The organism is Variovorax sp. VaC1, from assembly GCF_043658315.1.
Classification (GTDB): Bacteria; Pseudomonadota; Gammaproteobacteria; order Burkholderiales; family Burkholderiaceae_C; genus Variovorax.
The window spans coordinates 225,556-452,155 of the sequence record NZ_JBIGLT010000004.1; the positions used below are offsets into that span (position 1 = coordinate 225,556).

210 protein-coding genes and 1 other RNA gene (2 of these 211 running past the window's edge) are annotated in these 226,600 nt (G+C 67.1%); 90 read left to right on the plus strand and 121 right to left on the minus strand.

Going from position 1 to position 226,600, the window contains the following annotated elements:
* A protein-coding gene (locus ACGLHS_RS17920) for an efflux RND transporter periplasmic adaptor subunit (RefSeq protein ID WP_394482487.1) crosses the window boundary here: on the minus strand, positions 1–864 show its 5' portion. The gene continues 291 nt to the left of window position 1, outside the view; only the first 864 of its 1,155 coding nucleotides appear in the window; it begins with the start codon at positions 862–864; its stop codon lies beyond the left edge, outside the window.
* 255 nt (positions 865–1,119) lie between these two features.
* On the opposite strand from ACGLHS_RS17920, the gene ACGLHS_RS17925 reads away from it, so the two are divergent.
* The 7 genes from ACGLHS_RS17925 (at position 1,120) to mdoH (ending at position 9,019) form a co-directional block, all read left to right on the plus strand.
* A complete protein-coding gene (locus ACGLHS_RS17925; RefSeq protein WP_093245029.1) occupies positions 1,120–1,578 on the plus strand; it encodes a hypothetical protein in 459 nt (152 codons plus the stop codon).
* A gap of 80 nt (positions 1,579–1,658) precedes the next feature.
* Positions 1,659–3,023, plus strand: coding sequence for a tRNA (N6-isopentenyl adenosine(37)-C2)-methylthiotransferase MiaB (gene miaB, locus ACGLHS_RS17930; RefSeq protein ID WP_394481834.1), 1,365 nt, complete (start codon positions 1,659–1,661; stop codon positions 3,021–3,023).
* Positions 3,023–4,450, plus strand: coding sequence for a sensor histidine kinase KdpD (locus ACGLHS_RS17935; RefSeq protein WP_093245024.1), 1,428 nt, complete (start codon positions 3,023–3,025; stop codon positions 4,448–4,450). The genes miaB and ACGLHS_RS17935 overlap by 1 nt, the downstream gene beginning before the upstream one ends.
* A gap of 50 nt (positions 4,451–4,500) precedes the next feature.
* Positions 4,501–5,151, plus strand: a complete 651-nt coding sequence (locus ACGLHS_RS17940; protein WP_394481837.1) for a hypothetical protein — start codon at positions 4,501–4,503, stop codon at positions 5,149–5,151.
* 61 nt (positions 5,152–5,212) lie between these two features.
* The gene (locus ACGLHS_RS17945) at positions 5,213–6,601 is read left to right on the plus strand and encodes a sigma 54-interacting transcriptional regulator (RefSeq protein WP_093245019.1); all 1,389 of its coding nucleotides are present in this window, start codon (positions 5,213–5,215) and stop codon (positions 6,599–6,601) included.
* Between the two features lie 193 nt (positions 6,602–6,794).
* Entirely contained in the window at positions 6,795–6,998 is a 204-nt protein-coding gene (locus ACGLHS_RS17950; RefSeq protein ID WP_093245017.1) for a hypothetical protein, read from the plus strand.
* Between the two features lie 5 nt (positions 6,999–7,003).
* Positions 7,004–9,019, plus strand: a complete 2,016-nt coding sequence (gene mdoH / locus ACGLHS_RS17955; protein ID WP_394481840.1) for a glucans biosynthesis glucosyltransferase MdoH — start codon at positions 7,004–7,006, stop codon at positions 9,017–9,019.
* Between the two features lie 50 nt (positions 9,020–9,069).
* Here the strand turns inward: mdoH and ACGLHS_RS17960 are convergent, their stop codons facing one another.
* Complete coding sequence (locus ACGLHS_RS17960) at positions 9,070–9,690, minus strand: TetR/AcrR family transcriptional regulator (RefSeq protein ID WP_394481842.1); 621 nt, start codon at positions 9,688–9,690, stop codon at positions 9,070–9,072.
* 60 nt (positions 9,691–9,750) lie between these two features.
* Between ACGLHS_RS17960 and ACGLHS_RS17965 the strand changes: the two genes are divergently transcribed.
* The 3 genes from ACGLHS_RS17965 to ACGLHS_RS17975 all read left to right on the plus strand — a co-directional run bounded on the left by ACGLHS_RS17965 (position 9,751) and on the right by ACGLHS_RS17975 (position 13,172).
* Complete coding sequence (locus tag ACGLHS_RS17965; RefSeq protein WP_394481844.1) at positions 9,751–10,785, plus strand: MDR family NADP-dependent oxidoreductase; 1,035 nt, start codon at positions 9,751–9,753, stop codon at positions 10,783–10,785.
* Positions 10,786–11,133: 348 nt separating this feature from the next.
* A complete protein-coding gene (locus tag ACGLHS_RS17970; RefSeq protein WP_394481846.1) occupies positions 11,134–12,036 on the plus strand; it encodes an RNA ligase family protein in 903 nt (300 codons plus the stop codon).
* Positions 12,033–13,172, plus strand: coding sequence for an AAA family ATPase (locus tag ACGLHS_RS17975; RefSeq protein ID WP_394481849.1), 1,140 nt, complete (start codon positions 12,033–12,035; stop codon positions 13,170–13,172). Before ACGLHS_RS17970 ends, ACGLHS_RS17975 begins: the two co-directional genes overlap by 4 nt.
* Positions 13,173–13,243: 71 nt before the next feature.
* Here ACGLHS_RS17975 and ffh read toward each other — a convergent pair whose 3' ends face one another.
* A complete protein-coding gene (gene ffh, locus ACGLHS_RS17980; protein ID WP_394481851.1) occupies positions 13,244–14,623 on the minus strand; it encodes a signal recognition particle protein in 1,380 nt (459 codons plus the stop codon).
* A gap of 185 nt (positions 14,624–14,808) precedes the next feature.
* On the opposite strand from ffh, the gene ACGLHS_RS17985 reads away from it, so the two are divergent.
* The 8 genes from ACGLHS_RS17985 to ACGLHS_RS18020 all read left to right on the plus strand — a co-directional run bounded on the left by ACGLHS_RS17985 (position 14,809) and on the right by ACGLHS_RS18020 (position 25,223).
* On the plus strand, positions 14,809–15,624 hold the full coding sequence (locus ACGLHS_RS17985; RefSeq protein WP_093244999.1) for an inner membrane protein YpjD: 816 nt from the start codon (positions 14,809–14,811) through the stop codon (positions 15,622–15,624).
* Positions 15,621–15,887 carry a PP0621 family protein gene (locus ACGLHS_RS17990; protein WP_394481854.1) on the plus strand — a complete coding sequence of 89 codons (267 nt, stop codon included), beginning with the start codon at positions 15,621–15,623 and terminating at the stop codon, positions 15,885–15,887. Before ACGLHS_RS17985 ends, ACGLHS_RS17990 begins: the two co-directional genes overlap by 4 nt.
* 16 nt (positions 15,888–15,903) lie before the next feature.
* A complete protein-coding gene (locus tag ACGLHS_RS17995) occupies positions 15,904–17,601 on the plus strand; it encodes a nitrogen regulation protein NR(II) (RefSeq protein ID WP_394481856.1) in 1,698 nt (565 codons plus the stop codon).
* 4 nt (positions 17,602–17,605) lie between these two features.
* A complete protein-coding gene (locus tag ACGLHS_RS18000; RefSeq protein ID WP_394481858.1) occupies positions 17,606–19,165 on the plus strand; it encodes a sigma-54-dependent transcriptional regulator in 1,560 nt (519 codons plus the stop codon).
* Positions 19,152–19,754, plus strand: a complete 603-nt coding sequence (gene ampD, locus ACGLHS_RS18005) for a 1,6-anhydro-N-acetylmuramyl-L-alanine amidase AmpD (RefSeq protein WP_394481860.1) — start codon at positions 19,152–19,154, stop codon at positions 19,752–19,754. Before ACGLHS_RS18000 ends, ampD begins: the two co-directional genes overlap by 14 nt.
* A 350-nt stretch (positions 19,755–20,104) precedes the next feature.
* Positions 20,105–23,020: a ribonucleoside-diphosphate reductase subunit alpha gene (locus tag ACGLHS_RS18010; protein ID WP_093244986.1), complete on the plus strand. Its 2,916-nt coding sequence runs from the start codon at positions 20,105–20,107 to the stop codon at positions 23,018–23,020.
* A gap of 226 nt (positions 23,021–23,246) precedes the next feature.
* Positions 23,247–24,470, plus strand: coding sequence for a ribonucleotide-diphosphate reductase subunit beta (locus ACGLHS_RS18015; RefSeq protein WP_394481863.1), 1,224 nt, complete (start codon positions 23,247–23,249; stop codon positions 24,468–24,470).
* A gap of 195 nt (positions 24,471–24,665) precedes the next feature.
* Positions 24,666–25,223 carry a histone H1-like DNA-binding protein gene (locus ACGLHS_RS18020; RefSeq protein ID WP_093244981.1) on the plus strand — a complete coding sequence of 186 codons (558 nt, stop codon included), beginning with the start codon at positions 24,666–24,668 and terminating at the stop codon, positions 25,221–25,223.
* 103 nt (positions 25,224–25,326) lie between these two features.
* Here the strand turns inward: ACGLHS_RS18020 and ACGLHS_RS18025 are convergent, their stop codons facing one another.
* The 7 genes from ACGLHS_RS18025 to ACGLHS_RS18055 form a co-directional block, all read right to left on the minus strand.
* Positions 25,327–26,229 carry a carbohydrate kinase family protein gene (locus ACGLHS_RS18025; RefSeq protein ID WP_093244979.1) on the minus strand — a complete coding sequence of 301 codons (903 nt, stop codon included), beginning with the start codon at positions 26,227–26,229 and terminating at the stop codon, positions 25,327–25,329.
* Positions 26,230–26,287: 58 nt separating this feature from the next.
* Positions 26,288–27,748 (minus strand): zinc-ribbon and DUF3426 domain-containing protein, encoded by a 1,461-nt coding sequence (locus tag ACGLHS_RS18030; protein WP_394481866.1) that lies wholly within the window; start codon positions 27,746–27,748, stop codon positions 26,288–26,290.
* A 75-nt stretch (positions 27,749–27,823) separates the two neighbouring features.
* Positions 27,824–28,708: a 50S ribosomal protein L11 methyltransferase gene (gene prmA / locus ACGLHS_RS18035; RefSeq protein WP_394481868.1), complete on the minus strand. Its 885-nt coding sequence runs from the start codon at positions 28,706–28,708 to the stop codon at positions 27,824–27,826.
* Positions 28,709–28,727: 19 nt separating this feature from the next.
* Positions 28,728–30,077, minus strand: a complete 1,350-nt coding sequence (accC, locus tag ACGLHS_RS18040; RefSeq protein ID WP_093244971.1) for an acetyl-CoA carboxylase biotin carboxylase subunit — start codon at positions 30,075–30,077, stop codon at positions 28,728–28,730.
* Between the two features lie 2 nt (positions 30,078–30,079).
* Entirely contained in the window at positions 30,080–30,538 is a 459-nt protein-coding gene (gene accB / locus ACGLHS_RS18045) for an acetyl-CoA carboxylase biotin carboxyl carrier protein (protein WP_093244968.1), read from the minus strand.
* Between the two features lie 100 nt (positions 30,539–30,638).
* Entirely contained in the window at positions 30,639–31,193 is a 555-nt protein-coding gene (locus ACGLHS_RS18050) for a TlpA disulfide reductase family protein (protein ID WP_093244966.1), read from the minus strand.
* Positions 31,194–31,790: a hypothetical protein gene (locus ACGLHS_RS18055; protein WP_093244963.1), complete on the minus strand. Its 597-nt coding sequence runs from the start codon at positions 31,788–31,790 to the stop codon at positions 31,194–31,196. It lies immediately after the preceding gene.
* Between the two features lie 111 nt (positions 31,791–31,901).
* On the opposite strand from ACGLHS_RS18055, the gene mpl reads away from it, so the two are divergent.
* Positions 31,902–33,314 carry a UDP-N-acetylmuramate:L-alanyl-gamma-D-glutamyl-meso-diaminopimelate ligase gene (gene mpl / locus ACGLHS_RS18060; protein ID WP_394481872.1) on the plus strand — a complete coding sequence of 471 codons (1,413 nt, stop codon included), beginning with the start codon at positions 31,902–31,904 and terminating at the stop codon, positions 33,312–33,314.
* A complete protein-coding gene (locus tag ACGLHS_RS18065) occupies positions 33,311–33,820 on the plus strand; it encodes a cupin domain-containing protein (protein ID WP_394481874.1) in 510 nt (169 codons plus the stop codon). Before mpl ends, ACGLHS_RS18065 begins: the two co-directional genes overlap by 4 nt.
* Here the strand turns inward: ACGLHS_RS18065 and ACGLHS_RS18070 are convergent, their stop codons facing one another.
* The 6 genes from ACGLHS_RS18070 to ACGLHS_RS18095 form a co-directional block, all read right to left on the minus strand.
* A complete protein-coding gene (locus ACGLHS_RS18070) occupies positions 33,821–34,939 on the minus strand; it encodes a 3-deoxy-7-phosphoheptulonate synthase (RefSeq protein WP_394481876.1) in 1,119 nt (372 codons plus the stop codon).
* Between the two features lie 229 nt (positions 34,940–35,168).
* Positions 35,169–35,696, minus strand: coding sequence for a hypothetical protein (locus ACGLHS_RS18075; protein ID WP_394481878.1), 528 nt, complete (start codon positions 35,694–35,696; stop codon positions 35,169–35,171).
* A gap of 81 nt (positions 35,697–35,777) precedes the next feature.
* Positions 35,778–37,238: a metalloprotease TldD gene (gene tldD / locus ACGLHS_RS18080; RefSeq protein WP_394481880.1), complete on the minus strand. Its 1,461-nt coding sequence runs from the start codon at positions 37,236–37,238 to the stop codon at positions 35,778–35,780.
* Positions 37,239–37,356: 118 nt separating this feature from the next.
* Positions 37,357–38,511 (minus strand): rod shape-determining protein RodA, encoded by a 1,155-nt coding sequence (gene rodA, locus ACGLHS_RS18085; protein WP_093244948.1) that lies wholly within the window; start codon positions 38,509–38,511, stop codon positions 37,357–37,359.
* Between the two features lie 32 nt (positions 38,512–38,543).
* On the minus strand, positions 38,544–40,391 hold the full coding sequence (locus ACGLHS_RS18090) for a histidine kinase (protein WP_394481883.1): 1,848 nt from the start codon (positions 40,389–40,391) through the stop codon (positions 38,544–38,546).
* A gap of 6 nt (positions 40,392–40,397) precedes the next feature.
* A complete protein-coding gene (locus ACGLHS_RS18095) occupies positions 40,398–41,156 on the minus strand; it encodes a response regulator transcription factor (RefSeq protein WP_093244943.1) in 759 nt (252 codons plus the stop codon).
* 441 nt (positions 41,157–41,597) lie between these two features.
* Between ACGLHS_RS18095 and ACGLHS_RS18100 the strand changes: the two genes are divergently transcribed.
* From ACGLHS_RS18100 to mtgA, 5 genes are all read left to right on the plus strand, one after another.
* On the plus strand, positions 41,598–42,191 hold the full coding sequence (locus ACGLHS_RS18100) for a YqiA/YcfP family alpha/beta fold hydrolase (protein WP_093244942.1): 594 nt from the start codon (positions 41,598–41,600) through the stop codon (positions 42,189–42,191).
* A 65-nt stretch (positions 42,192–42,256) separates the two neighbouring features.
* Complete coding sequence (locus ACGLHS_RS18105) at positions 42,257–44,326, plus strand: ribonuclease catalytic domain-containing protein (protein WP_394481886.1); 2,070 nt, start codon at positions 42,257–42,259, stop codon at positions 44,324–44,326.
* 49 nt (positions 44,327–44,375) lie between these two features.
* Positions 44,376–45,227 (plus strand): energy transducer TonB, encoded by an 852-nt coding sequence (locus tag ACGLHS_RS18110; protein ID WP_394481888.1) that lies wholly within the window; start codon positions 44,376–44,378, stop codon positions 45,225–45,227.
* Between the two features lie 36 nt (positions 45,228–45,263).
* Positions 45,264–46,112: a shikimate dehydrogenase gene (gene aroE / locus ACGLHS_RS18115; protein WP_394481890.1), complete on the plus strand. Its 849-nt coding sequence runs from the start codon at positions 45,264–45,266 to the stop codon at positions 46,110–46,112.
* Positions 46,109–46,852, plus strand: coding sequence for a monofunctional biosynthetic peptidoglycan transglycosylase (mtgA, locus tag ACGLHS_RS18120; RefSeq protein WP_394481892.1), 744 nt, complete (start codon positions 46,109–46,111; stop codon positions 46,850–46,852). Before aroE ends, mtgA begins: the two co-directional genes overlap by 4 nt.
* Here mtgA and ACGLHS_RS18125 read toward each other — a convergent pair.
* Positions 46,818–47,234: a DUF2809 domain-containing protein gene (locus ACGLHS_RS18125; protein ID WP_394481894.1), complete on the minus strand. Its 417-nt coding sequence runs from the start codon at positions 47,232–47,234 to the stop codon at positions 46,818–46,820. The genes mtgA and ACGLHS_RS18125 overlap by 35 nt on opposite strands.
* Before the next feature lie 9 nt (positions 47,235–47,243).
* Between ACGLHS_RS18125 and ACGLHS_RS18130 the strand changes: the two genes are divergently transcribed.
* Genes ACGLHS_RS18130 through ruvC form a run of 3 tightly spaced genes read left to right on the plus strand, consistent with a single transcriptional unit; the run spans position 47,244 to position 49,684 of the window.
* Positions 47,244–48,143: a 1-acyl-sn-glycerol-3-phosphate acyltransferase gene (locus tag ACGLHS_RS18130; RefSeq protein WP_394481896.1), complete on the plus strand. Its 900-nt coding sequence runs from the start codon at positions 47,244–47,246 to the stop codon at positions 48,141–48,143.
* A gap of 1 nt (position 48,144) precedes the next feature.
* A complete protein-coding gene (locus ACGLHS_RS18135) occupies positions 48,145–49,134 on the plus strand; it encodes a phosphatidate cytidylyltransferase (RefSeq protein ID WP_093244929.1) in 990 nt (329 codons plus the stop codon).
* Position 49,135: 1 nt separating this feature from the next.
* Positions 49,136–49,684 (plus strand): crossover junction endodeoxyribonuclease RuvC, encoded by a 549-nt coding sequence (ruvC, locus tag ACGLHS_RS18140; protein WP_093244927.1) that lies wholly within the window; start codon positions 49,136–49,138, stop codon positions 49,682–49,684.
* A 1-nt stretch (position 49,685) separates the two neighbouring features.
* Here the strand turns inward: ruvC and glyA are convergent, their stop codons facing one another.
* The gene (glyA, locus tag ACGLHS_RS18145; protein ID WP_394481900.1) at positions 49,686–51,008 is read right to left on the minus strand and encodes a serine hydroxymethyltransferase; all 1,323 of its coding nucleotides are present in this window, start codon (positions 51,006–51,008) and stop codon (positions 49,686–49,688) included.
* Positions 51,009–51,125: 117 nt separating this feature from the next.
* On the opposite strand from glyA, the gene ACGLHS_RS18150 reads away from it, so the two are divergent.
* Positions 51,126–52,085: a LysR family transcriptional regulator gene (locus ACGLHS_RS18150; RefSeq protein ID WP_394481902.1), complete on the plus strand. Its 960-nt coding sequence runs from the start codon at positions 51,126–51,128 to the stop codon at positions 52,083–52,085.
* 61 nt (positions 52,086–52,146) lie between these two features.
* Here the strand turns inward: ACGLHS_RS18150 and ACGLHS_RS18155 are convergent, their stop codons facing one another.
* From ACGLHS_RS18155 to dksA, 21 genes are all read right to left on the minus strand, one after another.
* Entirely contained in the window at positions 52,147–52,323 is a 177-nt protein-coding gene (locus tag ACGLHS_RS18155; protein WP_176801203.1) for a hypothetical protein, read from the minus strand.
* A gap of 35 nt (positions 52,324–52,358) precedes the next feature.
* Positions 52,359–53,282, minus strand: a complete 924-nt coding sequence (gene lpxC / locus ACGLHS_RS18160) for a UDP-3-O-acyl-N-acetylglucosamine deacetylase (protein WP_093244919.1) — start codon at positions 53,280–53,282, stop codon at positions 52,359–52,361.
* Positions 53,283–53,599: 317 nt separating this feature from the next.
* Positions 53,600–54,814 (minus strand): cell division protein FtsZ, encoded by a 1,215-nt coding sequence (gene ftsZ, locus ACGLHS_RS18165; protein WP_093244916.1) that lies wholly within the window; start codon positions 54,812–54,814, stop codon positions 53,600–53,602.
* 170 nt (positions 54,815–54,984) lie between these two features.
* Positions 54,985–56,214, minus strand: a complete 1,230-nt coding sequence (ftsA, locus tag ACGLHS_RS18170; protein ID WP_093244914.1) for a cell division protein FtsA — start codon at positions 56,212–56,214, stop codon at positions 54,985–54,987.
* Positions 56,215–56,244: 30 nt separating this feature from the next.
* Positions 56,245–57,033, minus strand: coding sequence for a cell division protein FtsQ/DivIB (locus ACGLHS_RS18175; RefSeq protein WP_093244911.1), 789 nt, complete (start codon positions 57,031–57,033; stop codon positions 56,245–56,247).
* A 2-nt stretch (positions 57,034–57,035) separates the two neighbouring features.
* Complete coding sequence (locus ACGLHS_RS18180) at positions 57,036–58,007, minus strand: D-alanine--D-alanine ligase (RefSeq protein ID WP_394481907.1); 972 nt, start codon at positions 58,005–58,007, stop codon at positions 57,036–57,038.
* The gene (gene murC / locus ACGLHS_RS18185) at positions 58,004–59,473 is read right to left on the minus strand and encodes a UDP-N-acetylmuramate--L-alanine ligase (protein WP_093244906.1); all 1,470 of its coding nucleotides are present in this window, start codon (positions 59,471–59,473) and stop codon (positions 58,004–58,006) included. The genes ACGLHS_RS18180 and murC overlap by 4 nt, the downstream gene beginning before the upstream one ends.
* On the minus strand, positions 59,470–60,534 hold the full coding sequence (gene murG, locus ACGLHS_RS18190) for an undecaprenyldiphospho-muramoylpentapeptide beta-N-acetylglucosaminyltransferase (RefSeq protein ID WP_394481910.1): 1,065 nt from the start codon (positions 60,532–60,534) through the stop codon (positions 59,470–59,472). Before murG ends, murC begins: the two co-directional genes overlap by 4 nt.
* The gene (gene ftsW, locus ACGLHS_RS18195) at positions 60,531–61,829 is read right to left on the minus strand and encodes a putative lipid II flippase FtsW (protein ID WP_093244900.1); all 1,299 of its coding nucleotides are present in this window, start codon (positions 61,827–61,829) and stop codon (positions 60,531–60,533) included. Before ftsW ends, murG begins: the two co-directional genes overlap by 4 nt.
* Positions 61,826–64,150, minus strand: a complete 2,325-nt coding sequence (gene murD / locus ACGLHS_RS18200) for a UDP-N-acetylmuramoyl-L-alanine--D-glutamate ligase (RefSeq protein ID WP_394481912.1) — start codon at positions 64,148–64,150, stop codon at positions 61,826–61,828. Before murD ends, ftsW begins: the two co-directional genes overlap by 4 nt.
* Before the next feature lie 13 nt (positions 64,151–64,163).
* Positions 64,164–65,342, minus strand: coding sequence for a phospho-N-acetylmuramoyl-pentapeptide-transferase (gene mraY / locus ACGLHS_RS18205; protein ID WP_093244895.1), 1,179 nt, complete (start codon positions 65,340–65,342; stop codon positions 64,164–64,166).
* A gap of 22 nt (positions 65,343–65,364) precedes the next feature.
* The gene (gene murF, locus ACGLHS_RS18210; protein WP_394481915.1) at positions 65,365–66,804 is read right to left on the minus strand and encodes a UDP-N-acetylmuramoyl-tripeptide--D-alanyl-D-alanine ligase; all 1,440 of its coding nucleotides are present in this window, start codon (positions 66,802–66,804) and stop codon (positions 65,365–65,367) included.
* Positions 66,801–68,363: a UDP-N-acetylmuramoyl-L-alanyl-D-glutamate--2,6-diaminopimelate ligase gene (locus ACGLHS_RS18215; RefSeq protein ID WP_394481917.1), complete on the minus strand. Its 1,563-nt coding sequence runs from the start codon at positions 68,361–68,363 to the stop codon at positions 66,801–66,803. The genes murF and ACGLHS_RS18215 overlap by 4 nt, the downstream gene beginning before the upstream one ends.
* A gap of 2 nt (positions 68,364–68,365) precedes the next feature.
* Complete coding sequence (locus ACGLHS_RS18220; protein ID WP_093244888.1) at positions 68,366–70,120, minus strand: penicillin-binding protein 2; 1,755 nt, start codon at positions 70,118–70,120, stop codon at positions 68,366–68,368.
* Positions 70,117–70,455, minus strand: a complete 339-nt coding sequence (gene ftsL / locus ACGLHS_RS18225) for a cell division protein FtsL (protein WP_093244885.1) — start codon at positions 70,453–70,455, stop codon at positions 70,117–70,119. Before ftsL ends, ACGLHS_RS18220 begins: the two co-directional genes overlap by 4 nt.
* 2 nt (positions 70,456–70,457) lie before the next feature.
* Positions 70,458–71,381 carry a 16S rRNA (cytosine(1402)-N(4))-methyltransferase RsmH gene (gene rsmH / locus ACGLHS_RS18230; protein WP_394481920.1) on the minus strand — a complete coding sequence of 308 codons (924 nt, stop codon included), beginning with the start codon at positions 71,379–71,381 and terminating at the stop codon, positions 70,458–70,460.
* An 8-nt stretch (positions 71,382–71,389) separates the two neighbouring features.
* The gene (gene mraZ / locus ACGLHS_RS18235; protein ID WP_093245534.1) at positions 71,390–71,818 is read right to left on the minus strand and encodes a division/cell wall cluster transcriptional repressor MraZ; all 429 of its coding nucleotides are present in this window, start codon (positions 71,816–71,818) and stop codon (positions 71,390–71,392) included.
* A gap of 273 nt (positions 71,819–72,091) precedes the next feature.
* Positions 72,092–73,423 carry an ATP-dependent protease ATPase subunit HslU gene (hslU, locus tag ACGLHS_RS18240; protein ID WP_394481922.1) on the minus strand — a complete coding sequence of 444 codons (1,332 nt, stop codon included), beginning with the start codon at positions 73,421–73,423 and terminating at the stop codon, positions 72,092–72,094.
* Between the two features lie 2 nt (positions 73,424–73,425).
* The gene (gene hslV, locus ACGLHS_RS18245; protein WP_093245531.1) at positions 73,426–73,971 is read right to left on the minus strand and encodes an ATP-dependent protease subunit HslV; all 546 of its coding nucleotides are present in this window, start codon (positions 73,969–73,971) and stop codon (positions 73,426–73,428) included.
* A gap of 123 nt (positions 73,972–74,094) precedes the next feature.
* On the minus strand, positions 74,095–75,723 hold the full coding sequence (locus ACGLHS_RS18250) for an STAS domain-containing protein (protein WP_394481924.1): 1,629 nt from the start codon (positions 75,721–75,723) through the stop codon (positions 74,095–74,097).
* 84 nt (positions 75,724–75,807) lie between these two features.
* Positions 75,808–76,434: an RNA polymerase-binding protein DksA gene (dksA, locus tag ACGLHS_RS18255; RefSeq protein WP_093244875.1), complete on the minus strand. Its 627-nt coding sequence runs from the start codon at positions 76,432–76,434 to the stop codon at positions 75,808–75,810.
* A gap of 715 nt (positions 76,435–77,149) precedes the next feature.
* Between dksA and ACGLHS_RS18260 the strand changes: the two genes are divergently transcribed.
* Positions 77,150–78,655 (plus strand): YdgA family protein, encoded by a 1,506-nt coding sequence (locus ACGLHS_RS18260; RefSeq protein WP_394481927.1) that lies wholly within the window; start codon positions 77,150–77,152, stop codon positions 78,653–78,655.
* Positions 78,656–78,736: 81 nt separating this feature from the next.
* On the opposite strand, the gene ACGLHS_RS18265 is transcribed toward ACGLHS_RS18260, so the two are convergent.
* From ACGLHS_RS18265 to ACGLHS_RS18320, 12 genes are all read right to left on the minus strand, one after another.
* Positions 78,737–79,789, minus strand: coding sequence for a GTP-binding protein (locus ACGLHS_RS18265; protein ID WP_093244867.1), 1,053 nt, complete (start codon positions 79,787–79,789; stop codon positions 78,737–78,739).
* A gap of 115 nt (positions 79,790–79,904) precedes the next feature.
* Entirely contained in the window at positions 79,905–81,119 is a 1,215-nt protein-coding gene (locus ACGLHS_RS18270) for a class I SAM-dependent rRNA methyltransferase (protein WP_394481929.1), read from the minus strand.
* Positions 81,116–82,150 (minus strand): tyrosine recombinase XerC, encoded by a 1,035-nt coding sequence (locus ACGLHS_RS18275; protein WP_394481931.1) that lies wholly within the window; start codon positions 82,148–82,150, stop codon positions 81,116–81,118. The genes ACGLHS_RS18270 and ACGLHS_RS18275 overlap by 4 nt, the downstream gene beginning before the upstream one ends.
* Positions 82,134–82,769 carry a YdcF family protein gene (locus tag ACGLHS_RS18280; protein ID WP_093244862.1) on the minus strand — a complete coding sequence of 212 codons (636 nt, stop codon included), beginning with the start codon at positions 82,767–82,769 and terminating at the stop codon, positions 82,134–82,136. The genes ACGLHS_RS18275 and ACGLHS_RS18280 overlap by 17 nt, the downstream gene beginning before the upstream one ends.
* Positions 82,766–83,470, minus strand: a complete 705-nt coding sequence (locus ACGLHS_RS18285) for a DUF484 family protein (protein WP_093244859.1) — start codon at positions 83,468–83,470, stop codon at positions 82,766–82,768. The genes ACGLHS_RS18280 and ACGLHS_RS18285 overlap by 4 nt, the downstream gene beginning before the upstream one ends.
* Positions 83,467–84,342, minus strand: a complete 876-nt coding sequence (gene dapF, locus ACGLHS_RS18290) for a diaminopimelate epimerase (RefSeq protein ID WP_394481934.1) — start codon at positions 84,340–84,342, stop codon at positions 83,467–83,469. The genes ACGLHS_RS18285 and dapF overlap by 4 nt, the downstream gene beginning before the upstream one ends.
* Positions 84,343–84,412: 70 nt before the next feature.
* Positions 84,413–85,234 carry an alpha/beta fold hydrolase gene (locus tag ACGLHS_RS18295; protein ID WP_394481937.1) on the minus strand — a complete coding sequence of 274 codons (822 nt, stop codon included), beginning with the start codon at positions 85,232–85,234 and terminating at the stop codon, positions 84,413–84,415.
* Positions 85,235–85,289: 55 nt separating this feature from the next.
* Positions 85,290–86,894: an MFS transporter gene (locus tag ACGLHS_RS18300; protein WP_394481939.1), complete on the minus strand. Its 1,605-nt coding sequence runs from the start codon at positions 86,892–86,894 to the stop codon at positions 85,290–85,292.
* Positions 86,887–87,291 (minus strand): DoxX family protein, encoded by a 405-nt coding sequence (locus ACGLHS_RS18305; RefSeq protein ID WP_394481941.1) that lies wholly within the window; start codon positions 87,289–87,291, stop codon positions 86,887–86,889. The genes ACGLHS_RS18300 and ACGLHS_RS18305 overlap by 8 nt, the downstream gene beginning before the upstream one ends.
* On the minus strand, positions 87,291–89,183 hold the full coding sequence (locus ACGLHS_RS18310; protein WP_176801202.1) for an amidohydrolase: 1,893 nt from the start codon (positions 89,181–89,183) through the stop codon (positions 87,291–87,293). Before ACGLHS_RS18310 ends, ACGLHS_RS18305 begins: the two co-directional genes overlap by 1 nt.
* 95 nt (positions 89,184–89,278) lie before the next feature.
* Entirely contained in the window at positions 89,279–89,572 is a 294-nt protein-coding gene (locus ACGLHS_RS18315; RefSeq protein ID WP_394481944.1) for a DUF1427 family protein, read from the minus strand.
* Between the two features lie 18 nt (positions 89,573–89,590).
* Entirely contained in the window at positions 89,591–90,244 is a 654-nt protein-coding gene (locus ACGLHS_RS18320; protein WP_093244846.1) for a hydrolase, read from the minus strand.
* Between the two features lie 190 nt (positions 90,245–90,434).
* Here ACGLHS_RS18320 and ACGLHS_RS18325 point away from each other — a divergent pair, with 190 nt between their 5' ends.
* Positions 90,435–91,343 (plus strand): LysR family transcriptional regulator, encoded by a 909-nt coding sequence (locus ACGLHS_RS18325; RefSeq protein WP_093244844.1) that lies wholly within the window; start codon positions 90,435–90,437, stop codon positions 91,341–91,343.
* Between the two features lie 48 nt (positions 91,344–91,391).
* Positions 91,392–92,792 carry a DUF4303 domain-containing protein gene (locus ACGLHS_RS18330; protein WP_394481947.1) on the plus strand — a complete coding sequence of 467 codons (1,401 nt, stop codon included), beginning with the start codon at positions 91,392–91,394 and terminating at the stop codon, positions 92,790–92,792.
* Between the two features lie 32 nt (positions 92,793–92,824).
* On the opposite strand, the gene ACGLHS_RS18335 is transcribed toward ACGLHS_RS18330, so the two are convergent.
* Positions 92,825–93,454, minus strand: coding sequence for a 2-hydroxychromene-2-carboxylate isomerase (locus ACGLHS_RS18335; RefSeq protein ID WP_394481949.1), 630 nt, complete (start codon positions 93,452–93,454; stop codon positions 92,825–92,827).
* 96 nt (positions 93,455–93,550) lie between these two features.
* Between ACGLHS_RS18335 and ACGLHS_RS18340 the strand changes: the two genes are divergently transcribed.
* The gene (locus ACGLHS_RS18340; protein ID WP_394481951.1) at positions 93,551–94,735 is read left to right on the plus strand and encodes an MFS transporter; all 1,185 of its coding nucleotides are present in this window, start codon (positions 93,551–93,553) and stop codon (positions 94,733–94,735) included.
* Here ACGLHS_RS18340 and ACGLHS_RS18345 read toward each other — a convergent pair.
* The 3 genes from ACGLHS_RS18345 to ACGLHS_RS18355 all read right to left on the minus strand — a co-directional run bounded on the left by ACGLHS_RS18345 (position 94,722) and on the right by ACGLHS_RS18355 (position 96,665).
* Positions 94,722–95,459, minus strand: a complete 738-nt coding sequence (locus ACGLHS_RS18345) for an anti-sigma factor domain-containing protein (RefSeq protein ID WP_394481953.1) — start codon at positions 95,457–95,459, stop codon at positions 94,722–94,724. The genes ACGLHS_RS18340 and ACGLHS_RS18345 overlap by 14 nt on opposite strands.
* Entirely contained in the window at positions 95,456–95,980 is a 525-nt protein-coding gene (locus ACGLHS_RS18350; protein WP_394482491.1) for a sigma-70 family RNA polymerase sigma factor, read from the minus strand. The genes ACGLHS_RS18345 and ACGLHS_RS18350 overlap by 4 nt, the downstream gene beginning before the upstream one ends.
* Positions 95,981–96,080: 100 nt before the next feature.
* A complete protein-coding gene (locus ACGLHS_RS18355; RefSeq protein WP_394481954.1) occupies positions 96,081–96,665 on the minus strand; it encodes a DUF3455 domain-containing protein in 585 nt (194 codons plus the stop codon).
* Positions 96,666–96,855: 190 nt separating this feature from the next.
* Between ACGLHS_RS18355 and ACGLHS_RS18360 the strand changes: the two genes are divergently transcribed.
* Positions 96,856–98,184 (plus strand): aspartate aminotransferase family protein, encoded by a 1,329-nt coding sequence (locus ACGLHS_RS18360; RefSeq protein WP_394481955.1) that lies wholly within the window; start codon positions 96,856–96,858, stop codon positions 98,182–98,184.
* Positions 98,185–98,235: 51 nt separating this feature from the next.
* Here the strand turns inward: ACGLHS_RS18360 and ACGLHS_RS18365 are convergent, their stop codons facing one another.
* A complete protein-coding gene (locus ACGLHS_RS18365; RefSeq protein ID WP_176801201.1) occupies positions 98,236–99,270 on the minus strand; it encodes an Asd/ArgC dimerization domain-containing protein in 1,035 nt (344 codons plus the stop codon).
* 541 nt (positions 99,271–99,811) lie between these two features.
* Between ACGLHS_RS18365 and ACGLHS_RS18370 the strand changes: the two genes are divergently transcribed.
* Both ACGLHS_RS18370 and dkgB read left to right on the plus strand, forming a co-directional pair.
* Positions 99,812–101,014, plus strand: coding sequence for an MFS transporter (locus ACGLHS_RS18370; RefSeq protein ID WP_394481957.1), 1,203 nt, complete (start codon positions 99,812–99,814; stop codon positions 101,012–101,014).
* An 85-nt stretch (positions 101,015–101,099) separates the two neighbouring features.
* Positions 101,100–101,918 (plus strand): 2,5-didehydrogluconate reductase DkgB, encoded by an 819-nt coding sequence (gene dkgB, locus ACGLHS_RS18375; protein WP_394481959.1) that lies wholly within the window; start codon positions 101,100–101,102, stop codon positions 101,916–101,918.
* 224 nt (positions 101,919–102,142) lie between these two features.
* Here the strand turns inward: dkgB and ACGLHS_RS18380 are convergent, their stop codons facing one another.
* Entirely contained in the window at positions 102,143–102,520 is a 378-nt protein-coding gene (locus ACGLHS_RS18380) for a hypothetical protein (RefSeq protein WP_394481961.1), read from the minus strand.
* A gap of 211 nt (positions 102,521–102,731) precedes the next feature.
* Here ACGLHS_RS18380 and ACGLHS_RS18385 point away from each other — a divergent pair, with 211 nt between their 5' ends.
* Positions 102,732–103,154 carry a PaaI family thioesterase gene (locus ACGLHS_RS18385; RefSeq protein WP_394481963.1) on the plus strand — a complete coding sequence of 141 codons (423 nt, stop codon included), beginning with the start codon at positions 102,732–102,734 and terminating at the stop codon, positions 103,152–103,154.
* Between the two features lie 51 nt (positions 103,155–103,205).
* On the opposite strand, the gene ACGLHS_RS18390 is transcribed toward ACGLHS_RS18385, so the two are convergent.
* The gene (locus ACGLHS_RS18390; protein WP_394481965.1) at positions 103,206–104,123 is read right to left on the minus strand and encodes a protein NO VEIN domain-containing protein; all 918 of its coding nucleotides are present in this window, start codon (positions 104,121–104,123) and stop codon (positions 103,206–103,208) included.
* A 173-nt stretch (positions 104,124–104,296) separates the two neighbouring features.
* Between ACGLHS_RS18390 and ACGLHS_RS18395 the strand changes: the two genes are divergently transcribed.
* Positions 104,297–104,740 (plus strand): DUF4124 domain-containing protein, encoded by a 444-nt coding sequence (locus tag ACGLHS_RS18395; RefSeq protein WP_394481967.1) that lies wholly within the window; start codon positions 104,297–104,299, stop codon positions 104,738–104,740.
* A 111-nt stretch (positions 104,741–104,851) separates the two neighbouring features.
* Here the strand turns inward: ACGLHS_RS18395 and ACGLHS_RS18400 are convergent, their stop codons facing one another.
* Genes ACGLHS_RS18400 through ACGLHS_RS18420 form a run of 5 tightly spaced genes read right to left on the minus strand, consistent with a single transcriptional unit; the run spans position 104,852 to position 109,570 of the window.
* Positions 104,852–105,346: a nucleoside deaminase gene (locus ACGLHS_RS18400; RefSeq protein WP_394481969.1), complete on the minus strand. Its 495-nt coding sequence runs from the start codon at positions 105,344–105,346 to the stop codon at positions 104,852–104,854.
* Positions 105,347–105,350: 4 nt separating this feature from the next.
* Positions 105,351–106,658: a cyanate transporter gene (locus ACGLHS_RS18405; protein WP_394481971.1), complete on the minus strand. Its 1,308-nt coding sequence runs from the start codon at positions 106,656–106,658 to the stop codon at positions 105,351–105,353.
* Positions 106,655–107,857 (minus strand): amidohydrolase family protein, encoded by a 1,203-nt coding sequence (locus ACGLHS_RS18410; RefSeq protein ID WP_394481973.1) that lies wholly within the window; start codon positions 107,855–107,857, stop codon positions 106,655–106,657. Before ACGLHS_RS18410 ends, ACGLHS_RS18405 begins: the two co-directional genes overlap by 4 nt.
* Positions 107,858–107,885: 28 nt before the next feature.
* Positions 107,886–109,361: a sodium:solute symporter gene (locus tag ACGLHS_RS18415; RefSeq protein WP_394481975.1), complete on the minus strand. Its 1,476-nt coding sequence runs from the start codon at positions 109,359–109,361 to the stop codon at positions 107,886–107,888.
* Positions 109,358–109,570, minus strand: coding sequence for a DUF3311 domain-containing protein (locus tag ACGLHS_RS18420; RefSeq protein ID WP_093244801.1), 213 nt, complete (start codon positions 109,568–109,570; stop codon positions 109,358–109,360). The genes ACGLHS_RS18415 and ACGLHS_RS18420 overlap by 4 nt, the downstream gene beginning before the upstream one ends.
* Positions 109,571–109,792: 222 nt before the next feature.
* Between ACGLHS_RS18420 and ACGLHS_RS18425 the strand changes: the two genes are divergently transcribed.
* From ACGLHS_RS18425 to ACGLHS_RS18435, 3 genes are all read left to right on the plus strand, one after another.
* Positions 109,793–110,578: a GntR family transcriptional regulator gene (locus tag ACGLHS_RS18425; protein ID WP_394481978.1), complete on the plus strand. Its 786-nt coding sequence runs from the start codon at positions 109,793–109,795 to the stop codon at positions 110,576–110,578.
* Positions 110,579–110,642: 64 nt separating this feature from the next.
* Complete coding sequence (locus ACGLHS_RS18430) at positions 110,643–111,557, plus strand: DMT family transporter (protein ID WP_394481980.1); 915 nt, start codon at positions 110,643–110,645, stop codon at positions 111,555–111,557.
* Between the two features lie 183 nt (positions 111,558–111,740).
* Entirely contained in the window at positions 111,741–113,132 is a 1,392-nt protein-coding gene (locus ACGLHS_RS18435) for a hypothetical protein (protein ID WP_394481982.1), read from the plus strand.
* A gap of 7 nt (positions 113,133–113,139) precedes the next feature.
* Here the strand turns inward: ACGLHS_RS18435 and ACGLHS_RS18440 are convergent, their stop codons facing one another.
* Complete coding sequence (locus tag ACGLHS_RS18440; RefSeq protein ID WP_394481984.1) at positions 113,140–114,594, minus strand: MFS transporter; 1,455 nt, start codon at positions 114,592–114,594, stop codon at positions 113,140–113,142.
* 137 nt (positions 114,595–114,731) lie between these two features.
* Here ACGLHS_RS18440 and ACGLHS_RS18445 point away from each other — a divergent pair, with 137 nt between their 5' ends.
* On the plus strand, positions 114,732–115,562 hold the full coding sequence (locus tag ACGLHS_RS18445; RefSeq protein ID WP_394481986.1) for a TorF family putative porin: 831 nt from the start codon (positions 114,732–114,734) through the stop codon (positions 115,560–115,562).
* A 34-nt stretch (positions 115,563–115,596) separates the two neighbouring features.
* Here ACGLHS_RS18445 and ACGLHS_RS18450 read toward each other — a convergent pair whose 3' ends face one another.
* Positions 115,597–116,598 carry a Bug family tripartite tricarboxylate transporter substrate binding protein gene (locus tag ACGLHS_RS18450; RefSeq protein ID WP_394481988.1) on the minus strand — a complete coding sequence of 334 codons (1,002 nt, stop codon included), beginning with the start codon at positions 116,596–116,598 and terminating at the stop codon, positions 115,597–115,599.
* A gap of 119 nt (positions 116,599–116,717) precedes the next feature.
* On the opposite strand from ACGLHS_RS18450, the gene ACGLHS_RS18455 reads away from it, so the two are divergent.
* The 3 genes from ACGLHS_RS18455 to ACGLHS_RS18465 all read left to right on the plus strand — a co-directional run bounded on the left by ACGLHS_RS18455 (position 116,718) and on the right by ACGLHS_RS18465 (position 119,802).
* Complete coding sequence (locus ACGLHS_RS18455; protein ID WP_394481990.1) at positions 116,718–118,403, plus strand: MBL fold metallo-hydrolase; 1,686 nt, start codon at positions 116,718–116,720, stop codon at positions 118,401–118,403.
* Positions 118,400–119,131: an RNA pseudouridine synthase gene (locus tag ACGLHS_RS18460; protein WP_394481992.1), complete on the plus strand. Its 732-nt coding sequence runs from the start codon at positions 118,400–118,402 to the stop codon at positions 119,129–119,131. Before ACGLHS_RS18455 ends, ACGLHS_RS18460 begins: the two co-directional genes overlap by 4 nt.
* Before the next feature lie 122 nt (positions 119,132–119,253).
* The gene (locus tag ACGLHS_RS18465) at positions 119,254–119,802 is read left to right on the plus strand and encodes a hypothetical protein (protein WP_093244779.1); all 549 of its coding nucleotides are present in this window, start codon (positions 119,254–119,256) and stop codon (positions 119,800–119,802) included.
* Here ACGLHS_RS18465 and ACGLHS_RS18470 read toward each other — a convergent pair.
* The 8 genes from ACGLHS_RS18470 to ACGLHS_RS18505 form a co-directional block, all read right to left on the minus strand.
* Positions 119,792–121,012: a multidrug effflux MFS transporter gene (locus tag ACGLHS_RS18470; protein ID WP_394481995.1), complete on the minus strand. Its 1,221-nt coding sequence runs from the start codon at positions 121,010–121,012 to the stop codon at positions 119,792–119,794. The genes ACGLHS_RS18465 and ACGLHS_RS18470 overlap by 11 nt on opposite strands.
* Positions 121,009–122,490 (minus strand): efflux transporter outer membrane subunit, encoded by a 1,482-nt coding sequence (locus ACGLHS_RS18475; protein ID WP_394481997.1) that lies wholly within the window; start codon positions 122,488–122,490, stop codon positions 121,009–121,011. The genes ACGLHS_RS18470 and ACGLHS_RS18475 overlap by 4 nt, the downstream gene beginning before the upstream one ends.
* Positions 122,487–123,434, minus strand: coding sequence for an efflux RND transporter periplasmic adaptor subunit (locus ACGLHS_RS18480; protein ID WP_394481999.1), 948 nt, complete (start codon positions 123,432–123,434; stop codon positions 122,487–122,489). Before ACGLHS_RS18480 ends, ACGLHS_RS18475 begins: the two co-directional genes overlap by 4 nt.
* Before the next feature lie 10 nt (positions 123,435–123,444).
* On the minus strand, positions 123,445–123,651 hold the full coding sequence (locus ACGLHS_RS18485; protein ID WP_093244769.1) for a DUF1656 domain-containing protein: 207 nt from the start codon (positions 123,649–123,651) through the stop codon (positions 123,445–123,447).
* Entirely contained in the window at positions 123,648–125,771 is a 2,124-nt protein-coding gene (locus ACGLHS_RS18490) for an FUSC family protein (protein WP_394482002.1), read from the minus strand. Before ACGLHS_RS18490 ends, ACGLHS_RS18485 begins: the two co-directional genes overlap by 4 nt.
* The gene (locus tag ACGLHS_RS18495) at positions 125,772–126,269 is read right to left on the minus strand and encodes a MarR family winged helix-turn-helix transcriptional regulator (protein WP_394482004.1); all 498 of its coding nucleotides are present in this window, start codon (positions 126,267–126,269) and stop codon (positions 125,772–125,774) included.
* Between the two features lie 117 nt (positions 126,270–126,386).
* Positions 126,387–126,715: RNase P RNA component class A (gene rnpB, locus ACGLHS_RS18500), an RNA gene on the minus strand.
* Positions 126,716–126,753: 38 nt separating this feature from the next.
* Positions 126,754–127,551: an AraC family transcriptional regulator gene (locus tag ACGLHS_RS18505; protein ID WP_394482006.1), complete on the minus strand. Its 798-nt coding sequence runs from the start codon at positions 127,549–127,551 to the stop codon at positions 126,754–126,756.
* A gap of 115 nt (positions 127,552–127,666) precedes the next feature.
* Between ACGLHS_RS18505 and ACGLHS_RS18510 the strand changes: the two genes are divergently transcribed.
* Positions 127,667–128,566: a DMT family transporter gene (locus tag ACGLHS_RS18510; protein WP_394482008.1), complete on the plus strand. Its 900-nt coding sequence runs from the start codon at positions 127,667–127,669 to the stop codon at positions 128,564–128,566.
* Between the two features lies 1 nt (position 128,567).
* On the opposite strand, the gene ACGLHS_RS18515 is transcribed toward ACGLHS_RS18510, so the two are convergent.
* Positions 128,568–129,617, minus strand: a complete 1,050-nt coding sequence (locus ACGLHS_RS18515; RefSeq protein WP_394482010.1) for a molybdopterin-dependent oxidoreductase — start codon at positions 129,615–129,617, stop codon at positions 128,568–128,570.
* A gap of 213 nt (positions 129,618–129,830) precedes the next feature.
* Here ACGLHS_RS18515 and msrB point away from each other — a divergent pair, with 213 nt between their 5' ends.
* Entirely contained in the window at positions 129,831–130,343 is a 513-nt protein-coding gene (msrB, locus tag ACGLHS_RS18520; protein ID WP_394482012.1) for a peptide-methionine (R)-S-oxide reductase MsrB, read from the plus strand.
* Here the strand turns inward: msrB and ACGLHS_RS18525 are convergent, their stop codons facing one another.
* Entirely contained in the window at positions 130,344–131,306 is a 963-nt protein-coding gene (locus tag ACGLHS_RS18525; protein WP_394482014.1) for a cupin domain-containing protein, read from the minus strand.
* A gap of 98 nt (positions 131,307–131,404) precedes the next feature.
* Between ACGLHS_RS18525 and tehA the strand changes: the two genes are divergently transcribed.
* The 7 genes from tehA (at position 131,405) to ACGLHS_RS18560 (ending at position 138,028) form a co-directional block, all read left to right on the plus strand.
* A complete protein-coding gene (gene tehA / locus ACGLHS_RS18530) occupies positions 131,405–132,370 on the plus strand; it encodes a dicarboxylate transporter/tellurite-resistance protein TehA (RefSeq protein ID WP_394482016.1) in 966 nt (321 codons plus the stop codon).
* Between the two features lie 124 nt (positions 132,371–132,494).
* Positions 132,495–133,415: a cysteine synthase A gene (gene cysK, locus ACGLHS_RS18535; protein ID WP_394482018.1), complete on the plus strand. Its 921-nt coding sequence runs from the start codon at positions 132,495–132,497 to the stop codon at positions 133,413–133,415.
* Positions 133,416–133,498: 83 nt separating this feature from the next.
* Entirely contained in the window at positions 133,499–135,172 is a 1,674-nt protein-coding gene (locus ACGLHS_RS18540) for an NAD(P)/FAD-dependent oxidoreductase (RefSeq protein WP_394482020.1), read from the plus strand.
* A gap of 8 nt (positions 135,173–135,180) precedes the next feature.
* Entirely contained in the window at positions 135,181–135,747 is a 567-nt protein-coding gene (locus ACGLHS_RS18545) for a VUT family protein (protein WP_093245519.1), read from the plus strand.
* Positions 135,744–136,433 carry an FG-GAP repeat protein gene (locus tag ACGLHS_RS18550; protein ID WP_394482023.1) on the plus strand — a complete coding sequence of 230 codons (690 nt, stop codon included), beginning with the start codon at positions 135,744–135,746 and terminating at the stop codon, positions 136,431–136,433. Before ACGLHS_RS18545 ends, ACGLHS_RS18550 begins: the two co-directional genes overlap by 4 nt.
* Positions 136,434–136,458: 25 nt before the next feature.
* On the plus strand, positions 136,459–137,088 hold the full coding sequence (locus ACGLHS_RS18555; protein ID WP_394482025.1) for a flavin reductase family protein: 630 nt from the start codon (positions 136,459–136,461) through the stop codon (positions 137,086–137,088).
* 55 nt (positions 137,089–137,143) lie between these two features.
* Positions 137,144–138,028, plus strand: coding sequence for a ProQ/FINO family protein (locus ACGLHS_RS18560; protein WP_394482027.1), 885 nt, complete (start codon positions 137,144–137,146; stop codon positions 138,026–138,028).
* A gap of 105 nt (positions 138,029–138,133) precedes the next feature.
* Here ACGLHS_RS18560 and htpX read toward each other — a convergent pair whose 3' ends face one another.
* The 8 genes from htpX to ACGLHS_RS18600 form a co-directional block, all read right to left on the minus strand.
* Positions 138,134–139,009 carry a protease HtpX gene (htpX, locus tag ACGLHS_RS18565; RefSeq protein WP_093244737.1) on the minus strand — a complete coding sequence of 292 codons (876 nt, stop codon included), beginning with the start codon at positions 139,007–139,009 and terminating at the stop codon, positions 138,134–138,136.
* A gap of 184 nt (positions 139,010–139,193) precedes the next feature.
* Positions 139,194–141,509 (minus strand): IgaA/UmoB family intracellular growth attenuator, encoded by a 2,316-nt coding sequence (locus tag ACGLHS_RS18570; protein ID WP_394482030.1) that lies wholly within the window; start codon positions 141,507–141,509, stop codon positions 139,194–139,196.
* Positions 141,510–141,599: 90 nt separating this feature from the next.
* On the minus strand, positions 141,600–142,337 hold the full coding sequence (locus tag ACGLHS_RS18575) for a DUF3025 domain-containing protein (RefSeq protein WP_394482032.1): 738 nt from the start codon (positions 142,335–142,337) through the stop codon (positions 141,600–141,602).
* Complete coding sequence (locus ACGLHS_RS18580) at positions 142,334–143,188, minus strand: NYN domain-containing protein (RefSeq protein WP_394482034.1); 855 nt, start codon at positions 143,186–143,188, stop codon at positions 142,334–142,336. The genes ACGLHS_RS18575 and ACGLHS_RS18580 overlap by 4 nt, the downstream gene beginning before the upstream one ends.
* Entirely contained in the window at positions 143,185–144,216 is a 1,032-nt protein-coding gene (gene pyrC, locus ACGLHS_RS18585) for a dihydroorotase (protein WP_394482036.1), read from the minus strand. Before pyrC ends, ACGLHS_RS18580 begins: the two co-directional genes overlap by 4 nt.
* A complete protein-coding gene (locus ACGLHS_RS18590; protein WP_394482039.1) occupies positions 144,213–144,755 on the minus strand; it encodes an RNA polymerase sigma factor in 543 nt (180 codons plus the stop codon). Before ACGLHS_RS18590 ends, pyrC begins: the two co-directional genes overlap by 4 nt.
* A 3-nt stretch (positions 144,756–144,758) precedes the next feature.
* The gene (locus ACGLHS_RS18595; RefSeq protein ID WP_394482041.1) at positions 144,759–144,974 is read right to left on the minus strand and encodes a DUF2892 domain-containing protein; all 216 of its coding nucleotides are present in this window, start codon (positions 144,972–144,974) and stop codon (positions 144,759–144,761) included.
* A 98-nt stretch (positions 144,975–145,072) separates the two neighbouring features.
* Positions 145,073–145,801 carry a papain-like cysteine protease family protein gene (locus ACGLHS_RS18600; RefSeq protein ID WP_394482043.1) on the minus strand — a complete coding sequence of 243 codons (729 nt, stop codon included), beginning with the start codon at positions 145,799–145,801 and terminating at the stop codon, positions 145,073–145,075.
* 197 nt (positions 145,802–145,998) lie between these two features.
* On the opposite strand from ACGLHS_RS18600, the gene ACGLHS_RS18605 reads away from it, so the two are divergent.
* From ACGLHS_RS18605 to ACGLHS_RS18615, 3 genes are all read left to right on the plus strand, one after another.
* Complete coding sequence (locus tag ACGLHS_RS18605; RefSeq protein ID WP_394482045.1) at positions 145,999–146,355, plus strand: Rieske (2Fe-2S) protein; 357 nt, start codon at positions 145,999–146,001, stop codon at positions 146,353–146,355.
* A gap of 26 nt (positions 146,356–146,381) precedes the next feature.
* Positions 146,382–146,972, plus strand: a complete 591-nt coding sequence (locus tag ACGLHS_RS18610; protein ID WP_394482047.1) for a YbhB/YbcL family Raf kinase inhibitor-like protein — start codon at positions 146,382–146,384, stop codon at positions 146,970–146,972.
* A 106-nt stretch (positions 146,973–147,078) separates the two neighbouring features.
* A complete protein-coding gene (locus ACGLHS_RS18615; RefSeq protein ID WP_394482050.1) occupies positions 147,079–148,566 on the plus strand; it encodes a diguanylate cyclase domain-containing protein in 1,488 nt (495 codons plus the stop codon).
* A gap of 7 nt (positions 148,567–148,573) precedes the next feature.
* Here the strand turns inward: ACGLHS_RS18615 and ACGLHS_RS18620 are convergent, their stop codons facing one another.
* On the minus strand, positions 148,574–149,467 hold the full coding sequence (locus ACGLHS_RS18620) for a LysR family transcriptional regulator (protein WP_394482052.1): 894 nt from the start codon (positions 149,465–149,467) through the stop codon (positions 148,574–148,576).
* Between the two features lie 160 nt (positions 149,468–149,627).
* On the opposite strand from ACGLHS_RS18620, the gene ACGLHS_RS18625 reads away from it, so the two are divergent.
* From ACGLHS_RS18625 to ACGLHS_RS18720, 20 genes are all read left to right on the plus strand, one after another.
* Complete coding sequence (locus tag ACGLHS_RS18625; RefSeq protein ID WP_394482054.1) at positions 149,628–151,772, plus strand: 3-hydroxyacyl-CoA dehydrogenase NAD-binding domain-containing protein; 2,145 nt, start codon at positions 149,628–149,630, stop codon at positions 151,770–151,772.
* Between the two features lie 33 nt (positions 151,773–151,805).
* Positions 151,806–152,996 carry an acetyl-CoA C-acyltransferase gene (locus ACGLHS_RS18630; protein ID WP_394482056.1) on the plus strand — a complete coding sequence of 397 codons (1,191 nt, stop codon included), beginning with the start codon at positions 151,806–151,808 and terminating at the stop codon, positions 152,994–152,996.
* Between the two features lie 9 nt (positions 152,997–153,005).
* Positions 153,006–154,214, plus strand: a complete 1,209-nt coding sequence (locus ACGLHS_RS18635; RefSeq protein ID WP_394482058.1) for an acyl-CoA dehydrogenase family protein — start codon at positions 153,006–153,008, stop codon at positions 154,212–154,214.
* Between the two features lie 12 nt (positions 154,215–154,226).
* Positions 154,227–155,369 carry an acyl-CoA dehydrogenase family protein gene (locus ACGLHS_RS18640; protein ID WP_394482060.1) on the plus strand — a complete coding sequence of 381 codons (1,143 nt, stop codon included), beginning with the start codon at positions 154,227–154,229 and terminating at the stop codon, positions 155,367–155,369.
* A complete protein-coding gene (locus ACGLHS_RS18645; protein ID WP_394482062.1) occupies positions 155,366–156,181 on the plus strand; it encodes an oxepin-CoA hydrolase, alternative type in 816 nt (271 codons plus the stop codon). Before ACGLHS_RS18640 ends, ACGLHS_RS18645 begins: the two co-directional genes overlap by 4 nt.
* Before the next feature lie 73 nt (positions 156,182–156,254).
* Positions 156,255–157,463, plus strand: a complete 1,209-nt coding sequence (locus tag ACGLHS_RS18650; RefSeq protein ID WP_394482064.1) for a CaiB/BaiF CoA transferase family protein — start codon at positions 156,255–156,257, stop codon at positions 157,461–157,463.
* Between the two features lie 66 nt (positions 157,464–157,529).
* A complete protein-coding gene (locus ACGLHS_RS18655; RefSeq protein ID WP_394482066.1) occupies positions 157,530–158,528 on the plus strand; it encodes a Bug family tripartite tricarboxylate transporter substrate binding protein in 999 nt (332 codons plus the stop codon).
* A 133-nt stretch (positions 158,529–158,661) separates the two neighbouring features.
* Complete coding sequence (locus tag ACGLHS_RS18660) at positions 158,662–160,530, plus strand: acyl-CoA synthetase (protein WP_394482493.1); 1,869 nt, start codon at positions 158,662–158,664, stop codon at positions 160,528–160,530.
* 40 nt (positions 160,531–160,570) lie between these two features.
* Entirely contained in the window at positions 160,571–161,572 is a 1,002-nt protein-coding gene (locus ACGLHS_RS18665) for a Bug family tripartite tricarboxylate transporter substrate binding protein (RefSeq protein WP_394482068.1), read from the plus strand.
* 30 nt (positions 161,573–161,602) lie between these two features.
* Positions 161,603–162,352, plus strand: a complete 750-nt coding sequence (locus tag ACGLHS_RS18670; RefSeq protein ID WP_394482070.1) for an electron transfer flavoprotein subunit beta/FixA family protein — start codon at positions 161,603–161,605, stop codon at positions 162,350–162,352.
* Positions 162,353–162,354: 2 nt separating this feature from the next.
* Positions 162,355–163,287, plus strand: coding sequence for an electron transfer flavoprotein subunit alpha/FixB family protein (locus ACGLHS_RS18675; protein WP_394482072.1), 933 nt, complete (start codon positions 162,355–162,357; stop codon positions 163,285–163,287).
* Positions 163,288–163,302: 15 nt separating this feature from the next.
* On the plus strand, positions 163,303–164,274 hold the full coding sequence (locus ACGLHS_RS18680) for an NAD(P)H-dependent flavin oxidoreductase (RefSeq protein ID WP_394482074.1): 972 nt from the start codon (positions 163,303–163,305) through the stop codon (positions 164,272–164,274).
* 432 nt (positions 164,275–164,706) lie between these two features.
* Positions 164,707–164,976, plus strand: a complete 270-nt coding sequence (locus tag ACGLHS_RS18685; RefSeq protein ID WP_394482076.1) for a hypothetical protein — start codon at positions 164,707–164,709, stop codon at positions 164,974–164,976.
* Between the two features lie 700 nt (positions 164,977–165,676).
* On the plus strand, positions 165,677–166,864 hold the full coding sequence (locus ACGLHS_RS18690) for a hypothetical protein (protein ID WP_394482078.1): 1,188 nt from the start codon (positions 165,677–165,679) through the stop codon (positions 166,862–166,864).
* Complete coding sequence (locus ACGLHS_RS18695; RefSeq protein ID WP_394482080.1) at positions 166,851–167,534, plus strand: DUF2971 domain-containing protein; 684 nt, start codon at positions 166,851–166,853, stop codon at positions 167,532–167,534. The genes ACGLHS_RS18690 and ACGLHS_RS18695 overlap by 14 nt, the downstream gene beginning before the upstream one ends.
* A 161-nt stretch (positions 167,535–167,695) precedes the next feature.
* A complete protein-coding gene (locus tag ACGLHS_RS18700) occupies positions 167,696–168,145 on the plus strand; it encodes a hypothetical protein (RefSeq protein ID WP_394482082.1) in 450 nt (149 codons plus the stop codon).
* Between the two features lie 7 nt (positions 168,146–168,152).
* A complete protein-coding gene (locus ACGLHS_RS18705; protein ID WP_394482084.1) occupies positions 168,153–168,770 on the plus strand; it encodes a Shedu anti-phage system protein SduA domain-containing protein in 618 nt (205 codons plus the stop codon).
* 503 nt (positions 168,771–169,273) lie between these two features.
* Positions 169,274–169,906, plus strand: a complete 633-nt coding sequence (locus ACGLHS_RS18710; RefSeq protein ID WP_394482086.1) for a TRAP transporter small permease — start codon at positions 169,274–169,276, stop codon at positions 169,904–169,906.
* A complete protein-coding gene (locus tag ACGLHS_RS18715; RefSeq protein ID WP_093244662.1) occupies positions 169,903–171,201 on the plus strand; it encodes a TRAP transporter large permease in 1,299 nt (432 codons plus the stop codon). The genes ACGLHS_RS18710 and ACGLHS_RS18715 overlap by 4 nt, the downstream gene beginning before the upstream one ends.
* A 107-nt stretch (positions 171,202–171,308) precedes the next feature.
* Positions 171,309–172,346 (plus strand): DctP family TRAP transporter solute-binding subunit, encoded by a 1,038-nt coding sequence (locus tag ACGLHS_RS18720; RefSeq protein ID WP_394482089.1) that lies wholly within the window; start codon positions 171,309–171,311, stop codon positions 172,344–172,346.
* Between the two features lie 20 nt (positions 172,347–172,366).
* On the opposite strand, the gene ACGLHS_RS18725 is transcribed toward ACGLHS_RS18720, so the two are convergent.
* Positions 172,367–173,332 carry a GlxA family transcriptional regulator gene (locus ACGLHS_RS18725; RefSeq protein ID WP_394482091.1) on the minus strand — a complete coding sequence of 322 codons (966 nt, stop codon included), beginning with the start codon at positions 173,330–173,332 and terminating at the stop codon, positions 172,367–172,369.
* Between the two features lie 90 nt (positions 173,333–173,422).
* Between ACGLHS_RS18725 and ACGLHS_RS18730 the strand changes: the two genes are divergently transcribed.
* The 3 genes from ACGLHS_RS18730 (at position 173,423) to ACGLHS_RS18740 (ending at position 175,988) form a co-directional block, all read left to right on the plus strand.
* Positions 173,423–173,884: a 4-oxalocrotonate tautomerase family protein gene (locus tag ACGLHS_RS18730; protein WP_394482093.1), complete on the plus strand. Its 462-nt coding sequence runs from the start codon at positions 173,423–173,425 to the stop codon at positions 173,882–173,884.
* The gene (locus ACGLHS_RS18735) at positions 173,881–174,699 is read left to right on the plus strand and encodes a dienelactone hydrolase family protein (RefSeq protein ID WP_394482095.1); all 819 of its coding nucleotides are present in this window, start codon (positions 173,881–173,883) and stop codon (positions 174,697–174,699) included. Before ACGLHS_RS18730 ends, ACGLHS_RS18735 begins: the two co-directional genes overlap by 4 nt.
* A 191-nt stretch (positions 174,700–174,890) precedes the next feature.
* Positions 174,891–175,988, plus strand: a complete 1,098-nt coding sequence (locus tag ACGLHS_RS18740; protein ID WP_394482097.1) for a nucleoside hydrolase — start codon at positions 174,891–174,893, stop codon at positions 175,986–175,988.
* Positions 175,989–176,060: 72 nt separating this feature from the next.
* Here the strand turns inward: ACGLHS_RS18740 and ACGLHS_RS18745 are convergent, their stop codons facing one another.
* From ACGLHS_RS18745 to ACGLHS_RS18770, 6 genes are all read right to left on the minus strand, one after another.
* The gene (locus tag ACGLHS_RS18745) at positions 176,061–176,798 is read right to left on the minus strand and encodes an amino acid ABC transporter ATP-binding protein (RefSeq protein ID WP_093245512.1); all 738 of its coding nucleotides are present in this window, start codon (positions 176,796–176,798) and stop codon (positions 176,061–176,063) included.
* 39 nt (positions 176,799–176,837) lie between these two features.
* Positions 176,838–177,527 carry an amino acid ABC transporter permease gene (locus ACGLHS_RS18750; RefSeq protein WP_394482099.1) on the minus strand — a complete coding sequence of 230 codons (690 nt, stop codon included), beginning with the start codon at positions 177,525–177,527 and terminating at the stop codon, positions 176,838–176,840.
* A gap of 1 nt (position 177,528) precedes the next feature.
* Positions 177,529–178,260: an amino acid ABC transporter permease gene (locus ACGLHS_RS18755; RefSeq protein ID WP_394482101.1), complete on the minus strand. Its 732-nt coding sequence runs from the start codon at positions 178,258–178,260 to the stop codon at positions 177,529–177,531.
* Positions 178,261–178,352: 92 nt separating this feature from the next.
* Positions 178,353–179,252 (minus strand): amino acid ABC transporter substrate-binding protein, encoded by a 900-nt coding sequence (locus tag ACGLHS_RS18760; protein WP_093244123.1) that lies wholly within the window; start codon positions 179,250–179,252, stop codon positions 178,353–178,355.
* Between the two features lie 168 nt (positions 179,253–179,420).
* Complete coding sequence (locus ACGLHS_RS18765; RefSeq protein ID WP_394482104.1) at positions 179,421–180,875, minus strand: aspartate ammonia-lyase; 1,455 nt, start codon at positions 180,873–180,875, stop codon at positions 179,421–179,423.
* A gap of 174 nt (positions 180,876–181,049) precedes the next feature.
* Positions 181,050–182,036 (minus strand): LysR substrate-binding domain-containing protein, encoded by a 987-nt coding sequence (locus tag ACGLHS_RS18770; RefSeq protein ID WP_394482106.1) that lies wholly within the window; start codon positions 182,034–182,036, stop codon positions 181,050–181,052.
* 60 nt (positions 182,037–182,096) lie between these two features.
* Between ACGLHS_RS18770 and ACGLHS_RS18775 the strand changes: the two genes are divergently transcribed.
* Positions 182,097–183,539: an amidase gene (locus ACGLHS_RS18775; RefSeq protein ID WP_394482108.1), complete on the plus strand. Its 1,443-nt coding sequence runs from the start codon at positions 182,097–182,099 to the stop codon at positions 183,537–183,539.
* 109 nt (positions 183,540–183,648) lie between these two features.
* Here the strand turns inward: ACGLHS_RS18775 and ACGLHS_RS18780 are convergent, their stop codons facing one another.
* Positions 183,649–184,587, minus strand: coding sequence for a 2-hydroxyacid dehydrogenase (locus ACGLHS_RS18780; RefSeq protein WP_394482110.1), 939 nt, complete (start codon positions 184,585–184,587; stop codon positions 183,649–183,651).
* A 43-nt stretch (positions 184,588–184,630) separates the two neighbouring features.
* A complete protein-coding gene (locus ACGLHS_RS18785; RefSeq protein WP_394482496.1) occupies positions 184,631–186,505 on the minus strand; it encodes an ABCB family ABC transporter ATP-binding protein/permease in 1,875 nt (624 codons plus the stop codon).
* A 41-nt stretch (positions 186,506–186,546) separates the two neighbouring features.
* Between ACGLHS_RS18785 and ACGLHS_RS18790 the strand changes: the two genes are divergently transcribed.
* Positions 186,547–186,972 (plus strand): acyl-CoA thioesterase, encoded by a 426-nt coding sequence (locus tag ACGLHS_RS18790; protein WP_081268377.1) that lies wholly within the window; start codon positions 186,547–186,549, stop codon positions 186,970–186,972.
* A gap of 15 nt (positions 186,973–186,987) precedes the next feature.
* Here the strand turns inward: ACGLHS_RS18790 and ACGLHS_RS18795 are convergent, their stop codons facing one another.
* The 12 genes from ACGLHS_RS18795 to ACGLHS_RS18850 all read right to left on the minus strand — a co-directional run bounded on the left by ACGLHS_RS18795 (position 186,988) and on the right by ACGLHS_RS18850 (position 200,002).
* The gene (locus ACGLHS_RS18795; protein WP_394482498.1) at positions 186,988–188,094 is read right to left on the minus strand and encodes an ABC transporter substrate-binding protein; all 1,107 of its coding nucleotides are present in this window, start codon (positions 188,092–188,094) and stop codon (positions 186,988–186,990) included.
* A gap of 186 nt (positions 188,095–188,280) precedes the next feature.
* Positions 188,281–189,045 (minus strand): enoyl-CoA hydratase, encoded by a 765-nt coding sequence (locus tag ACGLHS_RS18800; RefSeq protein ID WP_093244113.1) that lies wholly within the window; start codon positions 189,043–189,045, stop codon positions 188,281–188,283.
* A gap of 38 nt (positions 189,046–189,083) precedes the next feature.
* Complete coding sequence (locus ACGLHS_RS18805) at positions 189,084–189,677, minus strand: 2-hydroxychromene-2-carboxylate isomerase (RefSeq protein WP_093244112.1); 594 nt, start codon at positions 189,675–189,677, stop codon at positions 189,084–189,086.
* Positions 189,678–189,792: 115 nt separating this feature from the next.
* Entirely contained in the window at positions 189,793–190,539 is a 747-nt protein-coding gene (locus ACGLHS_RS18810) for an SDR family oxidoreductase (RefSeq protein WP_394482113.1), read from the minus strand.
* 4 nt (positions 190,540–190,543) lie between these two features.
* Positions 190,544–191,380, minus strand: a complete 837-nt coding sequence (locus ACGLHS_RS18815) for an acyl-CoA thioesterase (protein WP_394482116.1) — start codon at positions 191,378–191,380, stop codon at positions 190,544–190,546.
* Positions 191,381–191,412: 32 nt separating this feature from the next.
* Positions 191,413–192,318, minus strand: a complete 906-nt coding sequence (locus ACGLHS_RS18820; protein WP_394482118.1) for an alpha/beta fold hydrolase — start codon at positions 192,316–192,318, stop codon at positions 191,413–191,415.
* 59 nt (positions 192,319–192,377) lie between these two features.
* Positions 192,378–193,577, minus strand: coding sequence for an acetyl-CoA C-acyltransferase (locus tag ACGLHS_RS18825; protein WP_394482120.1), 1,200 nt, complete (start codon positions 193,575–193,577; stop codon positions 192,378–192,380).
* A gap of 11 nt (positions 193,578–193,588) precedes the next feature.
* Positions 193,589–195,988, minus strand: a complete 2,400-nt coding sequence (locus ACGLHS_RS18830; RefSeq protein WP_394482122.1) for a 3-hydroxyacyl-CoA dehydrogenase/enoyl-CoA hydratase family protein — start codon at positions 195,986–195,988, stop codon at positions 193,589–193,591.
* A 40-nt stretch (positions 195,989–196,028) separates the two neighbouring features.
* Positions 196,029–196,475: a DUF2147 domain-containing protein gene (locus tag ACGLHS_RS18835; RefSeq protein ID WP_394482124.1), complete on the minus strand. Its 447-nt coding sequence runs from the start codon at positions 196,473–196,475 to the stop codon at positions 196,029–196,031.
* A gap of 42 nt (positions 196,476–196,517) precedes the next feature.
* Positions 196,518–198,314, minus strand: coding sequence for an acyl-CoA dehydrogenase C-terminal domain-containing protein (locus ACGLHS_RS18840; RefSeq protein ID WP_093244102.1), 1,797 nt, complete (start codon positions 198,312–198,314; stop codon positions 196,518–196,520).
* Positions 198,315–198,383: 69 nt separating this feature from the next.
* Positions 198,384–199,070, minus strand: coding sequence for a TetR/AcrR family transcriptional regulator (locus tag ACGLHS_RS18845; protein ID WP_093244101.1), 687 nt, complete (start codon positions 199,068–199,070; stop codon positions 198,384–198,386).
* A 173-nt stretch (positions 199,071–199,243) separates the two neighbouring features.
* Complete coding sequence (locus ACGLHS_RS18850) at positions 199,244–200,002, minus strand: SDR family oxidoreductase (RefSeq protein WP_394482127.1); 759 nt, start codon at positions 200,000–200,002, stop codon at positions 199,244–199,246.
* Positions 200,003–200,133: 131 nt separating this feature from the next.
* Between ACGLHS_RS18850 and ACGLHS_RS18855 the strand changes: the two genes are divergently transcribed.
* Positions 200,134–201,021 carry a LysR substrate-binding domain-containing protein gene (locus ACGLHS_RS18855; protein ID WP_394482129.1) on the plus strand — a complete coding sequence of 296 codons (888 nt, stop codon included), beginning with the start codon at positions 200,134–200,136 and terminating at the stop codon, positions 201,019–201,021.
* Positions 201,022–201,035: 14 nt separating this feature from the next.
* Here ACGLHS_RS18855 and ACGLHS_RS18860 read toward each other — a convergent pair whose 3' ends face one another.
* From ACGLHS_RS18860 to ACGLHS_RS18880, 5 genes are all read right to left on the minus strand, one after another.
* Positions 201,036–201,872 carry a helix-turn-helix domain-containing protein gene (locus tag ACGLHS_RS18860; protein WP_394482131.1) on the minus strand — a complete coding sequence of 279 codons (837 nt, stop codon included), beginning with the start codon at positions 201,870–201,872 and terminating at the stop codon, positions 201,036–201,038.
* A 46-nt stretch (positions 201,873–201,918) separates the two neighbouring features.
* Positions 201,919–202,908: a TRAP transporter substrate-binding protein DctP gene (dctP, locus tag ACGLHS_RS18865; RefSeq protein ID WP_394482133.1), complete on the minus strand. Its 990-nt coding sequence runs from the start codon at positions 202,906–202,908 to the stop codon at positions 201,919–201,921.
* Positions 202,909–202,998: 90 nt separating this feature from the next.
* Complete coding sequence (locus tag ACGLHS_RS18870; protein WP_394482135.1) at positions 202,999–203,847, minus strand: fumarylacetoacetate hydrolase family protein; 849 nt, start codon at positions 203,845–203,847, stop codon at positions 202,999–203,001.
* A gap of 40 nt (positions 203,848–203,887) precedes the next feature.
* The gene (locus ACGLHS_RS18875) at positions 203,888–204,634 is read right to left on the minus strand and encodes an SDR family NAD(P)-dependent oxidoreductase (protein ID WP_394482137.1); all 747 of its coding nucleotides are present in this window, start codon (positions 204,632–204,634) and stop codon (positions 203,888–203,890) included.
* Positions 204,631–205,365: an SDR family oxidoreductase gene (locus ACGLHS_RS18880; protein ID WP_394482139.1), complete on the minus strand. Its 735-nt coding sequence runs from the start codon at positions 205,363–205,365 to the stop codon at positions 204,631–204,633. Before ACGLHS_RS18880 ends, ACGLHS_RS18875 begins: the two co-directional genes overlap by 4 nt.
* Positions 205,366–205,503: 138 nt before the next feature.
* Here ACGLHS_RS18880 and ACGLHS_RS18885 point away from each other — a divergent pair, with 138 nt between their 5' ends.
* Genes ACGLHS_RS18885 through ACGLHS_RS18900 form a run of 4 tightly spaced genes read left to right on the plus strand, consistent with a single transcriptional unit; the run spans position 205,504 to position 209,811 of the window.
* The gene (locus tag ACGLHS_RS18885) at positions 205,504–206,211 is read left to right on the plus strand and encodes a FadR/GntR family transcriptional regulator (RefSeq protein WP_093244088.1); all 708 of its coding nucleotides are present in this window, start codon (positions 205,504–205,506) and stop codon (positions 206,209–206,211) included.
* A 36-nt stretch (positions 206,212–206,247) separates the two neighbouring features.
* Positions 206,248–207,774, plus strand: a complete 1,527-nt coding sequence (locus ACGLHS_RS18890) for a UxaA family hydrolase (RefSeq protein ID WP_093244087.1) — start codon at positions 206,248–206,250, stop codon at positions 207,772–207,774.
* Between the two features lie 33 nt (positions 207,775–207,807).
* Positions 207,808–208,740 carry an SMP-30/gluconolactonase/LRE family protein gene (locus tag ACGLHS_RS18895; RefSeq protein WP_093244085.1) on the plus strand — a complete coding sequence of 311 codons (933 nt, stop codon included), beginning with the start codon at positions 207,808–207,810 and terminating at the stop codon, positions 208,738–208,740.
* Positions 208,741–208,743: 3 nt separating this feature from the next.
* A complete protein-coding gene (locus ACGLHS_RS18900; protein WP_394482142.1) occupies positions 208,744–209,811 on the plus strand; it encodes a malate/lactate/ureidoglycolate dehydrogenase in 1,068 nt (355 codons plus the stop codon).
* 11 nt (positions 209,812–209,822) lie between these two features.
* Here the strand turns inward: ACGLHS_RS18900 and ACGLHS_RS18905 are convergent, their stop codons facing one another.
* The 7 genes from ACGLHS_RS18905 to ACGLHS_RS18935 form a co-directional block, all read right to left on the minus strand.
* The gene (locus ACGLHS_RS18905) at positions 209,823–210,701 is read right to left on the minus strand and encodes a DMT family transporter (RefSeq protein ID WP_394482144.1); all 879 of its coding nucleotides are present in this window, start codon (positions 210,699–210,701) and stop codon (positions 209,823–209,825) included.
* Positions 210,694–211,509 carry a DUF2182 domain-containing protein gene (locus tag ACGLHS_RS18910; protein WP_394482146.1) on the minus strand — a complete coding sequence of 272 codons (816 nt, stop codon included), beginning with the start codon at positions 211,507–211,509 and terminating at the stop codon, positions 210,694–210,696. Before ACGLHS_RS18910 ends, ACGLHS_RS18905 begins: the two co-directional genes overlap by 8 nt.
* Positions 211,506–212,108 (minus strand): DUF1326 domain-containing protein, encoded by a 603-nt coding sequence (locus ACGLHS_RS18915; protein WP_093244079.1) that lies wholly within the window; start codon positions 212,106–212,108, stop codon positions 211,506–211,508. The genes ACGLHS_RS18910 and ACGLHS_RS18915 overlap by 4 nt, the downstream gene beginning before the upstream one ends.
* 143 nt (positions 212,109–212,251) lie before the next feature.
* Positions 212,252–213,775, minus strand: coding sequence for a catalase (locus tag ACGLHS_RS18920; protein ID WP_093244078.1), 1,524 nt, complete (start codon positions 213,773–213,775; stop codon positions 212,252–212,254).
* Positions 213,776–213,908: 133 nt separating this feature from the next.
* The gene (gene slmA / locus ACGLHS_RS18925) at positions 213,909–214,556 is read right to left on the minus strand and encodes a nucleoid occlusion factor SlmA (RefSeq protein WP_394482149.1); all 648 of its coding nucleotides are present in this window, start codon (positions 214,554–214,556) and stop codon (positions 213,909–213,911) included.
* Positions 214,557–214,621: 65 nt separating this feature from the next.
* A complete protein-coding gene (argB, locus tag ACGLHS_RS18930; RefSeq protein ID WP_093244075.1) occupies positions 214,622–215,515 on the minus strand; it encodes an acetylglutamate kinase in 894 nt (297 codons plus the stop codon).
* A gap of 58 nt (positions 215,516–215,573) precedes the next feature.
* On the minus strand, positions 215,574–216,671 hold the full coding sequence (locus ACGLHS_RS18935) for a glycosyltransferase (protein ID WP_093244073.1): 1,098 nt from the start codon (positions 216,669–216,671) through the stop codon (positions 215,574–215,576).
* 45 nt (positions 216,672–216,716) lie between these two features.
* On the opposite strand from ACGLHS_RS18935, the gene ACGLHS_RS18940 reads away from it, so the two are divergent.
* Complete coding sequence (locus tag ACGLHS_RS18940; protein ID WP_394482152.1) at positions 216,717–217,463, plus strand: glycosyltransferase family 2 protein; 747 nt, start codon at positions 216,717–216,719, stop codon at positions 217,461–217,463.
* Positions 217,460–219,508 (plus strand): acyltransferase family protein, encoded by a 2,049-nt coding sequence (locus ACGLHS_RS18945; RefSeq protein WP_394482154.1) that lies wholly within the window; start codon positions 217,460–217,462, stop codon positions 219,506–219,508. The genes ACGLHS_RS18940 and ACGLHS_RS18945 overlap by 4 nt, the downstream gene beginning before the upstream one ends.
* Here the strand turns inward: ACGLHS_RS18945 and ACGLHS_RS18950 are convergent, their stop codons facing one another.
* Genes ACGLHS_RS18950 through ACGLHS_RS18965 form a run of 4 tightly spaced genes read right to left on the minus strand, consistent with a single transcriptional unit; the run spans position 219,509 to position 225,457 of the window.
* Positions 219,509–220,540: a glycosyltransferase family 2 protein gene (locus tag ACGLHS_RS18950; protein WP_394482156.1), complete on the minus strand. Its 1,032-nt coding sequence runs from the start codon at positions 220,538–220,540 to the stop codon at positions 219,509–219,511.
* 44 nt (positions 220,541–220,584) lie between these two features.
* Entirely contained in the window at positions 220,585–221,580 is a 996-nt protein-coding gene (locus tag ACGLHS_RS18955) for a glycosyltransferase family 2 protein (RefSeq protein WP_394482158.1), read from the minus strand.
* Complete coding sequence (locus ACGLHS_RS18960) at positions 221,577–223,499, minus strand: glycosyltransferase family 2 protein (protein ID WP_394482160.1); 1,923 nt, start codon at positions 223,497–223,499, stop codon at positions 221,577–221,579. The genes ACGLHS_RS18955 and ACGLHS_RS18960 overlap by 4 nt, the downstream gene beginning before the upstream one ends.
* Positions 223,496–225,457, minus strand: coding sequence for a glycosyltransferase family 2 protein (locus ACGLHS_RS18965; RefSeq protein WP_394482162.1), 1,962 nt, complete (start codon positions 225,455–225,457; stop codon positions 223,496–223,498). The genes ACGLHS_RS18960 and ACGLHS_RS18965 overlap by 4 nt, the downstream gene beginning before the upstream one ends.
* Before the next feature lie 160 nt (positions 225,458–225,617).
* On the opposite strand from ACGLHS_RS18965, the gene ACGLHS_RS18970 reads away from it, so the two are divergent.
* On the plus strand, positions 225,618–226,600 hold the 5' portion of the coding sequence (locus tag ACGLHS_RS18970) for a mannose-1-phosphate guanylyltransferase/mannose-6-phosphate isomerase (RefSeq protein ID WP_394482164.1). It continues 436 nt past the right edge of the window; 983 of the gene's 1,419 nt are visible here — the first part of the coding sequence; it begins with the start codon at positions 225,618–225,620; its stop codon lies off the right edge, out of view.

Sequence of the window (226,600 nt, forward strand, 5' to 3'; positions counted from 1 at the left end):
CGGCACCACGGTGGCGCCATCGAGCGTGCGCACCGTGATGCGGGTGCCGACGAACTGGCCGGGCCAGAGGCTCTGGTCGGCGTTGGTGAACACGGCCTTGGCGCGCACGGTGCCGATCTGCGGATCGACGGTGTTGTCGACGAAGTCGAGCGTGCCGCTGAGGGGTTCCTTGCGCCCGTTGACGACGGCCTCGACCTTCGAGCGGGTGCGCGAGGCAGCCAGCAGGTCTTGCAGGTTGCCTTCGGGCACCGGGAAGCTCACCGCGATCGGGTCGAGCTGGGTGACCGTGACCAGCGACAGCGTCGGCTGCACCAGCGTGCCCGGGTAGATGTTGACGGCGCCGATACGCCCGGCAATGGGCGCGCGCAGCGTGGCGTAGCCCAGCGCCACCTGCGCCGACTGCACGGCGGCGCGGTCGGCGGCGACGGCGGCGCGCTGCGCCTCGAGCTGCGACAGCGTGGCGTCGGCCGCGCTCTTGGCGATGAAGTTCTGCGCCACCAAGTCCTGGCTGCGCTTGTACTGGCGCTCCAGGTCGGCCAGCGTGGCCTCGTCTTTCTGCTGCTGGGCCCGGGCGCGCGCCAGGTTGGCCTGGTCGTTGCGGTCGTCCAGCGTGAACAGCAACTGGCCCGCCTTGACGAACTGCCCTTCCTTCACGTGCACCGCGCTCACCGTGTTCGTGACCTGCGGGCGCAGGTCGACGCTGTTGAGGGACACCACGCTGCCATTGACCTGCACCGTCACCGGCACGTCCTGCTTTTCGGCCGTGGCCAGCGTCACGAGCGCGGGCGCACCGCCACCGGCCGGAGCACCGCCGGCGGCGGTCGGGGCCTTGTCGTTCTTCGCGGCGAGCTTGTTGCCGGACATGCTCCACCACCCGCCTGCGACGGCTACGATCAACACACCCGCAAGGGCAATGGCAACATTCTTTTTCATGGGGTTCTTGTGCACTTTGGGCTGACAAAGGCTATTGGAGCAGTGGCCGCCCCGCGCTGTCGATGGACACCGTAAAGAAATGTAAAGCAATGAACGAATTCCGCCCGGCCTCACCCACTGTGTCCGCGCGATAGACAGACCCCCGGTCGTTAAAATCGCACGCTGCACAGCCTCTGGATATACCCCATGAACCGCTGCAAGAAACCCACGAACACTCTCACTTTCATAGCGCTCTGCGCAGCGGTCGCAGGCGCCGCCGGTCTTTTCTCGCTCCAGGCCAGCGCCCAGGACGAGGTACCCCGCCCGCAGACCCAGAACGAATCGCTGGTCGGCGGCCGCAACTTCCCCATCGGCACCCTGCGCGGCAAGTTCACGGTGCTCAGTGCGCCCGACGTCGAACTCGACGGCAAGCCCGACCGCCTGGGGGCCGGCGCGCGCATCCGCAGCGCGCAGAACATGCTGGTCATGCCGGGCGCCATCATCGGCCAGCGCTACCTGGTCAACTACACGCGCGACGCCGCCGGGCTGCTGCGCGAGGTCTGGATCCTCACGCCCGAAGAAGCCTCGGCCAGCCGCGAGTCGCTGAACAAGCCGTTCCTGAATGTCTGGCCGTTCACCTCGAACGACACCGTCAACACGCAATAAGAAAAGCCTGCGCGGGCCTTGTGTTCCGCGCCGCGCCCGCCGTGCCCTCCTTTTCGCGCAGGGCCATGAAAGAGATCCCCATGAAAAAAGTATTCATCAAGACCTTCGGCTGCCAGATGAACGAGTACGACTCGGACAAGATGGCCGACGTGCTGAACGCCGCCCAGGGCTACGAGCCGACGCAGAACGTGGACGAGGCCGACCTGATCCTCTTCAACACCTGCTCGGTGCGCGAGAAGGCGCAGGAGAAGGTGTTCTCCGACCTCGGCCGCGTGAAGCACCTGAAGGCCAAGGGCGTGAAGATCGGCGTGGGCGGTTGCGTGGCGAGCCAGGAAGGCGAAGCCATCATTGCGCGCGCCCCCTACGTCGACATCGTGTTCGGCCCGCAGACGCTGCACCGTCTGCCCGAGATGCTGAACGACCGCGAGCGGCTGGACCGCCCGCAGGTGGACATCAGCTTTCCCGAGATCGAGAAGTTCGACCACCTGCCGCCGGCACGCGTCGAAGGCTCGACGGCTTTCGTGTCGATCATGGAAGGCTGCTCCAAGTACTGCAGCTACTGCGTGGTGCCCTACACCCGCGGTGAGGAAGTGAACCGCCCGCTCGACGACGTGCTGGTCGAGATCGCCGGCCTGGCCGACCAGGGCGTGCGCGAGATCACGCTGCTGGGCCAGAACGTGAATGCCTACCGCGGCAAGATGGGCGACACCGCCGAGATCGCCGACTTCGCGCTGCTGATCGAATACGTCGCCGAAATCCCCGGCATCGAGCGCATCCGCTACACCACCAGCCACCCGAACGAGTTCACGCCGCGCCTGATCGAGGCCTATGCCAAGGTGCCGCAACTCGTGAGCCACCTGCACCTGCCGGTGCAGCACGGCAGCGACCGCATCCTGATGGCCATGAAGCGCGGCTACACCGCCATGGAATACAAAAGCACGGTGCGCAAGCTGCGCGCCATCCGCCCTGAACTGGCGCTGTCCAGCGACTTCATCGTCGGCTTCCCCGGCGAGACCGACGAAGACTTCGCCAAGATGATGAAGCTGATCGACGACTGCCAGTTCGACAACAGCTTCAGCTTCATCTTCAGCCCGCGCCCCGGCACGCCGGCCGCCGCGCTGCACGACGACACGCCGCACGAAGTCAAGCTCGCGCGGCTGCACACGCTGCAGGCCGTGATCGACGGCAACGTCAAGCGCTTCGGGCAGGCGCTGGTCGGCACCACCCAGCGCGTGCTGGTCGAAGGCGCCTCGCGCAAGGACGCGAACGAGCTGATGGGCCGCACCGCCTGCAACCGCGTCGTCAACTTCGAGGGCGACGCGCGCCTCGTCGGGCAAATGACCGACCTGCGCATCACGCGCTCGCTGGCGTACACGCTGCGCGGCGAGGTCCTGACGCGCGAATCGTCGACGACGGCAGCCACCACGGCCGCGCTCGCCCATTGATGGCGAAGCGGCCATCCATACGGGGCTCGTTCCAGCAGCTCCTGCTGTTCGCGTTCCTGCTGATCACTGCGCTGCTGGTCGGCGTGGCCCTGCGCTCGGTGCTGCAGTACGACGTGCTGATGACGCAAAGCCGCGACGCGGCCGCGCGCGCGCTGCGGCTGTCGGGCGCATCCCAGTCGCTGGCCGAGCGCAGCGCGGCGATGGAGCGCGCCGGGCGCCAGTCGCTGGTGCTGAACGACGCCGTGCTGCGCCGCCGCTTCGACGACGCCGCGCGCGAGGCGCACCAGGTGCTGGAGCGCTTGGAAAAGAACGGCCTCGCGCCCGCGGGCATCGAGATGTGGCGCTCCCAGTTGGGCGTGATCGAAGGCCTGATGAGCGGCAGCGCCGACAGCGCCCTCACGCGCGAAAGCACGATGGCGATGCAGTTCCGCGAGCTCGACGCGCTCAACACCAACCTCGCGCAACAGGCGCAGTTCCTGATCGAAATGCAGAACGATGCGCTGGCCAAGCGCATCGAGAACGCACGCCGCCGGCTGATGCGCGAAGTGGTCGCCGCCAGCGTGCTGGCGGTGGTGCTGGCGCTGGCTTTCGGCATCTGGCTCGCACGCCCCTTCAAGCGGCTCGAGAACGCCATCGTCGGCCTGGGCCAGAACCGGCTGGACGAACCCATCGACATCCGCGGCCCGGCCGACGTGCGGCGCGTGTCGCAGCAGCTCGAATGGCTGCGGCTGCGCCTGACCGAGCTGGACGCCGACAAGGCGCGCTTTCTGCGCCACGTGTCGCACGAGCTGAAGACGCCGCTGGCGGCGCTGCGCGAAGGCGTCTCGCTGCTCGAAGACGGCGTGACGGGTCCGCTGAACCCGGCGCAGCTTGAAGTCGCGCAGATCCTGCAGCAGAACACGGTGTCGCTGCAGGGGCAGATCGAGGCGCTGCTGCGTTTCAATGCCGCCGCCTTCGAGGCGCGCGAACTGCGCCGCGAGCGCACCGAGCTGCTCCCGCTGATCGAGGAGCAGATCGAGGCGCAGCGCCTGCAGTGGCAGTCGCACGGGCTGCGCGTGCGCGCCGAGGGCGAGCCGATCACGACCACGGTCGATCGCGCCAAGCTCGGCACGGCCATCGCCAACTTGCTGTCCAACGCGATCCGCTTCTCGGCCAGCGGCGGCGTCATCACGCTGGCGGTGTCGGGCACGCCGGAGGCGGTGTACATCGACGTCAACGACGCCGGCCCGGGCATTGCCGATGGCGACCGCGACCGGATCTTCGAGCCCTTCTTCCGCGGCGAGCGCCAGCCCGAGCACACGGTGAAAGGCACCGGCATCGGACTTTCCATCGTGCAGGAGTACATTGCAGCCCACGGGGGCCGCATCGCCTTGCTGCCTGGCGGGCCCGGTGCACGCTTTCGCATCGAACTGCCGCGCACGGCCTGAGCACCCGGCACCCCATCCGAAACACCGCCTCGCGTCCCTTTCTTCGACCCATGTCTCTTTCGTTCGTCCGCAGTTCCACCTTCGCCGGGGCGATGACCGTGCCTTTCGTCCTGCTGCTGGCCGCCTGCGCGATACAGCCCAAGCCGCCCGCCGAGGCCGATGCCCTGCCGCCGCCCACCGTCATGCCTCGCGTGATGCCGGTCGAGGCCGAGCCCAAGGCGCCCGCCACGCAGCCGGCCTCGCTCTTCACGCTGATGACGCAGGGGCCGCTGGCGGCCATGCTGTCGTACGCCGACAAGGTGCGCCCGCTGAACGGCGCCGACCTGAGCGCCGAGATCGCGCGCGTCGGCGACCCTGGCGACTCGCCCACCACCCAGATGCAACTGGCGCTGCTGCTTTCGCAGACGCGCGTGCCCGCCGACCTGGCACGTGCACTCGGGCTGCTGCAGCGCGTGATCGCCAACCCCGCTCCCGAAGCCCAGGCCCTGCACCCGCTCGCGCGCACGCTGGCCGCCCGCTACGTGGAGCAGCGCCGCGTCGAGGACGACCGCGACAAGCAGGTGCAGCAACTGCGCGACAGCCAGCGCCGCATCGACCAGCTCAACGACCGCATCGAAGCCCTGCGCGCCATCGAGCGCAGCTTCGCGCGGCCCAACAACACCGTGCCGGCAGTGCCCAACGGAACCCGGCAAAACCCATGAGCACCGCACGGTCGCCCGCAGCCGCTCGCACCGCAGTGCACAACAGCACGGAGGTTCCTGAATGAGCACGCCAGGCGCCCGTCTCCTCGTGGTCGACGACGACCCGGACATGCTTCGGCTGCTCTCGATGCGGCTGGTGTCGGCGGGCTACCAGGTCACGGCCGTGACTTCGGCCGAGACCGCCCTCACCCAGCTCGAAATCGAGCATCCGCAACTGGTGCTGAGCGACGTGCGCCTGCCCGGGCGCGACGGCCTCGCACTCTTCGACGAGATCCGCAAGCGCCACCCATCGCTGCCGGTGATCCTGCTCACCGCCCACGGCACCATTCCCGACGCGGTCGAGGCCACGGCACGCGGCGTCTTCACCTACCTCACCAAGCCCTACGACGCGCGCGAGTTGCTTGACAAGATCGCGCAGGCGCTGGCGCTCGGTGCGCCGGCCGCCACGCCGAGCAAGGCCGGCGACGACAGCTGGCGCTCGGAAATCGTGAGCCGCAGCAACCGCATGGCCGAGCTGCTGGCCGAGGCGCGCATGGTCGCCAAGTCAGACGCCTCGGTGCTGCTGCGCGGCGACTCCGGCGCCGGCAAGGAGCTGCTGGCCCGCGCCATCCACAAGGCCAGTGCGCGCGCCGACAAGCCCTTCGTGGCCGTCAATTGCGGGGCGATCCCCGAGGCGCTGCTCGAATCGGAACTGTTCGGCCACATGAAGGGCGCCTTCACCGACGCCCACGCCAACCACAAGGGCCTGTTCCAGCAAGCAGACGGCGGCACGCTGCTGCTCGACGAAATCGGGGACATGCCGCCCGCGCTGCAGGTCAAGCTGCTGCGCGTGCTGCAGGAGCGCGCGGTGCGGCCGCTGGGCGCGAGCCAGTCGATCGAAGTCGACGTGCGCATCGTCTCGGCCACCCACCGCGACCTCGACGCCGCGATGGAAGCGGGCCAGTTCCGCGAAGACCTTTACTACCGCCTGAACGTGGTGACGCTCACGCTGCCGCCGCTGTCGGCGCGGCGCGAAGACATTCCGCTCCTGGCCAATCACTTCCTGCAGCGCCTGTCGACCAAGTACGGCAAGCGGCTGTCGGGTTTCGCCCCCGAGGCGCTGAAGGCGCTGACCACGGCGGCGTGGCCGGGCAACGTGCGTCAGCTGTTCAACGTGGTCGAGCAGGTCTGCGCGCTGTCGAGTTCGCCGCTGATTCCGCTGGCGCTGGTGCAGCGCGCGCTGCGCGTGCCGACGGTCGAGGTCCAGACCTACGCCGAGGCCAAGCAGCGTTTCGAGCGCGATTACCTGGTCGGCCTGCTGAAATTGACCGACGGCAACGTGGCCGACGCGGCCCGCCTGGCCGACCGCAACCGCACCGAGTTCTACCGCCTGCTGCAGAAGCATGAGCTCACGCCGGGGCACTTCAAAGCCGACGTTGTCGCCAATGGCAGCGACCCTGTCGCCGAGTAGCGACGCCCCTAAGTCGTTGATTTGAAAGGCCAATCCCCACCAGCCGCCACGGCTTGTCGGGATTCGGCGACAAAAACAGGGGTTTTGGGCCCCTCCGGCCGGCTCCAGCGGCCCAAACGGCACCCGAAGCGCCCCAAGTCGTTGATCTGAAAGCGTTTTTCCAGCCTGGCACAGGGTTTGCCCCTGTACAGGCATGACAGCACTCACCAGCCCATCTTTCGCACTGCGCCAGCAGCGCGACGGCCTGCGTCAAAAGCAGTTTTCCTCCTTGCGGCCCCGTGCCGCGGGCCATTCGCTGGCCGCGCTCGCAAGCGCCGGCGGCGCCGCCACGGACTGCGTCTTCAAGCGCCTTCCGGCCATTGGCGACACCCCTTCCCTCGACAAGCAACGTTGGTAAATCGCATGAAGCCGAACGACTTCTCCCAACTGAACGTGCTGGCCGATACCGATTTTTCGCACCGCAGCCCGGTTCGCGAAGAACGCCACCCCAACGCGGTCACCGCACCTCCCGTCAATCGCGGTTCGATGACGCCCCGCCCCTGGCGCGGTTTCTGGAACAGCCTGGGCACCGCCGCGCTGGTGAAGCTCGGCGCGGGCCGCTCGGCCGATGCCGCTGAAGGCGCCGAATCCGCTCCACAGGTCAAGCAGCCATGGCAACGCGCCGCGGCGCAGCGCCGCCTGGCCTTCATGCTGCTCACCGTGCTGAGCACCGTGATCGCCTCGACGCTGTTCGCCAGCGTGCAACCCGACTACGACAACGTCTGGCTCGAATACGGCCAGATCGGCCTGTACGGCCTGCTCTCGGGCTGGGTCGTGACCGGCTTCGTGACCGCCCTCATGGGCTTCTACGTCTCGGTGCGCGGTGACAAGCATGCGCTGTCAGCCAAGCAGGTCGCCAACCACCCGATGAACCCCGAGGCACGCACCGCGATCATCATGCCGATCTGCAACGAAGACGTTGCCACGGTGTTTGCCGGCCTGCGCGCCACCTGCGAATCGGTCGCGGCCACCGGCCACGCGAAGCAGTTCGACGTGTTCGTGCTGTCCGACAGCTACAACCCCGAGACCGCCGCCGCCGAGCGCGCCGCCTGGGAAGACCTGCGTGCCGCCCTGGCCGAAAGCCCGAACCAGCCGCAGGTCGAGGTCTACTACCGCCTGCGCACCCGCCGCACGCACCGCAAGGCCGGCAACGTGGCCGACTTCTGCCGCCGCTGGGGCAAGGACTACCGTTACATGGTCGTGCTCGACGCCGACTCCGTGATGAGCGGCGACTGCCTGACCTCGATGGTCAAGCTGATGGAAGCCAACCCCACCGCCGGCATCATCCAGACCGCGACGCAGGCCATCGGTCACGTCACGCTGCACGCTCGCGCACAGCAATTCGCTTCCCGCGTGACGGGCCGCCTGTTCACGCTGGGCATGCAGTTCTGGCAACTGGGCGAATCGCACTACTGGGGCCACAACGCGATCATCCGCGTCGAACCCTTCATGAAGCATTGCGCGCTGGCCCCGATCAAGGGCACCGGCGGCATGTCGGGCGGCATCATGTCGCACGACTTCGTCGAAGCCGCGCTGATGCGCCGTGCCGGCTACAACGTGTGGCTGGTGTCCGACCTGGTCGGCAGCTACGAACAGCAACCGCCGGACCTGCTGGCCGAACTGCAGCGCGACCGCCGCTGGTGCCAGGGCAACCTGCAGAACGCCCGCCTGATGGCCGAACCCGGCATCCACCCGGTGCACCGCGCGATGTTCGTGACCGGCACCATGGCCTATGTTTCCGCGCCGCTGTGGCTCGCGTTCCTGACGCTGGGCACCGCCCTGTGGCTCAGCGGTTCCAGCCTCGTGTCGAACTGGAGCGTGCTGCCCGCCGAACTGGCCGGCCTGTGGGTCTGGACCCTGTGCCTGCTGTTCCTGCCGCGCGTGCTGGGCATCGCTGCCGTGCTGATGCGCGGCGAGCAACGCCAGTACGGTGGCGTGTGGGGCCTGGTGAAGAGCTCGGTGCTCGAAAGCGGCCTCGCCATCGTGCAAGCCCCGGTGCGCATGCTGGCCCACTCGCTGTTCGTGGTGGTCGCCCTCACCGGCATCAAGCTCGACTGGAAGTCGCCCCCGCGTGAAGCCGCCGCCGTGCCGTGGAAGGTTGCTGCCTCGCAGCTGGCCCCCATGACGCTGGTGATCGCCGCGCTGGCCGTCGGCGTCGCGATGATCGACCCGAGCGCGCTGATCTGGCTCATGCCGGTCGGCCTGCCGCTGCTGCTGGCGATTCCGCTGACCGTGCTGACCAGCCAGATCGCGCTGGGCACCACGCTGCGCGACCGCGGCTTCCTGCTGATTCCCGAGGAATCGCGTTCGCCGGCCGTGCTGCGCCGCGCCTGGATGCATGCGCTGCGCCTGGCGCGCCCCGCACTGGCAACCGCCTGATGCGCTGAAAGCACTGCCTCACGAAAAGCCGGCCCCTGGGCCGGCTTTTTTCATGGTGCGCGCACGTAGGCGCAGACCAGCAAAACCAACTCCTTCTTCAACGCTGGCGAGTCGAGCAGGCCGTTCAGCGCCGCGTGGTGCACGACGCCCTCGATCGCCGCGGAGACCACCTGCGCGGCGATGTCGTTGCGCCTGGCGCCGCGGCGCGTTCGATGCGTCGCGACGATCGCCTTGTAGTGCTGCAGGTACTGCGCATCGAACGCATCGTGGGCCGATCGGGTCTCTTCGCTGCGCGGCGTCTCTTCGAGAAGCGCCCGATGAAGCGCCGGGTGCGAGCCGTGAACGGCCAGCATGCCCTGGACCAGCGAACCGACGCTTTCTTCCAGCGGCCTTCCGTCTTCGCTCGCGGCCTGCAACACACCGAGGACGTCGTCGAAATGACGGCGCCTGAGGGCTTCGATCAGCGACAGCTTGTTGGGAAAGTATTGATAGAGCGAGCCGATGCTCACGCCCGCCGCCTCCGCGACCTCGTTGGTCGTGAATCCGGCCCAGCCCCGCCGCCCCAAAACCTGAGTCCCGGCCTCGACGATGGCATCCACCGTGGCGCGGGAACGCGCTTGCTTCGGTGCTTTGCGCATCGTCTGGCCCATTGCGGCAATGCGAGTAGACATGGCAGCGCCCTCCATCAAAAAATATGAACACGAAGCTCACATTTTTGCAGGACGCCGTTCATGTCATCACTGCCGCACAGCAGCCGCGAAATCCGGCTGAAGACCAAGCCCCGCAGCCTTCCCCGCGCGGAAGATTTCGAGATCGTCGAAGTTCCGTGCCCCGCTCCGGCCAGCGGCGACGTGCTGATCCGCAACCGCTGCGTCCGCGTCTCGGCGTCGTTGCGCATGATGATCAGCGAGGGCGCGGAGAACGTCGAAGGCATCCCGTTCCCGGCGCTGAACCCGGGCGACGCGCTGGGCGGCGAGGCCATGGGAGAAGTGATCTCGGCGCCCGAAGGCAGCGGCCTTGCGCCGGGCGACCTCGTGATGCACGTCCAGGGCTGGCGCGAATACGCCGCCGTGCCCGCCCTCAACTGCACGCGCCTGGACCACGAAGAACTGCCGATGCCCGAGGCCCATCTTGCGCACGGCTGGACCGCCTACGCAGCACTGACGCGCGGCGTGCAGATCCGGCCGGGGGACACGGTGTTCGTGACCAGCGCCGCTGGCGCCATCGGGTCGATGGCTGGCCAGATCGCCCGCCTGCTGGGCGCCGGCCGGGTCATCGGCAGCACGGGCTCGTTGGAGAAGGCGGACCGGCTGACCAACGAACTGGGCTATGACGCCGCCGTGATCCGTGGCGCCGCGCCGATCGTCGATCAACTGAAGGCCGCGGCGCCCGATGGCATCGATGTTCTGCTCGACAACGTGGGAGGCGAGCAGTTGCAGGCGGCCGTCGCCGTGGCGCACGAGAACGCACGCTTCGTGATCGTCGGCACCTTGTCCGGGCAACTGGCAAGCCACGGCGCGGGCAGGACCGCACCGGTCGAGCTCGACTCGGTCCAGCTCCTGCTGAAGAAGATCACGATGCGTGGATACAGCGCCGACGACGACCCGGATGCGCGCGCCGAATGGAACCGCCAGTTCGGCGTCTGGCTGCGGTCGGGCCGCATCGTGTTTCCGCATGTGCTGCTCAAGGGCATCGCGCAGGCGCCCGAAGCCTTGCAGGAGGTCGCGCGCGGGCGGTACTTCGGAACCGTGCTGGTCGAGTTGTAGGCGACTGCGAAGCGCCTGCCTTGCGCTGGCGCCCTGCCGTGCAAGCGGCCTTCCAGACGTTTCGGGTTGCAAGTTTTTGCGCCCATTGACCCAGCCCGACCGTGCGTGGCTAGAATCGCGCACTTCTTTTTCAACCCACGGATCCCTCGATCCCCTGGAGCGCCAAGTGCCCCGATTCGCCGTCATCACTCTCTGACGCCGACAACACCACTTCACTGGTCATGTCGGGCGCCAAGCTGCGTTCCCCGCTGACCAGACACGGCCTTCATGGCCGACGAAGTCGACCCTCTTTCCCAGCTTCGCTCCCGCACGTTGTCGGTTCTTCCTGATTTGCATCTGGAGAACAACGTGTTCCCTCTCTCTTCTTCTCTTTCGTCGATTCCGCTGCTCAAGTACCCGCGTACTGCGCATCTGGAAGGCTCGCGCCTGCAGGCCGGCGACAGCGACGACGGCCAGACGCCGTTGTCTGCGCTGCACGGCCAGCATGCCGTCATCGAGGAAAAACTCGATGGCGCCAACGCGGCCGTTTCCTTCACCTCCGCGGGCGAACTGCTGCTGCAGTCGCGCGGCCACTACCTCGCGGGCGGCGCGGGCGAGCGCCAGTTCAACCTGTTCAAGCACTGGGCCGCGGCACACGAAGCCGCGCTGCTGGAGCGGCTCGAAGACCGGTACGTGATGTACGGCGAGTGGTGCTTTGCCAAGCACAGTTGCTGGTACGACCGGCTGCCGGCCTTCTTCCTGGAGTTCGACATCTACGACCGGCAGGCGCAGCGCTTCCTGTCGACGCCCGCGCGGCATGCGCTGCTTGCCGGCGGCCCGGTCATGTCGGTGCCCGTGCTCTACGAGGGCGAGATGCCGATCCACGCGAAGGCGTTGCGCACGCTGGTGCGGCCTTCGCTCGCGCGCAGCACCGGCTGGCTGACGGCCTTCGAGCAGGCGGTGGCGCACGAAGGCCAACCGCTCGATCTCGTGCGCCAGCAGACCGACCTGTCGGACCTCGCCGAGGGCCTGTACATCAAGACCGAGTCGAACGGCGAGGTGACAGGCCGCTACAAGTGGGTGCGACCGGATTTCGTGCAGACCATCCTCGACTCGGGCTCGCACCACAGCCGCCGGCCCGTGCTGCCCAACCAGCTCGCGCCGGGCGTCGACCTCTATGCGCCGACGCCGAGCCTGCGCTGGGAAGACCTGGGCCTGCACACACTGCGCGACCCCGCAGCGCTGACGACAACTACAAGGAGGCCGCGATGACCGAAGACGATCTGCGCGCGCTGGTTCCCTCGCCCGCGCAAGGCCATGACTGGGCGCAGTGCTGCGAGCTGCTGCCGGAATTGCTGCGTCTCGAAGAAACGCCGCAAGACCCGTACTACCACGCCGAGGGCAACGTCGGCATCCACACGCGCATGGTGCTCGATGCGTTGATGCAGGACGCGCACTACCAGCGCGCCGATGCCGACGGCCGCTTCGTGCTGTTCATGGCCTGCCTGCTGCACGACATCGCCAAGCCCGACACCACGGTGATCGACGAGGCCAGTGGCCGCATCGGCCAGCCGGGCCATTCGCGGCGCGGTTCGGTCGACGTGCGCGTGCTGATGTGGAAGGCCCGCGTGCCCTTCGCATTGCGCGAGGCCGTCTGCCGGATCATCGCCGTGCACCAGGTGCCGTTCCACGCCTTTGCCTCGCGCAAGGGCGTGCGGCCCGAATGGCTGGTGCACAAGCTCTCGTGGGAGTTGAGCCTGCCCGACCTGTGCTGCGTCGCGCGCTGCGACATGCTGGGCCGCCACTACGAAAAGCGCGCGGACAGCATGGCCGACATCGCGCTCTTCGAGCAGCTGGCGCAGGAAGAAGGCTGCTGGGATGGCCCGCGAAAGATGGCCGACGCGCACACGCGCCTGGCCTACTTCCGCGGCGCCGACACCAGCCCCGACTACCCGTTGTTCCAGACGCCGGGCTCGCGGGTGACGGTGATGTGCGGCCTGCCCGCGAGCGGCAAGAACCACTGGGTGGCGCAGCATCGCAAGGGCTGGCCGGTGGTGTCCTTCGACGATGCGCGCACCGAGCTGGGCCTGAAGCACGGCGAGAACGATGGCCTCGCCGCGCACCACGCGGTCGATCAGGCCAAGGCGCTGCTGCGCAAGCAGGAGCGTTTCGTCTGGAACGCGACGCACCTGAGCCAGCAGATGCGCACCAAGACACTGGACCTGCTCTGGGCGTACCACGCGCAGATCGAGCTGGTGTACCTGGAAGTGCCGCATGCCGAGTTGATGCGCCGCAACCGCGAGCGCGACACCACGCTGTCGAACGCGGGCATCGAGCGGATGCTGCACCGCTGGGAGCTGCCGGCACCGGTCGAAGCGCACGAGACGGTCTACGACGTGCAGAGCTGATGAAAACGACGAAGCCCGCCGGGGCATCCCCCGGCGGGCTTCTGTCTCTATCTCTATTTATATATGCGGAGTTAGAACGGCAGCTTCGGGCCGCCGGGGCCACCCATTCCCTTCATGCCGCCCATGCGCTTCATCATCTTCATGAGGCCGCCGCCCTTCATCTTCTTCATCATTCCCTGCATCTGCTCGAACTCGTTGAGCAGGCGGTTCACTTCCTGAACCTGCACGCCGGCACCGGCCGCGATGCGGCGCTTGCGCGTGGCCTTCAACAGTTCGGGCTTGCGGCGCTCCAGCGGCGTCATGCTGTTGATGATCCCTTCCTTGCGGCGGATGTCGCGCTCGGCGCGGGTCATGTCGGCTTCGGTCGCCTTGGCGGCCATCTGCGCGGGCAGCTTGTCCATCAGGCTGGAGAGGCCGCCCATCTGCTTCATCTGCTGCAGCTGGCCCAGGAAGTCGTTGAGGTCGAAGCCCGCGCCGCTCTTGACCTTGGCCGCCAGCTTCTGCGCCGCCGCCACGTCGACGCCGGCCGTGACCTGCTCGACCAGCGCGACGATGTCGCCCATGCCCAGGATGCGGCCTGCATGGCGCTCGGCATCGAACACTTCGAGGCCGTCGATCTTCTCGCTCACGCCGGCGAACTTGATCGGCACGCCCGTGACTTGCCGCACCGACAGCGCCGCGCCGCCGCGCGAGTCGCCGTCGGTCTTGGTCAGGATGATGCCGGTGAGGGGCAGCGCCTCCTTGAAGGCCTTGGCGGTATTGATCGCGTCCTGGCCCTGCATGGCATCGACCACGAACAGGGTTTCGACCGGATCGAGCGCCGCATGCAGCTGCTTGATTTCGGTCATCAGCACTTCGTCGATGGCCAACCGGCCGGCCGTGTCGACCAGCAGCACGTCGAAATAGTGGCGCTTGGCGTGGTCGAGCGCGGCCCGTGCGATGTCCAGCGGCTTCTGGTCGGGCGTGCTCGGGAACCACTCGGCGCCGGCCTGCTTGGTCACGGTCTTGAGCTGCTCGATGGCGGCCGGCCGGTACACGTCGCCCGACACCGTCAGCACCTTCTTCTTGCGCTTCTCGATCAGGTGCTTGGCCAGCTTGGCGGTGGTGGTGGTCTTGCCGGCGCCCTGCAGGCCCGCCATCAGGATCACCGCCGGCGGCTGGGCCGCGAGGTTGATGTCCGAGACGCCTTCGCCCATGGTGGCGGCGAGCTCGCGGTTGACGATGCCGACCAGCGCCTGGCCCGGCTTGAGCGAGCCCAGCACTTCCTGGCCCAGCGACTTTTCCTTCACGCGGGCGACGAAGTCGCGCACCACGGGCAGCGCCACGTCGGCTTCCAGCAGCGCCATGCGCACTTCGCGCAGCATGTCCTGCACGTTGCTTTCGGTGATGCGCGCCTGGCCGCTCATCGTCTTGACGAGGCGGGAGAACTTTTCTGTGAGGGCGGTGGCCATGAAAGAGATGCCTTGCTGCCCGCCGCAGCGGGTCATTGGAGAGTCGTGAACCTGAGATCGGCCGTTTACTGCCCCTTCGGGAGGCACCGAGGAACCGGCTTTGCCGGGCCTCAGGTGTCGCCCCCGGTGAGGGGGTTGGCGCTGCGACACGAAGTGCGCAAGCCTGGGGGAGATAAACTCCAGCGATGATTTTAGCGATCCCCTCCCCACTCGGCGTGGCGCTGGGCATCGCCACTGCGGCGGCCTACGGTTTTGCCGCCGCCGCGGGCGCCCGGCTGAGTCGCCAGACCACCCAGTGGGCCCTCGGAATTGCATGGCTTTTGCATGCGGCGGTGCTGGCGCACGGACTGATCGGCAGCGAGCCGCGCTTCGGTTTTGCGCCCGCGCTCTCGGTCACGGCCTGGCTGGTGCTCACTGTCTACGCGGTCGAAAGCCGCATGTATCCGCAACTGAAGGTGCGGCGCGCGCTCGCCTGGCTCGGGGCGGCCGCCGTGCTGCTGGCCATCCTGTTTCCCGGCACGCCGCTGCACGTCACCGCTTCGCCATGGCTGCCCCTGCACCTTGCGCTGGGCATCGCCTCCTATGGGCTGTTCGGCGCGGCCGTCGTCCACGCCTGGCTGATCACCCGGGCCGAAAAGCAGATCCGACTTGCCAGCGGCTCGCCTCCCGAAGGCGGTGTGCCGTTGCTCACGCTCGAGCGCCTGACTTTCCGCTTCGTGACCGCGGGCTTCGTGCTGCTGTCGGCCACGCTGCTTGCCGGCCTGCTGTTCACCGAGCAGTTGTACGGCGCCGCGGGCCGTGCCTGGAAGTGGGACCACAAGACGACGTTCTCGGTGCTCGCCTGGGTCACGTTCGCGGTCCTGCTGATCGGGCGCGCGCGCTTCGGCTGGCGCGGCCGCACGGCGCGGCGCGTGCTGTACGCCGGCTCGGCCCTGCTGCTGCTGGCCTACGTGGGCTCGCGCTTCGTGCTCGAAGTGGTGCTGGCGCGTCCTCCCGTATGAAGTACCTCCTCGTCCTCGCCGTGCTCTGGGTCGCGATCTGGCTCTGGCGCAAGAACCGCCGCGAGGAAATGCGCGACGCGCAACGCGAACGCGCGGCCAAAGCGCAGCGGCCGCCCGGCGCGCCCGCGGTCGGCCCACCGCAGGCGATGGTGCGTTGCGCCCATTGCGGCCTGCATCTGCCCGCAACCGACGCGATCGCCGGCCCCGGCGGCACGGTCTATTGCAGCGTCGCGCACCGCCAGGCCGGCGCGGCGCCGGGCTGATCGCGCACCGCCTCTCATGAGCGCCCCTCTCTGGTCGCGCGGCGAGCCGGTCACCGACTGGGACGTGCTCGAAAAAGGCCGCGGCGAAAGCACAGCCCTGCAACGGCTGTGGCGCGGCTTCATGGTCGCGCGCTGCTTCATCGCGCTGGTGCTGGTGCTGCTGCAGTGCGTGGCCTTCGCGCTCGGGCAGGCGATGCAGCCGGCGGCCATCGCGATCTCGGCCAGCTACCTCATCGCCTGCTGGCTGGGCATGCGCTACACGCGCTTCGTGCCCCCGATCCGCGGCTTCACCCCGCTCTGGCTGCTGACCATCGGCGTGGACCTCGCCGCCTTCACCTCGCTGCAGATGATCCAGGGCGGCAGCGTCAACTACACGCCGCTGTTCGCGCTGCCGGTGCTCATGAGCGCGGTGCTCGGCACGATGACCGTGAGCCTGGGCACCACGGCCAGCGTCACGCTGCTGCTGCTGGCCGATGCGGGCTGGCACTGGCTGCAGCAGCCGGTCGATTCTTCCGGGCGTTTCGTGCAGGCGGCGCTCACGGGCACCGGCCTCTTCGTGGTGGCCCTGCTCGCCCACGAACTGGCCCGCCGTCTGACGCGCGAGGAAGCCGTGGCACAGCGCAACCGCAGCAGCGCGCAGATGCAGGCCCAGGTCAACGACCTGGTGATCGAGACGCTGAGCGAAGGCGTGCTGGTGATCGATGCCGAGGGCCTGGTGCACGCGGCCAACCCGGCGGCCGATGCGATCCTGGGGCAGGGTCTGTCGAAGCTGCCGTTGCCGTTCGCACTGCATGCGCAGCCGGCCTGGCACGCGCTGGCCGCCTTGGCGCGCCAGACCTTCGCGCGCCGGACGCCGCAGTCCGAAGAAATTCCGGTGGCGCAGGCACGCGGCGCGGCGCGCGAGGTGCGCGTGCGCACCCGGCTCACGCCCACCAGCGACCGGCACGTCGACAGCCTGTGCGTGATGTTCCTGCAGGACTTGCGCGAACTCGAAGCCCGCATCCGCACCGAAAAGCTGGCCGCGATGGGCCGCATGTCGGCTGCCGTCGCGCACGAGATCCGCAACCCGCTGGCCGCCATCACGCAGGCCAGCGCGCTGCTCGCCGAAGACCTGACCGACCCCGCGCACCGCAAGCTCACAAGCATGGTGCAGCACAACGCCCAGCGGCTCGCCCGCATCGTGGACGACGTGCTCGATGTCTCGCGGGCGCGCCAGCAACGCGTGCTCTCGCTCGGCGAGCAACTGGTGCTCGACCCGGCGGTGCAGGTGCTGGCCGACGAATGGGTGCGCCAGACGCAGCGCCAGGGCGTGCTCATCGCGCTCGATGCCCCACAAAGCGACGTGCGCTTCGACGCCGAACATCTGCGCCGCCTGATGGTCAACCTGCTCGACAACGCCGCGCGCTATGCCGGCAAGCGTGAGGGCTCGATCCAGGTGCTGACGTCGCTGCATCGCGGCACCACCCAGCGACCCAGCCTGATGGTCTGGAGCGACGGCGCGCCGCTGGAACCCGCGGTGAAGCGACACCTGTTCGAGCCCTTCTTCTCGTCCGAGAGCCGCTCGAGCGGGCTCGGCCTGTTCCTGTGCCGCGAACTGTGCCGGCGCCACGGCGCCACCATCGGCTACGAACGGCGCGCGCTCGTGCCGGGCGGCCCCGAGGGCAACGAATTCTTCGTCAGCTTCGCCGCCAGCGAAAACCGGCTGACACAATAGCGCCGTGAGCACCCCGCCCCCCTCCACCCAGCGCCCCGCGCAGATCCTGGTCATCGACGACGAACCCGATCTGCGCACGCTTTACGAACTGACGCTGCTGCGCGAGGGCTACCGCGTCGAGGCCGCGGGCAGCGTGTCCGAAGCCTGGCAGCACCTGGAGGCCAGCCGCTTCGACGCGGTGATCACCGACATGCGGTTGCCCGACGGGCAGGGCATGGAAATCATCCATCGCATCCAGAAAGACCAGCGCAGCGAACGCTGCGTGGTGATGACCGCCTACGGCTCGGCCGAGAACGCGGTCGAGGCACTGAAGGCCGGGGCCTTCGACTACCTCACGAAACCCGTCGACCTGAAGCAGTTCCGCGCCGTCGTCGCCTCCGCCGTGCAGGCGCGACTGACACCGCAACCGCCGGCCCGGCCTGCCCAAACAGCGCCAACCAGCAGCGAGGCACCGCTGGTGACCTCCGGCAGCGGTGTCGCCGCGCTCGACCGGCTGGTGGGCGATTCGGAACCCATGCGCCTCGTCAAGTCACGCATCGCGAAAGTGGCGCGCGGCATGGCCCCGGTGCTGGTGCGCGGCGAATCGGGCACCGGCAAGGAACTGGTGGCGCGCGCGGTGCATGCCTGCAGCCAGCGCAGCGAAGGACCCTTCGTCGCGGTGAACTGCGGCGCGATTCCCGAGAACCTGCTCGAAGCCGAATTCTTCGGCGCCAAGAAGGGCTCGTACACCGGCTCCGCGCAAGACCGTGATGGCTACTTCCAGGCCGCGCGCGGCGGCACGCTGTTCCTCGACGAAATCGGCGACCTGCCGCTGGCCATGCAGTCGAAGCTGCTGCGCGCCATCCAGGAGCGCAGCGTGCGCTCGATCGGTTCGACGCAGGAAGACGCGGTCGACGTGCGCATCGTGAGCGCCACGCACAAGGATCTGCATGCCGAGGTGCAGGCCGCGCGCTTCAGGCAAGACCTTTTCTATCGCCTCAACGTGATCGAGATCGCGGTGCCCGCGCTGCGCGACCGCCGCGAAGACCTGCCCGCGCTGTGCGCCGCCCTGCTCTCCCGCATCGCGCAAGACGGCGGCCTGCCGGTGCCGCACCTGTCGAGCGAGCTGCTGCGCCGGCTGGCACTGCATCCGCTCGACGGCAACGTGCGCGAACTCGAAAACCTGCTGCATCGCGCGGTCGCGCTCAACGACGGCGACGAACTGCATCTCGACCTGATGGGTGCGGCGGCCACGGCTGCGGCAGCCGCTGCGGAAGCCGCGTCCACGGCGCCTGCACCACTGTCGTTTGCCGGCGATCCGCCTGCCGCGCCGGTGCCTGCGCCGGTTGCCATCGCAGAGCCCGTTCGCCCCGCGCCGCCGCCGCTGCCATCCGACCTGCAGGCCTACCTCGACCAGCAGGAACGCGAGATCCTCGTGCGCGCACTGCATGAAAGCGGCTTCAACCGCACCGCCGCAGCCTCGCGGCTCGGCATGAGCCTGCGGCAGATCCGCTACCGCATCGCCCGGTTGGGCATCACCACGCCGAGCGGCGACGATGGCGCCAGCAGCCATGCCGACGACTGACAACGCTACCGACAGCGGCCTCTGGCAGGCCGGCTGGTACCGCTTCGCCAAGGCGCTGCGTTCACCGAATTTCGGACCCCGCCCCGCCGGCGCGCAGACCGACCTGATCGTGCTGCACTCGATCAGCCTGCCGCCCGGCGAATACGGCGGCGACGCGGTGCAGCAGCTCTTTACAAACCAGCTCGACTGGGACGCGCACCCTTACTTCCAGGGCATTCGCGGGCTCGAAGTGTCCTCGCATTTCTATGTGCGCCGCAATGGCGAGCTCTGGCAGTTCGTGAGTTGCGACGACCGCGCCTGGCATGCCGGCGTGTCGTCGTGGCGCGGGCGCGGCAACTGCAACGACGACTCGATCGGCATCGAGCTCGAAGGCCTCGAAGGCGAGCACTTCGAGGCACCGCAATACGAGACGCTCGCGAGCCTCTGCGCCGCCATCGCGCAGCACTACGCCATCGCGTACATCGCCGGCCACGAGCACATCGCGCCGGGCCGCAAGCAGGACCCCGGCAGCGGTTTCGACTGGCGCCTGCTGCGCGAACATCTCGGCTGGAATCCACGAATGTTTCCCGAGCAGGTGGCGCAGCGCTAATTTTTTCAATCGGCCGACGGCCCGCGATGCGCCGATCTTGCGTCGCATCAATGCGAGAATTGCGACCGCTCGATCGAGCAACCATGCGCCCTGCAGGCCTAAATCGGGCTGCGAGCCAAGCCCCATGCGGGTTGCGCGACCATGAATCAGTATTGATGCGGCATCGCTGGCCGTGTCCTATGCCGAAAGGAATACGAGTCATGGTTGTATCCAGAGGAAAACGCTACATCTAGTGGGTTGTAGCCCCTCTACACCCTAGATATAGTGTCTTCCGTCCGACGCTCAATGTCGGCGCGACGCCCGGCCAAGGCGTCGCCATCCAACAAGAATTGCCAACCGAGAGGAAGCGAATGCAAACAGCCCTGAACACCCCATCGACCCCGCGTGCCGTTCCCTCGACGCCACCGCAGCAGCAGCGAGACACTGCTGGCTCCCCCACCGGCCAGAACCTGGCGCACTACCAGATCATCCGCCGCAACGGCGCCGTCGTTCCCTTCGAGCCGAACAAGATCGCCATCGCGATGATGAAGGCCTTCCTGGCCGTGCACGGCACCCAGGGCGCGGCTTCGGCCAGCGTGCGCGAGACCGTCGACACCCTCACGCAAGGCGTGATCCGCGCCATGGTGCGCTCGCGTCCGGGCGGCGGCACCTTCCACATCGAAGACGTGCAGGACCAGGTCGAGCTCGGCCTGATGCGCGGCGGCCACCACGAAATCGCCCGCGCGTACGTGCTGTACCGCGAACGCCGCACGCAAGAGCGCTCCAGGCAAGTCGAGCAGGAAACGCCGGCCGCGCCCGCACTGCATGTGCTGGACAACGGCGAGCTCGTCGCGCTCGACCTGAACGAGCTCAAGGGCCTGATCGAGTCGGCCTGCGAAAACCTGGGCGAGAGCATCACGGCCGCGCCGATCGTCGCCGAGACGATGCGCAACCTGTACGACGGCGTGCCGCTCGACGAGGTCTACAAGGCGTCGATCCTGGCCGCCCGCACGCTGATCGAGAAAGACCCCGACTACACCTTCGCCACCGCGCGCCTGCTGCTGCACACGATCTTCAAGGAGATCATCGGCCGCGAAGTGATGCCGGTCGACCGCGCCACCGCCTACGCCGACTACTTCCCGCAGTTCATCAAGAAGGGCGTCGAGAACGAGCTGCTCGATGAAAAGCTGCTGCAGTACGACCTGCCCCGCCTGGGCGCGGCGCTGAAGGCCGAGCGCGACAACCAGTTCGACTACCTTGGCCTGCAGACCCTGTACGACCGTTACTTCCTGCACGTGCGCAAGACCCGCATCGAGCTGCCGCAGGCTTTCTTCATGCGCGTGGCCATGGGCCTGTCGCTGAACGAAATCGACCGCGAAGCCCGCGCCATCGAGTTCTATGAAGTGCTGTCGTCGTTCGACTTCATGTCGAGCACGCCCACCCTGTTCAACGCCGGCACGCTGCGCTCGCAGCTGTCGAGCTGCTACCTGACGACCGTGCCCGACGACCTGGACGGCATCTACGAGTCGATCAAGGAAAACGCACTGCTCTCGAAGTTCGCCGGCGGCCTGGGCAACGACTGGACCCGCGTGCGCGCGCTCGGCAGCCACATCAAGGGCACCAACGGCGAATCGCAAGGCGTGGTGCCGTTCCTGAAGGTGGTGAACGACACGGCCGTGGCCGTGAACCAGGGCGGCAAGCGCAAGGGCGCCGTCTGCACGTACCTGGAAACCTGGCACCTCGACATCGAGGAGTTCCTGGAGCTGCGCAAGAACACCGGCGACGATCGCCGCCGCACGCACGACATGAACACCGCCAACTGGATTCCCGACCTGTTCATGCGCCGCGTGATGGAAAAGGGCACCTGGACGCTGTTCTCGCCCTCCAACGTGCCTGACCTGCACGACCTGTTCGGCGCCGACTTCGAGAAGGCCTACGTCGCCTACGAAGAGAAGGCCGCCCGCGGCGAGATCAAACCCGCGCGCACGCTCCAGGCGACCGACCTGTGGCGCAAGATGCTCACGATGCTGTTCGAGACCGGCCACCCCTGGATCACGTTCAAGGACGCCTGCAACGTGCGCTCGCCGCAGCAGCACGCCGGCGTGGTTCATTCGTCGAACCTGTGCACCGAGATCACGCTGAACACCAGCGACACCGAAACCGCCGTGTGCAACCTCGGCTCGGTGAACCTGCTGCAGCATCTGAAGGACGGCAAGGTCGACCAGGCCAAGCTCAAGAAGACGATCTCGACCGCGATGCGCATGCTCGACAACGTGATCGACATCAACTACTACGCCGTGAAGAAGGCGCGCGACTCGAACCTGCGCCACCGTCCGGTCGGCCTGGGCCTGATGGGCTTCCAGGACGCGCTGTACGAACTGCGCATTCCCTACGCTTCGCAGGAAGCCGTGCAGTTCGCCGACGAATCGATGGAAGCGATCTGCTATCACGCCTACTGGGCTTCGACCGAGCTGGCGCGCGAACGCGGCAAGTACTCGAGCTACAAGGGCTCGCTGTGGGACAAGGGCATCCTGCCGATCGACTCGCTCGACCTGCTCGAGAAGGCACGCGGCGGCTACGTCGAGGTCGACCGCTCGGCCACCCTCGACTGGGACGCGCTGCGCTCGAAGATCAAGGCCGACGGCATGCGCAATTCGAACTGCGTGGCGATCGCTCCGACCGCGACCATCTCGAACATCATCGGTGTCGACGCGTCGATCGAACCCTGCTTCGGCAACCTGTCGGTCAAGTCGAACCTGTCGGGCGAATTCACCGTGATCAACCACTACCTGGTGCGCGACCTCAAGCGCCTGGGCCTGTGGGACGACGTGATGGTGATGGACCTGAAGCACTTCGACGGTTCGCTGCGCCCCATCGACCGCGTGCCGCAGGACGTGAAGGCGCTCTACGCCACCGCGTTCGAAGTCGAGACGACGTGGCTGGTCGAAGCCGCCGCGCGTCGCCAGAAGTGGATCGACCAGGCGCAGTCGCTGAACATCTACATGGCCGGCGCATCGGGCAAGAAGCTCGACGACACCTACAAGCTCGCATGGCTGCGTGGCCTGAAGACCACCTACTACCTGCGCACGCAGAGCGCGACGCACGCCGAAAAATCGACGGTGCAGTCGGGCCGTCTCAACGCGGTGTCGTCGGGCAACGACGCACCTTCGGGCATGAGCGCACTCGAAGCCGCCGCTGCTGCAGCAAAGGCACAGATGAGCGCAATGCCTGCCACCGACATCGCGTTCTGCGGTGTGGACGATCCGACCTGCGAAGCCTGCCAGTGATGTGCAAGTGAAGAAGCGTCGAGCGCCGTTTGAACACGCGCTCGACGCTTCAGCGAATCAGCGAGGTGCATGCAAGAAAACCGCTCGACGTTCATTCAATGAAGGCATCGGCCGACATCGCGCGATGCATGCGAGCAACATAACAACCACATAAATGGCGTGCGATGTGAACGAGCACTTTGCAACTCACATCGTTACTCCGATAATTTGAGCATTGGATTTTTCTATGTTGACCTGGGACGAAGAAGTCAAGCCCTCCTTACCAAAGGATATGCAACAAGGATTGCAGCACCACAGCGCATCGACCAGCGGTTTGCCCGCAGGCCGTTCGGTGGATGCTCCGACTTCGTCGATTGCACAACCAGCACTGCGCACGTTCGATGACGGCGCCTCTGCGCCGCTGCGTCAGGTCGCTTCCGCCCCCGTCCTGGCGCAACGCGTCAAGGCTTCCGACAAGCGCATCATCAACGGCCAGACCGACGTCAATCAGCTGGTGCCGTTCAAGTACAAGTGGGCTTGGGAAAAATACCTCGCCACCTGCGCCAACCACTGGATGCCGCAGGAAGTGAACATGACGCGCGACATCGCGCTCTGGAAAGACCCGAACGGCCTGACCGAAGACGAGCGCCGCATCGTCAAGCGCAACCTCGGCTTCTTCGTGACCGCCGACTCGCTGGCCGCCAACAACATCGTGCTGGGCACCTACCGCCACATCACGGCGCCCGAATGCCGCCAGTTCCTGCTGCGCCAAGCCTTCGAGGAAGCGATCCACACGCACGCGTACCAGTACATCGTCGAGTCGCTCGGCCTGGACGAAAGCGAGATCTTCAACGCCTACAACGAAGTGCCGTCGATCCGCGAGAAGGACCAGTTCCTGATTCCGTTCATCGACGCCATCAGCGACCCGCTCTTCAAGACCGGTACGCACGAGACCGATCAGACCCTGCTCAAGTCGCTCATCGTGTTCGCCTGCCTGATGGAGGGCCTGTTCTTCTACGTCGGCTTCACGCAGATCCTCGCGCTGGGCCGCCAGAACAAGATGACCGGCGCCGCCGAGCAGTACCAGTACATCCTGCGCGACGAGTCGATGCACTGCAATTTCGGCATCGACCTGATCAACCAGCTCAAGCTCGAAAATCCCGGCCTCTGGACTCCCGAGTTCAAGGCAGAGATCAAGGACCTCTTCATGAAGGCCGTCGAGCTCGAGTACAAATACGCCGAAGACACCATGCCACGTGGCGTGCTCGGCATGAACGCCTCCATGTTCAAGGGCTACCTGCGCTACATTGCCAACCGGCGTGCACAGCAGATCGGCCTCGAAACGCTCTTCCCGAACGAAGAAAACCCGTTCCCCTGGATGAGCGAAATGATTGACCTGAAGAAAGAGCGCAACTTTTTCGAAACCCGCGTGATCGAGTACCAGTCGGGTGGTGCGCTCTCCTGGGATTGAATCTTTCGACAAGAATTAATGAATTCAAGAATTGCCCTTGCCACCGATCGCGCCAGAGAGCGCGGCATGGACGAGGGCTCAGGTGTTCATGGTGCTGGGGCTCAGATTCCAACGCCATGAATCGCTTCACGCTCCCAACGTGCGTGGAGTGCTTCAATAGGTTGATTTTTTCAACTTGATCAAGGAGAAATAGAAATGGCAACTGCAAAGAAAGCGCCGGCTAAGAAAGCCGCTGCAAAGAAGGCTCCGGCAAAGAAGGTCGTGGCCGCTAAGAAGGCTCCCGCCAAGAAGGTAGCTGCGAAGAAGGCTCCGGCCAAGAAGGTCGCAGCGAAGAAGGTAGCCGCCAAGAAGGCGCCTGCGAAGAAGGTAGCCGCCAAGAAGGCAGCTCCGGCAAAGAAGGCCGCTGCCAAGAAGGCTCCGGCGAAGAAGGCCGTAGCGAAGAAGGCACCGGCCAAGAAGGCCGCTGCGAAGAAGGCTCCTGCCAAGAAGGCCGCCGCCAAGAAGGCGCCTGCGAAGAAGGCTGCTGCCAAGAAGGCGCCTGCGAAAAAGGCTGCGGCCAAGAAAGCCGCGAAAAAGCCCGCTGCCAAGCCTGCCGCTGCCGCCAAGCCTGCTGCTGCGGCCAAGAAGCCCGCAGCAAAGAAGGCAGCCAAGGCTGCAGCGCCCGCCAAGGCAGCCGTAGCGCCCGCTCCCGCGGCGCAAACGACGCTGAATCCCCAGGCAGCATGGCCGTTCCCGACGGCCAGCAAGCCCTGAGTTTCTCAGCGGCCTTGAAGGCGCAAAGCCCGGCACCTCACGGTGTCGGGCTTTTTTATTGGCGCCGAAGCGGCGCCACGCAAGCCGGCGAACCGGCTCTCGATTACAGGCCCAAGGCCTTGCGGTCGACCTGGTAGTTCTGCGGTCCGCGCTGCGCGATCTTGAGCGCGCCGATGCGATTGCCGAGTGCCGCGCATTGCGCGAGCGGCCATTCCTTTTCCAGACCGAACAGCAGCGCGCCACGCCACGCGTCGCCGCAGCCAGTGGGCTCGACCACTTCGGTGGCCACCACACCAGGCACGTGCTCACGCTCGCCGTCGATCCAGACTTCGCAGCCCTCGGCCGCCAGCGTGACCACGAGGCCACGCACGCGCTTCGAAATCTCGGCCAGGCTCCAGCCGGTGCGTTGCGACAGCATCTTGCCTTCGTAGTCGTTCACCACGACCCAGCTCGCGAGCTCGACGAAATGCTTGAGCGCCTCGCCGTCGAACATCGGCAGGCCCTGGCCCGGATCGAACACGAAGGGAATGCCCGCGGCGGCGAACTGCTCCGCGTGCTGCAGCATCGCCTCGCGGCCATCGGGCGCGATGATGCCGAGCTTGATGTCTTCACGCGCCGCCACTTGCGTCACGTGCGCCTGCTGCATCGCACCGGGGTGGAAGGCGGTGATCTGGTTGTTGTCGGTGTCGCTCATGATCATCGCCTGCGCGGTGAACGTGCCTTCGAGCTGGCGCACGAACTCCGTGCTGATGCCCAGCGTGCGCATGCGCTCGAGGTAGTCCGCACCGTCGGTGCCCAGCGTGGCCATCGGCAGGGCCGTGCCGCCCAGTGCGTTGAGGCTGTAGGCGATGTTGCCGGCGCAACCACCGAAGTCGCGCCGCAAGGTCGGCACCAGGAACGACACGTTGAGGATGTGCAGCTGGTCCGGAAGAATCTGGTCGGCGAACCGGCCCTCGAAAGTCATGATGGTGTCGAACGCGAGGGAACCGCAAATCACTGCTGCCATGGGTGAACCGTTTGTTGATTGAAAAATGGATGAAGAAAGAGACGCCTGAAGCGCCTCTCTAGGGATAGAAGGCTTCGACGCGATAGCCCGCAATGGGCGGCAGCGCGGCGGCTTCCGTGGCGGTCAAGGTCAGGGGCAGCGAGGCCATGCGATCAGCGCGCGCCGCCAGCACGGCCGGCGCGCCATAGTCTGCCGGCATCAGCACACGGCGCACCACGGCCCGCTCCTGCGTATCGAGCAGCGACAGCTCGACAGCCGGCATCGCGAGCGGCACGGTGGCGCCATTGCGCAAGGTGAAGCTCAGGCGGTAGTCGTTGCCGCCGCTCTTCTCGCGCGCGAAGGCCGCGCCTTCGATCACGATGTCGCCGATCTGGCGCAGGGCCGCGAGTTCGCACCCCGTGTATTGGCACAGCGTTGCCAGCGCCGGACGCAGGTTCGGCTGGCGGGCCGCGATGCCATCGCGCTCATGGCGAATGACCTGCACGACGAGCAGCAGAATGGCAAGCACCACCAGCAGGATCAGCAAGCCGCGCACACTCTTGCGCTGCCAGAAGCCGAGCGGCTTTTCAACGGGCTCGTCCTCTTCGGCGAAGGGATGGCCTTCCGGCGCCTCGAACGGCGACGAGAGCGAATAGTCCGGCTGGCTCTCGGTCTTCACCACGGAGGCCGAGGCCTTTGCGGAGGCACGCTCTTCACGCGCCTTGGCGCTGGCGATCTTGGCCGACTTGATGCGGGCGCGGCGCAGCGCCTTCTGCATCTGCACCTGGTCGTGGTCTTTCTCTTCCTGCTCTCTTTCGCCCTCTCCGTCGTCGCTGGCCTGCTCGACCAACGCACGCACCTTCATGCGCGGCGCGACGGGCAGCGGCGGCGCAGGCGGTGGAGGCGAAGGCGGCGGTGCCGCCAGATTCAGATCGATGTTCGGGAACGGCGGCAGCGACGTGGCCGGCGGCCGCCATGCGGGTTCGGTGGCATCGAGATCGGACCAGGGTTCGTCCGCGGCAATGCCGTGCTCGGGCAAGGACAGCGAGAACTCGGGAGGAAGCGCAAACGATGAAGGCTGCGACTCGACAGGAGGTTGCGGGACAGCGGTGGCAACAGGCTCTGCCTCCAGTGCAGGCTCGGAGGCATGCGTGGAAGGCTCTGGCGATGCGTGGGGCGGCTGCTCGGGTTCGTCGTCGAAGAAGTCCGCGTCTTCCGTCGCTTGCGAAGGCTCTGGCTGCTGCGGCGTCGGCTCGGGCAATGCCACTACCGGTGGCGGCAACGGCGGCGATGCAGGCGCGACCGGCGCCTCTGCCCTTGCCTCTTCGCCAATGGGCTCGACCAGCCCCGGCATGTAGCCCCCCTGCATCGGCGGCGACGCATTCGCAGGCGCGCCGTCCGGTGTTTCATGCAGATCGAGCGTGGCATCGAACACATGGCTGCATCGACCGCAGCGCACCCAACCGTCCGAAATGCGAAGCTGGTCGCGCACCACCTTGAAGGTGGTGGTGCAGGCGGGGCAGCGGGTGACGAGACTCATGACGGGGCGATTGTAGGGTTGAGCCCTCGCCGCGTGAGTGGGTGCGAAGCGACGCGAAAAGCGGGCGGCCGCCTCTCAGCAGCGCGCCGTCATGAGGATCCAGCCGTCCTCGCTGTCGCTCACTTCCAGTGCCGCGTAAGGAGCGTACGCCTCCTTCAGCTCGTCGGCCTGGCGCTCCAGGATGCCGGCCAGCACCAGCGATCCGCCCGCAGCCACATGGCTGCGCAGCAGTGGCGCGAGCACCTTGAGCGGCGTGGCCAGGATGTTGGCGAGCACGGTGTCGTAGTGGCCCTTGGCCGCATCCGGCAGACCGGCACTCAGGCGCACGCCATTCGCCTCGGCATTGAGCCGGGTCGACGACACAGCGGCTTCGTCGATGTCGACGGCGTCGATCTCGGCCGCACCGAACTTCGCCGCGCCGATCGCGAGAATGCCGGAGCCGCAACCGTAGTCGAGCACGCGCTGGCTGCCGAAGGCGCCCTGCTTCGCGATCCAGCGCAGGCACATGCGCGTTGTCGGATGCGTGCCGGTACCGAAGGCGAGCCCCGGGTCCAGGCGGATCACCTGCCTGGCCTGCGCGGGCGGCTCGTGCCAGGTCGGCACGATCCAGAATTCGGGCGTGATCTCGACCGGCGCGAACTGCGATTGCGTGAGGCGCACCCAGTCCTGCTCGGGCACCGAGGCAATACCGAGCACGGCGCAGCCTTCGAAGAAGTCCTGCAGCGCGAGCACCGATGCGGCCTCTTTCGCCGACGCCTCGTCGGGGAACAGCGCAATCACGCGCGAACGCTGCCAGCCCTCCTTGGGCGGCGGCATGCCGGGCTCGCCAAACAGCGCCTGCTCGGCGTCGGTCTGCGCGTCGGCATCCTCGACCGACACGCTCAATGCATCGAGCGCGTCGAGCGCGTCGCTGAGCGTTTCGACCCGGTCTTCGGGCGCCATCAGGCGAAGTTCAAACATGGCGTTGGGTACTCGTCGCTCAGCGCTTGTGCGCTGCCAGCCACTCTTCGAGGTAGTGGATGTTGGTGCCGCCACTCATGAACTTGGCGTCGACCATCAGCTCGCGGTGCAGCGGGATGTTGGTCTGGATGCCTTCGATCACGGTTTCGTTCAGCGCCGTGCGCATGCGGGCCATGGCCTGCTCACGCGTGTCGCCGTACACGATGATCTTGCCGATCATCGAGTCGTAGTTCGGGGGCACGAAGTAGTTGGTGTACGCATGCGAGTCGACGCGAACGCCAGGACCGCCCGGCGGGTGCCACATCGTGATGCGGCCCGGCGACGGCGTGAACTTCCAGGCGTCTTCGGCGTTGATGCGGCACTCGATGGCGTGGCCGCGCATCTCGATCTGGCGCTGAGTGAACGGCAGCTTTTCGCCGGCCGCCACCATGATCTGCGTCTTCACGATGTCGATGCCGGTGGTGAACTCGGTCACCGGGTGCTCCACCTGCACGCGCGTATTCATCTCGATGAAGTAGAACTCGCCGTTCTCATAGAGAAACTCGAAGGTGCCGGCACCGCGGTAGCCGATCTTCTTGCAGGCCGCAGCGCAACGCTCGCCGATCTTCTCGATCAGCTTGCGCGGAATGCCGGGGGCCGGCGATTCCTCGATCACCTTCTGGTGGCGGCGCTGCATGGAGCAGTCGCGCTCGCCCAGGTAGACGGCGTTCTTGTGCTTGTCCGCGAGGATCTGGATCTCGATGTGGCGCGGGTTCTGGAGAAACTTCTCCATGTACACGGCCGGATTGTTGAAAGCCGCAGCGGCTTCCGCCTTGGTCATCTGGATCGCGTTGACCAGCGCCGCCTCGGTGTGCACCACGCGCATGCCGCGGCCACCGCCACCGCCCGCCGCCTTGATGATGACCGGGTAGCCGATCGCACGGGCGATGCGCTTGTTGGTGGCGGCATCGTCCGAGAGCTCGCCCTCGGAGCCGGGCACGCATGGCACGCCGGCCTTGATCATGGCCTGCTTGGCCGAGACCTTGTCGCCCATCGTGCGGATGTTGTCCGGCGTCGGGCCGATGAACTGGAAACCGCTCTGTTCGACGCGTTCGGCGAAGTTGGCGTTTTCGCTCAGGAAGCCGTAGCCGGGGTGGATCGCCTCGGCATCGGTCACTTCGGCCGCCGAGATGATCGCCGGCATGTTGAGATAGCTCTGCCCCGAAGGCGCCGGGCCGATGCACACGGCTTCCTGCGCCAGCTTGACGTACTTGGCCTCGCGATCGGCTTCGGAATAGACCATGACGGCCTTGATGCCCATCTCGCTGCAGGCGCGCTGAATCCGGAGGGCAATCTCCCCCCGGTTGGCAACCAGGATCTTCTTGAACATGGTCACTCGATGATGAACAGCGGCTGGCCGTATTCGACCGCCTGCCCGTTTTCGCCGAGGATCTGGGTGATCGTGCCGGACTTGTCGGCTTCGATTTCGTTGAGGATCTTCATCGCTTCGATGATGCAGACCGTATCGCCCTCGCTCACCTTGCTGCCGACTTCGACAAAAGCCGGTGCGCCGGGGCTGGACGAACGATAGAAGGTACCGACCATCGGCGACTTGACGGCATGGCCGGCCGGCGCTGCTTCGGCAGCCGGCGCGCTGGCCACGGCGGGGGCGCCGGCAACGGCTGGCGCGGCGACGGCAGGAGGTGCCGCCACGGTTTGCACATACTGCACCGGCGCGGCGCCACCGCCCTTGACGATGCGAACCTTGCCTTCGGTTTCGGTGATTTCCAGTTCGGAAATATTCGATTCGGACACCAGATCAATCAGTGTCTTGAGTTTGCGCAGATCCATGGGACTCCAGTGCCGGCTTTACCGGTCATTAGGATATAACTTGGCCGAAAATCGGCGATTTTCGGCGTTCGGCGCTCAACGCCGGCGTAAGAAACCGATTCTAACCATGAACCAGTTCACGTCGCCAAGTCTCCAGGTCGGTGGTTTCGAGCTTGCCCATTTTACGAGCGGCCACCGAACCGTTCGCGTTGAGCACCAGCGTGAAGGGCAATCCACCGCCGGTGTTGCCCAGATTCTTGACCAGTTCCGTGCCCTGCAGCCCTGCCAATCCGGTGGGATAGGTGACCGGCGTGCGTTGCAGGAACTTGCGCACGGCGCTCGGCTGATCGATGGCCAATCCGACCACTTGCCAGCCATTGGCGCCATGTTCGCGAAAGAAGGCGTCAATCATCGGCATTTCCTCGACGCAGGGCGGGCACCACGTGGCCCAGAAGTTGAGCAGCAGCGGCTTGCCACGCAGGCTCGACATTGCAAGGTCGCCGCCCTCCGGCCGCTCGAAGCTCTGCGCCCAGAAAGCCGCATCGAGCATTTCGCCGCCCGCTACCGCACCGCTGCTAGCCCGCTCCTTCCACCAGGCGCCACCGAGCCCGGCGGCAGCAGCCGCGGCCGCCACGCCGGCATAGAGCATGCCGCGTCGTGTGGGCGAAGAAGTCATTCACTTGTCCTTTTCTCGTTCAATCAGTCGGCGCAGTGCGGGCAGGTCGCCTCGCGGCGTGCGCCCCTGGGCGTCGGGCTTCAGGGCGCCGCGCAGGTCGTCGAGGTCGTAGACCAGCAGGTGCACGCCGATTTCTTCGCCGAGCGCCCGGCTCGGGGCATGCACGCTCAGGGCCTCCACCTGCTCGCCGTGGAAGCCGGTCACCATGCGCGGCTCATAGTCCACGTGGTGATCGATCAGGGCGATTTCGGCCGACTTGGAATCATCGCAGAACAATTGAATGTAAATGTCTGACAAACGGGTAGCTGTTCCATGCCACACGGCACCGCCCACATGCGGGCGGAAAGCGGCCATGCGCTCCATCCATTCGAGTGCCAGCAGGCGCAGCGCGTGCAATTCCTGGGGCTGGGTGTCGGCACAGAAGAGCGCGATGTAGTCGCGCACCTCGGCCTCGACTTCGTCGTTGTTCGGCAGCGCGGTGCGGCTCGGAAGGCCCAGGTCCCGCAGTGCCCGGCGTTTGGCCGGGCCATATTCCAGTCCTTCCTCGACAACGAGGCGGGCTGCAGTGGCGGCAATTTCACGCTTGGACGTGTCCATCGGGGCATTTTGCCCGCAGTAGACGGCCCTCACGTGAACATCAGTACGAAGCACAGGACAAAGGCCGGACCCCGGCACGGGCCGCGCATGTCGCTTACCTAGAATCGACCGATGCACATTCATATTCTGGGTATCTGCGGCACGTTCATGGGTGGCTTGGCCGCCCTGGCGCGCGAAGCAGGCCACCGGGTCACGGGCTGCGATGCCGGCGTGTACCCGCCGATGAGCGACCAGCTGCGCGCCCTCGGCATCGACCTGATCGAAGGTTTCGGCGCCGATCAGCTTGCACTTTCGCCCGACATGTTCGTGGTCGGCAACGTGGTGTCGCGGGCCCGCCTGCCCGACGGGAGCCCGAAGTTTCCGCTGATGGAAGCCATCCTGGACGCCGGCAAGCCCTACACCAGCGGCCCGCAGTGGCTGGCCGAGCACGTGCTGCTGGGCCGCCACGTGCTCGCCGTGGCCGGCACCCATGGCAAGACCACCACCACGTCGATGCTGGCCTGGGTGCTGGAACAGGGCGGCAAGGCGCCCGGCTTCCTGGTCGGCGGCGTGCCACTCGACTTCGGCGTTTCAGCGCGGTTGGGCGATGGCGCGGCCTTCGTGATCGAAGCCGACGAATACGACACCGCCTTCTTCGACAAGCGCAGCAAGTTCGTGCACTACCGGCCGCGCACGGCCGTGCTGAACAACCTCGAGTTCGACCACGCGGACATCTTCGATGACCTCGCCGCCATCGAGCGCCAGTTCCACCATCTGGTGCGCACGGTGCCGAGCACCGGGCGGCTGGTTGTGAACGCCACCGAAGAAAGCCTGCAGCGCGTGCTGGCCCAGGGCTGCTGGAGCGAGCTCGCGCGTTTCGGCGCGAGCAGCCCGAACAGCGGTTGGCAGGCGCGCGGATCGCACGATGCCTTCGACGTGCTGTACCGCGGCGAGCCGGTCGGCCGCGTCGAGTGGGCGCTGTCGGGCCTGCACAACCAGATGAATGCACTGGCAGCCATCGCGGCGGCCGAGCACGTGGGCGTGGCGCCAGCCGATGCGGCCCGCGCGCTCGGGAGCTTCCGCAACGTGCGTCGGCGCATGGAGTTGCGCGGCACGGTCGAGCGCAACGGCGGCGCAATCACCGTCTACGACGACTTCGCCCATCACCCGACCGCCATCCGCACCACGCTCGACGGCCTGCGCAAGAAACTCGACGACGCCGGCAAGCAAAGTGAGCGCATCCTCGCGGCCTTCGAGCCGCGCAGTAACACCATGAAGCTGGGCGTGATGGCCGCGCAATTGCCCTGGAGCCTGGAATCGGCCGACCTGTCGTTCTGCCACACGGCCGGGCTCGATTGGGATGCCGCAGCCGCACTGGCACCGATGGGCGACCGTGCGCAGGTGGCAAACGCCATCGAACCGCTGGTGGCGCAACTGGTAGCAGCGGCCCGCCCCGGCGATCACATCGTCTGCATGAGCAACGGCGGCTTCAGCGGCGTGCACGACAAACTGCTTGCAGCCCTGCGCGCGACGGCGGCATCATGACCGCCATGCGTGCCCGCGAGCTGATCGACACCCTGAAACTGCAGCCCCACCCCGAGGGCGGCTGGTACAGCGAGGTCTTCCGATCGGCCGCGCACGTGACGCCCGCCGATGGCCGCGCGACCCGCAATGCCCTGACCAGCATCTACTTCCTGCTCGAAGCGAACCAGCATTCGCGCTGGCATCGGGTGCTGTCCGATGAAGTCTGGGTGCATCTCGAAGGCGTGCCGCTGGCGCTCTGGACCTGCGATGCAGCCATGCGCACCGCGCCGGCCCACACGCGGCTGGGCCCGGTCGATGCGCACGGCACCCGCCCCCAGCATGTGGTGCCGGCCGGTCAATGGCAAGCGGCCCGCCCGATCCAGGGCCATGCGGCGGGCGACTACACGCTGGTCGCCTGCATGGTCGGCCCGGGCTTCGACTTTGCCGATTTCTCCCTGGTGCCGCCCGGCAGCGACGAGGCTGCGTCGATGCAGCACCACTGGCCCGAACTGGCCGGAATGCTTTAGCTAGCCCCGGCGTTGCTTGACCGCTTGCGAGAGCGTCTCGAGCACCTGCACCGAGTCGTCCCAGCCGATGCAGGCGTCGGTGATGCTCTTGCCGTACTCGAGGCCCGACAGCTGGTCCTTGCCGGGCGTGAACTTCTGGGCGCCGGCCTGCAGGTGGCTTTCGACCATCACGCCGAACACGCGGTTCGAGCCGCCGGCGATCTGGCCGGCGATGTCCTTGGCCACGTCGATCTGCTTCTGGTGTTGCTTGGAGCTGTTGGCGTGGCTGCAATCGACCATCAGCGTGGGCGGCAGCTTGGCGGCTTCGAGGTCCTTGCAGGCGGCTTCGACACTGGCGGCGTCGTAGTTCGGCGCCTTGCCGCCGCGCAGGATCACGTGGCAGTCGCGGTTGCCGTTGGTCTGCACGATGGCGACCTGGCCGTTCTTGTGCACCGACAGGAAGTGGTGGCCGCGGGCTGCCGCCTGGATGGCGTCGGTCGCAATGCGGATGTTGCCGTCGGTGCCGTTCTTGAAGCCGATAGGGGCCGACAGGCCCGAGGCCAGTTCGCGGTGCACCTGGCTTTCGGTGGTGCGCGCGCCGATGGCCCCCCAGGCGATCAGGTCGCCGATGTACTGGGGCGAGATCACGTCGAGGAACTCGCTGCCCGCCGGCAGGCCGATGCGGTTGATGTCGATCAGCAGCTGGCGTGCAATGCGCAAGCCTTCGTCGATGCGGAAGCTCTCGTCGAGGTACGGGTCGTTGATCAGGCCCTTCCAGCCGACGGTGGTGCGGGGCTTCTCGAAGTACACCCGCATCACGATCTCGAGCGTGCCGGCGTATTTTTCGCGCTCGACCTTCAGGCGGCGGGCGTATTCGAGGGCCGCGGCCGGGTCGTGGATCGAGCAAGGTCCCATGACCACCAGCAGCCGGTCATCCTTGCCCGCCATGATGTTGTGGATGTTGCGGCGGGTGCCTTCGATCAGGGTTTCGATGGCCGTGCCGCGGATCGGGAAAAAGCGGATGAGATGTTCGGGAGGGGGCAGCACGTTGATGTCCTTGATGCGTTCGTCGTCGGTCTTGCTGGTTTTTTCGACGCTCGCATACCAGCTGTCGCTGGCGGGGGCAGTGTTCGTGCTCATGGTGCTGTTCCTTGTTGGAGTGGATATCGTCAGGGCATAAAAAAACCGCCGGGGGCTTTGGGCCACCGGCGGTTTTGGGAGGGTGTTCGTTTGCTTTACGCGCTCGCCTCTCGTCCGCCGGAAACCGGGAACCAAAAGTAGGCAAAGAAATAAGCGCGGAGGGCGGACATAGGGGCGGAATGTAGCACGGAAAACAAAAACCCGGTCAAGCAACCGGGCCTGTCGTTGTTTATCGGTAGCCCGACTCGTTGGGGTTGTGGATGATCCAGATCAGGTTGCCGCTGGAGAAATCGCCCATGCCGCCGCCCGCGAAAATCAGCCGGCCCTGGCCCTTGTAGGTCATCTCGAAACGGTGCCGGTCGCTGCCGAAATAGAACGGAATGAAGGCCTTGCCCGTCACGTAGGCGCCCTGGTCGGTCGGTTGGCCGGCAAGGTCGGTGACCTGCCTGGCGCTCATACCGATCTGCAGGCGCGCGAACTTGCTGTTGCGCGCGGGGTTGCCGGTGATCTCGCCTTCGTAGCCGTTCAGACCCTTGACGGTACGGCCACTGCCGGCCTCGACCTTCGAAGAGTCGATCACGTTGCCCTGGGCATCCATGCCGGCCTTGGCACCGCCGCGGGCAGGTGCCGCTGCAGCCGCGGGCGCTGCTTCGGGCTGGCTGCCCGAACCACCGCGGGATGCGCAACCGGCAGCGCCCAGAGCCACCATGGCGGTCACAGCCCACAGCACGGCAGGCGAATTGGTCCTGTTCCCCATCGAAATGCTCCTTGAATTTATCGTTGGCAAAAGGAGCGCAGCTTAGCAACCGAAGGAAACACTCGGCAAGTGACGAAAGTCCTAAGCCGTTCCACCTACAGTCAAGCCGTCGATGCGCAGGGTGGGCTGGCCGACGCCCACCGGCACGCTCTGGCCTTCCTTGCCGCAGGTACCGACACCCGAATCAAGCGCCATGTCATTGCCGATCATGGTCACGCGGGTGAGCGCATCGGGGCCGTTGCCGACGATGGTCGCGCCCTTGACCGGGTACTGGATCTTGCCGTTCTCGACCCAATAGGCTTCGCTGGCCGAGAACACGAATTTGCCGCTCGTGATGTCGACCTGCCCGCCGCCGAAGTTGGTGGCGTACAGGCCCTTCTTGATGCTGGCCACGATTTCCTTCGGGTCCTTGTCGCCGCCCAGCATGTAGGTGTTGGTCATGCGCGGCATTGGCACGTGGGCATAGCTCTCGCGGCGGCCATTGCCCGTGGGCTTGACCTTCATGAGGCGCGCGTTAAGCGAGTCCTGGATGTAGCCCTTGAGGATGCCGTCCTCGATCAGCACGTTGCGCTGGCTGGCGTTGCCTTCGTCGTCGACGTTGAGCGAGCCGCGGCGGTCGGCGATCGTGCCGTCGTCGAGCACCGTCACGCCCTTGGCCGCCACGCGCTGGCCGATGCGGCCGGCGAAGGCGCTCGAGCCCTTGCGGTTGAAGTCGCCTTCGAGCCCGTGGCCGATGGCTTCGTGCAGCAGGATGCCGGGCCAGCCAGAGCCGAGCACCACGGTCATTTCGCCGGCGGGCGCCGGGCGGGCGTCGAGGTTGGTGAGCGCTGCTTTCACGGCGTGGTCGACGTACTCGGTGATCTCTTCGTCGGTGAAGTAGGCCAGGCCGAAGCGCCCGCCGCCGCCGCCCGAGCCGATCTCGCGGCGGCCGTTCTGCTCGGCGATGACGGTGACCGACAGGCGCACCAGCGGCCGCACGTCGGCGGCCAGCGTGCCGTCGGCGCGTGCCACGAGCACCACGTCGTATTCGCTCGCCAGGCCCGCCATGACCTGCGCCACGCGCGGATCGCGCGAGCGGGCCAGCTTCTCGACCTTTTCGAGCAGCTTCACCTTGGCAGTGCTGTCGAGCGTGGCGATGGGGTCGACACCGTCGTACAGCGAGCGGCTCGATGCGATCTTGCGGGTCGCGGTCTTCATGCGGCCGGTGCGGCCGGCGGAAGAAATGGAGCGCACCGTACGCGCCGCGTCGAGCAGCGAGGCCTCGGAAATGTCGTCCGAATAGGCAAAGGCGGTTTTCTCGCCGCTGACCGCACGCACACCGACGCCCTGATCGATGCTGAAGCTGCCGGTCTTGACGATGCCTTCTTCGAGGCTCCAGCCTTCGCTGCGCGTGTACTGGAAGTACAGGTCGGCGTCGTCCACCCGGTGCGAGGTGATCTCGGCCAGGGCCTTGCTCAGGTGCGATTCGTCAAGGCCGAAGGGCGTGAGCAGGAGCTGTTGCGCCGTGGCGAGGCGCTCGATGGTGGGTTCGCGAGAGATCATTCGGGGATTCTATGGCTCGCCCCCAGGCTGCGCGCATTCGGCCTCGCTTTGCCTTCCCCCTGCCGGGGGCAACACCAGAGGTGCGGCAAAGCCGGCGCCCTGGTATTTCTGGCCCGACTCAGTTCTGGGCCAGTTTCCTAGCCCGGGCGATCGACATCAGGATGCCCAGCCCCAGCCCCAGCGTCACCATCGCTGTTCCGCCATAGCTGATGAACGGCAGCGGCACCCCCACCACCGGCAGGATGCCGCTCACCATGCCCATGTTGACGAAGGCGTAGGTAAAGAAAATCATCGTGACCGCCCCCGCCAGCAGGCGCGAGAACAGCGTGGGCGCATTGGTCGCGATGACCAGGCCACGGAAGATCAGCAGGATGAAGGCCGAGATCAGCGCCAGATTGCCCACCAGCCCGAACTCCTCGGAATAGGCGGCAAAGATGAAGTCGGTGGTGCGCTCGGGAATGAACTCGAGGTGCGTCTGCGTGCCCTGCATGAAGCCCTTGCCGCCCACCCCGCCCGAGCCGATGGCGATCATCCCCTGGATGATGTGGAAGCCCTTGCCCAGCGGGTCCTTGCTCGGGTCGAGCAGCGTGCACACGCGCTGCTTCTGGTAGTCGTGCAGCACCCGCCAGTCGACGCCATCGGCGCACAGCCTCGACTCGAAGCTCACGATCAGCGTCACCGCGATGGCGCCGATCACCACCGGCGGCACGATCAGCTTCCAGGGCAGGCCCGCAAAGAAGATCACCGCCATGCCCGCGGCCAGCACCAGCAGCGACGTGCCCAGGTCGGGCTGTTTCATGATGAGCCCGACCGGCACCGCCAGCAGCACCGTGGCCACCACGAAGTCGAGCGGCCGCAACTGGCCTTCGCGCCGCTGGAACCACCACGCCAGCATCAGCGGCATGGCGATCTTCAGGATTTCGCTGGGCTGGATCACCACGCCCACGTTGATCCAGCGCTGCGCGCCTTTCTTGGTGATGCCGAACAGCGCCACCGCGACCAGCAGCGCCACGCCCGCCGCATAGAGCGGCACCGCGAACATCATCAGCCGCTGCGGCGGCACCTGGGCCACCACGAACATGATGAAGCCGGCCAGCAGCATGTTGCGGCCGTGGTCGACGAAGCGCGAGCCATGGTCATAGCCCGAGGAATACATGGTCGCCAGCCCGGCAAAGGCCAGCAGGAGCACGGCGAAGGCCAGAAAGCCGTCGAAGCCCTGGAAGATGGGCGCGACACGACGCGCCAGGGAGGGCTGATTGAACACGGCAGACATGGGTGCGGATTATCCGCGCCCTGCAGGCCGCCTCAATCGAAACCGAGCTGAACGACCGTGCGCCCCGGTCGGCTTTCCAGCGCCAGCCGGGCGCCGAGGGTTGCGGCGCGCTCCGCCAGCGCCCTTGGCACCTGCGTGGCGTCGAAGCCCTGTCCGTTGTCGATCACGCGCAGTTGCACCGTCGCGCCCTGCATGCCGGCCTCGATCCGCAACACGCTGGCGTGCGCGTGCTGCAGCACGTTCGAGATCGCCTCGAACAGCAGGAACTGCAACTGCCGCATGGCCTGCGCGTCGAGTCGCGCCACCGGAGCGACCTCGTCCACGGCCCACTCGAATTCGATGCCCGCCGCGGCCAGCCGGGGCTCCAGCCGGTAACGCAGCGCAGCCAGCAAGGCGCCGATGTCGCCGGGCGGCAGGTGGATCGAGTCGATCGACAGCTTGAGCTGGTCGAGCGAATCGCGCAGCGTGCGCAGCAGGTCGCCCGAACTGGTCTGACCTGATTGCAGTTGCCGGATCGCCGAGCTGATGTGCGAGCCCACGCCGTCGTGCATGTCGCGCAGGATGCGTTCGCGCTCGTGGGTGCGCGCCTGGTCGCGCGCCGCCGCTTCGAGTTCCGCATAGGTGGCTGCCAGTTCGCGCTCGCGCTGCGCCACGCGCTCGGCCAGCGCCGCAACCGATCCGCGCGCCTGGATGCTCGCCGCATGAAAGCGCCGCAGCACGATCAGCAGCAGCGCGATGCCGAAGAACACCGACGAATAGCGGACCCAGGTGGTTTCGCCGTAGGCATCGCTGAGCCGGATCACCAGCCAGTCGCGCACGCCGAACCCCACGCTCACCAGCGCGGCGCCGGCCACCAGCAGCTGCTCGGTGTTCGGCCTTCGAACGGTGGCGACGGCGAAGGCGGAGACGAACGCAACGATGAGCACGATCTCGACGGCCAGCCAGCCGGTCAACCACAACGGCTCGTCGCGGCGCAGCGCCAGCGCAGTGAACGTCACGGTGCCGATCACGATGGCGGCCATCGGCCAGCGCACCCACCGGTAGCGGGGGTTCTGCCCCCAGCCCGTGATGTGGAAGCCGAACATCATGACCGAGACCGCCCAGCCCGCGTAGCAGGCCGCCATCAGCACGCCCCACAGGCCCCAGGACAGCGGCGGTTCGGGAATCACCCCGTCCGCCACCCGGATCGCCCAGCAGAACTCGGCCAGCGCCGCCCAGAAATAAATGCCTTCGCGCCGCGACCGCCCCTGGGCATCGACCTCGACCTGCGTCAGCCAGAGCGCCAGCGCGATGCCGCCGACGATCAGGCTGAAGGCCGTCAGCAGCACGGAGCCGGTGAAGCGCCAGGCATAGGCGCTCTCGAAGAGTTCGGTGCGCACCGGCGTGGCCGGCCCGATGACCACGCGAGACAGGCCCGCGCGCCTGGCGCTGTCGGCGCGCAGGCGGATCTGCAGGTGGTTGTCGCCCTGCTTCAGCAGGCGCCCCGGCACCGGCACGTAGATCGGCGCCTTGGCGTAGTCGGCCTGGTTGCCGCGCCCCAGGTCGCCGTAGACCTGCAGCAGCGCATCGTTGAGCTGGATCTCGAAGACGCTGCCGGCACGCGGGATGAAGATGCCCCAGGGCGCTTCGGGCGTGGCGTCGAGCGTGAACGGCAGGTCGAAATCCGCGAAACCGGGGCGGCCGCCGTGCAGCCGGTCCCAGTGGTAGGAAAGCGCGACCGGCCCGGTCCGCGTGACGCCGTCGATGGTGGTCGTCACCGTGCCCTGGCGCAGCTCGATCGGGCTCTCGGGTGTGGACGCAGCCGCGTTCGCGGCACCACCGGCGCCCGCAAGGAGCAGCACCAGCCACAGCGAAAGCAGCGACACCAGCCTCGGCAGCATCCGTGCTCAGCCCGGATGAGACAGCAGGCCGAGACGCGTCGCCTCGAAAACCGCCTCGCTCTTGGAATGCACGGCGAGTTTCCCGTAGAGGTTCTTGATGTGGGTCTGCACCGTGTGCACGCTCAGGCCCTTGAGCCGCGCGATTTCCGCATACGAGAAGCCCCGGGCGATCAACGTCAGCACCTCGTGCTCGCGTGCCGACAGCAGGCCGCGATCGGCTTCCTCCGCTGCGGCCTCGGGTGCTGCGCCCGGTGCGGCGGCAACGCCTCCTGGCATCGCCGCCGATTGCAGGCTGCGGTACTTCGCCAGCACCCGCCGCGCGATCATGGGCGAGATCGGCGAGGCGCCGGCTTTCATCTCGACGATGGTCTGCGCGATGTCTTCGGGCGCGGCGTCCTTGTGGATGTAGCCCACGGCACCGGCCTCGATGCTGGCGAGCACGTTCTCTTCGTCGCCGAAGACCGACACCACCAGCGGCTCGCAACCCGGAAAGCGGGCGACCGCGTCGCGGATCACGTCGAGCCCCGTGCCGTCGGGCATGCCGAGGTCGACCAGCAGCACATCGGGAATCGTGACGGTGTTGGCCAGCCAGGCCAGCGCCTCCTGCACCGTGCCCGCGCTGCCGAGCCAGAACAGGCGCGGGCTGCGCTGCACGCTGGCCTCGAAAAAGGCGCGTGCGCGACTGTCGTCTTCGACGACGAGCACGCCCCACTGGCGTGGCATTCCGTCGTCGTTCTGGGCCTCGATATTCATGGTCCGGAGCATAAGCCGCGACGCACGGCCAAACCCCTCCCGGCGCCTACCCAGTTCATGGGATGCGCCCGGCATGGCGCACCGCGACACTTGCGCCGCCTTTCTGAATGAACATGGATTCCCCCGGTGCGACGGCGTGTCGACCTCCACGCTGCCCCTGCCCTCGCAAGGCGCCAGCGCCGACGCGGGCTTCAGTAACCTGAACGTAGGCCATTTACATCGCGGAAATTGCACCTTGAATACTTTCGGGCACAAGGCATGCGGCCTGCCCCGGATCGAGGCCAACAAGGTGCCCTCCGCCCCCCAAGTCTCGGTAAGCTATCGGCTTCCCGAGAGACCCCGCACTGCGGGGTTTTGTACGTTGGAAACAGCCTCGCGCGCACAGACCTCATGCAAAATTACCTGGTCCCGGCAAGCGGGGTGCAACGTCCGCACCCTCAGTTTTCCTCCCGCATGGATCCGCAAACCACCCACCTGTTGTACCTGCACGGCTTTCGCTCTTCGCCTCGTTCGACCAAGGCACGGCTCGTCGCGGACCGGGTGGCGCGGCGCCACCCGAACCTGCAGTGGTGGTGTCCGCAACTGCCGCCTTCGCCGCACGACGCCATCGACATGGTGATGAAGGGCATCGCGGACTGGCCGCGCAAATCGATGGCCGTGGTCGGCTCGTCGCTGGGCGGCTTCTATGCCACCTACGTGGCCGGCATGACGCGTTGCCGCGCGGTACTTCTCAACCCGGCCGTCTACCCCGCGCGCGACCTCACGCGCTACATCGGCGACCAGACCGTCTGGCACGACCCGGCCGAGCATTTCTATTTCCGCCCCGAGTACATCCATGAGCTGCGCGCCATGGAAGTCGGCCAGCTCACGCGGCCCGAGCGCGTCTTCGCCATCATCGCCAAGGGCGACGAGGCACTCGACTGGCACGAGATGTCGGCGCGCTACCCCGACAGCAACATCAAGCTGCTCGAAGGCAGCGACCACGCGCTGTCCGATTTCGAGAAGGCGCATCTCGACGACGTGATGGCCTTCATCAACCCGGTATAGCCCCACCCTCGCCGGGAACGCCCGGCGCGGAAGTCCGGCGGGTTCAGCATGGGACAATCCGGCCCATGTTTGTATTGTTTGAAGAAGCCGGCAAGTACCTCGGCGGCCGCGTGCTGTCGGAGGCCGAAGCATCGGCACAGGTCGAGCTCGACACCGGAAAGCGCGTCAAGGTCAAGGGCGCCAACATCGTTCTGCGTTTCGAGAAACCGTCGCCCGCCGAGTTGATCGCCGAGGCGCGCACGCTCGCCGCCGCCATGGACCTGGACCTCGCCTGGGAGTTCGCTGCCGAGGGCGAGTTCGGCTTTGCCGATCTGGCCGCCGACTATTTCAGCGACAAGCCCTCGCTGGCGCAGCAGGCCGCCGCGCTGTTCGCGCTATTCGAGGCCCCGCACTACTTCCGCCGCGCGGGCAAGGGGCGCTTCAAGAAGGCGCCGGCCGAGATCGTGCAACAGGCGCTGGCCGCCATCGAGAAGAAGAAAGTCATCCAGGCGCAAATCGTCGAATGGGCCGGGCAACTGGCCGAGGGCGTGTGCCCGCCGCCGATCCGCGAACAGCTCTACAAGATCCTGTTCAAGCCCGACAAGAACGCACCCGAATACAAGGCCGTGGTCGACGCCGCGCGCGCCACGCAGCGCCCGCCGCTCGACCTGCTGGAACGCGCCGGCGCCATCGATTCGCCCTACCAGTTCCACTGGCGGCGCTTCCTGTTCGAGAACTTCCCCAAGGGCACCGGTTTCCCCGCGCTCGCGGCACCAGCCATTGCCGACGACCTGCCCGTGGCCACCGGCGTCGAGGCCTTCTCGATCGACGATTCGCAGACCACCGAAATCGATGATGCGTTGTCGGTGCAGGGCCTGGGCAGCGGTACCGTCACCGTCGGCATCCACATCGCGGCACCGGCCCTGGCGCTCACGCCGGGCAGCGCCATCGACAACGTGGCGCGTGCGCGCATGTCGACGGTCTACATGCCGGGCTACAAGATCACGATGCTGCCCGACGAAGTGGTCAACACCTACACGCTGCTCGAAGGCGCCGACCGCCCGGCCGTGTCGCTCTACGCGCGCTTCGACGAAGCCACGCTGGAACTGCAAGGCACCGAAACCAAGCTCGAACGCGTGCCCATCGTCGCCAACCTGCGGCACGACCAGCTCGACGCCGTCGTCACGCAGCCCTGGCTCGAAGACGCTTCGGTCACCAGCGACAACACACCCGAGGCCGCCGCGAACTTGCGCGCCCCGCTCTCCTTCCTGTTCCGCCTCGCCAAGCAGCTGAAGGCGCAGCGCGAGGTGGTGCGCGGCAAGCCCGAGAACTTCAACCGGCCCGACTACAACTTCCGCCTCGTCGGCAACGACGGCAACGAACCCACCGGCAACGAACAGGTGCAGATCAGCACGCGCCAGCGCGGCGCACCGCTCGACCTGATCGTCTCGGAAGCGATGATCCTGGCCAACAGCAGTTGGGGCGGCTGGCTCGGCGAACTCGGCGTGCCCGGGCTCTACCGCAGTCAGGCGAGCCTGGCGCCCGGCATCAAGGTGCGCATGGGCACGCGCGCGCTGCCGCACGCGGGCCTGGGCGTGAAGAGCTATGCGTGGAGCACCTCGCCGCTGCGCCGCTACACCGACCTGGTGAACCAGTGGCAGATCATCGCGGCCGCGCGCCACGGCAAGACCGCCGCGCTGGCCGCGCCCTTCAAGCCGAAGGACGCCGACCTGTTCTCGATCCTCTCGGGCTTCGACGCCGCCTACGCGACGTACAACGGCTACCAGGGCGGCATGGAACGCTTCTGGACGCTCAAGTACCTGCAGCAGCAGGGCATCACCGAGCTCGAGGCCACGGTCATCAAGGACATTCCCAACGGCGCGCTGGTGCGTGCCGACACGCTGCCGCTGGTGTTCCCGGTGGCCGGCCAGCAGGAACGCGGCGCGCGGCTGCGCGTGAAGCTCGGCGAGATCGACGAGATCGCGCTCGACGTGAGCGGCACCGTGCTCGAACGCCTCGACACGCCGAAGACCGATGCGGATGGTGCTGCCGCAGACGACAGCGGTGAAGACGAAGAAGAAGTGGTGGCAGGCCCCATCGCCATTGCCGTCGACCTGACCGACAGCGAGGCCGCGCCGGAAAACACACCTGCATGAACTTCGGCGAATCGTCCGGAGAAATGCGGCCCCTGGAGGAGTTTCGAGAATGAACTTCAAGGACCTCAGCACGCTGCAGATTGCACTGGGCGTGTCGGTCATTGCGCACGCCGCGTTGCTGGCGGTGCGCTTCGTCGATCCCGAGTCGTTCAACCGGGTCTTCAGCGAAACCCCGCTCGAAGTGATCCTGGTCAACAGCAAGACCCACGACAAGCCGGACCCCGGCACGAAGGTGATGGCGCAGACCTCGCTCGCGGGCGGCGGCGACCTCGACAAGGGCCGCGCCACCAGCCCGCTGCCGCCGTCGAGCTTCACCTCCGTCGGCGATTCGTTCGAAGACTCGCGCCGCCAGGTCGAGGCCCTGCAGGCCCAGCAGATGCAGATGCTCGCGCAGCTCAAGCGCGACCTGGCCGCGATGCCCGTGCCCGATCCGCGCGTCGCGGGCGACCCGACCGAAGCCGTCGCACGCGAAGAAAAGCGCCGCCAGATGGTCGAGCTGCTGGCCGAGATCGAACGCCGCGTGAACGAAGAAAACGCGCGCCCCAAGAAGCGCTACCTGAGCCCTTCAACGCGCGAAGCCGCCTACGCGATCTACGTCGACACGCTGCGCCGTCGCATCGAGGTGCGCGGCACCGAGAACTTCCCGACCGCGGCCGGCAAGAAGCTCTATGGCGAGCTGAAGATGACCATCACCATCAACAACGACGGCAAGGTGCTCGACACCGTCGTCGACGAAAGCTCGGGCGACGTGACGCTCGACCGCCGCGCGCAGGCCATCGTCCGCAGCATCGGCAGCTTCGGCAAGTTCACCGATGCGATGCGCAAGCAGACCGACCAGATCGTGCTGCAGTCGCGCTTCAAGTTCACGCGCGACGAGACCATCGAACTCTCGTCGCAGTAGCAAGCAAGTAGCCAGCAGCCAAGAAAGCAAGGCGCCATGGACCTGTACTGCGTAATGGGCAACCCCGTCGAGCACAGCCGCTCGCCCCGCATCCACGCCCGCTTTGCCGAGCTGAGCGGCCAGCAGATGGACTACGGCCGGCGCCTGATTCCGCTCGGCGCCTTTGCCGAGGGCATCGCGAGCTTCCGGCGCGAGGCCGCCGAACGCGGCGACGCGGCACGCGGCTGCAACATCACCGTGCCTTTCAAGTTCGAAGCCGCCGCACTGGCGCAGCACACGAGCGATCGCGCCTTGCTCGCGCAGGCGGTCAACACGCTGCGCTTCGATGCCGACGGCAGCATCCACGCCGACAACACCGACGGCATCGGCCTGGTCAACGACATCGTGCGAAACGCGGGCGTGCCGCTGGCCGGCAAGGAACTGCTGCTCATCGGCGCGGGTGGCGCTGCTGCCGGCGTGCTCGGCCCGTTGCTCGATGCGGGTGCCGCGCGCATCGTGGTGGCCAACCGCACCGTCGACAAGGCGGTGGCCGTGGTCCGCCGCCACGCGGCGCTCGCACTGCGCCACGGCGCCTCGCTCGAAGCCTGGGCGCTCGACGAAGTGCCGGGCGCTTTCGACGTCGTGGTCAACGCCACCGCCTCCAGCCTCGCGGGCGACGCGGTGCCGGTGAGCGCGTCGGTGCTGCGTGCCGGCGGGCTCGCGGTCGACATGATGTATGGCCCCGCCGCCGCCGGCTTCATGGCCTGGGCCGAAGCGCATGGCGCCATCGCGCGCGACGGGCTCGGCATGCTGGTCGAGCAGGCGGCCGAGTCGTTCGCGATCTGGCGTGGCGTGCGTCCGCCGTCCGCGCAAGTGCTGGCCGAACTGCGCACCGAACTGAAATGAAAACCGTGCTGCGCCTGATCGCCTGCCTCGTGGTGGCGGGCGTGGCACTCGAGTTGTTCTTCGCGGTCCGCATCGCGACGATGGCGGTGATCGATCCGACGAGCACGGCCTTCCAGCGCTCCGAGGCTTGGCAGATCGCCGTTCACCAAGGCACGGATGGTGGATGGCGGCAGCAGTGGGTGCCGTACGGGCAGATCAACGACACGCTCAAGCGCGCCGTCATCGCGAGCGAGGACGCCGGCTTCGTCGACCACAACGGCGTGGAGTGGGAAGCCATCGAACGCGCGCGCCAGCGCAACGCCAAGGCCGAGGAGCTGGCCGCCAAGCGCACGGCGCGGGCCGTGGCACGCGGCAAGCCGGTGCAGCCCGTGCGGCTGCGCGGCGGCTCGACCATCACGCAGCAGCTCGCCAAGAACCTGCTGCTGTCGGGCGAGCGCACCATGCTGCGCAAGGGCCAGGAGCTGGTGCTCGCCACGCTGCTCGAAGTGCTGCTGGACAAGCGGCGCATCCTCGAGCTGTACCTCAACAACGTCGAATGGGGCGAAGGGGTGTTCGGCGCCGAGGCGGCGTCGCAGTACTACTTCAAGAAGCCGGCATCGCGCCTGAGCGCCAACGAGGCCGCGCGCCTCGCGGTGATGCTGCCAAGCCCCAAGTTCTTCGAGCGCCGGCCCGGCTCGCCCTACCTCAGCAACCGGGCGTCGACGGTCATGGCGCGGATGCCCGCGGCCGAGCTGCCCTGAAGGCACCGCGCAGGCCTTCGATGGCCAGCACGCCGGCAAAGCCGATCACATACGCGAGCACGTCCCACCAGTCGGCGGTGCTTCCGAGCACGATGCGCAAGGCGCGGTTCGGAATGTGCAGGTGCCACGCCGACGCCAGGTACTGCCCCAGCTCGACCGCCAGGCCCACGCCCAGCGCGGCCAGCGCCAGCGGTAGCACGCGTGTGCCGATGACCGTCTTGAAGACGAAGTACACCCACACCACGGCCAGCACGTCGCCGAAGAAGCTGCGCACCCAGCCCCAGCGTGCGCCGACGGTGGCCAGCAGCACGAGCACGAGAAACAGGGCCACCGCCCACACCAGAGAAAGAGGATCGAAACGCCATCGCATGGCCCGTATCATCGCGCCCATATGCTGGCAAAGCTCACAGGTTGGTTGTTGTTGGGAATCGTCCGGTTGCTGACAGGCGCTCAGGCGCGCTGGTACGGTTGTCCGCCGAAGGCCGAGCAACGCATCTATTTCGCCAACCACCAGAGCCACGCCGACCTCGTGATGATCTGGGCGGCCCTGCCCGAGGAATTGCGCAGCATCACGCGGCCGATTGCGGCACGCGACTACTGGGCCAACACGCCGGTCAAGCGCTGGATCACGACCGAGGTGTTCAACGCGGTGTATGTGGAGCGTGCGGCGACCGCCCCGGCGACGCCAGCAGCGCCGGCGGCACCCGCCGCCGCACCGGTTGAGGCCGAAGCCCCGCCACCGCCCGCACCGCGCGCTGCGGTGACACCGCCGGCCGAGCGCATCGAGCCTTCGATGGAGCCGCTGCTTCCGATGTCGCTGCCCTTCGCCGACACCTCGGTCGAAGTCATGAACGAAGTGCAGGGACAGCTCGATCTTCCTGCGCCGCCGCCACCTCCGCCCGCGCCCGAGCCACCGCCCCCCGTGGCAGCCGAGCCGGAGCCGCCGGTGGCCGAAGCGCCCCCTGCCGCCGACCCCTTGGCCCCGCTCATCGAAGCCCTGCGCAGCGGCGACTCGATCATCATCTTTCCCGAAGGCACGCGCGGCCACACCGGCGAGCCGCAGAAGTTCAAGTCGGGCCTCTACGCACTGGCGACGATGTTCCCCGAGGTGGTGCTGGTGCCAGCATGGATCGACAACGTGCAGCGCGTCATGCCCAAGGGCGAGATCGTGCCCGTGCCCATCCTCTGCTCGGTGACCTTCGGCGCGCCGATCCGCGTCGAAGAAGGCGAAGAGCGCCGCCCCTTCCTCGACCGCGCACGTGCCGCCGTGATCGCCCTGCGCGACGTCTGACATGAACCAGTTCCTGCGCAACCTCAGCCCGACCCAGCAGGTCGCGGCGCTTTTCCTCATCGTCTTCGGCGTGCTCGCGATCGTGAGCGCCACCGCTTTCTTCCTGACCTTCAGAGAGCGCCGCAACCCGGTGCACGACGCCGCGTGGCAAGCCGAGCTGGCGCACTTTCGCGCACTGCTGGGCACCACCTGGTTCATGGTGGTGATCTTCTGGATCGGCTGGGCGCTCGGCGAAACGGTCGCCACCGTGCTGTTCGCGCTGATCTCGTTCTTTGCGCTGCGCGAGTTCATCACGCTCTCGCCCACGCGGCGCGGCGATCACCGCAGCCTGATCCTGGCCTTCTTCGTGGTGCTGCCGATCCAGTTCTGGCTGGTGGCCACGGCGCGCTTCGACCTCTTCACGGTGTTCATTCCGGTCTACGTGTTCCTCGCGATACCGGTGGCGAGTGCGCTGGCCAATGACCCCAGCCAGTTCCTCGAGCGCAACGCCAAGCTGCAGTGGGGCATCATGGTCTGCGTCTACGGCATGAGCCATGTGCCGGCGCTGCTGTTGCTGAGCTTCCCCGGCTACGAAGGCAAGAGCGCCTTCCTCGTGTTCTTCCTGGTGTTCGTGGTGCAGACCTCGGTGCTGGTGCAGCACCTGATCTCGCGCCGCACGCAGCGCACGCCCTTCGCGCCCAACGTGAGCCGCAGCTTCAACTGGACCAGTTGGGGCATCGGCATCGTGGTGGCCAGCCTGGTGGGCGCGCTGTTCTCGTTCATCACGCCCTTCAAGTTCGGGCAGGCGCTTGCGGTGTCGGTCATCGCCTGCATCGCGGGCTCGATGGGCCACCTGGTGATGAAGGCGCTCAAGCGCGACCGGGGCATTCCCAACTGGGGCAAGAAGGGCGTGGGCGTGACCGGCGCCAACGGCCTGCTCGATCGCGTCGATGCGCTGTGCTTCGCAGCGCCCATCTTCTTTCACTCGATCCGCTGGTACTTCAACGCCTGACATGCGCATTCTCGGCATCGACCCCGGCTTGACGACCACCGGCTTCGGCGTGGTCGACGCGGACGGCCACGCGCTGCGCTACGTGGCCAGCGGCACCATCAGCACGCGGCACCTGGGCACCGGCAACCTGCCGGCGCGCCTGAAGGTGCTGTTCGACGGCATCGCCGAAGTCAACGCGCGCTACCAGCCCGATGCGTCGGCGGTCGAAATCATCTTCGTCAATGTCAATCCGCAATCGACGCTGCTGCTGGGGCAGGCGCGCGGTGCCTGCGTGACCTCGCTGGTGAACTGCAATCTCTCGGTGGCCGAGTACACCGCGCTGCAGATGAAGAAGGCGGTGGCCGGCCACGGGCAGGCGGCCAAGGCGCAGGTGCAGGAGATGGTCAAGCGCCTGCTCGACCTGCCCGGCCTGCCGGGCGCCGACGCGGCAGACGCGCTGGGCATTGCCATCACGCACGCGCAGGTCGGCCGTTCGATGGCCCGGCTGGCCGAAGCGGCCGAGCTGTCGAAGACCCACGCCGGCACTTACCGGCAGGGCCGCTCGCGCTGATTCAGCGCACGATGTAGCGCAGGCCGCCGAGCCTGGTGCGGCGCTCGCGCACTTCGCTGGCGACGGATGCGGCATCGCCGCTCAGCGCGCGGGCGATCCACGACGCGAGCTGCGGCATGTCTTCCGGCGTGAAGCCGAGCCGCACGATTTCGGGCACGCCGAGCCGCAGTCCGTTGATGTCGCCTTCGACCGGCGTGATCGGCAGGCCGATGCCGCAGGCCAGCAGGCCGCCTTCGGCCAGCTTCTTCGCGGCCCGCTGCCCACCGCCCCAACGCGCCGCCTCGACCGCGAACTGATGCGATTGCGTGAAGCCGCGCGCCTTCGCGAACACCGGCAGGCCTTCGGCATCGAGTGCACGCGCGAGCGCCTGGGCCGTCTCGCGCATCGCCGCCGCATAGGCCTTGCCATGCACCTTCCAGTCGAGCAGGCCACGCGCCAGCGCCGCCGTGCGGCCCGCATCCGAATTGGCCGTGAGGCCGGGGTAGGCGATCGCGTCGATGCGCTCCATCAACGCCGCGTCGTTCGACACGATCAGCCCGCCCGCGGGGCCACCCAGGCTCTTGTAGGTGCTCATGGTGATGGCGTGCGCGCCCTCTTCCAGCGGCTGCGGCCACGCCTTGCCGGCCACCATGCCCGAGAGGTGCGCGGCATCGAACAGCAGCTTCGCGCCCACGCTGTCGGCGATCTCGCGGATGGCGGGCACCGGGTGCGGAAACAGGTTGAGGCTGCCGCCGATGGTGATGAGCCTGGGCTTCAGCTCGCGCGCGAGCTTGGCCAGCGCCACCACGTCGACCGTGTAGCCGTCGGCATCGACCGGCGCGGACACCGGCTTCAGGCCATACAGCCCGGCCGCGCCCGCCGCATGGTGCGTGACGTGACCGCCGATGCTGGGCGGCGGCACGATGATCGTGTCGCCCGGCTTGCAGGTCGCCATGAACACGTAGAGGTTCGACAGCGCGCCCGAACTCACGCGCACCTCGGCGAACTTCGCGCCGAAGACTTCGGCGGCGAGTTCGGCCGCGATGACCTCGATGCGCTCGATGGCGTCCAGCCCCATCTCGTACTTGTCGCCGGGGTAGCCGAGCGAAGGGCGCGAGCCCAGGCCGCGCGACAGCAGCGCCTCGGCGGCCGGGTTCATCACGTTGGTGGCGGGGTTGAGGTTCAGGCCCTCGACGTCGTGGATGCGGTGGTTGTCGGCGACCAGCCTTTCGATCTCGGCGGCGACACCCGCGGCGTCGCGTGCCGCCGCATCGCCCGCGATGGACAGCACATGGTCTTCGCTGGCGGCGGGCACCCAGGCGCGGCGTTGGAGGGCGGTGGACATGCGGCGTATCTCGCTGGAAGTGGGGAGTGAGCCGCATCGTCGCGCGCCCGGCGCCCTGGGGCAAACCGGATAATCTGGGCCTGAGCCCTAGAAAATCTTGCCCTGGGATGCCGCCATATGCCGCTCGCACCGCCCCGCCCCCGCCTGCCGCCGCACACCGCCGTTCGCGCCTTTGAGGCGGCCGCGCGCCACGGCAGCTTCGCGCGGGCTGCCGAAGAGTTGTTCGTCACGCCGGCTGCGGTCGCGCAGCAGATCAAGACACTGGAGACCTGGGCCGGCGGTGCGCTGTTCGAGCGGCACAGCCAGGGCATCCGACTGAGTGCCCATGGCCGGCGCGCGCTGCCGGCGCTGAGTGCGGCGGTCGATCAACTCGGCCTTGCGGTGCAGGCGCTGCGGCATGAAACGCAGACGGCAGCGCGCCGCAGCACGCTGCAGGTGGCGGCCCTGCCGGCCGTCGCGCAGTTGTGGCTGTCGCCCCGACTCTCGCGGTTGAAGGTGGCGCTGCCGGGCGTGCAGGTGTCGGTGACGGCACTGGAGCAGCCGCCGAATTTCAGGCGCGAGCCTTTCGATCTCGGCTTGTTCTATGCACGCGCCGGCGAGCAGATCGAAACAACGGTCGGCGCGCAGGCACTGCCGCTGGCTCGCGACCGCCTCGTGCCGGTTTGCAGCCCGCGTCTTCGCGATCAGCTGGCCAGCGGGCGGCCTCGTTCGCTCGACGATCTGGCCGAGGTGCTGGTGCGCTGCGGTGGCCTGCACGACACGGTGTGGCACGACGACTGGTCGCGCTGGCTGCAGGCCGTGCGCCCCGGCACCACGGCGAATGAAGCCGACGCCTGGGCCGCCGGCCCGCACTTCTCGCTCTACAGCCTCGCGCTGCAGGCCGCGCTCGATGGCGAAGGCGTGTTGATGGGGCGCGAGCAACTCGTGGCGCCGCTGCTGATGCAGGGCAAACTGCATGCACCCTGGGGACGGCCGAAGGCACTGGGAGACACGGTCATGCTGCTGGTGCCCGCGCACCGCAAGGGGCCGCTGCTGGCGCAGCAGGTGCAGGCCTTGCAGGCGCTGGCTGCGGATTGAGAACGGTGCTCTGTCCGTCGCCGCATGCCGCTTCCGGACATGCGGACGCACGCCGGGAAGGCTACGCCACGCGCTCCGCGATCAGCACCGCGAAGAAACCGAAGGCAGCCAGCAACGTCCACTTGAGCACGATCCAGCCGAAGCGCCGGAACTTGACCCGTCCCGTGCCGGCATAGAACGCGAAAGATACGCCGGCCACCAGCAGAAGCAGCAGGATGGCCCAGCGAAAGAGAAGCATGTGTTTGTTATGAGGTGTGCGTTGGAAGCAGCGGCCTACCAGGCCCGTGCCACTTCGCCGAAGCCGCGCGGCGCGCTCTTCTCGTCCTCGAAGGTCACGACTTCGTAGGCATCGCTGTTCGACAGCAGCTCGCGCAGCAGCTTGTTGTTGAGCGCATGGCCCGAGCGGAATGCGGTGTAGGCGGCAAGCAGCGGCTTGCCGATGATGTACAGGTCGCCCATTGCATCGAGGATCTTGTGCTTCACGAACTCGTCGTCGTAGCGCAGGCCGCCCGCATTGAGCACCTTGGTGTCGTCCATCACGATGGCGTTGTCGAGGCCGCCTCCGCGTGCCAGCCCCTTGCTGAGCATGTACTCGAGCTCTTTGGTAAAGCCGAAGGTGCGCGCGCGCGCGATGTCGCGGCTGTACGAATCGGCGCCCAGGTCGAACTCCACGCGCTGGCCGGTCGAGTTGACGACGCGGTGGTCGAAGTCGATCTCGAAGCTCAGCTTGAAGCCGTGGTACGGCTCCAGGCTCGCCCACTTCTCGTTGGCGCCCTCGCCTTCGCGCACCTCGACCTTGCGGGTCACGCGGATGAAGCGGCGCGGGGCTTTCTGCAGCTCGATGCCCGCGCTTTGCAGCAGAAACACGAAGGACGAAGCCGATCCGTCGAGGATGGGCACTTCGTCGGCCGTGATGTCGATGTAGAGGTTGTCGATGCCCAGGCCCGCGCAGGCGGACATGATGTGTTCGACGGTCTGCACCTTGGCGCCACCCGTGGAAACGGTGGAGGCAAGGCGCGTGTCGGTGACCGCCTCGGCGGTCATGCGGATCTCGACCGGCTCGGGCAGGTCGACGCGGCGGAACACGATCCCCGTGTCGGCCGGAGCCGGCCGCAGGGTCAGCTCCACGCGTTGCCCGCTATGGAGCCCCACGCCCACGGCGCGGCTGATCGACTTGAGGGTTCGTTGTTGCAGCACGCCGGCGATTTTAGGCGCGTGACGGGCATGGCGCCCCATTCCCCTCGCTATGGCACCGATAGACATGGACTGGCAAAAGACCCGGCAGGCCCCGCGATGGACGCAAAGGGCACGAGATGAACGCAGCGCCTAGAGCCAGCAGGAGTCCCTTTCAGGTCTCCCCTGTACCCATTGCGAACCCTCGTGCCCTCTGCGTCTGGCTGGTCGCCTCGCACAACACCACCAGGGCACCGGCTTGGCCGGGCCTCGGGTGTTGCCCCCGCAAGGGGGCTTGGCGAAGCGACACGAAATGCGCGCAGCCTGGGGCGAGCTCGGGTTCAGTCGGCCTGGCGGCGCAGGAACGCCGGGATCTCGAAGTCGTCCATGCCGCCCGACGACAGCGCATCCACCTTGGCAGCAGCCATCGTGCGGTTGGTACGCCACACGCTGGGAACCGCCATGCCGTCGTAGTTCGGCTGGCTGCCGCCGCCGCTGCTGGCGTGGCCGGTGCCGCCGAGCGTGGGCACGGTGAAGGCGATGTTGTCGGTGCCGGTGCGGATCACTTCCAGCGTCGGGGCCTGACGGCGAGCGTCGGCACGCGAGAGGCCGGTGGCCACCACGGTCACGCGCATCTCGTCGCCGAGGCTCTCGTCGTAGGCCGCGCCGTAGATCACGTGCGCATCGGGCGATGCGTAGGCACGGATGGTGTTCATCGCGAGCTTCGACTCGTTCAGCTTCAGCGAACCCTTCGATGCCGTCACCAGCACCAGCACGCCCTTGGCGCCCGACAGGTCGATGCCTTCGAGCAGCGGGCAGGCCACGGCCTGTTCGGCAGCGATGCGCGCGCGGTCCGGACCGGCTGCGGCAGCGGTGCCCATCATGGCCTTGCCGGGCTCACCCATCACGGTGCGCACGTCTTCGAAGTCGACGTTCACGCCGCCGTACTCGTTGATGATTTCCGAGATACCGCCCACGGCGTTCTTCAGCACGTCGTTGGCGTGCGCGAAGGCTTCGTCCTGGGTGATGTCGTCGCCCAGCACGTCGAGCAGCTTCTCGTTGAGCACCACGATCAGCGAATCGACATTGGCTTCGAGCTCGGCCAGGCCGTCGTCCGCGTTCTTCATGCGGCGGCCGCCTTCCCAGTCGAAGGGCTTGGTCACCACACCCACGGTGAGGATGCCCATTTCCTTCGCGATGCGCGCGATCACCGGTGCGGCACCGGTGCCCGTGCCGCCGCCCATGCCGGCCGTGATGAACAGCATGTGCGCGCCGTCGATGGCCGCGCGGATTTCATCCACTGCGGCTTCGGCAGCGTCGCGGCCCTTGTCGGGCTTGCTGCCCGCGCCCAGTCCGCTGGTGCCCAGCTGGATGATCTTGTTCGCATTGCTGCGCGTGAGCGCCTGTGCGTCGGTGTTCGCGCAGACGAACTGAACGCCCTGCACACCGCGCTCCATCATGTGGGCGACCGCATTGCCGCCGCCACCGCCCACACCGATCACCTTGATCTGCGTGCCCTGATTGAACTCTTCGACTTCGATCATTTCGATGGTCATTTTTAACTCCTTGAATCTTGCAGTTGCCGTTATGTATCTATGAATATTTCTTGTGCCGTGACGAGATCAACGATGGGGTCGTCGTCGCGGTGGACCTGTGCGTCGCCATCGCTCGTTGAAATGCAATGGAGGGCTGCCGCGCGCAAGCCAGAGTGGAGACTTGATCATGGCTAGAAATTCCCCACGATGAAGTCTTTGAAACGTCCGAATGCAGTCTTTACCGACCCATTCTTCTGTGCCACCTTGAAGCCACGCATGCGTGCGAAGCGGGCCTCTTCGAGAAGGCCCATGACTGTAGCGGCGCGAGGCTGCGCGACCATGTCGGACAACGCGCTCGAATATTTCGGAATGCCCCGGCGCACCGGCTTGAGGAAGATGTCTTCGCCGAGCTCGACCATGCCGGGCATCACCGCGCTGCCGCCGGTGAGCACCACGCCCGAAGACAGCACCTCTTCATAGCCCGACTCGCGCACCACCTGCTGCACCAGCGAGAAGATTTCTTCGATGCGCGGCTCGATCACGCCGGCCAGTGCCTGCTTGCTCAGCATGCGCGGCCCGCGGTCGCCAAGGCCCGGCACTTCGACCTGCGTGTCGGGGTCGGCCAGCAGCTGCTTGGCAAAGCCGTTCTCGACCTTGATGTCTTCCGCGTCCTTCGTGGGCGTGCGCAGCGCCATCGCGATGTCGCTCGTGATGAGGTCGCCTGCGATCGGAATCACGGCCGTGTGGCGGATCGCGCCGTTGGTGAAGATCGCCACGTCGGTGGTGCCCGCACCGATGTCGACCAGCACCACGCCCAGTTCGCGTTCGTCTTCCGTCAGCACCGCCTGGCTGGAGGCCAGCGGGTTCAGCATCAGCTGGTCGACCTCGAGGCCGCAACGGCGCACGCACTTGATGATGTTCTCGGCCGCGCTCTGCGCACCGGTCACGATGTGCACCTTGGCTTCAAGCCGCATGCCGCTCATGCCGATCGGCTCCTTCACGTCCTGGCCGTCGATCACGAACTCCTGCGGCTCCACCAGCAGCAGGCGCTGGTCGCTCGAGATGTTGATGGCGCGCGCGGTTTCGACCACGCGTGCGACATCCGCCGGCGTCACTTCCTTGTCTTTCACGGCCACCATGCCGCTCGAATTGATGCCGCGGATGTGGCTGCCGGTGATGCCGGTGTACACGCGGCTGATCTTGCAGTCGGCCATCAGCTCGGCTTCTTTCAGCGCCTGCTGGATGCTCTGCACGGTGGCGTCGATGTTCACCACCACGCCGCGCTTCAGACCATTGCTCGGTGCAACGCCGAGCCCCGCCAGCTTGAGTTCGCCACCGGGCAGCACTTCGGCCACCACCACCATGACTTTGGCGGTGCCGATGTCGAGTCCTACGACCAGGTCTTTGTATTCTTTAGGCATTGAGATATGTCCTCGATTTCTCGATGAGCGCTACTTGATTCTTCTTGGGGTCTCGGGCGAGACCGTGGTGACACCGCGCAGCCGCAATGCATACGCGTCGTTGTGGCGCAGGTCGGCGCCCTCGACGTCCGCGACCGTGCGGTGGTACTGGCCCGCGACCTGCGTCACGGTCTTCAGGAACCGCTGCAGGCGCGCCGACACCTCCTCCGCCTGGCCACGGCCCAGTTCGATCTCGGCACCGCTGTCGAGCACCACCTTCCAGCTGCCCCGGCTCGACAGCGACAGCTCGTCGATGCTGAAGTCGTAGGGCTGGAACTGCGGCTGCAGCACGCGGTACATGCCGAGCACCTGCCCGGCCTGCTCGATCGGCCCGTCCAGGCGCGGCAGGTTGTCGTCCACCTCGGCCACGTTGGCCTCGAACACGTCGCCGAATCCGTTGATGAGCTTCGAGCTCGCCTCGTCGCCCCAGTTGGCCACCGGCACCTGCTCGGTGAGCGTCACGCGCAGCTTGTTCGGGAATTCGCGCCGCACCACCGCGCTGCGCACCCAGGGCACCGACTCGAACGCGGCGCGCGCACGCGCCAGGTCGATGGTGAAGAAGTTGCCGCTGAGCTGCGGCGCCACGTTGGCGCGCAAGGTCACCGCGTTGTTGTGCGTGACCTCGCCATCGACCTTGATGCCGCCCAACGGGAAGAAAGGCTGGCGCAGCACCCACCATGCGCCCGCCGCAAGCAGCATGAGCGCCACCGCCGCGAATGCCAGATTCGCGACGATGTTCATGAGCTTGACGTCGAAGGGCGCGGGGATGCTGTCGGCCATGGCTATTGCGAACCTCCGGTGGCGTCGAGCGTGGCCGAAGCCAGTACACGCAGGCACAGCTCTTCATAGGCGATGCCCGCGGCGCGTGCCGACATCGGCACCAGCGAATGGCTGGTCATGCCGGGCGAGGTGTTCATCTCGAGCAGGAAGGGCTTGCGGTCGCTGGCGCGGATCATCACGTCGGCGCGGCCCCAGCCACGGCAGCCGAGCGTGCGGTAGGCGGCCAGCGTGATGCGCTGTATCTCGCGTTCCTCGGCTTCGGGCAGGCCGCTCGGGCAGTGGTACTTCACGTCGTCGGTGAAGTACTTGTTCTGGTAGTCGTAGGCGCCTTCGGGCGCGGCGATGCGCACCACCGGCAGCGCGCGCGCGTCGAGCCCGTGGCCGAGCACGGCGCAGGTCACCTCCTCGCCTTCGATGAACTCTTCGCACAGCACGTCGGCGTCGTACTTCGCCGACAGCGTCACAGCGTCCTGCATCTGCGAGTAGCCCTCGACCTTGGTCACGCCGATGGACGAGCCTTCACGCGGCGGCTTCACGATCACGGGCAGGCCGAGCACGTCGGGCACGGCCATGATCTGTTCGCGGCTTTGCTGGTCGAAGGCCAGGCGCACGTACTTGGGCGTCGGCAGGCCGTCGGCTTGCCAGATGCGCTTGGTCATGACCTTGTCCATGGCCACGCTCGAGGCCATCACGCCCGAGCCGGTGTACGGAATGCCCAGCAGTTCGAGCGCGCCCTGCACGGTGCCGTCTTCGCCATGACGGCCATGCAGCGCGACGAAGCAGCGCGCGAAGCCGTCGCGCTTGAGCTCGAACAGCTCGCGCTGCGACGGGTCGAAGGCATGTGCGTCGACGCCGCGCGAACGCAGGGCTTCGAGCACGCCGGTGCCGGACATCAGCGAGATTTCGCGTTCGGCGGAGCTTCCGCCGAACAGCACGGCCACCTTGCCGAAGAGTTTTGGATCCTGAAGGCTCACGAGGCCCTCCCCTTGCGCGCACCGCGCTCCGATGTTGATGAGGACGGCGCCGCGGCGGCAGCCGCACCGAGTTCGACCACCTTGGCCGGCACCGCGCCGATGGATCCGGCGCCCATGCAGAGCACCACGTCGCCGGCACGGGCGTTGTCCAGGATGGCTTGCGGCATGGCGCCGATGTCGTCGACGAACACCGGCTCCACCTTGCCGGCCACGCGCAGTGCACGCGCCAGCGTGCGGCCGTCGGCGGCCACGATGGGCGCTTCGCCGGCAGCATAGACCTCGCCCAGCAGCACCGAATCGGCCGTGCCGATGACCTTGACGAAATCTTCGAAGCAGTCGCGCGTGCGGGTGTAGCGATGCGGCTGGAAGGCCAGCACCAGCCGGCGCCCCGGGAACGCACCGCGCGCGGCGGCGATGGTGGCCGCCATCTCGACCGGGTGATGGCCGTAGTCGTCGATCACGGTGAAGCTGCCCGCGGCGGCATCGCCCGGCACGCTCACGTCGCCGTAGCTCTGGAAGCGGCGGCCCACGCCCTTGAAGCCCGCCAGGCCGCGCTGCACGGCCTCGTCGGGAATGCCGAGCTCGACCGCCACCGCGATCACCGACAGCGCGTTGCGCACGTTGTGCTCGCCCGGCAGGTTCAGCACGACGGGCAGGTCGGGCAGCGTCACGCCGTTGCGGCGCTGCGCGGTGAAGTGCATCTGGCCGCCGACGGCGCGCACGTCGATCGCGCGCACCTGGGCGTCTTCGCCGAAACCGTAGCTGGTGACGGGGCAGGTGACGCTGGCCACGATGTCGCGCACGGCCGGATCGTCGGTGCAGAGAATGGCCACACCATAGAACGGCATGCGGTGCAGAAAATCGACAAAAGCCTTCTTGAGCTTCGCGAAGTCGTGCCCGTAGGTCTCCATGTGGTCGGCGTCGATGTTCGTGACCACCGCCATGACGGGCAGCAGATTCAGGAACGAGGCGTCTGATTCGTCAGCCTCGACCACGATGTAGTCGCCGCTGCCGAGCTGCGCGTTGGCACCGGCGCTGTTCAGGCGCCCGCCAATCACGAAGGTCGGATCGAGCCCGGCGGCGGCGAGCACGCTCGCCACCAGGCTGGTGGTGGTGGTCTTGCCGTGCGTGCCGGCAATCGCGATGCCCTGCTTCAGGCGCATCAGTTCGGCCAGCATCAGCGCGCGCGGCACGACCGGAATGCGCTTCTCGCGCGCGGCCAGCACCTCGGGGTTGTCCGACTGCACGGCGGTGGACGTGACTACCGCATCCGCGCCGTCGATGTGGGCGGCCGCGTGGCCGACGAAGGTGCCGATGCCCAGGCCCGCGAGCCGGCGCAGCGTGGCGCTGTCGGACAGGTCGGAGCCGGTGATCTTGTAGCCCAGGTTCAGCAGCACCTCGGCGATGCCGCTCATGCCGGAACCGCCGACGCCTACGAAGTGGATGTGGTGGATCGCATGCTTCATTTGGCAAGCTCCTCGCAGGCGCGGACGACGGCCTCGACGGCTTCGGTCTTCTGCATGGTCTTGGCCTTGGCGGCCTTGTCGATCAGCGCGGTGCGCTCGGTTTTCTGTAGCAAGTCAGCCAGCAATTCAGGAGTGAGGTCGGCCTGTTGCACCAGCCATCCGCCACCCGCGTCCACGAGGAAGCGCGCGTTGGTGGTCTGGTGGTCGTCGACCGCCGAAGGGAAAGGCACGAACAGCGCTGCTGCGCCGACGGCCGCGATTTCTGTGACGGTGCTGGCACCGGCGCGCGCGACGATGAAGTCGGCGTCGGCGTAGGCCTTGGCCGTGTCTTCGATGAAGGGCGTGAGTTCGCCTTCGACGCCGGCGGCCGTGTAGTTGGCGCGCAGTTCGTCGATCTGCTTGGCGCCGCTCTGGTGCAACACCTGCGGGCGCACGGCCGGCTCGATGCGCGCCAGTGCCTGCGGCACCACCGTGTTGAGGCCGCGCGCGCCGAGGCTACCGCCGACCACCAGCAATTTGAGCGGACCCGAGCGGCCTGCAAAACGTGTGGCCGGATCGGGCTGCGAGGTGAACGCGGCGCGCAGCGGATTGCCCACCCACTGCGCCTTCTTCAGCACATTCGGGAAAGCCGTGAACACGCGGTCGGCCACGCCCGCCAGCACCTTGTTGGCAAGGCCCGCCACCGAGTTCTGCTCGTGCAGCACCAGCGGCTTGTTGAGCAGCACGCCCATCATTCCGCCCGGAAAGGTGATGTAGCCGCCCAGGCCCACCAGCACGTCGGGCTTGACGCGGCGCACCACGCGAAAGCTCTGCCAGAAGGCGCGCAACAGCTTCAGCGGCAGCAGCGCCAGCGTGAGCGGGCCCTTGCCACGCACGCCGCCGAACTGCACGGGCTCGAAGGCGAAGCCGCGCGGGGGCACGAGCTTTTCTTCCATGCTGCCGGGCGCGCCCAGCCAGTGCACGCGCCAGCCGCGATCGCGCAGGGCCTCGGCCACGGCCAAGCCCGGGAAAATGTGGCCGCCGGTGCCGCCGGCCATGACGAGTGCGGTACGGCCGGTCATACGCGGCCCCCTCTCATCAGCACGCGGTTCTCGTAGTCGATGCGCAGCACAACGGCCAGCGCCACCAGGTTCATCAGAATGGCCGAACCACCGAAGCTCATCAGCGGCAGCGTCAGGCCCTTGGTGGGCAGTGCGCCCAGATTCACGCCCATGTTGATGAAGGCCTGGAAGCCGATCCACACGCCCACGCCCTGGGCGACGAGGCCCGAGAACACGCGGTCGAGCGCAATCGCCTGGCGGCCGATGTGCATGATGCGGCGCGTGAGCCACAGGAACAGGCCGATGATCAGCAGCACGCCGACCAGGCCGAATTCTTCGCCGATCACGGCCAGCAAGAAGTCGGTGTGCGCCTCGGGCAGCCAGTGCAGCTTCTCGACGCTGCCACCCAGGCCCACGCCGAAGACTTCGCCGCGCCCGATGGCGATCAGCGAGTGCGACAGCTGGTAGCCCTTGCCCAGCGCGTGCTCTTCGCTCCACGGATCGAGGTAGGCAAAGATGCGCTCGCGGCGCCACGGACTGGTCGCGACGATGGTGCCGAAGGCCACCACCACCAGCGCGGCGATCACGAAGAACATGCGCGCGTTCACGCCGCCCAGGAACAGGATGCCCATGGCGATCACGGCGATCACCATGAAGGCGCCCATGTCGGGCTCGGCCATGACCAGCATGCCGACCACCACCACCGCGACGCCCATCGGCAGCACGGCGCGGAAGAACCGCTCCTTGATCTCCATCTTGCGCACCATGTAGCTGGCGGCATAGAGCACCATCGCGAGCTTGGCCAGCTCCGAAGGCTGGAAGCGCATGAACCCCATCGGCAGCCAGCGGCGCGCGCCGTTGACGTTGATGCCGATGTGCGGAATGAGCACCGCCACCAGCAGCAGCAGCGAAGCCACGAAGAGCCAGGGCGCGGCGCGCTCCCAGGTCTTCATCGGCACCTGGAAGGTCAGCAGCGCGGCAATGAAGGCGAACACCACCGAGGCCGCATGCCGCGTGAGGAAGTACGAGGCGCTGTAGCCGGCGCGCGCAAAGCGCGGGTTGTCGGGCAGCGCGATGGAGGCCGAATACACCATGATCAGGCCCCAGGTCAGCAGCGCGACCGTGACCCAGACCAGCGCCTGGTCGAAACCCAGCACGCGCATCGGCGTGGCCTTGGTCTGCGCGATGCCGGCGCCGCCCAGCCGCACCGGCAGGTGCATCGGCAAGGCGTCGATGCCGCTGCGGGCGCGCCTGAACCAGCCACCGAAGCGGCTGGTGCGGGTTTCCGGCGTGGCGCCTGCGGCAGCGGAGTTCAAAGCTGTTCCTCCATCGACCCCGAGGCGGAAGACGACGGCGTGCCGGCCTCCGGGGCGTCTTGTCCAAGAAGCTCGCGCGGGCTGTCCGCGTAGGACTGCACGACCTCGCGGAACACTTCCGCGCGGTGCTCGTAGTCCTTGAACATGTCGAAGCTCGCACAGGCCGGTGACAGCAGCACGGCATCGCCGGGGTTGGCGCGCGCAGCGGCCAGCTTCACGGCCTCTTCCATCGAGCCGGCATGCATCAGCGAAACGCCGGTGCCGGCCAGCGCGGCTTCGATGATCGGCGCGTCGCGACCGATGAGCACCACGGCGCGCGCGTACTGGCGCACGGGCGCGGCGAGCGGATCGAAGTCCTGTCCCTTGCCTTCGCCGCCAAGGATCACGACCACGCGGCGGTCTTCGCCAAGCCCGGTCAGCGCGGCCACGGTGGCACCGACGTTGGTGCCCTTGCTGTCGTCGAAGTACTCGACATCGTCGATCAGCGCGATCGGCTCCACGCGGTGCGGCTCGCCGCGGTATTCGCGCAGGCCATACAGCATCGGGCCGAGCGCGCAGTCGGCCGCATTGGCGAGCGCGAGCGCGGCCAGGGCGTTCATGGCGTTGTGGCGACCACGGATGCGCAGCGCATCGGCGGGCATCAGGCGCTGCAGGAAGATTTCTTCTTCGACCACCGCGCCGCGCTTGCGCTTTTGCGTTTCGTCGGCTTCCAGTGCGCGCACCAGCCAGGTCATGCCGTTGACGCGCTCGATGCCGTAGTCGCCCGGGCGCAGCGGCATCGCGGTGCCGAAGGTGACGTGCGTACGGATCTGCGGGCGCTGCAGCTTCACCTTGACGGGCGCAGGCAGCATCGCCATCACGCCGGCGTCGTCGCGGTTCAGGATCATGAGGCCGCGCGCGCCGAAGATGCGCGCCTTGGCCGCCGCGTAGGCCGGCATGTCGCCGTGCCAGTCGAGGTGGTCCTGCGTGAGGTTGAGCACGGTGGCGGCGGTCGGCTCGAAATCCTGCACGCCGTCGAGCTGGAAGCTGGAGAGTTCGAGCACCCAGACATCCGGCAGCGTGTCGGCGTCGATGTGCGCGGACAGGGTGTCGAGCAGCGTGGGGCCGATGTTGCCGGCCACGGCCACGGTCTTGCCCGCGCGCTCGACCAGTTGGCCGGTGAGCGCGGTGACGGTGGTCTTGCCATTGGTGCCGGTAATCGCGAGCACGGCGGGCGTGTAGCCCCTGGGCGCTTCGGGCTCGACCGGGGGCGCCAGTTCGAGCTGGGGCGATTCTTCTTCGGCAGCGGCCGAGGCTGGGTTGGTCGCGGCGAACTCGGCGATCTTGGCGACGAATTCGGCGGCTTCCTTGGCGGCCGTGGGGACGTAAGGCTTGCCTGGGGTTGGCAGGCGGGAAAGCGTGGCGGGGGCCGGCGGGGTCGAAGGTGCTTCCGGCGTCGCGGGTGCATCGGCCGCTTCAGGTGCGGACTCGGGCGTTGCTTCGGGCGCTTCGGCGTTCGGCGCTTCTGCCGGCACCGGCACGGCAACGCTCATCGATGGATCGCGCGGCATGGCCTCGGCCATGGCGGGAGCGACTGGCTCGGGGGTGGCTTCGACAGCTTCGGGTGTTTCGGCTGCTGGCGCGGGTTCGACCGATTTCGTCGGTTCGACGGGCGCAGCCGGCTCGGCCACAACCACGGCTTCGGCGGCATGAGCCTGCACAGCTTCGTGGGTCGCTTCCGGCGTTTCGCTGGACGGTGCCACTTCGCTGACCTGTGCCGACACGGCGGCTTCACCCTGCACGGCTTCGGGCAGTGCAGGCGCTTCAGGTGCCGGCGTTGCTTCCGGCGTATCGACGTGCAGCGACGGTTCACCCAACGGCAATTCAGCCTGGGCTTCCGTTTCCACAGCCTCCTGCGGCACTTCAGTTGTTGCCTGCGCCTCGGGCTCGGCCACCACTTCAGGCTCGGGTTCAACCTCCACGACCGGCACTTCGACCGTTCGCAGGTCCAGCAGCGCGCGCGCGAACAGATCCAGTTCGCCACCCACCGGCAGCCCCACCGCACGTGCCGCATCGGCCACCGGCGCGATGGTGGCGGGCGAGAGGCCGGGCGAGCGGTACACCGCGCGAATCGGCGTGCCTTCGATCAGCCCGGCCGAGAACGGCCCGCCGACGAAAGCGACATCGGGCCACTCCGCCTTCAGCGTCGCGAGCAGCGCGGGCGCCTCGCGCGTGTCGGCCACGGTCACGACCGCACCGTGGCGCGCGCACCAGCGCGCCATCGCCAGCCCGGACGCACCAAGGCCCAGGATGAGAACGGGGAGGTCTTTCAGATGCCGCATGTGCTTTTTCTTTTCAGCGCAGCTTCAGCGTGGAAAGACCCACGAGGCACAGCAGCATCGTGATGATCCAGAAGCGCACCACGACCTGCGTCTCGCGCCAGCCGCTCTTCTCGAAGTGGTGGTGCAGCGGCGCCATCTTGAGCACGCGACGGCCTTCGCCATAACGCTTCTTCGTGTACTTGAAGTACATGACCTGCGCCATCACCGAGATCGCCTCGACCACGAAGATGCCACCCATGATGAAGAACACGATCTCCTGGCGCACGATGACCGCGATGGTGCCCAGCGCGCCGCCGAGCGCCAGCGCGCCCACGTCGCCCATGAATACCTGCGCCGGATGGGTGTTGAACCAGAGGAAGGCCAGCCCCGCGCCGGCCATGGCCGAGCAGAACACCAGCAGTTCGCCCGAGCCCGGGATGTTGGGGAACAGCAGGTACTTGGAATACACCGCGCTGCCCGTGACATACGCGAACACGCCCAGCGCCGAGCCCACCATCACCACCGGCATGATCGCCAGGCCATCGAGCCCGTCGGTGAGGTTCACGGCGTTGCTCGCACCCACGATCACGAGGTACGTGAGGATCACGAAACCGATGCCGCCCAGCGGGTAGCTCACTTCCTTGAAGAAGGGCACCAGCAGGTTGATCTTGGGCGGAAAGTCGAGATCGAAGCCCGACTGCACCCACGCGAAGAACAGCTGCAGCACGCGCCAGTTGGAGCTTTCGGAGATGCTGAAGAGCAAATAGAAACCGGCCATCAGGCCGACCACCGACTGCCAGAAATACTTCTCGCGCGAGCGCATGCCTTCCGGGTCCTTGCGCACCACCTTGCGCCAGTCGTCGACCCAGCCGATGGCACCGAAGCCCATCGTGACCCACAGCACGATCCACACGAAGCGGTTCGAGATGTCGAACCACAGCAGCGTGGCGAAGGCGATGGCGAACAGCACCAGCACGCCGCCCATGGTGGGCGTGCCGCTCTTGGTCAGGTGCGTTTCCATGCCGTAGCCGCGCACCGGCTGGCCGATCTTGAGTGCGGCCAGGCGACGGATCACATACGGGCCGGCCACGAGGCCGACCACGAGCGCCGTCAGCGCCGCCATCAGCGCGCGGAATGTGAGGTACTGGAAAACGCGCAAAAACCCGAACTCGGGCGACAGCGTTTGCAGCCATTGGGCCAGGCTCATCAGCATGTTGTCTTGCTCGGTTCATGCGTCATGACCGGCCTCCTTTTGTTGTTTTGGGATGTGACTGAGCGAGATCGCCGATGGCCTGCACCACGCGTTCCATCTTCATGAAGCGCGAGCCTTTCACGAGCACGCTGCCGACCAGCGGCAGGCGGGCGAGCACGGCGGCGAGCAGCGCGTCGTAGTCACCGAAATGACGGCCGTTGTCGGCATCCGCAAAGGCCGAGACGGTGTGCGCGGTCTCGGCACCGAGCGTGTAGACGGCCTCGATGCCGCGCTGCTTTGCCCAGGCGCCGACCTCGGCGTGGAATTCGGGGGCGCGGTCGCCGACCTCGCCCATGTCGCCGAGCACCAGCAGGCGCGGACCCGGCAGGCCGGCGAGCACGTCGATGGCGGCGATCACCGAATCGGGGTTGGCGTTGTAGCTGTCGTCGACCAGCGTGAGCGTGTGCTTGTTGGACAGCACGACCTCGCTGGCCTTGGAGCGGCCCTTGACCGGCTCGAACGCCGACAGGCCCACTGCGATGGTCTCGATGGAAACTCCGGCCGCGAGCGCGCACGCCGTGGCGGCCAGCGCGTTGCCCACGTTGTGGCGGCCCGCGATGTGCAGGCGCGCGTCGAAGGCGCCGAGCGGCGTGCGCACGCGCACGGCCCAGGCGCCCTGCTTCCACTCGGCGCTGTCGAGCGAGACGTCGGCGGCCTCGTCTTCGCCGAAGGTCATGCAGCGCCGGTTGCCGCCTTCGCGGGCCATGTCGGTCCACAGCGCGGTGAAGGTGTCGCCGTACGGGAACACGGCCGTGCCGTCATCGGGCAGCACCGCGAACACGGCAGCGTTTTCGACGGCCACGGCCTCGACGGTGGCCATGAATTCCTGGTGTTCGCGCTGGGCGTTGTTGACCAACGCGATGGTCGGGCGCGAGATGGCGGCCAACCGTGCGATCTCGCCCGGATGGTTCATGCCGAGTTCGAGCACGGCGCGTTGATGCGACGCGCGCAGGCGCAGCAGCGTGAGCGGCACGCCGATCTCGTTGTTGAAGTTGCCGGCCGTCGCCAGCGCGCGTTCGGCGCGGAAGGCGAACAGGATCGCCGCGATCATCTGCGTGACGGTGGTCTTGCCGTTGCTGCCGGTGACGGCAATGAGCGGCAGCTCGAACTGCGCGCGCCAGCCCGCGCCGAGCGCACCGAGCGCGGCCAGCGAGTCGGGCACTTCGAGGCCCGCAAGGCCTGCGGCTTCGAGGCCGTGATGGGCAATGGCCGCAACGGCGCCCTGCTTCTTCGCATCGGCAAGGAAGTCGTTGGCGTCGAAGCGCTCGCCCTTGAGCGCGACGAACAGGTCGCCCGCCGCCAGCGTGCGCGTGTCGGTGTGCACGCGGGCGATGACCGTCGAAGGGTCACCCACCAGCCGCGAGCCGGGAATCCATTGCTGGGCCTGCGCCAGCGTGAGGTCGAGAGGTGTCGTGTCGGTCATGCCGCGGCACCCCGCTTTGCCAGCGCCTGCTGCGCATGGGTCTTGTCTGAAAACTCGATGCGCTGGCCGGCGATTTCCTGCCAGGCCTCGTGGCCCTTGCCGGCGATCAGCACCACGTCTTGCGGTGCAGCTTGTGCGAGCACGTCGGCAATGGCCGCCGCGCGGTCGGGCTGCACCTGGGCGGCCTCGGGGCGCGAGAGGCCGCGCAGCACCTGGGCAATGATCGCGTCGGGCTTCTCGCTGCGCGGGTTGTCGCTGGTCACGACCACGCGGTCGGCCTGGCGCTCGGCCACGGCAGCCATCATCGGGCGCTTGATCGGGTCGCGGTCGCCGCCGCAGCCGAACAGGCACCAGAGCGCGCCACCGCGCTGCCTGGCGAGCGGGCGCAGGCCGATGAGGGCCTTGTCGAGCGCATCGGGCGTGTGGGCGTAGTCGACCACCGCGAGCGGTGCACTGGCGACGTCGGCCAGGGCCACGCGCTCCATGCGGCCCGGCACGCTGGTCAGGCCGGTGCAGGCCGTGACGGCTTGCGCCAGCGTCAGGCCCAGCGCGCGCAGCGTGCCGAGCACGCCCAGCAGGTTGGCCACGTTGTATTGTCCGATCAACCCGGTCGAGAGCCGCTCCACCGCGGCCGCGCCATGCTCGGCCACCGAGAACTGCAGGCCCTGCTCGTCATAGCCGACGTCGCGCGCCATCAGCCGCGCCGCATGGCCTTCGGCCGACACGGTCCAGACGTCGAGCGCACCGATGCCGCCGTCGACCAGGTTCGCGCACAGGCTGGCGCCATGCACGTCGTCGATGTTGATGACTGCCGCGCGCAGGCCGGGCCAGCGGAACAGCTCGGCCTTGGCCTGCCAGTAGGCGTCCATGCTGCCGTGGTAGTCGAGATGGTCCTGCGTGAAATTGGTGAACACGGCCACCGCCACGCGCGTGCCGTCGAGCCGGCGTTCGGCGATGCCGATCGACGAGGCCTCGATGGCGCAGGCGCCGAAGCCGTTCGTGACCATCGCGCGCAACTCACGCTGCATCATCACGGGGTCGGGCGTGGTGAGGCCGGTGTAGGTCAACTCGGGCGGCACGCCGATGCCCAGCGTGCCCATCACGCCGCAGGGCGACGGTGCGCAGCGCTCCACGGTGCCGTCGGGCCGCATCGCGCGAACGCCACCGGCCGCACGCAGCGTGCCGAGCGATTCGGCCAGCCACCACGCGGTGGAGGTCTTGCCGTTGGTGCCGGTCACGGCCAGCACGTCGAGCAGGGCCGAGGGGTTGTCGTAGAAGGCCGATGCGATCGGGCCGGTCGAGGCCTTGAGGCCGGGGTAGCTCACGATGCGTTCATCGCCGTCGAAGCCGAAGGCCTCGACGCCTTCGTGCTCGACCAGGCAAGCCACGGCACCTTGTGCCAGCGCGGCGGCCACGTGTTTGCGCCCATCGGTCGCGGCACCGGGCCACGCAATGAAGGCGTCGCCCGCGCGCACGGCGCGGCTGTCAGCATGCAGCGCACCCTGCACGCGCTCCTTGAGCCAGAACGCCGCCAGTTGGGGAGAAGTGAATGTCAGCATGGTCAGAAGCTCTCGTCGACGCCCTGCGTCATCACAAGCGGTTTGACCGCCAGGTCGGGCGGAACGTTCATCATGCGCAGGGTCTGCTGCACGACCTCGCTGAACACCGGCGCGGCCGCAAGGCCGCCGAAATACTGACCGTCGGTGGGCTCGTCGATCATCACCGCGACGATGATGCGCGGCTTCTCGATGGGCGCCATGCCGGTGAACCAGGCACGGTACTTGTTGCTGGCGTAGCCCTTGCCGACCTGCTTGTGGGCCGTGCCCGACTTGCCGCCGACCGAGTAGCCGACCGTCTGCGCGCGCGTGCCGGTGCCGCCGGGGCCGGCGGCCATCTGCAGCATCTTGCGCACGGCCAGCGCGTTGGAGGGCGAGAACACGCGCACGCCGACCGGCGGCTCGGTGTTTTTGAGGATGGTGACCGGAATGATCGAGCCGTCGTGCGCGAACGAGGTGTACGAGTGCGCCATCTGGAACAGCGAAGCCGACAGGCCGTAGCCGTAGGCCATGGTGGCCTGCTCGACCGGCTTCCAGGTCTTCCACGGACGCAGCCGGCCGGTGACGGCGCCCGGAAACTGGATCTGCGGCTTCTGGCCGTAGCCGAGCGCGGTGTAGGTGTCCCACATCTCGTGCGGGGTCATCTTCTGGGCGATCTTGAGCGCGCCGACGTTGCTCGACTTCTGGATCACGCCCTCGACCGTCAGCGTGCCGTAGTTGTGCGTGTCGCTGATGGTGAAGCCACCGATCTGGAAGCGGCCGGGGCCGGTTTCGATCAGCGTCGTCGGCTTCACGCGGCCGGCCTCGAGTGCCATGCCGACGGTGATCGGCTTCATGGTCGAGCCAGGCTCGAAGGTGTCGGTGAGCGCGCGGTTGCGCAGCTGCTCGCCGGTCAGGTTCTGGCGCTTGTCGGGCACGTAGCTCGGGTAGTTGGCCAGCGCCAGCACCTCGCCGGTGACGGCGTCGAGCACCACCACGCTGCCGGCCTTGGCCTTGCGCGCGGTGACCGCATCGCGCAGCTTCTGGTAGGCGAAGAACTGCACCTTGCTGTCGACGCTCAGCTGGATGTCCTTGCCGTCGAGCGGCGGAACGATGTCGCCCACGCCTTCGACCACGCGGCCCAGCCGGTCCTTGATGACGCGGCGCGACCCGGCCTTGCCGCCCAGGTCCTTGTTGAACGCCAGCTCGATGCCTTCCTGGCCGTTGTCTTCCACGTTGGTGAAGCCCACCACGTGCGCGGCGGCCTCGCCCTCGGGGTACTGGCGCTTGTATTCCTTGCGCTGGTAGATGCCCTTGAGGTTCATCGCGGCAATCTGCTTGGCGATGGGCTCGTCGACCTGGCGCTTGATCCAGACGAAGGTCTTGTCTTCGTCCTCGAGCTTCTTGTCGAAATCCTTTTGCGACATCTCAAGCAGCTTGGCCACCTGCTTGAGCTTGGCCCGCACCTCGGGGTCGTCGCGCTCGATGTCTTCGGGAATGGCCCAGATGCTGGGCGCCACCACGCTGGACGCGAGGATGAGCCCGTTGCGGTCGAGGATGCGGCCGCGGTTGGCCGGCAGCTCGAGCGTGCGTGCAAAGCGCACTTCGCCCTGCCGCTGGAAGAAGCCGTTGTTGAAGACCTGCACGTATGCGGCCCGCCCCGCCAGCATGACGAAGCCCAGCGCAATGCCGGCGACGATGAACTTGCTGCGCCAGACCGGCGTCTTGCTCGCGAGCAAGGGGCTGGTGGTGTAGCGCACGCTGCGGTTGCCGCGGCTCATCGTGCGGCCCTCCCCGTGGCGGGCTTGGGCGGCGTCACAGGCGCCACCGGCGCCACGGCCGGGATCACCGAGCCATCGGGACGCACGTACTGCGTGATGGCCGGCGTGGTCGTGCGCATCTGCAGCTGCTCCTTGGCGAGCTTCTCGACGCGCAACGGCGTGGCCTGGGCGCGCTTTTCGACCTGCAGGCGGTCGCGGTCGGTTTCGAGGCGGCGCGCTTCCTGCTGCACGCGATCGAGCTCGGTGTAGAGCTGGCGCGACAGGTACTGCGTGTGCACAAGGTACAGCGCCGTCGCAATGACGGCCAGCAGCAGCAGGATGTTGATGCGGGCCATGGTCAGTTGGCCTCGGTGCGTTCGGCGACGCGCAGGATGGCGCTGCGCGAGCGCGGGTTGCCGCTCACCTCGGCTTGCGACGGCTTGATGCGTTCGAGCGCGTTGAGCTTCATCACCTTGGGTGCGGCAAAGGGCGCGCGGCGGTCGTAGACCTCCTTCGAGTGCTTGGCGATGAACTGCTTGACGATGCGGTCTTCCAGCGAATGGAAGCTGATCACCGCAAGCCGGCCGCCGGGCTGGAGCACGGAAAGACTCGCCTCTAGCGCCTGTTGCAGCTCTTCAAGCTCGGCGTTGATGAAAATCCGAAAAGCCTGAAATGTGCGCGTTGCAGGGTTCTGGCCCTGCTCGCGGGTTTTGACCGTGCCAGCCACGAGCTCGGCCAGTTCGGTGGTGGTTGAAATTGGGCCCCGTTCTTGTCGGCGAGCAACAATCGCCTTTGCAATCTGAACAGCAAACCGTTCTTCGCCATAGTCACGGATCACCTCTGCAATCTGCTGAAGTTCGGCCGTTGCCAGCCACTCGGCCACGCTCTCGCCGCGCGTGGTGTCCATGCGCATGTCGAGCGGGCCGTCGAAACGAAAACTGAAACCGCGCACCGGGTTGTCGATCTGCGGCGAACTCACGCCCAGGTCCATCAGCACGCCCGCCACGCTCGCGTCGGGCAGTTCGCCCAGCGAGCGGAATCCCTGGTGGCGGATAGAAAAACGCGCATCCGAGATGCGCGCTGCTTCGGCCACTGCTTCCGCATCCTTGTCGAATGCGATCAGCCTGCCTTCCGGCGCCAGCCGCGCGAGGATCGCGCGCGCGTGCCCTCCGCGCCCGAAGGTCGCATCCACGTAGGTGCCGGCGGCCGCCGCGTTGCCGGAAAGAAGGGCTTCCACCGCTTCGTTCAGCAAGACGGTCGTATGGGTCCATGGGGTGTTCACGTGGATCCTCAGAACGCGAAGTCCTGAAACACATCGGGCATCTCGCCCTGGGTGGCCTCGGCCTCCTTGGCCTCGTAGGTGGCCTTGTCCCAGAGTTCGAAATGGTTGCCCATGCCCAGCAGCAGCGTGTCGCGGTTGATGCCGGTGGCGGCGCGCAGCTCGGGCGACACCAGGATGCGGCCCGTGCCGTCCATTTCCACGTCCATGGCGTTGCCCAGGAAGACGCGCTTCCACCACTGCGCCGACATCGGCAGCGCGGCGATGCGCTCGCGGAATTTCTCCCATTCAGGACGGGGGAACACCATCAGGCATCCGTGCGGATGCTTGGTGATCGTGAGCTGGCCGCCTGCCGTGGCGCTCAGGACGTCGCGGTGCCGGGTCGGCACGGAGAGCCGCCCCTTGGCATCCAGACTGAGCGATGAAGCGCCTTGAAACACGACCACGAAACCCCTGTGTTGGGAGGTGCTGCGGTACCCGGAAGGGGCACTACCCGCACTTTTTCCCACTTAACTGCACTTTTTTGCACTGTAGCAGGAAACACTTGGGACGCAACTGGCCGTAGGTGGTATTTTTTGTAATGGAATCAACGACTTAGCGCCGACTCCCAAACCTGGGAATCGGCGAATTTCGTTGAAAATGAAGTACTTAGCTCACGCAGTGAAAGTGATGCGTGAAGGATTCCCCCGTTACAGGGGGAAGAAGAAGCGGCTTCAGAGGATGAAGCGCGAAAGGTCTTCGTCGTGACTTAGTGCCGCAAGGCGCTGGTCGACGTAGGCGGCATCGATGCGGATCGATTGGCCTTCAAGGCGGGTCGCGTCGAAGCTTACCTCATCCAGCAAACGCTCCATCACGGTCGACAAACGGCGTGCGCCGATGTTCTCGGTGCGCTCGTTGACCTCGAAGGCGATGCTGGCCAGCCGGGTCACGCCGTCGGGCGTGAAATCGAGCGTCACGCCTTCGGTGGCCAGCAGCGCCTGGTACTGCTTCACGAGCGAAGCGCGGGTCTGCGTGAGGATGCTTTCGAAGTCCGCCACCGAGAGCGACTGCAGCTCGACACGAATCGGAAAGCGCCCCTGCAGCTCGGGAATCAGGTCGCTCGGCTTGCTCAGGTGGAAGGCGCCGCTCGCGATGAACAGCATGTGGTCGGTGCGCACCACGCCGTACTTGGTCGTCACGGCCGTACCCTCGACCAGCGGCAGCAGGTCGCGCTGCACGCCCTGGCGCGACACGTCGGAGCCCTGCGCTTCGCTGCGCGTGGCGACCTTGTCGATCTCGTCGATGAAGACGATGCCGTTCTGCTCGGCGTTGGTGATGGCCTGCGTGCGGATCTCGTCCTCATTGACCAGCTTGGCCGCCTCTTCGTCGGTCAGCAGGCGCAGCGCCTCGGCGATCTTGAGCTTGCGGGTCTTGCGCTTGCCCTGCCCCAGCTGGCCGAACATGCCGCGCAGCTGCTCGGTCATTTCCTCCATGCCGGCCGGGCCCATGATCTCGAGCGGCGTGCGGGTCTCGGCGAGGTCGAGTTCGATTTCCTTGTCGTCGAGCTGGTGCTCGCGCAGCTTCTTGCGGAACGCCTGGCGCGTGGGGTTGGGGCCTTCCAGCGCGGTGGTGGTGCTGCCGTCCGCACCGCGCGCGGGCGGCAGCAGCACGTCGAGGATGCGCTCTTCGGCCGCGTCTTCGGCGCGGGCGCGCACCTTCACGCTCTCGGCTTCGCGGGTCTGCTTGACGGCGATCTCGGCGAGGTCGCGAATGATCGAATCGACATCCTTGCCGACGTAGCCCACCTCGGTGAACTTGGTCGCCTCGACCTTGATGAAAGGCGCATCGGCCAGGCGCGCGAGGCGGCGGGCGATCTCGGTCTTGCCCACGCCCGTGGGGCCGATCATGAGAATGTTCTTCGGCGTGATCTCGCCGCGCAGCTTGTCCTCGACCTGCTGGCGGCGCCAGCGGTTGCGCAGGGCAATGGCCACGGCGCGCTTGGCGGCGGGCTGGCCGACGATGTGGTTGTCAAGCTCGGAGACGATTTCCTGAGGGGTCATGGGCATGGTCAGAGCGCTTCCACCGTGTGGTTCATGTTCGTGTAAATGCAGATTTCTCCGGCGATCGCCAGCGATTTGCGCACGATCTGCTCGGCCGAAAGGTCGGTGTTCTCGATCAGCGCCTTGGCCGCCGACTGCGCGTAGGCACCGCCCGAACCGATGGCGATCACGCCGTCTTCGGGCTCCAGCACGTCGCCGTTGCCGGTGATGATGAGCGAGGTGGTGGCGTCGGCCACGGCCAGCATCGCCTCGAGCTTGCGCAGCACGCGGTCGGTGCGCCAGTCTTTCGTGAGTTCGACGGCAGCGCGGGTCAGGTGCCCCTGGTGCTTTTCGAGCTTGGCCTCGAAGCGCTCGAAGAGCGTGAAGGCGTCGGCCGTGGCGCCGGCAAAGCCGGCCAGCACCTTGCCGTGATAGAGCCGGCGCACTTTGCGCGCCGTGCCTTTGATGACGATATTGCCGAGAGTGACCTGCCCGTCCCCGCCAATGGCGACCTGATCGCCTTGGGGGGTCTTGCGGCGCACGCTCACGATGGTGGTGCCGTGAAACTGTTCCATCGAAGCCATCTGGGGATGGCGCCGATCAATGCAACCCCTTTGTTACGCCCGGAATCCATTCCAGGAGCCCTGCTAGGCCGCTCGCGCCGCCCCTGCGCAACAGGGGGCAAGGAAGCCTGAAGGCTAGTTCTTCCTCACCGCCACGGTGGCGTGGTCGGCGATGCCGATGAGGTTGAACAGCGCGGCCATCAGGCGGTGCGCGTCGACGAACTGCACCCGCTCGCCATTGGCATCGCGCGCGCGCACCCAGCTCAGCAGCGTGCCCGCGGCGGTGAGGTCCATGCGCACCAGCGCCGCACAGGAAATGACCGGCGCCGTGGTGTGGCGCAGGTCGCTGTCCAGCCGCTGCCAGCACGAGAGCGAATCACCGCGCAGATCGCCCGCCAGCGCGGCAAAACCGCTGTCAGTGGACGGAAAGCTTTCGGAATCGCCGCCGACCGACAGCAGCGACCACACCGAACTGGGCCGGCTGGCCGGCGGTGCCGCCAGCGAGGTGCACTCGCCCCGGGGGTCCTGCCACGAAGGCGGCGACACCTCGTAGGTGATGCAGTAATTGAGCGCCACCAGCTCGAAATCGTCGGGCAGGTGCATCATGCGCAGCGCCGCCAGGTGCAGCTGCCACCAGATGTCGTCGGTGCCGCGCTCGTTGTTGGGCGCAGCCTCGGACAATACCGCCAGCAGCTGCGCGGTGCCCATGAAGCGCAATTGCACCGGCGAATCGGCCCAGTGCGTGAACAGCACGCGCAGCGGCGCGGCCGCATCGGGCTCGATGCCGGTGAGGCCACGCCAGTCGAGCGTCCAGACCGACCCGGCCTTCGACAGCGCCCGCGTGAGCGCCATCAAGCCTTCACGCGCCAAGCGCGCGGGGCTGACCCAATCGGCACTACCACCCTCGCCGGCCGCGCCAGCGTCTTCGCTGGCGGTGACGGCCTTCACGCTGCGGGCCAGTTCTTCGAGCGATACCCAGTCGGGGCCCATGCGCTTCATGCGCTGCGCGTAGCGCATGCGGGCGGCCGCGAACTTGGCGGCATCGCCCGTCGCGCGGTACAGGTCGAACAGGGCGCGCCAACGGCTGTCGTCGCGCTCGGCCGCGGGGTCGTTCTCGCCGCTGGAAGCCGGGGCGCTCTCGGAGGCCAGGGCCTGCAGCAGGATGGCCTCGGCGCCGGCATCGTCGCCATGCGCGAAGCGGATCACCGCCTCTTCGAGCGCGCCATCGTGGGCGAGCCGCGACGACATCAGTGGCACGTCGCCGCTGCCGGCAACGGCCGGGGGGCTGCCCGCTGCCACCGAAGCGGCAACTGCCGGCGGTGCCGGCGCGCGCTCGGCCTGCCCTTCGAGCAAATCGTCGGTATGCACGGGCGGCAGCGTCTCGGCGCCGGCCTCGGGCGGTGGATTGACCAACGTTTCGCCGTTGGGGCCTCGCCCCTTCCACCACTGCTGCGACATCTGCTCTTCGATCTCGTCGATCTTCTTGAGCGTGAGCGCGCGGCCTTCCGATTTTTCGGAAGAGCTGTTGATGTTGAAGGACGACGGCGTGACCGTCGCTTCGAAGGCATGGGCGGCGGCTTCGCGCTGACGCAGCTTGCGCAGCATGTCGAACTCGCGCCGGCGCACGAAGTCGTTGCGCTGGCGCCGCTCGATCATCTCCTTGAGCATCTCCCGGCTGTAGGTCTGCTCGGGCAGCGAGGAATCCGAGGAAGGCGCATCCAGCTCCGACCAATCCTTGAGCGGATTGCGAACAAATTTGGCCACCTTGGAAAAAAGGCGGCCCGATTCTTCCTTTGCCATGCGGTGAAGACTATCGAACGGGCAGGATTCTTTCTACCTTCCTGTCGATCAGTCCCCGAACATCTTCTGCTTGAGTTCGCGGCGTTGCTGCGCTTCGAGCGACAGCGTGGCCGTCGGGCGGGCCAGCAGGCGGCCGACACCGATGGGCTCGCCGGTCTCGTCGCAGTAGCCGTAGTCGCCGGCGTCGATGCGCTGGATCGATTGCTCGATCTTCTTGAGCAGCTTGCGCTCGCGGTCGCGCGTGCGCAGCTCGAGCGCGTGCTCTTCCTCGATGGTGGCGCGGTCGGCCGGGTCGGGCACGACCACGGTGTCTTCGCGCAGGTGCTCGGTGGTTTCACCGGCGTTCTCGAGGATGCCGCGCTTGAGTTCCACCAGCTTCAGGCGGAAGAACGCCATCTGCTTTTCATTCATGTACTCGTCGTCGGGCATGGCGATGACTTCGGCATCGCTCAGCTCGGCGGCGGACTTGGCCTTCCAGTTGTTGGCCAGCTTCGGGTCTTTCTTGACGGCCAGCGGCGGTGGCGGCACCAGCGCGGTGGAAGGCGCTTGCGAGAAGCTGGACTTGGCGGCGGTCGACGCCACCGATTGCGGCATCGAAGGGACGGTCAGTTGCGACAGCCGGGACACGCGGCCACCACGTGCAGCGGGTGCGGGCGTGGCGGTTTGAGCGGGCATCGAGGGTGTCGCCGGGGCGGAAGAGGAGGCGGCAGCCGTTTTTTTCATGGGGATCGGGGGGGCAGAAGGAACGGCAGCAGGGCGGCCGACGGGTTTGGATGACGATGGACCCGCACCTGCTGCGGTCTTGGCCGCAGGCTTGACGGGCTTCTTTGCAGCAGTCGCGGCCTTGGCCGGTGGTGCTGCGGGCTTTTTGGATGGCGCGCTTTTCTCCTTCGCGGCAGGACCATGTGCAGTGGCGGAAACCTTTTTCGCCGCGGGTACAGCCTTCGCAGCCGGCGCCTTCTTTGCGGCGGGCTTGGTTGCTGGCGTGGCCTTTGCGGCGGGTTTCTTCACGGTGACTGGCTCCTTGAACGAACTGGAACGCGCTTTCACTGGGTGTCTCCTCCCATGAGAGCCACTGCGGCTTTCAGGCCGTGCGGGCTCCACGTTGTCGGGGTGCTCGCCAGTGGCGAACCCCGGGGTTATACCCCCGAAAGCCCACCAGAAACGTGCGGCGCCCCGTGCCGGAAGTCACATCTTGTCCATCGGGACGGAACATGGCTGCCGGAACAGGCGCGCGATTGTATAGAGAACTCGGACACGCGGGCACGCCATGGCCACGACGACCGAGTCCGTTAGCATCGCCCCGCGTTGTCGGAGAGGGCAACGCAGGCATGCCCATGCCCATTCGCGGCGCGGGCCCATCCGATCATTCGACAAAAGAAAGCAAGTCTTGAGCAAGAAAGCAGTATTGGGAGTCCTGGCAGCGGCCATCGCCGTCGCCTATGGCGGCAGCACCTGGTGGGCCGCCTCGCAGATCAAGTCGCGTTACGACACCGCCTTCGACGAGCTGCCGAAGCAGACGGCGATGGTGCGCGTGGTCGAGCGCAACTACGACCGCGGCTTCCTCGGTGCCGTCAGCACCGTGACCCTGGAAATCGGCTGCGCCCCCGAGCCCGCTGCCGCCGCGCCGGCCCCCGTCGCCAAGTCCGCGGAAGGCGAAGAAGCCGACGCCGACACCGACGAAGACAAGGACGCCGAAGCCGACACCGCCCCGCTCAAGCCCTTCCGCATCACCCTGCGCGACACCATCCACCACGGCCCGCTGGCCGGCGGCTCGCTGGCTGCCGCCACCATCGACAGCGAACTGGTGCTCGACGCCCAGACGCAAGCCAATGTCGAGAAATTCTTCGGCAAGGCCAAGCCCCTGACGGCCCACACCAAGGTCGGCTTCAGCGGCGCCTTCACGACCGACATGACGGTCGCGCCCGCCAAGCTGGCCGAAGACGGCAAGGGCCAGTTCACCTGGCAAGGCGCGCAGGCCCGCATGGAAGTGAACGCGGCACGCACCCAGGTGCGCTACGACCTCACGATGCCGGGCCTGGACTTCAGCGACACCCGCAGCGGCGTGACCATGAAGATGGGCAAGCTCGCCGTCAAGGCCGACATGGACAGCAGCGCCGGCTGGATCCTGGCCACCGGCAAGACCGAAGGCCGGCTCGATTCGCTCGAATTCGCGGCCCCCAAGGGCCTGGGCACTGCCCCCGGCGGCGAGCACAAGGCGCTGCCGACCGTGCTGCTGCAAGGCATCGACCTGATCGGCGAGGCCAGCATCAAGGACGGCCTGTATGCATCGGGCGGCACCCTCAAGGGCAGCGGCAAGATCGGCGAGACCAAGATCGACAAGTTCGAGGTGGGCAGCAGCGCCCGCAACATCCACGCCGCCGGCTACAAGAAGCTGGCCGACGCCTGGATGCAGTCCGGTGCCGCCAACGGCTGCGGCAAGGGCGGCAGCAAGGCCTCGCAGGAAGCCATCAAGGCGCTGACCGACCAGCTGGCCCCCGACATCAAGGCCATGGCCAAGTACAGCCCCGAATTCGGTCTCGACAAGATGCTGGTCGAGATCGACGGCAAGCGCGCCGAGATCAGCTACACCGCCGGCCTGACCGGTGTGACCGACGAAGACCTGCAAGCCCCCGGCACCGCGCTGATGATGAAGCGCGGCGTGTTCAAGGCCAACGCACGGCTGCCGATGAAGTGGCTCGAGAAGCTGGCCGAGACCGGCGCCGAAAGCGGCCAGACGCCGCCGCCCGAAATGGTGGCGGGCCTGGTCGAGCAAGGCGAACAGAAGGGCTTCGTCAAGCGCGATGGCGACGACGTCACCGCGCAGGTCGAGTTCAGCGCAGGCAGCCTGAAGGTCAACGGCAAGCCGCTGGGCGCGCCGGGCGCGGGCAACTGAGCCCAGGCTTCCCCTGAATAGAAAAGGGCGCTGACCTCGCGGTCAGCGCCCTTTTTCATTCCTATCAGCGCAAGCAGTCCGTCAGACCAGGCACTGCTCCAGCCCCTGCTCGAGAATTTCACGCGGCAGCTCGATGCCGATGAACACCATGCGGCTCTGGCGCGCCTCGTCCTTGCCCCACTCCGGGCCCAGGTCGCTGCCCATGAGCTGGTGCACGCCCTGGAAGATCACCTTGCGCTCGGTGCCCTTCATGTTCAGCACGCCCTTGTAGCGCAGCATGCGCGGGCCGTAGATGTTGACGATGGCGCCCAGAAAGTCTTCGAGCTTGGCCGGGTCGAAGGCGCGGTCGGCCTTGTAGACGAAGCTCTTCACGTCATCGTCGGTGTGGTGATGGTGGCCGTGGCCTTCGTGCTTGTGCGAGGGGTGGTCGCAATGCTCGCCATGCGCGTGGTCATGGTCGTGATGGTCGTGGTCGTCTTCCTTCAGGAAGTCGGGGTCGATGTCCAGCTTGGCGTTCAGGTTGAAGCCGCGCAGGTCGAAGATGTCCTTGAGCGGTACGTCGCCGAAATGCGCCTTCTGCTGCGGCGCGCGCGGGTTCATGTGCTTGAGGCGATGGATCAGCGCTTCGGTCTCTTCCGCCGACACCAGCTCGCTCTTGCTGATGAAGATCTGGTCGGCAAAACCCACCTGGCGGCGTGCTTCCTGGCGGTCGTTCAGTTGCTGCGGCGCATGCTTGGCATCCACCAGCGTGAGGATCGAGTCGAGCAGGTAGCTCTCGGCGATCTCGTCGTCCATGAAGAAGGTCTGCGCCACCGGGCCGGGGTCGGCCAGGCCGGTGGTCTCGATCACCACGCGGTCGAAGTCCAGCAGGCCCTGGCGCTTCTTGGCGGCCAGCAGCTGCAGCGCTTCGCGCAGGTCTTCACGGATGGTGCAGCACACGCAGCCGTTGCTCATCTGCACGATCTGCTCTTTCGACTCGGTCACGAGGATGTCGCTGTCGATGTTCTCTTCGCCGAACTCGTTCTCGATGACCGCGATCTTCTGGCCATGGGCCTCGGTCAGGATGCGCTTGAGCAAGGTGGTTTTGCCCGAGCCGAGAAAGCCGGTGAGGATGGTCGCGGGAATGAGGGCCATGAAGAGGTGCTCCGGAAGCGGAAAACGGGAAAAAGGGGCGGAAAGGCGTGGCCGGGCAGTTTAGCCAATGCCACTGAGTTGCGTTGGTGATGGGGTTAAGGGCGCCAAGCGGCGGTCAGGCGGGCTTCCTGACCACCACCAGCCCCTTCAGGTACTCCCCTTCGGGGAATTCGATGGTCATGGGATGGTCGGGCGCGGCGCCCAGGCGTTCGGCGATGTAGCCGTCCACGCCGGCATCGAGCCCGGCCGAAGCCACGATCTTGTGGAACAGATCGGCGCTGATGCCCCCCGAACACGAAAAAGTCAGCAGCACGCCGCCCGGCTCCAGCAGCTTCAGCGCCAGGCGGTTGATGTCCTTGTAGGCCCGCGCGGCGCGCTCGGCATGCGCCACCGTGGGCGCGAACTTGGGCGGGTCGAGCACGATGGCATCGAAGGTGCGGCCCTGGTCGATGAACTCGCGCAGCACGGTGTTGACGTTGGCATCGAGAAATTCCGCCTTGATGCCCTCACCGCCGAAACCGTTGAGCGCCAGGTGCCCGCGCGCACGGTCGAGCGCCGGCTGCGACGAATCGACCGACACCAGCTCCGCGCCTTCGAGCGCGCCCGCGGCCTTCAGGCCCGCCAGCGCCGCCACCGTGAAGCCGCCCGTGTAGCAGAAGCAATTGAGCACGCGCTTGAAGCGCCGGTGCTTCGCCAGCTCGGCAAAGCGCTGGCGGCTGTCGCGCTGGTCGAGATAGAAGCCGGTCTTGTGGCCGGTCGCGATGTCGAGCGACAGCTTCCAGTCGTGTTCGCGGATCGTGATTTCGGTGGGGCCTTCGCCACGCAGCCAGCCCGTGACGGGCTTCAGGCCTTCGCGCTCGCGGCCGCTGGCATCGGAGCGCTCATACAGCTTGGTCAGGCCCGTGGCTCGGAGCAGCGCATCGGCCAGCACGTCTTTCCAGCGCTCGACGCCGGCCGACAGGAACTGCGCCACCAGCGTGTCGCCATAGCGGTCGACGATCAGGCCCGGCAGGCCATCGGCCTCGCCGTGCACCAGGCGCACGCCATCGCTCTGCAGATCGAACAGGCCGCGGGCGGCAACGGCGCGCGCGCAAGCCGCCACGAAAAACGCCGCATCGATGCGCTGCGTTTCGACAAAGCTCCAGGCCCGCGCACGGATCTTGGAAAGCGGGCTGAAGGCAGCCCATGCCAGGAAGGTGCCGTCGTGGGATTCCACCCGCACCGTCTCGCCGGAATCGGCGCCGCCGCGTGCGATGGCGGATTCGAAAACCCAAGGGTGGCGGCGCTGCATCGAGCGCTCTTTGCCGGGTTTGAGTCGGAGGGTTTTCATTCTTTGCTCGTGTTCTTGTGAGTCGTTTTCGGTTCGGCCTTCGGGCGTACCGCTTCCGGGCGCGCCTGTGCGCGCGGATGCGCCGCGTCGTAGACCTTGGCCAGGTGCTGGAAGTCCAGCCGCGTGTAGACCTGCGTGGTCGCGATGTTGGCGTGGCCCAGCAGCTCCTGCACCGCGCGCAGGTCGCTGCTCGACTGCAGCACGTGGCTGGCGAAGGAATGGCGCAGCATGTGCGGATGCACCGGCGCGGTCAGGCCGGCCTTGAAGCTGCGCTCGCGCAGCAGCTTCCACACCGCCTGCGAAGACATGCGCAGCCCCTTGGCGCTGATGAAGAGCGCGGCGGCCGCGTTCGCGTCGTGCAGCCGGGCCGTCGTCAGACCCGCGCACTCGTCGCGCACCGCGAGCCAGTCGCGCACCGCCTCGGCCGCCTTGCCGCCCATCGGCACGATGCGGCGCTTGCTGCCCTTGCCCAGCACGTTGGCTTCGAGCGCGTCGAGGTCGACCCAGCCGCGCGCGGTGTTGCTCGCCTGCGCATCGAGGCCGGTGAGTTCGCTCACGCGCAGGCCGCAGCCGTACAGCACTTCGACGATGGCGCTGTCGCGCGCCTCGGTCCACGGATCGGCTTCGGGGTCGTACAGCTCGGCCAGGCGCACCGCGTCGTCCACGCCCAGCGCCTTCGGCAGCGGGCGGCCGGCCTTGGGTGCGTGCACGTCCTGCACCGGGTTGAAGCCGATCAGCCCTTCGTTGCCGAGCCAGCGGTAAAAGCTGCGCCAGCACGACAGCACCAGCGCAATGCCGCGCGGCTCGCGGCCGGCGCTGTGCAGCTGCGCCATCCAGCGGCGGATGTGGGCGGTCTGCACGCGGTCGAGCGGCAGGTTGGCTTCGGCCGCGTGAGCCGTCAGCGACTGCAGGTGAAAGGCATACAGCTCGACCGTGCGCGCCGCGAGACGGCGCTCGACGCGCACATGCTCAAGGTACTTGTCGATCCAGCCCGATGAAGCCGGCGCGGCAGGCTCAGAAGAGGTAGCCATGGCCGGCATTGTTGATGATGGCGGCCGGCTCGCGCAATGCGCCCTTGAACAGCATGCCCCAGGTGCGCCAGCACGAGGTGGGCGCGGCGGCGTACTGCACGTCGAAGGTCTTGTCGAAGCCGCTCATGCGCACCAACCGTTCGATGCGCCACAGGTGATAGGGCTCCGACACCACGATCACGCTGCGCACGCCGGCAGCCTGCAGGAGCGGCGTCGACAGCGCGAGGTTCAGCCGCGTGGACGACGACACCGGCTCCAGCAGCCTCGGCCCGGTGTAGCCCACGGCATTCGCATGCTGCTGCATCACCTCGGCCTCGATACGGCCGTCTTCGGTATCGACGCCGCCCGAGAAGGCCAGTTGCCTGACCAGCCCGGCCTGCGCCAGGGCGATGCCCGTGTCGACACGCCCCGTCAGGCAGGGATTCGGCTTGCCGTCGAGGTAGGCGCGGTTGCCCAGAATCAGCGCCGCGTCGGCGGCCCGTTGCGGCGGGTTGCCGAGCACCGCTTCGGCGCGCTGCCAGACCACCGCCGCGATGGCCGCGTACACGGCCACCCCGGCCAGCAGCCCGCCGAACAGCACGACCTGCCAGGGCCGGCGCAACCAGCGCGGGCGGCTCAAGGACGCAGCCGCGAGAGCCCGCCCGAGGCCAGCTCGGCAATGCGCTCGAGAAAGTCGGTGCCCATCTCGGCGTTGAAGCGCTGCGCGTCGGGCGATGCCAGCACCAGCAGGCCGAAGGCCGGCGATTCGGCATCAGGCCGCAGCGGAATCAGCGCGATCGACATCGCGGCGGCCGGCTCGGGCAGCCAGTTGGCCGCCTCGAAGCCCGAATTGAGGCCGCAGTACGGCGAGGTCAGCGAGGTGGCCAGCGCCTTCACGTCGTCGCTCACCCACTGGGCATAGGCTTCGTTGAGGTATTCGCTGCCGCAGTCCCACACCTTGATGGCCGTCTGCGGCACCAGGAACAGCGACTGCAGGTCGACCGCGATGCGGTACGGCAGGCTGCGCGGGTCGCGCGTGGTCAAGAGGCCGCTGGTCCAGCGCTGCAGGCGGTCGGCGATGACGACGTTTTCAGTGCCGTGGCGCACCATGTCCATCAGGCGATGCTCCAGCGCCTTGATCTTCTCGCGCAGCATCTCGGCCTGGCGCTCCTGCAGGCTCACGGCGCGGTTGCCGTGCGGGCTGGTCAGTTGCACCTGCGCCAGCAGCTGGGCATGGCGCTCGAAGAAGTCGGGCGTGTTCGCCAGGTAGTTCGCGATGTCGTCTTCGGTGATCGGGTTCATGGCGTTGTTGGCGTCGTTGTTGTTCGTGAAGGAAGTCATGGCAGTTCTGGCACCTCGATGTCGCCTTCGAAGACCGTGGTGGCCGGGCCCGTCATCAGCACGGGCTGGCCTTCGCCGTGCCACTCGATCGTGAGGATGCCGCCGTGCGTCTGCACATCGACCCGGCGCTCCAGCAGCCCGAGCCGGATGCCCGCCACCACCGCCGCGCAGGCGCCCGTGCCGCAGGCCAGCGTTTCGCCGGCGCCGCGCTCGAACACTCGCAGCCTGACGTGCGTGCGGTCGACCACCTGCATGAAACCCGCATTCACCCGCTGCGGAAAGCGCGGGTGGTGCTCGATCTGCGGGCCCTGCTCGGCCACTGGCGCCGTGTCGACGTTGTCGACCACCTGCACCGCGTGCGGGTTGCCCATCGACAGCACCGCTACCGAAACAATAGCGCTGCCCGCACGCGTGCCAAGGGCAAGGTGCCACTTCTGCCACGAACCCTCGGGCTGTGGGTCGAGCCCGGCGGTGTCGAAGGGCACGCGTTCCGGCGCGAAGACCGGCGCGCCCATGTCGACCGTCACGCGGCCGTCGGCGCCCATGCGCGGTGCGATCACGCCGGCCAGCGTCTGCACGCGCACTTCGGTCTTGTCGGTCAGCTTGTGTTCGCTCACGAAGCGCATGAAGCAGCGCGCGCCGTTGCCGCACTGCTCCACCTCGCCGCCGTCGGCGTTGTGGATCACGTATTGAAAGTCGATGCCCTCGGCCGGCGAGGGCCGCACGGTGAGGATCTGGTCGGCGCCGACGCCGAAATGGCGGTCGGCCAGAAAGCGGTACTGCGCCGCGGTCAGGCCCAGCGTGCCGCGCGTTTCGTCGAGCACGACGAAATCGTTGCCGGCCCCCTGCATTTTGGTAAAGCGAATTCGCATCGCAGGATTATCGCCACCGGCACTGCCCCTGACGACGGCGGGCCCAAGCCCGCCCGTGGCCAGCCGGCGATCAGCCCTGGATGAACGCCAGCAGGTCGGCGTTCACCTGGTCCTTGTGGGTGGTGCAGGTGGCGTGCGGCGCACCGGCGTAGACCTTGAGCTGGCTGCCCTTGATCATCTCGGCCGCCAGCTTGCCGGTGGCCTCGAAGGGCACGACCTGGTCGTCGTCGCCGTGGATCACCAGCGTGGGCACGTCGATCTTGGCCATGTCGGGGCGGAAGTCGGTTTCAGAGAACGCGGTCACGCAGTCGATGGTGGCCTTGATCGAGGCCTGCAGCGCGATCTGCAGCGTCTGCTTGAAGACGCCCTGCGATATCTTGGCGCCGGGGCGGTTGGTGCCGTAGAAGATCGTGCTGAAGTCGTCGAGGAACTGCGGGCGATCGGCGGCCAGCCCGGCGCGGATGCCTGCGAACACCGAAGCGTCGGGGCCCACCGGGTGATCGGCCGTTTTCATGAAGAGCGGCGTCACCGCGCTGATGAGCGCCAGCTTGGCCACCCGCGCGCTGCCCTTGCGCGCGATGTAGCGTGTCACGTCGCCGCCGCCCATCGAGAAGCCCGCAAGGATCACGTTCTTCAGGTCGAGCTTTTCGATCAGCTCGGCGATGTCGTCGGCGAAGGTGTCGTAGTCATAGCCCGTCCATGGCTGGCTCGAACGGCCGAAGCCGCGGCGGTCGAATGCGATCACGCGGTAGCCGCGCTCGGCGAAGAACAGCATCTGGGCGTCCCACATGTCGGCGCTGAGCGGCCAACCGTGGCTGAAGAGAATCGGCTGACCCGAGCCCCAGTCCTTGTAGTAGAGCTCGGTGCCGTCGCGCAGTGTGAGTGTGGTCATGGTTTTCCAGTGGTGTGAGAGAAGAAAGGTAGGCAAGAAGGGAGACAGGAAAAAGTCAGAGCGCCAGGAAGTGATGCACCTCGGGCTTGTCCGGCCCGATGTGGAAACGCAGCGCCTCGCCCTGCAGGTCGGCGTCGGCCTGCGACACGCGATGGTGCTGGCGCAGATGCTCCGCCCACGATTCGACGAGGAACCACTCCATCACGCGCTCCCCGTCGGCCGTGTGCTCGTGCAGGCCCCAGGCGTAGGCACCGTCGCGGCGGCGCTCTTGCGACAGGCGCTTCATCGCCTGCAGGAAGGCCGGGCGGTCGTCCCTGCGGATGCGGTATTCGACCTGGATCATCACCGGCCCGCGGTCATGCGCCACGGGCTCGGCGAGCAGGGGTTCGGGCCAGTGGTTCGACGCCTGCAGGTCGGCCTCGCCGGCCGGCAGCCGCACGCGGTGGAAAACCAGCCCAGCCACCACAAGCCCCACCGCCCCCGCCACCAGCGTGGCCGGCACGCCGATCTGCTGCGCCACCAGGCCCCAGCCCAGGCTGCCGGCCGCCATCGCGCCGTTGAACACGGTGAGGTACACGGCCAGCCCACGCCCGCGCACCCAGTTCGGCAGGATCGACTGGGCCACGCCGTTGAGCGTGGTCAGCGCCACGATCCAGCCCAGGCCCAGCAGCAACAGCAGCATCACCGCCAGCCATTGCGGCGGCGCAAAGACCAGGCTGCCCATGACGGCGGCCGTGAGCAACGCCGCCAGCAGCAGCATGCCGTCCGCACCGAGCCGGGCGCGCAGGCGCGGCATCACCAGCGCACCACCGATGGCGCCCGCGCCCACGGCACCGAGCAGCACGCCATAGAAGCCCGCGCTGCCGCCGAGCATCTGGCGCGCCACCAGCGGCAGCAGCGCCCACACCGAACTGGCGAACAGGAAGAACACCGCCGCGCGCAGCAGCACCACGTGCAGCTCCTTGCTGGCCCGCGTGTAGCGCAGGCCGGCACGGAAGGCGCCGAAGAAGTTCTCCGACAGGCCGCTGTCCGCCGGTGCCGGGCGCTTCCACCACAGCAGCGCCGCGATCACGAACACATAGCTCAGCACGTCCACACCATAGGTGGCGGCCGCGCCGAAGCTCGCGAGGATCAGCCCGCCCGCCGCCGGCCCGATGGAGCGCGCGATGTTGATGCCCAGCGAGTTCAGCGCCACGGCGCCCTTGAGGTCGGCGCGCGGCACCAGCTCGGGCACGATCGCCTGCCAGGTCGGCCCCATCAGCGCCGCGCCGATGCCGCCCACGAAGGTCAGCGCGATCAGGTATTCGACCGTGAGCGCGCCGGTGTGCGAGAGCAGCAGCAGCGAGCCGCTCACCGCCGCGAGCACCAGTTGCACGAAGATCAGAAAGCGCCGCCGGTCGAGGATGTCCGACAGCACCCCCGCCGGGATCGCCAGCAGGAACACCGGCAGCGTGGCCGCCGTCTGGATCAGCGCCACCGCCGTCGGGTTGGCGGACAGGTCCGTCACCAACCATGAGCTGGCCACGTCGCGCATGAAGCTGCCGATGTTGCCGAGCACGGTGGCGGCCCAGAGCACCGCGAAGACCGGCTGGCGCAGCGGCGCGAAGGCGCCGGGTTGCGGTGTCGCCGGCGCGGTTGCGCCGTGTGAGGTGTCAGACATGGGCACGCTCCTTCAGGTCATGCCAGGCGACCAGCAGAAAGCCGCCGACCAGCCCGAGATGCTCGAAGAACGAGTTGGCCGCCATGAAGCGCTCGGGCCCGACTGGCATCTGCCAGAAGCGCAGCGCCACGAAGGTCGCCATCAGCGTGAAGCCGGCCAGCGCCAGCGCGCCAAGCCAGCGCAGGCGGCCGGTGAGGATCAGCGCCGAAGCGCCCAGCTCCAGCACGATGACCGCCACGGCCAGCGGGCCGGCCGGCGACATGCCGAAGTGGTTCATTTCGGCCAGGGCCGCGTCGAAGTCCATCGCCTTGTTCAGCCCGCCTTGCAGGTAGGCGGCGCACAGCAGGAGCAACGCAACCCAGCGCACTGCGGGTGAAGTAGTCCAGCGCGTCGTCATCACACCGCCCAGCAGGCGCAGCCGAGCGCGCCCCAGAAGCTCTTCAGGTCGGCGATGGGCAGCTTGCTGCTCCAGGCCGTCGCGTGGCTATGGCCGTGCACGTTGCAGTTGTTGGCGCAGGCGCAGGCCGCGGCGGCATTGCGCAACACCTTCTGCATCGGCGCGCCTTCGGCGGTGTCGGCCCAGCCGGCATAGCCGCCGAAGGTGCGCGCGGGCGACCAGTCGGGCATGGCCGGCGGTGGTGCGCCTTCGTCGTGCGCGGCGAAGGGGCCGGCGCCGTAGACCACCTTGCCGCCCACCATCGTGAGCAGCGCCGTGGTGTCGGCGATTTCCGATTCGGCGCAGGCGAAGAAGTCGCGGTCGGGCACCACGAGGTCGGCGAGCTGGCCGGCCTGAATGCGGCCCTTCTTGCCCTCTTCGTTCGAGAACCAGGTGACGTTCTCGGTCCACATGCGCAGCGCCTGTTCACGGTCGATCAGGTTGCGCTGCGGCGTGAGCTGCATGCCGCCTACCGTCTTGCCCGTGACCAGCCACGACAGCGACACCCACGGGTTGTACGAAGCCACGCGCGTCGCGTCGGTGCCGGCCGAGACCTTCACGCCCTTTTCGAGCATGCGCTTCACGGGCGGCGTTGCCTCGGCCGCGCCGTAGCCGTAGCGCTCGACGAAGTACTCGCCCTGGTAGGCCATGCGGTGCTGCACCGCGATGCCGCCGCCCAGCGCCGCGATGCGGTCGATCGACTGGTCGGAGATGGTCTCGGCATGGTCGAAGAACCAGTTCAGCCCGGCCAGCGGCGTGTCTTGATTGACGCGCTCGAACACGTCGAGCGAGCGGCTGATGGTCTCGTCGTAGGTGGCGTGCATGCGCCAGGGCCAGCGGTTCTGCACCAGCACGCGCACCACTTCTTCCAGCTCGCCTTCCATTTCGGGCGCCATGTCCGGGCGCGGCTGGCGGAAGTCTTCGAAGTCGGCGGCGGAGAACACCAGCATTTCGCCCGCGCCGTTGTGGCGGAAGTAGTCGTCGCCCTGCTTGTACTTCGACGAAGCGGTCCAGTTCAGGAAGTCCTGCTTCTCTTGCTTGGGCTTCTGCGTGAACAGGTTGTAGGCCAGGCGGATCGTCAGTTGCCCGTCGTCGGCCAGCTTCTGGATCACCTGGTAGTCGTCGGGGTAGTTCTGGTTGCCACCGCCCGCGTCGATGGCGCCGGTCACGCCCAGGCGGTTGAGCTCGCGCATGAAGTGGCGCGTGGAATTGAGCTGGTAGTCGAAGGGCAGCTTCGGGCCCTTGGCCAGCGTGGCATAGAGGATGGCCGCGTTCGGCTTGGCCAGCAGCAGGCCGGTCGGGTTGCCGGCGCTGTCGCGCACGATCTCGCCGCCGGGTGGCGCGGGTGTGTCTTTCGTGTAGCCCACCGCGCGCAGCGCCGCGCCGTTGAGCAGTGCGCGGTCGTACAGGTGCAGGATGAAGACCGGCGTGTCGGGCGCGACGGCGTTCAGCTCTTCGATGGTCGGCAGGCGCTTTTCCACGAACTGATGCTCGGTGAAACCACCCACCACGCGCACCCATTGCGGCGCGGGCGTGTTGGCCACCTGCCGCTTGAGCATGCCCATGGCATCGGCCAGGCTGCGCACGCCGTCCCAGCGCAGCTCCAGGTTGAAGTTGAGGCCACCGCGAATGATGTGCAGGTGGTTGTCGATCAGACCCGGCAGCACGCGCTTGCCGTGCAGGTCGATCACACGGGTGCCGCTGCCGGCCAGCGGCAGGATGTCGTGCGAGCGGCCGACGTGAGTGAAGCGGCCGTCCTTGATGGCCACGGCATCGGCGGTGGGGTTGGAGCGGTCGAGGGTGGTGAACAGCCCGCGATGCAGGATCAGGTCGGGGGTTTCGGTGTGGGTCATGGTGTCGGAGAAAGAAGCGACCGCGAGGCCGGGGGCTGCGAGGGTGGCGCCGAGCGCTCCGAGGAGACGGCGGCGGCTGGGGTCTGCGAACGGTTTCACGCGTCGCGCCTGCCAGAGGCGGCGGCCTCGGCGGTGTTTGCCGCCGTGGGCTGCGCGCACTTCGGCAGCTCGCCGAACACATGCGGCTTGACCTGGTGCTGCAGCCAAGAGGTGGCCACGGCATCGGGCTTGATCACGCTCTTGATGAGCGGCGGGATCTGCTCGCCGAGCAAAATTCCCAGAAGCCCCACCAGGGCGATAACCGGCGGTGCCGGCGAGCGCACCTGGAACAGTGCGTAGATCACGCCGACCAGCAGGCCGAGCGCAAGCGACAGGACGTAGGGCTTCATCTTGTTCACCTTCGGCGATCAGCCTTCGTGCGCGCCGAACATGGTTTGGGCGTAGGTCACGCCCAGACCGTAGGCGCCGCCGACCTTCTTCGCAATGCCGGTGGTCAGCTCATAGGTGTCGCCGCGTGCCCAATCGCGCTGCAGCTCGAGCAGGTATTGCAGCGAGGTCATCGGCTGCGCGCCGGCCTGCACCATGCGTTCCATCGCGCGGTTGTGCGCCTCGGCCGACACGTCGCCGCAAGCGTCGGCGATGACGTACACCTCGAAGCCCTGGTCCAGCGCCGAAAGCGCCGGGCCCACGATGCACACGCTGGTCCACAGGCCCGCCAGCACGATGCGCGGCTTGCCGATCTGGTTCACGCGCTCGATCACGGCGGCGTCTTCCCAGGTGTTCATCGAGGTGCGGTCGAGCATCTTCTGGCCCGGAAAGGCCTCGGTGATCTCGCTGAACATCGGGCCCGAAAAACTCTTCTCGGCCACCGTCGTGAGGATGGTCGACACGCCGAAGCCGGCTGCGGCCTGCGCCACCAGCGCCGCGTTGTTGCGCAGGTTCACGGCGTCGATGGAGTGCGTGGCAAAGGCCATCTGCGACTGGAAGTCGATCATCACCAGCGTGTGGTCGGTGGGGGTGAGCAGCTTGGCGCCGGCGGTGGGGGTGGCTTTGATGGACATGGAAAGCTCCTTGCGGTTGATTGGATATTCGATTCGATTCACAATTGCTTTCGGAGGGAATCTCCTTGGCACGGGATGAATCATCGGGTTCCTTCAAGCGCTCATCGACGAAACTTTTCACCATCAATCATCGAAGTTTTCGATGATTCCCTTTCCCCTCAAATCCTTTCGTTTTCAAGGAACCCGCAGCGTGCTCAAACTCAGCCTGGAAGCCATCGAGGTCGTCGATGCCATCGCCCGCCACGGCTCCTTCGCCGCCGCGGCCGCGCGCCTGAACAAGGTGCCCTCCACCATCTCGTACGCCGTGGGCAAGCTGGAAGAACAGCTGGGCATGCTGCTGTTCGAGCGCAACGGCCCGCGCGTGACCCTCACCGCCGCCGGCGAAGAAATGCTCAAGGAGGGCCGCTGGCTGCTCAATGCCGCGAGCGACCTCGAATCGCGCATGCGGCTCATCGCCACCGGCTATGAGTCGGAGCTGCGCCTCGTGCACGACTCGCTCATTCCCACGCAGGCGCTCATCGACGACATCCGCGCCTTCGAAGACCTGCGCTGCGGCACCCGCCTGCGCATCGGCTGCGAGGCGCTCACCGGCAGCTGGGAGGCCCTGCGCGAGGGCCGCGCCGACATCGTCATTGCCGCCGGCGAAGGCCCGGCCGGCGGCGGCTACCAGGCGGTGACCGTGGGCAGCCTCGACTTCGCGTTCTGCGTCGCGCCCACGCACCCGCTCACGCGCCTGGGCCGACCGCTGCAGCGCGGCGACCTGCTCGAGTGCAACGCCATCGTGGTGGGCGACAGCGCGCGCACGCTGTCGGAGCGCACCGTCGGCCTGCTGGCCGGCCAGCCGCGCATCACCGTGCCATCGATGCCCGCGAAGATCGCCTGCCAGGTGGCGGGCCTGGGCCACGGCTTTCTGCCGCGCGCCTGCATCGTGAATGAGCTCAAGCGCGGCACGCTGGTCGAGCTGCCCACCGAAGAGCCGCGCGCGCCAGAGGCGTTCTGGCTCGCGTGGAAGACCGGCGCGCAAGGGCAGGCGCTGCGCTGGTGGCGCGAGCGGATGAACCGCACGCTGGTGCCCGCGCTGCTGCCGCGATCCAGCTGAAGCAAGACCGCCTCTTACGATTTCGCCCCTCAAGGCAAGATTGCCCGCATGAGCCATTGGAAAGCGCTGGAACCGCTGATCGTCGAAGACGCCCTTCGGGCATTGCGCGAGCTGCTCGACGACAACCCCGACGAACAGTTCTACGCCGTCGCCTTCCAGGGCATGTACCGCGAACTCGACGGCCCGATCTACCTGCCCGCCCTTTCCGCCAACAGCGTGGACGCCCGCGAAGACGAGCCTTCGGGTGACTTCTGGACGGCCGAGTGGAACCCGCCCGACTGGCGTTGGGGCGACATCCAGTTCGCCGGTGCCGCACTGAATGCGGCGGCCGACGCCGCATGCGAGATCACCCGGAACGACACCCGCGAGGCCTGGCTGCTGGCCGAGCGCGAGTGCATCGACATGCTTGTTTCAGCGGCACGGAAGATCCGGGCCGCGCTGGGCAACGCGCCGCAGCTCACGCCGGATTTCGTGGTCTTCCTGCATGACGAAGAGAACGGCCTCGAACTGGCGCGCCGCTGCATCGGCGATGCCGCTTTCGGGGCGCTCTTTCCCAAAGAGGCGGTGGCCGAGCAGGAGCGCCTGCGCGTCACGGCCCTGCCCGTCGAAGAACGGGTGGGCTGGCTCATCGGGCGCCTTGGCCGCTTCGACGGCCAGCCGGTCGACAGCGAGGACGCGCAGAAATGGCTGGTCGACATCGGCGCGCCCGCCGTGCCCGCACTGCTCGACTTGCTCGCCCGCCCGCGTGGCAAGTTCGGCTGGGAGGCCGCCCGGATGCTCGGGCACATCGGCCTTGCGACGCCCGAGGTGCTTGCCGCGCTGCGCAAGAAGCTTCACGCACCCGCCGAGCCATCCACGCACGCGTGGTGCGCCGCAACGCTGGCCTATCTGGGTGACAGCGATTGGCTCTTCGAGCAGCTCGCCGCGTGGCGCGGCGATCCGGAGCGCGCCGCCGTCGCCGTGCGTGGCCTTTGTGCGCCCTACTCTGCCTTTCGCGACCCGACGCCCGTGGCGCTCGACTACCGGCCCCTCGAAACACTGCTGTCGTCGGACTCTGCTGCCATCGCCGAAGTCGTGCACGAAAAGCTCAAGCCCGGCAGCAGCTATTGCACCCTGCGCCCCGGCGAAATCGGCGAGGCCTTGCGCGGCATGGCGTCGCCGCATGCCTTCGTGCGCCGGCACGCGGCCAGCGTGGCCGACGACCGGGGCCTGGGCGCAGCCGCTGGCGAACGCATCCTGCCGGCGCTCGCGGATCGCCTCGCGCATGACGATGATGCCGACGTGCGATGGCAGGCCGCTCGCAGCCTCGCCGCCTGGAAGCGCGCTGCCCTGCCCTGGCATGCGGTGGCGCAGCGCGCGGCCTTGCACGATGCCGATGAGATGGTGCGCGAAGCCGCGCGGGATTGCGTCGACGCACTGGGCGAGGCCGGCGACACCCAAGGCGAATAGAACCCTTTCGGTGCCGGCCCCGGCAACGGCGTTCAGCCCGCAGCGCGCAACTTATCCAGCGCCCGGTCGAGAAACGCCAACCGGTCTTGTCCCCAGAAACGCTCGCCGTTCAAGATGAAGGTCGGCGCACCGAACACGCCCGCTTCCACCGCCTCGGCGCTATTGGCGCGATACACGGCCAGCGTCTCGGCCGACTGTTCCAGTGCCTGCAGCGAGGCGCCGTCGTAGCCGTTCTCGTTGGCCACCGCGATGCGCACCTCGGCCTGCGAGGTGTCGCGCTCTTCGGCCCACAGGGCGCGCAGCAGCGCGTGCGACAGCGGCTGCGCATCGAGCCCTTGCAGTTGCGCGGCAATCACCATCCAGCCGGCGTACTTGTTCCAGTTCGGATCGCTGGGCGCGCCCTTGGGGTAGTGCGCGGGCTGAAGGTTCAGCGGCATGCCGAGGTAGTCGCTCCAGCGGGCAAGCTCCAGCGCGTGGTACGTACGGCGCGGCTCGGGCCGCGTCTTCAACGGAATGCCGCCGGTTTGCGGCACCACCGCCTGGAAGTCGTAGGGCTTGAACGTGAGCCGCACGTGATGGCGGCGCACGATGTCCTGAAGCTGCGGGCCACCGAGGTAGGCCCAGGGAGAAGAGAGGCTGTAGTAGCAGTCGAGCGCGATCATGTTTCGATTATCTTCAGCGCATGCCTGTCGCCATCGCACTCACCACCCTTCTCCCCTCGGGGTCAGCGCGGGCCACGCCGCCACGATGACGGCGCGATGAAGTTTCCGGCCTTTCTTTTCTCGCTCTTCCTCTCCCGGCTGGCCGACCAGATCCTGCTGTTCCTGGTGCCGCTGGTGGTGTTCCAGGTGACGCAAGACGTCGCGTGGTCGGGCTACGCCTTTGCGGCGGAGACGCTGCCGCGCTTTCTTTCTTTTCCGGTCTGCGGCGCGCTGTGCGACCGTGTCTCGCCACTGAAGCTGCTGCGCGCCAGCCAGGTCTTTCGCGCACTGGCCTGCGTGCTCGGCGTGCTGGCCAACGAGGCGATGGGTGGCATCGGCTGGCTGGTGGGCTTGTCTGCCGTGTGCGGCGTGCTCACCACGCAAGGCGTGATGGCCCGCGAAGTGATGCTGCCGCAGATTGCCGGCAACACCGGCTTCGACAAGGTGCTGGCCTATGCGCAGACCGCCGAGCAGACCGGCATGGTGCTCGGCCCGCTGATCGCGGCGGCGCTCTTTGCGCTGTGGCCGTGGCAGGCCGTGGTGGGCGCGGCGGCCGCGCTGTTCTTGCTGGCCGACGTCGCCACCACGTACTGGCGGCGCGGCAACCCCGTGCAACTGCACCAGCCGCAGGGCGAGCCGGGCCATCTGCTGAAACCCATCGCCACGGCCCTTGGCCATGTGCTGCGCCTGCCCGGCCTGTTGCGCCTGACCATGCTCACGTCCGGCGTGAACCTGATGCTCGGCACCACGCTCGCCTCTTCCGCCGCGATGGTCACCGGGCTGCACCAGCGCTCGGCCACCTACTACGCGGGGCTGCAGACGCTGGGTGCCGTCGCCACCATCGTGATCCTGCTGGCGATCATTCGCGGATCGATCGCGCTCAAGCGCATGGGCGCCACCGCTTACCTGCTGATACTGGCTGGCGGCCTGCTCACGGCTGCGAGCACCAGCCACTGGGGTTATGCGGCCGGCTTCCTGCTGGTGATCGGGTTCGACAAGATGTTCGGCATCTACATCCGCATCCACCGGCAGCGGATCATTCCAGCGAAGGACTACGGCAAGACAACCGGAGTGATCGTGCTGCTGAACAATCTGACGCAGCCGCTCGCGGGGCTGATCGTCGGCGCGTTTGCCGATGCGACGCAGACGCGAGGGGTGATCTTTGCGGTGTGCTTGATGGTGGCGGGGATCGGTGTTGCCGCTGCCGTGGCCAGCAGAAAAGCCGCCGCTACATCACCTTGACGGCACGCCCGATGAACTGAATCGGCCCCGTCGGGCGGTCGATGGGCGAGCCGTTCTCGGGCTCCAGCGTCAGCTCGAACAACTGGTTCGGCTCCAGCGGCGGCAGTTTGTCGATGGGAATGCGCAGCGCCTGCCCCTGCTTGACGAGGCCCAGCGATACAGGCCCACGCCACTGGTCGGCCTTGGTCCAGAACTGCAGCGTCTTCTGCGGCGGCACTTCAAACGTGCCCAGCGGCACCAGGCTCAACTGACGCGATGAGGTGGTCTGGATCACCCAGCCCGGCGACTTGTCCTGCGGGGCAACCAGCACCACCATGTATTGCGGCGTCGGCGGCGGACGCATCACGAGCACAGCCACCATCAACGCGGCCGCGGCAAACCCGCCCGCAGCCAGGCCACGCCACAACCTCAGGTTGTTCCACCAGCCCGAGACAGCCGATGGCAGCACAGGCGTGGCCTTCTTCCCTGGCTCCGCCACGTTGCCGATGCTGCGCTCGATGCGCGGCCAGAGCGCCGGCGACGGCTCCTGCGGCAGCGCAAGCACCGCGAGCGGCAGCAGTCGGGCCTCCCATGCCTGCACGGCTTCGCGCAGGGTCGGCTCGCTGTGCATGCGGGCTTCGACCGCCGCACGTGCGCCGGCCGACAGCGTGCCAAGCACGTACTCGCCGGCCAATGCGTCGATGTCGTCGATGTCGCCGTTGTCGGTCGGGTTGTTGCCGTTCATGCCATGCACTCCCGCAGCGTGCGCATGCCGCGCAGGATCCAGGCTTTCACCGTGCCCAGCGGCGTCTGCAGCCGCTCGGCGATCTCGCCATGCGAGCAGCCTTCGACATACGCGAAGAGGATGCAGTCGCGCCGCGCCGGCGCCAGCCCGTTCAGGCAGTTCTCGAGCCTGCCCAGATCGGCACGCAATTCGAACGAATCGCCAGCCGCGGCGTATGCCGCCAGTGCGGCCTGGTCGTCAATGGCTTCGGCGGCGTCTTCGCTCACGTCCACCTGGCGCGCGCCGCTGCGCACCATGTTCAACGCGGCATTGCGCACCACGCTGTAGACCCAGCCCCGGCCTTCGCCGCGCGCCGGATTGAAAGTTTCCGCGCGCTGCCAGATGCTGATGAAAGCGTCGTGCAATACGTCTTCGGCCTGCTGGCGCTGGCGCACGATGCGCAGCGCCACGCCCATCAGATAGCGCCCCTCGCGCTGGTACAGCTGCTGCAGGGCCAGACGATCGCCGCGGGCGCAAGCCATGAGAGCGGCGTCGTAGTCGAAGGGCGCGACGGTGGGCGGCGGGTTTTGCACCGGCCGATGGTAGTGGGGCGGGTGGCTCCGCAGCCGAATCGCCCCCCGATCAGGATGCCTTCCAGAAGATGTAGTCGGCCTGGTATTGCACGACCTGCTTCTGGCCCTTGCTGGCAGGCGTGCATGGCACGGCAGCCGGTGCCACGCCGCCTTGCAGCGCCACGCGCTGGATGTAGGTCACGCCCGTCATCGCGCCCGAGCCCGTGGCCGGGTTCGCCTTCACGAGCTGGAACGGCAGGCTGGTCGGGCCCGACGGCGCAACAGCCAGTTGCGTGGCCGTGAGCTTGGAGCCGTCGTTCGACTCCCACGTGGCCGGCGGGCCGTAGTACTTGCCGACCTGCTTGCCGCTGCGGTCCCACAGCTTGGCGTCGGGGCCGACGAACACCCACTCGGTCTGACCGGCGGCATTGGCCTTGTCGCGGCATTCATAGGTGATGTCGCCCTTGCCCACGGTTTCCATCGCGACCTTGTGGCCGGCCGGCACCTGGATCGTCGGAGGCAGGTTGGACTGGTTGAAGGCGGGGGTCATCGACATCGAGCCGCAGGCGCTCAGGAACACTGCAGCGGAGACGACGCCAGGAACGGCGAGTGAACGGGTGGGACGGGTGGGACGGGTGGGACGGGAGGTGTGCATGAAATTTCTCCTGGGTTGTAGAAGGTCAGCAGCTCCTCGCTGCTGAAGGGTCTACACGGCAGGGCTGCGTTTGGATGCAGGGGATGCAAAAGATTTTTCAGTGCCTGGGAAGGCATACTGCGCCAGCTGATCGGCTGCAGTCGCCCAGCTGGCCTGGCGCAGTCTTCCTCAACCAACGACGCACGACCTGATGAACGAAGCAATGTCCCGCCACGACGCTTACACCAACAGCGAAGTCATCGCACTCGATTTGCAGCACGTCTTTCACTCCTGGTCTGCGCAGGGCAACCTGGCGCCGCTCGCCATTGCCGGTGGACGCGGTTGTGTCGTCTGGGACTACGAGGGCAAGGAGTACCTCGACTTCTCCAGTCAGTTGGTGAACGTGAACATCGGGCACCAGCACCCCAAGGTGATCGAGGCGATCAAGCAGCAGGCCGACCAGCTCGCCACGGTGGCGCCCACCCATGCCAACCTGGCTCGCGGACAGGCGGCGCAGCGAATCCTGCGGAAGGCGGGCGATATGTACGGTGGCGTGTTCTTCACCTCCGGTGGTGCGGACGCCAACGAAAACGCAATGCGCCTCGCAAGGCTGTGCACAGGCCGCGACAAGGTGCTGACCACCTACCGCTCCTACCACGGCAATACGGGCTCGGCCATCGCCGCAACGGGCGACTGGCGAAGGCTGCCCAACGAATACGCGCGCGGCCACGTTCACTTCTTCGGTCCGTTTCCCTATCGCAGCGAGTTCTGGTCGGACTCGCCAGCCCAGGAGAGTACCCGTGCACTCCAGCACCTCGAACGCGTCATTCAGGGCGAAGGGCCCAGCCGGATCGCCGCCATCATGCTGGAGCCGGTCCCCGGTACGGCAGGCATCATCGTTCCGCCCCCGGGCTATCTCGCGGGCGTGAGGGAGTTGTGCACCCGCCATGGCATCGTGCTGATCGCCGATGAAGTGATGTGCGGATTCGGCCGAACGGGCGAGTGGTTCGCGCATCAGCCTCATCACATGACACCAGACCTCATCACCTTTGCAAAGGGTGTCAACTCGGGCTACGTGCCCGTGGGCGGGGTAGTCATCTCCAGGGAGATCGCCCAGAACTTCCAGTCGACCGTGTTCCCTGGCGGCCTCACCTATTCCGGTCATCCTCTGGCGGCAGCATCGATCGTTGCGGCCATCGATGCGATGGAAAGCGAAAGCATTGTCGAGAACGCACACCAGATCGGCGCCGACTACCTCGGCCCCGGCTTGCATGCACTTGCGCGACAGCACGAAGTCATCGGCGACGTGCGAGGCGCGGGTGTTTTCTGGGCGCTGGAACTGGTATCGGACCGGCGCACGCGCGCGCCCATGGAGGCGGGCTTCATGTCCAGGCTCAAATCCGAACTGCTGCAGCGCGGGCTGCTTGGATTCGTGGTCGAGAACCGCGTGCACGTCGTGCCACCTTGCGTCGTGACGCCCACGGAAGTGCAGCAGGGCCTGCGGATACTGGACGAAGCGCTCACAGCACTGCGACCCTAGGCCCTGCCTGGACCTCGCGCGTCATGCGCATGACGCGCGGGGCGTGGGCGCTCAGTGCGTCAGCAGGTAGCTGTACTCCGCATTCAGCAGCGCGCTGCCTGCCGCTCCGCGGATGAGGTTGTTGACGACGTACTGCAGGCGCACCTCGAACATTGCGTCCGTCGTGCACAGGTTGCCGACGGCCACCGAGAAGCCTCGCTCATGAAAGCAATCCTGATTCGGACGAGGGCGCCCCGCCTCGGCGCACACCACCAGCGGCCTTGCGGGCTTCGACGGCAGGGGCACGTTCTTCAAGGGGTTGTAGCCTTCCAGCAGCGCTGCCAGTTCCGCCACGTCGGGCCTGCGCGAGGTCTTGATTCGCAGGTCGACGAAATGGCCTTCCTGGACGAAGACGCGATTGCAGCTCACGGACACCGGAACATCCGAGTCCAGGATCTTGTGGATTTCCCGTGCGATGTACTCCTCGGTTCGTTCTTCGGAACCGTGCAGCGGATAGACGTTGCCGGAGACCAGGTCCACCGGGTACTTGGCATCGCCGCGGCCCGATAGCGACTGGAACGTGGTGACCGCCACGCCCTCGAGCCCGAGCGGTGCGAGGGCGTCAAGAATCATCACCGCGCCGGAGGTCACGCAGTTCGGGTTCTTCACGAAGCGCGCCTCGGCGATCCTTTCGCCGTTCACCTCCGTGATCACGAGCGGGTTCTCGTCGTCGAAGCGCCCGTACGGGCTGTTGGAGAAAACGCGGCGGCCCCGGTCGAGCGCCTGCTGCTCCGCTGCTTGCCCCTCTGCCGACACCGCGGCAAAAAGCACCTCGATGCCCTTGTCTTCCAGTCCTTCGGCCAGCGAGAGGACGTGGCAATGATCGAGCTCCGCGGGAAACGGCACCTCTCGCCAGAAGTCGCTCCCGTAATGCGTGGATACCGCGCGCTCCTTGCGATTCCATACATCGCGATAAGGCTCGCCGATGGAGCCTTGCCCGATCACGGCCTTGAGTTCAAACCATGGATGCCCGATGAGCAACTGGGCCAATCGGCGCCCCACCATTCCCGTACCACCCAAGATGCCAACGCTGACCTTCTGGACCACTGGTAATTCCTCCGATGATGATTGAGAAGCTTGCGAACCAGGCACCATCGTGAAATCTGAAGGGCTCCGCCTCGGAGCGACTCGCCGATCCTTGTGGGAAGACCATGGAGAACTGTCCGGGGCGAGCGTCGCTGACAACGAGTGTGCAGGGCGCAAGGATCTTAAACCGCGACTCGAAGAGGTTGCGTCTGTCCGGGCGGATTCGGCTCACATGAATGACCTGTTCCAAAGCGTTGAATCAGCGCGCTTGCGAGGCAATGAATTCGAATGACTTACATGGCGAGATTTCAGTGTTGCTGCAAGGCGTGTCGGACGTCCTCAGTAGCCGCAACGCCCGGCAGAGCTGCGTCGAGAAACGAGTTCCTGCAAGCGATTCGTTGGATGCCAAACGATGATCCATGCGAACCTCATGGCACGCCCGAAATGCCCGATCCGGGATTGAACGTTATTGACTTCATAGCAACTATCTTCTGCCCCAACCCCCATTTATTCGCAAAGGTATCCGCAAGACACTCCTCTACATCCAAGAAGGAGTGCTCTCATGCCAATCGCCTTGCTCGCGCTGACCCTCAGCGCCTTCGCCATCGGGACGACCGAGTTCGTCATCGTTGGCCTCATCCCCACGGTCGCTGCTGACCTGGGCATCGGCCTGCCCTCGGCGGGCCTTCTCGTCAGCCTCTACGCGCTGGGCGTCGCCATCGGCGCGCCGGTGCTCACCGCCCTCACGGGCAAGCTGCCGCGCAAGGCGCTGCTGCTCGGGCTCATGGCCCTCTTCACGGTCGGCAATCTGCTGGCGTGGAAGGCGCCGAGCTATGAATCGCTGGTAGCGGCGCGCATCCTCACGGGGCTGGCGCACGGCGTGTTCTTCTCGATCGGCTCGACCATCGCCACTGGCCTCGTGCCGAAGGAAAAGGCCGCGAGCGCCATCGCGATCATGTTCACCGGGCTCACGGTGGCGCTGGTCACGGGCGTGCCGCTGGGCACGTTCATCGGGCAGCATTTCGGCTGGCGCGAGACTTTCCTGGCTGTGTCGGCGCTGGGCGTCGTCGCCTTCATCGGCAGCTGGATCTTTGTGCCCGGCAACATCCGCCACACGCCGCCGGCCTCGCTGGCGCAGCAAGCCAAGGTACTGGCCGAGCCGCGCCTGTTGCTGGTGTATGCGAAGACGGCCATCGGCTATGGCGGCTCGTTCATTCCGTTCACGTTTCTTGCGCCGATCCTCACCGACGTGTCGGGCTTCAGCGCCGGCGCGGTGGGCTGGGTGATGCTGGTGTACGGCGTGTCGGTGGCGGTGGGCAACATCTGGGGCGGTAAGCTGGCCGACCGCATGGGCCCGATTCCGGCGCTGAAGATCATCTTCGCGTTGCTGGCTGCGGTGCTGCTGGTGTTCAACTTCGCGGCGCCGCACAAGTGGCTGGCGCTGCTGGCGGTGCTGATATGGGGCGCGGTGGCGTTCGGCAACGTGCCGGGGCTGCAGGTGTATGTGGTGAAGCAGGCCGAACGCTTCACGCCGCAGGCGGTGGACGTGGCCTCGGGCCTGAACATCGCGGCGTTCAACCTGGGCATTGCCGGCGCGGCCTGGGCCGGTGGGCTGATCGTGACGCACCTTGGCCTGATGCACACGCCGTGGATTGGCGCACTGGTAGTGCTGGTGTCGCTGGCGCTCACGCAGTGGAGCGGCACGCTCGACCGGCGTGCGGGCATTCCGGTGCGCGCTTCGGGGCCGGTGCCTGTGGGGCACTGAGCGGGTTTCGCTGCGGGCCTCTTCCCCTCCCCTTCATTCATCTTATTTTTTCTTCTTCTCTGAACGCACAAGGACAACGCACACCATGAACACGAACAACAAAACCATTCCCGCCTTCGGCCTCGGCACCTTTCGCCTGAAGGGCCAGGTGGTGATCGACTCGGTCAAGAACGGCCTCGACGTGGGCTACCGCGCGATCGACACGGCGCAGATCTACGGCAACGAAGCCGAGGTGGGCCAGGCGATTGCCGAAAGCGGCGTGGCCCGCGACAACCTCTTCATCACCACCAAGATCTGGACGGACAACTACGCCAAAGCCAAGCTGGTGCCGAGCCTGAAAGACAGCCTCGCGAAGCTGCGCACAGACCATGTCGACCTGACGCTGATCCATTGGCCTTCGCCCGGCAACGCGGTGCCGGTGGCCGAGTTCATGGGCGCACTGGCCGAGGCCAAGGCGCTGGGGCTCACGAAGCAGATCGGCGTGTCGAACTTCAACATCGCGCTGATGAAGGAAGCCATTGCGGCGGTGGGCGCGAAAGAGATCGCGACCAACCAGATCGAGCTGCACCCGTACCTGCAGAACCGCAAGGTTGCCGAGTTTGCGAAGAGCCAGGGCATCCACATCACCTCGTACATGACGCTGGCCTACGGCAAAGTGATTGCCGACCCGGTGATTGAGGCGATTGCGAAGGCGCACAACGCCACGACCGCGCAAGTCACGCTGGCGTGGGCGATGCAGTTGGGCTACGCAGTGATTCCTTCTTCGACGAAGCGCGCGAACCTTGAAGGCAATCTGAAGGCGCAGCAACTGAAGCTGACGGATGCGGAGATGGCGCAGATGGCGGCGCTCGACCGCAATGAGCGGCTGACGGACCCGGAAGGCCTGTCGCCGGCTTGGGACTGATCTGATCGGCTGGCAATGCGAGTCGCGCGATGCGGCTCTGCCTTGCTCCCTCTCCCCTTGGGGAGAGAGTTGGGGTCAGGGTCGGCGGCGTTGATAAGGAGCGGTGCGTCTGTTGGTGCCGCCGGCCCTCACCCTAGCCCTCTCCCCGAGGGGAGAGGGGACAGTTGCTGGGGCGCTCGTGGCTTACGTGCCCCTTCTGCCCCTTGCTTGTTCTTTGCTTTTTCCTATTCAGCAACCACCGGCCCGGCCTTCTTCGGCACGGTGATCGCGGCGGGCTTCAGCAGCGTATTCAGCGCATCGCACTCCAACTGCAACTCGACTGCGACCTTCTCCGGCGCCTCTTTCAACTCCGCAATATCACGCTCGCCGACGCAGTGGCCATCGAGGCGCACGTAGATGCGTTTGAAGTTGCCGCCGAGCGCCTTCGCTACGTCGCGCAGGCAATCAGTGAGTGTGGCAAAGCCGCTGTCCTGGTAAGAGCTGGGCGGTATCACGCCCTTCGAGCGCGGCGCGCGCACGGCGTAGGCGAACGACACGCCTTCTGCCCGAAGCTCCACGACGGGCTGCAGGCTGCGTTGTTGGGCTTGCCCATTGCTTTCCATGGCCGCAGTGTACGTTCGGCGATGCGATTTACCGAGCGCAGCAGAGGTAGTTTTCCCGCAGAAAACGAGGCTTGTTAATGACCGCTGGGAAAGTGGCAAGCAGACGCAGGACCACCATGAGTGCCACGGTTTTCATGCGGCGCGCGCGATGGTAGAAGCATAGGTCTGCGGTACGCACTTCCCCATCTACTTCACGCCCCACACGCCCCTCATGAGCGACATGCACCAACGAATCTCGGACAGCTTCAATTCACAAGGGCTGATGGCCACCCTCGGCGCCAGGCTCGCGCTGGTGGCTGATGGCGAGGTCCACATCGAACTGCCGTACGCCCGCGGCCTTTCGCAGCAGAACGGATTCGTGCATGCGGGCGCGGTGACGAGCGTGGTCGACAGCGCCTGCGGCTATGCAGCGCTGACGAAGGCGCCCGCGGAGTTCGACGTGGTGACAGCGGAGTTCAAGATCAACTTCATGCGGCCCGCCCTGGGCGAGCGCTTCCTGGCCGTCGGGCGCGTGCAGAGTTCGGGCAAGCTGCTCTCGGTCTGCACGGGCGAGGTGCGGGCGTTTTCTGGAAGCGGAGCCGACTACAAGGTGGTCGCGATGATGCAGGCGACCATCGTGAACGTGCGGCGCTGAAACCGACGGGCATTGCCGGCAGGCAATGCCGTCCGCCCACGTACCTGCTACTTACCCCAGCGACTGGAAGCCAGGCGCCTGGGACATCTCCGAAGGCTTGTAGATCTTGTGCTGCGCCGTGGGGCCGCCCGCATCGCTGACCACCAGCAAGCGCCACAGCGGCTCGCGCGCCGAGCACGCGCTTTCTTCGCTCGAGAGCTGAAAGCCGGGCGTTGCGTTGGACGTGCCCTTCACGGTGATCTTGAGCAGCGTCGCGCCCTTGGCGTTCGACACCTCGATGTCGTAGCCGATGTTCTGGCCGGTCAGGTCTTCGGCCTTGTAGCCATAGCCCCGGAAGTGGCGCAGCACGTAGTCCATCGCAGCGGCCTGCACTTCTTCGGGCGAAGACTGCACGGGCACCGCGGCGGCCGGTTCTTCTGCCTGCGGAACGCCACCGCGTGCCTTGGCGGCCTGCACTTCCGCCTCGTCTGGCACCCAGCCGCGCGGGCCGCGAACGAGCACCGCGAGCTTCTGTTCGGGCTCCCAGGTGGCCACGTGCCATTCGTCGTCGTCGCGCACGCGCGTGGACACCTTGGCGCCCTTGTTGATCTCAAGCTCGGCGATGGCGACGCGGTTGGTCTGCAGCACGGCGCGAAAGCCCTGCCCTGCGTCGAAGGTGCGCTTGAGCAGCGCCAGGCGGTCCTTGGCGCGCTGGACCTGGTTGGGCGCGCGGGTGCCGCCGCCTGCGCGGTGTTGCGTGTCGAGCGATTCGAGGCAGAACCAGCGCCGGCCGGCACCCAGGTTCACATGCTCGGCCCAGATGGTGGCGATGACGTTGTCGCCGGTGGCGAGCCAGGCGTGGTCGAACGGTTTGTCGCGCGCGTCGAACACCCCCATCTTGGCGACGATTTCGACTGGCGTGAGGCGCGGGCCTGACAGTCGCATCTCATCGATCACAGCGAGCACGTGGGGGTCGACTTCCTTGTCCATTCCTTGGGATTTCTAGCGAGTTTGAGGGGGGTGGAAGTATGCCGCATCGGCCCTTCTTCGGCCTGCTGCAAGGGCAAGCCGCCATGTGGTGCGAGCGGTCGGGCATGTGGCAGGATGCGGCCGGGCGGACCTCTTCGTCTTCGCAGCGGTTGATATTCAAACAGCCTTCAAGCATGCAACGTTCAAATTCCGGTTGGCAGGTGTTCGGCAGCATGCTTGCGGCCGCGCTTTTTCCATCGATGGGCCATGCGGACATCTACAAGTGGGTCGACGCCAACGGCCAGACGCACTACTCGCAGCGCAAGGCCGATGCGGGGGATGCCCGAACGGTGGAGTTGAAGGTGCCTCCGCCGCCGGATGCGCCACCGGCATCGCCGCCCTCCACCGAGCTTTGGCGCAACACGCGGCCGCAGGTGACCCGGCCGCAACCGCTGTCAGCCAACAGGCCACCCAGGGCACTGTCCGACGGCAGGGACCACGGCACGGATGCGTCGCGATGCGCACTCGCGCGCGATGTTCTGAGTGGCGCCGTGCGGCACCGCAACGGCAAGCCGACCGACACCTACGACCGCGAAGTCGCGCAGAACGACATCAAGTCTTTCTGCAATCCGAGGTAGGCAGCACGCATCGCTTGGTGACACGGCCGGTGGATGCGGCAACCACGCCGGCAGGCTCGTCACCTGCCGTGGCGGCAGGAAGGCGCTCAAGACACCGACGTAATTGACTTCTTACGCGGCCCGGCGCGGCGCGGCCCAGTCCGAAAGAATCTGCACGGCCTCGCTGGCCAGCTTCTGTTCTGCGGGCTGCTTGCGTTTTTCGAGCGTCGCGCCCGCTTCGAGCCGCAGCGCCTCGACATCGATCGGATGTCGCGCCGCGACGCTCACGCCCTCGAATGCCTCGCCAGACTGCGCGAGCGTGGCCGCGTAGTAGAGCTTGCCGATGCCCGCGATGTGCATGGCGGCCACGCACATGGCACAGGGTTCGCACGAGGTGTACAGCTCGCAGCCCGACAGGTCGACGGTGCCGAGCTTGCGGCAGGCATCGCGGATGGCCTCGACCTCGCCGTGCGAGGTGGGGTCGTGATGCGCCACCGAATGGTTGAAGCCTTCGCCGACGATCGCGCCGTCTTTCACGACGACGGCACCGAAGGGCTCCGTGCCGTGCACCTGCAGCGCCTGGGCGGACAGCGCGAGCGCGCGTTGCATGAATTCCTGTTGGTACATGGGGTCAGACCTTTCTTGCGTTGTCGAGCACGGGGCGCACGGCGGTGGCGGCAACTGCGGACGATGCAGGCTGCGAGTCGAACAGCCCGGCGGTAGACGCGGTGTAGCGCCGTGGATCGAAGCGCAGCATCAACGGCAGCAGCACGACGACCACGGCCGCGAGATACGCCCATGCATGGGTAAAGCCGCCGGTCTGCTCGCGCACCCAGCCGGTGACGAAGGGCGCGAGCGCCGCGATCATGAAGCCCACGCCCTGCATGAAGCCCGCCAGCGCGCCGGCCTGCGCCGGGTCGGGCAGGTGGTCGAGCGCCAGCACCATGCACAGCGCGAAGGCGCCACCAAGGCCGAAGCCGAGCGTGACCGCCACGCCCGCCGCCGGCACGGGCAAGTCGAGCATCAGCGCCACGAAGCCCGCGAACTGCGCCACCAGCGTGAGCACGAGCCAGGGCCGCAGGTCGCGCCCTCGACTGCGTGCCAGCGCGGGCATGGCGAGCGCGGCGACGACCTGCGCCGCCGTCATCAGCGCGAGCACCGAGCCGCCCTCTTGCGCGGTCCATCCGCGTTGTGCGTAGAAGTGCGGCAGCCACGCGACGAGGCTGGTGTAGCCGCCATTGATGAGACCGAAGCACAGCGCGAGCAGCCATGCGCGCGGGCTGCGAAAGCAGCGTTGCCACGAGAGGTTCTGGCGTGGCGTCGCCGTTGTTGAAGTTGTCGTTGCCATGCCCGGCACCACGCGCCGCATGCCCAGCCACGACAGCAGCGCCACCGCGGCCAGCACGGCCCACATCGCCAGCCCCGCATGCCAGTCGGCCTGCGCGCCGCCGAGCACATGCGCGACCCACGGGCTGGCCATGGCACCCAGCCCGCCGCCGCCCATGATGGCGGCCGAGTACAGCCCCGTCATCACGCCGATGCGTGCCGGGTACGCCTGCTTGACCACGCCCGGCATCAGCGCCTGCACGAGCCCGACGCCGGCGCCCGCAAGCGCCGCGCTCCACAGCAGGGCCGCCGCGCCGCCCGCCACGTAGCGGCTCGCGCAGGCGAAGGCGATGGCACCAAGGCCGAGCGCGATGCCGCCGCGCGCGCCGATGCGCTGCCCCACGGCCGCGCCGAACAGAGACATCGCGCCCATCGCGAACATCGGCAGCACGGTGAGCAGCGCCACCGCATGAAAGCCGATGCCCGTTGCGAGGCGGATGGGTTCGAGCAAGGGGCTGCTCGACGTGAGAAAGGCGCGCAGGTTCAGCGCGACCAGCACGATCACGAAGGCGAAGGCCACGCCGCCTTGATGGCGGCTGCGCACTGTCGTCACAAGGCGGCCACGTCGGCCTGCAGCACGCCCTGGCGCGCCGCGATGCGGCCACCCGCCACCACCAGTTGCCGAACGGGCCGCGAGACCACGGCCTGCGCGGGCGTCTGCGCATCGACCAGCACGAGGTCGGCCCGGCAACCCACTTCAAGTCCGTAGGCATCGAAGCCGCAGCCGCGCGCGCCGGCGTGCGTGACGGTGTCGAGCGCCACTTCGATCTCATCGTCGCGGCGCAGGTTGTAGCGCATGCCGATGATCATGGCGCGCTCGAGCATGTCGGGGTTGCCGTACGGCGACCACGTATCGCGAATGCCGTCGTTGCCGCCGAGCACGGTCACGCCGGCCTGCCGGCACGCCATGAGCGGCGGCACCGTGCGCGAAGGCGGCGCGCTGGTGATGAGCACCACGCCGAGCTTGGCCATGCGCGCGAGCAGCACTTCGCGCTCGCGTTCGCTCACGTCGCCCAGGCAGAAGCCGTGGCTGATGGCCACCTGGCCATGCATGCCCAGCGCTTCGGTGCGCTGCAGGATCAGGTCGAGCGAGAACGCGCCCATGGCGCCGGGCTCGTGCAGGTGGATGTCGACGGGGCAGCGGTGCTTGCCGGCGATGGCGAACAGCATGTCGAGCGAGCGCACCGGGTCGCCGTCGATGGCGCAGGGGTCGAGCCCGCCCAGCACATCGGCGCCCTGCGCCATGGCCTGGTCGAGCAGCTCGAAGGTGCCCGGCCGCGTGAGCAGGCCCGACTGCGGGAACGCGACGATCTGGATCTGCTGCACATCGCGCAGCGTCTCGCGCGTGCGCAGGGTGCCTTCGAGGTGGCGCAGGCCGGCTTGCGTGTCGACGTCAACGTGCGTGCGCAGCCGCGTGGTGCCGAGCGCAAGAAAGGCCTTGGCCAGCACCAGCGATTGCGCGGCGGCGTCGTGCCCGCTCGCATGGCGGAAGGCGCGTTCGTTCTCGATCTTGTCGATGAGGTTCGCGCCGACTTCGTTGCGGTACCAGTCCATGCCCCACATCGTCTTGTCGAGGTGGGTGTGGCCTTCGACCAGGCCGGGCAGCAGCAAGGCGCCGGCGCCGTCTTCCACGGCGGCATCGGCGGGCGCGGGCAGCGCGGCACCGATGGCCGCGATGCGCCCGTCTTGCACCAGCACGTCGACCGGGGAAGCGCCCAGGGGGCGCACGTTGCGAATCAGGAGCGAAGGCATGAAGAAAGAGTCCGTTCGTTGAAGGGCATCAGGCCGGTTGTGCCGCGGTGGCTGGCGACACGGCGCGCCGCGTGAACAGCGCCACGATCACGAACACCAGCGCATTGGTCGCCAGTGCCACGAGCCCGATGTTGAGCGACTTGAAGACCACCGGCGCGGCCGGGAACAGCGTGCCCAGGTTGGAGCTGGTGGTCATCATGAAGGCCAGCACCGCGCCGCCCGCGAGGATGCCCGCGAAGGCCGAATGCTTGTTGCCGAAGGGCTTCTTCATCAGGCTGAACAGCAGCGAGGGCAAGAGCTGCGTGAGCAGGCTCGACGCGAAGATGGCGACCGACACGATGGTGGCGCCGCCGCGCAGCACGAAGTACACGGCCACCAGCGCAAACACCGGCAGCACGCCGCGCGCCACGCGCGACACCTGCTTGTCGGTCGCGTTGTGGGCAAAGCCTTCCTTGTAGACGTTCTTGCCGATCACCGTCGAAGCGGTCAGCAGGATCATCGAGCCCGGCACCAGCGCGGTGAGCACGCCCGTGCCGCCGATCACGCCGACGAACCACGGATCGAAGGTGTGCTTGACGAGGCCGAACAGCGCGAGGTCGACCTCGGCGCCCTTGAGGCCCGGCACCTGCAGGATGGCCGCGAAGCCGACCAGGAACAGGAAGGCGATGACCACCTGGTACAGCGGCATCAGGATGGTGTTGCGCCGCACGGCGCTGGCGCTCTTGGCCGCATACACCGAGGTCAGGTTGAACGGGTACAGGTAGTAGCCCAGCGCGGTCAGCAGGATGGTCGAGTTGTACCAGGTGAGGTTGAGCCCTTCCTTCGGAAAATCGAAGAAGGTGGGGTTGGCCGCATGGATGGCCGTGAACATCGGCGCAACGCCGCCGTAGTAGTGCCAGGGCAGGTAGATGCCGAGGAACACCGCGAGCGCCAGGATCAGCACGTCCTTCACGATGGCGATGCTGGCCGAGCCGTGGATGCCCGAGAACAGGATGTACGACACCATGACGACGGTGCCGATCCAGATCGCCACCTGCGGCGCGATGGAGCCGTACGAGGCCTCCGACACGATGATGCCGAGCCCGCGCAGCTGGATGGTAAGCAGCGCCACCATGCCCATGAGCGCGACGATCGACACCAGCACGCCGAGCGGGCGGCTGTTGTACTTGTGCGCGAAGAAGTCCGAGAACGACACCAGCTTGTGCGCAGTGGCGTAGCGCCAGATGGCCGGCAGCATCCAGAAGGCCATGAGGTAGGCCAGCCCGCCGTAGGCCAGGATGTAGAAAGCCGGCGAGCCCTTGCTGTACGACCAGCCGCTCGCGCCCAAAAAGGTGAAGGTGGAGAACGATTCGCCCGCCATCAGCAGGAACACCATGATGGCGCCCAGCCCGCGCCCGCCCAGCGCCCATTGCTCCAGGCTCATGGTGCGGCCGCGGCGCGCGAGCACCGCCAGGCCCAGCGCGCCGACGACGAAGAGCGCGATCACGCCCAGTGCGGCGTTCATCGCGCGTCTCCGGTGGCGGTGGGGGCATCGAGGTCGCCTTCGGCGCGGTCGATGAGCACCATGATCAGCGAGGTCAGCACCAGCCAGCTGACGTTCCACACCATCAGGAAGGGCATGCCGAGCACGAAGGTGGGCGCGATGGCCGAGAGCCACCCGCCGCTGAAGAAGGCGGCGACCGGCAGTGCGGCCAGCCATTTGACGGATTTCATCGGGAGCCTCGATTGGGGGTTGGTTTGAAATTCATGTTTGAAATTCGCTCTATTTTGGTTAACCATATACATTTATTTTGGTTAACCAAACGGCGCGAATGGTACGGAGCCGGGCGGGCCGCGTCAATCCGGGGGCTTTCCCTTAGGCGACGGGCCGCAGGCAATAATCCGGACGCCCCACGGCCCGAAAGCGCCCCAACGCCCTGTTCGCCCCGCCTGCCCATGCCCTCCGCCACCCGCCGCCCCCCCGCCACCGCCCCTGCCGCCAAGCCCGATGCGAACGTCGAAGCAGAAGACGACGCCAACGTCGACGAGCGCGTCTACGCGGCGGTGTCGAAGGCGCTGCTGAGCGGCAAGCTGCGCCCCGGCACGCCGCTGCGCGAGCGCGCGCTGGCCGAGGCGCTGGGCTGCACGCGCGGCGCGGTGCGCAAGGTGCTGGCGCGCCTGGGTTCCGAAAAGCGGCTGGTGCTGGAGCACAACCGCGGCGCCTTCGTGCCGAACCCCTCGATCGACGACATGCGCGGCATCTACCGCGCGCGCCGCATCGTGGAGGCGGGCCTCATCACCACGCTGTTCGGCCAGCTCGCGCGCGACCAGGTCGCCGCGCTGCGCAAACATGTGCAAGCCGAGCAGAAGGCCTTCAAGGAAGGCCGGCGCGAAGACGCGATACGGCTGGCCGGCGACTTTCATCTGCTGCTGGCGCAGATGGCGGGCAGCGACGAACTGCTCTCGTACATCCAGCGGCTGATCTCGAACACCGAGCTGTACAAGGCGCTCTACGACTCGGCCGAAGCCGCGAGCTGCGCGCCGCGCGAGCATGAGCAGATCATCGAGGCGCTGATGGGCAAGTCGCTCGATGCCGCGCTCGCGGTGGCGCTGGAGCACCTCGACGAACTGGAACAGCGCGTGATCGCCGGTGCGGCGGCCGAGCAGGAGGTGGACCTGGCGAGCCTGCTGAATGGCGGCGCCAACGGCCTGCGCGCGCACGATCACTCGCACGGCCACTGACTGCATCCACGCTTCGCTCCGGGCCGAAGTGTCGCCCGCACGGCCTCGCGATGATCGGTGCACCATGCACACACCCCTTCGCGCAACGCCAGGTCCGACCTCTTTTCAACCCGCCTTCGAATGGGCCCTGCTCGCGGTGCTCGCCACCTGCTGGGGCGCCTCGTACACCTTCATCAAGATCGGCGTCGCGACCATTCCGCCGGTCACGCTGATCGCGGCGCGCACGCTGATCGCCGGCACGCTGCTGCTCGCGGTGCTGCGCATGCGCGGCGTGAAGCTGCCGGCCGAGCCCGCGATGTGGGGCCGCTTCATGCTGCAGGCGTGCCTGAACAGCGTGTTGCCGTTCACGCTCATCGCGTGGGCCGAGCGCAGCGTGGACGCGGGCCTGGCGACCATCCTCAACTCGACCTCGCCGATCTTCATCTTCCTGCTGGGCCTGGGGATGGGCGGCGCGGAAAAGCCGACGCTGCGCCGGCTGTTCGGCGTCGGCGCGGGCCTGGCGGGCATCTGCCTGATCGTCGGCGTCGAGGCGCTGAACGGGCTGGGGCATTCGCTGCTGGCGCAGCTCGGGCTGGTGGCGGCGGCGGTCTGCTACGGCTGCGCCGCGATGTTCGGGCGCGTGTTCAAGGGGCTGGACCCGATGGTGCCGGCCGCCGGCTCGTTGCTGAGCGGTGCCGCGATGCTGCTGCCCGCGAGCATCGCCATCGACAGGCCCTGGACGCTGGCGCCTTCGGCCGCGTCGATGGGCGCGGTGCTGGCGCTCGCGGTGTTGTCGACCGCGCTCGCCTTCACCATCTACTTCCGGCTCATCAAGACGCTGGGGCCGATGTCGACCGCCGCGCAGGCGTACCTGCGCGTGCCCATCGGCGTGATGATCGGCGTGGTGTTCCTCGGCGAAGTGCTGGCGCCCACCGCGTGGCTGGGGCTGGCGTGCATCGTGGCGGGCGTGGTTGCGATGACGATGCCGGCGCGCCGCTGACCGGGCTTCGGCCCCAATGCAACCTCGTTGCATGTCCCTCCCGTGTCATGTGGCACAGATGTTGCGCAAGCGGCTTGCACTCGATGCACTTGTCCAACTATCAGGGAGTTCGCCTACATGGCTCATCAACACGAATCCGATTCGGGGAAATCGCCTGCGCAAGGAACGCGGCGCCGTTCACTCTTGAGGGCCGGGCTGGCCCTGCCGCTGGGGTCCACCGCCCTTCTGACGGCGTGCGGCGGTGGTGGCAATGGCGGTGGCTTCCAGGCACCCCTCGCCCCCGCAGCCACCGTGCCACAGCCCGCGCCAGAGGCCGCGATGGAGGCGGCACCGCCAGCCCCTGTGCCCGCGCCCGCACCTGTCGCGGTGCAAGCACCGCCCGTCGATGCACCACCGCCCAAGCCGGTGGAAAAGGCAGTGAAGAACGTGCGCGTTCTCAACCTGCAAACCCCGACGTACAGGCCACCTCTTAATCAACGGGCGGCGAACGAAGACATCAAGACCTACACGCAGCGCGCCTTGAAGGAGAAGTTCGATCTGCTTCGCGATGCACTGACCGCGGGCCTCCCAAAGAAGAGCGCCGAGTCCGATCTCTGCTACTTCGTGGTGCCAGAGTTTTTCTGGAATGTGAACTGGGACGCGGTGAAGAACGAAGCCGACATCAAGGTCTTCTCGAACACCTGCGTCACCGAAGTGCAGAAGCACGTGCGCGCACTGATCGCGCTCTTTCCGCAGGAGCAGTACGGCAAGCTGGCGTTGCTGCCGGGCACCGCGCAAGTGCTGATGAAGCAGATCGATGGCACCACGCCGGCCACTGCACCGGCCGGTGCGCCCGTTGCCGACAAGGACCTGCCGGGCTACGAGGCACTCAACTACGTGCTGGTGATCGACAACTTCAGCAAGCCCAACCCCGATGGCAGCCGACCGATCGCGATGTGGCCCAAGCGCAATGTGTCGGGGATCGACTTCGACACGTACAACAGAACCTCCGTCAGCAAGGCCGGGCGCGCTTACTGGAAAGTCCGGCTGAGTCCTGCGAAAGTCCTGCCGGCTTTCAACATCCTTGTTCAGCAGAAATCGACAACGACCGCCGCGTACTACGCGGACGGGAAGGAGTTCAAGGGCTTCGACAACGACCCGCTCGGCGGCGTGCCGTTCGGCGTGGACGTGTGCCTCGACTACGCGTCCGCATACACCGACAACGAGTACCTTCGGATGTCGCAGATCGAAGACACCAACTACCTCATCGACTTCTTGATCGCGTGCGGAATGACCGTTTCTCCCACGCACAAGTACCTGCCTTCGGTCCAGTACATCGTGAGGAACGATGGCATGGACCCTGGCTCCTGCGAAATCTACAAACTCGCCGCGCCGGAAACCGGCAAGCCTGATTTCACTGTCAGGCCCTTCAACGTGCCGATCCCTCAGACCGCGGTCGCTACCCTGAAGAACAGCACCCTCTTCGATTCGTACTTCGACATTCATCCGCTGTGGCAGTACCCCGCAACGGATATTCCCACTGAGACGCTGCCCTCTCCTTTCGCGCCTTCGCCTGCCGACCCTGGCAGCGCCTAGGCGGCGTCTAGGCAGGTGGCATCGGTGGCCGTCGCAGCAGCCGCCATGCCACGAGCAGCCCGGCCATCGCGAACACGGCACAGGCGATGAACGACGCCTGGTAGCCGCGATGGAGCGCGGGCACCGACTGCGCCGCGGCGAACGACACGGCCACGGTCGCCACGGCCGCGGCACCGAACGCACCACCCAGCTGGAACGCGGCCGTGTTGATGCCCGAGGCGAGCCCCGCCTCGCCCTTGCCCACGCCCGACAGCGCCGCGATCGACCCCGCCACGGCGCACGCACCGAGCCCCGCGCCGAAGATGAACAGGCCGAGGAAGATGTCGCCGAAGTAGGTGCCGTTCAGGCGGATGCGGCTGAGCAGCAGGCTCGCCGCGCCAAGCAGCAGCATCGCGGCCATGGCCACGCGGCGAAAGCCCACGCGCGTGACAAAACCCTGTCCGAAGGTCGAGCCGACCACCGCCATCACCGTGAGCACCGCCGTGCCCAGGCCGAACTGCAGCGCCGAATAGCCCAGCACCTTTTGTGCATAGAGCGACACCGTGGTGCCCACGCCCCACGCGGTCATGCCGAGCACGAGCATCAGCAGGTTGCCGCCCACCAGCGTGCGCGACCGGAAGATCGACAAGGGCACCAGCGGCGCGGCGGAGCGCGCCTCGATCAGCACGAACAGCGCAATCAACGCCACGGCACCCGCGAACACGCCCAGCGTTTGTGCACCGAGCCAGCCGGCCGTCGGTGCCTCGACGAATGCGTACACCAGCAGCATCAGGCCGGCCGTGATGGTGAGCGCGCCGGCCGGGTCGTAGCGGCGCGGATGGGTCCGCTCGTCGGCGCGGCTTTCGCGCAGCAACATCGGACACAGCAAGATCACCGCGCCCGCCACCGGCACGTTGATGTAGAAGATCCACGGCCAGCCCAGCACATCGGCCAGCGGCCCGCCGACCAGCAGCGCCGACGTGGCGCCCACGCCGCCCATGCCCGACCAGATGCCCAGCGCCTTGTTGCGCTCCGAGCCTTCGGTGAAAGTGGTCATGAGGATCGACAGCGCCGAAGGCGACATCACCGCCGCCGCCGCGCCCTGCAGCACGCGCGCCACGATGAGCGCCCGTGGCGAGGCAGCAAGCCCGCAGCCCAGCGAGGCCACCAGGAACAGGCCGGTACCGAGCATGAACATGCGCCGCCGCCCCAGCAGGTCGGCCATGCGGCCGCCGAGCAGCAGCAGGCCGCCGAAGCTCAGCAGGTAGACGCTCATGACCCACTGCACATGGCCCGGCGAGAAGCCCAGCGCCCGCTCGATGGACGGCAGCGCCAGGATGACGATCTGCGAATCGAGGATGACCATGAAGTAGGCCGCGCACAGCACGGCCAGTGCTTTCCAGCGGCGTGGATCGGGCGCGTCGTGGACCAGCGTGGTGGTGGTCGGGCGCGCGGCGGAGGGTGAGGCGATGGAGGTGTTCATGCCTGGTAGTCGAACGGCGCATGCCCGGATCGACAGCGCCGATCAGAAATTTTGCGCCCGTACCTTCATTTTTTACGCGGCTTTTAGACCCGTCCTTCTACGCTGCCGGCTCCTCTATCCGTTAGCGATTTCTTTCAATGAAACACCTCCTTCGCATCGCCTTGCCGGTGCTCGTTCTCCCCACCCTCGCCGCCCTGCCGATGCTGGCGAACGCACAGCTCACGGGCAACGTGGCGCTGACCACCGACTACAAGTTTCGCGGCCAGGACCAGGACATGCTGGGCAAGAACGACTACGCCAAGACCCGGGGCTTCAAGCCCGCCATCCAGGGCGGCTTCGACTACGCCTTCGGCGAGAGCGGCTTCTACGTGGGCAACTGGAATTCGAGCGTCAACTGGCTCAAGGGCAACAGCCTCGAGAGCGACATCTACGGCGGCTACAAGTTCAAGGCCGGCCCGCTCGACATGGACGTGGGCGCGCTCACGTACCTCTATCCGGGCAACTCGGCGGGCAACACGACGGAGCTGTACGGCAGCGCGAGCTACACCGACGAGACGATCGGCTCGTTCACACTGAAGTACTCGCACACGGTCTCGAAGGACTACTTCAATCTTGCGGGCAACAAGGGCGGCTCGGGCCTGAAGGGCACCAACACCGGCTACCTGAACCTGGCCTACAGCAAGGAGATCTTTCCCAAGGTCACGCTGAAGGCGGCGGTGGGCTACACGAACATGTCGAGCGACATCCGCCGCCTGGGCTACAAGAGCTATGTCGACTACAACATCGGCGCTTCGTACGACTTCGGCAATGGCCTGTCGCTGGCCGGTTCGGTGCAGGGCGCGAACAAGCAGAACGCGTATGCGGCCGTGTCCAACCCAGGCTACGACCTGGGCTTCGGCACCTTCGGCAAGCAGACCTACTCGCCGAACAAGGCGCGCTTCATCCTCACGCTGACCAAGGCGCTGTAGCGCTCTGGCCCGCGGAGGCCGGCATCGGTGGCCGTCAGTCGATGCTGATGTTCGCGGCCTTCGCCACCTCGGCCCACTTCACGCGGTTGGCGTGCACGGTCTTCTTGAACTGCGCGGGCGACTCGATGCGCACGGTGTTGCCCTGGCTCTCGAAGCGCTCGCGGATCTCGGGCTGCTCCAGCACCGCCTTCACGGCGGCGTTGAGTTTGTCGACGATCTGCGGGTCGGTGCCCTTGGGCGCGAAGATGCCGAACCAGATCGAGCTGTCGAAACCCTTGGTGCCGGGCAGCCCGCTCGATGCGATGGTGGGCACCTCTTTCACGGCCGGCACCGGCGTGGCGGTGGTCACGCCCAGCAGGCGCACCTTGCCGGCCTTGTAGTGCGGCAGCACCGTCTGCACCTGGTTCATGATGCAACAGGTCTCGCCGCGAACCACCGAGGTGATGGCCTCGGGGCCGCCCTTGTAGGGCACGTGGACCATGTCCAGCCCCAGGCGCGAATTGAACTCGGCAAAGGCCATGTGCGTGCCCGCGCCGTTGCCTGTAGACGCATAGTTGTACTTGCCCGGATGGGCCTTGACCAGCGCCACGAACTCCTTCAATGTCTTGACGTTGATGACGTCCGGATTGATGGTGAGCACGTTCGACACGTCGAGCACCGGCGCCACGGGAACGAAGTCGGCTTCGACATCGAAGGGCAGCTTTTTATAGAGCGCGGCGTTGCTGCCGTGCGTGGCCGCGGTGCCGAACGACAGCGTGTAGCCGTCGGGCCTGGCGTGCGCCACGTACTCGCTGGCGATGTTGCCGGCGGCACCCGACTTGTAGTCGATGATGACCGGCCGCCCCAGCTGCTTGGACAGCGGTTCCTGGATGGTGCGTGCGACCACGTCGACGCCCGAACCGGCGGGGAAACCCATGATCAATGTGACGGGTTGTTGCGGCCACTCGGGCTGGGCAAAGGCGGCGGGCGATGTGGCGACACACAACGCGACACCTGCCAGCCACAGGGCACGGAGCGAAAAGGGAGAATGGGCCATGTCTGTCTTTCTTCGAGGCGAGCAATGCGAGCGCGAATTGTGGCGCGCGGCTCATGCCCGAATCACTCTGAGCTTATGCCCGACACACGGGCGTGGCCACCGCTCTCCATAATCACCCCATGGTCCGTTCCACCCAACAACTCCACCCCGCACGCGAGCCCGCGCCCGTGCGCGCGGCAGCCACCATCCTGCTGCTGCGCGACACCCCCGCCGGCATCGAAGTGCTGATGACGCGCCGCTCGGCCACCGCCAGCTTTGCGCCGGGCGCATACGTATTTCCCGGCGGTCACATCGATGAAGCCGACGAGGCTGCCAAGCGCATCGCCACGCGCCGCCCCACCCAGAGCCGCGTGCAGCGCACGCAAGCCATTGCAGCGATCCGCGAGGCTTTTGAAGAACTCGGCATCCTGCTCGCGCACCATGCCGACGGCCGCCCGGTGAGCGCCGACGACATCGCCGCGATGGACCGCACCGACACCGCGGGCACCGCCTTTGCCGACCAGTGCGCGGCCCACGGCCTGGTGCTCGACTCCGACAAGGTGTTCACCTTCGCGCACTGGATCACCGACCGCGACCTGCCCAAGCGCTTCGACGTGCCCTTCCTCGTCGCGCGCATGCCCGAAGGCCAGACGCCCACGGCCGACGAGAGCGAGCAGTTCGAGCCCTGCTGGGTGCGTCCGGCCGATGCGCTCGCGCGCCACGACGCGGGCACGTTCTTCATGATCTTCCCGACCGTGCGCACGCTGCAGCGCATGGCCGCATATGCCACCGTCGACGCGGTGCTCGCGGCCTGCGCGAGCGGCGGCCCGGGTGGCGCGGGCGAAGGCCCGCTGTGGACCAGTTGCCCGCGCGCCGGCCTGCTCAAGGGCGAGGACGCGCGCTACATGGAAAGCGACTCGCCCTACGGCGAACTCGCGCTGGTGTGCCCCGACGGCCAGATCGCGCATGCGCTCGACTGGCAGAGCGAGCACCCCGTGCCGCTGCTCAAGAACGTGATGCGCCTGACCGCGCCCAACCCGAGCGCCATGACCGGCCCGGGCACCAACAGCTACATCGTCGGCGACGCGGCCACGGGCTACATCGTCATCGATCCGGGTCCGAACGACTTCGACCACATCGGCCGGCTGTGGCGCGCCACGCATGGCGACATCCGCATGATCGTGTGCACGCATTCGCATGCCGACCACTCGCCGGGCGCCGCGCCGCTGCAGGCGCTGTGCAAGGGCGCGAAGCCGCCGATCCTGGGGCTGTCGTCCGCACCGACCGCGCGCTCGTCCGCACGCTTCACCGCCGAGCGCGAACTGAAGGACGGCGAGCGCCTCGTGCTGTCGGGCAGCACCGCCGACGGCGAAGCCGTCACGCACACGCTGCGCGTGATTCACACGCCCGGCCATGCGGCCAACCACCTGTGCCTGGTGCTCGAAGAAGACGGCCTGCTGTTCTCCGGCGACCACATCCTGAACGGCAGCACCACCGTGGTCGATCCGCCGGACGGCGACATGAACGCGTACCTGGGCTCGCTCGACGCGCTCGACGCGGCCTGCGAAGCGGGTGGCATCGAATTCATCCTGCCCGCGCACGGCTACGTGATCGGCTTTGCCCGCACCGCCATCGCGATGCTGAAGGCGCACCGCCTCAAGCGCGAAGCCAAGATCGCCGCCGCCATGCAGAAACTGCCCGAGGGCACGCCCGAAGAGTGGTTGCCGCTCGCCTACGACGACGTGCCCGAGCGCATGTGGCCGGTGGCGGCCCGCTCGCTGGCCGCGCACGTAGCGCGCATCCGGCAACTGACTGCGCCCCGATGAACAACAGAAGCAACGACAACCCCTCTCCCGAAGACGAAGGCATCCGCCTCGCCAAGCGCGTGGCCGCGATGGCCGGCGTGTCGCGGCGCGAAGCCGAACTGCTGATCGAGAACGGCACGGTGCGCGTGGACGGCGTGCCCGCCCTGCTGCCGCAGTCGCGCGTGCAGCCGCACCAGAAAGTAGAGATCGAAGCCGGTGCCAAGCCCGAGCCGATCGTTCCCGTCACGCTGCTGCTGTACAAGCCGGCGGGCATGGCAACCGATGTGGCGCACCGCCTGCTGGTGGCCGCGAACCACCACGAGCCCGAACGCGCCGGCCAGCGTTTTCTGCCGGTGCACGCCAAGGGGCAGCACTGCATGACGCCGCTGGAAACCGGCGCGAGCGGGCTGGTGGTCTACACGCAAGAGTTCCGCATCGAACGCAAGCTGCAGGAAGACGCGGGCATCCTCGAACACGAAGTGATGGTCGACGTGGCCGGCGCCGTCAGCCCCGAGGTGCTGGCGCGGCTGGAGCGTTCGCCCGCGCGCGTGAGCATCGGCCGCCAGGCCGACGACCAGACCGGCCTGCGCTTTGCGCTCAAGGGTGCGCGGCCCGGGCAGATCGCCAACATCTGCGACACCGTGGACCTGCGCATCCTCGCGATGCGGCGCATCCGCATCGGTCGCGTGCCGCTGGCCGGGCTGCAGCCGGGCCAGTGGCGCTACCTGGCGCCGCACGAGCGCTTCTGACGCCAGGCAAAAACAAGACAACGACAGGAAGAGAACGAGGACGACACACGACGATGCACCGCATGTTCGCGGCCTGCAATTTTCAGCCAGCGGCCTCGTGCCGCCGACAGGGAGACTGAGCCATGAAGTTCGGAACACCGAGCGCTGCCCTTGCCTGCACCGTGCCCCTGGCACTGGTGGCGGGCTGCGCCTACCTCTCGCCCGCGGCGCCAGTGGATGCGCCGCCCGCACCGCCGCCACCGCCCGTGGTCTCGAAGGACGGGCTGGCGCCCATCACCGACGAACAGGTGGAACGCATCCGCGAAGCCATCTCCGGCAAGGCGCCCAGCCCGGCCGTGGGCAAGGTGGTGCGCAGCGCGTCGCCGACCATCGAGTCCTTCGTGCGGGCCGAGGGCTGCATCACCGCGCGCAACGGCGCGGTGCTCAACCCCTTCGCGGCGCCCGGCCGCCTGTTCGACGGCACGGGCTTCCAGGGCGGGCCGATGTCGGAGATGCAATACCACGACAAGACGGCCTGCGTGACCGTCAAACGCATCCAGAACTGGAAGATGGTCTCGCCGAAGCTGCTGCGCTTCGATGTGGTCTACGTGGGCGACGACGGCGAAGAACGCGCCATCAAGCGGCACGAGCTGATGCGCCAGCCCAAGGGCGGCTGGCTCTTTACGCGCTGAGTCTCGCGGCCGCCTCGCGCCGCTGCGTGCGCAGCGCCACGGCAAACGACAACTGCGCCACGATGCCGGCCCCGGCCAGCACGATGGCCGACGCCAGCGCGGGGTTGCGGTGGCCCATGCCGGCGAGCGCCGTGCAGAGCGCGCCCACCGCCATCTGCGTGAAGCCGTAAAGGCCCGAGGCCGAGCCGATGACCTGCGGATTGACGCTGATCGCCTGCGTCAGCGCGGCCGGCGAGGCCATGCCCGCGCCGACGGTGAAGAGGAACATGCAGCCGACGATCAGCGGCACCGAGAGATGGTCCGCCAGTGCCGCGCCGAGCAGCACGAAGGCCGCGGCCACGCTCAGCGCGTTCGAGCGGACCATCAGCCGGTCGACGCGCACGCGCGAGATCAGGTGGCTGGTGAGAAAGCTGCCGAGCCACACGCCCGACACAAGAATGGCGAGGTAGATGCCGGCTTCGTGCGCGGGGCGGTGCAGCTGGTCGACGAAGATGAAGGGTGCGGAAGCGATGAAGGCGTACATCGACGTGGTGGCGCAACCGCCGCCCACCGAGAAGCCGAGAAAGGCCGGCGAGGCCAGCAGCTTGCCGTAGTTGCGTGCCAGGTCCCTGGCCTTGACGGCCGTGCCGGGCGCGCCGGTTTCGGGCAGCAGGCGCCACGTGAAGAGAAAGCCGATGGCACCGAGCGCGAACAGCGCATAGAAGATCGAACGCCACCCGAGCGCGGTGGCGAGCGCGCCACCGATCAACGGTGCGAGGCTGGGGCCGATGGTCACCATCAGGTTCATCAGCGCAAGGCGCCGCGTGGCCTCTTGCGGCTCTGCGGTGTCGCGCACGATGCTGCGGCCCAGCACGAGGCCGGCGCAGCCGCCCATCGCCTGGAACAGCCGCGCGGTGATGAGCGCATGCACGTCGGGCGCGAGCGCCGCGACAAGCCCCGCAACGCAGTACAGGCCCAAGCCGCACAGCAGCACGGGCCGCCGCCCGAAGCGATCGGCCAGCGGTCCGTACACCAGTTGCCCCACCGCGAGGCCGAAGATGTAGAGGCTCACCGTCATCTGCATGGCGCCCATGCCGGCGCCCAGGTTCTTCGCGGCAATGGGCAGGGCCGGCACGAAGATGTGCATGGCCAGCGTGCCGCTGAAGGTGACCAGCGCGAGCAGCCACAGCGGCGCGTGCGGCCTGCGTGCAGGCGCGGCGGTCCCGGTCATTGCTTCGTGGTCGTCGATCCGGCGTCTTGCGCGAGGCGGGCCTTGCCCTCCTCGGGCTCCCAGCCGCCGCCGAGCGCCATGAACAGCACGACCTGGTCGTCGGCCAGTTGCGCCTCGCTGGCAGCGAGGGCGGCGTCGCTGGCGGCCAGCGAGCGTTCGGCATCGAGCGCATCGAGGTAGGCGGTGCGACCATTCTTGTAGAGCTGGCGGGCCTGCGCGGCCACCTTGGCGCTTTCGTCGCGCGAGGCCTGCAGCGCGGCGCGGCGGTCGAGTTCGCGGGCGTAGGTGCCGAGCGCGGTTTCGGTTTCGCGCAATGCGGTCAGCACGGTGCCGTCGAACTTGGCGAGGGCGGCGCGCGTGCCGGCCTCGGCCTGCGCGATGTGCGACTGGACGACGCCGGTGTTGGGAATGGTCCAGGAGATCAGCGGGCCCAGGCTCCATGCGAAGGCGTCCTTGCCACCGAAGTCGTTGGCATGGCCGACGGAAGAACCCGAGAGCCCCAGCGTCACCTTCGGATAGAGGTCGGCCGTGGCCACGCCGATGCGCGCGGTGGATGCGGCAAGGCTGCGCTCGGCCTGGCGGATGTCGGGGCGGCGACGCAGCAGCGCCGCGCCATCGCCCACCGGGAGCGTGCCGGCCACGCGCGGCGGCACGGTGCAGTCGGCCACCTCGCGCGGAAAGTCTTGCGGCAGTGCACCGGTCAGCGTGGCAAGGCGGTAGAGCGCGCCCTGCCGCTGGGCCTTCAGCGGCGGCAGGGCAGCATTCAGTTGCTGCAACTGCGCACGTGCGCGACCACCGTCGATGGCGCCGGCGCGGCCCGCGCGCTGCAGGCGGTCGGTGACGTTCACAGCGTCTTGTTGCAGCGCCACGGACTTCTGCGCGATCTGCAGACGCAGGCCAGTCGAGCAGGCTTCGGCGTAGGCGCGCGCAGTGCCGGCGGCCACGTTCACGCGCACGAGGTCGAGCGCGGCTTCGGCTGCCTCGGTGCTGGCAGCGGATGCCTCGATGGCACGGCGGATCTGGCCGAACAGATCGACCTGGTACGACAGCGAGGCCGCGACGCCGTAGTTGAAGGTGTTGGGCGGCTCGTAGCCCGGCTTGACCAGCGACAGGCCGGACACATGGCCATAGGACGGACCGCCGTTCACGCCCAGCGTGGGGTACTTGGCACCGGCCACTTCGTCGTCGATGGCGCGTTCGCGCTCGAGGTTCGCGACGGCCTGCCGCAGGTCGGTGTTGTGCGCGAGGGCCTGTGCCACCAGCCGGTCGAGCAGCGGGTCGTGGTACAGGCGCCACCAGTGCGCGGGCAGCGGCGCGGCGTTCACGGGGCCTTCGGCAAAGGGCCGTGCGGCGGCGCTCTGGCTGGCCAGCGCCTCGGGCGGCTGGCGATAGTCGGGGCCGACCGCCGCGCAGGCCGCGAGGCCGGCCGCGACGGCCAGCGACGCGATTCGGAAAGCGAAGCGGGGCATGGCGTTCATCCCTTCTGCGGTTCGGCCGCGGGTGCGGGCGTGGGAGCCGACGCGCTGCGTGCGGCCTTGTTCTCCAGCACCTGCACGGTCACGGTCTGGCCCGCGACCAGCCGCGCGCCTTGCGGCAGCGGGTCGAGCTTGATGCGCACCGGAATGCGCTGCGCAAGCCGCACCCAGTTGAAGGTCGGATTCACGCTGGGCAGCAGGTTGGCGCTGGTGGAGCGGTCGCGGTCGGCAATGCCGGCGGCCACGCTGTCGACCGCGCCTTCGATGACCGCGCCGCCGCCCATCGGCGTCACGCGCACGCGGTCGCCGAGGTGGATGCGCGGCAGCTTGGTTTCTTCGAAATAGCCTTCGACGTAGAACGACTTGGCATCGACCAGCGCGAGCACCGGATGCCCGGCGGCGGCGTAGCTGCCCTGGCGCAGGTCGAGGTTGGTGACGAGGCCGTCGGCCGGCGCGCGCACCTGGGCGCGCTGCAGGTTGAGGCGGGCTGAATCGAGCGCCACTTCGGCCTGCGCGACGGCGGCCTGCATCTGCTCGACGCGCGAGCGCGTCTGTTCGCGCGACTCTTTGGAGACCAGGTCGTCCAGGCCGGCGTTGCGGGCGTTCTCGCGCTGCACCTGCGCGCTCATGGCGCGCTGGGCCGCCAGCGCGGCCTGGGCCTGGCGCACGGCGAGGTCGTAGCGCGCGCGATCGACCTCGAACAGCAGCGTGCCGGCCGCGACCGGCTGGTTGTCCTGGATCGGCACGGCGGTGACGAGGCCCGAGACATCGGGCGCGATCTGGACCACGTTGGCGCGCACGCGGCCGTCGCGCGTCCACGGTGCGAGTTCGTAGTGGTCCCAGAGCCTGAAGCCGGCCCAGACGGCCGCGGCCACCACGACCACGGTAAGGGCGACCCGCCCGATGCGCTGTGCCCAGGGGTTGTCGGCAGAAGGACTGGTTTTCATGGGAATCTCGTCATTGCAGATAAGAGGTGACGCGGCTCAGCGCGTAGAGCAGCAGCAGGTAGAGCGCCATGTCGAACAGCGCCGGATGCCACACCCAGCGGTAGGCGCCGGTGGCCGCGAGCAGCCGGCGAACGCCCCACAGGGCCAACAGTGCGGCAAGGGCCAGCACCATGATCCAGGGCACGTAGAGGCCGTAGAAACTGGCTTCGCCGATCATGCGGAAGCTCCTGGGTTGGGCGCGGCCAGCATCGGCGGCGCTTCGGGAAAAAGATTGCGGCGCAGGCCGACCAGCGCGGTGACGGCCGAACGCGATGCGGCGGAAGACGACGCGTCGCGCGTGGCAAGCACGGCACCGAGTGCCTCGTCGATCTGCGGCAGCAGGTCGGCCGGGCGCGGGTTCATGCGGCCTTCGCCGCGCTGGCGGAAAAACCGCGAGATGCCGCCCAGCAGCGCCGCCGACGTGGCGAGCGGCAACTGGCCGCGCACACGCTGCAGCACGGCGATGTCGGCGCCCATGCGCAGGTCGCGCAGCGCGTCGTTGGCAACCACGCCTTCGACCGTACCGCCGGCCTGCGCGATGCGTGGCGCGAGCAGGCCGATGCGGTCGAGCATGCGCACGGCATAGGCATCGCTCTGCGCGTACTGCGGCTGCGACGAGGCCGCCATTTCGCCCAGCTCGCGCCAGGTGGCGCGCTGGATGCGGCGCGCGCTCCAGTCGGCACCGACCGAACGCACGAGTCGCGTGACGCGTGCCGCGACCAGCACGCCGACGATCTGGCCGACCATGCCATTGATGAAGCTCACGAGATCGGAACTGGCGGTGTCGTGCAGCGCGAGCGTGCCGGCCACGCCGAAGACCAGCGCCATCGCGGGCATGAAGTGGGTCGGCCGCGCCAGGTAGACGCCGAGCACCAGGAACAGCGGCGCGCAGATCACGACGAGCATGCCGAAGTCCTGCACCATGGGCATGAGCACCAGCACATACAGGGCCGAGATCGGAATCGAGATCAGCGTCCATTTCAGGAAGCCGTGGATCGCCGGCACCGGGTCGTCCATGGTCGCGAAGAAGCAGCAGAAGACGGCGGCCATCATGGTGGCGGCCGAGCCCATGGGCCAGCCGGTGATGATCCAGAACGCGCCGCACAGGCAGATGGCGATGACGGCCGCGAGCGCCGACAGCAACGCCATGCCGTAGTCGCGATGCAGCGCGCGGTTGCCGAGCGCGGCCGTGCGGCGCAGGGGTGCAGCGCCCTTGAGGCCTTCGTCGATGTCCAGGCGCAACTGGGCGCAGGCGGTCCAGCCATCGACCAGCTCTTCGAGGCGGCCGGCGAGGCCGATGCGCAGGGCACGGCCCCAAGGTGTCTGCTGCGTCGCACCGCTGGAAGAAGGCGCGGTGCTCAGTGCCTGGATGGCGCGGCGAAGCGCTTGCAGGCGTTCGGCGCGGGCCGGGTCGCCGCTCGCGGGCGCCGTTTCTTCGCGCAGCCATTGCGCGGCTTGTGCGAGCACGGCGGCCACATCGGGTGCGAGCGCGCCTTCGGCCTGTTCGAGCGCCTGCAGGCGGTCTTCGACGGCCGAGAGCGCGGGCGTGAGCGCGGCCACGCGGTCCTGCATCGCGCGGATCGCGCCGGCAGTCCAACGCAGGTGCGTGGTGTCGAAGGGCACGTGGGTCGAGAGCAGCCGCAGTTGCGTGATGTCGCCGGCGAGGCGGCGGCGGTCGTCGTCGAGGCGCTTCGGCTCGGCGTCCTTGCCGCCGCTGCGGCTCGCGGGCTGGAGCAGGTCGCCGAGCCACTTGCGCGCGTCTTGCAGCGTGCGGTCGAGCAGGCCCAGCACCGTGGGTGCGAGCCCGACGGGCAGCACGAGGCTGTGGATCAGCGTGGCGCAGAAGATGCCCAGGCCGATTTCCTCGACGCGCGCCACGGCGGTGTCGAACAGCACCAGCGGCGTCTGCACCGACGGAAAACCGATCAGCGCGGCGGTGTAGCCCGCGAGCATGAAGACGTACGAGCGCGGCGTGCGGTCGAACAGCGAGATGCACAGGCACAGGCCGACCCACAGCGCGAGCACCAGGGTCAGCAACTCGGGCGCATTGGACAGCGCGGGCACCAGCAGCACGGTCGCCATGCAGCCGATCAGCGTGCCGCAGAAACGGTACACCGCCTTGGAGCGCACCGCACCGGCCAGCGGATGGGCCACGATGTAGGTGGTCATCAGCGCCCAGAACGGGCGCGGCAGGCCGGCACGGCTGGCCAGGTACATCGCCAGCATGGCGGCGGCGAAGCTCTTGCCGGAAAAGAGAAGCTCCGCGCGGCTGAAGCGCGGCAGACGGAGCGCGGCCATTTACTTGCGCCCTTCCTGCGAGGCCGGGGCATTGCGGCCGAGGCGCTCCTCGAGCGTGGCAAAGACGCGCTGGCAGGCGGCGATGTCGTCGTCGGACACGCCTTCGAAGAGCGATGCACGCATCAGGCTCAGCGAGGCCTCCAGGGGTGCGCGGGCAGCCACGCCGGCGGGCGTGAGGTGCAGGGTCTTGGCGCGGCGGTCGGCCGGGTCTTCGCGGCGCTCGATGAAGCCGGCTTCGACCAGCTGGTCGAGCGAACGCACCAGCGACGGCCCTTCGATGCCCAGGGCCTCGGCCAGCACGCCCTGGCGCACCTCGCCGTCCATGCGGCCCAGCATCACGATCGGCCAGGCCAGCGTCTGCGACACACCGACGTGCGCCACCGCCTTGTCGGCCGCAGCGCGGTAGCCGCGCTGCAGCGTCGACAAGGTCATGCCGAACGCGATCAGCGCGGATTCGCGCCTTTCTGCCGCTTGCGCGGAGGGTGTCGGGTCGGACATGAGACTTCCAATTAGTTAGCTTGCTATCTATTCTACGGGTAAACCCGGAACATGCGCAAGCACGCCGCAGCGCCATGCCGCGGGCGAACCCGTGGGAAATCGGAAAGAAAAGGAAAAGTGTGAAGCCCGCCGATAAGCCGGATTCTGTGCACCGAAAGCCTCTTGCGAAGCCTTCGGCGTGACCGCCATTACTCTGGGCCGTTTGTCGCCAAACGGCTCGATGCCACCTACCCGCCAGCTCAGCGGAACCACCTCAATACTGGCCTACTTGGTGTTGCTGCGCGCAGAGATTGCCCGTTTCACCCGAACTCAATCGGCTCGTCTCTGTTGCTCTGATCCTCACCTCACGGTGGAGAGTCGTTAACTCCTGCGCTGTCCTGTGCAGTCCGGACGTTCCTCCAGTGCGCTCTTTCGAGACTTGCACCAGCGGCGGTCTGGCGGGCTTCACGGGGCGGATTATCGCCTCACGCGCGAAAGCGGCTTTTCAGGCGATGCCGCAGAACTCGCGCCGATATTGCTCTGGCGTCGTCCCGGCCTCGCGCTGGAACATCGCGATGAAGGCCGACGCGGTGCTGTAGCCGAGGTCGAAGGCGATCTCCTGCACCGTGCGGCCGGCCTCCAACGCATCGATGGCGCGCAGGAAGCGCAGCCGCTGGCGCCAGTCGCCGAAAGACATGCCCAGTTCGCGCTGGCACTGGCGCGCCAGCGTGCGCTCGGTCATGTGCACGCTGTCGGCCCATTCGGCCAGCGAGCGGTGGTCGCCGGGGTTGGCCTGCAGCGCTTCGAGCACCGTCACCAACGCCGAGGACGCGGCGGCCGGCAGGTAGCAACGCTGCACCTCGGCCACTTCGAGCTGGTCGACCACCACATGCGCCAGGCGCAAATCGGCCGGCGTGGTCGGCTCGTGCACGTCGCGCGCGGCGAAGTCGGCCAGCACGCTCTTGATGATCGGGCTGATGCGCACGGTGCAGGGCTCGGCCGGCAGGCGCTCGCACAGGTCGCGCGTGATGTAGATCGAGCGGTAGACGACCGCATGCCGCAACGTGCAGCTGTGCACCACCTTCGGCGGGATCCACACCGCGTACTGCGGCGGCGACAGGAAGCGCAGGCCCTCGGTTTCCATCTGCATCGTGCCGTGCGCGGCGTAGTTCAGGTGGCCCCAGGTGTGGCTGTGCGGCGCGGCCCGCACGTCGGCGCCGAACTCGTCGTAGCGAAAGTAGAAAGGCCCCGCCTTCCCCTCGACGTTCTGGATCGGTACGAAGCGCGGTGCGGGCGTGGCCATTCAAAACCCCGGACGAAGAAGAAGGTCCGTAATTCCGGACGATATGTCCTGATCGAGCTATATGCCTCAGGACGGACGCACCGATGATAGCCCCCACTCCCAAGAAAGCTCCCTCATGTGGCCCTACGCCTTCCCTCTGCTCGCCGTCGTCATCTGGTCGGGCAACACCGTCGTCAGCAAGATGGCGGCCGGCACCATCGCGCCGGCCGAGATCAGCTTCTACCGCTGGCTGCTGGCGGCCCTGCTCTTCGCGCCGCTGGCGCTGCGGCCGGTGCTGCGCAACTGGACCGCCATCCGCCCGCAGATGGGCCGCATCGCGGTGCTCGGCCTGCTGGGCATGGTGGTCTACCAGAGCCTGGCGTACTACGCGGCCTACCTGACCACGGCCACGCACATGGGCATCATCGGCTCGCTCACGCCGATGATGGTGCTGGCGCTGTCGATCCTGCTGCTGGGCCAGCGGCTCACGGCCGGTGCGGTGGCGGGCTCGCTGGTGTCGATCGTGGGCGTGCTGGTGGTGGTGTCCTCGGGCGACCTCGGAACGCTGCTCAAGAGCGGCGCCAACATGGGCGACGGCCTGATGCTGCTGGCCATGCTGGCCTATGCGATCTACGTCATCCTGCTCAAGCGCTGGCGCATGAAGGACGTGCCGGCGCTGCAGTTGCTCTACCTGCAGATCGTGGTGGCCGTGGTGGCGCTGCTGCCGCTGTACTTGCTCACGCCGAGGATGGGCCTGTCGGCCGCCAACCTGCCGCTGATCGGCTTTGCCGGCCTCGGCGCCTCGATGCTCGCGCCGCTGGTGTGGATGCACACGGTGGCGCACATCGGCCCGAGCCGCGCGAGCATGTTCTTCAACCTGATCCCGCTGTTCACCGCGCTGATCGCCGCCTTCGTCATCGGCGAATCGCTCGCGGCGTACCACGCGGTCGGCGGCGTGCTGACGGTGGCCGGCGTGCTGCTGGCCGAGCTGTGGAAGGCGCCGCTGCGAGGCAGCCGCGCCATGGCCGGCTCCTGAACTACGGCGTGCCCGCCGCGAACACCTCGATCGCGATGAGATTCGACACCGAGCGGCCCTGCTTCACCTCGTCCGGCACCACGAGGCGCGCAAAGCCGTTGCCGGTCAGGTCCGCGCCGTTCATCTGGTACGCCACCAGCGCGCCCTTGGCGCCGAAGTTCGGATCGATCTCGCCCAGTGACAGCGTGGCCCGGTAGCCGTCGCTGCCGGTCGCCACGGCGTACATGCCGAGCGTGACGTTCTTGGGCGTCGTGGGCAGGCCCCGGCTGTTGAGCAGCGTCCAGAGGCTGACGCCCGTGTAGGTGTTGCCGCCGACGGTCAGGCTGGACGTCGGCGTCAGGGCCTTCAGCGCATTCAGGTCGAAGCTCAGCGGCGTGGCGACTTTGCCCGAGATGGCGAACGAGGTCGACGCACCGCCGCCGATGCCGGCTGCCGTCGCGGGTGCCGCCACCACGTCGAGCCGCGTCAGGTTCGACACATAGCGCCCGCCCTTCACATCGCCCGGCGCCGTCACGCGGAACGGCCCGTCGGTCGTGCCCAGCGGCGCGGAAACGCCCGCCGTCGTCTCGGCATAGGCGATCGCGCTCGGCTTGTTGCCGAAGTCGGGACTCAGCTCGCCCAGCGCGAAGACGACCTTGTAGCCATCGGCGCCCGTCGCCAGCAGATAGCGGCTCAGCACATCGTTCTTGCGCGCGCTGTCGACCTGGATGCCCGCATCGTTCAGCAATGACCAGAGGCTGGTGCCGGTGTAGGTGTGCGTCTGGGGCCCGCTGCCGCTGGAAAAACTGACGGTCTGGGTGATGGCGGTGCGCGCCGCCAGGTCGGCCGCGGTCAGCGCCCCTGGAAGGTCGACGGCGCCGCCCAACTGCAATGTCGGGGCCGGCGCCGGTGCAGGCGGCGCTGGGGGTGGCGGTGGCGCAGGAGGTGGCGCCGTGGGCGGCGGAGGCGGTGGAACGATGGGAAAGAAAACACCACCGCCATCGCCGCCACCACCACAACCCGCGAGCACGAGCGCAGCCACGCCCGACACAAGTCCTCTGGACCAACGCATATCTCAAGTCTCCGTCTTCGATGTATTTTTTCCGACACAGCGAATGCCGTGCCTTCCGCTGTAACCCGGCGCCTTGTTCGTCCGAATTAAGGGAGGCAACGTCGCCGTCGGCCCTTGAATGCCCTCTTGCAATCAACGGGCGAATGTACATCGTTGTATTCATTTGAACATATCGAAAGCGATATTCCGCCCCACGCCAGCCGGAGAACCACCATGACGCACGACACTCGACGCCGCCTTGCCATCGCGGCCGGAACCTCGACCCTCGGGCTGGCCATCGCCCACGCCTTCGGCTGGGGCATGCGGCCGGCACAAGCCGCGGAGGGCGCGAAATTCGAGGTCATGCACACCGAGGCTGAGTGGCGCAAGCTGCTCGACGCCAACCAGTTCGCGGTGCTGCGGCAGGAAGGCACCGAGCGGCCCTACACGAGCCCGCTGAACGACGAGCACCGCGCCGGCCGCTTCAGTTGCGCGGGCTGCGCGCTCGACCTGTTCTCCTCGAAGACCAAGTTCGACAGCAGGACCGGCTGGCCCAGCTTCTGGCAGCCCCTGGACAACTCGGTGGGCGAGCACGAAGACAAGACCTTCGGCATGACCCGCACCGAAGTGCACTGCCGCCGCTGCGGCGGCCACCTGGGCCACGTGTTCGACGACGGCCCCAAGCCCACAGGGCTGCGCTACTGCATGAACGGCGTGGCGATGAAGTTCACGCCGGGCGCGGCCTGATCAGGCAACCGCCGCGTCGCTGGCCGAAGCACGCCGGAACCGCCCCGGCGTGATCCCCGCATGCCGCGTGAACGCGCGGTTGAACGCAGCCTCCGACCGGTAGCCGACCGCCTCCCCGACGCTGGCCGTGTCCTGTCCACCCCGCCCACCCTGCACGAGCAGGCGCGAGGCCAGCTCCATGCGCAGCGTCGTCAGGAATTCGAGCGGCCCCGTGCCCACCCGCCGCGTGAATTCGCGTGCGAAGGTGGCGCGCGAGAGGTGGCAGCGCGCGGCCAGCGATGCCACCGTCCACGACGCCTCCGGCTGCGCCAGCATCGCCTGCAGGCCGGGCGCCAGGCGCGGGCTGGCCATGAGGCCGAGCACGCCGGTGAGCTCGGGCCGCGTCTCCAGGTGCCCGCGCACCGCCAGCGTGAAAAGCGTGCCCGACAGCTGCGCCACGATGGCCGCGGCGCCGGCGCGCTGCTGAGCGATCTCTTCCGCCATGAGCCGCACCAGCCCTTCGAGCCAGGCGAACTCGGGGTGGTCGGCGAAGGCGATCACCATGGGTTCGGGCAGCGCCTCGAGCAGCACGCTGCGCCGGCGGCCGGGGAATTCGAACTCGCCGCAGAGGATGTCGGTGTCCGCTTTCTCGGGGCGCCGGAGGTTGGTCTTGAGATCGAACAGCTCGCCCGTGCGCCGCCGGATCGCACGGCCCTCGCCTTGCAGGCCCGCGGCGCGCAGCACATGCGCCGGCCCGCGCGGCAGGATCACGAAGCTGCCCTCCTCCAGCGGCACCAGCGTGCGGCTCGCGGGCAGCCAGAGTTCGCAGCGCCCGCGCAGCACGATGTGAAAGGGCGCGCGCCACGGGCCGATGGCCTCGTGCGGCGCAGCCCAGTCTTCGCCGAACAGGCAGCGCAGGTCCATGCGGCCGCGCAGGCCGAGCCAGTCGACGAGTTCGCTCAGGGGATCGGGGTGCGAGTTCATTTGAGACGATAGAACAATTTTCAGAATGCTTTGAGCATTCAAAATCTTACCCCTGGCGCCCAGAATTCATTCACCGATCCTTCTTGCAGGTGAACAGAATGACTTCCGAGCGCACTCCCATTCCCGTTTCCTACTTCGGCATTGCCGTCGGTGTGCTGGCACTGGGCAACGCCTGGCGCGTCGCGGTGCCGCTCTGGCATTTGCCGCAGGACATCGCAACTTTCGTGACCTGGAGCGGCATCGCGGTGTGGCTCGCGCTGCTGGCGCTCTACGCCCACAAGTGGCTGCGCCACGGCGACGCCGCGCGCGCCGAGATGAACCACCCGGTGCAGTCGGCCTTCGCATCGCTGGTCCCGCTGTCCAGCATGCTCGCGGCGATGGCGCTGCTGCCCTACGCACGGGCCGTGGCACTGGCCGTGTTCGCCGTGTCGATCGCCGCATCGCTCGTGCTCGGCCTCTGGCTCTACGGGCGCAGCTGGCAGGGCGGGCTCGCACCCGAACTCGTCACGCCGGCTTTCTATCTGCCGGCGGTCGGGCAGAACTTCGTGGCCGGCACGGCCGCGGCGGCCTTCGGCTGGCCGCAACTGGGCATGTGGTTTTTCGGCGCGGGGCTCTTCTCCTGGCTGGCGATTGAATCGCTGATCCTCGGCCGCGCAGCAACACGCGAGCCGCTGCCCGAAGCGCTGCGCCCCGTGCTGGGCATCCAGCTCGCACCGCCGGTGGTGGGCGGCATCACGTACCTGAGCCTGAACCACGGCGTGCCCGATCTCTTCGCGCAGGTGCTGCTCGGCTACGGCCTGTTCCAGGCGCTGCTGCTCCTGCGCCTCTTGCCGTGGATCGCAAGGCAGCCTTTCGCACCGTCGTACTGGGCCTTCACCTTCGGCGTGGCCGCGCTGCCGACCCTGGCCATGCGCCTGGTCGCAGCCGGAGCCACCGGGCCCGTCGAATGGGTCGCGCCGGTGGCCTTCACGGCGGCCAACGCGATCATCGGATTCCTGGCTCTCAGGACGATCGCGCTGCTGCTGAACGGGCGCCTGCTGCCTGTGGCGACACCCTCGCGCTGAGGCGGGCGCGGGCGGGGCTCTCGCATCGGTGTGGCTTTGCCGCCCGGCTCGACTTGCTCCCCCTCGGTGGGGCGCCACAATGCGCGCTGTCCGTCCGACAAATGCATTGATCCAAGGAGATTCCATGAAGGCCCAGAACATCCTCCAGACCATCGGCAACACGCCCCACATCCGCATCAACCGCCTGTTCGGCAATGCGAAGCAGCAGGTCTGGGTCAAGTCCGAGCGCGCCAACCCGGGCGGCTCGATCAAGGACCGCATCGCGCTGTCGATGGTGGAAGACGCCGAAAAAAGCGGCGCGCTCAAGCCCGGCGGCACCATCGTCGAACCCACCTCCGGCAACACCGGCATCGGCCTGGCGATGGTGGCCGCCGTCAAGGGCTACAAGCTGATCCTGGTGATGCCCGACAGCATGTCCGTCGAGCGCCGCCGCCTGATGCTGGCCTACGGCGCCACCTTCGACCTCACGCCGCGCGCTGGCGGCATGAAGGCCTCCATTGCCCGTGCCGAAGAAATCGTGGCCGGCACGCCCGGTGCATGGATGCCGCAGCAGTTCAACAACCCCGCCAACATCGACGTGCACGTGCGCACCACGGCCGAGGAAATCGCGGCCGACTTTCCCGATGGCATCGACGTGATCATCACCGGCGTGGGCACGGGTGGCCACATCACGGGCGTGGCGCGTGTGCTCAAGAAGAAGTGGCCCAAGCTGCAGGTGTTCGCGGTCGAGCCCGTGGCATCGCCGGTGATCTCGGGCGGCGCGCCGGCACCGCACCCGATCCAGGGCATCGGCGCGGGCTTCATCCCGAAGAACCTCGACACCTCGCTGCTCGACGGCGTGCTGCAGGTCGATGCCGAACCGGCCCGCGAAATGGCCCGCCGCTGCGCGCTCGAAGAAGGCCTGCTGGTCGGCATCTCGTCGGGCGCCACGCTTGCGGCCATCGCGCAGAAGCTGCCTTCGCTGGCACCCGATGCGGTGGTGCTGGGCTTCAACTACGACACCGGCGAGCGCTATCTGTCGGTCGAGGGATTCCTGCCAGCCTGACCGGGCCATCGGCCAGCTATCGCTTTCATAGCGCCCCCGGCGCTTAAAATGCGCGGTCTGCTTGATAACCACAAGCCACCGACATGCTGCGAATATCCGAACTCAAACTCCCGCTCGACCACGCGCCCGAGGCGCTGGCCACACTGATCGCCTGGACGCTCGACGTCCCACCTGAAGCGATCGCCTCCCACACCGTCTACAAACGCAGCTTCGACGCGCGCAAGGTCGACCTGCTCACGGTCTACATCTGCGACGTGCAGCTGGCCGATGCCAAGCTCGAAGCCGCGCTGCTGGCCAAGCACGCCGGCCATCCGCACATCCAGCCCGCGCCCAACATGGTCTACACGCCGCCGGCCAATGCGGCCGAAGGCACGGCGCGGCCGGTGGTGATCGGCTTCGGCCCCTGCGGCATCTTCGCGGCGCTGATGCTCGCGAAGATGGGCTTCAGGCCCATCGTGCTCGAACGCGGCAAGACCGTGCGCCAGCGCACCCGCGACACCTGGGGCCTGTGGCGCAAGAGCGTGCTCGACCCCGAGTCGAACGTGCAGTTCGGCGAAGGCGGCGCCGGCACTTTTTCGGACGGCAAGCTCTACAGCCAGATCAAGGACCCGCGCTTCCTCGGCCGCAAGGTGATGGAAGAGTTCGTCAAGGCCGGCGCACCGCCTGAAATCTTGTACGTCGCGCATCCGCACATCGGCACCTTCAAGCTGGTGAAGGTGGTCGAGAACATCCGCGAGCAGATCGTGGCGCTCGGCGGCGAGATCCGCTTCGAGCAGCGCGTGACCGACGTGCACATCGAAGAAGGCCCCACCGGCAGGCACTTGCGCGGCCTGACCGTGCTCGACCAGGCCACCGGCACCAGCAGCGAGCTGCGCGCCGACCACGTCGTGATGGCGCTGGGCCACAGCTCGCGCGACACCTTCGAGATGCTGCATGCGCGCGGCGTGCACATCGAGGCCAAGCCCTTCTCCATCGGCTTTCGCGTCGAGCATCCGCAGGGCCTCATCGACCGCGCGCGCTGGGGCCGCCATGCGGGCCATCCGCTGCTCGGCGCTGCCGACTACAAGCTGGTGCACCACGCCAGCAATGGCCGCTCGGTCTACAGCTTCTGCATGTGTCCCGGCGGCACCGTGGTGGCCGCCACCAGCGAGCCGGGCCGCGTGGTCACCAACGGCATGAGCCAGTACTCGCGCAACGAGCGCAACGCCAACGCGGGCATCGTGGTGGGGATCGATCCGAAAGACTTTCCAGGCTGGAGCCCCAATGCCGCGGGCGACGCGCTCGCGGGCATCGTCCTTCAGCGCCAGCTCGAATCCAACGCCTACGTGCTAGGCGGCAGCAACTACCACGCGCCCGGCCAGCTCGTCGGCGACTTCATCGCCGGCAAGCCATCGACCGCGCTCGGCAGCGTGACGCCTTCGTACAAGCCCGGCGTGACGCCGACCGACCTGCACCAGGCCCTGCCCGCCTATGCCATCGAGGCCATGCGCGAGGCCTTCCCCGCCTTCGGCCGCAAGATCAAGGGCTTCGACCTGCACGACGCGGTGCTCACCGGCGTTGAAACGCGCACCTCGTCGCCCATCCGCATCGCGCGCGGCGACGACTTCCAGAGCCTCAACGTGCGCGGCCTCTACCCCGCCGGCGAAGGCGCGAGCTACGCGGGCGGCATCCTCTCGGCCGGCGTCGATGGCATCAAGGTGGCCGAGGCCGTGGCGCACGGCGTGCTGGCCGAAGCCGAACAGGCACGCACCGCCTGATGCAGACCATGACGACTTCTTCGCCCCTGCATTTCGCGCGCCCCACCGCCGGCCAGCTCGGCGTCGCCACGCTGGCCATGGCTGCGGTGGTGCTGGCCTCCAACATCCTGGTGCAGTTCGCCATCAACGACTGGCTGACCTGGGGCGCCTTCACCTACCCGGTGGCCTACCTCGTGAGCGATCTCGTCAACCGGCGCTTCGGCCCCGGCATGGCGCGGCGCGTGGCGTGGGTGGGCTTCGCGGTGGCGGTGGTGGTGTCGCTGCTGCTCGCGCCGGCGCGCATCGCGGCCGCGTCCGGGCTGGCCTTCATCGCTTCGCAACTGCTCGACATCGGCGTGTTCGACCGCCTGCGCCGCGGCCTCTGGTGGCGCGCGCCGCTGGTCGCCACCGTGATCGCGGCCGTGCTCGACAGCATCGTGTTCTGGGGCATCGCCTTCGCAGGCACCGACGGCCCGTGGCTCACCTGGGCGCTGGGCGATCTCGGCGTGAAGCTGGGCGTCGGCGTGCTGATGCTGCTGCCGTTCCGGCTGCTGATCGGACGGCAGGCCGCGCGCATCGCCGCCAACGCCGGATGAAGACGCGCCACGCGCTCCTGCTCGCGGCGCTGCTCGGCCCGGGCCTTGCCATGGCGGCCGAGTTCGTCATACCGAAGCTGTCGGCCGCGTATGCCGCGCGCATCGTCGTTGCCCACTGCGACGACACCCAGTGTTCGGGCCCGGCCACCATCGAGCTGATCGACGCGAAGACGCATGCCACGGTCCAGCGCTTCGAGAGCCAGGACATGAGCATCCTGCTGGACAAAAGGCACCGGCCCGCCGTCAACGCCACGCAGCTCTACAGCGACCAGAGCGCGCTGATCGTCGACGACTTCAACTTCGACGGCCAGGACGACCTGGCGATCCGCAACGGCAACAACAGCAGCTACGGCGGCCCCTCGTACGACGTGTACGTCTACAACCGCACGCGCAAGGCCTTCGTGCCGAGCGCGGACCTGACCGAGCTGGCAACGTCGACACTGGGCATGTTCCAGGTCGACCACCAGCGCAAGCGCCTCGAAACCCTCGAGAAGTCGGGCTGCTGCTGGCACCTGACCACCCAGTACGCGGTGGTTCCCAAGGTCGGCCTGCAGAAGGTCTACACCCGCGAGGAAGCGATGGCGACCGATGGCGAGCACCTGGACATCACCGAAGGCCGGCTCGTGAACGGCCGCTGGAAAACCAGCACCCATCGCGAAGCGGTGAAACAGGACGACAAGCACTGACGCGAAGGCGCATGCCCGCCACCCCATGTCCGACGACACCACCGACTTCCACTTCTACGAGCCCGCCAAGGGCCACGGCCTGCCGCACGACCCGTTCAATGCGATGGTCGGGCCGCGGCCGATCGGCTGGATCTCGTCGCAGGACGCGCACGGCGTGCTCAACCTGGCGCCCTACAGCTTTTTCAACGCCTTCAACTACACGCCGCCGATCATCGGCTTCGCCAGCATCGGCGCCAAGGACAGCCTGCACAACATCCGCCAGACGCGGGAGTTCGGCTGGAACCTGGCCACGCGCCCATTGGCCGAGCAGATGAACCGGTCGTGCGCGGCCGTGCCGCCCGAGGTGAACGAGTTCGAGCTTGCGGGCCTCACGCCCGTGGCCTCGCGGCGCATCGCGGTGCCGCGCGTGGCCGAGAGCCCGGTGTCCCTCGAATGCCGGCTGACACAGCTCATCCAGCTCGAAGGCCTCGACGGCGCGCCCGTGCAAACCTGGCTGATCCTCGGTGAAGTGGTGGGCGTGCACATCGCGCGCCACCTGCTGAAAGACGGCATCTACGACACTGCCGCTGCGCAACCCATCCTGCGCGGCGGCGGCCCGGCCGACTACTTCGAGATCAGCCCCGACAATATGTTCAAGATGTTCCGCCCGCGCTGATGAGCGCCGGACCCATTCCCTTTTTGCTTGCTGCCAACCTGACACACCCCGATCGATGACCGATACCGCCACGCCCCAAGAAATCCAGGAAGTCCGCGAAGTCACGGAAGACACGGGCAACACCGCACCCCAACAACAACAGCAGCAACAGCGACGGCCGCGCGGCGGCAAGGGCCGCGCGCCACGCAACGGCCAGCAGCGCCCGCAGCAAGATGCGAAGCAGGCACAGCCGCAACAGCAACAACAGCAACGCCCCGCGCGCAAGGTGCATCCCGCACTCGAAAAGCTGTTCACGCTGTACCCGAAGATGTTCGGCGCGCACTTCCTGCCGCTCAAGCTGGGCGTCTACCAGGACCTGCTGGCGCAACACCCCGACGAGTTCAAGAAGGAAGACCTGAAGGTCGCACTGGGCCTGCATGCCCGCTCCACGCGCTACCTCGAAGCCGTGGCCGCCGGCCACCAGCGCCATGACCTGCAGGGCGTGCCCGTGGAGCCGGTGGCACCCGAGCACGTGCACCACGCCATCCTCGAAGTGTTCAAGCGCCGCCAGGCCCGCTCGAACGAAGACCTGCGCCCCCACGTGGTGACGCGCATCATCGCGGCCATCGAGGCCTCGGGCCTGGGCCGCGACGCCTATGCCGAACGCGTGCGCACGCAGGACGAAACCAACAACGCCCTGCTCGACGAAGCCGTGGCCGAGCTGGGCCGCCAGGCCGCCAAGCGCGAAGCGCTGTTCCGCGCCTTCACGGCCAGCGGCCGCAGCGAAGCCGAGTTCGCGGAGATGTACGGCATGGACCCGGTGGAAGTGGCGCGCACGCTGGAGCGCGTGCGACGCGACCAGGCCGCGGCCGAAGCGGCGGCAGTTGCTGCTGCAGCAGCGGCGGCGGCAGCCCCAGCCAGCGAAGAAGCAGGCGCAGGCGGCGACGCAGCCGCGTCCTGACGACGACACAACCACATCGGGCGAAGCGGGCGAAGGCATCACCCACAAAAAAGCCGGCGCATGCGCCGGCTTTTTTCATGCCCGCCCGAGAGCGGTGGTTGTCGGTCAGCGCTGCGCGTTCTGCAGCGCCGCAATGCGCTCTTCGATCGGCGGGTGCGTGGCAAACAGCTTGCCGATGCTGCCCGTGATGCCCATGGCTTCCACTGCCTTCGGCAGTTCGCCGGCCGGCAGGCCACCCAGGCGGGCGAGCGCGTTGATCATCGGCTGCTTCTGGCCCATCAGCGCGGCCGCACCGGCGTCGGCGCGGAACTCGCGGTGGCGCGAGAACCAGGCCACCACCATCGCCGCGGCAAAGCCCAGCACGATGTCGAGCACGATGGTGCTCACGTAGTAGCCGATGCCGGGGCCCGACGAGCGGTCGTCGCCGCGGCGCAGGAAGCTGTCGACCGCATAGCCGATCACGCGCGAGAGGAACACGACGAAGGTGTTCATCACACCTTGGATGAGCGTCATCGTGACCATGTCGCCGTTGGCGATGTGGGCCACCTCGTGGCCGATCACGGCCTCGACTTCTTCGCGCGTCATGTTCTGCAGCAGGCCGGTGGACACCGCCACCAGCGACGAGTTCTTGAAGGCGCCGGTGGCGAAGGCATTGGGCTCGCCCTCGAAGATGCCGACCTCGGGCATGCCGATGCCGGCCTTGTCGGCGAACTTGCGCACGGTACCGACGATCCAGGCCTCGTCGGGCGACTGGGGGTTGTCGATCATGCGCAGGCCGGCGGTCCACTTGGCCATCGGCTTGCTGATGAGCAGCGAGATGATCGCGCCGCCGAAACCCATGACCAGCGCAAAGCCGAGCAGCGCGCCTAGGTTCAGGCCGCTGCCCGTCAGAAAGCGGTTGACGCCGAGCAGGCTGGCGACAACGCCGAGCACTGCAACGACCATCACGTTGGTCAAGACGAACAGAAGGATACGTTTCAAGTTGAATTCTCCGTGGGGAACACTGCCGCCCAGATGAGGGCCGGGGGGCCTACTTCAAGCCACGCCCGGCCGGTGGTCTGGCGGCCCGTGTGTTGTTGTGCGTTCTGATGGGGCGCAGCCGGACGGCGGCATCCGGTAGAGCCATGATAGGAGCAAAAGTTCTAGCGCCGCCGTATTCCCCGTTTCAGAAGAGGCCTGTCGCGCCCGGTGCCGGGCGGCCCTGGATGTCGGCCCGCAGCCGGGCGCCCCGGCGCATGCTCTGCGCGAGTCGCAGCGCGAACAGCACGCCGTTCACCAGCAGCAGGCCCACCGCGAACAGCCACCAGAGCGTGTACGCACCCGCGGAGGCGGCCTGTGCCGGATCGAGGCCGGGATCGATACGCAGGACCGGCGCGCGCCCTTCGTCCGAGCCCCGCGCCGTGACGAGCCCCTCGAGCACGAAGGGCTTCACGCCTTCGGGCGCGGCATTGCGCTGCAGGCGGGCCCAACGGCCGAGCAACGAGGCATCGTTGTCGTCATCGGCCAGGGCCGAGGCCGCATCGACATCGCTCGCTTCGGCAGCTTCGGTGCTGGCGTCTTCGCCCGGCTTGCGCTGCACCGCATCGATCGGCACGGTGGACGCCAGCACCACCCCGCCCTTGGCGGGCACGATGGTGGGCAGCGCAGCCTCGATGCGCGTCGCGACAAAGCTGTCGGCCGCCTGGCGCGCCGCCTGCTGCATCGATGCGAGCTGCTTGCGCGAGACCACGAGGTCGGCGTTTTCCTTGCCGGGCTGCGCGCTCGCGGCAAGCTCCTTCCAGTTGTGGATCGCCGTGTCCGTGCCGTCTTTTTCCACGGTCGCCTCGGCCGCGTTCAGCACGGCACGCTGCAACGCGCTGCAGTCGCCGGGCGCAAGGCCCTCGCCCTCCTTGCAGGCCGCCTCGATGGTGGCGACCGAGCGGTCGAAGTGGCGCACGATCATCGGCATGTTCTCGCGCGCCCGGTAGGCCGACAGCGGATCGGGTGCCTGCCCCATCTGCATGCGCAGCATTTCGATCAGGCTGGCGGCCATGCCGTTCTCCGACGCACGAATGAAGTCGGGGCTGGCCAGCGCCTGGATGCTCTCGGGAATCTTCAGCTCGGGAATGACGGGCGCGCTGCCGTTCCAGCGAACCGTCGTGCAGTCGACCATGGGCAGCGCGCGGTTGTCGTCGCCCTTGTGGGCCAGGTCGATCTCGCAGCGCCCTTCGCCTTTCACGCTGGCGTAGCTGGCCCACTGGGGCGGGTTGTCGGCCAGTTGCCGCGCGTCGGTGTACGCAGGGCTCTTGCCGTGCGAGAACCACTGCGCGACCAGCGCCATCTGGCCGCGCAGGTCGGGCGCCGAGAGGCCCAGCGCGACCGCCGCCAGCAGGCCGATCAGCAGGTGCAGCAGATGGCGCCCCCAGTACACGGGCCGGAAGCGCCGCCATTCGTCGGCCACCGACCACCTGTCGCCGAAGCTCACCGCGCTGTAGTCGCTGGTACGCAGCTCGGCCTCGATCACTTCGCCGTACGGCATGTCTTTCGCGCTGCGCCAGGCCGAGGGCAGCACGAAGCTGAGCTTGTCGCCGATGAAGAGCCCCACCCGCTTGATCGTCACGTTGCTGGCGTTGACCACCGCGATCTGGTTGAGCATGCCGCGCACGCGATTGACCGGCTGCGGCTGGCGCACCGGGGCCGTGTCCGACGGCTTGCGCACGAAGAGCCACGCCGCGCACAGGCCGGCGAGCAGCCCCGCGCCCAGCAGGTAGGCGTGCACACCGCGCGTGGCGTCCCAGGTGGCGAGCCACAGCAGGACGAAGGCCAGCAGCCAGACAAGGGCCGAAGCCCAGCCACCGCCGCGCCCCACGCGGCTGGCGACTTCTTCGGGCGTCTCGGTGCGCTGGCTCAGGATGTCGACCTCGCCGCGTTGGAAGCGCGCATTCGGGTCCGGCGCGACGAACGCGGCTTCGGAAGCCGCCACGGGCGCGTGCGGATCGATGTCGCCTGCGGGCGCTTCGATGTTCGGCAGCGCACCGATCTCGCCACGCTTCCATTGCTTGTCTTGCGCCTGCTGGCGCTGCGCGCGCTGGCGGCCTTCGAGCAGGTCGAAGCCGTTGAGGCGGATGACCACCGCGCACTTCTTGCCAAGCACCACCAGCGCCTCGTTGTGCGGCTCGACGTAATCGATGGCGTCATACGGCAGCAGCACGTCGACGTCGCCGATGGTGTCGTGCTCGGTCGACGAGCCCTGCGTCGCGAGACCGTGGCGCACGAAGGCGCCGGTGAGTTCGCGCACGTCGTCGTCGGCCGTGAGGCCCTGGCCGATCAGGAAGGGCTGCAGCGCGGATTTTTCTTCGTCGGTGATGCGGCGCAACACCGGCGCGGACTGGAAGTCCTTGAAGGCGCTGCGGTTGCCCGAGCGCCGCGTCGCATAGACGATGAGGCTGTAGATCGCGTAGAGGATCAGCCCGACCTTGAGAACGATGATGACGGTGTCCATGTTGTTATTGAATTTCCTCCAGGATGAAACAGCGTGCGGCACGCGATGCGGCTGCGCGGCATCGGCAACGCGTTCGCGAACCTGCGAAGTTCAGCGCGACAAGGGCCGAAAGACCTGCGGATCGGCGTAGAAAGACGCCGACGTATTTTCGGCGCACCAGCCCGGCACGCCCAGCACCGGCAAGGGAACGAAAGGCTTCAGTTCGAGCCGTTTCGCATCGAAATTTCGCGCCAGCGTGGCGTCGTCGAACGCCATCGACCCTGTGGCGGTGTGCGTCAGCAGCACATGCGCGGTGATCGGCTTGCGTGGCGCGGTGAGCTTTTCGAGCAGCGCATGGCCGAACAGCAGCAGGCGGGCTTCGGCCCACAGTTCGCGCTGTGTCACGAACAGCGTGTGCCAGTCGCGATCCACCAGCGCACGCCACAGCGCGGGCGGCGCATCGAGCACCGCGCCGTTTTCGTCGAACAAGGTGAGCGCATCGCGTAGTGGCCCGCGCACAGCGGCGACACCCATGCGCGCGATTTCCGCGGCCTGCAACTCATTGAGCCCGCGCTTGGCCTGCGGAAAGGCAAGCCACACGAGGCCGTTGAAGAAGTCGTGCAGGTTGTCGCGCGTGGGCACCGTGCGGGTCTGGAAGATGTGCGCCTCGTAGGCTTGCCCCGCGGGCAGTGCGTCCTGGTGCACGAAGTCCGGCGTGCCCTCGGGCTTGAGGGCCTGCAGCGCGGCGGCCACCGATGTGTGTTGCGCAACGGCCTGCGCCACCGCTTCGCCAGGGGCGCGATAGGGCGCAAGCCAGGGCTGCGCCCAATCGACCGCCGGCAGGGTCAAGGCGCGAACGCCCCCGTCCAGCGGATACGGTCGGGATGCTGCAGCACCGCGAACTCCGCCGTGAGCTTGTCGAACAGCTTGAGCGAACTGCCGTGCTTGCCGAGCAGGCCGGCCGCGCGCAGCGCCTGCGCCACGTCGTTGAGCGGCACGTCGTTGCCGCTGCGCAGGGCGGGAACAGCCTGCAGGATGAACTCGGCGGCTTCGGAAATCTGCGGCTTCGCGGGCGGCTGCTGCGCGGGCTTGGCAGCCCTCGTGGTCTTCCGGGCGGCGGTCTTGGTCGCGGCCTTCTTTGCCGCGGGTGCGGATGCAGGTGCAACCGCCGCAGGCGCGGACGCCGCGGCGCTGCTCCTTGCGCGCGAGGTCTTCGCGGGCGCCGACTTGGCCGTCGCCTTCTTCGCTGGCGCGGTGCGCGCGGCAGGCTTCACGCCGTGATGCGCGAGGTCCACGAACGCGTCATAAACGCCGACGGTCTCTTCACCCGTCTTGCCCTGCTGGCCGATGCCGCAGACGCGGCAGCCCTTCTCGCGCAGCCGCACCACGAGCGGCGCGAAGTCGGAGTCGGAAGACACCAGCACCACCACGTCGGGCCGCTCGGCGATCACGAGGTCGATGGCATCGACCGCGAGCGCGATGTCGGTGCTGTTCTTGCCGGCCGAGAGGTTGACCATCGGCCGCACCGACAGCCGCTTGAACAGCGCCTGCCGGTTGACCGCCATCTCGGCGTTGCAGTACGCGCGGCGCACATGGATGGCGCCGTAGTCGTCCATCGTGCGCTGCACGGCCTGCTCGATCACGTCGGCCGAGACGTTGTCGGCATCGATCAGCAGCATCACGCGCAGCGTCGGGGTCATGCGAGCTTCCAGTTGATGGTTTCGCCGCCGCGCAAAGGCTTGAGCGTGGCGTCGCCGTAAGGCACGGTCTCGGGCACGGTCCAGCTTTCGCGCTTGAGCGTGACGGTGTCGGTGTGGCGCGGCAGGTCGTAGAAGTCGGGGCCGTGGAAGCTCGCGAAGCCTTCGAGCTTGTCGAGCGCATTCACGCTGTCGAAGGCCTCGGCATACAGCTCGATGGCCGTCAGCGCGGTGTAGCAGCCGGCGCAGCCGAGTGCGTGTTCCTTCAGGTGCGCGGGGTGCGGTGCGCTGTCGGTGCCCAGGAAGAAACGGTCGCTGCCGCTGGTGGCCGCCTCGACCAGCGCCACGCGATGCGTCTCGCGCTTGAGCACCGGCAGGCAGTAGTAGTGCGGACGGATGCCGCCCGTGAAGATCGCGTTGCGGTTGTAGAGCAGGTGATGCGCGGTGATGGTGGCTGCCGTGAAGCGGTCGGCATCGCGCACGTAATGCGCGCCCTCTTTGGTGGTCAGGTGCTCGAACACCACCTTCAGCTCGGGGAAGTCGCGGCGCAGCGGAATCATCACGCGGTCGACGAACACGGCTTCGCGGTCGAACAGGTCGATGGCCGGGTCGGTCACCTCGCCATGCACCAGCAGCAGCAGGCCGTGCTTCTGCATGGCCTCGAGCGTCTTGTAGGTGTGGCGGATGTCGGTCACGCCGGCATCGCTGTTGGTGGTAGCGCCGGCCGGGTAGAGCTTGAGCGCGCGCACGCCGGCTCCGGCGGCGAGTGCGATTTCTTCGGGCGGCAGCTTGTCGGTCAGGTAGAGCGACATGACCGGCTCGAAGGCGACGCCTTCAGGCACGGCGGCGCGGATGCGGTCGCGGTACCCGATGGCCTGCGCGGCCGTGGTCACGGGGGGACGCAGGTTCGGCATGATCAGCGCGCGACCGAACTGGCGCGCGCTGTGGGGCACGACGGCTTCGAGCGCGGCGCCATCGCGCACATGCAAATGCCAGTCGTCGGGGCGGGTGATCGTGAGGGTGTCTGTCATGGCGGGGCGATTGTCGCATCGCCCCCCAGCAAGTACTCGCGCACCAGCGTGCGCGCACGGTGCAGCCGGCTCTTGATAGCGCCGCTCGGCTCGCCCAGGCGCCCGGCAATCTCGGCGATGGTGAGTTCCTCGAAATCGCGCAGCAGCACCACCTCCAGGTAGTGCGCGGGCAGCGACTCCAGCGCGTGGGTCAGATCCAGCCGCAACGCGTCGTCGGTGCGGCTGGCCAGTTGCCGCTCGGCCACGTCGTCGTCCAGCGGGTCGTGCCGGAACATCGCGCGCTGCAGCCGCAGGCATTCGCGCTTGATGACGGTGAACAGCCACGACGAAAAAGCCGCGGCCGCCTTCAGGCCGCGCACCTTGCGCGCGATCACCAGCAGCGATTCCTGCACGGCGTCGTCGACGTCGCTGGCCTGGCAGTGCCGGTGGGCATAGCGGCGCGCATCGGCCTGGCACACCGCCAGCAGCCCTGCGATGGCCACGGGATCGCCGGTCTGCGCGGCGTGGATCAGATCGGTGCGGTCGATCCCGGCGGCCACGGCTCAGCGCCCCTTGACGGGCTTGCGCCCGACCATCGCGCACATCGGGCAGAAGCCGAACAGGCCCGTCAGCGCGAACATCGCGCCCATGAGGCCAATGGCCACGGCGAGCCCGAAGCCGGCCGTGCCCCAGCCGATGGCCGCGTAAACAAGGGCGGCAAGGCCCATGACGATGCGCAGTGCGCGCTCCCAACCGGGAAGATTCTTGGCGTAGAACATGGCGATTCCTTCGATCCTTGGGTGCATGAGGAAGACCCTCGGACACAAGGAGGCGTCGAACCCGCCGAACGGTTCGCGGGAATCCGCAAATTTTCTGGTTATTTCTGGAACACCCGGCAGGCACGCGAGCTGGCGCCCTGCAGCCACTTGCAGAAGTTGACCGAGCAGCGCGCGCCCTTGTTCGGCGGCCAGGGGTCGAGGATGCGCAGCGTGGTGCCCCGCCCGCTTGGGTCGCCGTCGCCGCGAATGCCCACCATGACGACCATGTGGCCCGGTCGGCCGATGCCGTCCGCGCGGCCCTTGGCCGTCCAGAGCATGTCGAACATCAGCGGCCCGTGGTGCAGCGCGGCACGAAGTGCCCTCGGCGACCAGGGCGACGGCGGCCGCACCGCCAGGCCGTGCGCGGCCGCGAACCGATGGCCGTCCGCCATGCGTGCGTCGTGGGTGTCGACGAAATCGTGCAGCCCGCCGTCGGCCGCGAGCAGCTCGGCCGGCGTGCGCGCCACCACCGCCTGCACGTTGGAGCGGGTCATCATCGCGACGCCCGCGGCCCAGCACAGCACGGCGGCCGGCGGCGACACCAGCGCGACCGGATGCAGGATCGGCGCATCGACCTCGCCATCGAACGCGACGTTCTGCGTGCAGGGGCCGGCTTCGCCGTCTTCCACCAGCCAGTGCGCGGCCTGCAGGCGCAGCACGGCCGCACGGGTGAGCGGGCCGTAGTCGCCATCGGTGGCCAGGCCGGGGCTGGGCAGCAGTTTGCGGTTCAATGCCTCCTGCAGTCGGCGGACATCGGCACCGCGCCAACCCTGTTTCAACGTGATCATCGGCGTGCCCCTTTTCGGGCGCATGGAAGCGCGGACTCTGGAACGCGAGCGGCTGCATTGTGAAAAACGGGCGCTGCCGCGTCTATCCGCCGGACGGTGTAGCCAGGATGGGGGGCTGCGCACCATGCGCCGCCCGCGGCCCGGCATAGGGCCGCCGGTTTGCGCGCCCCCTGAAGCTTGGCTACGCTCTGCCACCGATGACACTCTCTACCGAACTCGCACCCACGCCGCCTCATCCGATTTCCAGCGAACTTGCCGAAGGCGGCCTGGTCGCGAAGTTCAGCGCGCCCGATGGCGCACCGGCCTTTGCGGTGCGCTGGAACGGCGGCGTGTACGGCTACCTGAACCAGTGCCCGCACGCGGGCGGCCCGCTCGACTTCGAGGGCCAGGTGCTGGAAAGCTCGGGCCGCTTCCTGATGTGTGCGCGGCACGGCGCCATCTTCGAGCCCGACACCGGAAAGTGCGTGGGCGGCCCCTGCCGCGGCGCCAGGCTCACGGCGCTGGCCGTGCACGAGAAAGCCGACGGCAGCGTGTGGCTCGGCCCCGCCGAATGAAGACAACCCCTTCCAGGAGAAACGGTATGCGCAATAACAGCAGGTTTCATCCCCTCACCGTGTCGGTCGCGGCTCTTGCCTTCGCGGGCCTCATGGCGGGCTGCACCGGCATGTCGCCCGGCACCGGCAAGGCCTTCACGGGCATGAAGGTCACGTCCAGCGCCTTCGGCGACAACGGCGTGATCCCGGCCGACCACGCCGGCGCGGGCGACTGCGGCGGCAAGAACGTCTCGCTGCCCGTGGCGTGGAGCAATCTGCCGGCCAAGACCCGGTCGGTCGCCGTGCTGGTGTTCGATCCGGACGGCGCGGCCGGCCTCGGCGTGTCGCACTGGGTGGCCTACAACATCGCGGCCGAGCGCGGCGAGCTGAAGGCGGGCGAAGGCCTCGCGGGCTCGAACTTCAACTTCACCATGGGCCCGAACGTGGCCGGCGCACCGGCCTACCGCGGCATGTGCCCGCCGGTAGGCGACCGGCCGCACCACTACGTGCTGACCGTGATCGCCACCGAACTCGCACCCGGCAGCCTGCCGGCCGGGCTCGCGCGCGATGCGCTGCTGGCCGCGCTCAAGGGCCATGCGCTGGGCGGGCAGAGCGTGGTCGGCCTTTACAGCCGCTGAAGCCGCGTTTGCGCGTGGCATCGACATGCCCGCGGTCGATAATCGAGCCCCCGTTTGCAGGCGCCTGTCCACAGTGGCTGCCGCCGCTTTTCCGAAAGCTTCTTCGATGGCCCTGTCCGCCGCCGCGTCCGACGTTTCTCCGTCAACCGACCTCGACGCGATGTTCGACCTCGCGCCCGTCTCCCTCTGGCTGGAGGACTACAGCGAGCTGCGGCGCATGCTCGACGGCTGGCGCGCGCAGGGCGTGACCGACCTGGTCGCCCACCTGGCCGAAGACCCGCAGCGCGTGCGCGACTGCATGGCCCGGCTCAAGGTGCTGCGCGTCAACCAATACACGCTGCAGCTTTTCGCCGCCGACAGCCAGGAGACCCTGCTCGGCGCGCTCGACAGCGTGTTCCGCGGCGACATGTCGGCCACCGTGGTCCACGAGCTCGACCAGCTCTGGTGCGGCCAGCTCAGCTTCGAGAGCGAAACCGTCAACTACGCCCTCGACGGGCGGCGGCTCGACGTGCGCGTGCGCGCCCGGGTGCTGCCCGGCCACGAGGCCACCTGGAACCGCGTGCTGGTGTCGCTCGACGACGTCACCGAGCGCGTGGCCGCGCAGCGCCGGCGCGACGAAAGCGAGCAGTACGCGCGCAGCCTGTTCGACCGCTCGCCGGTCTCGCTGTGGGTCGAAGACTTCAGCGCGGTGCGCAGCCTGCTCGAAAGCATCCGCGCGCGCGGCATCACCGACTTTGCGACCTTCATCAAGGTGCACCCGGAGTTCGTCACGCGCTGCATGCAGGAGATCCGCGTCATCGACGTGAACCACGAAACGCTGCGCATGTTCGGCGCGCCCGATCTGGCCACGCTGCTGGGCAACATCCCGCGCATCTTCCGCGACGAGATGCGCGAGTCTTTCGCCGAGCAGCTGCAGGACCTGTGGAACCACAAGACCGTGCAGCTGCGCGAGGTGATCAACTATTCGCTGTCGGGCGAGGTGCTCAACATCCACATGCAGTTCGCGGTGCAGGAAGACCGGCAGGACACCTGGGACCTGGTGCTGGTCTCGCTGGTCGATATCACCGCGCGCAAGAAGGCCGAGGCGTACCTCGAGTACCTCGGCAAGCACGACGTGCTCACGCAGCTGTGCAACCGCACCTACTACACCGAAGAGCTCAACCGGCTGTCGCGCAAGGGGCCATGGCCGGTGTCGATCGTGGCGATCGACCTCAACGGCCTGAAGCAGCTCAACGACCAGGAAGGCCACGCCGCCGGCGACTCGTTGCTGCGCCGCATGGGCGAGGTGCTGGGCAAGGCGGTCGATCCGCCGTCGTGGCCCGCGCGCATCGGCGGCGACGAGTTCGCGGTGCTGCTGCCCATGACCGACGAGCGCGGCGCCGAAGCCATGCGCGAGCGCATCCTGACGCTGCTCGACATGAACAACCAGTTCCACGCGGGCCAGAGCGGCCACGCCCTGAGCCTGGCCATCGGCCTGGCGACCTGCCACGCCGGCGAGCCGCTGGAGGCGGCGCTGCTGCGGGCCGACCGGGCGATGTATGTGGACAAGGCGAACCACTACGAGGCGACGGCGCAGGAGCGCCGGCTCGCATAAGGCCTGTTCACTCCGGCGCCCGCACCCGCTCCAGGATGAAGTCGATGAAAGTCCGGATCGCCCGCGTGTGCTGGCGGTTCGGCATGTAGAGCATGAACATCTGCGTGCCGAAGATCGACAGGCGCCAGTCGTCGAGCGTGGTCACCACGTCGCCGCGGCGCACGTCTTCCTGCACCACATAGTCGGGCACGAGGCCGATGCCCAGGCCCGCCAGGATGGCCTGCCGCAGGAACAGGAAGTTTTCCGAGATCAGCGTCGGCTCCAGGATCACCTCGCGCCGGGTCTCGCCTTGGTAGGCCGACACGCGCAGCTGCCGGCCGATGACGGCGGCCGTGACCACCGGCGCGCCCTGCAACTCGTCGAGCTGCACGGGCAGCGGGTTCTTTTTTGCGTAGTCGGTTGAAGCACACGCCACGTAGCGCACCGGCCCGAGGTCGCGCGCGACCAGGTTCTGCGGCGGCTCGGGCACCACGCGGATGGCGATGTCGACCTCGTCGCGCAGCAGGTCTTCGATGCGGTTCTCGAACACCACGTCGAGCACGATGCCCGGGTACTGGCGCTTGAAGTCGATCAGCCAGTCGGCCATGACCAGTTGCCCGTAGCCGCTGGGCACGCTCAGGCGCACGCGGCCCTGCAGGCCCTGCCCCAGCGTGGTGACCGACTCGCGCGCGGCCAGCAGCTCGGTCTGGATGGCCACGCCGTGCTGGTACAGGCGCAGGCCGATCTCGGTGGGCTCGGCGCGCCGGGTGGTGCGCCGCACCAGCTGCGCGCCCACCGAGCGCTCGAGCTGGTTCAGGTGGTAGCTCACGTTGGCACGGCTCATCTTGAGCCGGCGCGCCGCCGCGCTCAGGTTGCCAGCGTCAAGGATTTCGACCAGCAGGGTCAGCGATTGCAGGTCCATGGGCCCGATTGTGTCAAAAATCCTTTGACAGTCTGTCAACCGGCTATGCAATTGTCAAAGCGCCGGGCCGGGCAAAGAATGCTGGGTTCACCCCCCAGAGCCTCGGGCCCCTCGCCTTGCATCCGCATCCGCAGGGCCCGCCAACGCAAGAGACAAGCACATGGCCACCACAACTCCCAGCCCCACCACGTCTTCCGGTCCCGTGACCTTCGAGCCGTCCCGCTTTCCGGGCGACGTGTTCGTGGTGACCATCGACAACCCGCCCGTCAACGCCCTGGGCGTGGATGTGCGCCGCGGCCTCGTGGCCGCCATCGAGGCGGCCGAGGCCGACAGCAACGCCAGGGCGGTGCTGATCGTCGGCGCGGGCCGCAACTTCATCGCGGGTGCCGACATCCGCGAATTCGGCAAGACGCCGCAGCCGCCCTCGCTGCCCGAGGTGTGCCTGAAGATCGAGAACTGCGCCAAGCCGGTCGTCGCCGCGATCCACGGCGCCGCGCTCGGCGGCGGGCTCGAAGTGGCGCTGTCGGCGCACTACCGCATCGCCTCGCCCACCGCCAAGCTGGGCCTGCCCGAAGTGGCGCTGGGCCTCCTGCCCGGCTCGGGCGGCACGCAGCGCGCGCCGCGCCTCATCGGTGTGAAGCCCGCACTCGACCTGATGCTCAGCGGCCGCCATGCAGGCGCGAAGGAAGCGCTGTCGCTCGGCCTCATCGACCGCCTGGGCACCGAAGCCGATGCACGCGCCGAAGGCATCGCCTATGCGCAAGAGCTGATCGCCGCCAAGGTGCCCGTGCGCCGCACGCGCGAAGCCGGCGCGCTGGCCGACAAGGAAGCCAGCCGCGCCGCGCTCGAAGCCGCGCGCGCCGACACCGCCAAGAAGAGCCGCGGCCTGTTCTCGCCGATGAAGATCATCGAAGCCGTCGAAGGCGCGCTCACGCTGCCCTTCGACGAAGGCATGGCGCTGGAGCGCAAGCTGTTCCTGCAGTGCATCGACAGCCCGCAGCGCGCAGGCCTGATCCACGCCTTCTTCGCCGAACGCGAAGTGCTGAAGGCGCCCGAGACCAAGAGCGCGAAGCCGCGCGCGCTGGCCTCCGCCGGCATCGTCGGCGGAGGCACCATGGGCGCGGGCATCGCGGTGGCCATGCTCGACGCGGGCATGCCCGTGACCATGATCGAGCGCGACGACACGCAGCTCACGCGCGGCCGCGCCAATGTCGAGAAGGTGTACGACGGCCTCATCAAGAAGGACCGCATGACGCCCGAGGCCAAGGCCGCGGTCATGGCGCGCTTCTCGGGCTCCACCAGCTACGACGCGCTCGCGCAGGTCGATATCGTGGTCGAGGCCGTGTTCGAGGACATGACGGTCAAGAAGGCCGTGTTCGCCGAACTCGACCGCGTGTGCAAGCGCGGCGCGGTGCTCGCCACCAACACCTCGTACCTGGACATCGACGAGATCGCCGCCAGCATCTCGCGCCCGCAGGACGTGGTGGGCCTGCACTTCTTCTCGCCGGCCAACATCATGAAGCTGCTCGAGATCGTGGTGCCCGCCAAGGTCAGCGCCGACGTGGTCGCCACCGGCTTCGAGCTCGCGAAGAAGTTGAAGAAGGTGCCGGTGCGCGCCGGCGTGTGCGACGGCTTCATCGGCAACCGCATCCTGGCCGTGTACCGCCAGGCCGCCGACCACATGATGGAAGACGGCGCCTCGCCCTACGACATCGACGCGGCCGTGCGCAACTTCGGCTACCCGATGGGCCCGTTCCAGGTGTCCGACCTGGCCGGCGGCGACATCGGCTGGGCCACGCGCAAGCGCAAGGCCGCCACGCGCGACCCGCAAGCGCGTTATGTGCAGGTGGCCGACCGCATCTGCGAACGCGGCTGGTTCGGCCAGAAGACGCAGCGCGGCTACTACCTGTACCCCGAAGGCGCGCGCACCGGCGTGCCCGACCCCGAGGTGCTGGCGATCATCGACGCCGAGCGCGTGCGCGCCGGCATCACGCCGCGCAGCTTCACCGAAGAAGAAATCATGCGCCGCTACATGGCCGCGATGATCAACGAAGGCGCCAACGTCGTGCTGCAGCGCATCGCGCTGCGCCCGCTCGACGTGGACGTGACCTTCCTCTACGGCTACGGCTTCCCGCGCCATCGCGGCGGCCCGATGAAGTACGCCGACACCGTGGGCCTGCCGAAGGTGCTGGCCGACATCCGCGAGTTCGCCAAGGAAGACCCGATCTTCTGGAAGCCTTCGCCGCTGCTGGTCGAGCTGGTCGAGCGCGGTGCCGATTTCGCGAGCCTGAACCAATCCGAGTAATTCATCCGAGTCTGTCGACCAAGGAGTCATCCCATGCGTGAAGCCGTCATCGTTTCCACCGCCCGCACCCCGCTCACCAAGGCGCACCGCGGCGAGTTCAACATCACCCCCGGCGCCACGCTGGCGTCCTTCGCGGTCAAGGCCGCGGTCGAGCGCTCGGGCCTCGACCCGGCACTGATCGAGGACGCGATCCTCGGCTGCGGCTACCCCGAAGGCACCACGGGCCGCAACATCGCGCGCCAGTCCATCATCCGTTCGGGCCTGCCGATCGGCATTGCCGGCACCACGGTCAACCGCTTCTGTGCCTCGGGCCTGCAGGCGATTGCCATGGCCGCGGGCCGCATCGTGGTGGACGGCGCGCCGGCCATGATCGCGGGCGGCGTCGAAAGCATCTCGCAGATCCGTGGCCGCAGCCCCGGCGATGGCGGCGACCTCAGCCTGGACCCGTGGATCGTCGAGCACAAGCCCGAGCTGTACATGGCGATGATCGACACGGCCGACATCGTGGCCAAGCGCTACAACATCAGCCGCGAGGCGCAGGACCGCTTCTCCGCCGAGAGCCAGCGCAAGACCGAAGAAGCGCAGATCGCCGGCCGCTACAAGGACGAGATCGTCGCCTGCACCACCACGATGGCCGTGACCGACAAGGAGACCAAGGAAGTCACCCACCGCGAAGTCACCGCGACTGAGGACAACTGCAACCGCCGCGGCACCACCTACGAGGCGCTCGCCAAGCTCAAGCCCGTGATGGGCGACGACAAGTTCATCACCGCCGGCAACGCCTCGCAGCTGTCCGACGGCGCATCGGCCTGCGTGCTGATGGAAGCCAAGGACGCCGAGCGCGCCAATATCCAGCCGCTGGGCGCCTTCCGCGGCCTCGCGCTGGCCGGCTGCGAGCCCGACGAAATGGGCATCGGCCCGGTCTTCGCCGTGCCCAAGCTGCTCGCGCGCCATGGCCTGAAGGTGCAGGACATCGACCTGTGGGAGCTCAACGAAGCCTTCGCCTCGCAGTCGATCTACTGCCAGGACAAGCTGGGCATTCCGTCCGAACGCCTGAACGTGAACGGCGGCGCCATCTCCATCGGCCACCCCTTCGGCATGACCGGCGCGCGCCTGACGGGCCACGTGCTGATCGAAGGCAAGCGCCGTGGCGCGAAGTACGCCGTGGTCACGATGTGCATCGCCGGCGGCATGGGCGCGGCGGGCCTCTTCGAAATCTATTGAGGAACTGCGATGGACCTGAACTTCACTCCCGAAGAAGAAGCCTTCCGCGCCGAAGTGCGCGCCTTCCTCGCCGACAAGCTGCCCGCGCGCCTCTCGGCCAAGGTCAGCGGCGGCCAGATCCTCACCAAGGCCGACATGCAGGAATGGCACACCATCCTGAACACGCGCGGCTGGCTCGCCAACCATTGGCCCGAGCAGTACGGCGGACCCGGCTGGACGGCGGTCGAGAAGTTCATCTTCGAGAACGAATGCGCCCTGGCCTTCGCGCCGCGCATCGTGCCCTTCGGCGTGAACATGCTCGGCCCGGTGCTCATCAAGTACGGCAACGAGGCACAGAAGCAGCGCTGGCTGCCGCGCATCCTGAACGGCGCCGACTGGTGGTGCCAGGGCTATTCGGAACCCGGCGCGGGTTCCGACCTGGCAGCGGTGAAGACCTCGGCCGTGCGCGGCATCGACGCGCAGGGCGACCACTACATCGTGAACGGCCAGAAGACCTGGACCACGCTGGGCCAGCACGCCAACATGATCTTCTGCCTGGTGCGCACCAACCGCGAAGCGAAGAAGCAGGAAGGCATCAGCTTCCTGCTGATCGACATGACCTCGCCCGGCGTCGAAGTGCGCCCGATCATCACGCTCGACGGCGAGCATGAAGTCAACGAGGTGTTCTTCTCCGACGTGCGCGTGCCCGCCGAGAACCTCGTGGGCGAAGAGAACAAAGGCTGGACCTGCGCCAAGTACCTGCTGACCTACGAACGCACCAACATCGCGGGCGTGGGCTTCTCGGTGGCCGCGCTGGAACAGCTCAAGGGCATTGCCGCGAAGCAGGTGAAGAACGGCAAGCCGCTGGCCGAAGACCCGTCGTTCGCCGCGCGCATGGCGCGTGTCGAGATCGACCTGGAGAACATGAAGACCACCAACCTGCGCGTGATCGCCGCAGTGGCCGGTGGCGGCGTGCCCGGCGCGGAAAGCTCGATGCTGAAGATTCGCGGCACCGAGATCCGCCAGGAAATCTCGTCGCTGGCCCGCCGCGCAATGGGCGTCTACGGCCGGCCCTTCGTCGCCGAAGCGCTGCAGGAAGGCTTTGCAGGCGAAACCTTCGGCCCGGCCTATGCAAAGGCCGCCGCCGCGCGCTACTTCAACAACCGCAAGCTGTCGATCTTCGGCGGCTCGAATGAAATCCAGAAGAACATCATCAGCAAGATGATCCTGGGCCTGTAAAGGAGACATGCAATGAACTTCGAACACACCGAAGACCGGCGCATGCTCGCCGACAGCCTGAACCGCTTCATCGCCGAGCAGTACGCCTTCGATGCGCGCGACCGCATCGCGAAGTCGGCGAACGGTTTCAGCAAGGAGATCTTCCAGCAGTTCGCCGAACTCGGCGTGATCGGCGCGCTGTTCAGCGAGGCCGATGGCGGCTTCGGCGGCGGCGGCTTCGACATCGCCGTGGTCTTCGAGGCACTGGGCCGCGGCCTCGTGGTCGAGCCACTGCTGGGCGCCGTGATGGTCGGCGAAGCGATCAGCGTTGCCGGCAATGCCGCGCAGAAGGAAAAGATCGGCGACATCATCAACGGCGCCACCGTCGCGGCCTTTGCGCACGACGAAGCCGACACGCACTACGAACGCACGCGCGTTTCAACCCGCGCCGAACGCAGCGGCGATGGCTGGGTGCTGAAGGGCGCCAAGGCCGTCGTGCCGCAGGGCGAGCAGGCCGACCTGTTCCTGGTCTCGGCCCGCACCTCGGGCAACGTGGACGACGAAGCCGGCATCTCGCTGTTTCTCGTGCCCGCGAAGACTGCCGGCCTCTCGGTGCGCGGGTGCCCCGCCATCGACGGAGGCCGCGTCGCCGAACTCACGCTCGACGGCGTGAAGCTCGGCGCCGATGCATTGCTCGGTGTTGAAGGCCAGGGCCACGCCACGCTGGAACGCGCCATCGGCCGCGGCGTGCTCGCGCTGTGCGCCGAAGCGCTCGGCGCGATGGAAGCCGCCAAGACCGCCACGCTGGAGTACCTGCGCACGCGCAAGCAGTTCGGCACGCTGATCGGCAGCTTCCAGGCGCTGCAGCACCGCATGGCCGACCTGCTGCTCGAGATCGAACAGGCCCGCTCGGCCGTCATCAACGCCGCAGCCGCCATCGACGGCACCGACCGCGTGGCGCGCGAGCGCGCGCTGTCGGCCGCCAAGTTCAGCATCGGCCGCATCGGCGCGCTGGTGGCGGAAGAAAGCATCCAGATGCACGGCGGCATCGGCATGACGTGGGAACTGCCGCTGCCCCACTACGCCAAGCGCCTCGTGATGATCGACCACCAGCTCGGTGACGAAGACCACCACCTGCAGCGCTACATCACGCTCGGCAAAGAGGTGGCGGCATGAGCGACAACAAGACCGTTCTGATCTCGCAAGAGGGTGCCGTGCGCATCCTCACCAACAGCAACCCGGCCGCGCGCAACGCGATCACGCCGACGCTGTACGCCGAGCTGTCGGCCGCCCTCGCCGACGCGCAGAACGACCCCGAAGTGGGCGCCATCGTCTTCACCGGCGCCGGCGATTTCTTCTGCTCCGGCGGCGATCTCAACCTGCTGGCCAAGCGCCGCGAGCTGCCCGCATCGGAGCGCCGAGAAAAGCTCGAAGGCCTGAACAACCTGATCCGCGCGATCCGCGATTGCGGCAAGCCGGTCATCGCGGCGGTCGAAGGCGGCGCTGCCGGCGCGGGCCTGTCGATGGCGCTGGCTTGCGACATGCTGGTTTCGGCACGCGATGCCTTCTACACAGTCGCCTACATCAAGGTCGGCCTCACGCCGGATGGCGGCGCGACGGCCTTCCTCGCGGAGTTCGTCTCGCGCCAGGTGCTGACCGAGATGTGCCTGACCGGCGACCGCATGCCGGCCGAGCGCCTGCACGCGCTGGGCGCGGTCAATCGACTGACCGACAAGGGCGCGGCACTGGCCGAAGCCATCGCGCTCGCGGCCAAGGTCGCGAACGGCCCGCTGCGCGCGAGCGCGCGCATCAAGACGCTGTGCCGCCAGGCGCACCACGCATCGCTCGAAGAACAGCTCGAGGCCGAAGCCGTGTACATGGTCGAGTCGCAGGCCGATGCCGAAGCGGCCGAGGGCATCGGTGCGTTCCTCGGCAAGCGCAAGGCCGACTTCGTCGCGCTGCGCCGCCAGAAGCAGGGCGCGTCCTGACACGCGCTGCGCTCACCCCTCCAACCTCTTGCACGCGGGTGCGGAGGTTTTTCGTCTTTCTGGAGTTGCCGTCATGTCCTCATTGAATTCTTCGCTGCCGCTTGCCGGCGTGCGCGTCCTCGATCTGTCCCGCATCCTCGCGGGCCCCTGGTGCGGCATGGTGCTGGCCGACATGGGCGCCGAGGTCATCAAGGTGGAGCACCCGGGCCGTGGCGACGACACGCGCGACTGGGGCCTGCGCGTCGGCAAGACCGAGACCGCCTACTTCAACAGCGTGAACCGCAACAAGCGCTCGGTCACGCTCGACCTGCAGACGCCCGAAGGCCAGCAGCTCGCGCGCGACCTCGCCAAGCAGTGCGACGTGGTGATCCAGAACTTCAAGTTCGGCGGCATCGACAAGCTGGGCCTGGGTTACGAGCAGTTGAGCAAGGAACAGCCGGGCCTCATCTACTGCTCGATCTCGGGATACGACCGCACCGGCCCCGAGGCCGCGCGCCCCGGCTACGACCTCGTGGTGCAGGGCGAAGCGGGCCTGATGGCACTCAACGGCGAAGCCAACCAGCCGCCGCTGAAGTTCGGCGTGGCGGCTGTCGACCTGTTCACCGGCATGTACTCGGCGCAGGCGATCCTGGCCGCGCTCTACCAGCGCGAGAAGACCGGCAAGGGCCGGCATGTGGAGATGGCGCTGTTCGACTGCGGCCTGATGATCACCGCCTACTACGGCCTCGAAGCGCTGCTGATGGGCGAAGACCCGCCGCGCTACGGCAACTCGCATCCGTCGATCGTGCCTTATGGCGTGTTCGATGCGGCCGATGGCCCGCTGGTCATCACCGTGGGCAACAACGCGCAGTTCGCGCGCTTCTGCACCGACGTGATCGAGCGGCCCGACCTCGCGGCCGACGAGCGCTTCAAGACCAACATCCTGCGCTCGGCCAACCGCGCGGTGCTGCTGCCCGAGCTGCACGCCGAACTGGCCAAGCGCCAGCGTGCCGACCTGCTCGCCAAACTCACCGCCTCGGGCATTCCGTGCGGCGAAGTGCTGGGCCTGCTCGAAGCGCTGCAATCGAAGCGCGCGACCGATGCCGGCCTCGTGACCACGCAGCCGCACCCTGTGGCGGGCACCGTCAACGTGCTGGCTCCGCCCTACCGTTTCGATGGCGAGCGCCTGCCCGTGCGCAGCGCGCCGCCCACCTTGGGCGAAGGCACGCACGACGTGCTGAAGTCCCTGCTCGGCCTGTCGGATGAAAAGCTGGCCGCGCTCAAAACGAGCGGCGTCGTCTGACGAAGACGCCGCGCATTTCCGATCCCCTGTCCCCGCGTTCCCCTGCTCCCTGAATTGAAGAAGTCCATGGCCTCCCTCGCTTTCCGTTCCCTTCGCAGTCCCCTTCGCCGTGCACTCCTTGCCCTGGCCCTCCCGCTCGTGGCCGGCACTGCCTTCGCACAAGCCTGGCCCACCAAGCCGATCACGCTGATCGTGCCCTTCCCGCCCGGCGGCCCGACCGACGTGGCCTCGCGCATCGTGGCGCAGAAGATGTCGGTCGCGCTCAAGCAGAGCATCGTGATCGACAACCGCAGCGGCGCCTCGGGCACCGTGGGCGCGGCCGCCGCGGCCCGCGCCACGCCCGATGGCTACACCTTCGTGATGCTGGCCACGCCGACGCTGCTGGCCTCGCACCTGTACGGCCCGACCGGCTACGACATCTTCAAGAACTTCACGCCCGTGGGTTCGGTGTATGACCTGCCGATCGTGCTGGTGGTCAACCCCAAGTCGCTGCCCGACGTGAACGGCGTGCAGGACCTGATCGCCAAGGCCAAGGCCGAGGGCGGCAAGCTCAACTACACGACGGCCGGCGCCGGCAGCTTCGGCCACCTGACGACCGAACAGCTCAAGACCATCGGCAAGTTCGACATGCAGCACGTGCCCTACCGCGGCAGCGCACCGGCCGTGACCGACCTGATCGGTGGCCAGGTGCCCGCCATGTTCTCCGACCTCGTGGGCGTGCTGCCGCACATCAAGGCCGGCAAGCTGCGCGCCATCGCCGTGGGCTCGGGCCAGCGCGTGAGCCTGCTGCCCGACGTGAAGACCGTGGCCGAACAAGGCTTCCCCGGCTTCGACGCCACCTCGTGGGGCGGCCTGCTGGCACCGGCCGGCACGCCCAAGGACGTGATCGACCGCATGAGCGCCGCGCTGAAGAACGCGCTGGCCGACAAGGAAGTGCAGGACAAGCTGCAGAGCGTGGGCTCCTTCGCGGCCTACCGCACGCCCGAGCAGACCGGCGTGCGCATGAAGCAGGACTTCGAGCGCTGGGGCAAGGTCATTCGCGACAACCACATCACGAACCAGTAAAACAACCGGCTGCCGACAGGGCGACACCATCAAGGAGACAGACATGACAGACAAAGACAAGAACAACAACAACTACAAGACCCCGGTCGGCGCGCCGTTCCGCCCCGCGTTTCCCGTTCGCAGCCTCGCGGACATCCACAAGCTCGAAGAGACGCCGCTGGCGCAGGCGCTCACGGTGCGCAGCACCTACGAGATCTTTCGCAACGCCGGCGCGGCCTTCGGCAACAAGACCGCGCTGACCTTCCTGCGCACCGGCAACCCGGCGGACGAGCCCATCCGTTGGTCGTATGCCGAGCTGCTTGCGCGCATCCACCAGACCGCCAATCTGCTGCACTCGCTGGGCGTGAGGCCGGACGATGCGGTGGCCGTGCTGCTGCCCGGTTGCCTCGAATACCACCTCGCACTCTGGGGCGGCGAGGCGGCCGGCATCGTGCAGCCGCTCAACCCGCTGCTGACCGACGAGAAGCTGGTGGCGCTGATGACCGCCGGCCGCGCCAAGGTACTGATCGCCTATGGCTCGGACAGCGAATCGGGCATGTGGTCGAAGGCCATGCGCCTGCGCGGGCAGGTGCCCACGCTCACCACCGTGCTGCGCGTGGCGCCGCACGACGAAGCGCCCGGTGCAGCCGGTGCGTTGCCCGACGGCGTGGCCGAGTTCGATGTGCTGCGCGCCGCGCAACCGAGCGACCGCCTCGTGAGCGGCCGCGACATCGCACCCACCGACATCGCCGCCTACTTCCACACCGGCGGCACCACCGGTGCGCCGAAGCTCGCGCGCCACAGCCACGGCGCGCAGGTGTTCACCGCCTGGGCCAGCGTGCAGGTCGCGGGCATGAACGAGAACGGCATCTCCATCAACGGCTACCCGCTGTTCCATGTGGCGGGCGTGCTGCCGGCTTCGCTGTCGTCGCTGTCGGCCGGCGTGGAAGTGATCATTCCCACCACCTCGCTGCTGCGCAACAAGGAGGTGCTGGCCAACTACTGGAAGCTGGTGGCGAAGTACCGCCCGACCTCGCTGTCGGCCGTGCCCACCGTGCTGGCGGCGCTGGCCAACGTGCCGCTCGACGGCGCGGACATTTCCTCCATCACCTACTGCCGCACCGGCGCCGCGGTGCTCGCGCCCGAGCTGGCCGCGCGCTTCGAGCGCCTGTTCGGGCTGCATGTGCACGAGAGCCTGGGCATGACCGAGATGGCCGGCATCTCGACCATCACGCCGCCGGGCGTGAGCGGGCCCGCGGGCTGCGTCGGCTTTCGCCTGCCCTACATGCAGATGCGCGTGGTGGCGCTCGACGAGAACGGCAACGCGAGCGACCGCGAGATGCCGCAAGGCGAGCAGGGCATGGTGCTGTTCAAGTCGCCCAATGTGTTCTCGGGTTTCGTGGACCCTGCGGACAACGCCAAGGCCTTCACGGCCGACGGCTGGCTCGCCACCGGCGACCTGGGCTGGATCGACAGCGAGCAACGCCTGAACCTCACAGGCCGCTCGAAGGACCTGATCATCCGCAGCGGCCACAACATCGACCCCAAGACCATCGAGGACGCACTGGGCGCGCACCCCGCCGTGCAGTTGTGCGCAGCGGTCGGCGCGCCCGATGCCTACGCGGGCGAGCTGCCGGTGATCTTCGCGACGCTGGTGCCCGGCGCGTCGGCCACCGAAGAAGAACTGCTGGCCTTCACCGCCGCGCGCGTGGACGAGGCACCCGCGCGGCCCAAGTGGGTGTCGGTGATCGCGACCATGCCGATGACCAACGTCGGAAAGATCTACAAGCCCGAGCTGCGCGCCATGGCCGCGCGGCAGGTGGTGGCCGCAACGGTCGCCGAGGTGTGCGCGGCACTCGGCGTGAGCGCCGCCGCAAGCCCCGAAGTGACGACCGAAGGCGAGAGCCTCGTGCGCGTGCGGATCGATGCAACGGCAGCAGGCACGCTGGCCGCACCGCTGCAGGAACGGCTGCAGAAGGCGCTGGAGCCGCTGCCCTTCAAGACGCGCATCGCGCTGCAGTGACGACAAGAATTTTCAAAACGGAGAAACAGAGAGGACAACCATGAAGTTCAGCATCATCCCGAACCGCCGTGCCCTGCTGTGCGCAACCGCCGCCGTCACCACGCTGTGCGCGCTGGCCCCGGCCCATGCGCAGGCGCCCTACCCGAACAAGCCGGTCCGCCTGGTCGTGCCCTTCGCCGCCGGCGGTGCCACCGACGTGCTCGCGCGCGTGATCGGCCAGAAGCTGTCGGCAGGCCTCGGCCAGCCCGTCATCATCGACAACAGGCCCGGCGCGGCCGGCATCATCGGCACCGACGCGGTCGCCAAGGCCGCGCCCGATGGCTACACCATCGTGCTGGGCCTGAGCAACTCGCTGATGACCAACGAGTTTCTCTACGAGAAGCTGCCCTACGACACGGCACGCGACCTCACGCTGGTCTACCAGATCGCGATGGCGCCGCTGGTGCTGGTGGTGCACCCCAGCGTGCCCGTGAAGACCGCCCCCGAGCTGCTGAAGTACGTCGTCGCCAACAAGGGCAAGGTGGCCTACGGCTCGTACGGCATCGGCGCGTACCCGCACCTGGCCGGCGCGCACATGAGCCTGGCGACGCAGTCCGACATGAACCACGTCGCCTACAAGGGCGAGGCGCCGATGATGCAGGACCTGATCGGCGGCCAGATCCAGATGGCCTATGCCAGCGCGCTGGTGGCCAAGCCGCACATCGATTCCGGAAAAATCCGCGCCATCGGCGTGAGCGGCGAGCGCCGCATGAGCACCCTGCCCGACGTGCCCACGCTGGCCGAGCAAGGCCTGAAGGACGAGGCCTACCGCGTGACCGGCTGGCTCGCCATCGCGGTGCCCGCCAAGACACCCAAGCCCATCGTGGACCGCCTCGCGCAGGAAGTGCGCAAGGCCACGCAGCAGCCCGACGTGCAGCAGCGCGTGGCCGCCATGGGCTTCGAGATCAAGGACAGCTCGCCCGAACTCTTCGCCGCCGCATGGAAGGCCGAGCGCCCGGTGTGGGAGCGCCTCATCAAGCAGTCGGGCGCCAAGCTCGAGTAACTCATTCTTCAGTCATTCAAAGGAACAGCCATGAAGGTTCTGGTACCTGTCAAACGGGTCGTCGATTACAACGTGAAGGTGCGCGTGAAGAGCGACGGCACCGGGGTGGACATTGCCAACGTCAAGATGAGCATGAACCCCTTCGACGAGATCGCAGTGGAAGAAGCGGTGCGCCTGAAGGAAAAGGGCGTGGTCACCGAAGTGATCGCCGTGTCGTGCGGCGATGCCAAGTGCCAGGAAACCCTGCGCACAGCCATGGCCATCGGTGCCGATCGCGGCATCCTCGTTGAAACCACCGAAGAGCTGCAGCCCCTGGCTGTCGCCAAGCTGCTGAAGGCGCTGGTGGACAAGGAGCAGCCGTCTCTCATCATTCTTGGCAAGCAAGCCATCGACGACGACGCCAACCAGACCGGCCAGATGCTGGCTGCCCTGGCTGACCTGCCGCAAGCCACCTTCGCCTCCAAGGTCGAAGTCGCAGGCGACAAAGCCACTGTGACGCGTGAAGTCGACGGCGGCCTGGAAACCGTTGCTCTCAGCCTGCCGGCCGTCATCACGACCGACCTGCGCCTGAACGAGCCGCGCTACGTCACCTTGCCCAACATCATGAAGGCCAAGAAGAAGCAGCTGGACACCTTCAAGCCCGAAGACCTGGGCGTGGACGTCAAGCCCCGCCTGAAGACCCTGAAGGTCAGCGAGCCCCCGAAGCGTGGCGCCGGCATCAAGGTGCCTGACGTGGCGACGCTGGTGGACAAACTGAAGAATGAAGCGAAGGTGATCTGAACATGACCGCACTTGTTATTGCCGAACACGACCACGCCAGCATCAAGCCGGCCACCCTCAACACCGTGACTGCAGCCATTGCCTGCGGCGGCGACGTCCATGTGCTCGTGGCTGGTGCCAATGCGGCAGAAGCCGCCAAGGCGGCCGCGCAGATCGTGGGCGTTTCCAAGGTCATTGCAGCAGACAGCCCGAGCCTTGCTGAAAACCTCGCCGAGAACGTTGCAGCGCAAGTGCTGGCGATTGCCGGCAACTACAGCCACATCCTGTTCCCCTCGACCGCCAACGGCAAGAACGTCGCGCCGCGCGTGGCTGCCAAGCTTGACGTGGCGCAGATCAGCGACATCACCAAGGTCGACAGCCCAGACACCTTCGAGCGCCCGATCTACGCCGGCAACGCGATTGCCACGGTGCAGAGCAGCGACGCCACCAAGGTGATCACGGTCCGCACGACCGGCTTCGATGCCGCAGCTGCCACCGGTGGCAGCGCCACCGTCGAAACCGCCGAAGGCGTCGCAGACAGCGGCAAGAGCAGCTTCGTGGGCCGCGAAGTCACCAAGAGCGAACGCCCTGAACTGACGGCAGCCAAGATCATCGTCTCCGGTGGCCGGGCTCTCGGCAGCGCCGAGAAGTTCACCGAAGTGATGGCCCCGCTGGCCGACAAGCTGAACGCGGGCCTGGGCGCCAGCCGCGCAGCCGTCGATGCGGGCTACGCCCCCAACGACTGGCAAGTGGGCCAGACCGGCAAGATCGTTGCGCCGCAGCTGTACATCGCAGCCGGCATCTCTGGCGCGATCCAGCACTTGGCCGGCATGAAGGACTCCAAGGTGATCGTGGCGATCAACAAGGACGAAGAAGCGCCGATCTTCTCGGTGGCCGACTATGGCCTCGTGGCCGACCTGTTCGTGGCTGTGCCCGAGCTGGTCAAGGCGCTGTAAGAGGACGCGCGACAGATGAAGACCCGCATCACCGAACTGCTCGGCATTCGCTACCCCATCATCCAGGGCGGCATGCAATGGGTGGGCCGCGCCGAGCTGGCGGCGGCCGTGTCGAACGCCGGCGGCCTGGGCATCGTGACCGCGCTCACGCAGCCCACGCCCGACGACCTGCGCAATGAAATCGCACGCACCCGCACGCTCACCGACAAGCCCTTCGGCGTGAACCTCACGATCCTGCCGGCGGTGAAGCCGCCGCCGTATGCCGAGTACGTGCAGGCCATCATCGACAGCGGCATCAAAATCGTGGAGACCGCGGGCAACAGCCCGAAGGACTTCATCGAGGCGCTGAAGCGGCACGACGTGAAGATCGTGCACAAGTGCACCTCGGTGCGCCATGCGCTGTCGGCGGAACGCAATGGCGTCGATGCGGTGTCGGTCGACGGCTTCGAGTGCGCGGGCCATCCGGGCGAAGACGACGTGCCCGGCCTCGTGCTGCTGCCCATCGCCGCGCGCAAGCTGCGCATTCCGATCATCGCGTCGGGCGGCATCGCCGACGGGCGCGGCATGGCTGCAGCGCTCGCGCTGGGTGCCGAGGGCGTGAACATGGGCACGCGCTTCTGCGTGACGAAGGAAGCGCCGATCCACGACAACATCAAGCAGGCGCTGGTCGATGCGACCGAGCGCGACACCAAGCTGATGTTTCGCACCATGCGCAACACCGCGCGAGTGTTCCGCAACGCGATCTCCGAAGAGGTGGTGGCGACGGAGAACCGCCCCGGCGGCTGCGAGTTCGAGGAAGTGCGCCCGCTGGTCGCCGGTGCGCGCGGTCGTGCGGCGCTGGAGTCGGGCGAGGTGAACAACGGTGTGGTTTCGGCCGGCCAGTGCATCGGCCTGATCGACGACATTCCGACCTGCGCCGAGTTGCTCGAACGCATGGTGCGCGAGTGCCGCGAGCACCTGGACCGGGCACGGTCCTGGATGGACTGAGTCTTTCTGTTCGCCTTCGGGGGCGTTCACGCCGACGGGGTACCTTGTTGCTCCGCGAATGTCCCCCGGCCTTCGGCCTCCTCCTTGATTTCGCTGCGCAAGGCACCCCACCAGCGTGATCGTTCAGAGCCACTGCGGAAGCTGCATTTATTGGCGGTTGCCAAGACTTCGTGCCGCATGAGCCGGCTACTTCGCCGGGTTCTTCTCTAGAGTGAATGCCCCTGTCACTCGACACCCCACCAAGGGGAGAAGAAAGCGCAACACACCACCCAACCACCACCGAGATGTTTGAAGGCTGCTTGCCTCGCGGCAGGTTGTCGGTGCGAAAGCAGCGATGCAGATGCGAGGTATCAAAAGGCGACGGCCAGGGTGTTACGAGCACCCCAGCCGTCTAACCAAAAACGTGCAATCACCTCTAAGGAGCGCACATAGATGGCTACCAAGACTATAGCCCGGCCTCGCACGCCGGTAGCTCCCGAAGACAACGCCCAAGACCCGGCGGATCTTCTCGAAAACACCCTCTCTCAACTCGAAGCTCTCCTGTGGGCCTGCCACGGGAAAGACATCGACTGGTGCAGCGGGGAAGGGCCTCGTCAACTGGACAACCTGCTTTGGCTTGCGGCTGAACTGGCGCGCAAGGCTGGGGAGTTGTTTCAGGTGAGCGAGAAGGCGCGACGTGGGGCGTCTGAGACTGGCGGGTAGGAGCTGGTCTGCGGGCTGCGTTTCGCGGCCCGCTCTGGCGGACGGGCTCTCTCTTGGGGACAACTGCTGAAGCCTTCGCGATGGCAGGTATTCGGTTTGGTTGAGGTTGCTTGTGAGGTAGCTCTCAATGGCAGCTAGATGCTCCATGCTGATCGTCGACACACAATGCGAGTATCCGCATTGCTGGGCGGCGGCGGGCTGTCGCTGCCCACGGCTAGACCTCCGAGTCCAGCTAAGAGGAGAGGCTCTGGCACCCCATGAAACCTACGGATCAAACAAAACAATGAGTCGGCTCGGCCTCGCGTTTTGCACTCTGTACGGAGCTATTACGGGCGTGTGCGCTGCCTTGGCCATCACAAGCAGCGGCGACCCGAAGGGCCGATTCGTATTCCTTCAACTCCCCATTGCGCTTCAAGCCGCGTCTTTGGATGCGCTCGGCTTCGGGTGGATCCTCGAGCACCTGTCGTGGGAAGCCGCATATCTCGTGCTTGGAATACCGACTCTCGCCGTGCTTTACCTCGCCGGGAGATTTCTAGGTGGATATTTGCGCTGAGGTATCGCTCAGGCGCGACGGGAGAATGCGACCAAGAGCGGACCTTCGACATGGTCCGTTGGATTGGGTGGAGTTCGGGATGAGTCGCTATAGTCCGGCCAGCGGAATTTAATCGATAACCAACAGGTCGTTAATCGGAGGAGAAACATGCCTACCCTGTTTTTCATGCCGTGGACGCACGTTAAAGCAGCAGGACGTGCTGGCCCAATTTCGCTCGTGCCTTACAAGCGCGGTATCTCGCCTGGCTCTTTGGGAAAAACCACCCAAAAAACCCTTGATGCCATCATTGGGAACTACGCGGACCGTGCCTTCATCCAGAACACAGACTCGACGGTACCAGTGCGCGAGGCGCTCATCCTGCAATGGCCCGGAGACGATGAGCGCGAGAGCTTGCTCACCGATACCGAGATTCAAGAGCGCTTGAAGCAGATGCAGCTGCTGACCTTTGCCGCGCTTTCAGATCGGCGATTTGGAACGCACTGGAATTACTGCAACGCTGACGGCTTGATTGCCACGGCACAGCATTTCTCTGAAGATAACCCGGCAGCAACCGCGATTACGACTCGCCGGCGTGACGGGAGCGGCCTGAGCTACATGGCGGGCGGGACAGGAAAGCCGCTCTTTCTACGACCCATGCACGTTTCGGACAGGTACGCGCTCAGCATGGATGGCAACTTTGCGCTTGCGCTGCTAAACGTGCCCGACGGGCCGCTGCGAGACCAGCTGTTGGATTGCCTCACTCTGTTCAACAAAGCCAACACGGATGCGAACGAAGTCCCCCCCTCGGCCGAGATCGTGTTCATGCGGGCCGCGCTAGAAACGCTGCTTGGTGCCAGCCACTTGACCGCGGACCTGAAGATCAAGCTTCTGAATCTCATGTCTCCGCACCTTGGGCCTGTCGATTGGCATGACGTTCACATTTCGCCCAAGACATGGCAAGACCGGTGGAACAACGAGGAGCGACCTTTCTCGGCGTGGCTCGCAGACTTCTGCCATTGGCGAAACGAAGGTGCGCACGGTAAGGCCGCGGCCAAGAAATTCCCTGATCCCGTCTGGTCGCTCTGGAATCATCTGTTATTCATAAGCTGGCTCATGAGCCGCATCGTTAAGGTCCTTCTTGCCGACCATGGCCTGTACACCCTCACGCAAGACGACAAAGACGAACTGGGAAACATCGAGCTGTTCTTCACTTACGACATCATGGCTCTTGATGGGAAGGATCAGCTGTACTGGCACACGGTTCTCGGGCATGTGCAACACCTGCAACTTGGCCGAGCGCTATACGAGGCAACGAAGACAGGCTCATCAATAGGAGAAGAAGATGGAGAAAGTTAGGCGGCTGTACTACTTGACCGGGGTAATGACGGGCATCGCATGCATCGCCATGCAGCGGCTCAAAGTGTCGCGATTCGTTGACCTCAACGATCCATTCGAACTCATGGGAGTGAACGTAAATGACTCGATAACTCGGAAGGCGTTTAGAGCGACACGGGACGAGTTGAACAAAACCAAGGGACTGATCTGCTTCACCCAGGACTGGAAGAGCCCGCTCATGTGGGGACACTATGCAGACAAGCACGCGGGGATGGCTCTCGGCTTCGACATTCCTTCTGAGCTCCTCACGGATGTGAACTACGCGACCCGGCTGTTCAACCTGCAGCTTGACCCGAAAACAAAAAGGCCAGTCCAAGGGACTGTGGACATGCTCATCGCTACGAAGTTCGCCGACTGGAGTTATGAGAAAGAGTGTCGGATGTTTGTGAGCTTGGACCCCAAAGAGGCCGAAGGCGGCATGTACTTCGTGCCGTTTTCCAATGACCTCAAGTTTCGCGAGATCGTTCTGGGTCCGCGCAGCAACTACAAGATTGCCGAAATCCGGGCCCTTGCCAAGAAGGTTTCTGGCGAGGACGAAGTCAAGGTGACACAGTCACGCATTGCCTTTTCGCGATTTGAGGTCTTGGAGAACAAGGTGGCGACTGCGGCTGACAAGGAACTCGACATCTAGAGGTTGATCGAGCACGTAAGTTGCGATCATGATATTCCGCATGTCTAGGTTTGACGAGCCAGTGCAGGCCCGAAGCAGTGCAAGCGACGTGCGTGGATTCGACGAGTGACGGAGGGCGCTTAACAGCTCCTCGTCGATATATTGAGTCAACGGAAAGGCCAATGAAATCCATCAAGCTCTCGGCGTTCGCGATAGCGAACATTAAGTCGATGACCCCCGCCCAGGTACGGTCTGTAAATGAAGCGATCTCGAAGCTGCAGACCGACGGTATCCAAACCAGTTCGCTGAATGTCACTCGTCTGCCTTCCAAGCAGGGCTATGTAGTCAGGGCCAACTCAGGCACTCGTTTGACTGTCATGCATGGAGGAGGTGGCCATTTGTTGGTGGATGATGTCTTCGTGAACACGTCACCGGCAGCAAAGAAGGCTGTTGGTTCCGCGATCACAGCGGAAAAGAAGGCCCCATCGCGTTCGAGTTCAGTAGTCCAAAATGTCGCCGAGCCAACGGTTACCGGCTCGTCGACACGAGGAAAACGCCGAGATACCACTCATGTGATTGCCTCTGCCAAAAAGCCGACCGCCAAGAAGGCCACGGCGGCCAAGAAGGCTTGACCGTCGCATGAAGTCTCTTAAACCTTTGGCGTTTGACCTTGCCGTCGCCAAGACGGCCGTCGCTGCACTCCAGGCGCAATTCGCTACCGGCACGATCCGGAAGGAGCGATCCCAAATTCTTCCGCTGTTTCGCTCGAATCCACAGGTATCGATGGCCGCTACGAAGCTGCTGAGCTTCGAGGCCTCCCACTATGCGGAGGAACTAGATTTGATCGGCAACTTCGCCGCGGACTTCGCAGTTTGCGACCACCGAGGCGATGAAAGTACTGTTCTCCTCATCGAATGCGAGGCGTCTGGCGAAAAATCTGCTATGCGCAGAAACGGCAAGAAAGCGAACAGAGACTTCGGCGACGGTCTTCTGCGAGGTTTTGGCCAGGTGGTGGACTGGATGCGGTGCATCGAGGACCTTAGTGGCACCGCTGCGCTAGCAAACACCATGAACTTGCCACGGGGCGCGAACGTCAAGTGTTTCGGGCTAGTCCTCGTAGGACTGGATGTTGACTTGACCCCAGATGAACAGCAGCGCCTTCAATGGCTGTCGGCCAAATTGCGTCTTGCAGACGCGAGCGTCAACATCATGACTTACACAACGTTCCTCCGGCGCGTGGAAGCGCGGCTCACCTGATTCACCTAGACGGCGAGTATTGGCACATCCCCCTCATTGGTCGTCAGCCAAAGGGAACTGTTTGTCCCGTAGCAGCCTGCTATCCAACCTTTTGATGCTTGCCGGCGCAATGTAGACATAGTCGATTACCAAGCGGAAAATTTTTCAAGCAGTTTCTTTAAGACCGCTGCCAGTCTGAAGCGAACATAAACGCTGTCATACCAAAGTCGACCGCGACCAGACGCTAGCCCTTCGGACTTCTGCCTCTCCAGCATCCGCCTCTCACGAAAGCTCAGCGGTACGCGCCCACACGTCCATCTACAGCCCGCCGCCGTGGTCGAGCCGCCAACTTCACAGCCCCACGCACCTGGGAGTCGCCCGCAGGCCCCACAGCTAAGGAAACCCCCGATACATGCATGGTCATCGACGACCTAGCATGGAAGGTTGTTTCCCTGTCGAGGTGTACGGATCGCATCCCGGCGTCCGCCCGGTGACATGGCGTTTGCCTCACTGACCTTCCTGCGATGACAACTCCACCCGAGTCCGGCCCCACGCTGGACGCCGCCAGCCCCCTCCCCCCCGACATCGAAGCCGCCGACGAGCCGACCAAGGTGCCGCTGGCCATCGAGGACTGGCTCACGGTCATCATCATGGGCGCGCTGGCGCTCATCACCTTCGCCAACGTGCTGGTGCGCTACTTCACCGATTCGTCGTTCGCGTGGACCGAAGAGTTCTCGGTGTTCCTCATGATCATGTTGGCGCTGGTGGCCGGCTCGGCGGCCGTGGCGCGCGACCGGCACATCCGCATCGAGTACTTCTCGGAAAGCGGTTCGATGGCACGGCGCAAGCGGCTTGCGCAGTTCGGCGCGCTGACGATCGCGATCCTGTTCACCCTGATCGGCGCGCTCAGCATCCGCATGGTGTGGGACGACTACCACTTCGAGGAAACCACGCCGGGCATCGGCCTGCCGGCCTGGTGGTATTCGATCTGGCTGCCGATCGTGTCGTTTGCCATCGCGCTGCGCGCGGTCGGGCTCATGGTGCGCCGCGGCCGCAAGACGAACTACAAGTCCGACGCACCCGCCGCCGGCAAGAAGACAAGCAGCAGCAATAGCAGCAACAACAACAGCAGCGGCAGCAAGGGCGACGCCAAGTGATCGCCACGCTTCTCTTCGTCGCCTTCGTGGCGATGATGCTGGTGGGCGTGCCCATCGGCGCCGCGTTGGGCCTGGCCGGTGCCGCCTGCATCGCGCTGGCCAACAGCGACGCCCAATGGTTCGGCCTGCTGGCCGTGCCGCAGAACTTCTATGCGGGCCTGGGCAAGTACCCGCTGCTGGCGATTCCGATGTTCGTGCTGGTGGGTTCCATCTTCGACCGCTCGGGCGTGGCGCTGCGGCTCGTGAACTTCGCGATTGCCATCGTGGGCCGCGGCCCCGGCATGCTGCCGCTGGTGGCGATTGCGGTGGCGATGTTCCTCGGCGGCATCTCGGGCTCGGGCCCGGCCAATGCGGCGGCCGTGGGCGCGGTGATGATCGCGGCCATGTCGCGCGCGGGCTACCCACCGGCCTTCTCGGCCAGCGTGGTGGGTGCGGCGGCGGCCACCGACATCCTGATTCCGCCTTCGGTCGCGTTCATCGTGTACTCGGTGCTGGTGCCCGGTGCGTCGGTGCCGGCGCTGTTCGCGGCCGGCATGATCCCGGGCGTGATGGCCGGCCTGGCGTTGATGATCCCGGCCGTGATGCTGGCCCGCAAGCACAAGATGGGCGCGCTCGAATCGACGTTGCCGCGCCCGCCGTTCTGGAAGAGCTTTCGCGAAGCGACCTGGGGCCTTGCGGCGCCGGTGCTCATCCTCGGCGGCATGCGTGCGGGCTGGTTCACGCCGACTGAAGCGGCGGTGGTGGCGGTGTTCTACGGCCTGTTCGTGGGCATGTGCATCCACCGGACGATCAAGGTGCGCGACCTGTTCGTGATCCTGCGCGAGTCGGGCGAGCTGTCGGCGGTGATCCTGCTGGTGGTGTCGCTGGCGGGCATTTTTGCGTATTCGCTGTCGACGCTGGGCGTGATCGATCCGGTGACGCGCGCCATCGTGAATTCGGGGCTGGGCGAGTACGGCATCCTGGCGCTGCTGATCCTGCTGCTGATCACGGTGGGCATGTTCCTCGATGGGGTGTCGATCTTCCTGATCTTCGTGCCGCTGCTGCTGCCGATCGTGCAGCACTACAAGTGGGACCCGGTGTGGTTCGGCGTGATCCTCACGCTGAAGGTGGCGTTGGGCCAGTTCACGCCGCCGCTCGCGGTCAATCTCATGGTGTCGTGCCGCATCGCCAATGTGCGCATGGAAGAGACGGTGCGATGGGTGGGCTGGATGCTGTTCTCGATGTTCGTGGTGATGGTGCTGGTCATCATCTTTCCGGAACTGGCGCTGTGGTTGCCGCGCAAGCTTGGGTACTAGGGAGGGGAGTACCCGGTGTCCTGTGCACACACCCGAACAGCGCTCACCCGCGTTCCATTGAAAAGTTTTCAGTGCCAGTCAGTGTTCAAACAATAAGGAGACGTCTCATGAAATTCTGCCGCACCCTGCTGGGCCTTGCCGTGGCCGCGACCGCATTCGGCTTTGCCAGTACCGCCGCCATCGCGCAAGGCAACTACAAGCCCGAATACAAGATGTCCCTCGTGCTCGGCCCGCCGACGCCCTGGGGCCAGGCCGGAAAGATCTGGGCCGACATGGTCAAGGAGCGCACCCAGGGCCGCATCAACATCAAGCTGTACCCCGGCGTGTCGCTCATCCAGGGTGACCAGACCCGCGAGTTCAGCGCGCTGCGCCAGGGCGTCATCGACATGGCCGTGGGCTCGACCATCAACTGGTCGCCGCAGGTCAAGCAGCTCAACCTGTTCTCCATGCCCTTCCTGATGCCCGACTACGCGGCCATCGACGCGCTCACGCAAGGCGACGTCGGCAAGGAGATGTTCAAGACGCTAGAGAAGGCCGGCGTCGTGCCCCTCGCCTGGGGCGAGAACGGCTACCGCGAGATCACCAACTCGAAGAAGCCGATCAAGTCGCCCGCCGACATGAAGGGCATGAAGATCCGCGTGGTCGGCTCGCCGATCTATTCGGACATGTTCACCGCGCTCGGCGCCAACCCCACGCAGATGAGCTGGGCCGATGCACAGCCCGCGCTCGCGAGCGGCGCGGTCGATGGGCAAGAGAACCCGCTGTTTCTGTTCACCGTGCTCAAGATGCAGACCGTGGGCCAGAAGTTCGTGACCACCTGGGGCTACGTGGCCGACCCGCTGGTGTTCGTGGTCAACAAGGAAATCTGGGCCTCGTGGACGCCGGCCGACCAGGCCATCGTGCGCCAGGCGGCCATCGATGCCGGCAAGGAAGAAATCGCCATCGCGCGCAAGGGCCTGGTGGAAGCCGACAAGCCGGTGCTGAAAGACATCGCGGGCATGGGCGTGACGGTGACCAACCTCACGCCGGCAGAGCGCGAAGCCTTCGTGAAGGCGACGCGGCCGGTGTACGACAAGTGGAAGTCCACCGTGGGCGTGGAGCTGGTCGCCAACGCCGAGAAGGCGATTGCGGCGCGCAAGAAGTAATAGGAAGCAGCGCGCTTCAATCAGCAGCGGTACCGGCTCGGGTTCGCGCCGGTCACCTTCTTCATCAGGCGCCGCAATGCGGTGGCGTCCTGATAGCCGACGGCGCCGGCCACCTGCTCGACCGTCATGCGGCTGGTTTCGAGCAGTGCCCGCGCGCGGCGCAGCCTGACGCCCAGCACCAGCGCCTGCGTGCTCTTGCCGGTGGCCTTCTGGATGTGGCGCGACAGCGTGCGTTCGGACATGCAGAACTCGCGCGCCAGCGCGCTCACCGTGGGCGGTGCCGGCAATGCGGACTCGATGCGCGCGGCGACCTTGGCCACGAGGTCGTTGCCGCTGGCCATCGCCTCGGGGACGATGAACGGGGCCTGGGCCTGACGCCCATCGATCAGCAGCATGCGCGAAACCAGATCGGCCAGTGCGTTACCGAAGCGTTCGCGCAGCAGGTGCAGCATGAGATCGGTCTGGGCGAAAGCGGCACCGGCCGTGACCACGGGGCCATCGGAACACACCATGCGGTCGGCATCGACGGCGCAGCCGGGCGCCATTCTTTGAAGCAGCGGTGCGTGCCACCATGATGTGGTCGCGCGTCGGCCTTCGAGCAGGCCCGCCGCGTGCAGAAGGAACACTGCCGAACACGATGCAGCCACAGGCCCACCCGCCCGTGCATGCCGCGCAAGGCCGGCAACGGCCTTGGCTGTATCGGCGTCTTCGAGGCGTTGCCGGACCTGTGCCGATGTGTTCAACCCCAGGCCCGGCAGCACCCATGTCGAACGGTCGTCCCTGGGCCTTGCGGGCAGCCTGGCGGTGTCGATGGTCATGCCGCCCTGCAGCCGCACCGTGCCGCCCTCGGCCGAGCAGAGGCGCCAGCGCGGTGCGGCCACGCCGGCCCTGGCCGCCAACGCACTTGCCGCGGCGAGGATGTCGAGCGTGACCGCCACGCTGCTGGCGTACGCGTCCTCCAGAACCAGGACGGTGAAATCGTGCATGTCGGATGGCGCCTTAAAACAGTCAAAACAGACACTGTCATTCTGGCAACGGGATCGCTCCAATACAAGCTTCACATCAGCAGGCCACCCATGCCCCACATCCTCGTCAAGATTCCACAAGGCGCCTTTCCCGGCGACAGCCGGGCAGCGCTCGTCCAGAAGATCAGGGAAGCCGCATCGGCGGCCGAACAGATTCCGGCCGACCCGGCGAAGCAGTTTCTTTGCTGGGTGCTGATCGAAGAGATCGCGGCCGGCAACTGGACGTGCGGCGGGGCCGACGTCACGGCGAAGTTTCTGCCTTGCGCGGCCACCGTGCAGTTGCCTGCCGGTGTGCTGGACGAAGCATCGCGCGCCGAATTCACCCAGTCGATGCACGCAGCCTTCAAGGCTTCGATGCCTGCGCACGACAAGCGCCAGTTGCTGAGTTCGGTCGTCCTGCACGATGTGCCCAACGGCACCTGGGGCGTGGGCGGCGCGCTCAGGAAGCTTCCCGATTTCGCTCCCGCCGCGGGCTACGCACACTTGCAGCATCTGGTGGAGGCCACGGCATGAACCACGACGATCCATTGAACGACTTCGAGCCCCGTTCGATCACGCTCGACGGCATCACCAAGGTGGTCCACGTGACGGGCACAGGGCCCGCAGTGATCGTGATGACCGAGATGCCGGGCATCAGCCCGCATGTCGCACGCTTCAGCCGCTGGGTGCGCGACGCGGGCTTCACGGTCTACATGCCCTCGCTGTTCGGCCGCGACGGTGCCGTGCCGGGTGTCGAGGAAGGCATCGCCACCTTCAAGCGAGCCTGTGTCAGCGCGGAGTTTCGTGCCTTCGCCTCCAACGAATCGAGCCCGGTGACGCAGTGGCTCCGCGCGCTTGCGCGGCTCGCGCACGAGGAGTGCGGCGGCCCCGGCGTGGGCGCGATCGGCATGTGCTTCACCGGCAACTTCGCGCTCTCGATGATGCTGGAGCCCGCGATGCTGGCGCCCGTGGTGTGCCAGCCCTCGCTGCCCATGGACAACCCCGCCGGCATGAACATGGCGCCCGACGAACTGGCCGCCGTGCGCGCGCGCCTGGAGCGCGAAGACCTGACGGTGATGGCCTACCGCTTCGACGGCGACAAGCATTGCAAGGCCGAGCGCTTCGCGGCCTTTGCCGAGGCGCTGGGGCCGCGCTTCGTCGCGCGCGTGCTGCCCGACAGCGCGGCCAACCCGAACACGCCGCCCTTCTTCGACAAGGTGGTGGCCAGCCCGCACAGCGTGGTGACGGCGCATCTGATCGACGAGGCGGGCCAGCCCACCGTGGCGGCGCGCGACGAGATCCTGTCGTTCTTCGCGCGGCGGCTCGGTGAGGGGCGCACGCAACAGTAGGCAGCAGGCGGCAGCCGCGCGGCTGCACACTTTTCACTGTGGGCAAATTCGCGCGCTAACCCCTTGGTTTGCACGGTGTCGCGCACCTGCACGCGATGGCCGAAAATGCAGCCGCCATCGCGTGTTGCGGCGCGCGATGCTCTGGCAGACTGACTTGCGGCGCACTCCCGCGCCCGCAAGGAATCGCTCCCATGCCCCTGAAATCCACCGCATCGGCCGTTGCATCCACGACGACGGCACGCCGCCTGTTTTTTCTTCTGGCCCTTCCTGTTCTTGGACTCGTCATCTTGATCCTCAGCCTCGCCGCCTCGAATGCCCATGCCGCCGATGCCACGCCCGGCAAGCCCGCGACGCGCACGTTGATCATCGACACCGACCCCGGTGCCGACGACGTGATCGCGCTGCTCTTTGCCATGGCCTCGCCCGACGAACTGAAGATCCAGGCGCTGACCACGGTGGCGGGCAACGTGCCGCTGGCCAAGACATCGCGCAACGCGCGGCTCGCACGCGAATGGGCGAAGCGGCCCGACATTCCCGTCTATGCCGGCGCGCCGCGCCCGCTGGTGCGCACGCCCATCTATGCGGCCGACATCCACGGCAGCGAAGGCATCACCGGCGTGAAGGTGCACGAGCCGAGCCAGCCACTGGCCGATGGCAATGCGGTCGACTACCTGATCCGCACGCTGCGCGCGGCGCCCGAGAAGAGCGTGACGCTCGCGATGCTCGGGCCCGAAACGAACCTCGCGTTAGCGCTGACGCAAGCCCCCGACATCACGCGCGGCCTGCGCGAGCTGGTGCTGATGGGTGGTGCGCATTTCAACGGCGGCAACATCACGCCGACGGCCGAGTTCAACGTCTTCGCCGATCCGCATGCGGCCGAGATCGTGCTCAAGAGCGGCGTGCCGATCACCATGCTGCCGCTGGACGTGACGCACAAGGTGCTGACCAGCCCCGAGCGCATCGCGAAACTGCGCGGCATCGGCAACCAGGCCGGCAAGACCGTCGCAGACATCCTCGATGCCTACGTGCAGCACGACATGCAGTACTACGGCCTGCCCGGCGGCCCTGTACATGACGCCACGGTGATCGGCTACCTGCTGCAGCCTTCGCTGTTCAAGGGCCGGCAGGTGAACGTGGAAGTCGACAGCCGCGAAGGCATCGGCTTCGGGCAGACGGCGGTCGACTGGTACGGCGGGCTGAAGAAGCCGGCCAACGTGAACTGGATCGCGGAGGGCGATGCGCAGGGGTTCTTCGATCTGCTGACGCAGAGGATTTCTCGGTTGCCCTGAGCCTGGGTCAGCCCATGAAAAAAGCCACGCTGCGAAACAGCGTGGCTTTTGTCCTTGTGCCGCAGCAGCGAATCAGTGCTGCAGGATCTTGTTCAAGAAGTCCTTGGTGCGCGGCTGACGATTCTCGGGGTGCTCGAAGAACTCGTCCTTCGGGCAATCTTCCAGAATCTTGCCGCCCACGTCGATGAAGATCACGCGGCTCGCGACCTTGCGGGCGAAAGCCATTTCGTGCGTGACGACCATCATGGTCATGCCTTCCTTGGCCAGGCTCACCATCACGTCGAGCACTTCGCCGACCATTTCGGGGTCGAGCGCCGAGGTGGGTTCGTCGAACAGCATCACGATCGGGTCCATCGACAGCGCACGGGCAATCGCCACGCGCTGCTGCTGGCCACCTGAGAGCTGGCCCGGGAACTTGTCCTTGTGCGCCATCAGGCCCACGCGGTCGAGCATCTTCAGGCCCCGGGTCTTGGCTTCGTCGGGCGAGCGGCCCAGCACCTTGATCTGCGCGATCGTGAGGTTCTCGGTCACCGACAGGTGCGGGAACAGCTCGAAGTGCTGGAACACCATGCCGACCTTGGAGCGCAGCTTGGGCAGGTTGGTCTTGGGGTCGTGCAGCGGAATGCCGTTGACGGTGATCTCGCCCTTCTGGAAGGGCTCGAGCGCGTTCACGGTCTTGATGAGGGTGGACTTGCCCGAGCCCGAAGGCCCGCACACCACCACCACGTCACCCTTGGAGATGTTCACCGAGCAGTCGTTGAGCACCTGCACGGGGCCGTACCACTTGGAGACGTTCTTGATTTCGATCATTTTTTCGGACATATCTTTCTCTCCGGTTCAGCCACTCAATCAGCGAATGATGGCGATCTTCTTGTGCAGGCGCTTCACGAGCCAGGACAAGGCATAACACATGACGAAGTACACGACGGCTGCGAGCAGGTAGGCCTCGATCGGGCGGCCGAAGTTCTTGCCGGCGGTCTCGAAGCCCTTGAGCATGTCGTAGGCACCGATGGCGTAGACCAGCGACGTATCCTGGAACAGGATGATGGTCTGCGTGAGCAGCACCGGCAGCATGTTGCGGAAGGCCTGCGGCAGCACCACCAGGCGCATGTTCTGGCCGTAGGTCATGCCGACCGCCTGGCCGGCGTTGACCTGGCCGCGCGGAATCGACTGGATGCCCGCGCGCATGATCTCGGAGAAGTAGGCGGCCTCGAACGCGACGAAGGTGATCACGGCCGAGATTTCGGAGCGGTAGTTGGAGCCCACCGAACCGAACAGCGAATAGAACGACGCCGGCACGAGCAGGAAGAACCACAGGATCACCATCACCAGCGGGATGCTTCGCATGCCGTTGACGTAGAGCGCCGCGGGCGCGTCGAGCCACTTCTTGCCCGACAGGCGCATGAGCGCAAGGATGGTGCCGAAGATCACGCCGCCAATGGTGGCCACCACCGTCAGCATGATGCTGAAGTAGAAGCCCTTGACGACGAAGTTGCTGATGACGTCCCAGTTGTAGAACGACAGGTCGAGATTCATCATGTCAGTGTCCTCCGCCGCCAGCGCTGGCCGAGACGATGAAGCCCGGCACGCGGGTCTTCTTCTCGATGTACGCCATGAGCCGATTGATGGCCAGGGCCGACACCACGTAGCACGCCGTCACCGCCAGGTAGACCTCGATGCCGCGCGAGGTTTCTTCCTGCGCCTGCATGGCGAACATGGTGAGTTCGGTGACCGACACGGCAAACGCGACGGACGAATTCTTGAAGATGTTCATCGTCTCGCTCGTGAGCGGCGGGATGATGATGCGGTAGGCCATCGGCAGGATCACGTAGCGGTAGTACTGCGTGGTGGTGAAGCCCACCGCCATGCCCGCATAGCGCTGGCCCTTGGGCAGCGCCTGGATGCCCGAGCGCACCTGCTCGGCGATACGCGCCGAGGTGAAGAAGCCCAGCGCCAGCACCACGAGGATGAAGCTGGGCACACCCTTCATGATGGGGATCATGGCCGGGATCACGTGGTACCAGAGGAAGATCTGCACCAGCAGCGGGATGTTGCGAAACAACTCGACCCAGGCATTGCCCAGCCGCACCAGCCACGGGTTGTCGGGCAGCGTACGGATGATCCCGACCAGCGAGCCCAGCACCAACGCGACGATCAGTGCCAGCAGTGCCACCGACACCGTCCAGCCCCAGGCGGACAGCATCCACTGCAGGTAGGTCGGATAGTCCCCCCCGGGGTCTTGCAGGAAGACCTGCCAATCCCAGTTGCCCATTTTCTTACTCCTTCACCATCTTCGAAAAACCAGTCCCTGAAAAGAAACGCCCACCGCGAAAGGTGGGCGTCATTCACGCAGCGACGCGCCGCTTATTCCTTGGTGACGTAGTCTTCCGCGGGCTTGTCGTTCGGGTTGGCCCAGGCGTTCTTGGTGGCTTCGCCCAGCGGCAGGTTGATGACCACGTTTGCCGGCGGGATCGGCTTCATGAACCACTTGTCATAGAGCTTGGCCAGCTCGCCCGACTTGGCTTGTGCCTTGATGCTGTCGTCCACGACCTTCTTGAAGGCCGGGTCGTCCTTGCGGATCATGATGCCGATGGGTTCGACGGCCAGCACGTCGTTCAGGATCTTGTAGTCCTTGGGCGACTTCGACTTGGCGGCCAGGGCAGCCAGGATCGAGCCGTCCATCACGAAGGCGTCGGCACGGCCGGTTTCGACCAGCAGGAAGCTGTCGGAGTGGTCCTTGCCGTAGACCTCCTTGAAGGTCAGGTTCTCGGCGCGCTTTTGCTTGCGAACGGTCTGCAGCGGCGTGGTGCCGGTGGTGGTGGCAACCGTCTTGTCCTTCAGGTCGGCCAGCGAGTTGATGCCCGAGTTGGCCTTGACCAGGATCTTGGTTTCTTCGACGTAGGTGGTGTCGCCGAAAGCCACGTCCTTCTGGCGGGTGGCGTTGTTGGTGGTCGAGCCGCACTCGATGTCCACGGTGCCGTTCTGCACGAGCGGAATGCGGTTCTGCGAGGTCACGGGCTGGTACTTGACTTCGAGCTTCTTGCCGGCGAGCTTCTCGATGTCCTTGATGATGTTGGCGCAGACGTCGAAGTGGAAGCCGGTGTACTGGCCATTGCCCAGCGTATACGACAGGCCCGAGGATTCACGCACGCCTTCGGTGATGACGCCGGAAGCCTTGATCTTGGCCAGCGTGTCATTGGCTTGCGCCATCGCGCCGCCGGCGGCCAGCGCCGCGATTGCCAATGCCAATACTTGTTTTTTCATTCGGAAAACTCCTGAGGGTGACTGAAACAGATACAACTAAATTCTAGACATTCGCATTTTGCGTGATACCCGGACCAACCCGGTGCAACACGGCGCACGCTGCACCGCCTGGGCGCGCACAGGCGCCAGCTTGGTGCGATCCTGCCTCCTGGCATTGTCCGACTTTCACTAAGCAGCCTTTGTGCCCGAAGGCTCGGCGGCCGGGGGAACCGGTGCGGCAGACAGGCGAACCGGCTGGGTCAGATTCTCGGGCACGAGCAGCGCGTCCATTTCGGCGCGGGTCATGATGCCCAGCGATTCGGCCACCACGTCGACGGGCCCGCCGGTGGCCAGCGCGGTCTTGGCAATGAGCGCAGCCTTCTCGTAGCCGATCAGCGGATTGAGCGCGGTGACCAGCGTGACCGACTCGCGCACCCGCTTGGCCAGGAACTCGCGGTTGGCCTCGATGCCGTCGACGCAGTTCGTGCGCAGCGTGTGGCAGGCGTTGCCCAGGTGCTGGATGCTCTTGAACAGGCTCCAGCCCATGATCGGCTCGAAGGCGTTGAGCTGCAGCTGCCCGGCCTCGGACGCGAGCGTGACGGTGATGTCGTTGCCGATGACCTCGAAGGCCACCTGGTTCATGACTTCCGGAATCACGGGGTTGACCTTGCCCGGCATGATCGACGAGCCGGCCTGCCGCGCCGGCAACCGGATCTCGCCGAAACCGGCCTGCGGGCCGCTGGACAGCAGGCGCAGGTCGTTGCAGGTCTTGCTCAGCTTGGTCGCCACGCGCTTGAGCACGCCCGACAGCTGCACGAAGGCGCCGGTGTCCTGCGTGGCCTCGATCAGGTTGGCGGCCTGCTTGAGCGGCACGCCGGTCTGCTCGGCAAGGTACTGGCAGGCCAGGTTGGCATAGCCGTGCGGCGCGTTGATGCCGGTGCCGATGGCGGTGGCGCCGAGGTTGATTTCTTCGATGAGCGCGCGGGCCTCGCCGAGGCGGGCCTCGTCTTCCCCGATCATGATGGCGTAGGTCAGGAACTCCTGGCCCAGCGTCATGGGCACCGCGTCCTGCAGCTGGGTGCGGCCGATCTTGAGGATGTCCTTGAACTTGAGCGCCTTGGCCTCGAAGCTGCGGCGCAATGCGGCCATGGCTTCGAGCAGCCGGCCGATGGCGAACCACAGCGCCAGCCGCACCGCCGTGGGGTACACGTCGTTGGTGCTCTGCGAGGCGTTGACGTGGTCGTTGGGGTGCAACACGTCGTAGCGCCCCTTTTCGTGGCCCAGCTTCTCGAGCGCGAGGTTGCAGATGACCTCGTTGGCGTTCATGTTGGTCGAGGTGCCGGCGCCGCCCTGAATCACGTCGACCACGAATTCGCCGAGCAGCTTGCCATCGACGATGTCTTCGCAGGCCAGGATGATCGCGGCGGCGCGGTCGCGGTCGATGGCGCCCAGGTCGGCATTGGCGCGCGTGGCGGCCTTCTTCACGTAGGCCAGGGCGCGCACGAGGTCGGGCATGGCCGAGATGCGGGTGCCCGAGATCGCGAAGTTCTCGACGGCACGCGCCGTGTGCACGCCCCAGTAGGCGATGGCGGGGATCTGCTTCTCGCCGAGGAAGTCGTGCTCAGTCCGGAAATTGGAGCTCATACGGTTTCCTCGGCTTAAAAAAAAGCACGCGTGTGGCGCGTGCGGGGTGGGTGTGACGAGTGACAGCAGAAAAAAACTGCCGCGACTGTAGTAGCGCCGGACACATGGCGCCAATGCCGTTTGCGGGGAGGCTCATGCGCGGCATTTATAGATTGTGCGGTGCACAAATTATGGTCAGCGCGCCGGCTGGGTGCCGACAAGGTACGACCACAGGGCGTCGGCGGTGCGCTTGGGCTGCAGGCTGTCGGAGGCCGCGACCTTGGCAGACCGCCCGCCGGCCGCCTTCACCGGCGCGGGCGCGGTGGGCCGCTCGCGGTAGGCACGGATTTCCATCGTGGCTTCGAGGCTGTCGATCTCGGGCGGCAGCGCGCTCACCAGCTTGCGCGCCTTGATCTCCTTGCGCACCGCGCTCTGCGGCAGGAAGGCAATGCCATGGCCTTCAAGCGCCATCACCTTCAGGCCTTCGGCCATGTCGGTTTCATAGACGCGGTCGAGGTGGATGGCGGTGCCCGACTCTTTCAGCAACTGGTCGACCACGCGGCCCAGGTAGGCGCCGGGCGCATAACCCAGGTAAGGCAGCGGCTGGCCCGGACGGCCCGGCAGCCGGTAGCGCGGCGCGCCCTCGGCATCGGCCTTGACCCAGGGCGCCACGGTTTCCTCGCCGAGGCTGACCATCTCGTACTTGTTGGCGTCGAGCTGCAGCGGCTGCGAGGGGTGGTGGTAGGCGATCAGCAGGTCGCAGCTGCCTTCGACCAGCCGCAGCACCGCGTCGTGCACGTTGAGCGCAATGAGCCGGCTCTTGATCGGCCCGAAATGCTCACGCAGGCTGGTCACCCAGGAGGGGAAGAAGGTAAAGGCCAGCGTGTGCGGCACGGCAATTTCGATCACGTCCTGCCCGGCGGCCGAATGGCCGCGCAGCATGGCCCGGGTGCTCTGCAGCGACTGCAGCATCTCGATGGCCTGGCTGTAGAGCGTCTGGCCCGCGGGCGTCAGGCGCGTGGGGTAGGAGCTGCGATCGACCAGGTCGGTGCCGGCCCAGCCTTCGAGCGCCTGGATGCGGCGCGAGAACGCCGGCTGCGTCACATGCCTCAATTGGGCCGAGCGGCTGAAGCTGCGGGTTTCCGCCAAACTGATGAAGTCTTCGAGCCACTTTGTTTCCATACGCGGCGATTATGCGAGCGCCGCGCCATACTGGGCGCCCCTCCTTTTCCCGCACTCGCCATGCCTTCAGCCGACCTGCTCGAACTCAGCGCCACCGAACTTTCGCGCCGCATCGCCGCGCGCGACGTGTCCTGCCAAGAAGTGATGCAGGCCTCGCTGGCCCGCATCGGGGCGCTGAACCCGCGCTTCAACGCCATCGTTTCCCTGCGCGAACCGGCGCAGCTGCTGGCCGAGGCCGGCGAGCGCGACGCCGAACTGGCGCGCGGCGAACGGCGCGGCTGGATGCACGGCTTTCCGCTGGCGGTGAAAGACCTGAGCCACGCCGCCGGCCTGCCGACCTCGATGGGCTCGCCGCTGTCGCCGCGCTCGCCGGCGCGCACCGACAGCCTGCACGTGGCCCGCATGCGCGCGGCCGGCGCCATCGTCATCGGCAAGACCAACACGCCCGAGTTCGGCCTCGGCTCGCACACCTACAACACCGTCTTCGGCACCACCCGCAATGCTTACGCGCACGACCGCAGCGCGGGCGGCAGCAGCGGCGGTGCGGCCGTGGCGCTGGCCCTGGGCATGCTGCCCGTGGCCGACGGCAGCGACATGATGGGATCGCTGCGCAACCCCGCCGCCTTCAACAACGTGATCGGCATGCGGCCTTCGCGCGGGCGCGTGCCCGGCGACCCCGAGCAGGAGCTGTTCTTCCAGCAACTGGGCTGCGAAGGCCCGATGGCCCGCACGGTGGAAGACACGGCGCGGCTGCTCGCGGTGCAGGCCGGCTTCGACGGCCGCGTGCCGCTGTCGTCGCCCCACGCCCTGCCCTCGCCCGATGCGCTGCAGCTCGATGGCGACGGCAAGGGCCTGCGCATCGGCTGGCTCGGCAGCGTCTGGCCCGACCTGCCGCTGGCGCCGGGCGTGCGCGAGCTCGGCGAGAAGGCGCTCGACACCTTCCGTGCCATTGGCTGCGAAGTCGAGCCCTGCACGCTCGACGTGCCGCGCGAGCACAACTGGAGCGCCTGGCTGCGTTTGCGGCAACTGCTGGTGGGCGGCAAGCTCGGCGCCTACCTGAGCGATCCGAAGCTGTTCGCGCAGCTCAAGCCCGAGGCGCAATGGGAGATCGAGCAGAGCCGGCATCTGGATGCGGCCTCGCTGTACCAGGCCTCGCACTATCGATCGAACGTGTACCGCGCATTTCTTGCGCTGTTCGAGCGCTTCGACTTCGTGGTGGCACCGACCGCGCAGGTGTTTCCGTTCGATGCGGAACTGCACTGGCCGACGGAAGTGGCCGGCGTGCGGAGCGATACGTACCACCGCTGGATGGAGATCGTCACGCCGTTCACGCTGGCGGGGTTGCCGACGCTGAATGTGCGTGCCGGCTTTGGGGAAGGTGGCCTGCCGATGGGCTTGCAGCTTGCGGGGCCGATCCACTCGGATCTCGAAGTGCTGCGGCTGGGGCATGCGTATGACCAGGCCTGCGGCTGGGCATCCCACCGTCCTCCGGTATTGGTTTGACTCCCTCCCCCGCTGGGGGAGTGCAGGGGTGGGGGCAAGCGGCGCTCATTTCGGGCGCTCTGCCCGCCCCCATCCCAACCTTCCCCCAGAGGGGGAAGGAGCAAGTCACTCAGATCGGCGTGACGACGCCGCGCCCCGCGAAGTGCCCTTCAGCATTCGCCAGGAAATGATCGACCGACTTCTGCGTCGCCTCGGGTGACCAGCCCGCCATGTGCGGCGTCAGCAGTACGTTGTTCAGGCCCACGAGCGGCTCCGGCCGCTTCGGCTCGCTCTCGTACACGTCCAGGCCCGCGCCCGCGATGCGGTTCTCGCGCAGCGCCGCGGCCAGCGCCTCGGTGTCGACCACGCTGCCGCGGCCGATGCTCACCAGGTAGCCCTGCGGCCCCAGCGCATCGAGCACTTCGGCATTGACCAGATGCTTGGTCGCCGGACCGCCCGGCGCGGCCAGCACCAGAAAGTCGGCCCAGGCCGCCAGCGACTTCAGGTCGTCGAAGTAGCGCTGCGTCGCGCCTTCGCGCGGCTTGCGGTTGTGATAGCCGACCTCCATGTCGAATGCGGCGGCGCGCTTGGCGATCTTCTGGCCGATGGTGCCCAGCCCGAGGATGCCCAGCTTCTTGCCCGACACATTGGCCGGCTGCGGAATGGCTTCGCGCCACACGCCTTCGCGGCACAGGCGGTCGAGCTTGCGGAACTCGCGCACGATGCCGATGAGCAGGCCGAAGGCGTGGTCGGCCACGCAGTCGTCGTTGGTGCCCGCGCCGTTGGCCGTGGCGATGCCGCGCGCACGCGTCACTTCGAGCGGCACGCCTTCGTAGCCCGCGCCCAGGCAGCAGATCAGCTCGACGGCCGGCATGGCCGCGATTTCCTCGGGCGTGATGCCGATGACGCCGATGGTCAGCACCGCGCGGAATTTCTTGCCGTGCTCGGCAATGGCGGCGGCGCGCTGGGCGGCGCCGAAGGCGTAGGTCAGGTCATAGACCTCGGCAATCTGGGCCTGGTGGGCGCTCGACAGGCTGTTGAGCACCAGCAGGGGAATCTTGGTCGACACGTCTGAACTCCTGAATCGATTGAAAAAAGTCTGGATGATCGCGCTACATCAGCGGTGTCGCTTCGCTCTTCTGCAAAGCCCACATCTGCGCATAGCGGCCGCGTGCCGCGAGCAGCTCGGCATGCGTGCCGCGCTCGACGACCACGCCCGACTCCAGCACCAGGATCTCGTGCGCATCGACCACGGTCGACAGGCGGTGCGCGATGACCAGCGTGGTCTTGTCCTGCGCCGCGCTCTTCAGCTCGGACTGGATCGCGCGCTCGTTGGCAGAGTCGAGTGCCGAGGTGGCCTCGTCGAAGATCACGATGGGCGGGTTCTTCAGCAGCGTGCGCGCGATGGCCACGCGCTGCTTCTCGCCGCCCGAGAGCTTCAGGCCCCGTTCGCCCACCGTCGTCTCGTAGCCCTTGGGCGTGGCCGAGATGAAGTCGTGGATGCGCGCGGCACGCGCAGCGCCTTCCACCTCTTCGCGGCTCGCACCGGGGCGGCCGTAGGCAATGTTGTATTCGACCGTGTCGTTGAACAGCACCGTGTCCTGCGGCACGATGCCGATGGCACGGCGCACGCTCGATTGCGTGACCTCGCGGATGTCTTCGCCGCCGATGGTGATGCGGCCCTGCTGCACGTCGTAGAAGCGGTACAGCAGCCGCGCCAGCGTCGACTTGCCCGAACCCGAAGGGCCGACCACGGCCACCGTCTTGCCGGCGGGAATCTCGAAGCTCACGTGCTTGAGGATGGGGCGCGCGGGCTCATAGGCAAAGCTGACACCTTCGAAACGGACGGTGGAATTGACGCCGCCGCCCTCCCCCGGCGGAAGAGGAGGCAAGGCCAAGGGCTGCGCGCCGGGTGCATCGCGCACCTCGCGCTCTTTCTCCATCAGCACGAACATCTTGTCCAGGTCGGTCAGGCTCTGCTTGATCTCGCGGTAGATCACGCCCAGGAAGTTGAGCGGAATGTAGAGCTGGATCATGAAGGCGTTGACCATCACCAGGTCGCCCAGCGTCATGCGCCCATCGACCACGCCCGAGGTGGCGCGCCACAGCATCAGCACCAGGCTGATCGCGATCAGCAACTGCTGGCCAGTGTTGAGCATGCTCAGCGTGCGCTGGCTCTTGATGGCCGCCTTGCGGTAGCGGTCGAGGCTGGCGTCGTAGCGCCTGGCCTCGAACTCCTCGTTGTTGAAGTACTTGACGGTTTCGTAGTTCAGCAGCGAATCGACCGCGCGGCTTTGCGCCGTCGAGTCGAGCTCGTTCATGGTCTTGCGGAACTGGGTGCGCCACTCGGTCACCGTGACCGTGAAGGTGATGTACAGCACCAGCGCCACCAGCGTGATCACGACGAAGAGCCAGTCGAACTTCACGCCCAGGATCGTGAGCACCAGTACCAGCTCGATGATGGTCGGCACGATGCTGTAGAGCGACATCGAGATGAGCGAATGCACGCCGCGCGTGCCGCGCTCGATGTCGCGCGTCATGCCGCCGGTCTGGCGCTCCAGGTGAAAGCGCAGGCTCAGCGCGTGCAGGTGGCCGAACACCTCCAGCGCGATCTGCCGCGCCGTGCCTTCGGTGGCCTTGGCGAAGATCAGCTCGCGCAACTCGCCGAAGAGCGCGGTCGAAAAGCGCAGCAGCCCGTAGGCCAGCAGCAGCCCGATGGGCACGATCAGCAGCGCTTGGGCCATGTCGGGCTTGGGCGTCATCGTGTCGACGAGGTTCTTCAGCAGCACCGGCACGCCCACGTTGGCCACCTTGGCGCCCACCATGAACGCGAGCGCCGCGATCACCCGCCACTTGTACTGCCACAGGTAGGGAAAGAGCCGGCGCAGCGTCGCCCAATCGGAACGGTCGCTGGTCGCCGGCGGGTGGCCGGAGACGGTGAGGGAGGGGACGGACGATGGGGAGGGGGCTTCGCCACTGCGGCGCATGGAGGACAATCGTGGTTGCTTGTTTGTTCCAGATTGTGCCCATGTCAGATACTTCCAGCGCTGCTGCCGCCGCCACCCTCAAGAGCCTGCCCACCGACATGGAGCTGGTGCTCAAGGTCATTCCGATGCCGGCCGACTGCAATGCCAACGGCGACATCTTCGGCGGCTGGGTCATGGCGCAATGCGACCTGGCCGGCTCGGTGATCCCGGCGCGCTACGCCAAGGGCCGGCAGGCCACGGTGGCGGTGAACGAATTCATCTTCAAGCAGCCGGTGCGTCTGGGCGACATCCTCTCGTTCTATTCGAAGCTGGTGCGCATCGGGCGCACCTCGGTCACGGTGACGGTCGAAGTGTTCGCCGAGCGCTTTCGCGCGCAGGGCGAGTACATCAAGGTGACGCAGGCCACCTTCACCTATGTGGCCATCGACGACAACGGCCGCCCCCGGCCCATCGAACAACAGCCCTGAACAGGGAAGGCGCGCTCAGGCGCCCGGGTCACGCACCCGCTCGAAGCGCTCGAACTCGCGGTTGATCCAACGCCCGTCCTGCCGCTCGACGCGGCGGATGTACACGGTCTGCACGATGTCGCGCGTGTGGGCGTCGATCTCGACCGGGCCGCGCGGGCTCTCGAGCTTCAGGCCCCGGAAGGCATCGACCAGCCGTTCCCCGCTCGCACCGCCCCGCGCGGCGGGTGAGCTCATCGCGGCGTCGATGGCCGCAAGCCCGTCGTAGGCCGCCACCGCGAAGTAGCCCGGCCGCAGGTGGCTGCCGTATTCCGTCTCGAAGACGCCCGTGAAGCGGCGGTTGGCCGGCGAGGCATGGGCGAACGAATAGTGATGGCTGGTGACGAGCCCATCGGCCAGCTCGCCGATGCCCTGCAGGTAGTTGTCGTCGGTGGCATCGCCAGTGGCCAGCAGGCGGATGCCGGTGTCGGCCATGCCGCGGTCGCGCCAGAACTTCAGAAAGCTCGCCGGCATCTGCCCCGACGGCAAGAAGAAGAACACCGCCTGCGGCTTCAGTTCGCGCAGGCGCAGCATGTAGGCCGAGTAGTCGAGCGTGGCCAGCGGCACCCGCAGCATCGCGCCGACCCGGCCACCGCCCGCGGTGATGCCCGAGACGAAGGCGCTTTCGGCATCGACACCCGAGGCGTAGTCGGCCACCACGGTGCACACGTCGCGCAGGCCCTGCTGCAGTGCCCAGCGCGCCATCGGCAGCGTGACCTGGGCGATGGTGAACGACGTCCGCACCGCCAGCGGACAGCGCGCCGTGATGCCCGACGACGCCGCGTTCATCACCACCATGGGGGTCTTCGCCTGTGTGGCGACGGTGCCGACGGCATAGGCGTTGGAGCTGAAGTCGAGCCCGGCGAGCAGGTCGACGCGTTCGCTTTCCACGAGGTCCTGCGCATGGCGCCGCGCCTGCTCGGGCGCACTGCCCGGCACGTCGCGCCGCACCAGTTCGACCGGCCGCCCCGCGATGTGCTGGTTGTGCGCCGCGAGCCAGACCGCCATGCCGGCGTCGAACTGGCGGCCACCGCCCGCATAAGGACCGGACCACGAACCGATGACGCCGATGCGCAGCGGCCGCACGCGCGCCAGGGCCAGCGAAGGCGCGGCCAACGTGCCTGCAAGCAGGCCCAAAGTACGCCTGCGGGTCGGCTTCATTGCTACTTTTTCAGTAGCATCGTGCGCCCGCTGGACGGGGGCTACAGCCGTATTGATCTCTTCATCTTGCACGGCGGACAGTGTACGCGTGCAAGCAGAAACGCCGGGCGCTCAGAGCTTCGAAAAGTCGGGCTTGCGCTTCTCCATGAAGGCGCCGAAAGCCTCGCGGGCCGCCGGTTCGCGCAGCATGCGGCCAAAGCTCGCGCCCTCTTCGTCCATGCGCTCGATCACGGCGGGCATCTGCGCTTTTTTCAGCAGCCGCTTGGTTTCGATCAGCGCGCTCAGCGGCTTGGCCGCGAGCTTGCGGGCCTGCGTCTGTGCAATGGCGTTCGCCTCGGTCGGCGGCACCACGCGGTTGACCAGGCCCACTTCGAGCGCGGCCTCGGCCATGAAGGGCTCGCCCAACAGCAGCGCTTCGGCCGCGCGGTGGTAGCCCAGCATCTGCGGCACGAGCAGGCTCGATGCGGCTTCGGGGCACAGGCCCAGGTTGACGAAAGGCAGCGAGAAGGCCGCGTTGTCGCCCGCGTAGACCAGGTCGCAATGGAACAGCATCGTGGTGCCGATACCCACGGCCGGGCCGCAGACGGCCGCGACGATCGGCTTGGGAAAGGTCGCGATGCCGCGCAGGAAGCGGAACACCGGCGACTCCTGGTTGGCGGGCGGCGCATTCAGGAAGTCGCCGATGTCGTTGCCGGCGCTGAAGATCGTCGGGTCGCCCTGGATCAGCACGCAGCGCACGGCCGTGTCGCTGACGGCTTGCGCCAGTGCGTCGGCCAGCTCGGCATACATGCTGCTGGTGATCGAGTTCTTCTTGTCGAGGCGGTTGAAGGTCAGGGTCATCACACCGGCTTCGGTGTGGACGAGGATGTCGCTCATGGAAATGGTCCTTGGATAAAAACGGTTGTTGACGACGCTCAGGCGTCGAGTGCTTCGCGCACGAAATCCAGGCGGTCCTGGCCCCAGAACATCTGGTCGCCGACGAACATGGTGGGGGCTCCGAACACACCGCGCTCCACCGCCTCCTGCGTGACGGCCTTCAGGCGGTCTTTCACCTCCTGCGCGCCGGCCAGCGCGAGCAAGGCCGTGGCGTCGAAGCCCGCATTCTGAAGCACCGCGCCGACCGTCGCCGGGTCGTTGAGGTTCTTCGGCTCGACCCACATCGCGTGGTAGATCGCATCGACGTACTTGCCGAAGCGCGCCGGCTCCTTCATCTGGATGCCGGTGGCGCCGCGCATCAGCAGCAGCGTGTTGATGGGGAAGTACGGGTTGTGCTCATAGGCCACGCCGTAGCGCTTGGCGAAGCGCTTCAGGTCGGCCGTCATGTAGGGGCCCTTGGGCTTGATCTCGGCCGGCGAATGGTTGCCGGTGGCCTGGAACACGCCGCCGAGCAGCATGGGCTTCCACACCAGCTCGGCGCCGGTGTCGGCGCACACGTGCGGCAGTTGCGTCGCGGCCAGGTAGGCGGCGGGGCTGCCGAAGTCGAAATAGAAGTCGACGGTCTTTGTCATGGGTGTCTCCTTGGGGGGCTAGATTCGGGGCGCCGCTGTTCGGGGTGCGTGCGGATGGCACCGGGTGGTGCCCTCCGCGAATGTCGCCCTGCCCGAACAGCAGGCCGCCGTCATCTCAGAACTTCTCGGTCCACGGACGCAGGTCGAGCTCGTGCGTCCAGGCATCGCGCGGTTGCGTGTGCAGCATCCAGTAGCTGTCGGCGATGTGCTCGGGGTTGAGGATGCCGTCGTCTTCCTTCAGCGCATAGCGCTCGGGGAAATTGCTGCGGATGAACTCGGTGTCGATGGCACCGTCGACCACGACGTGCGCCACATGAATGCCTTGCGGCCCCAGCTCGCGCGCCATCGACTGGGCCAGCGCGCGCAGCGCCATCTTCGCGCCCGAGAAGGCGCCGAAATTGGCCGCACCGCGCAGCGAAGCCGTCGCACCGGTGAAGATGATCGTGCCGCGATGCCCACCCTTCGGCAGCGCGCGCGCCACCATCCGCTTGGCCACCTCGCGCCCGTTGAGAAAGCCCGAGAAGCAGGCCATCTCCCACACCTTGAAGTACTTGCGCGCGCTTTCCGTGAGGATGCTCTCGGGCACGTTCGCGCCGATGTTGAACACCATCACCTCGATCGGGCCGATGGTCGATTCGATCTGCTCGATCAGCGCGACCACTTCTTCTTCCTTGCGTGCATCGCAGGCGAAGGCATGGGCGTGGCCGCCGTCGGCCTCGATCTGCGCGACCAGCGGCTGCAGCTTGTCGAGGCTGCGCCGCGTGACGCAGGTGGCATAGCCCTCGCGGGCGAAGCGGCGGGCAATGGCGCCGCCGGTGGCATCGCCTGCGCCGACGATGAGAGCGGTCTTTGTGAGCGCCATGGTGCTATTCCTTGTAGTAGACGATCTGGTTCGATGTGGCGAGCAACACGCCCTTCTCGCTCCACAGATGCGCCGTCTGGTCGAAGAAGCCGTTGAAGAACTGCTGCCCCGCCGCGCGGCCCAGCAGGTAGCCCGTGCCAACCTCAGCCAGTTGCGCCGCATCGGCATGGAAGTAGGTGGTGATCGACACCGTGCCCGCCGGCACGTGCTTGGCACGGCGCAGCCAGACACGCGGGTAGAACATGTCGCTCATCGCGGCGAGCGAGGCGAAGTCGAGCGGCCGCTCTTGCGCGTCGCGCAGCCAGATGCGGGTCTCGCTGTGGTGCAGGCTGTCGTCCCACTTCGAGGGAATGCCGCCGCTCACGGGCCGCATCTCGTACTGGTTGATCCAGGCCACACCCGAAGGGCCGATGCGCATCTGCTCGACCGCCTCGGGCCGGGGCACCTCGGGCATCGGCATGTCGCTCTGGCCCCAGGTGTCGCGGCGCGCGGCCGTCACCACCGTGGCGGTGGTCGTCATGTTCGTTGCGCCGCCGGCACCGGGCTGCGTGATCTGCACGGTCCAGTGTTGTGTCGAACGGTTGGTGCGCACGGCCGTGGCCTGCACGTCGAAGGCGCCGGCTTCGAGCGCCGCCGCGTAGTTGACGGTCAGCGCAATCGGCGTGCCGAGCAGGTCGGGATGCTGTAGCACCGATTGCAGCGCCGTCGCCGCGGTGGTGCCGCCGAAGGGGCCGACCATGTTCCAGTAGTCGGGGCTGGTCGTGCCTGTGAAGTGCCCCACGCGGATGTCGCTGTGGTGCAGTGCCAGGGCTTTGTCGAAGGGGTGGTGCGTCATGCTCATGGTGATCGGCAGTGTGCCTCCGGTGGCCCGCGTCACGCAGTCGTGTGCGGGACGTTGGCGTGCTGCACCGCGGTAAGCGATGCAAGCCGATGCAGCTTGTCGACCGTGCTCGGCCACAGGCTCTGGCTGAACTGTTCGCGAAAAAAGCCGAAGTGGCCGATGCGCCGCGCCTGCACGTCGGCCGGCGCGATGCGCTCCACCGCGCTCGGCGCGCCCGCATAGAAGCTCACGAGGCTTTCGGTGCCGGCGAGCGTCATGAGTTCATCGTCGGTCATCGACAGCGCGAGCACCGGAAAGCGCACGCGGCCGTAGCTCTGCAAGGCCAGTGCACCTTCGGCGCCGACGCTGTAGCGCGGGTTGAGGCACCAGCGCCGCCATTGCAGGATCACGCCGCGCGGCAGGTCGCCGATCTTCTTGAGCTTGCGGCCGGGGAAGTAGCCCCAGAGCCTGGTGGCAAGCGGCACGACCACGAACCAGAAGTAAAGAATGCTGCGCTTGAGCTTCGGCGCGTTCTCGCGCCAGTAGCCGCTGCCGGCCGCGATGCTGACGAGGCCCGCGACCTGTTCCGGGCGTTGCAGAAAGCCCGGCAGCTGCGCGCCGAGGCTGTGGCCCAGCAGGTAGAGCGGTTCATCGGGCAGCGCGGCCTTGGCGGTGTCGATCACCGCTTCGTAGTCGCGTGCCCAGTCGAACAGGTCGGCCTCGAAGCCGCGCAACGGCGCGTTGCCGCGCGAGTCTCCCGAGCCCCGGTAGTCGAAGGTCCAGACGCGCAGGCCCTGCTGCTGTGCCAGCCATTGCGCGAAGGGTTCGTAGAACGACTGGCGCACGCCCATCGCGCCACCGATGACGATGCTGGCGCGCGGCGCGGTGGTGGGCTCGTAGCGGCGCACCGCCAGTTGCTGTGCGCCACCGTCGACCGGGAGCTGTTGCTGCGTCTGCATGAAGTTGTCTCCTTCGTTGTGCCGACACTCGTTGCGGTGCCTTGCGCGCTGCCGATCGGTCAGACGCGTTCGAAGATGCCTGCTGCGCCCTGGCCCATGCCCACGCACATCGTGACCATGCCGTACTTCAGGTTCTCGCGACGCAGCGCGTGCACTACGGTAGCTGCACGGATCGCACCCGTCGCGCCGAGCGGATGGCCCAGCGCGATTGCGCCACCCATCGGGTTGACCTTCGACGGATCGAGCCCCAGCGTGTTGATGACCGCCAGCGATTGCGCGGCGAAGGCTTCGTTGAGCTCGAACCAGTCGATGTCTTCGTGCTTCAGGCCCGCATAGCGCAGCGCCGCAGGAATCGCCTCGATGGGGCCGATGCCCATGATGTGCGGCGGCACGCCCTTGCTCGCGAAGCTCACGAAGCGCGCGAGCGGCGTGAGGCCGTATTGCTTGACCGCCTTCTCGCTCGCCAGGATCAGCGCGCCCGCGCCGTCGGAGGTCTGCGAGCTGTTGCCGGCGGTGACGGTGCCGCGCGCGGCGAACACGGTGCGCAGCTTGGCCAGGCCTTCGATGCTGGTGTCGGGGCGCGCGCCTTCGTCGAGGTTGACGGTGCGCGTCTTCGCGATCGACTCGCCGGTCTCCAGGTTCGGCGTGCGGTCGGTCACTTCGATGGGTGTGATCTCGTCGGCGAACTTGCCGGCCTTCTGCGCGGCCAGAGCCTTCTGGTGCGAGGCGAGCGCGAATTCATCTTGCGCTTGACGGCTCACCTTCCATTGCTGCGCGACCTTCTCGGCCGTGAGGCCCATGCCGTAGGCAATGCCCACGTCGCCTTCGCGCTCGAAGATGGAGGGCGACAGCGAGGGCGAGTTGCCCATCATCGGCACCATGCTCATGCTTTCGACACCGGCCGCGATCATCACGTCGGCCTCGCCGACGCGGATGCGGTCAGCGGCCATCTGCACGGCAGACAGGCCCGATGCGCAGAAGCGGTTGACGGTGATGCCGCCGATGCTGGTGGGCAGGCCGGCGAGCACGGCGCCGATGCGGGCGACGTTCAGGCCTTGCTGCGATTCGGGAATCGCGCAGCCGCAGATGATGTCTTCGATGGCCTTGGGGTCGAGGCCGGGGACTGCAGCGAGTGCTGCTTTCAGCGTGGTCGCGAGCAGGTCATCGGGGCGGTAGTTGCGGAAGTAGCCGCGGTGCGACTTGCCGATGGGCGTGCGGGTGGCGGAGACGATGTAGGCGTCTTGTACTTGCTTGCTCATGAAATCTGTCCTTAGTTGCGCACTGGCTTGCCGGTGCTGAGCATCCCCATGATGCGTTCCTGCGTCTTGGGGTGCACGATGAGCGAGCAGAACGCCTTGCGTTCCAGCGTCATCAGGTATTCCTCGGTCACGAGCGAACCGGCATCCACATCGCCGCCGGTCACCACGTTCGCGATCAGGCTCGCGATGTGGAAGTCGTGCGCGCTGATGAAGCCGCCGTCGCGCATGTTCACGAGCTGGCCCTTGATCGTCGCGGCGCCGCTGCGGCCGGCCACGCGGAAGGTGCGGCGCAGCGGTGCGCGGTAGCCCGCGTCGGCCATCGCCTTCGCCTGCTGCAGCGCCACGTACAGCAGCTCGTCCTTGTTCGGCACGATCACATCGCTGTCGAGCAGGTAGCCCAGCTTCTTCGAATCGAGCGCGCCGGTGCCGACCTTCGCCATCGCCGCGGCGGTGAAGCCTTCGGTGAGGAACGGCAGCAGGTCGGTGCCCGTCGAGGCCGATGCGTTCTCGGCCGCGCGACGCGCGATGTACGTCAGGCCGCCCGCGCCGGGGATCAGGCCCACGCCCACTTCGACCAGGCCGATGTAGCTTTCCATCGCAGCCACGCGCTTGGCCGAGTACACGGCCAGTTCGCAGCCACCGCCCAGTGCCAGGCCGCGCACGGCCGACACCACCGGCACTCTGGCGTAGCGGATCTTGAGCATCACGTTCTGCAGCTCTTCTTCCGCGCCTTCGACCGCGCCGATGCCCGCGACCACGAAGGCCGGCAGCATCGCCTGCAGGTCGGCGCCGACCGAGAACATCTCGTCGGGCGACCAGATCACCAGGCCCTTGTATTCGGCTTCGGCCAAGTCGACCGCCGCACCGAGTGCCTCGGCCACGTCAGGGCTGATGGCGTGCATCTTCGAGTGGATGCTCGCGATGAGCACCTCACCGTCGAGCGTCCACACGCGCACATCGCCTTCGTCGCTGATCGTGGTGCCGGCCTTGTTGGCATCGGCAGCATTCGCGCCGAGCACGCTCTCGGGGAAGAGCTGGCGGTCGTGCACCGGCAGCCTGCGCTGCGGCACGAACTTGTTCTGCGAGGCGCTCCACGAGCCCTCGGGCGTGTGCACGCCACCCGCTTGCGCCACCGGGCCTTCGAACACCCACTTGGGCAGCGGCGCGGTGCTCAGCGCCTTGCCGGCGTTGATGTCTTCCTGAATCCACTTGGCGACCTGTGCCCAGCCGGCCTCTTGCCACAGCTCGAACGGGCCCTGCTTCATGCCGAAGCCCCAGCGCATCGCGAAGTCGATGTCGCGCGCGCTTTCGGCGATGTCGGCCAGGTGCACGGCGGCGTAATGGAAACCGTCGCGCAGGATCGCCCAGAGGAGCTGGCCCTGCGGTCCTTCGCTTTCGCGCAGCAGCTTCAGGCGTTCGCCCGCGGGCTTCTTCAGCATGCGGCCGTACACCTCGTCGGCCTTGGCACCGGCGGGCACGTAGTCGCCGCTCTTCAGGTCGAAGCGCAGGATGTCGCGGCCGACCTTCTTGAAGAAGCCGGCCTTGGTCTTCTGGCCCAGGTTGCCGAGTTCGAGCAGCTTGGCGAGCACGGGCGGCGTCGCGAAGTTGGCGTAGAACGGATCGGTCTCGGCGTTCAGGTTGTCCTGCAGCGTCTTCACGACGTGGGCCATGGTGTCCAGGCCCACCACGTCGGCGGTGCGGAAAGTGCCCGAGCTGGCGCGGCCCAGCTTCTTGCCGGTGAGGTCGTCCACCACGTCGGGCGTCAAGCCGAACTTCTCGACTTCCTTCAGCGTCGCCAGCATGCCGGCGATGCCGACGCGATTGGCGATGAAGTTAGGCGTGTCGTGCGCGCGCACCACGCCCTTGCCGAGCGTGCTGGTGACGAAGGCCTCGAGGTCGTCGAGCACCTGCGGCTGCGTGGTGGGCGTGTTGATCAGCTCCACCAGGAACATGTAGCGCGGCGGGTTGAAGAAGTGAATGCCGCAAAAGCGCGGCTTCAGTGCTTCGGGCAGCGCTTCGCTCAGTTTGGTGATCGACAGGCCCGAGGTGTTCGAGGCCAGGATCGAATGCTTGGCCACGTGCGGCGCGATCTTCTTGTACAGATCGAGCTTCCAGTCCATGCGCTCGGCAATGGCTTCGATGATGAGGTCGCACTCACCGAGCTTGGCGAGGTCGTCTTCGTAGTTGGCCTGTTCGATCAGGCCAGCGTCGGCCACGTCGCCCAGGGGTGCGGGCTTGAGCTTCTTGAGGTTGTCGATGGCGCGCGTGACGATGCCGTTCTTCGGGCCTTCTTTGGCGGCCAGGTCGAACAGCACGACGGGCACGCGCACGTTGACGAGGTGGGCCGCAATCTGCGCGCCCATCACGCCGGCGCCGAGCACGGCGACCTTCTTCACTTGAAATCGGGACATGTTGCTTGGTATTTCTTGGATTGGTTGCGCGCAGGCTTGCTTACTGCACACGGTTCCAGGTTTGGGTACGCCAGAACGGGCCAAGGTAGCCGCGCACTTCGAGCTTCTTGCCGCCATCGATGGGCGTGAAGCTCGCGCGGTATTCCTTGCCGTTCTCGGGGTCGAGGATCTTTCCGCCTTCCCAGACGTCCTTGCCTTCGGCCTTCTTGCCGCCGCGGATGATGTCCAGGCCCAGCATGGGCTTGCCCTTGCGGTCGTCGCTGCATTCATCGCAGACCGCATCGGGCTTGGCGTCCTTCTTCAACGACTTCTCGATGCGCCCGAGCAGCGCACCGTTGGTCTCGCCGATGCGGATCTCGGCCTTGACCTCGCCGGTCTTGTCGTCGACGTTGCGCCACAGCCCCACCGGGGTGCTCTGGGCCATGGCCGAAACGGCAACGACGGAGGTGGCGGCGAAAACGATGGCTGCAACGCAGGTGGCTTTCATGTTCGGCTCCGAAAGAAGATGGAAAGAAGGACGTTAGGGGCTTCAGGCCAGTGCTGCGTCGGTGTCCATCAACACCTTGCTGCCCGCGCGGGCGGTGCGCATCAGCGTCAGGGTCTCGGGGAACAGCTTGGCGAAGTAGAAGCGCGCGGTCTGCAGTTTGGCCACGTAGAACGGGTCGTTGTTGCCGGCCGCGATCTCGCGCAGCGCCACTTGCGCCATGCGTGCGAACAGGTAGCCGAACACGAAGTGGCCGGCCACGCGCAGGTAGTCGACCGCAGCGGCGCCCACTTCGTCGGGGTTCTGGAAGCCCTTGAAGCCGATCTCGGTGGTGAACTTGGTGAGCTGGTCGCCCAGCATCGCGATCGGGTTGATGAACTCGGCCATCTTCTCGTTCACGCCTTCTTCTTCGACCAGCTTGCCCACGAGCTTGCCGAACTTCTTGAGCGACGCGCCGTTGTTGCCCAGGATCTTGCGGCCCAGCAGGTCCAGCGACTGGATGGTGTTGGTGCCTTCATAGATCATGTTGATACGGTTGTCGCGCACGAACTGCTCCATGCCCCATTCCTTGATGAAGCCGTGGCCGCCGAACACCTGCATGCACGAATTGGTCGCGATGTGGCCGTTGTCGGTGATGAAGGCCTTGACGATGGGCGTGAGCAGCGCGACCAGCTCGCCGCTGTCCTTGCGCACCTTCTCGTCGGGGTGGTTGTGTTCCTTGTCGAGCAGCAGCGTGCAGAAGATCTGCAGCGCGCGGCCACCTTCGGCAAAAGCCTTGGCGGTGAGCAGCATCTTGCGCACATCGGGGTGCACGATGATCGGGTCGGCTTCCTTGTCCTTGGCCTTCACGCCCGAGAGCGAGCGCATCTGCAGGCGGTCCTTGGCGTAGGCCAGTGCGTTCTGGTAGGCCACTTCGGTCAGGCCCAGCGACTGGTTGCCCACGCCCAGGCGTGCGGCGTTCATCATCACGAACATCGCGGCCAGGCCCTTGTTGGGCTCGCCCACCATCGTGCCGGTGGCGCCTTCGATCACGATCTGCGCGGTGGCGTTGCCGTGGATGCCCATCTTGTGCTCGAGGCCGGCACAGAAGATCGGGTTGCGGCCGCCGAGCGAGCCGTCGGCCTTGACGTGGAACTTCGGCACCACGAACAGGCTGATGCCCTTGCTGCCCTTGGGCGCATCGGGCAGGCGGGCCAGCACCAGGTGAATGATGTTGTCCGTCATGTCGTGCTCGCCGGCCGAGATGAAGATCTTGTTGCCGGTGATGCGGTAGGTGCCGTCGGCCTGCGGTTCGGCCTTGGTGCGCAGCAGGCCCAGGTCGGTGCCGCAGTGCGGCTCGGTCAGGCACATGGTGCCGGTCCATTCGCCGCTCGTGAGCTTGGGCAGGTAGGTCTTCTTCTGTTCTTCGGTGCCGTGGGCGGCCAGTGCTTCGTACGCGCCGTGCGAAAGGCCGGGGTACATGGTCCAGGCCTGGTTGGCGCTGTTGAGCATTTCGAACAGGCACTGGTTGACCACGAAGGGCAGGCCCTGGCCGCCGAAGGCCGGGTCGCACGACAGCGCGGGCCAGCCGCCTTCGACGTACTTGGCGTAGGCGTCCTTGAAGCCCTTGGGCGTCTTGACCTCGTGCGTGGCCTTGTCGAGCACGCAGCCTTCTTCGTCGCCGCTGATGTTCAGCGGAAAGGTCACTTCGGCGGCGAACTTGCCGGCCTCTTCGATCACCGCGTTGATGGTGTCGGCATCGGTCTCGGCATGGGCCGGCAGCGCCTTGAGTTCCTCGGTGACGTTGAGCACTTCGTGCAGCACGAACTGCATGTCACGCACGGGTGGGTTGTAGGTAGGCATCCGGAACTCTCCTGGTCGAAGCTAGATAAAGGGAAGAAAGGAAAAAACGAAAGGGGGCGGCCCGCCCGCTCAGCGCACGGGCTTGAGTCGGCGGGCGGCAGGTGCAGCGGCCTCGGCCTTCGGGGCGTCGGGCGTGGCGCTGCGCGCAAGGATGTTGTCGAAGCCGGTGTTGGCGCGGCCGATGGAGCCGGGCACCTGCAGGAAGCGCGCCTCGTAGTGCAGCGCGAGGATCAGGCCGTGGATCTCGAACGCGACCTGGCGCTCGTCGGCGTCGGCGCGCAGGTGGCCCTCGGTCTGCGACTGCACGATGGCGCGCAGCACGGCCGCCTGCCAGATGCTGACCGACTCGACCAGCGCGTCGCGCACGGGGCCGGGGCGGTCATCGAATTCGGAAGCGCCGCTGATGTAGATGCAGCCCGAGTCGATTTCGGTCGAGGTGCGCTTCATCCAGTTGGCGAACATGGCGCGCAGCCGCGGCAGGCCGCGCGGCGCCTTGAGCGCGGGAAAGAACACTTCTTGCTCGAAGCGTGCGTGATACTCGCGCACCACCGAGATCTGCAGTTCCTCGCGCGAGCCGAAGTGGGCGAAGACGCCCGACTTGCTCATCTTGGTGATTTCGGCCACCGCGCCGATCGACAGGCCTTCGAGCCCGATCTGTGCGGCCAACGCCAGTGCGGCGTCGACGATCACGGCCTTGGTCTGCTGGCCCTTCTGGGCAGCCCGGGCTGGCTTGGCGGAAACGGCTGTGGCGGTCATCGTGGAATTCCCAGACAAAAACGAACGGTCGTTCTATTTTGCAGGGGCTTTGCACTTTTGGCTGCCAAAGTCCTTCAGTTATAGAAGGTTAATTTGAAGCAAATGTGAAGCGAGCGCCGTGCACGCGAGGTGCAGGCGCTCTTGCTTCCGGGCCGTCGCCGGCCCTGTTCCGATCAGAACTCCTGCGACACCGGTCGCAGCACCACTTCGTTGATGTCCACGTTCGCCGGCTGCTCGACCGCGTAGACGATGGCACGCGCCACCGAGTCGGCCGGAATCTGGTTGGCGTCATAGAAGGCCTTCACGCCGGCCGCGCTCTCGGCATCGCTGCTGCCGAACTTCAGCTCCGAATCGACCGCGCCGGGAGAAACGATGGTCACGCGCACGCCGCTGTTGCCCACTTCCACGCGCAGCCCTTCGGAGATGGCGCGCACCGCGTGCTTGGTCGCGCTGTAGACCGTGCCGATGGGCGTGAACACCTTCAGCCCGGCAATCGACGCCACATTGACGATGTGCCCGCTGCCTTGCGCCTGCATGCGCGGCAGCACCGCGGCGATGCCATAGAGCACGCCCTTGATGTTGACGTCGATGGTGCGGTCCCACTCGTCGACCTTGAGCTTGTCGATGGGCGACAGCGGCATCACGCCCGCGTTGTTGACCAGCACGTCGATGCGGCCGAAGGCCTCGACGGTGGCTGCGGCGAGTTTCTCGAGGTCGGCGCGCTTCGCGACGTCGGTGGCCACGGCAATGGCCTCGCCACCAGCCTCGCGGATCTCGGCGACGACCTTGTCGAGCCGGTCGGTGCGGCGCGCTGCCAGCACCACCTTCGCACCGCGTGCGGCCAGGTGGCGTGCGGTCGATTCGCCGAGGCCGCTGCTCGCGCCGGTGACGATGGCGACCTTGCCCTTGATGTTGTCTTGAACGGATGTCATGGGATTTCCTTTGGCGATGTGTTGAAGAAGTGCATGCAGTGTGGAAAATCCACGCGTTCCCGTAAATGAAACTCTGACGACTTCAGAATTCGCCATTCAGGAACACTCGCACTCTTGAGAAAGTCGCCACCATGTCCAACCGCCTCGAAGCCCTGCGCGTGTTCTGCGCCGCCGCCGATGCCGCCAACTTCCGCGAAGCGGCCGCCAGGCTGTCGGTGTCGCCCCAGGTCGTGACGCGCGCGGTGCGCGAGCTGGAAGAAGAGCTAGGCGAGCCGCTGTTTCACCGCAGCACGCGCGGCGTGCAGCTCACGGACTTCGGGCTGCAACTGGCGGAACGCGCGCGGGTGGCGGTGGTCGGCGTCGACGATCTTTTTCACCGCACCGACCGGCGCGCGCTGTCGCAGCATGCGGGCACGGTGCGGGTCACGGCCCCGGGCATCTTCGGGCGGCGCTTCATTCCGCAGGCGCTGGCGCCGATGCTGGCCGCGCACCCCGGCCTCACGCTGGACCTGCGCGTGGCCGAAGAGCACACCGACGTGGTCGGCCAGCAGATCGACATCGGCGTGCGCGTGGGCCCGCTGCGCGATTCGCGCTTCGTGGCACGGCCGGTGGGCAAGATGGCGCTGCACGTGGTGGGCGCGCCGGAGCTCATCGCGCGCACGGGCGTGCCGAAGAACCTCGATGCGCTGGCGACGATGCCGCTCACTTCGCTGATCAACCGCAAGTCGCGACGGCCCTGGCCCTGGGTCTTCAGCAAGTCGCGGCAGGTGCCTGTGACTTCGCCCGCCTTCATCACCGACGACTACGACGCCGAATGCGCCGCCGTGCTCGCCGGGCTGGGCTTCGGCCAGCTCATTGCGCCGCTGGTCGAGCCATGGTTGCCGTCGGGTGCGCTGGTACCGGTGCTGGAAGCCGATGCGCCGGAGCCGTGGCCGATCTATGTCTATCGCGCGCAGCGTGCGCCGGTGCCTGCGCGCGTGCGGCTGGTGTATGACGAGCTGGTCCGCGTGCTGGGCTGAATGCGCTGTGGCGGCTACTGCGGGCGCTGCGCCCGCTGCCACGCGCCGGGCGTGAAGCCGAACTGGCGCGCGAAGATGCGCGTCATGTGGCTCTGGTCGGCAAAGCCGCTGTCGGTGGCAGCATGCGCAAGGCTCGTGCCCTGGCGGATCAGCTTGCGTGCCCGCTCGGCGCGCTGCAGCACGAGCCATGCATGGGGCGGCACGCCATAGCTTTTCTCGAAGCGGCGCAGCAACTGGTATTTGCTCAGGCCGGTCATCACCGCCATGTCGGCCAGCGTGGGCGGACTGAACAGGTCGTCAGCCAGCCGTTCGCGCACCTGCCGCATATCGGCCGCCGCTTCGCTGCCGGCTGAGGCGGTGGCATGGCCATCGAGTAGCAGGCCGCAGACCTCGACCAGCGATTCTTCGCAGGCCAGCGACTCCACGCTGTTCAGCACGGGTGCGGCGTGCCAGTCGTCGAGGCGGGTGAAGAGGCGCCGCAGCGTGTCGCCGAGCCGCGCATCGCGGATCACGGGCCGCGTGAGTTCCACGTCGATGCCGTCGTCCACATCGCCCTTCATGCCGGCGATGACGACCGGGTCCAGGTACACCATGCGCCAGCGGCGCGAGGGGCCGCCCAGCGGCTGGCCGTCATGCACCTCGCCCGGGTTGGTCGTGATCAGGTCGCCGGCATAGGCGTCGACCTTGCCGCGTCCGCTGGCCGAGCGCTGGGCGCCGTGCTCCAGCAGGCCCAGGCCGTAGGTCGCATGCCAGTGCCGACCGTAATGCAGCGCGCTGTCGATCGACGTGCCATACACGCCGCCCCAGGGAGAGGCGAAGACATGGCTGCGATGGGGCGAAGGGGCCTGCATGCGAGGGATGATCGCAGACAGGCGGGGCCGCGTGTGTTTCAGGGCGTCAGTGCGCGCCGGCCTTCACGAGGTCGCGGATCTTCTCGTAGTCGCCGGGCCGCGCCTGCAGATCGGCCGGCGACACCGCCTTCAGTGCCGCCTCGACGAAGGCTTGGCGGTCGGGGCGGATCACCTTGATGCCGGTCTCGCCGAGCTTGCCTTCGGCCACGAGTTCGCGCGCGATGATCTGCACGCTGGCCCACACGGCGTCCTTGCGGATGATGTCGTTCACGATGGTCCGGTCGCCCGCGTTCATGCGCTGCAAGGCAGCGGGCGAGATCACGATGCCGAGCATGTCGTACATGTGGCCGGTGAGCGTCACGCTCTTTTGCACCTCGTAGAACTTCTTGGCCAGGATCGTGGGCAACGGGTTTTCCTGCGCATCGATCTCGCCGCTCTTGAGCGCGTCGTACACCTTGGCGAACGGCATCGGCGTGGCGGTGGCGCCCATGCTCTTGGCAAAGAGCTTGTAGGTGGGCGCATCGGGCACGCGCAGCTTCAGGCCCAGCATGTCCTTGGGCGAGGTGATCGGTTTGTTCGAGGTGACATGGCGCGCGCCGTAGTAGATGGCCGCCATCAGGTGGTTGCGGCTTTGCGCCTCATAGCCCTTGCGCAGCTCGTCGAACACCGGGCTGACGAGAAAGCGCCGCACGTGATCGGGGTCGGAGAACAGGAAGGGAAAGCCCACCACGCCCAGCGGCGCATAGTCGCGCGCCAGCACGTTGAGGCCGATGTAGGCCATGTCGATCTCGCCCGCCGCCAGCTTCTTGCTGTAGTCGGCCTCGCCACCGAGCGCGCTGGCCGGATAGAGCTCGATCTCGACGCGGCCTGCGGTGGCCGTCTTGATCTTCTGCGCCATCGCCTGGGCCTGCGTATGGAAAGGCTCGCTGGTCTCGTAGCCGTGCGCCCATTTGAGGACGACGGGCTGCTGTGTCTGCGCGGGCGCACCCGCGATCAACCCGGCGCCCAGCAGGAGCGCCGCGAAAAATTTCTTCATCGATTTGTCCCCACCACTGTTATTGAAATTCTTCTGGAGGGTCGCGGCGCCCTTCATGCCGAAGGACGCCGCGCCATCATCGCGCGCCGGTCAGAGCTTGAAGGGAACCACTTCCTGGCGCTGCTCGCCCAGGCCTTCGATGCCCAGCGTCATCACGTCGCCCTTCTTCAGGAACAACGGCGGCTTCATGCCCATGCCGACGCCGGGTGGCGTGCCGGTGGTGATGACGTCGCCCGGCATCAGCGTCATGAACTGGCTCACGTAGCTGACGATCTTGGCCACGCTGAAGATCATGGTCTTGGTGCTGCCGGTCTGCACGCGCTTGCCGTTCAGGTCGAGCCACATCGCGAGCTTCTGCGGGTTGGGCACTTCGTCGCGCGTCACCAGCCAGGGGCCGAGCGGGCCGAAGGTGTCGCAACCCTTGCCCTTGTCCCATGTGCCGCCGCGCTCGATCTGGTATTCGCGCTCGCTGATGTCGTTGATGGTGCAGTAGCCGGCCACGTAGTCGAGTGCGCTCTTTTGCGACACGTAGCGTGCGCGCGTGCCGATGACCACGCCGAGCTCGACTTCCCAGTCGGTCTTGACCGAGCCCTTGGGCAGCATCACCGGATCGTTCGGACCCTGGATGCAGCTCGTGGCCTTGGTGAACACCACAGGCTCCTTGGGCACCGGCAGGCCAGACTCGGCCGCGTGGTCCGCGTAGTTCAGGCCGATGGCGATGAACTTGCCGACGTTGGCCACGGGGCTGCCGAAGCGCGGCTTGCCCTTGACCAACGGCAGCTTGTCGACCTTCGATTTGCGCAGCTTGGCAAGGGCAGCGTCGCCGAGCTGATCGGGGCCGATGTCCTTGATGACCGCGCTCAGGTCGCGCAGCTGGCCGTTGTCATCGATGAGGCCGGGCTTTTCCTTGCCGGGATTGCCATAGCGGACGAGTTTCATGCTTTCCTTTCAGTGCATTGAATTGGATTGGATTGGACTATCAGTAGGTGGAGCGGCCACCCGAGAGATCGAACACGGCGCCGGTGGAGAAGGAGCAGTCTTCGGTGCAGAGCCAGCCGACCATCGCGGCCACCTCTTCCGCCGTGCCGAAGCGGCCCATCGGAATCTTCGAGAGCATGAAGGCAATGTGCTCGGGCGTCATCTGATCGAAGATGGCCGTCTTCACCGCCGCGGGCGTCACGCAGTTCACGCGGATGCCGGTGTCGGCCAGTTCCTTGCCGAGCGACTTGGTGATGCCGATGACGGCCGCCTTGCTGGCGCTGTAGGCGCTGGCGTTGGGGTTGCCGTCTTTGCCTGCAACGGAGGCGATGTTGACGATGCGGCCGTAGCCCTGCTTGCGCATCTGCGCGACCACCTCGCGGCAGCACAGGAACACGCCGTTGATGTTGACGTCCATCACCTGGCGCCAGTCGTCCACCGGGTAGTCCCACAGCTTGGCGTTCGGGCCGGTGATGCCGGCGCTGTTGACCAGCGCATCGATGCGCGACGCATGCGCCAGCGTGGCGGCCACGGCCTTGGCAACCGAGGGCTGCTGCGACACGTCGACCTTCAACGCGAAGGCCTTGTCGCCGAGCGATTGCGCGGCCTGATTGGCGGCGGCTTCGTCGCGGTCCCACAGCGTGACGCTGCCGCCCGAGGCCACCAGCCGCTGCGCGATGCCAAAGCCCAGGCCCGTGGCGCCACCGGTGACGACCGCATGGCGGCCCGCGAAGTCGAGCTGGTTCATATGGTGATTCCGCCGTCGACGGTGAAGTACTGGCCGGTCGCGAAGATCGATTCGTCGCTGGCGAGGAACACCACGACCGGCGCGATCTCTTCGGCCTGTGCAAGCCGGCCCATCGGCTGGCGTGCGATGAAGGCCTTGCGGGCTTCCTCGGGGTCGGCGTTCGCGTTGATGCGATCACCCAGCGAGGGCGTATCGACCGTGCCCGGGCACACCGCATTGCAGCGGATGCCCTTCGTCACATAGTCGGCGGCCACGCTCTTGGTGAGCCCGAGCACCGCCGCCTTGGTGGTGCCGTAGACAAAGCGGTTGGGCAGCCCCTTCATGCTGGAGCACACACTCGCCATGTTGATGATGCTGCCGCGCCCGGCCGCCAGCATGCCGGGCAGCACGGCCTGGATGGTCCACATCTGGGCGCGCACGTTGAGACTGAAGGCGAACATCAGGTCGTCGTCGCTGGCCTGCTCGATGGTGCCGTTGTGCACCACGCCCGCGCAGTTGAAGAGCACGTCGAGCGTGGGCAACTGCGCCACCAGCGCGCCGATGGCGGCCTTGTCGAGCACGTCGAGCTTGAGCGCCGTGACGTTGGCCACGCCCGCATAGCGTTCGAGCAGCTTCTCGTTGACGTCGGTGGCCCAGACGCGCGCGCCTTCGGCCGCAAGGGCCAGCACGCTGGCATGGCCGATGCCCTGACCGGCGGCGGTGACCAGCGCGGTTTTTCCCTTCAGTCTCATCGTGTCTCCTGCATGCGAACGGGCCTGGCGGCCGGCGAATTCGGGTTTGGCCCAATGGGTGGCGCGGGCGGTGTATCGTATTCTGAATTGGCCTTACCACTTGTCCAATTCAGGACAACCCTTAACCCCTTCGACCTCGTGCCGCTCCAGACCGTAGAACCCCAGCGCCTTTATCGCCAGATCGCCGACCAGCTCCGGGGCCTCATCGGCAAGGGCGAGTTCGATGTCGGCGCGCGCATTCCCGCCGAGCGCGACCTCGCCAAGCAGCTGGGCGTGAGCCGGCCATCGGTGCGCGAGGCGCTGATCGCGCTGGAGGTGGAAGGCTGGGTCGAGATCCGCACCGGCTCGGGCGTGTACGTGCTCGATCGTTCGCACCGCACCAGCACGCCCGCGAGCGGTGCCGAGTGGGGTCCGCTCGAGATCATCCGGGCGCGCCGCATGGTGGAAGGCGAGACCGCCGCCACCGCCGCGCAGCACGGCAAGCGCAAGGACGTGGACGCCATGCGCCGCGCGATCCAGATGATGCGGGAGCTGGCCGCGCGCAACGAGGTGCCGCACGAGGGCGACCGAGCCTTTCACCTGGCCATCGTCAACGCCTGCGGCAACGTGGTGCTGACCGAAACCGTGCAGGCCTTCTGGGAGTCGCGGCAGGGCCCGATCTTCGCCCGGATGATCGATTACTTCGAGACCATGGACTCGTGGCAGGCGGCCATCGGCGAGCACGAGGCCATCCTCGCCGCCATCGCCGCGCGCGACCCCGCGGCGGCGCGCGAGGCCATGCACCAGCACATGGACAAGTTCCACCAGCGATTCAGCGCAAGCTGGCGCCGCACCAAAGCCTCCTGAAAAAACACGCCAGCAGATAGCCAGCAGATTCCCACCATGACTCCCTACATCAGACTCCACCCCGCCGATGACGTCGTCATCGCGCGCGCCCAGCTGCTCGGCGGCACCACTGTCGAGAACGTCGCCGTGCGCGGCCTGATCCCGCCGGGCCACAAGATCGCGATGCGCGCCATCGCGCAGGGCGAGCCGGTGCGCCGCTACAACCAGATCATCGGTTTCGCGAGCAAGCCCATCGCCGCCGGCGAGCACGTGCACACGCAGAACCTCGACATGGGCCCCGACAAGGGCGACTTCGACCGCGACTACGCCTTCGGCGCCGACGTGAAGCCCGCGCCCACGAAACGCGAAGCCACCTTCATGGGCATCAAGCGCGCCGATGGCCGCGTGGCCACGCGCAACTACATCGGCGTGCTGACCAGCGTGAACTGCTCGGCCACGGCCGCACGCGCGATTGCCGACCACTTCTCGCGCAAGACCAACCCGCAGGCGCTCGCGGCGTTCCCGAACGTCGATGGCGTGATCGCGCTCACGCACGGCACCGGCTGCGGCATGGACACGCAGGGCATGGGCATGCAGATCCTGGAGCGCACGCTCACGGGTTACGCCACGCACCCGAACTTCGCGGGCGTGCTGGTGGTCGGGCTCGGCTGCGAGGCCAACCAGATCAATGCCTGGCTCGCGACCGGCCACCTGGCAGAGGGCGAGAACTTCCGCACCTTCAACATCCAGGACACGGGCGGCACGCGCAAGACGGTCGAGAAGGGCGTGGCGCTCATCAACGAGATGCTGCCGCGCGCCAACGCGGTCAAGCGCGAGCCCTGCAGCGCAGCGCACATCACCATCGGGCTGCAATGCGGCGGCTCCGACGGTTACTCGGGCATCAGCGCCAACCCGGCACTGGGCGCGGCAGTCGACCTGCTGGTAGCGCATGGCGGCACGGCCATCCTGAGCGAAACGCCCGAGGTGTACGGCGCCGAGCACCTGCTGACGCGCCGCGCGGTCAAGCGCGAGGTCGGCCAGAAGCTGGTGGACCGCATCAAGTGGTGGGAGCACTACACCGCCATCAACGAAGGCGAGATGAACAACAACCCCTCGCCCGGCAACAAGGCGGGCGGGCTCACCACCATCCTCGAAAAATCGCTGGGCGCGGTCGCGAAAGGCGGCACCAGCAACCTCGAAGCGGTGTACGAATACGCCGAGCCCGTGACGGCGCATGGCTTCGTCTACATGGACACGCCGGGCTACGACCCGGTGAGCGCCACGGGCCAGGTGGCCGGCGGCGCCAACCTCATCTGCTTCACCACCGGGCGTGGCTCGGCTTACGGCTGCGCGCCCTCGCCTTCGCTCAAGCTCGCGACCAACTCGGCGCTGTGGCAGCGGCAGGAAGAAGACATGGACATCAACTGCGGCGAGATCGTCGACGGCACGGCCTCCATCCAGGAGATGGGCCAGCGCATCTTCGAGATGGTGCTCGCCACGGCGTCCGGCGCGCACTCCAAGAGCGAGCAGCACGGCTACGGGCAGAACGAGTTCGTGCCCTGGCAGGTCGGCGCGGTGATGTGAACTGACGCGAACCCATCGACGACAAGGAACGGCATGGCCACCCTCCCCTTCGGTTTTCTGGACGGCACCGGCTTCGAGCACCTGGACCCTCGCTTCAAGCCCTGCATTCCCGGCCCCGAGCGCGTGCAGCGCCTGTGGACCGGCGCGCGCTGGTGCGAAGGCCCGGCGTGGTTTGCCGCGCACCGCACCCTGGTGTGGTCGGACATTCCAAACAACCGCATGCTGCGCTACGACGAGGTCAATGGCACGGTCGGCATCTTCCGCGAGCCGGCCAACAACGCGAACGGCCACACGGTCGACCGCGAAGGCCGCCTCGTGAGCTGCGAGCACCTGACGCGCCGCGTGACGCGCACCGAGCACGACGGCTCGATCACCGTGCTGGCCGCGCACTGGCAGGGCAAGCGCCTGAATTCACCCAACGACGTGGTGGTGCATTCGGACGGCGGCGTGTGGTTCACCGACCCGAGCTACGGCATCCTCTCGGACTACGAGGGCCTGCGCGCCGACAGCGAGATCGGCGCCTGCCACGTCTATCGCATCGACCCGGCCAGCGGCGAGGTCGCGCGCATGACCGACGACTTCGTCAAGCCCAACGGGCTGGCGTTCTCGCCCGACGAATCGCTGCTCTACATCGCCGACACGGGCGCGAGCCATGCGGCGGACGGGCCACGGCACATCCGCCGCTTCAAGGTCGGCGCCGACGGCCGCAGCTTGAGCGGCGGCGAGGTGTTCGCCGAATGCACCAACGGCCTGTTCGACGGCTTCCGCCTGGACACCGAAGGCCGCATCTGGACCAGCGCCGCCGACGGCGTGCACGCCTACCACCCCGACGGCACGCTGCTCGGAAAGATCCTGCTGCCCGAACGCGTGGCCAATGTCTGCTTCGGCGGGCCCAAGCGCAACCGGCTTTTCATCTGCGCGACGACGTCGCTGTACGCCATCACACTGAACGCGAAGGGAGTCTGACTCATGCCTCACACACTGCCGGCCGACGGCTTGCAAGCCACCGTCACCCGCATCCTCGAAGCCGCGGGCAGCCACCCTGCCGAGGCACAGCAGGTTGCCGCCAACCTGGTGCTGGCCAACCTGAGCGGCCATGACTCGCACGGCGTGGGCATGCTGCCGCGCTACGTCGATGCGGTGGCCGAAGGCGGGCTGAAGCCGAACACCGGCGTGCGGGTCAACCTGGACATCGGCACGATGATGGGCCTCGACGGCCAGCACGGCTATGGACAGGTCGTCGGCGTGCAGGCGATGGAACTCGGCATTGCGCGCGCGAAGCAGCACGGCAGCTGCATCTTCACGCTCGCGAATGCGCACCACCTGGGGCGCATCGGGCACTTCGCCGAGATGGCGACCGCGCAGGGGCTGGTGTCGATGCACTTCGTGAATGTGCTGTCGCGGCCGGTGGTGGCGCCCTGGGGCGGTGGCGACGGACGCTTCGGCACCAACCCGTGTTGCATCGGCATCCCGCTGGCGGGCGCCGAGCCCTTCGTGCTCGACTACGCCACCAGCCGCGTGGCGCAGGGCAAGATGCGCGTGGCCCACAACAAGGGCGAGCGCGTGCCCGATGGCTACCTGATCGACGAGAAGGGCGCGCCCACCAACGACCCCGGCGTGGTCGTGGTGCCGCAAGGCAACGGCCTCTTCGGCGCGCTCATGACCTTCGGCGAGCACAAGGGCTATGGCATGGCCGTGGTGTGCGAACTGCTCGGCGGCGCGCTCACCGGCGGCGGCACCTGGCACCGGCCGGCGGACACCTCGCGCACCATCCTCAACGGCATGCTGACGGTGCTGATCGATCCGCAGCGGCTGGGCACGCAGGCCAGCTTCGACAGCGAGGCGCATGCCTTCATCGACTGGCTGCGCCAGAGCCCCGCGGGGCAAGGCTTCGACGACGTGCAGATTGCCGGCGAGCCCGAGCGCAAGGCGCGCGCCACGCGCCAGCGCGACGGCATCTGGGTCGACGATGCGACGTGGGGTGAGATCGTCGCGGCGGGCGCGAAAGTGGGCGTGGCGGTCGCGGCCGACGCATAAAGCATTCGCGCCTAGCGGCGCGCGTTGCGCGACTTCTGACTCAGCACGAGCGCAATGCCGCCCAGGATTGCCACCGAGGCGGCAGCCAGCCGCGGCGTGATCGCCTCCGACAAGAGCAGTACACCGCCGAACGCCGCCAGGAGCGGCACCGACAGCTGCACGGTCGCCGCCTGCATGGCCGACAGGCGGGCCAGTGCCGCATACCAGACGACATAGCCGAGGCCCGAGGTCAAGGCCCCTGAGGCCACGGCAAGCGCTGCACCGGTAGCGTCAACGTCGGCGCGGGCCAGGAAAGCAAGGCTCAGCGCCATGGCCAGCGGCACGGCCCGCATGAAGTTGCGGCCCGTGGCGGCCAGCGGGTCGGCCACGCCCCGGCCGCGCAACGAGTACACGCCCCACGCCACGCCCGCGATGGCCATCAGTACGGCGCCAAGGAGCGGCGGCGCGGCAATGCCGGGCGACACCAGATAGACGAGCCCCCCTGCCGCCAGAACGAAGCCGAGCCATGCAACAGGGCCGAAGCGCTCGCCGGAGCCCAGGCCCGCGCCAAGCATCGTGAGCTGCACGGCGCCGAACAGGATCAGCGCGCCCGTGCCCGCGGACAGGCTGAGGTAGGCAAAAGAAAAGAATGCAACATAGGCGAACAGCATGACGGCGGGAAGCCAATCGGTGCGGCCGGTCGATGGCGGCGGCTGCGCCCGGAACCGCACGACGAGGGCCAGCGTGATCGCGCCGGAAACCAGCCGGATGCTGCCGAAGCTGGCCGGATCGATCCCACCGTGCTGCAGCGCGAGCCTGCACAACAGGGAATTGGCCGCGAACGCGAGCATGGCCGCCGCGGTAAGGGCGGCGGCTTGCAGGGTGGATCGGCCGTCGTGCGCTTCAGACATGCGTAGCCACCACGAAAGCGGCCCAGCCGAGCAGCGCGAACCCGAGCGGCGCACTGAGACCGCGGCCCCACGGAACGTTCTTTTCGATCGCCATGGCGGCAGCGAGCAGAAGCATCCACCCGAGGCTGCCGGTGCCGAGCACGAACATCAGCAGCATCAGCGCCCAGCAGCAGCCGACACAGAACAGGCCATGGTGCGCGCCCAGCGCGAACGCATGGCGGGCTTGCGCCTTCCCACGCCAGTGCTCGATGACGAAGCTCAATGGTGTGCGGCACTTCTCGAGACATCGGTGCTTGAGACGGCTGAACTGGAAAGCACCGGCCAGCGCGAAGGTCGCGGCGCCGATCACCCAGCCATGCCAGGCCAACGTCGGCGCGCTGGCGAGCAGGGCCAGCACCCCGCCATGAAGCGCATGCGCCAGCAGCCCGAATGCGCCCCAGACCGCCATGTAGCCCAGCCCCAGCAGCATCAGCAGGCGCCCATGGTCGGGACGCCCGCTGGTCAACCGGTCGAAGGCATTGAACAGCGGCAGCGTGGTCGGCAGCATCATGGCCGCAGTCATGAGGATCCACGCCACGGCGTAGAGCACCATGGGCACGACCACGCCGCCAGCGGGAACAGCCTGGCACAGGGCCGCGGCCGGCCCCGAGGCGGTCCAGTCGGTGTGTTCGAGATAGCGTCCGTAAGGACTGCGCGTCCAGGCCCACAACACCATCCACGCGAGTGCGATGAGTGCTGCAAGAACCGGCAGGAACACATGCCGATGGCGGAAGACCTTGCGCAGCGGCAAGCCGGCTGTTGGGGTCATGCGTCGAAGACGAACGTGCTCTGCAGGGCGTTGTGGTTCTTGATGTCTAGGTCGATGCCGAGTGCGGCATTCTTCGATCGATAGGTCGGCGCCTTGCCAACAAACACCGGGGCGCCCGGAACCGTCGAGAACACGGTGTCGGAAAGAACGGTCAGGCCACCGGTCGCGCCGCGGTAGGGCTCGAGTGCGGCGTAGTAGTCCTTGCCGATCTCCAGTTCGCCCTTGCCGTCGTTCACCGTGAAGCGGATCGGCGCCCTCTCGACCGACACGACCTTGCCGATGAGTTGCGCCAGGTCGGCGATAGGGCCGCCGGCCTGCCCGGTGTAGACCTTGAGCAGCGCATCTTTCTGCGCCTCGGAGGCCTGGTCGTCGACGAAGATCGCCGCCGTCCAGTTGCCTTCGAGGATGTTTCCGGGCACGTGCGCCACGGCCGCGATGGTGTTGCCGCTGACATCGACGTCGTCGATCGTCCCCTTGTCGATGCGCCACGCGACGATGGTGTCGCAGGTGCCGTTGTCAGCATCCTCGCCAATCCAGCAAGGACAAAGAACGTTGCAGTTGCATACCTCGAGCAGGCGACCTTCCAGGTGGTAGCTCATACGAACCTCCATTCAAGAAGCCACATGAACACGGACTTGTCGCCGCGACCGGGCGGCAAGGGGGAATCGATCCTACGCGTGGCATCGGATCAAGTCGAGGTCGCCGCCCGGTACGTGGGTACCCTGTCTGTCGCCGGCGTGAATCAGCTCTTGCTGCTGTCGTGCGCGGGCTTGCCGACCTGCACGCTCACGTCGCTGCCCTTGATCTTCGCCTGCACGGCCTTGATGGCCTTGTCGAGCCGCGCGCCGTAGTCGGCATCGGCCTGGCGGAAGTAGCTCACCGAGCGGTCGATGATGTCCTGCCGCGTGACCGCGCCAAGGCCACCGGCGATGCTTTGCACCAGGCGCTCTTTCGCCGCTTCGTCCATCAGACGGTACAGGTCGCCGGCCTGCACGAAGTCGGTGTCGGCCTCGTGCTTCTGCCATTGGTGGCTGCCGGTCCAGCCGTGGATTTCGAGTGGCGCGTACAACGGCTCGTTGGTCTGCTTGGGCGCGTCGCTGAAGCTGTTGGGTTCGTAGTTCGGGCCGCGGCCGCCGTTGCCATCGCCGCGCATCGCGCCGTCGCGGCCGTAGTTCTGCGCGGTAGTGGCGTGCGGGCGGTTCACCGGCAGTTGCGTGTGGTTGATGCCCAGGCGATAGCGCTGCGTGTCGCCGTAGCTGAAGAGGCGCCCCTGCAGCATCTTGTCGGGCGAAGGGCCGATGCCGGGCACGAAGTTGGCCGGGTTGAAGGCGGCCTGCTCGATCTCGGCGAAGTAGTTGTCTGGGTTGCGGTTGAGCGTCAGCACGCCGATGTCGATCTTCGGGTAGTCCTTGTGCGACCACACCTTGGTCAGGTCGAAGGGATTGAAGCGGTAGGTCTGCGCTTCGGCCACCGGCATCACCTGCACCTGCACCTTCCAGGTCGGGAACTCGCCACGCTCGATGGAATGCAGCAGGTCGAGGTGGTGGTGGTTCGGGTTTTCGCCGCCCACGCGCTGCGCCTCTTCGGCCACGAAGGTCTCGATGCCCTGGTTGGTCTTGAAGTGGTACTTGACCCAGAAGGCCTCGCCCTTGGCATTCACCCACTGGAAGGTGTGCGAGCCGAAGCCGTCCATGTGGCGGTAGCTCTTCGGAATGCCGCGGTCACCGAAGAGCCAGGTGAACTGGTGCGTGGCCTCGGGCGAATGCGAGAAGAAGTCCCAGGCGTTGTTGGGCTCCTGCACGTGGCTGTAGGGGTCGCGTTTTTGCGAGTGGATGAAGTCGGGAAATTTCAGCGGGTCGCGGATGAAGAAGATCGGCGTGTTGTTGCCGACGAGGTCGTAGTTGCCGTCTTCGGTATAGAACTTGAGCGCAAAGCCGCGTGGGTCGCGCACGGTGTCGGCCGAGCCGAGCTCGAGCGCCACGGTCGAGAAACGGGCCAGCACTTCGGTCTTCTTGCCGACCTGGCCGAGGAATCTGGCCTTGGTCCATTTCGACACGTCGGCCGTGAGCTCGAAGGTACCGAAGGCGCCCGAACCGCGGGCATGCACCACGCGTTCCGGAATGCGCTCGCGGTCGAAGCGCGCGAGTTTCTCGATGAGGTTGTGGTCCTGCATCAGCACCGGACCGTTGACGCCGGCCGTCTGCGACTGCTGGTTGTTCTCGACGGGCGCGCCGTTTTCGGTGGTGAGCTTGCGGGTGTCTGTCATGGATGCTGTCCTCTGATGAAGTTGTCGGGCGTCATCGATTTTGTCAATGAACATGCCGACATGGCATCAGATTCAGCTATCGCATTGATAGACCTGCGGCCGCGACAGGCGGGCCGGGTGGCCTAGCCCTGCTTCAGACGATCAGCGCGATCGTGGCTTCGAGGTGTTCGGACGGCGCGCGACGGAAACCCGAGCGCGCAAAGCGCTGCAGCTGCCCGACCACGAAGGCCGTGAGCGCCGCGGCGCGCACCTGCGCATCGACCGACGGCGTGGCCGAGCCGTCGGCGGCAGCGGCCCCGCGCAGCACCTGGCGCAGCGTGGCTTCGATCTTGTCGAAGAACTGGTTCATGCGCTGCTGCAGGCGTTCGTTTTCGTACACGAGCGCATCGCCGACCATGACGCGCGTCATGCCCGGGTTGCGCTCGGCGAACTGAACCAGCAAGGTGAGGATCTTGGCGGCCTGCTGGGCGCCGGTGGCGCCTTCGCGCTCAAGGATCTGGTTGACCAGCGTGAAGACGCTCTGCTCGATGAAATCGATCAGGCCCTCGAACATCTGGGCCTTGCTGGCGAAGTGGCGGTAAAGCGCGGCCTCGCTCACTTCGAGCCGCGCCGCCAGGGCCGCAGTGGTGACCCGCTCGGCGCCGGGTTGCTCGAGCATGGCGGCCAGCGCCTGCAGGATCTGCACGCGCCGCTCGCCCGGCTTCGGACGCTTGCGCGTCGGGGTGCTGGGCGTTTCCGCCTGGGTGTCTACGCCGGGAGCCGCTGTCTCTTCGTTCTGCATGGGAGCGCGTGCAAAGATGTAATCAATTGATTCTCGCACAGCGCAGTAAGCACGCGCCTCGCGGCTCAGCGGGCGCGGATCATCGTGCCGTAAGCCTGGTCTGTCAGGATCTCGAGCAGCATCGCGTGCGGCACCCGGCCGTCGATGATGTGCACCGCGTTGACGCCGCTCTTGGCGGCATCGAGCGCGCCTTCGATCTTGGGCAGCATGCCGCCCGAGATCGTGCCGTCGGCGAACAGGTCGTCGATTTCGCGCGCGCTCAGGTTGGTGAGCAGGTTGCCGTTCTTGTCGAGCACGCCGGGCGTGTTGGTCAGCAGCATGAGCTTCTCGGCCTTGAGCACGGTGGCAAGCTTGCCGGCGACGACATCGGCGTTGATGTTGTAGCTCTCGTTGTCTTCGCCGAAGCCGATCGGGCTGACCACGGGGATGAAGGCGTCGTCCTGCAGCGCCTTGACCACGCTGGGGTCGATGGAAACGATGTCGCCCACCTGCCCCACGTCGTGCTGCACGTTGGGATCGGTGCGGTCGGCCAGCTTGAGCTTCTGCGCGCGGATCAGGCCGCCGTCGCGTCCGGTCAGGCCCACGGCCTTGCCGCCGGCCTGGTTGATCAGGCCCACGATGTCCTGCTGCACCTCGCCGGCCAGCACCCATTCGACAACTTCCATGGTCTCGGCGTCGGTCACGCGCATGCCCTGGATGAAGCTGCCCTTCTTGCCCAGCTTGTTCAGCGCCGCCTCGATCTGCGGGCCGCCGCCGTGCACCACCACCGGGTTCATGCCGACCAGCTTGAGCAGCACCACGTCTTCGGCGAAGTCGGCCTGCAGGGCCGGGTCGGTCATGGCGTTGCCGCCGTACTTGATGACGATGGTCTTGCCGTGGAACTTGCGGATGTACGGCAGCGCCTGGGCCAGGATCTCGGCCTTGTCGCGCGGGGGGATGTTGAGGACGGGGTCGGTCATGGGCGGTCAGGCTCCAAAGCGGTGGACGAAAGGAGGGGAAATTCTCGCAAAGATGCGGTCACGGCCGCAGCCAGCGCGGCACCTTGAAGCGCACGATCATGAGGTACGCCCCCACATAGGTCGTGACGAACAACAGGCAGAAGAACATCAGCACCAGGGTGTTGTTCCAGAACAGCACGGCCGGCACGACCGACAGGGCGGCGAACATCCAGAGGTAGGGCGAGGTGCGGTTGTTGCGGGCAAGCAGTTGGCGCGCCTCGTCGTCCGCGAAGGCCACGCGCACGATGCGGCGGAAGATCAGCTGGTGGAAATGCAGCGCATCGGCCGTGCCGGGCGACTGGCCGCGCGCCAGCTTGCGGTAGATGGAAAACAGCGTCTCCCACACCGGGTAGATCAGCAGCAGCATCGGGAACCACGGCGAGACCACGCGGTGCCGCTGCACCAGCGTCACGCAGGCCACGGCGATCACCATGCCCCAGACGTAGGCGCCGCCGTCGCCGGCAAAGATCTTGCCGCGCGGGTAGTTCCAGACCAGGAAGCCGAAGGTGGCGCCCACCAGGCAGACCACCATGGCCGCCAGTTGCCGGTCGCCCACCTGCAGCGCCACGTGCGAGATCGCCAGACAGACCAGCACAGCCACCGTGCCGGCCAGGCCGTTGTAGCCGTCGATGATGTTGAAGGCATGCGGCAGGCCACCGATGGCCAATGCCGCGAACAGCACGGTGGCATACGGCACCATCGCCAGCCAGCCGTCGACCGTCTCGAAGCCGGTGCGCGCAACGCCCAGCCCCAACAGCCAGCACACCAGCAGCGCCGAACCGATGGTCAGGCCGAGCCGATAGCGCACCTTCACGCGCTGCGTCACGTCTTCGAGGATGCCGCCCAGCACCGCCGGTGCAATGCACAGCAGGGTGAGCATCGAGGTCTGGACCGGCCACGACACGTTGAACGGGTCGGTGCCCGTGATGCCGGCCGCCAACCACGCAACGCCCATGCCCAGCAGGATGCCCGCACCGCCCAGGCGCGGCACGTGGCCCTTGTGGAAGCGTTGGGGCATGTCGGTGCCATAGCGTCGCGCATGCCTGCGCGCGCGGCGCATGAACAGCTGAACCGCAAAGGCGGCGACGAAGAAACTGATGACGATCAGAGCAATCATGTATGGGGGTTCGGGAACCCTAGAATTCCCGAGCGAAATTAGACCATGCCCACGCCCCCCTCCCCCCGCCCCCCGATCACCATTTCAATCGTGAGCCATGGCCAGCTTGCGCTGGTGCAGCCGCTGCTCGCGCAGCTGGACCGCCACAGCCGTGCGTCGATCGCCAAGGTCGTGCTCACGTTGAACATTCCGGAGCCCGATGTGCTCGCGGGCCAGGCCTGGGGTTTCGAGGTCGAGCGGATCGAGAACCCGAGCCCCAAGGGCTTTGGCGCCAATCACAACCAGGCTTTCGAGCGCTGCGGCTCGCCGTGGTTCCTGGTACTGAACCCCGACATCCGCTTCGACAGCGACGTGCTGTCGCCCCTGCTGGCCCAGGCCACGCCGGACGCCGGCCTGCTGACACCGCGCATCCTGGAGCCCGGCAAGACCGCGCCGGAGCCGCATCGGGCGCTGCTCACCCCCTTCGAGATCGTCGGCCGCAAGAAGCCGGGCTACGTGCGGCCCCAGGTGCCGGCGTGGATTCCGGGCCTGTTCATGCTGTTCCGCAGCGAGGCCTACCGCCAGGTCGGCGGCTTCGACGAACGCTTCTTCATGTACGGCGAAGACTTCGACATCTGCGCCCGCACCCGGCTCGCGGGCTGGCAGCTGCAGGTGGGTGAAGACCTGCTTGCCCGGCACGATGCGCAGCGCGAAAGCCATCGCAGCAAGAAATATCTGTACTGGCATGTGATCAGCCTGCTGAAGGTGTGGCTGTCGGGGTCGTTCTGGCGTTACTGGCTCCAACAACGATGACCACCACCGCGAGCAGCCCGACGCTCCCTCACGAGCCCGCCCACCTTCTCCACCCGAAATACCGCCCGGACATCGACGGCCTGCGCGCCGTGGCGGTGCTGTCGGTCCTCGGGTATCACGCGTTCCCGGAATGGATGCCGGGCGGCTTCACCGGCGTCGACATCTTCTTCGTCATCTCGGGCTTCCTGATCACGACGATCATCCTGGGCAGCTTCGAGGGCGAGGGCTTCAGCTACCGCGAGTTCTATGCCCGGCGCGTGAAGCGGATCTTTCCGGCGCTGGCGCTGGTGCTGCTCGCGAGCTTCGCCTTCGGCTGGTACACCCTGCTGCCGCACGAATGGGAGCAGCTCGGCAAGCACGTGGCGGCTGGCGCGGGCTTTGTCTCGAACTTCGCCTTCTGGAGTGAGGCCGGGTACTTCGACAACGCGGCCGAAACCAAGCCGCTGCTGCACCTGTGGTCGCTGGCGATCGAGGAGCAGTTCTACATCTTCTGGCCGCTGCTGCTGGGTCTGGCCTGGAAGCGCAAATGGCGCGTGCTCGCGGTGCTGGGGGCGGTGGCGGCGGCGTCGTTCCTGGTCAACGTCACGACCATCCACGCCCATCGCACGGCCGCGTTCTACTCGCCGCTGTCGCGCTTCTGGGAGCTGATGATCGGCGGCATGCTCGCGTACATGCGGCTGCATCGGCCGCCGCCGATACCCGGCTGGCGCCGGCATGCGCAGTCGGTCGCGGGGCTGGCGCTGATCGTCCTGGGCCTGTGCTTCATCCGCGGCGGCAAGGCCTTTCCGGGATGGTGGGCGCTCCTGCCGACGCTGGGCGCGTTCTTCTGCATCGCGGCGGGTCCGACCGGTGTGCTGAACCGCACCGTGCTGGCCTCGCGCCCCATGGTGTGGGTCGGCCTGATCAGCTATCCGCTGTACCTCTGGCACTGGCCCCTGCTGGCCTACGCCCGCATCCTGGAGGGGCAGACGCCTTCCGACACCACTCGCCTGCTGGCACTGCTCGCGTCCTTCCTGCTCGCATGGCTGACCTACCGCTTCGTGGAGCGCCGCACGCGCAGGAGCGAAAACCCGGCCGTCACGTCGGCGCTCGTGGTGGTGATGGTGGGCTTCGTGCTGCTGGGCCTGCTCGCGGCCAGCCGGTACTACGTGGGCCGGCACAGCGATCCCTACTTCAACAAGATCACCGCGGCATCGCGCGACTGGACCTACCCCGACGGGCTGAACCCGGTCGAGGTCGGCGGCGAAGGGCTGTTCCAGATCGGGCAAGGCCAGCGCAAGGTGCTGCTCTTCGGCGACAGTCACATCGAGCAGTACGGCCCGCGCGCCGTGGAGCTGGCAAAGCGCGCGCCCGACACGCTCGACGCGCTGTCCTTCGCGACCTGGGGCGGCTGCCCGCCGATTCCCAACGTGTACGACGAGAAACCCAACCTTTGTGCGGAGCGCCGCGAGGGCGCCATGCGGATTGCCGTCAGCGACAAGGTCGATGCCGTGGTCTTCGGCGCCTGCTGGAACTGCTACTTCGCCCATCCCCCGAAGTCCGACCCCGGCGACGGCGTGGAGGACAGCTACTACTACTTCGACGGAAAGACCAAGACCCAGCTGAAAGACGCCATGGGCGTGGACCTGTCGCTGCGCATGCTCGAGGTCGTGATGACGACGCTGGCCAAGCAGAAGCCGGTCTACCTGGTGCTGGACAACCCGATCGGCAACGACTTCGGCCCCGAGAAGCTGGTCAAGGGCGGGCGCCTGGGCGACATGAGCGTGCGGCGCATGTCACCTACCGCGCCCTGGCCTCCCGAGCAGAAGGCGCTGCACGAGCGCATGCGCCAGATGGCCATTCGCGCCGGCGCCACGGTCATCGACCCGATCCCGACGCTGTGCAAGAACGACCAGTGCACGCGCGCGGACGCCGACGGGACCCCGATCTACAAGGACGCGGGCCACCTGCGTTCGGAATACGTCCGCCAGCTCGCCACCTTCATCGATCCGGCGCTGACAGGGGGCGCGCAACAACAGCAACCGCCCTCACAGCCCTCGCGCTAGCTAGCCGAGCAGCCGGCGCAGCGAGCGCACGCCCGGCAGGCGCGTGAGCGCGCCGATGGCGCGGATCACCGCCGGCGGGCTGTGCTCGACCATGAAGATGGTGGTGCGCAGTTCCAGCTTCTTGCGCCCGCCCACGGCGGGGTTCGCATAGACGATGGCCGCGTACTCGGCGAGCACCTCGCTCATCTCGGCGCGGTTCGGGTCTTCGGCCTTCACCGCCTCGATCACGTGGTCCATGAAGTAGCGGCCGAAGCGCGGCATGAGGTAGTCGCGCAGAAAGTAGCGGTTGCGCCTCGGCTCGTCCGGGAACATGCCGACCAGCTTCTTGAAGTACTTGAAGCGGCTGCGGATCATGCGCATGTCGAACGAGGTGCTGCCCGTGTGGATGCACCAGACCGTGACCACCTTGTCGATAAAGTGGTTCGTGTAGCCCTTGCGGAAGATACGCAGGAACAGGTCGTCGTCCTCGAAGCCCATGAACTGGGTGTCGAAACCGCCGACCGCGTCAAAGGCCTTGCGGCTCACCAGCGCGGCCGAAGGCAGCACGAAGATGTCGTGGCGCAGCATCTCGAAGATGCTCGTCTTGGGGTGGTGCGAGGTGTGGTCCTTCACCATCGCCGCGCGGATGATGTTGCCTTCGCCGTCGGCCTCGGCCAGGTCCGCATAGATGAAGCCGATGCGCGGCTCGTCGGCCGGAATGCCCTTGACCAGTATCTCGATGTGGTTCGGAAGATAGAAGTCGTCCTGGTCGAGAAAGCTGATGTATTCGCAGGTCGATGCGGCCACGCCCGCGTTGCGCGCCGAACCCTGGCCGCCGTTTTCCTTGTCGATGATGCGGAACGGAAAGCGCTGCGCCAGCGCGTCGAGCGCGGCTCGCTCCTCGGGCCGCGAACCGTCGTTCACCACGATCACTTCGGTGGCCGGCACCGACTGCGCGAACACGCTGCCGACCGACCGCTCGATGAAGTGCGCGCCGTTGTAGAACGGAATCACGACGACGACGGTGGGTGCCTGGGGTGTGGAAGTCTGCAAGGTGTCACTCACGGTCGGTTGCGGCATTGAAGAAGCCAGGTCGCTCATACGGATTCGAACAGGTCGCGCACCACGCCGCGCACGCCGCGGCCGAACTTGTCGTAGCGCCCGGTCATCGCTTCGCGCAGCACCGGCATGCAGCGCGCGATGCGCGACGCGGGCAGGCGTGCACGAAAATTCTGGTGCTCGAGCTTGCCGCGCACTTTGTCGACCGTGGCGGGGTCCACTGCGGCACCGAGTCTTTCGAGCTGGGCGAGCAGCAGCTCGGCCTTGTAGGCACGCTCGACGTGCGTGTTGCCGCGCGAGGCCAGCGCCTTGCGCACCTTGCCCATGAAGCTGTCGCGTCGCGCGCCGATCTGGTTGGACTCGTGCTGGCGGTAGTCGATGAGCGAGTCTTCGACGGTGTCGACGCGCCCCACCGCCGACGCGACGATCGCGAGCCACTCGTCATGCACCCACTCGACCGGGAACGGCAGCGCGGATTCGAGCAGCGTGCGGCGAAAGACCGTGGTCGCGCCGGTCACGACATTGCGGCGCAACAGCACGTCGAAGGCCTGCCCGCCGTGCATGCGTTGCAGCTCGTGCGGCGTGACCTCGATGGCGTGGAACAGCGTGCCGCCAAGCGCCGCACCCTGTGCATCGACCAGCCGTGCGTCGGAGTGCAGCAGCAGCAGATCGGGGCGGCGGTTGAACTCGGCCACCAGACGTTCGAGGCGGTCGGGATACCAGACGTCGTCCTGGTCGGACAGCGCGATCAGCGTGCCCGTGCAGGCGCGTACGGCCTGCTCGAAGTTCTTGACCACGCGCAGCGCCACCGGGTTGGCCAGCACGCGCAGTTGCACATGCAAGCCGGGCTTTTCGCGCATGCACTCGTCGACTGCAGCGCGCGCCACGGCCACGCAGTCGTCGCGCGAGGCATCGTCGGACAGCACGATCTCCATCGGCGGGCGTGTCTGCAGGCAGATGCTGCGCACCTGCTCGCGCACGAAGCGCTCGCCGTTGTAGGTGCACAGCGCGACGGAAACGGTGCTGTCGCTCATGCGGATGTCGTCGTCGATGGCAGCCTCGCCGCGCGCGGCGGCCAGGCGTAGCTGAAGTCCTCGATCTCGAGGCTCAGGTTGGGGTTGTAGGCCGGGTCGTTGAACAGCAGGTCGCCCCAGCGGTTCTTCATGTAGCGCTCTTCGCCGAGGAAGCGTTCGATCTGCGCTTCGGACAGGTCCGACGGCCGCGTGGCGGACTCGTGGTGGAACAGCTCGGCATACGGGGTCCAGACATTTCGATAGCCGGCTTCGCGCAGGCGCAGGCAGAAGTCGACGTCGTTGTAGGCCACCTTCAGGTGCACCTCGTCGAGCCCGCCCACCTGCTCGTAGAGCGCGCGGCGCACGACCAAACAGGCTGCGGTGACGGCCGAGAAGCCCTGCATGAGTGCCGCGCGGCCGAAGTAGCCGGGGTCGTCGCGCCCCAGCCGGCGGTGCGCATGGTCGGCCACGCCACCGCGATAGCCCAGCACCACGCCGGCGTGCTGCAGCGTCATCTCGGGGTACCAGAGCCGCGCGCCCGCGGCGCCCACGCCGGGCTGCAGCGCGATGCTGACCAGCTCGCCCAGCCAGTCGGGCGAGATCACCTCGATGTCGTTGTTGATCAGCCCGAAGACATCGCCCTTGGCGATGGCCGCGGCGCCGTTGTTCAGCGCGGAGTAGTTGAAGGGGCTGTCGTCGCGCAGCACCCGCACGCCGGACCGCGCCGCAATTTCCTCGAAGTACCGCAGCGCCTCCGGATCGTCGGAGCCGTTGTCCACGAGGATGATCTCGTAGCGGGGATACAGCGTCTTCTCGAGGATGCTCTCGATGCACTGGCGCACGAGCTTCAAGCCATTGCGGGTGGGGATGAAGAGCGAGACGAGCGGCAGCTCCGAAGGCAAGGCGTAGCGCACACGGAAACCGTGCACCCCGCGCTCCGCCGTGGCGGCGATGCCGCTGCGCGCCAGGTGCGCCTGCAGCGCGCGCTCGCCACCTTCGGGCGCGTACTCGGCGGGGTCCATCGCATGGACGTTGTCGGCCGACGCCACATGGCGGTGGTACAGCACCTTGGGGATGTGCACGATGCGCTCGGGCGCCAACTGCTCGGCGCAGCGCAGCGCGAGGTCGTAGGCAGCCGCTTCTTCGCCGAAGCTGGCATCGAGGCCGCCGAGTTCGCTCACCAGGCTGGCGGAGAAGAACGCGAGTCTCGACACATAGTCTTGCGACCTCAGCAGGTCGATGTTCCAGTCGGGCTTGAAATACGGCGCTGAGCGCTGGCCGTCATCGGCGATGCGGTCTTCGTCGGTGTAGATCAGCGCCACATCGGGATTGCGCACCGCGGCTTCAGCGGCGCGCCACAAGGCATCGGGAGCCAGCGCATCGCGGGCGTCGCAGAAGGCCAGCCAATCGGCTGAAGCGCCGACCGGCGATTGCAGTTCCGCCACATCGATCTGGCCGTCGGCGCTCGCCTGACTGTCCAGCGATGCGCGTGCCTGCGTTGACAGCGACGCAGGCACAACCAGCGTCAATCGCCAGTGCGGATAGACCTGCCCACGCACGGAAGCGACGGCGCGCTCCAACGCCTGAAGCGACGAGTCCGCCGCGGTCATCGTCAGAGCGAAGGCCGGCTTGCGCGGCCACCGGCTTGCCTGCGTCTCCAGATCCTGGCGTGCCTGCGGCGTCAGTGGCGACTCGTGGCGCTTGAGCCACTCCCGGTACTGGAACCGGTCGGGACGCGAAGCATCTGCCATCAACGGCGGGCCATCGCCACGCAGCAGCACGCGCACCGAACGCGCAACGCCGCGCACCCCCGATTGCCGGAAGATCTGCATGGCGCGCCGAGCCGCGCCACCGAGGCCGCCGCCCTTGTAGACGGCATTGGGAATGAAGGCCAGCGCCCGCCAGAGGCGGTTGCGCGGAGGTGGGGAGGAAGCGTTCATGGTTGAGCGCCCATCGCGGCGCCGTCAGCCAGTGCCCGCCTTGGCGGCCATGCGAGGCGAAAGTCTTCGGTATCGAGATCCAGATGGGGGCTGTAGGCGGGGTCGTTGCCGATCACGGCGGCCCATCGGGTCTTCATGTAGCCCTCTTCGCGCGCGGCGCGTTCCCGCTGCGCGGGGTCGAGGTCGCGAGGGCGCGTGGCCGACTCATGGTGGTAAAGCTCGGCATAGGGGGTCCAGACGTTGCGATAGCCGTCTTCACGCAGCCGCAGGCAGAAATCGACGTCGTTGTACGAGATCTTGAGATTGACGGCATCGAGGCCACCGACCTCCTCATAGACAGACTTGCGCACCACGAGGCAAGCGGCCGTCACCGCGCTGAAGCTTTGCGTGAGCTGGGCACGATTGAAGTAGCCACCGTCGGTGCGCGCCAGGTGCTTGTGGGCGTGGCCCGCAATGCCGCCGATGCCCAGCAGCACGCCCGCGTGCTGGACCGTGTCGTCGGGGTACAGCAGCTTCGCGCCGACCGCGCCAACGCCCGGCTGCAGGGCGATGGACACCATCTCCTCGAGCCAATCGCCCGTGATGACCTCGATGTCGTTGTTGATCAGCGCGACGATCTCGCCGCCGGCCTGCGCCACCGCCGTGTTGTTGAGCGCTGCGTAGTTGAACTCGCCGTCGTCGCGAATCACCTTGAAGCCTTGCAGGCCGCGCAGTTCGTCGAAGTAGCGCAGGGCCTGCGGATCGGTGGAGCCGTTGTCGATCAGCACGATCTCGTAGTCGGGATAGGTCGATCGCGTGACGATGCTTTCGATGCATTGCCGCACGAGATCGAGTGCATCGCGCGTCGGAATGACCAGCGAGACCCGGGGCCACCGCGCGGGCGCGGACAGGCGCGTGCGATAGCCGTAAGGCGTGCTCTCGCTGCGGGCCGCGACGCCGGTGCGCTCGAAGTGCTCGTTCAGCGCCTGCTCGCCCGCGATCTCGGCATAGGGCTTGGCCCCGGCGGACTGCGCCGTGCTCTCGGCATGCGCGCGCCAGTGATAAAGCACATGCGGGATGTGCCGGACCTGCTGCGGCGCGATGCGCTCGATGCAGCGCAGGGCGAGGTCGTAGTCTTGCGCACCTTCGAAACCCTTGCGAAAGCCGCCGACTTCGAGCACCAGTGCGCGCTGATACGCGCCCAGGTGCGAGTACATGTTCTGGGACAGGAAGAGATCGACGTTCCAGTCGGGCTTGAAGTACGGGTTGTAGCGCCGGCCGGTGGCGTCGATCTTGTCTTCGTCCGAATAGATCATCCGGGCATCGGCATGCGCGCGGAGCTCATGCGCGACGCGAAGCAGCGCGTCGGGGGCCAGGAGGTCGTCGTGGTCCATCAGGACGACCCACTCGCCACCGGCCAGCGCGAGCGCGCTGTTGGACGCCTCGGAGATGTGGCCATTGACCGGCCGGCGAACCCAGCGGATCCGGGCGTCTTCGCGCGCACAGGCGTCGAGAATTTCAGCCACCTGGGGATCGGTCGAGGCATCGTCCGCAATGCAGAGCTCCCAATGGGCATAGGTCTGCGCACGCACCGAGGCAATGGCCTCGCGCAACCAGGCCGGGCGCGGGTTGTAGGTCGGCATGAGGACCGAGATCAGCGGCGGCGCCTGCCAGCGCGAAGCCTCTTCGGCCAAGACGTCCAGGGCTCCCGCGTCCCGCGCGGCGGACTGGGCGATCCATTCGATGTAGTTGCCCCCCGCAATGCCCGCGGCGGCCGGCTGCGCGCCGCGCAACCGCTGCACAGCCCGGCTGGCCCAGCGCACCGGGGCCGTCAGACGCCAGCTGGTCGAACGCTCCATGGCCTGCACCTGGTGCTCCAGCGCGCGCACGCGCGCCTGCAGCTGCGCCTTGGTCAGTTCGGCGGGGCGTGAGGAAGAAGGCCTTCTCCCTTGTTGTGCGACAGGCAGCGTGGGCCTCATAAAATAAGGTCGATCATCCCGAAAACTCGCGGTGAGGCCATGGCCGTGCGATAGAAAGGCCGTTGCGCGCAATGCGCGGCGCGTTGTACGAACGCTTGGTCACGGCTTGGCCCAAGAGGGGCCGGTAAAATTATCGCTCCATAAAGACAGGGTATAAAAAATGCGGGTGCTTTCAGTGGTGCTCTCGGGAGGCTCCGGTTCCAGACTCTGGCCCGCTTCGCGGCAAGCCTTTCCCAAGCCTTTCATGAAGCTGGGAGGCTCGACCCTGCTGCAGCAAGCGATTGAACGCGGACAGGCGTGCGGTACCGGCGACCTGATGATCGTCACCAACAAGGACCACCTTTTTCTCACGAAGGACGTGCTTCGGCAGATGTCCGATCCGCCCGAGACCACCTTGCTGCTCGAGCCCAAGGGACGCAACACAGGCCCGGCAATCGCTCTGGCCGCCTTGCAGTGCATCCAGCAATTCAGTGGCGACACGGTAATGCTCGTGCTTTCCGCCGATCACCTGGTGCCTGACGTCGAGGCATTCGTCGCAAGCGCGAGCCAGGCGTTCCGGCTCGCCACACAAGGCGCACTGGTTGTTTTTGGCATCAGCCCGACCAGCCCCGACACCGGCTTCGGCTACGTCGAGGTCGCGCAGGTTTCAAGGGAAAGCCAGCCAGCCAAGCGCTTCGTCGAAAAGCCCGACCTTCAAACTGCACAGGAGTACTTGGCAACCGGCCGCTACTACTGGAACAGCGGCATGTTCTGTTTCACTGCGGACGCCATCGTCGCGGCCTTCGAAAAGCATGCGCCAGAGTTGCTGGCTGCCGCACGGCACGCCCTCGAATCGTCGCAAGCCACCGAAGATGCAATCCAGTTCGATCTCCATGCTTTCGGGCTTCAGCCCGATATCAGCATCGACTACGCCGTGATGGAGCCAGCCGACAACGTCCATGTGGTGCCCGCCAAGTTCGGCTGGAGCGATGTCGGCTCCTGGCCTGCACTGGCCAAGGCACTCGTGCCCGATGCAAGCGGCAACACCATGCCATCCAATGTGGTTGCCATCGATACCACCGGCACCCATGTACAGGTTGACAGCCATGCCTCCAAGGTCGTCGCGACACTGGGCTTGCATGACCTGATCATTGTCGACACCCC

Coding starts and splice junctions, on each gene's coding strand:
- ACGLHS_RS17925 (WP_093245029.1), top strand. CDS start 1,120: ATGAACCGCTGCAAGAAACCCACGAACACTCTCACTTTCATAGCGCTC.
- miaB (WP_394481834.1), top strand. CDS start 1,659: ATGAAAAAAGTATTCATCAAGACCTTCGGCTGCCAGATGAACGAGTAC.
- ACGLHS_RS17935 (WP_093245024.1), top strand. CDS start 3,023: ATGGCGAAGCGGCCATCCATACGGGGCTCGTTCCAGCAGCTCCTGCTG.
- ACGLHS_RS17940 (WP_394481837.1), top strand. CDS start 4,501: ATGTCTCTTTCGTTCGTCCGCAGTTCCACCTTCGCCGGGGCGATGACC.
- ACGLHS_RS17945 (WP_093245019.1), top strand. CDS start 5,213: ATGAGCACGCCAGGCGCCCGTCTCCTCGTGGTCGACGACGACCCGGAC.
- ACGLHS_RS17950 (WP_093245017.1), top strand. CDS start 6,795: ATGACAGCACTCACCAGCCCATCTTTCGCACTGCGCCAGCAGCGCGAC.
- mdoH (WP_394481840.1), top strand. CDS start 7,004: ATGAAGCCGAACGACTTCTCCCAACTGAACGTGCTGGCCGATACCGAT.
- ACGLHS_RS17960 (WP_394481842.1), bottom strand. CDS start 9,690: ATGTCTACTCGCATTGCCGCAATGGGCCAGACGATGCGCAAAGCACCG.
- ACGLHS_RS17965 (WP_394481844.1), top strand. CDS start 9,751: ATGTCATCACTGCCGCACAGCAGCCGCGAAATCCGGCTGAAGACCAAG.
- ACGLHS_RS17975 (WP_394481849.1), top strand. CDS start 12,033: ATGACCGAAGACGATCTGCGCGCGCTGGTTCCCTCGCCCGCGCAAGGC.
- ffh (WP_394481851.1), bottom strand. CDS start 14,623: ATGGCCACCGCCCTCACAGAAAAGTTCTCCCGCCTCGTCAAGACGATG.
- ACGLHS_RS17985 (WP_093244999.1), top strand. CDS start 14,809: ATGATTTTAGCGATCCCCTCCCCACTCGGCGTGGCGCTGGGCATCGCC.
- ACGLHS_RS17990 (WP_394481854.1), top strand. CDS start 15,621: ATGAAGTACCTCCTCGTCCTCGCCGTGCTCTGGGTCGCGATCTGGCTC.
- ACGLHS_RS17995 (WP_394481856.1), top strand. CDS start 15,904: ATGAGCGCCCCTCTCTGGTCGCGCGGCGAGCCGGTCACCGACTGGGAC.
- ampD (WP_394481860.1), top strand. CDS start 19,152: ATGCCGACGACTGACAACGCTACCGACAGCGGCCTCTGGCAGGCCGGC.
- ACGLHS_RS18010 (WP_093244986.1), top strand. CDS start 20,105: ATGCAAACAGCCCTGAACACCCCATCGACCCCGCGTGCCGTTCCCTCG.
- ACGLHS_RS18015 (WP_394481863.1), top strand. CDS start 23,247: ATGTTGACCTGGGACGAAGAAGTCAAGCCCTCCTTACCAAAGGATATG.
- ACGLHS_RS18020 (WP_093244981.1), top strand. CDS start 24,666: ATGGCAACTGCAAAGAAAGCGCCGGCTAAGAAAGCCGCTGCAAAGAAG.
- ACGLHS_RS18025 (WP_093244979.1), bottom strand. CDS start 26,229: ATGGCAGCAGTGATTTGCGGTTCCCTCGCGTTCGACACCATCATGACT.
- ACGLHS_RS18030 (WP_394481866.1), bottom strand. CDS start 27,748: ATGAGTCTCGTCACCCGCTGCCCCGCCTGCACCACCACCTTCAAGGTG.
- prmA (WP_394481868.1), bottom strand. CDS start 28,708: ATGTTTGAACTTCGCCTGATGGCGCCCGAAGACCGGGTCGAAACGCTC.
- accC (WP_093244971.1), bottom strand. CDS start 30,077: ATGTTCAAGAAGATCCTGGTTGCCAACCGGGGGGAGATTGCCCTCCGG.
- accB (WP_093244968.1), bottom strand. CDS start 30,538: ATGGATCTGCGCAAACTCAAGACACTGATTGATCTGGTGTCCGAATCG.
- ACGLHS_RS18050 (WP_093244966.1), bottom strand. CDS start 31,193: ATGACTTCTTCGCCCACACGACGCGGCATGCTCTATGCCGGCGTGGCG.
- ACGLHS_RS18055 (WP_093244963.1), bottom strand. CDS start 31,790: ATGGACACGTCCAAGCGTGAAATTGCCGCCACTGCAGCCCGCCTCGTT.
- mpl (WP_394481872.1), top strand. CDS start 31,902: ATGCACATTCATATTCTGGGTATCTGCGGCACGTTCATGGGTGGCTTG.
- ACGLHS_RS18065 (WP_394481874.1), top strand. CDS start 33,311: ATGACCGCCATGCGTGCCCGCGAGCTGATCGACACCCTGAAACTGCAG.
- ACGLHS_RS18070 (WP_394481876.1), bottom strand. CDS start 34,939: ATGAGCACGAACACTGCCCCCGCCAGCGACAGCTGGTATGCGAGCGTC.
- ACGLHS_RS18075 (WP_394481878.1), bottom strand. CDS start 35,696: ATGGGGAACAGGACCAATTCGCCTGCCGTGCTGTGGGCTGTGACCGCC.
- tldD (WP_394481880.1), bottom strand. CDS start 37,238: ATGATCTCTCGCGAACCCACCATCGAGCGCCTCGCCACGGCGCAACAG.
- rodA (WP_093244948.1), bottom strand. CDS start 38,511: ATGTCTGCCGTGTTCAATCAGCCCTCCCTGGCGCGTCGTGTCGCGCCC.
- ACGLHS_RS18090 (WP_394481883.1), bottom strand. CDS start 40,391: ATGCTGCCGAGGCTGGTGTCGCTGCTTTCGCTGTGGCTGGTGCTGCTC.
- ACGLHS_RS18095 (WP_093244943.1), bottom strand. CDS start 41,156: ATGCTCCGGACCATGAATATCGAGGCCCAGAACGACGACGGAATGCCA.
- ACGLHS_RS18100 (WP_093244942.1), top strand. CDS start 41,598: ATGGATCCGCAAACCACCCACCTGTTGTACCTGCACGGCTTTCGCTCT.
- ACGLHS_RS18105 (WP_394481886.1), top strand. CDS start 42,257: ATGTTTGTATTGTTTGAAGAAGCCGGCAAGTACCTCGGCGGCCGCGTG.
- ACGLHS_RS18110 (WP_394481888.1), top strand. CDS start 44,376: ATGAACTTCAAGGACCTCAGCACGCTGCAGATTGCACTGGGCGTGTCG.
- aroE (WP_394481890.1), top strand. CDS start 45,264: ATGGACCTGTACTGCGTAATGGGCAACCCCGTCGAGCACAGCCGCTCG.
- mtgA (WP_394481892.1), top strand. CDS start 46,109: ATGAAAACCGTGCTGCGCCTGATCGCCTGCCTCGTGGTGGCGGGCGTG.
- ACGLHS_RS18125 (WP_394481894.1), bottom strand. CDS start 47,234: ATGATACGGGCCATGCGATGGCGTTTCGATCCTCTTTCTCTGGTGTGG.
- ACGLHS_RS18130 (WP_394481896.1), top strand. CDS start 47,244: ATGCTGGCAAAGCTCACAGGTTGGTTGTTGTTGGGAATCGTCCGGTTG.
- ACGLHS_RS18135 (WP_093244929.1), top strand. CDS start 48,145: ATGAACCAGTTCCTGCGCAACCTCAGCCCGACCCAGCAGGTCGCGGCG.
- ruvC (WP_093244927.1), top strand. CDS start 49,136: ATGCGCATTCTCGGCATCGACCCCGGCTTGACGACCACCGGCTTCGGC.
- glyA (WP_394481900.1), bottom strand. CDS start 51,008: ATGTCCACCGCCCTCCAACGCCGCGCCTGGGTGCCCGCCGCCAGCGAA.
- ACGLHS_RS18150 (WP_394481902.1), top strand. CDS start 51,126: ATGCCGCTCGCACCGCCCCGCCCCCGCCTGCCGCCGCACACCGCCGTT.
- ACGLHS_RS18155 (WP_176801203.1), bottom strand. CDS start 52,323: ATGCTTCTCTTTCGCTGGGCCATCCTGCTGCTTCTGCTGGTGGCCGGC.
- ftsZ (WP_093244916.1), bottom strand. CDS start 54,814: ATGACCATCGAAATGATCGAAGTCGAAGAGTTCAATCAGGGCACGCAG.
- ftsA (WP_093244914.1), bottom strand. CDS start 56,214: ATGCCTAAAGAATACAAAGACCTGGTCGTAGGACTCGACATCGGCACC.
- ACGLHS_RS18175 (WP_093244911.1), bottom strand. CDS start 57,033: ATGGCCGACAGCATCCCCGCGCCCTTCGACGTCAAGCTCATGAACATC.
- murC (WP_093244906.1), bottom strand. CDS start 59,473: ATGAAGCATGCGATCCACCACATCCACTTCGTAGGCGTCGGCGGTTCC.
- murG (WP_394481910.1), bottom strand. CDS start 60,534: ATGACCGGCCGTACCGCACTCGTCATGGCCGGCGGCACCGGCGGCCAC.
- murD (WP_394481912.1), bottom strand. CDS start 64,150: ATGCGGCATCTGAAAGACCTCCCCGTTCTCATCCTGGGCCTTGGTGCG.
- mraY (WP_093244895.1), bottom strand. CDS start 65,342: ATGCTGATGAGCCTGGCCCAATGGCTGCAAACGCTGTCGCCCGAGTTC.
- murF (WP_394481915.1), bottom strand. CDS start 66,804: ATGACCGACACGACACCTCTCGACCTCACGCTGGCGCAGGCCCAGCAA.
- ACGLHS_RS18215 (WP_394481917.1), bottom strand. CDS start 68,363: ATGCTGACATTCACTTCTCCCCAACTGGCGGCGTTCTGGCTCAAGGAG.
- ACGLHS_RS18220 (WP_093244888.1), bottom strand. CDS start 70,120: ATGAGCCGCGGCAACCGCAGCGTGCGCTACACCACCAGCCCCTTGCTC.
- ftsL (WP_093244885.1), bottom strand. CDS start 70,455: ATGGCCCGCATCAACATCCTGCTGCTGCTGGCCGTCATTGCGACGGCG.
- hslU (WP_394481922.1), bottom strand. CDS start 73,423: ATGCCCATGACCCCTCAGGAAATCGTCTCCGAGCTTGACAACCACATC.
- hslV (WP_093245531.1), bottom strand. CDS start 73,971: ATGGAACAGTTTCACGGCACCACCATCGTGAGCGTGCGCCGCAAGACC.
- dksA (WP_093244875.1), bottom strand. CDS start 76,434: ATGCCCGCTCAAACCGCCACGCCCGCACCCGCTGCACGTGGTGGCCGC.
- ACGLHS_RS18265 (WP_093244867.1), bottom strand. CDS start 79,789: ATGGCCCTCATTCCCGCGACCATCCTCACCGGCTTTCTCGGCTCGGGC.
- ACGLHS_RS18270 (WP_394481929.1), bottom strand. CDS start 81,119: ATGAAAACCCTCCGACTCAAACCCGGCAAAGAGCGCTCGATGCAGCGC.
- ACGLHS_RS18275 (WP_394481931.1), bottom strand. CDS start 82,150: ATGGCTACCTCTTCTGAGCCTGCCGCGCCGGCTTCATCGGGCTGGATC.
- ACGLHS_RS18285 (WP_093244859.1), bottom strand. CDS start 83,470: ATGACTTCCTTCACGAACAACAACGACGCCAACAACGCCATGAACCCG.
- dapF (WP_394481934.1), bottom strand. CDS start 84,342: ATGCGAATTCGCTTTACCAAAATGCAGGGGGCCGGCAACGATTTCGTC.
- ACGLHS_RS18295 (WP_394481937.1), bottom strand. CDS start 85,234: ATGACCACACTCACACTGCGCGACGGCACCGAGCTCTACTACAAGGAC.
- ACGLHS_RS18300 (WP_394481939.1), bottom strand. CDS start 86,894: ATGTCTGACACCTCACACGGCGCAACCGCGCCGGCGACACCGCAACCC.
- ACGLHS_RS18305 (WP_394481941.1), bottom strand. CDS start 87,291: ATGACGACGCGCTGGACTACTTCACCCGCAGTGCGCTGGGTTGCGTTG.
- ACGLHS_RS18310 (WP_176801202.1), bottom strand. CDS start 89,183: ATGACCCACACCGAAACCCCCGACCTGATCCTGCATCGCGGGCTGTTC.
- ACGLHS_RS18315 (WP_394481944.1), bottom strand. CDS start 89,572: ATGAAGCCCTACGTCCTGTCGCTTGCGCTCGGCCTGCTGGTCGGCGTG.
- ACGLHS_RS18320 (WP_093244846.1), bottom strand. CDS start 90,244: ATGTCCATCAAAGCCACCCCCACCGCCGGCGCCAAGCTGCTCACCCCC.
- ACGLHS_RS18330 (WP_394481947.1), top strand. CDS start 91,392: ATGAGCCATTGGAAAGCGCTGGAACCGCTGATCGTCGAAGACGCCCTT.
- ACGLHS_RS18335 (WP_394481949.1), bottom strand. CDS start 93,454: ATGATCGCGCTCGACTGCTACTACAGCCTCTCTTCTCCCTGGGCCTAC.
- ACGLHS_RS18340 (WP_394481951.1), top strand. CDS start 93,551: ATGAAGTTTCCGGCCTTTCTTTTCTCGCTCTTCCTCTCCCGGCTGGCC.
- ACGLHS_RS18345 (WP_394481953.1), bottom strand. CDS start 95,459: ATGAACGGCAACAACCCGACCGACAACGGCGACATCGACGACATCGAC.
- ACGLHS_RS18350 (WP_394482491.1), bottom strand. CDS start 95,980: ATGGCTTGCGCCCGCGGCGATCGTCTGGCCCTGCAGCAGCTGTACCAG.
- ACGLHS_RS18355 (WP_394481954.1), bottom strand. CDS start 96,665: ATGCACACCTCCCGTCCCACCCGTCCCACCCGTCCCACCCGTTCACTC.
- ACGLHS_RS18360 (WP_394481955.1), top strand. CDS start 96,856: ATGAACGAAGCAATGTCCCGCCACGACGCTTACACCAACAGCGAAGTC.
- ACGLHS_RS18370 (WP_394481957.1), top strand. CDS start 99,812: ATGCCAATCGCCTTGCTCGCGCTGACCCTCAGCGCCTTCGCCATCGGG.
- dkgB (WP_394481959.1), top strand. CDS start 101,100: ATGAACACGAACAACAAAACCATTCCCGCCTTCGGCCTCGGCACCTTT.
- ACGLHS_RS18380 (WP_394481961.1), bottom strand. CDS start 102,520: ATGGAAAGCAATGGGCAAGCCCAACAACGCAGCCTGCAGCCCGTCGTG.
- ACGLHS_RS18385 (WP_394481963.1), top strand. CDS start 102,732: ATGAGCGACATGCACCAACGAATCTCGGACAGCTTCAATTCACAAGGG.
- ACGLHS_RS18390 (WP_394481965.1), bottom strand. CDS start 104,123: ATGGACAAGGAAGTCGACCCCCACGTGCTCGCTGTGATCGATGAGATG.
- ACGLHS_RS18395 (WP_394481967.1), top strand. CDS start 104,297: ATGCAACGTTCAAATTCCGGTTGGCAGGTGTTCGGCAGCATGCTTGCG.
- ACGLHS_RS18400 (WP_394481969.1), bottom strand. CDS start 105,346: ATGTACCAACAGGAATTCATGCAACGCGCGCTCGCGCTGTCCGCCCAG.
- ACGLHS_RS18410 (WP_394481973.1), bottom strand. CDS start 107,857: ATGCCTTCGCTCCTGATTCGCAACGTGCGCCCCCTGGGCGCTTCCCCG.
- ACGLHS_RS18415 (WP_394481975.1), bottom strand. CDS start 109,361: ATGAACGCCGCACTGGGCGTGATCGCGCTCTTCGTCGTCGGCGCGCTG.
- ACGLHS_RS18420 (WP_093244801.1), bottom strand. CDS start 109,570: ATGAAATCCGTCAAATGGCTGGCCGCACTGCCGGTCGCCGCCTTCTTC.
- ACGLHS_RS18425 (WP_394481978.1), top strand. CDS start 109,793: ATGCCCTCCGCCACCCGCCGCCCCCCCGCCACCGCCCCTGCCGCCAAG.
- ACGLHS_RS18430 (WP_394481980.1), top strand. CDS start 110,643: ATGCACACACCCCTTCGCGCAACGCCAGGTCCGACCTCTTTTCAACCC.
- ACGLHS_RS18440 (WP_394481984.1), bottom strand. CDS start 114,594: ATGAACACCTCCATCGCCTCACCCTCCGCCGCGCGCCCGACCACCACC.
- ACGLHS_RS18445 (WP_394481986.1), top strand. CDS start 114,732: ATGAAACACCTCCTTCGCATCGCCTTGCCGGTGCTCGTTCTCCCCACC.
- ACGLHS_RS18450 (WP_394481988.1), bottom strand. CDS start 116,598: ATGGCCCATTCTCCCTTTTCGCTCCGTGCCCTGTGGCTGGCAGGTGTC.
- ACGLHS_RS18455 (WP_394481990.1), top strand. CDS start 116,718: ATGGTCCGTTCCACCCAACAACTCCACCCCGCACGCGAGCCCGCGCCC.
- ACGLHS_RS18460 (WP_394481992.1), top strand. CDS start 118,400: ATGAACAACAGAAGCAACGACAACCCCTCTCCCGAAGACGAAGGCATC.
- ACGLHS_RS18465 (WP_093244779.1), top strand. CDS start 119,254: ATGAAGTTCGGAACACCGAGCGCTGCCCTTGCCTGCACCGTGCCCCTG.
- ACGLHS_RS18470 (WP_394481995.1), bottom strand. CDS start 121,012: ATGACCGGGACCGCCGCGCCTGCACGCAGGCCGCACGCGCCGCTGTGG.
- ACGLHS_RS18475 (WP_394481997.1), bottom strand. CDS start 122,490: ATGAACGCCATGCCCCGCTTCGCTTTCCGAATCGCGTCGCTGGCCGTC.
- ACGLHS_RS18480 (WP_394481999.1), bottom strand. CDS start 123,434: ATGAAAACCAGTCCTTCTGCCGACAACCCCTGGGCACAGCGCATCGGG.
- ACGLHS_RS18485 (WP_093244769.1), bottom strand. CDS start 123,651: ATGATCGGCGAAGCCAGTTTCTACGGCCTCTACGTGCCCTGGATCATG.
- ACGLHS_RS18490 (WP_394482002.1), bottom strand. CDS start 125,771: ATGGCCGCGCTCCGTCTGCCGCGCTTCAGCCGCGCGGAGCTTCTCTTT.
- ACGLHS_RS18495 (WP_394482004.1), bottom strand. CDS start 126,269: ATGTCCGACCCGACACCCTCCGCGCAAGCGGCAGAAAGGCGCGAATCC.
- ACGLHS_RS18505 (WP_394482006.1), bottom strand. CDS start 127,551: ATGGCCACGCCCGCACCGCGCTTCGTACCGATCCAGAACGTCGAGGGG.
- ACGLHS_RS18510 (WP_394482008.1), top strand. CDS start 127,667: ATGTGGCCCTACGCCTTCCCTCTGCTCGCCGTCGTCATCTGGTCGGGC.
- ACGLHS_RS18515 (WP_394482010.1), bottom strand. CDS start 129,617: ATGCGTTGGTCCAGAGGACTTGTGTCGGGCGTGGCTGCGCTCGTGCTC.
- msrB (WP_394482012.1), top strand. CDS start 129,831: ATGACGCACGACACTCGACGCCGCCTTGCCATCGCGGCCGGAACCTCG.
- ACGLHS_RS18525 (WP_394482014.1), bottom strand. CDS start 131,306: ATGAACTCGCACCCCGATCCCCTGAGCGAACTCGTCGACTGGCTCGGC.
- tehA (WP_394482016.1), top strand. CDS start 131,405: ATGACTTCCGAGCGCACTCCCATTCCCGTTTCCTACTTCGGCATTGCC.
- cysK (WP_394482018.1), top strand. CDS start 132,495: ATGAAGGCCCAGAACATCCTCCAGACCATCGGCAACACGCCCCACATC.
- ACGLHS_RS18540 (WP_394482020.1), top strand. CDS start 133,499: ATGCTGCGAATATCCGAACTCAAACTCCCGCTCGACCACGCGCCCGAG.
- ACGLHS_RS18545 (WP_093245519.1), top strand. CDS start 135,181: ATGACGACTTCTTCGCCCCTGCATTTCGCGCGCCCCACCGCCGGCCAG.
- ACGLHS_RS18550 (WP_394482023.1), top strand. CDS start 135,744: ATGAAGACGCGCCACGCGCTCCTGCTCGCGGCGCTGCTCGGCCCGGGC.
- ACGLHS_RS18555 (WP_394482025.1), top strand. CDS start 136,459: ATGTCCGACGACACCACCGACTTCCACTTCTACGAGCCCGCCAAGGGC.
- ACGLHS_RS18560 (WP_394482027.1), top strand. CDS start 137,144: ATGACCGATACCGCCACGCCCCAAGAAATCCAGGAAGTCCGCGAAGTC.
- ACGLHS_RS18570 (WP_394482030.1), bottom strand. CDS start 141,509: ATGGACACCGTCATCATCGTTCTCAAGGTCGGGCTGATCCTCTACGCG.
- ACGLHS_RS18580 (WP_394482034.1), bottom strand. CDS start 143,188: ATGACCCCGACGCTGCGCGTGATGCTGCTGATCGATGCCGACAACGTC.
- pyrC (WP_394482036.1), bottom strand. CDS start 144,216: ATGACAGACACCCTCACGATCACCCGCCCCGACGACTGGCATTTGCAT.
- ACGLHS_RS18595 (WP_394482041.1), bottom strand. CDS start 144,974: ATGTTCTACGCCAAGAATCTTCCCGGTTGGGAGCGCGCACTGCGCATC.
- ACGLHS_RS18600 (WP_394482043.1), bottom strand. CDS start 145,801: ATGATCACGTTGAAACAGGGTTGGCGCGGTGCCGATGTCCGCCGACTG.
- ACGLHS_RS18605 (WP_394482045.1), top strand. CDS start 145,999: ATGACACTCTCTACCGAACTCGCACCCACGCCGCCTCATCCGATTTCC.
- ACGLHS_RS18610 (WP_394482047.1), top strand. CDS start 146,382: ATGCGCAATAACAGCAGGTTTCATCCCCTCACCGTGTCGGTCGCGGCT.
- ACGLHS_RS18615 (WP_394482050.1), top strand. CDS start 147,079: ATGGCCCTGTCCGCCGCCGCGTCCGACGTTTCTCCGTCAACCGACCTC.
- ACGLHS_RS18620 (WP_394482052.1), bottom strand. CDS start 149,467: ATGGACCTGCAATCGCTGACCCTGCTGGTCGAAATCCTTGACGCTGGC.
- ACGLHS_RS18625 (WP_394482054.1), top strand. CDS start 149,628: ATGGCCACCACAACTCCCAGCCCCACCACGTCTTCCGGTCCCGTGACC.
- ACGLHS_RS18630 (WP_394482056.1), top strand. CDS start 151,806: ATGCGTGAAGCCGTCATCGTTTCCACCGCCCGCACCCCGCTCACCAAG.
- ACGLHS_RS18635 (WP_394482058.1), top strand. CDS start 153,006: ATGGACCTGAACTTCACTCCCGAAGAAGAAGCCTTCCGCGCCGAAGTG.
- ACGLHS_RS18640 (WP_394482060.1), top strand. CDS start 154,227: ATGAACTTCGAACACACCGAAGACCGGCGCATGCTCGCCGACAGCCTG.
- ACGLHS_RS18645 (WP_394482062.1), top strand. CDS start 155,366: ATGAGCGACAACAAGACCGTTCTGATCTCGCAAGAGGGTGCCGTGCGC.
- ACGLHS_RS18650 (WP_394482064.1), top strand. CDS start 156,255: ATGTCCTCATTGAATTCTTCGCTGCCGCTTGCCGGCGTGCGCGTCCTC.
- ACGLHS_RS18655 (WP_394482066.1), top strand. CDS start 157,530: ATGGCCTCCCTCGCTTTCCGTTCCCTTCGCAGTCCCCTTCGCCGTGCA.
- ACGLHS_RS18665 (WP_394482068.1), top strand. CDS start 160,571: ATGAAGTTCAGCATCATCCCGAACCGCCGTGCCCTGCTGTGCGCAACC.
- ACGLHS_RS18670 (WP_394482070.1), top strand. CDS start 161,603: ATGAAGGTTCTGGTACCTGTCAAACGGGTCGTCGATTACAACGTGAAG.
- ACGLHS_RS18675 (WP_394482072.1), top strand. CDS start 162,355: ATGACCGCACTTGTTATTGCCGAACACGACCACGCCAGCATCAAGCCG.
- ACGLHS_RS18680 (WP_394482074.1), top strand. CDS start 163,303: ATGAAGACCCGCATCACCGAACTGCTCGGCATTCGCTACCCCATCATC.
- ACGLHS_RS18685 (WP_394482076.1), top strand. CDS start 164,707: ATGGCTACCAAGACTATAGCCCGGCCTCGCACGCCGGTAGCTCCCGAA.
- ACGLHS_RS18690 (WP_394482078.1), top strand. CDS start 165,677: ATGCCTACCCTGTTTTTCATGCCGTGGACGCACGTTAAAGCAGCAGGA.
- ACGLHS_RS18695 (WP_394482080.1), top strand. CDS start 166,851: ATGGAGAAAGTTAGGCGGCTGTACTACTTGACCGGGGTAATGACGGGC.
- ACGLHS_RS18700 (WP_394482082.1), top strand. CDS start 167,696: ATGAAATCCATCAAGCTCTCGGCGTTCGCGATAGCGAACATTAAGTCG.
- ACGLHS_RS18705 (WP_394482084.1), top strand. CDS start 168,153: ATGAAGTCTCTTAAACCTTTGGCGTTTGACCTTGCCGTCGCCAAGACG.
- ACGLHS_RS18710 (WP_394482086.1), top strand. CDS start 169,274: ATGACAACTCCACCCGAGTCCGGCCCCACGCTGGACGCCGCCAGCCCC.
- ACGLHS_RS18720 (WP_394482089.1), top strand. CDS start 171,309: ATGAAATTCTGCCGCACCCTGCTGGGCCTTGCCGTGGCCGCGACCGCA.
- ACGLHS_RS18725 (WP_394482091.1), bottom strand. CDS start 173,332: ATGCACGATTTCACCGTCCTGGTTCTGGAGGACGCGTACGCCAGCAGC.
- ACGLHS_RS18730 (WP_394482093.1), top strand. CDS start 173,423: ATGCCCCACATCCTCGTCAAGATTCCACAAGGCGCCTTTCCCGGCGAC.
- ACGLHS_RS18735 (WP_394482095.1), top strand. CDS start 173,881: ATGAACCACGACGATCCATTGAACGACTTCGAGCCCCGTTCGATCACG.
- ACGLHS_RS18740 (WP_394482097.1), top strand. CDS start 174,891: ATGCCCCTGAAATCCACCGCATCGGCCGTTGCATCCACGACGACGGCA.
- ACGLHS_RS18745 (WP_093245512.1), bottom strand. CDS start 176,798: ATGATCGAAATCAAGAACGTCTCCAAGTGGTACGGCCCCGTGCAGGTG.
- ACGLHS_RS18750 (WP_394482099.1), bottom strand. CDS start 177,527: ATGATGAATCTCGACCTGTCGTTCTACAACTGGGACGTCATCAGCAAC.
- ACGLHS_RS18755 (WP_394482101.1), bottom strand. CDS start 178,260: ATGGGCAACTGGGATTGGCAGGTCTTCCTGCAAGACCCCGGGGGGGAC.
- ACGLHS_RS18760 (WP_093244123.1), bottom strand. CDS start 179,252: ATGAAAAAACAAGTATTGGCATTGGCAATCGCGGCGCTGGCCGCCGGC.
- ACGLHS_RS18765 (WP_394482104.1), bottom strand. CDS start 180,875: ATGAGCTCCAATTTCCGGACTGAGCACGACTTCCTCGGCGAGAAGCAG.
- ACGLHS_RS18770 (WP_394482106.1), bottom strand. CDS start 182,036: ATGGAAACAAAGTGGCTCGAAGACTTCATCAGTTTGGCGGAAACCCGC.
- ACGLHS_RS18775 (WP_394482108.1), top strand. CDS start 182,097: ATGCCTTCAGCCGACCTGCTCGAACTCAGCGCCACCGAACTTTCGCGC.
- ACGLHS_RS18785 (WP_394482496.1), bottom strand. CDS start 186,505: ATGCGCCGCAGTGGCGAAGCCCCCTCCCCATCGTCCGTCCCCTCCCTC.
- ACGLHS_RS18790 (WP_081268377.1), top strand. CDS start 186,547: ATGTCAGATACTTCCAGCGCTGCTGCCGCCGCCACCCTCAAGAGCCTG.
- ACGLHS_RS18800 (WP_093244113.1), bottom strand. CDS start 189,045: ATGAGCGACATCCTCGTCCACACCGAAGCCGGTGTGATGACCCTGACC.
- ACGLHS_RS18805 (WP_093244112.1), bottom strand. CDS start 189,677: ATGACAAAGACCGTCGACTTCTATTTCGACTTCGGCAGCCCCGCCGCC.
- ACGLHS_RS18810 (WP_394482113.1), bottom strand. CDS start 190,539: ATGGCGCTCACAAAGACCGCTCTCATCGTCGGCGCAGGCGATGCCACC.
- ACGLHS_RS18815 (WP_394482116.1), bottom strand. CDS start 191,380: ATGAGCATGACGCACCACCCCTTCGACAAAGCCCTGGCACTGCACCAC.
- ACGLHS_RS18820 (WP_394482118.1), bottom strand. CDS start 192,318: ATGCAGACGCAGCAACAGCTCCCGGTCGACGGTGGCGCACAGCAACTG.
- ACGLHS_RS18825 (WP_394482120.1), bottom strand. CDS start 193,577: ATGAGCAAGCAAGTACAAGACGCCTACATCGTCTCCGCCACCCGCACG.
- ACGLHS_RS18830 (WP_394482122.1), bottom strand. CDS start 195,988: ATGTCCCGATTTCAAGTGAAGAAGGTCGCCGTGCTCGGCGCCGGCGTG.
- ACGLHS_RS18835 (WP_394482124.1), bottom strand. CDS start 196,475: ATGAAAGCCACCTGCGTTGCAGCCATCGTTTTCGCCGCCACCTCCGTC.
- ACGLHS_RS18840 (WP_093244102.1), bottom strand. CDS start 198,314: ATGCCTACCTACAACCCACCCGTGCGTGACATGCAGTTCGTGCTGCAC.
- ACGLHS_RS18845 (WP_093244101.1), bottom strand. CDS start 199,070: ATGACCGCCACAGCCGTTTCCGCCAAGCCAGCCCGGGCTGCCCAGAAG.
- ACGLHS_RS18850 (WP_394482127.1), bottom strand. CDS start 200,002: ATGACATCCGTTCAAGACAACATCAAGGGCAAGGTCGCCATCGTCACC.
- ACGLHS_RS18855 (WP_394482129.1), top strand. CDS start 200,134: ATGTCCAACCGCCTCGAAGCCCTGCGCGTGTTCTGCGCCGCCGCCGAT.
- ACGLHS_RS18860 (WP_394482131.1), bottom strand. CDS start 201,872: ATGCAGGCCCCTTCGCCCCATCGCAGCCATGTCTTCGCCTCTCCCTGG.
- dctP (WP_394482133.1), bottom strand. CDS start 202,908: ATGAAGAAATTTTTCGCGGCGCTCCTGCTGGGCGCCGGGTTGATCGCG.
- ACGLHS_RS18870 (WP_394482135.1), bottom strand. CDS start 203,847: ATGAAACTCGTCCGCTATGGCAATCCCGGCAAGGAAAAGCCCGGCCTC.
- ACGLHS_RS18875 (WP_394482137.1), bottom strand. CDS start 204,634: ATGAACCAGCTCGACTTCGCGGGCCGCCATGCGGTCGTCACCGGTGGC.
- ACGLHS_RS18880 (WP_394482139.1), bottom strand. CDS start 205,365: ATGAGACTGAAGGGAAAAACCGCGCTGGTCACCGCCGCCGGTCAGGGC.
- ACGLHS_RS18890 (WP_093244087.1), top strand. CDS start 206,248: ATGACTCCCTACATCAGACTCCACCCCGCCGATGACGTCGTCATCGCG.
- ACGLHS_RS18895 (WP_093244085.1), top strand. CDS start 207,808: ATGGCCACCCTCCCCTTCGGTTTTCTGGACGGCACCGGCTTCGAGCAC.
- ACGLHS_RS18900 (WP_394482142.1), top strand. CDS start 208,744: ATGCCTCACACACTGCCGGCCGACGGCTTGCAAGCCACCGTCACCCGC.
- ACGLHS_RS18905 (WP_394482144.1), bottom strand. CDS start 210,701: ATGTCTGAAGCGCACGACGGCCGATCCACCCTGCAAGCCGCCGCCCTT.
- ACGLHS_RS18910 (WP_394482146.1), bottom strand. CDS start 211,509: ATGACCCCAACAGCCGGCTTGCCGCTGCGCAAGGTCTTCCGCCATCGG.
- ACGLHS_RS18915 (WP_093244079.1), bottom strand. CDS start 212,108: ATGAGCTACCACCTGGAAGGTCGCCTGCTCGAGGTATGCAACTGCAAC.
- ACGLHS_RS18920 (WP_093244078.1), bottom strand. CDS start 213,775: ATGACAGACACCCGCAAGCTCACCACCGAAAACGGCGCGCCCGTCGAG.
- slmA (WP_394482149.1), bottom strand. CDS start 214,556: ATGCAGAACGAAGAGACAGCGGCTCCCGGCGTAGACACCCAGGCGGAA.
- argB (WP_093244075.1), bottom strand. CDS start 215,515: ATGACCGACCCCGTCCTCAACATCCCCCCGCGCGACAAGGCCGAGATC.
- ACGLHS_RS18935 (WP_093244073.1), bottom strand. CDS start 216,671: ATGATTGCTCTGATCGTCATCAGTTTCTTCGTCGCCGCCTTTGCGGTT.
- ACGLHS_RS18940 (WP_394482152.1), top strand. CDS start 216,717: ATGCCCACGCCCCCCTCCCCCCGCCCCCCGATCACCATTTCAATCGTG.
- ACGLHS_RS18945 (WP_394482154.1), top strand. CDS start 217,460: ATGACCACCACCGCGAGCAGCCCGACGCTCCCTCACGAGCCCGCCCAC.
- ACGLHS_RS18955 (WP_394482158.1), bottom strand. CDS start 221,580: ATGAGCGACAGCACCGTTTCCGTCGCGCTGTGCACCTACAACGGCGAG.
- ACGLHS_RS18960 (WP_394482160.1), bottom strand. CDS start 223,499: ATGAACGCTTCCTCCCCACCTCCGCGCAACCGCCTCTGGCGGGCGCTG.
- ACGLHS_RS18965 (WP_394482162.1), bottom strand. CDS start 225,457: ATGAGGCCCACGCTGCCTGTCGCACAACAAGGGAGAAGGCCTTCTTCC.